This window comes from Fulvivirga ligni (assembly GCF_021389935.1).
Taxonomy (GTDB): Bacteria; Bacteroidota; Bacteroidia; order Cytophagales; family Cyclobacteriaceae; genus Fulvivirga; species Fulvivirga ligni.
On record NZ_CP089979.1, the window covers coordinates 3,238,569 to 3,469,254 of the forward strand.

The 230,686-nt window shown below is 39.0% G+C and carries 190 protein-coding genes, 1 tRNA gene and 3 pseudogenes (2 of these 194 only partly in view); 162 read left to right on the plus strand and 32 right to left on the minus strand.

The genetic code is table 11. The features are described 5' to 3' along the window. From LVD16_RS13860 to LVD16_RS13905, 10 genes are all read left to right on the plus strand, one after another. On the plus strand, positions 1 to 867 hold the 3' portion of the coding sequence (locus tag LVD16_RS13860) for a TldD/PmbA family protein (RefSeq protein WP_233774546.1). It extends 774 nt beyond the left edge of the window; 867 of the gene's 1,641 nt are visible here — the last part of the coding sequence; its start codon lies off the left edge, out of view; its stop codon occupies positions 865 to 867. 30 nt (positions 868 to 897) lie between these two features. After that, the gene (locus LVD16_RS13865) at positions 898 to 2,214 is read left to right on the plus strand and encodes a TldD/PmbA family protein (protein ID WP_233774547.1); all 1,317 of its coding nucleotides are present in this window, start codon (positions 898 to 900) and stop codon (positions 2,212 to 2,214) included. Between the two features lie 251 nt (positions 2,215 to 2,465). After that, positions 2,466 to 3,092, plus strand: coding sequence for a DUF4159 domain-containing protein (locus LVD16_RS13870; protein WP_233774548.1), 627 nt, complete (start codon positions 2,466 to 2,468; stop codon positions 3,090 to 3,092). A gap of 10 nt (positions 3,093 to 3,102) precedes the next feature. Continuing rightward, the gene (locus tag LVD16_RS13875; protein ID WP_233774549.1) at positions 3,103 to 4,101 is read left to right on the plus strand and encodes an AAA family ATPase; all 999 of its coding nucleotides are present in this window, start codon (positions 3,103 to 3,105) and stop codon (positions 4,099 to 4,101) included. 7 nt (positions 4,102 to 4,108) lie between these two features. After that, on the plus strand, positions 4,109 to 5,011 hold the full coding sequence (locus LVD16_RS13880) for a DUF58 domain-containing protein (protein ID WP_233774550.1): 903 nt from the start codon (positions 4,109 to 4,111) through the stop codon (positions 5,009 to 5,011). Continuing rightward, positions 5,004 to 6,275, plus strand: a complete 1,272-nt coding sequence (locus LVD16_RS13885) for a BatA domain-containing protein (protein WP_233774551.1) — start codon at positions 5,004 to 5,006, stop codon at positions 6,273 to 6,275. Before LVD16_RS13880 ends, LVD16_RS13885 begins: the two co-directional genes overlap by 8 nt. Next, a complete protein-coding gene (locus LVD16_RS13890; protein WP_233774552.1) occupies positions 6,257 to 8,518 on the plus strand; it encodes a hypothetical protein in 2,262 nt (753 codons plus the stop codon). The genes LVD16_RS13885 and LVD16_RS13890 overlap by 19 nt, the downstream gene beginning before the upstream one ends. Next, complete coding sequence (locus tag LVD16_RS13895; RefSeq protein WP_233774553.1) at positions 8,511 to 10,241, plus strand: hypothetical protein; 1,731 nt, start codon at positions 8,511 to 8,513, stop codon at positions 10,239 to 10,241. Before LVD16_RS13890 ends, LVD16_RS13895 begins: the two co-directional genes overlap by 8 nt. Then, a complete protein-coding gene (locus LVD16_RS13900; protein WP_233774554.1) occupies positions 10,241 to 10,438 on the plus strand; it encodes a hypothetical protein in 198 nt (65 codons plus the stop codon). Before LVD16_RS13895 ends, LVD16_RS13900 begins: the two co-directional genes overlap by 1 nt. Positions 10,439 to 10,844: 406 nt before the next feature. Further along, positions 10,845 to 11,654: a hypothetical protein gene (locus tag LVD16_RS13905; protein ID WP_233774555.1), complete on the plus strand. Its 810-nt coding sequence runs from the start codon at positions 10,845 to 10,847 to the stop codon at positions 11,652 to 11,654. A gap of 18 nt (positions 11,655 to 11,672) precedes the next feature. Here LVD16_RS13905 and LVD16_RS13910 read toward each other — a convergent pair whose 3' ends face one another. Then, positions 11,673 to 12,902: an MFS transporter gene (locus LVD16_RS13910; protein ID WP_233774556.1), complete on the minus strand. Its 1,230-nt coding sequence runs from the start codon at positions 12,900 to 12,902 to the stop codon at positions 11,673 to 11,675. Between the two features lie 247 nt (positions 12,903 to 13,149). Between LVD16_RS13910 and LVD16_RS13915 the strand changes: the two genes are divergently transcribed. The 9 genes from LVD16_RS13915 to LVD16_RS13955 all read left to right on the plus strand — a co-directional run bounded on the left by LVD16_RS13915 (position 13,150) and on the right by LVD16_RS13955 (position 29,846). Next, positions 13,150 to 14,310: a Gfo/Idh/MocA family protein gene (locus LVD16_RS13915; protein ID WP_233774557.1), complete on the plus strand. Its 1,161-nt coding sequence runs from the start codon at positions 13,150 to 13,152 to the stop codon at positions 14,308 to 14,310. A gap of 29 nt (positions 14,311 to 14,339) precedes the next feature. Beyond that, a complete protein-coding gene (locus LVD16_RS13920; RefSeq protein WP_233774558.1) occupies positions 14,340 to 15,392 on the plus strand; it encodes a sugar phosphate isomerase/epimerase family protein in 1,053 nt (350 codons plus the stop codon). Positions 15,393 to 15,465: 73 nt separating this feature from the next. Next, the gene (locus LVD16_RS13925; RefSeq protein ID WP_233774559.1) at positions 15,466 to 19,149 is read left to right on the plus strand and encodes a 3-keto-alpha-glucoside-1,2-lyase-like domain-containing protein; all 3,684 of its coding nucleotides are present in this window, start codon (positions 15,466 to 15,468) and stop codon (positions 19,147 to 19,149) included. Beyond that, the gene (locus tag LVD16_RS13930; RefSeq protein ID WP_233774560.1) at positions 19,146 to 22,511 is read left to right on the plus strand and encodes a ThuA domain-containing protein; all 3,366 of its coding nucleotides are present in this window, start codon (positions 19,146 to 19,148) and stop codon (positions 22,509 to 22,511) included. The genes LVD16_RS13925 and LVD16_RS13930 overlap by 4 nt, the downstream gene beginning before the upstream one ends. Before the next feature lie 13 nt (positions 22,512 to 22,524). Next, positions 22,525 to 23,391, plus strand: coding sequence for a sugar phosphate isomerase/epimerase family protein (locus LVD16_RS13935; protein ID WP_233774561.1), 867 nt, complete (start codon positions 22,525 to 22,527; stop codon positions 23,389 to 23,391). Positions 23,392 to 23,412: 21 nt separating this feature from the next. Further along, on the plus strand, positions 23,413 to 25,680 hold the full coding sequence (locus tag LVD16_RS13940) for a TonB-dependent receptor (RefSeq protein ID WP_233768874.1): 2,268 nt from the start codon (positions 23,413 to 23,415) through the stop codon (positions 25,678 to 25,680). 4 nt (positions 25,681 to 25,684) lie between these two features. Further along, on the plus strand, positions 25,685 to 26,062 hold the full coding sequence (locus tag LVD16_RS13945) for a transmembrane 220 family protein (protein ID WP_233768875.1): 378 nt from the start codon (positions 25,685 to 25,687) through the stop codon (positions 26,060 to 26,062). Between the two features lie 55 nt (positions 26,063 to 26,117). Next, positions 26,118 to 27,647, plus strand: a complete 1,530-nt coding sequence (locus LVD16_RS13950; protein WP_233768876.1) for an alpha-amylase family glycosyl hydrolase — start codon at positions 26,118 to 26,120, stop codon at positions 27,645 to 27,647. Positions 27,648 to 27,827: 180 nt separating this feature from the next. Further along, positions 27,828 to 29,846, plus strand: a complete 2,019-nt coding sequence (locus LVD16_RS13955) for a Cache 3/Cache 2 fusion domain-containing protein (RefSeq protein ID WP_233768877.1) — start codon at positions 27,828 to 27,830, stop codon at positions 29,844 to 29,846. 46 nt (positions 29,847 to 29,892) lie between these two features. Here LVD16_RS13955 and pgi read toward each other — a convergent pair whose 3' ends face one another. Further along, entirely contained in the window at positions 29,893 to 31,539 is a 1,647-nt protein-coding gene (pgi, locus tag LVD16_RS13960; RefSeq protein WP_233768878.1) for a glucose-6-phosphate isomerase, read from the minus strand. 235 nt (positions 31,540 to 31,774) lie between these two features. On the opposite strand from pgi, the gene LVD16_RS13965 reads away from it, so the two are divergent. The 35 genes from LVD16_RS13965 to LVD16_RS14135 all read left to right on the plus strand — a co-directional run bounded on the left by LVD16_RS13965 (position 31,775) and on the right by LVD16_RS14135 (position 77,306). After that, positions 31,775 to 31,933, plus strand: coding sequence for a hypothetical protein (locus LVD16_RS13965; RefSeq protein ID WP_233768879.1), 159 nt, complete (start codon positions 31,775 to 31,777; stop codon positions 31,931 to 31,933). A gap of 37 nt (positions 31,934 to 31,970) precedes the next feature. Further along, a complete protein-coding gene (locus LVD16_RS13970) occupies positions 31,971 to 34,196 on the plus strand; it encodes a GAF and PAS domain-containing protein (protein WP_233768880.1) in 2,226 nt (741 codons plus the stop codon). Positions 34,197 to 34,332: 136 nt separating this feature from the next. Continuing rightward, positions 34,333 to 35,538 (plus strand): glycoside hydrolase family 88 protein, encoded by a 1,206-nt coding sequence (locus tag LVD16_RS13975; RefSeq protein ID WP_233768881.1) that lies wholly within the window; start codon positions 34,333 to 34,335, stop codon positions 35,536 to 35,538. Positions 35,539 to 35,718: 180 nt separating this feature from the next. Then, entirely contained in the window at positions 35,719 to 38,697 is a 2,979-nt protein-coding gene (locus LVD16_RS13980) for a PAS domain S-box protein (RefSeq protein ID WP_233768882.1), read from the plus strand. A gap of 223 nt (positions 38,698 to 38,920) precedes the next feature. After that, entirely contained in the window at positions 38,921 to 39,574 is a 654-nt protein-coding gene (locus tag LVD16_RS13985) for an RNA polymerase sigma factor (RefSeq protein WP_233768883.1), read from the plus strand. A gap of 159 nt (positions 39,575 to 39,733) precedes the next feature. Further along, complete coding sequence (locus tag LVD16_RS13990) at positions 39,734 to 40,741, plus strand: FecR family protein (protein ID WP_233768884.1); 1,008 nt, start codon at positions 39,734 to 39,736, stop codon at positions 40,739 to 40,741. 196 nt (positions 40,742 to 40,937) lie between these two features. Further along, positions 40,938 to 41,333 (plus strand): hypothetical protein, encoded by a 396-nt coding sequence (locus LVD16_RS13995; protein ID WP_233768885.1) that lies wholly within the window; start codon positions 40,938 to 40,940, stop codon positions 41,331 to 41,333. Further along, complete coding sequence (locus LVD16_RS14000; RefSeq protein WP_233768886.1) at positions 41,330 to 44,380, plus strand: SusC/RagA family TonB-linked outer membrane protein; 3,051 nt, start codon at positions 41,330 to 41,332, stop codon at positions 44,378 to 44,380. The genes LVD16_RS13995 and LVD16_RS14000 overlap by 4 nt, the downstream gene beginning before the upstream one ends. A 17-nt stretch (positions 44,381 to 44,397) precedes the next feature. Next, positions 44,398 to 46,080 carry a RagB/SusD family nutrient uptake outer membrane protein gene (locus tag LVD16_RS14005; protein ID WP_233768887.1) on the plus strand — a complete coding sequence of 561 codons (1,683 nt, stop codon included), beginning with the start codon at positions 44,398 to 44,400 and terminating at the stop codon, positions 46,078 to 46,080. A gap of 100 nt (positions 46,081 to 46,180) precedes the next feature. Further along, complete coding sequence (locus LVD16_RS14010; RefSeq protein WP_233768888.1) at positions 46,181 to 47,152, plus strand: BT_3987 domain-containing protein; 972 nt, start codon at positions 46,181 to 46,183, stop codon at positions 47,150 to 47,152. A gap of 40 nt (positions 47,153 to 47,192) precedes the next feature. Then, entirely contained in the window at positions 47,193 to 48,914 is a 1,722-nt protein-coding gene (locus tag LVD16_RS14015; protein WP_233768889.1) for a family 43 glycosylhydrolase, read from the plus strand. Between the two features lie 276 nt (positions 48,915 to 49,190). Next, positions 49,191 to 50,768, plus strand: a complete 1,578-nt coding sequence (locus LVD16_RS14020; RefSeq protein ID WP_233768890.1) for an RICIN domain-containing protein — start codon at positions 49,191 to 49,193, stop codon at positions 50,766 to 50,768. A gap of 76 nt (positions 50,769 to 50,844) precedes the next feature. Continuing rightward, entirely contained in the window at positions 50,845 to 53,988 is a 3,144-nt protein-coding gene (locus tag LVD16_RS14025; RefSeq protein ID WP_233768891.1) for a glycoside hydrolase family 76 protein, read from the plus strand. A gap of 12 nt (positions 53,989 to 54,000) precedes the next feature. Continuing rightward, positions 54,001 to 55,476: a GDSL-type esterase/lipase family protein gene (locus LVD16_RS14030; protein WP_233768892.1), complete on the plus strand. Its 1,476-nt coding sequence runs from the start codon at positions 54,001 to 54,003 to the stop codon at positions 55,474 to 55,476. A gap of 28 nt (positions 55,477 to 55,504) precedes the next feature. Then, entirely contained in the window at positions 55,505 to 58,261 is a 2,757-nt protein-coding gene (locus tag LVD16_RS14035) for a glycoside hydrolase family 2 TIM barrel-domain containing protein (RefSeq protein WP_233768893.1), read from the plus strand. Positions 58,262 to 58,294: 33 nt separating this feature from the next. Beyond that, a complete protein-coding gene (locus tag LVD16_RS14040; protein WP_233768894.1) occupies positions 58,295 to 59,545 on the plus strand; it encodes a PQQ-dependent sugar dehydrogenase in 1,251 nt (416 codons plus the stop codon). Between the two features lie 39 nt (positions 59,546 to 59,584). Further along, complete coding sequence (locus LVD16_RS14045) at positions 59,585 to 59,947, plus strand: c-type cytochrome (RefSeq protein ID WP_233768895.1); 363 nt, start codon at positions 59,585 to 59,587, stop codon at positions 59,945 to 59,947. Positions 59,948 to 60,068: 121 nt separating this feature from the next. After that, complete coding sequence (locus LVD16_RS14050) at positions 60,069 to 62,243, plus strand: GH92 family glycosyl hydrolase (RefSeq protein WP_233768896.1); 2,175 nt, start codon at positions 60,069 to 60,071, stop codon at positions 62,241 to 62,243. A 32-nt stretch (positions 62,244 to 62,275) separates the two neighbouring features. Next, positions 62,276 to 65,545 (plus strand): glycoside hydrolase family 2 TIM barrel-domain containing protein, encoded by a 3,270-nt coding sequence (locus LVD16_RS14055; RefSeq protein ID WP_233768897.1) that lies wholly within the window; start codon positions 62,276 to 62,278, stop codon positions 65,543 to 65,545. 209 nt (positions 65,546 to 65,754) lie between these two features. Continuing rightward, positions 65,755 to 66,357 (plus strand): toxin-antitoxin system YwqK family antitoxin, encoded by a 603-nt coding sequence (locus LVD16_RS14060; protein ID WP_233768898.1) that lies wholly within the window; start codon positions 65,755 to 65,757, stop codon positions 66,355 to 66,357. 55 nt (positions 66,358 to 66,412) lie between these two features. Next, positions 66,413 to 67,222, plus strand: coding sequence for a hypothetical protein (locus LVD16_RS14065; RefSeq protein ID WP_233768899.1), 810 nt, complete (start codon positions 66,413 to 66,415; stop codon positions 67,220 to 67,222). 634 nt (positions 67,223 to 67,856) lie between these two features. Continuing rightward, the gene (locus LVD16_RS14070; protein ID WP_233768900.1) at positions 67,857 to 68,120 is read left to right on the plus strand and encodes a hypothetical protein; all 264 of its coding nucleotides are present in this window, start codon (positions 67,857 to 67,859) and stop codon (positions 68,118 to 68,120) included. A gap of 153 nt (positions 68,121 to 68,273) precedes the next feature. Then, positions 68,274 to 68,558, plus strand: coding sequence for a hypothetical protein (locus LVD16_RS14075; protein WP_233768901.1), 285 nt, complete (start codon positions 68,274 to 68,276; stop codon positions 68,556 to 68,558). A gap of 104 nt (positions 68,559 to 68,662) precedes the next feature. Beyond that, complete coding sequence (locus LVD16_RS14080; RefSeq protein WP_233768902.1) at positions 68,663 to 69,238, plus strand: hypothetical protein; 576 nt, start codon at positions 68,663 to 68,665, stop codon at positions 69,236 to 69,238. Between the two features lie 312 nt (positions 69,239 to 69,550). Beyond that, a complete protein-coding gene (locus LVD16_RS14085; protein ID WP_233768903.1) occupies positions 69,551 to 70,012 on the plus strand; it encodes a DUF1493 family protein in 462 nt (153 codons plus the stop codon). Positions 70,013 to 70,106: 94 nt separating this feature from the next. Then, the gene (locus LVD16_RS14090; RefSeq protein ID WP_233768904.1) at positions 70,107 to 70,430 is read left to right on the plus strand and encodes a hypothetical protein; all 324 of its coding nucleotides are present in this window, start codon (positions 70,107 to 70,109) and stop codon (positions 70,428 to 70,430) included. A 126-nt stretch (positions 70,431 to 70,556) separates the two neighbouring features. Further along, positions 70,557 to 71,027 (plus strand): hypothetical protein, encoded by a 471-nt coding sequence (locus LVD16_RS14095; RefSeq protein ID WP_233768905.1) that lies wholly within the window; start codon positions 70,557 to 70,559, stop codon positions 71,025 to 71,027. Positions 71,028 to 71,215: 188 nt separating this feature from the next. Continuing rightward, a complete protein-coding gene (locus tag LVD16_RS14100) occupies positions 71,216 to 71,464 on the plus strand; it encodes a type II toxin-antitoxin system ParD family antitoxin (protein WP_233768906.1) in 249 nt (82 codons plus the stop codon). Continuing rightward, complete coding sequence (locus tag LVD16_RS14105; protein WP_233768907.1) at positions 71,457 to 71,753, plus strand: type II toxin-antitoxin system RelE/ParE family toxin; 297 nt, start codon at positions 71,457 to 71,459, stop codon at positions 71,751 to 71,753. The genes LVD16_RS14100 and LVD16_RS14105 overlap by 8 nt, the downstream gene beginning before the upstream one ends. Positions 71,754 to 71,835: 82 nt before the next feature. After that, positions 71,836 to 72,666 carry a hypothetical protein gene (locus LVD16_RS14110; protein ID WP_233768908.1) on the plus strand — a complete coding sequence of 277 codons (831 nt, stop codon included), beginning with the start codon at positions 71,836 to 71,838 and terminating at the stop codon, positions 72,664 to 72,666. 107 nt (positions 72,667 to 72,773) lie between these two features. Continuing rightward, positions 72,774 to 73,259, plus strand: a complete 486-nt coding sequence (locus tag LVD16_RS14115) for a hypothetical protein (RefSeq protein WP_233768909.1) — start codon at positions 72,774 to 72,776, stop codon at positions 73,257 to 73,259. 304 nt (positions 73,260 to 73,563) lie between these two features. After that, positions 73,564 to 74,685 carry a PAS domain-containing sensor histidine kinase gene (locus tag LVD16_RS14120; RefSeq protein WP_233768910.1) on the plus strand — a complete coding sequence of 374 codons (1,122 nt, stop codon included), beginning with the start codon at positions 73,564 to 73,566 and terminating at the stop codon, positions 74,683 to 74,685. Then, a complete protein-coding gene (locus LVD16_RS14125) occupies positions 74,682 to 75,095 on the plus strand; it encodes a response regulator (protein ID WP_233768911.1) in 414 nt (137 codons plus the stop codon). The genes LVD16_RS14120 and LVD16_RS14125 overlap by 4 nt, the downstream gene beginning before the upstream one ends. Positions 75,096 to 75,352: 257 nt before the next feature. Beyond that, the gene (locus tag LVD16_RS14130; protein WP_233768912.1) at positions 75,353 to 76,468 is read left to right on the plus strand and encodes a T9SS type A sorting domain-containing protein; all 1,116 of its coding nucleotides are present in this window, start codon (positions 75,353 to 75,355) and stop codon (positions 76,466 to 76,468) included. 241 nt (positions 76,469 to 76,709) lie between these two features. Further along, positions 76,710 to 77,306 carry a DUF6624 domain-containing protein gene (locus LVD16_RS14135; RefSeq protein WP_233768913.1) on the plus strand — a complete coding sequence of 199 codons (597 nt, stop codon included), beginning with the start codon at positions 76,710 to 76,712 and terminating at the stop codon, positions 77,304 to 77,306. A gap of 299 nt (positions 77,307 to 77,605) precedes the next feature. Here the strand turns inward: LVD16_RS14135 and LVD16_RS14140 are convergent, their stop codons facing one another. Further along, positions 77,606 to 78,571 carry a hypothetical protein gene (locus LVD16_RS14140; RefSeq protein WP_306309406.1) on the minus strand — a complete coding sequence of 322 codons (966 nt, stop codon included), beginning with the start codon at positions 78,569 to 78,571 and terminating at the stop codon, positions 77,606 to 77,608. After that, positions 78,553 to 79,119 carry a ricin-type beta-trefoil lectin domain protein gene (locus LVD16_RS14145; protein WP_233768914.1) on the minus strand — a complete coding sequence of 189 codons (567 nt, stop codon included), beginning with the start codon at positions 79,117 to 79,119 and terminating at the stop codon, positions 78,553 to 78,555. The genes LVD16_RS14140 and LVD16_RS14145 overlap by 19 nt, the downstream gene beginning before the upstream one ends. Positions 79,120 to 79,647: 528 nt before the next feature. Between LVD16_RS14145 and LVD16_RS14150 the strand changes: the two genes are divergently transcribed. The 6 genes from LVD16_RS14150 to LVD16_RS14175 all read left to right on the plus strand — a co-directional run bounded on the left by LVD16_RS14150 (position 79,648) and on the right by LVD16_RS14175 (position 83,944). Then, on the plus strand, positions 79,648 to 80,757 hold the full coding sequence (locus LVD16_RS14150) for a redoxin domain-containing protein (RefSeq protein WP_233768915.1): 1,110 nt from the start codon (positions 79,648 to 79,650) through the stop codon (positions 80,755 to 80,757). Positions 80,758 to 80,818: 61 nt separating this feature from the next. Further along, the gene (locus tag LVD16_RS14155; RefSeq protein ID WP_233768916.1) at positions 80,819 to 81,394 is read left to right on the plus strand and encodes a Crp/Fnr family transcriptional regulator; all 576 of its coding nucleotides are present in this window, start codon (positions 80,819 to 80,821) and stop codon (positions 81,392 to 81,394) included. A gap of 77 nt (positions 81,395 to 81,471) precedes the next feature. Then, positions 81,472 to 81,843, plus strand: a complete 372-nt coding sequence (locus tag LVD16_RS14160) for a TIR domain-containing protein (RefSeq protein WP_233768917.1) — start codon at positions 81,472 to 81,474, stop codon at positions 81,841 to 81,843. An 84-nt stretch (positions 81,844 to 81,927) separates the two neighbouring features. Continuing rightward, positions 81,928 to 82,650 (plus strand): hypothetical protein, encoded by a 723-nt coding sequence (locus tag LVD16_RS14165; protein ID WP_233768918.1) that lies wholly within the window; start codon positions 81,928 to 81,930, stop codon positions 82,648 to 82,650. Positions 82,651 to 82,816: 166 nt separating this feature from the next. Next, positions 82,817 to 83,140, plus strand: coding sequence for a hypothetical protein (locus tag LVD16_RS14170; RefSeq protein ID WP_233768919.1), 324 nt, complete (start codon positions 82,817 to 82,819; stop codon positions 83,138 to 83,140). Between the two features lie 81 nt (positions 83,141 to 83,221). Beyond that, positions 83,222 to 83,944, plus strand: a complete 723-nt coding sequence (locus tag LVD16_RS14175) for an energy transducer TonB (RefSeq protein ID WP_233768920.1) — start codon at positions 83,222 to 83,224, stop codon at positions 83,942 to 83,944. Positions 83,945 to 84,194: 250 nt separating this feature from the next. On the opposite strand, the gene LVD16_RS14180 is transcribed toward LVD16_RS14175, so the two are convergent. After that, a complete protein-coding gene (locus tag LVD16_RS14180) occupies positions 84,195 to 84,401 on the minus strand; it encodes a hypothetical protein (protein WP_233768921.1) in 207 nt (68 codons plus the stop codon). Positions 84,402 to 84,448: 47 nt separating this feature from the next. Next, on the minus strand, positions 84,449 to 84,691 hold the full coding sequence (locus LVD16_RS14185; protein WP_233768922.1) for a YodC family protein: 243 nt from the start codon (positions 84,689 to 84,691) through the stop codon (positions 84,449 to 84,451). 297 nt (positions 84,692 to 84,988) lie between these two features. Between LVD16_RS14185 and LVD16_RS27880 the strand changes: the two are divergent. Beyond that, positions 84,989 to 85,060, plus strand: a pseudogene (locus tag LVD16_RS27880) (DUF1398 family protein); the annotation flags it as partial. Positions 85,061 to 85,097: 37 nt separating this feature from the next. Then, positions 85,098 to 85,331, plus strand: a pseudogene (locus LVD16_RS27885) (DUF1398 family protein); the annotation flags it as partial. 145 nt (positions 85,332 to 85,476) lie between these two features. On the opposite strand, the gene LVD16_RS14190 reads toward LVD16_RS27885, so the two are convergent. After that, complete coding sequence (locus LVD16_RS14190) at positions 85,477 to 87,654, minus strand: TonB-dependent receptor (protein WP_233768923.1); 2,178 nt, start codon at positions 87,652 to 87,654, stop codon at positions 85,477 to 85,479. A 679-nt stretch (positions 87,655 to 88,333) separates the two neighbouring features. Here LVD16_RS14190 and LVD16_RS14195 point away from each other — a divergent pair. The 7 genes from LVD16_RS14195 (at position 88,334) to LVD16_RS14225 (ending at position 95,553) form a co-directional block, all read left to right on the plus strand. Next, positions 88,334 to 89,377 carry a TerC/Alx family metal homeostasis membrane protein gene (locus tag LVD16_RS14195; protein ID WP_233768924.1) on the plus strand — a complete coding sequence of 348 codons (1,044 nt, stop codon included), beginning with the start codon at positions 88,334 to 88,336 and terminating at the stop codon, positions 89,375 to 89,377. A gap of 519 nt (positions 89,378 to 89,896) precedes the next feature. Next, positions 89,897 to 90,634, plus strand: coding sequence for a helix-turn-helix domain-containing protein (locus tag LVD16_RS14200; RefSeq protein WP_233768925.1), 738 nt, complete (start codon positions 89,897 to 89,899; stop codon positions 90,632 to 90,634). A 126-nt stretch (positions 90,635 to 90,760) separates the two neighbouring features. Then, positions 90,761 to 91,699 carry an NAD(P)-dependent alcohol dehydrogenase gene (locus tag LVD16_RS14205; protein WP_233768926.1) on the plus strand — a complete coding sequence of 313 codons (939 nt, stop codon included), beginning with the start codon at positions 90,761 to 90,763 and terminating at the stop codon, positions 91,697 to 91,699. 82 nt (positions 91,700 to 91,781) lie between these two features. Further along, positions 91,782 to 92,558 carry a pirin family protein gene (locus tag LVD16_RS14210; protein WP_233768927.1) on the plus strand — a complete coding sequence of 259 codons (777 nt, stop codon included), beginning with the start codon at positions 91,782 to 91,784 and terminating at the stop codon, positions 92,556 to 92,558. A 61-nt stretch (positions 92,559 to 92,619) separates the two neighbouring features. Beyond that, positions 92,620 to 93,390 (plus strand): SDR family oxidoreductase, encoded by a 771-nt coding sequence (locus LVD16_RS14215; protein WP_233768928.1) that lies wholly within the window; start codon positions 92,620 to 92,622, stop codon positions 93,388 to 93,390. 103 nt (positions 93,391 to 93,493) lie between these two features. After that, on the plus strand, positions 93,494 to 94,393 hold the full coding sequence (locus tag LVD16_RS14220; RefSeq protein ID WP_233768929.1) for an NmrA family NAD(P)-binding protein: 900 nt from the start codon (positions 93,494 to 93,496) through the stop codon (positions 94,391 to 94,393). A gap of 77 nt (positions 94,394 to 94,470) precedes the next feature. Continuing rightward, complete coding sequence (locus tag LVD16_RS14225; RefSeq protein WP_233768930.1) at positions 94,471 to 95,553, plus strand: alkene reductase; 1,083 nt, start codon at positions 94,471 to 94,473, stop codon at positions 95,551 to 95,553. Between the two features lie 115 nt (positions 95,554 to 95,668). On the opposite strand, the gene LVD16_RS14230 is transcribed toward LVD16_RS14225, so the two are convergent. Then, a complete protein-coding gene (locus LVD16_RS14230; protein ID WP_233768931.1) occupies positions 95,669 to 96,514 on the minus strand; it encodes a helix-turn-helix domain-containing protein in 846 nt (281 codons plus the stop codon). A gap of 105 nt (positions 96,515 to 96,619) precedes the next feature. Next, on the minus strand, positions 96,620 to 97,042 hold the full coding sequence (locus LVD16_RS14235) for an OsmC family protein (RefSeq protein ID WP_233768932.1): 423 nt from the start codon (positions 97,040 to 97,042) through the stop codon (positions 96,620 to 96,622). 575 nt (positions 97,043 to 97,617) lie between these two features. Between LVD16_RS14235 and LVD16_RS14240 the strand changes: the two genes are divergently transcribed. From LVD16_RS14240 to LVD16_RS14325, 18 genes are all read left to right on the plus strand, one after another. Continuing rightward, on the plus strand, positions 97,618 to 98,022 hold the full coding sequence (locus LVD16_RS14240) for a hypothetical protein (RefSeq protein WP_233768933.1): 405 nt from the start codon (positions 97,618 to 97,620) through the stop codon (positions 98,020 to 98,022). Between the two features lie 112 nt (positions 98,023 to 98,134). After that, complete coding sequence (locus LVD16_RS14245; RefSeq protein WP_233768934.1) at positions 98,135 to 98,953, plus strand: alpha/beta fold hydrolase; 819 nt, start codon at positions 98,135 to 98,137, stop codon at positions 98,951 to 98,953. Between the two features lie 172 nt (positions 98,954 to 99,125). Next, entirely contained in the window at positions 99,126 to 99,704 is a 579-nt protein-coding gene (locus LVD16_RS14250; RefSeq protein WP_233768935.1) for a DUF308 domain-containing protein, read from the plus strand. Between the two features lie 95 nt (positions 99,705 to 99,799). Then, on the plus strand, positions 99,800 to 100,693 hold the full coding sequence (locus LVD16_RS14255; protein ID WP_233768936.1) for a helix-turn-helix transcriptional regulator: 894 nt from the start codon (positions 99,800 to 99,802) through the stop codon (positions 100,691 to 100,693). Positions 100,694 to 100,768: 75 nt separating this feature from the next. Next, on the plus strand, positions 100,769 to 101,605 hold the full coding sequence (locus tag LVD16_RS14260) for an SDR family oxidoreductase (RefSeq protein WP_233768937.1): 837 nt from the start codon (positions 100,769 to 100,771) through the stop codon (positions 101,603 to 101,605). Between the two features lie 1,332 nt (positions 101,606 to 102,937). Beyond that, the gene (locus tag LVD16_RS14265; RefSeq protein ID WP_233768938.1) at positions 102,938 to 103,471 is read left to right on the plus strand and encodes an RNA polymerase sigma-70 factor; all 534 of its coding nucleotides are present in this window, start codon (positions 102,938 to 102,940) and stop codon (positions 103,469 to 103,471) included. A 195-nt stretch (positions 103,472 to 103,666) separates the two neighbouring features. Further along, entirely contained in the window at positions 103,667 to 104,806 is a 1,140-nt protein-coding gene (locus tag LVD16_RS14270) for a FecR family protein (RefSeq protein ID WP_233768939.1), read from the plus strand. Between the two features lie 172 nt (positions 104,807 to 104,978). After that, positions 104,979 to 108,578 carry a SusC/RagA family TonB-linked outer membrane protein gene (locus LVD16_RS14275; RefSeq protein WP_233768940.1) on the plus strand — a complete coding sequence of 1,200 codons (3,600 nt, stop codon included), beginning with the start codon at positions 104,979 to 104,981 and terminating at the stop codon, positions 108,576 to 108,578. 11 nt (positions 108,579 to 108,589) lie between these two features. Next, entirely contained in the window at positions 108,590 to 110,011 is a 1,422-nt protein-coding gene (locus LVD16_RS14280; RefSeq protein WP_233768941.1) for a RagB/SusD family nutrient uptake outer membrane protein, read from the plus strand. A 64-nt stretch (positions 110,012 to 110,075) separates the two neighbouring features. Beyond that, positions 110,076 to 111,215, plus strand: a complete 1,140-nt coding sequence (locus LVD16_RS14285) for a TlpA disulfide reductase family protein (RefSeq protein ID WP_233768942.1) — start codon at positions 110,076 to 110,078, stop codon at positions 111,213 to 111,215. Positions 111,216 to 111,277: 62 nt separating this feature from the next. Continuing rightward, entirely contained in the window at positions 111,278 to 112,420 is a 1,143-nt protein-coding gene (locus LVD16_RS14290) for a TlpA disulfide reductase family protein (RefSeq protein WP_233768943.1), read from the plus strand. Between the two features lie 110 nt (positions 112,421 to 112,530). After that, entirely contained in the window at positions 112,531 to 114,537 is a 2,007-nt protein-coding gene (locus LVD16_RS14295) for a protein-disulfide reductase DsbD family protein (RefSeq protein WP_233768944.1), read from the plus strand. Continuing rightward, positions 114,522 to 117,329, plus strand: a complete 2,808-nt coding sequence (locus LVD16_RS14300) for a M16 family metallopeptidase (RefSeq protein ID WP_233768945.1) — start codon at positions 114,522 to 114,524, stop codon at positions 117,327 to 117,329. The genes LVD16_RS14295 and LVD16_RS14300 overlap by 16 nt, the downstream gene beginning before the upstream one ends. A 42-nt stretch (positions 117,330 to 117,371) precedes the next feature. Next, complete coding sequence (locus LVD16_RS14305; protein ID WP_233768946.1) at positions 117,372 to 120,179, plus strand: M16 family metallopeptidase; 2,808 nt, start codon at positions 117,372 to 117,374, stop codon at positions 120,177 to 120,179. A gap of 896 nt (positions 120,180 to 121,075) precedes the next feature. Further along, positions 121,076 to 121,813 (plus strand): hypothetical protein, encoded by a 738-nt coding sequence (locus tag LVD16_RS14310; protein WP_233768947.1) that lies wholly within the window; start codon positions 121,076 to 121,078, stop codon positions 121,811 to 121,813. Positions 121,814 to 122,025: 212 nt separating this feature from the next. Further along, on the plus strand, positions 122,026 to 122,703 hold the full coding sequence (gene gntA / locus LVD16_RS14315) for a guanitoxin biosynthesis heme-dependent pre-guanitoxin N-hydroxylase GntA (RefSeq protein WP_305039003.1): 678 nt from the start codon (positions 122,026 to 122,028) through the stop codon (positions 122,701 to 122,703). After that, positions 122,703 to 123,293: a DUF1989 domain-containing protein gene (locus LVD16_RS14320; protein WP_233768949.1), complete on the plus strand. Its 591-nt coding sequence runs from the start codon at positions 122,703 to 122,705 to the stop codon at positions 123,291 to 123,293. Before gntA ends, LVD16_RS14320 begins: the two co-directional genes overlap by 1 nt. A 175-nt stretch (positions 123,294 to 123,468) precedes the next feature. Further along, the gene (locus LVD16_RS14325) at positions 123,469 to 124,641 is read left to right on the plus strand and encodes a zinc-dependent alcohol dehydrogenase (protein WP_233768950.1); all 1,173 of its coding nucleotides are present in this window, start codon (positions 123,469 to 123,471) and stop codon (positions 124,639 to 124,641) included. A gap of 39 nt (positions 124,642 to 124,680) precedes the next feature. Here LVD16_RS14325 and LVD16_RS14330 read toward each other — a convergent pair whose 3' ends face one another. Beyond that, a complete protein-coding gene (locus tag LVD16_RS14330) occupies positions 124,681 to 124,956 on the minus strand; it encodes a hypothetical protein (RefSeq protein ID WP_233768951.1) in 276 nt (91 codons plus the stop codon). 170 nt (positions 124,957 to 125,126) lie between these two features. Here LVD16_RS14330 and LVD16_RS14335 point away from each other — a divergent pair, with 170 nt between their 5' ends. Further along, positions 125,127 to 125,495 carry a hypothetical protein gene (locus tag LVD16_RS14335; protein ID WP_233768952.1) on the plus strand — a complete coding sequence of 123 codons (369 nt, stop codon included), beginning with the start codon at positions 125,127 to 125,129 and terminating at the stop codon, positions 125,493 to 125,495. Between the two features lie 26 nt (positions 125,496 to 125,521). Here LVD16_RS14335 and LVD16_RS14340 read toward each other — a convergent pair whose 3' ends face one another. Beyond that, positions 125,522 to 126,418 carry a helix-turn-helix domain-containing protein gene (locus LVD16_RS14340; protein ID WP_233768953.1) on the minus strand — a complete coding sequence of 299 codons (897 nt, stop codon included), beginning with the start codon at positions 126,416 to 126,418 and terminating at the stop codon, positions 125,522 to 125,524. A gap of 176 nt (positions 126,419 to 126,594) precedes the next feature. On the opposite strand from LVD16_RS14340, the gene LVD16_RS14345 reads away from it, so the two are divergent. From LVD16_RS14345 to LVD16_RS14390, 10 genes are all read left to right on the plus strand, one after another. After that, entirely contained in the window at positions 126,595 to 127,428 is an 834-nt protein-coding gene (locus LVD16_RS14345; protein WP_233768954.1) for a DUF4440 domain-containing protein, read from the plus strand. A 34-nt stretch (positions 127,429 to 127,462) separates the two neighbouring features. Beyond that, the gene (locus LVD16_RS14350) at positions 127,463 to 128,071 is read left to right on the plus strand and encodes a flavodoxin (RefSeq protein WP_233768955.1); all 609 of its coding nucleotides are present in this window, start codon (positions 127,463 to 127,465) and stop codon (positions 128,069 to 128,071) included. Between the two features lie 10 nt (positions 128,072 to 128,081). Continuing rightward, entirely contained in the window at positions 128,082 to 128,927 is an 846-nt protein-coding gene (locus LVD16_RS14355) for an aldo/keto reductase (protein ID WP_233768956.1), read from the plus strand. A gap of 33 nt (positions 128,928 to 128,960) precedes the next feature. Then, positions 128,961 to 129,677, plus strand: a complete 717-nt coding sequence (locus LVD16_RS14360; RefSeq protein WP_233768957.1) for a carboxymuconolactone decarboxylase family protein — start codon at positions 128,961 to 128,963, stop codon at positions 129,675 to 129,677. 8 nt (positions 129,678 to 129,685) lie between these two features. After that, entirely contained in the window at positions 129,686 to 130,171 is a 486-nt protein-coding gene (locus LVD16_RS14365; RefSeq protein ID WP_233768958.1) for a cupin domain-containing protein, read from the plus strand. Between the two features lie 200 nt (positions 130,172 to 130,371). Further along, the gene (locus LVD16_RS14370; protein ID WP_233768959.1) at positions 130,372 to 132,642 is read left to right on the plus strand and encodes a molybdopterin cofactor-binding domain-containing protein; all 2,271 of its coding nucleotides are present in this window, start codon (positions 130,372 to 130,374) and stop codon (positions 132,640 to 132,642) included. Positions 132,643 to 132,654: 12 nt separating this feature from the next. Next, positions 132,655 to 133,479, plus strand: coding sequence for a helix-turn-helix domain-containing protein (locus LVD16_RS14375; protein ID WP_233768960.1), 825 nt, complete (start codon positions 132,655 to 132,657; stop codon positions 133,477 to 133,479). A gap of 47 nt (positions 133,480 to 133,526) precedes the next feature. After that, the gene (locus tag LVD16_RS14380; protein WP_233768961.1) at positions 133,527 to 133,958 is read left to right on the plus strand and encodes a putative quinol monooxygenase; all 432 of its coding nucleotides are present in this window, start codon (positions 133,527 to 133,529) and stop codon (positions 133,956 to 133,958) included. Between the two features lie 226 nt (positions 133,959 to 134,184). Then, positions 134,185 to 135,123 (plus strand): fascin domain-containing protein, encoded by a 939-nt coding sequence (locus LVD16_RS14385; protein WP_233768962.1) that lies wholly within the window; start codon positions 134,185 to 134,187, stop codon positions 135,121 to 135,123. A gap of 308 nt (positions 135,124 to 135,431) precedes the next feature. Further along, positions 135,432 to 136,142, plus strand: coding sequence for a hypothetical protein (locus LVD16_RS14390; protein WP_233768963.1), 711 nt, complete (start codon positions 135,432 to 135,434; stop codon positions 136,140 to 136,142). Positions 136,143 to 136,286: 144 nt separating this feature from the next. On the opposite strand, the gene LVD16_RS14395 is transcribed toward LVD16_RS14390, so the two are convergent. Genes LVD16_RS14395 through LVD16_RS14415 form a run of 5 tightly spaced genes read right to left on the minus strand, consistent with a single transcriptional unit; the run spans position 136,287 to position 143,866 of the window. Beyond that, complete coding sequence (locus LVD16_RS14395) at positions 136,287 to 137,348, minus strand: heparan-alpha-glucosaminide N-acetyltransferase domain-containing protein (protein ID WP_233768964.1); 1,062 nt, start codon at positions 137,346 to 137,348, stop codon at positions 136,287 to 136,289. After that, positions 137,348 to 139,774 carry a GNAT family N-acetyltransferase gene (locus LVD16_RS14400; RefSeq protein ID WP_233768965.1) on the minus strand — a complete coding sequence of 809 codons (2,427 nt, stop codon included), beginning with the start codon at positions 139,772 to 139,774 and terminating at the stop codon, positions 137,348 to 137,350. The genes LVD16_RS14395 and LVD16_RS14400 overlap by 1 nt, the downstream gene beginning before the upstream one ends. A gap of 17 nt (positions 139,775 to 139,791) precedes the next feature. Then, positions 139,792 to 140,976 carry an MFS transporter gene (locus LVD16_RS14405; protein WP_233768966.1) on the minus strand — a complete coding sequence of 395 codons (1,185 nt, stop codon included), beginning with the start codon at positions 140,974 to 140,976 and terminating at the stop codon, positions 139,792 to 139,794. 3 nt (positions 140,977 to 140,979) lie between these two features. Next, complete coding sequence (locus LVD16_RS14410; RefSeq protein ID WP_233768967.1) at positions 140,980 to 142,302, minus strand: lysine N(6)-hydroxylase/L-ornithine N(5)-oxygenase family protein; 1,323 nt, start codon at positions 142,300 to 142,302, stop codon at positions 140,980 to 140,982. Between the two features lie 34 nt (positions 142,303 to 142,336). Then, complete coding sequence (locus tag LVD16_RS14415; protein ID WP_233768968.1) at positions 142,337 to 143,866, minus strand: pyridoxal phosphate-dependent decarboxylase family protein; 1,530 nt, start codon at positions 143,864 to 143,866, stop codon at positions 142,337 to 142,339. 949 nt (positions 143,867 to 144,815) lie between these two features. Between LVD16_RS14415 and LVD16_RS14420 the strand changes: the two genes are divergently transcribed. Genes LVD16_RS14420 through LVD16_RS14455 form a run of 8 tightly spaced genes read left to right on the plus strand, consistent with a single transcriptional unit; the run spans position 144,816 to position 153,168 of the window. After that, positions 144,816 to 145,208, plus strand: a complete 393-nt coding sequence (locus LVD16_RS14420) for a response regulator (RefSeq protein ID WP_233768969.1) — start codon at positions 144,816 to 144,818, stop codon at positions 145,206 to 145,208. Further along, positions 145,195 to 147,219 carry a chemotaxis protein CheA gene (locus LVD16_RS14425; RefSeq protein ID WP_233768970.1) on the plus strand — a complete coding sequence of 675 codons (2,025 nt, stop codon included), beginning with the start codon at positions 145,195 to 145,197 and terminating at the stop codon, positions 147,217 to 147,219. The genes LVD16_RS14420 and LVD16_RS14425 overlap by 14 nt, the downstream gene beginning before the upstream one ends. A 22-nt stretch (positions 147,220 to 147,241) precedes the next feature. Continuing rightward, entirely contained in the window at positions 147,242 to 147,706 is a 465-nt protein-coding gene (locus tag LVD16_RS14430; RefSeq protein ID WP_233768971.1) for a chemotaxis protein CheW, read from the plus strand. Positions 147,707 to 147,742: 36 nt separating this feature from the next. Beyond that, positions 147,743 to 149,020, plus strand: a complete 1,278-nt coding sequence (locus LVD16_RS14435; protein WP_233768972.1) for an alginate export family protein — start codon at positions 147,743 to 147,745, stop codon at positions 149,018 to 149,020. Positions 149,021 to 149,032: 12 nt separating this feature from the next. Next, positions 149,033 to 150,754 carry a methyl-accepting chemotaxis protein gene (locus tag LVD16_RS14440; RefSeq protein WP_233768973.1) on the plus strand — a complete coding sequence of 574 codons (1,722 nt, stop codon included), beginning with the start codon at positions 149,033 to 149,035 and terminating at the stop codon, positions 150,752 to 150,754. 39 nt (positions 150,755 to 150,793) lie between these two features. Then, positions 150,794 to 151,639, plus strand: coding sequence for a CheR family methyltransferase (locus LVD16_RS14445; protein ID WP_233768974.1), 846 nt, complete (start codon positions 150,794 to 150,796; stop codon positions 151,637 to 151,639). A 10-nt stretch (positions 151,640 to 151,649) separates the two neighbouring features. Further along, the gene (locus LVD16_RS14450) at positions 151,650 to 152,117 is read left to right on the plus strand and encodes a chemotaxis protein CheD (protein ID WP_233768975.1); all 468 of its coding nucleotides are present in this window, start codon (positions 151,650 to 151,652) and stop codon (positions 152,115 to 152,117) included. Then, positions 152,101 to 153,168 carry a protein-glutamate methylesterase/protein-glutamine glutaminase gene (locus LVD16_RS14455; RefSeq protein WP_233768976.1) on the plus strand — a complete coding sequence of 356 codons (1,068 nt, stop codon included), beginning with the start codon at positions 152,101 to 152,103 and terminating at the stop codon, positions 153,166 to 153,168. Before LVD16_RS14450 ends, LVD16_RS14455 begins: the two co-directional genes overlap by 17 nt. A gap of 187 nt (positions 153,169 to 153,355) precedes the next feature. Here LVD16_RS14455 and LVD16_RS14460 read toward each other — a convergent pair whose 3' ends face one another. Continuing rightward, complete coding sequence (locus tag LVD16_RS14460; protein ID WP_233768977.1) at positions 153,356 to 153,616, minus strand: hypothetical protein; 261 nt, start codon at positions 153,614 to 153,616, stop codon at positions 153,356 to 153,358. A 248-nt stretch (positions 153,617 to 153,864) separates the two neighbouring features. Between LVD16_RS14460 and LVD16_RS14465 the strand changes: the two genes are divergently transcribed. Then, on the plus strand, positions 153,865 to 156,087 hold the full coding sequence (locus LVD16_RS14465; protein WP_233768978.1) for a TonB-dependent receptor: 2,223 nt from the start codon (positions 153,865 to 153,867) through the stop codon (positions 156,085 to 156,087). A gap of 144 nt (positions 156,088 to 156,231) precedes the next feature. Then, positions 156,232 to 156,480: a hypothetical protein gene (locus LVD16_RS14470; RefSeq protein WP_233768979.1), complete on the plus strand. Its 249-nt coding sequence runs from the start codon at positions 156,232 to 156,234 to the stop codon at positions 156,478 to 156,480. Positions 156,481 to 156,558: 78 nt separating this feature from the next. Here the strand turns inward: LVD16_RS14470 and LVD16_RS14475 are convergent, their stop codons facing one another. Beyond that, on the minus strand, positions 156,559 to 156,930 hold the full coding sequence (locus LVD16_RS14475; RefSeq protein WP_255697945.1) for a DMT family protein: 372 nt from the start codon (positions 156,928 to 156,930) through the stop codon (positions 156,559 to 156,561). Positions 156,931 to 157,235: 305 nt separating this feature from the next. Between LVD16_RS14475 and LVD16_RS14480 the strand changes: the two genes are divergently transcribed. From LVD16_RS14480 to LVD16_RS14490, 3 genes are all read left to right on the plus strand, one after another. Further along, the gene (locus tag LVD16_RS14480; protein WP_233768981.1) at positions 157,236 to 157,562 is read left to right on the plus strand and encodes a hypothetical protein; all 327 of its coding nucleotides are present in this window, start codon (positions 157,236 to 157,238) and stop codon (positions 157,560 to 157,562) included. Between the two features lie 95 nt (positions 157,563 to 157,657). After that, positions 157,658 to 158,389, plus strand: coding sequence for a hypothetical protein (locus tag LVD16_RS14485; RefSeq protein WP_233768982.1), 732 nt, complete (start codon positions 157,658 to 157,660; stop codon positions 158,387 to 158,389). Between the two features lie 358 nt (positions 158,390 to 158,747). Further along, entirely contained in the window at positions 158,748 to 159,770 is a 1,023-nt protein-coding gene (locus LVD16_RS14490) for a tyrosine-type recombinase/integrase (protein WP_233768983.1), read from the plus strand. A 39-nt stretch (positions 159,771 to 159,809) separates the two neighbouring features. Here the strand turns inward: LVD16_RS14490 and LVD16_RS14495 are convergent. Next, positions 159,810 to 159,883: transfer RNA gene (locus tag LVD16_RS14495), tRNA-Met, on the minus strand. 217 nt (positions 159,884 to 160,100) lie between these two features. Here LVD16_RS14495 and LVD16_RS14500 point away from each other — a divergent pair. The 6 genes from LVD16_RS14500 (at position 160,101) to trxB (ending at position 167,112) form a co-directional block, all read left to right on the plus strand. Then, positions 160,101 to 160,496, plus strand: a complete 396-nt coding sequence (locus LVD16_RS14500) for an START-like domain-containing protein (protein WP_233768984.1) — start codon at positions 160,101 to 160,103, stop codon at positions 160,494 to 160,496. A gap of 53 nt (positions 160,497 to 160,549) precedes the next feature. Continuing rightward, complete coding sequence (locus tag LVD16_RS14505; protein WP_233768985.1) at positions 160,550 to 162,427, plus strand: LptF/LptG family permease; 1,878 nt, start codon at positions 160,550 to 160,552, stop codon at positions 162,425 to 162,427. An 84-nt stretch (positions 162,428 to 162,511) separates the two neighbouring features. Continuing rightward, positions 162,512 to 162,787, plus strand: a complete 276-nt coding sequence (gene rpsO, locus LVD16_RS14510) for a 30S ribosomal protein S15 (protein ID WP_233768986.1) — start codon at positions 162,512 to 162,514, stop codon at positions 162,785 to 162,787. Between the two features lie 113 nt (positions 162,788 to 162,900). Continuing rightward, positions 162,901 to 165,030 carry a polyribonucleotide nucleotidyltransferase gene (pnp, locus tag LVD16_RS14515; RefSeq protein WP_233768987.1) on the plus strand — a complete coding sequence of 710 codons (2,130 nt, stop codon included), beginning with the start codon at positions 162,901 to 162,903 and terminating at the stop codon, positions 165,028 to 165,030. A 97-nt stretch (positions 165,031 to 165,127) separates the two neighbouring features. Further along, complete coding sequence (locus LVD16_RS14520) at positions 165,128 to 165,991, plus strand: sigma-70 family RNA polymerase sigma factor (RefSeq protein WP_233768988.1); 864 nt, start codon at positions 165,128 to 165,130, stop codon at positions 165,989 to 165,991. A gap of 173 nt (positions 165,992 to 166,164) precedes the next feature. Further along, positions 166,165 to 167,112: a thioredoxin-disulfide reductase gene (trxB, locus tag LVD16_RS14525; RefSeq protein ID WP_233768989.1), complete on the plus strand. Its 948-nt coding sequence runs from the start codon at positions 166,165 to 166,167 to the stop codon at positions 167,110 to 167,112. Between the two features lie 76 nt (positions 167,113 to 167,188). On the opposite strand, the gene LVD16_RS14530 is transcribed toward trxB, so the two are convergent. Further along, positions 167,189 to 168,079 (minus strand): 3-hydroxybutyryl-CoA dehydrogenase, encoded by an 891-nt coding sequence (locus LVD16_RS14530; RefSeq protein ID WP_233768990.1) that lies wholly within the window; start codon positions 168,077 to 168,079, stop codon positions 167,189 to 167,191. A gap of 120 nt (positions 168,080 to 168,199) precedes the next feature. Between LVD16_RS14530 and mscL the strand changes: the two genes are divergently transcribed. Genes mscL through LVD16_RS14545 form a run of 3 tightly spaced genes read left to right on the plus strand, consistent with a single transcriptional unit; the run spans position 168,200 to position 169,867 of the window. Continuing rightward, positions 168,200 to 168,616, plus strand: a complete 417-nt coding sequence (gene mscL, locus LVD16_RS14535) for a large-conductance mechanosensitive channel protein MscL (RefSeq protein WP_233768991.1) — start codon at positions 168,200 to 168,202, stop codon at positions 168,614 to 168,616. Between the two features lie 34 nt (positions 168,617 to 168,650). Then, on the plus strand, positions 168,651 to 169,478 hold the full coding sequence (locus LVD16_RS14540; protein ID WP_233768992.1) for a CvfB family protein: 828 nt from the start codon (positions 168,651 to 168,653) through the stop codon (positions 169,476 to 169,478). Next, the gene (locus tag LVD16_RS14545) at positions 169,475 to 169,867 is read left to right on the plus strand and encodes a hypothetical protein (protein WP_233768993.1); all 393 of its coding nucleotides are present in this window, start codon (positions 169,475 to 169,477) and stop codon (positions 169,865 to 169,867) included. Before LVD16_RS14540 ends, LVD16_RS14545 begins: the two co-directional genes overlap by 4 nt. On the opposite strand, the gene LVD16_RS14550 is transcribed toward LVD16_RS14545, so the two are convergent. Together LVD16_RS14550 and LVD16_RS14555 are read right to left on the minus strand one after the other, a co-directional pair. After that, a complete protein-coding gene (locus LVD16_RS14550; protein ID WP_233768994.1) occupies positions 169,860 to 170,288 on the minus strand; it encodes an arsenate reductase family protein in 429 nt (142 codons plus the stop codon). The two genes, LVD16_RS14545 and LVD16_RS14550, sit on opposite strands and share 8 nt — an antisense overlap. Positions 170,289 to 170,357: 69 nt before the next feature. Further along, positions 170,358 to 170,732, minus strand: a complete 375-nt coding sequence (locus LVD16_RS14555) for a hypothetical protein (protein ID WP_233768995.1) — start codon at positions 170,730 to 170,732, stop codon at positions 170,358 to 170,360. 157 nt (positions 170,733 to 170,889) lie between these two features. On the opposite strand from LVD16_RS14555, the gene LVD16_RS14560 reads away from it, so the two are divergent. The 13 genes from LVD16_RS14560 (at position 170,890) to LVD16_RS14620 (ending at position 185,329) form a co-directional block, all read left to right on the plus strand. Further along, positions 170,890 to 171,339 carry a hypothetical protein gene (locus LVD16_RS14560; RefSeq protein WP_233768996.1) on the plus strand — a complete coding sequence of 150 codons (450 nt, stop codon included), beginning with the start codon at positions 170,890 to 170,892 and terminating at the stop codon, positions 171,337 to 171,339. Between the two features lie 171 nt (positions 171,340 to 171,510). Beyond that, positions 171,511 to 173,379 (plus strand): DNA topoisomerase IV subunit B, encoded by a 1,869-nt coding sequence (locus LVD16_RS14565; protein WP_233768997.1) that lies wholly within the window; start codon positions 171,511 to 171,513, stop codon positions 173,377 to 173,379. A 96-nt stretch (positions 173,380 to 173,475) separates the two neighbouring features. Next, positions 173,476 to 174,075 carry a SatD family protein gene (locus LVD16_RS14570; RefSeq protein WP_233768998.1) on the plus strand — a complete coding sequence of 200 codons (600 nt, stop codon included), beginning with the start codon at positions 173,476 to 173,478 and terminating at the stop codon, positions 174,073 to 174,075. After that, positions 174,072 to 174,410 carry a hypothetical protein gene (locus LVD16_RS14575; RefSeq protein WP_233768999.1) on the plus strand — a complete coding sequence of 113 codons (339 nt, stop codon included), beginning with the start codon at positions 174,072 to 174,074 and terminating at the stop codon, positions 174,408 to 174,410. Before LVD16_RS14570 ends, LVD16_RS14575 begins: the two co-directional genes overlap by 4 nt. Positions 174,411 to 174,427: 17 nt before the next feature. Beyond that, entirely contained in the window at positions 174,428 to 177,013 is a 2,586-nt protein-coding gene (locus LVD16_RS14580) for a DNA gyrase/topoisomerase IV subunit A (RefSeq protein WP_233769000.1), read from the plus strand. A gap of 86 nt (positions 177,014 to 177,099) precedes the next feature. Further along, positions 177,100 to 177,744 (plus strand): SanA/YdcF family protein, encoded by a 645-nt coding sequence (locus tag LVD16_RS14585; protein ID WP_233769001.1) that lies wholly within the window; start codon positions 177,100 to 177,102, stop codon positions 177,742 to 177,744. Between the two features lie 20 nt (positions 177,745 to 177,764). Further along, positions 177,765 to 180,290 carry a DUF5686 and carboxypeptidase-like regulatory domain-containing protein gene (locus LVD16_RS14590; RefSeq protein WP_233769002.1) on the plus strand — a complete coding sequence of 842 codons (2,526 nt, stop codon included), beginning with the start codon at positions 177,765 to 177,767 and terminating at the stop codon, positions 180,288 to 180,290. A gap of 25 nt (positions 180,291 to 180,315) precedes the next feature. Further along, positions 180,316 to 181,416: a tetratricopeptide repeat protein gene (locus tag LVD16_RS14595; protein WP_233769003.1), complete on the plus strand. Its 1,101-nt coding sequence runs from the start codon at positions 180,316 to 180,318 to the stop codon at positions 181,414 to 181,416. A 12-nt stretch (positions 181,417 to 181,428) separates the two neighbouring features. Further along, on the plus strand, positions 181,429 to 183,363 hold the full coding sequence (thrS, locus tag LVD16_RS14600; protein WP_233769004.1) for a threonine--tRNA ligase: 1,935 nt from the start codon (positions 181,429 to 181,431) through the stop codon (positions 183,361 to 183,363). Between the two features lie 163 nt (positions 183,364 to 183,526). Next, positions 183,527 to 184,024: a translation initiation factor IF-3 gene (gene infC / locus LVD16_RS14605; RefSeq protein WP_233769005.1), complete on the plus strand. Its 498-nt coding sequence runs from the start codon at positions 183,527 to 183,529 to the stop codon at positions 184,022 to 184,024. Between the two features lie 35 nt (positions 184,025 to 184,059). After that, the gene (rpmI, locus tag LVD16_RS14610) at positions 184,060 to 184,254 is read left to right on the plus strand and encodes a 50S ribosomal protein L35 (protein ID WP_233769006.1); all 195 of its coding nucleotides are present in this window, start codon (positions 184,060 to 184,062) and stop codon (positions 184,252 to 184,254) included. Positions 184,255 to 184,346: 92 nt separating this feature from the next. Beyond that, positions 184,347 to 184,691: a 50S ribosomal protein L20 gene (rplT, locus tag LVD16_RS14615; protein ID WP_233769007.1), complete on the plus strand. Its 345-nt coding sequence runs from the start codon at positions 184,347 to 184,349 to the stop codon at positions 184,689 to 184,691. A 77-nt stretch (positions 184,692 to 184,768) separates the two neighbouring features. Next, positions 184,769 to 185,329: a hypothetical protein gene (locus LVD16_RS14620; RefSeq protein ID WP_233769008.1), complete on the plus strand. Its 561-nt coding sequence runs from the start codon at positions 184,769 to 184,771 to the stop codon at positions 185,327 to 185,329. 19 nt (positions 185,330 to 185,348) lie between these two features. On the opposite strand, the gene LVD16_RS14625 is transcribed toward LVD16_RS14620, so the two are convergent. The 6 genes from LVD16_RS14625 to LVD16_RS14650 are packed head-to-tail and all read right to left on the minus strand — an operon-like array spanning position 185,349 to position 196,006. Further along, the gene (locus LVD16_RS14625) at positions 185,349 to 186,881 is read right to left on the minus strand and encodes a PorP/SprF family type IX secretion system membrane protein (RefSeq protein WP_233769009.1); all 1,533 of its coding nucleotides are present in this window, start codon (positions 186,879 to 186,881) and stop codon (positions 185,349 to 185,351) included. Between the two features lie 24 nt (positions 186,882 to 186,905). Further along, on the minus strand, positions 186,906 to 192,641 hold the full coding sequence (locus LVD16_RS14630; protein ID WP_233769010.1) for a Calx-beta domain-containing protein: 5,736 nt from the start codon (positions 192,639 to 192,641) through the stop codon (positions 186,906 to 186,908). 16 nt (positions 192,642 to 192,657) lie between these two features. Then, positions 192,658 to 193,620 carry a methionyl-tRNA formyltransferase gene (locus tag LVD16_RS14635; RefSeq protein WP_233769011.1) on the minus strand — a complete coding sequence of 321 codons (963 nt, stop codon included), beginning with the start codon at positions 193,618 to 193,620 and terminating at the stop codon, positions 192,658 to 192,660. 39 nt (positions 193,621 to 193,659) lie between these two features. Next, positions 193,660 to 194,796, minus strand: a complete 1,137-nt coding sequence (locus LVD16_RS14640) for a type 1 periplasmic-binding domain-containing protein (protein WP_233769012.1) — start codon at positions 194,794 to 194,796, stop codon at positions 193,660 to 193,662. A gap of 25 nt (positions 194,797 to 194,821) precedes the next feature. Further along, entirely contained in the window at positions 194,822 to 195,400 is a 579-nt protein-coding gene (locus LVD16_RS14645; protein WP_233769013.1) for a phage tail protein, read from the minus strand. A gap of 27 nt (positions 195,401 to 195,427) precedes the next feature. Continuing rightward, positions 195,428 to 196,006, minus strand: a complete 579-nt coding sequence (locus LVD16_RS14650) for a phage tail protein (protein ID WP_233769014.1) — start codon at positions 196,004 to 196,006, stop codon at positions 195,428 to 195,430. A 79-nt stretch (positions 196,007 to 196,085) separates the two neighbouring features. Between LVD16_RS14650 and LVD16_RS14655 the strand changes: the two genes are divergently transcribed. The 5 genes from LVD16_RS14655 (at position 196,086) to ccoS (ending at position 200,944) form a co-directional block, all read left to right on the plus strand. Beyond that, positions 196,086 to 196,376, plus strand: a complete 291-nt coding sequence (locus LVD16_RS14655; protein ID WP_233769015.1) for a hypothetical protein — start codon at positions 196,086 to 196,088, stop codon at positions 196,374 to 196,376. Positions 196,377 to 196,690: 314 nt separating this feature from the next. Then, a complete protein-coding gene (locus tag LVD16_RS14660; RefSeq protein ID WP_233769016.1) occupies positions 196,691 to 197,404 on the plus strand; it encodes a hypothetical protein in 714 nt (237 codons plus the stop codon). A gap of 107 nt (positions 197,405 to 197,511) precedes the next feature. Beyond that, entirely contained in the window at positions 197,512 to 198,375 is an 864-nt protein-coding gene (locus tag LVD16_RS14665) for a universal stress protein (RefSeq protein ID WP_233769017.1), read from the plus strand. After that, complete coding sequence (locus tag LVD16_RS14670) at positions 198,372 to 200,744, plus strand: heavy metal translocating P-type ATPase (protein ID WP_233769018.1); 2,373 nt, start codon at positions 198,372 to 198,374, stop codon at positions 200,742 to 200,744. Before LVD16_RS14665 ends, LVD16_RS14670 begins: the two co-directional genes overlap by 4 nt. After that, positions 200,744 to 200,944, plus strand: a complete 201-nt coding sequence (gene ccoS, locus LVD16_RS14675) for a cbb3-type cytochrome oxidase assembly protein CcoS (protein ID WP_233769019.1) — start codon at positions 200,744 to 200,746, stop codon at positions 200,942 to 200,944. Before LVD16_RS14670 ends, ccoS begins: the two co-directional genes overlap by 1 nt. Here the strand turns inward: ccoS and LVD16_RS14680 are convergent. Then, on the minus strand, positions 200,910 to 201,428 hold the full coding sequence (locus tag LVD16_RS14680; RefSeq protein WP_233769020.1) for a DUF4136 domain-containing protein: 519 nt from the start codon (positions 201,426 to 201,428) through the stop codon (positions 200,910 to 200,912). The genes ccoS and LVD16_RS14680 overlap by 35 nt on opposite strands. A gap of 176 nt (positions 201,429 to 201,604) precedes the next feature. On the opposite strand from LVD16_RS14680, the gene hemN reads away from it, so the two are divergent. Beyond that, a complete protein-coding gene (gene hemN / locus LVD16_RS14685) occupies positions 201,605 to 202,966 on the plus strand; it encodes an oxygen-independent coproporphyrinogen III oxidase (protein ID WP_233769021.1) in 1,362 nt (453 codons plus the stop codon). A 543-nt stretch (positions 202,967 to 203,509) separates the two neighbouring features. On the opposite strand, the gene LVD16_RS14690 is transcribed toward hemN, so the two are convergent. Then, positions 203,510 to 206,485, minus strand: a complete 2,976-nt coding sequence (locus tag LVD16_RS14690; protein WP_233769022.1) for a S8 family serine peptidase — start codon at positions 206,483 to 206,485, stop codon at positions 203,510 to 203,512. A 409-nt stretch (positions 206,486 to 206,894) separates the two neighbouring features. Continuing rightward, a complete protein-coding gene (locus LVD16_RS14695; RefSeq protein WP_233769023.1) occupies positions 206,895 to 207,392 on the minus strand; it encodes a rhodanese-like domain-containing protein in 498 nt (165 codons plus the stop codon). Between the two features lie 111 nt (positions 207,393 to 207,503). Between LVD16_RS14695 and LVD16_RS14700 the strand changes: the two genes are divergently transcribed. The 4 genes from LVD16_RS14700 (at position 207,504) to LVD16_RS14715 (ending at position 210,757) form a co-directional block, all read left to right on the plus strand. After that, complete coding sequence (locus LVD16_RS14700; protein WP_233769024.1) at positions 207,504 to 208,385, plus strand: TolB family protein; 882 nt, start codon at positions 207,504 to 207,506, stop codon at positions 208,383 to 208,385. 40 nt (positions 208,386 to 208,425) lie between these two features. Then, positions 208,426 to 209,259: an AraC family transcriptional regulator gene (locus LVD16_RS14705; protein ID WP_233769025.1), complete on the plus strand. Its 834-nt coding sequence runs from the start codon at positions 208,426 to 208,428 to the stop codon at positions 209,257 to 209,259. A 44-nt stretch (positions 209,260 to 209,303) separates the two neighbouring features. After that, entirely contained in the window at positions 209,304 to 210,014 is a 711-nt protein-coding gene (locus LVD16_RS14710) for an ankyrin repeat domain-containing protein (RefSeq protein WP_233769026.1), read from the plus strand. 278 nt (positions 210,015 to 210,292) lie between these two features. After that, positions 210,293 to 210,757, plus strand: coding sequence for a hypothetical protein (locus tag LVD16_RS14715; RefSeq protein ID WP_233769027.1), 465 nt, complete (start codon positions 210,293 to 210,295; stop codon positions 210,755 to 210,757). Positions 210,758 to 211,464: 707 nt separating this feature from the next. Here LVD16_RS14715 and LVD16_RS14720 read toward each other — a convergent pair. After that, entirely contained in the window at positions 211,465 to 212,952 is a 1,488-nt protein-coding gene (locus LVD16_RS14720; protein ID WP_233769028.1) for a calcineurin-like phosphoesterase C-terminal domain-containing protein, read from the minus strand. 195 nt (positions 212,953 to 213,147) lie between these two features. Between LVD16_RS14720 and LVD16_RS14725 the strand changes: the two genes are divergently transcribed. The 19 genes and pseudogenes from LVD16_RS14725 to LVD16_RS14815 all read left to right on the plus strand — a co-directional run. Continuing rightward, positions 213,148 to 214,005 carry a universal stress protein gene (locus LVD16_RS14725; protein WP_233769029.1) on the plus strand — a complete coding sequence of 286 codons (858 nt, stop codon included), beginning with the start codon at positions 213,148 to 213,150 and terminating at the stop codon, positions 214,003 to 214,005. A 101-nt stretch (positions 214,006 to 214,106) separates the two neighbouring features. After that, entirely contained in the window at positions 214,107 to 216,251 is a 2,145-nt protein-coding gene (ccoN, locus tag LVD16_RS14730; RefSeq protein ID WP_233769030.1) for a cytochrome-c oxidase, cbb3-type subunit I, read from the plus strand. Positions 216,252 to 216,255: 4 nt separating this feature from the next. Then, positions 216,256 to 216,447 carry a cytochrome C oxidase Cbb3 gene (locus LVD16_RS14735; protein ID WP_233769031.1) on the plus strand — a complete coding sequence of 64 codons (192 nt, stop codon included), beginning with the start codon at positions 216,256 to 216,258 and terminating at the stop codon, positions 216,445 to 216,447. Further along, positions 216,444 to 217,412, plus strand: coding sequence for a cbb3-type cytochrome c oxidase N-terminal domain-containing protein (locus LVD16_RS14740; protein WP_233769032.1), 969 nt, complete (start codon positions 216,444 to 216,446; stop codon positions 217,410 to 217,412). The genes LVD16_RS14735 and LVD16_RS14740 overlap by 4 nt, the downstream gene beginning before the upstream one ends. A 16-nt stretch (positions 217,413 to 217,428) precedes the next feature. Further along, a complete protein-coding gene (gene ccoG / locus LVD16_RS14745) occupies positions 217,429 to 218,868 on the plus strand; it encodes a cytochrome c oxidase accessory protein CcoG (RefSeq protein WP_233769033.1) in 1,440 nt (479 codons plus the stop codon). 372 nt (positions 218,869 to 219,240) lie between these two features. After that, positions 219,241 to 219,675 carry a FixH family protein gene (locus tag LVD16_RS14750; protein WP_233769034.1) on the plus strand — a complete coding sequence of 145 codons (435 nt, stop codon included), beginning with the start codon at positions 219,241 to 219,243 and terminating at the stop codon, positions 219,673 to 219,675. 10 nt (positions 219,676 to 219,685) lie between these two features. Further along, a complete protein-coding gene (locus LVD16_RS14755; protein WP_233769035.1) occupies positions 219,686 to 220,384 on the plus strand; it encodes a sulfite exporter TauE/SafE family protein in 699 nt (232 codons plus the stop codon). Positions 220,385 to 220,594: 210 nt separating this feature from the next. Continuing rightward, positions 220,595 to 222,529 carry a hypothetical protein gene (locus LVD16_RS14760; RefSeq protein ID WP_233769036.1) on the plus strand — a complete coding sequence of 645 codons (1,935 nt, stop codon included), beginning with the start codon at positions 220,595 to 220,597 and terminating at the stop codon, positions 222,527 to 222,529. Between the two features lie 414 nt (positions 222,530 to 222,943). Next, positions 222,944 to 223,319 (plus strand): annotated as a pseudogene (locus LVD16_RS14765) (DUF4844 domain-containing protein). 319 nt (positions 223,320 to 223,638) lie between these two features. After that, on the plus strand, positions 223,639 to 224,070 hold the full coding sequence (locus tag LVD16_RS14770; RefSeq protein ID WP_233769038.1) for a hypothetical protein: 432 nt from the start codon (positions 223,639 to 223,641) through the stop codon (positions 224,068 to 224,070). 417 nt (positions 224,071 to 224,487) lie between these two features. Next, the gene (locus LVD16_RS14775) at positions 224,488 to 224,979 is read left to right on the plus strand and encodes a hypothetical protein (RefSeq protein WP_233769039.1); all 492 of its coding nucleotides are present in this window, start codon (positions 224,488 to 224,490) and stop codon (positions 224,977 to 224,979) included. Positions 224,980 to 225,180: 201 nt separating this feature from the next. Next, positions 225,181 to 225,681 carry a pyridoxamine 5'-phosphate oxidase family protein gene (locus LVD16_RS14780; protein WP_233769040.1) on the plus strand — a complete coding sequence of 167 codons (501 nt, stop codon included), beginning with the start codon at positions 225,181 to 225,183 and terminating at the stop codon, positions 225,679 to 225,681. Positions 225,682 to 225,876: 195 nt separating this feature from the next. Continuing rightward, positions 225,877 to 226,548 (plus strand): MBL fold metallo-hydrolase, encoded by a 672-nt coding sequence (locus tag LVD16_RS14785; RefSeq protein WP_233769041.1) that lies wholly within the window; start codon positions 225,877 to 225,879, stop codon positions 226,546 to 226,548. Between the two features lie 181 nt (positions 226,549 to 226,729). Beyond that, complete coding sequence (locus tag LVD16_RS14790) at positions 226,730 to 227,077, plus strand: hypothetical protein (RefSeq protein WP_233769042.1); 348 nt, start codon at positions 226,730 to 226,732, stop codon at positions 227,075 to 227,077. Positions 227,078 to 227,284: 207 nt separating this feature from the next. Then, positions 227,285 to 227,644 (plus strand): hypothetical protein, encoded by a 360-nt coding sequence (locus tag LVD16_RS14795; RefSeq protein ID WP_233769043.1) that lies wholly within the window; start codon positions 227,285 to 227,287, stop codon positions 227,642 to 227,644. 434 nt (positions 227,645 to 228,078) lie between these two features. Further along, positions 228,079 to 228,612, plus strand: a complete 534-nt coding sequence (locus tag LVD16_RS14800) for a TlpA family protein disulfide reductase (RefSeq protein ID WP_233769044.1) — start codon at positions 228,079 to 228,081, stop codon at positions 228,610 to 228,612. Between the two features lie 114 nt (positions 228,613 to 228,726). After that, positions 228,727 to 229,233 carry an SHOCT domain-containing protein gene (locus LVD16_RS14805; protein ID WP_233769045.1) on the plus strand — a complete coding sequence of 169 codons (507 nt, stop codon included), beginning with the start codon at positions 228,727 to 228,729 and terminating at the stop codon, positions 229,231 to 229,233. A gap of 177 nt (positions 229,234 to 229,410) precedes the next feature. Beyond that, positions 229,411 to 230,439 (plus strand): YdbT family protein, encoded by a 1,029-nt coding sequence (locus LVD16_RS14810; RefSeq protein ID WP_233769046.1) that lies wholly within the window; start codon positions 229,411 to 229,413, stop codon positions 230,437 to 230,439. A 32-nt stretch (positions 230,440 to 230,471) separates the two neighbouring features. Continuing rightward, positions 230,472 to 230,686, plus strand: partial view of a biotin/lipoyl-containing protein gene (locus tag LVD16_RS14815; RefSeq protein WP_233769047.1) — the 5' portion only. The gene runs 433 nt beyond the window's last position; 215 of the gene's 648 nt are visible here — the first part of the coding sequence; the start codon lies at positions 230,472 to 230,474; the stop codon falls past the right edge of the window.

The following is a 230,686-nucleotide window of genomic DNA, read 5'->3' on the forward strand; positions in this document are numbered from 1 at the left end:
GATCTGATGTTCTACCGCAATAGCTATGATATAGTAGAGGATGCCACTGCGGCTGCCAAGCAAGCCAAAGAGATGCTTACAGCCAAGTCGGTTGATCCTGGAAAATATTCTGTAGTGTTAGATCCTAACCACCTGGGGCTGACTATCCATGAGTCGGTAGGTCACCCGCTAGAGTTGGATAGGGTACTGGGCTATGAAGCTAACTACGCAGGTACCAGCTTCGCTACTTTGGATAAATGGAAAACCAAGGATTTCCAATATGGTAGTGACATTGTGAATATTGTAGCTGATAAAACGCAGCCGCATTCACTTGGCGCTGTTGGTTATGATGATGAAGGGGTGAAGACCAAGAAATGGGACTTAATAAGAAATGGAATTTTAGTGAACTATGAAGCCATCAGAGATCAAGTGCATATGCTGGATCAGAAGGAATCTCATGGTTGCTGCTATTCTCAGAGCTGGAATGATGTTCAGTTCCAAAGAATGCCAAACGTTTCTTTAGAGCCTGGAAAAGAAAAATACTCTGTTTCTGATATGATCAAAGATGTAGAGAAAGGTGTGTATATCGCCGGTAGAGGTTCATACTCTATTGACCAACAGCGATATAACTTTCAGTTTGGAGGCACCGTGTTCTACGAGATCAAAGACGGTGAAATCGGCGGAATGCTGAATGATGTGGCTTACCAGTCAAACACCCAGGAATTCTGGAATTCATGCAGTAAGATTTGTGATAAGGACGACTACCGCATGTTCGGCTCTTTCTTTGATGGTAAGGGACAGCCTTCACAGGTGAGTGCTGTATCTCACGGGTGTTCTACCACACGTTTCGATAACGTGAATGTGATCAACACCGGCCGTAGTATTTAAACAGTTGTATTACTAAAGATTAAAATTAAAATGGCAATATTTTCAAAAGAAGAAGCTAAGCAAATTATGGAAAAGGCCCTGAGCTTTTCCTCTGCTGATAGCTGCGAAATAAATATGAGCGGTAGTGAGAGTGGTAACATCCGTTATGCTAGAAATACCGTTTCTACGGCTGGGCACCGTTCTAACCAAACCTTAGTGGTGCAAGCTAGTTTCGGTAAAAAATCAGGAACAGCCACTATAGATGAATTTACTGATGCCGCCTTGGAAAGAGTGGTGAAAAGAGCGGAGGAGCTGGCTCGTTTAGCGCCGGAAAACCCTGAGTTCATGGGGCCATTGGATCCACAGCAGTATGATGATTCTATCACTTTTAAGCAATCTACGGCAGATATCACTCCGGAGTACAGAGCTGAAGTAGCCCGTAAAAGTATAGAGCCGGCAGCCAAGAAAGATGTTACAGCGGCTGGGTTTTTAAATGATAGTTCAAGCTTCAATGCTTTATTAAATAACAAAGGCCTTTTCGCTTACAACCAGGCCACTGGTCTTGATTTTACTGTTACCATGAGAACTAATGATGGCACAGGATCAGGCTGGGTAACTAGAGATTTTAATGATGTGAATAAATTCGATGCTGCCGAGGCTTCTCAGGTGGCTATCGATAAGGCGATCATGTCTCAGAATGCTAAGGCCATTGAGCCAGGTAAATACACCGTGATTTTAGAGCCAGCTGCTTCAGTAGATCTTTTACAGAACATGTTCTATTCTTTAAATGCCAGAACTGCAGATGAGGGTAGAAGTTTTATGTCAAAAGAAGGTGGAGGCACCAAGCTGGGCCAGCAGATAGTGGATGAAAGAGTGAATATTTACTCTGATCCATTAAACCCATTAGTGCCAGGCTCTACCTGGACGGGTGACGGTCTGCCAAGAAAGAAAACCAAATGGATTGAGAACGGTGTGGCTAAGAATCTGGCTTATGACAGATATTGGGCTCAGCAGCAAGGTGTTGAACCAGTGCCATTCCCGAGTAACGCCATCATGGAAGGGGGTAGTGCTTCCCTGGAAGATATGATTAAGGATACCAAAAAAGGTGTGCTGGTAACGCGTTTGTGGTACATCCGTACGGTAGATCCTCAAACATTATTGTACACTGGGCTTACCAGAGATGGTACTTTCTATATTGAAAATGGCAGAATAAAGCATCCTGTAAAGAACTTCAGGTTTAACGAAAGCCCTATCATCATGCTAAACAACCTGGAAACTCTAGGTCAGCAAGTAAGGGTAGATGGCAACCTGATTCCGTACATGAAAGTGCGTGACTTTACATTCACCAGCTTATCAGATGCTGTATAACTTTAAATAGAAACAGGTTAAAGGTGCTGGCTCAAAAGTTATGACCAGATCAGTAATGTCACATGGAGGCATGCGAAATGAATTACCTATTCAAGATAATTAGGATTTCAATGATCTCCATCAGACATAAAGTTACTTTGACCAACATAATTTAACATCAAGGTCTGTGTCTCAACGGACCAAAAACAATAAGCCAGGGTGAGAAAGCCCTGGCTATACTTAAAATAATATTTCCAGGGTAGGAGTAGATTATGAATGATAATAATGCATTCTTTTTTACAAGGTTGCAGTACGAGTCAGGAGATTGGGATGTTGACCAAAGAATGCCATCTAATGTGATGAATTCGCTGGTCGAGTATACCACCTTGAAAGTGGATACCCGTGAAAATATTGTTCCTTTGGCTAGCGAAGAGATCTTCAAATGCCCTTTTTGTTACCTTTCTGGCCATAAGCTGGTACAGTTTACAAAAGAAGAGAAAGCCAACTTTGAAAGGTATGTCAAAAATGGTGGCTTCATCTTCGTAGATGATTGTAATCATGATATTGACGGCTTGTTTGCCAAGTCTTTTGAAAGACAAATGGCTGATATTTTTGGAGACATGGCCCTTAAAAAAATACCCTCAAACCACGCTATTTACCACTCATTTTTTGATTTTGAAGACGGTCCGCCTACTACATCCCAGGAGCTAAATGGCTGGGGCGATGATCTGGTGCATGACTATTTGAAAGCGATAGAAGTCAACGGCCGCATTGGTGTGCTATACAGCAATAAGGATTATGGCTGTGAGTGGGATTACGATTTTAGAAATAAGCGCTGGTATAAAATTGACAATACCCGGTTTAGTGTGAACATTGTGATGTACGCGCTAACCTCTTAATGACAAAAGTATGAATGAAGAACTTGTGCAAATAGAACAGGAAGTAGCTGCACTTACAGGTAAGCTAAAAGCCTTGAAGCAAGAGATAGGAAAAGTGATTATCGGGCAGGAAGAAACTATTGATCAGCTGCTTATTGGTTTCCTGGCTGGTGGCCATGCACTTTTGGAAGGAGTGCCGGGACTTGCCAAAACCCTAATGATTAGGACTTTAGCCCAAGCTATAGATTTGAAGTTTAGGAGAATCCAATTTACACCTGACCTTATGCCTTCAGATATCATTGGTACCGAAATACTGGAAGAGGATCATACCACAGGTAGGAAGTTCTTTGAGTTCAACAAAGGTCCCATATTCGCTAATATCGTATTGGCAGATGAGATCAACCGAACACCACCGAAGACCCAATCGGCACTGCTGGAGGCTATGCAGGAATTCGAAGTCACTTATTCAGGCAAAACGTATGCTTTAGACAGACCTTTCTTCATTTTAGCCACTCAAAACCCTATTGAGCAATCAGGTACTTTCCCATTACCAGAAGCACAGCAAGACAGGTTTTTACTTTACATAAAAATTGGCTATCCCACTGATGCTGAGGAGGAAGCGATATTAAAAGCTACTACCGGAGGTGTAAAGAAAGAAGTAAAGAGCGTAATCACAGGTGAGGATATCATCAGATTGCAGCAATTGGTAAGGGAGGTGCCGATCAGCGATCAATTAGTGAAATATGTAAGTCAGATAGTAAGAGCTACCAGGCCGGAAACCAGTACTTTCGAATACATATCAGAAAACGTAGGTTGGGGTGCCGGACCAAGGGCAGGCCAGGCCATGATTCTTACAGCTAAAGCCAGAGCCCTGCAGCAAGGCCGTTGGTCAGTAACTCCAGATGATATTAAAGATGTGGCTTTTCCTGTTTTAAGACATCGGGTGATTCCCAACTTTAAAGCGGAGGCAGAAGGAATTACATCAGATGATTTCACGGCCTTTTTGTTGAAGAGCATTAAAATAGCATGACAAATTAATGGCCGCTACCAAAGACTATATTGACCTGCTCCAACCTGATATCATAGGCACCATCCGTGGCTTGTCTTTGATATCCAAGGTGGTGGTAGATAAGTACTTATCTGGTCTCAATGTGAGCCGGAGAAAGGGTAGTGGCATGGAATTTAGTCAATATCGCGGTTATGAACCTGGCGATGATTTGAGACTTCTAGATTGGAAAATGCTGGCGCGCTCCGGTAAGTACTTTATCAAACAGTCCGAAGTAGATACGCACACCACTATCAAGTTTATCATTGATGCATCGGCTTCGATGATGCACACTGAGGCAGCACTTTCTAAGCTGTCATACGTGCAGGTTTTGGTGGCATCTTTAGCCTATTTAGCTAAAAGTCAGGGGGATGCCATTGGCCTTTATGCCATGAATGAGAGTAAAACATTTCATCTGTCCCCGTCCTCACAATCGCAGCAGTTTAATCGTTTCCTACAGCAGCTTATATCAGTAAATGCCGAAGGTAAGTGGCCCGTAAGATCAGCTGCAGCATCAGCCATTCATAGCCGAAAAGAAAGAGAAATGATCGTGGTCTTTACTGATTTGTATGAGACCAAAGATGAATTAAGTAGTTATATCGCAAGCTTGAAAACTCCTAGGAATGAGGTAATTGTGATTCATGTATTAGGTGAACAGGAATTTAAGTTCAACTATAAAGGAACGTTGGTCTTCGAAGATTTAGAAAGTGGAGAACAAGTAAAAGTGGCTTCGGGCAAAGCCAAAGAACTTTATTTACAAGCTCTGGATGAAAAAGTGAAGAAACATCAACAGCACTTTCTCACTCAGGCAGTGAGCTATGAGCAATTTATGATGGGGCAGCCGATAGAAAATGTTTTAAGTGCTTATCTGAAAAGGAGGCTTAAGTTTGCTTAATTTTTCATTGGCATATCCGGGATATCTTTGGGGGTTTCTGGCCTTGTTAGTGCCTCTGGCCATCCATTTGTTGAGCAAGCAGCAAGGCAAAATTATTAAAATTGGCAGCATAGAACTTTTACAAGAAGTTGATAGCAAGCAAACCAGAACCATTCGTTTGAATGAACTCTTACTACTAATTCTCCGATGTATTTTAATAAGTATTATAGTCCTATTTTTAGCTGGTTTACAATTAAGAAAGGAATCGAGCCCTACATCCAGTAAGGCTTATCTCATAGAACCGGAATTATTCAGTGATGAGAATGTCAAAGACTTGGCTGATAGTCTCATAATGACTCAGGAAGTAAGGCTTTTTTCTGATCAATTTGAAGTTTATGATCCTCAGAAAAATTATACAGATTTACCCACGCCAGATTATTGGAACTTAGTAAATCATCTCAACGAAATTGAACCCGATAGCCTGATAATCTTCACAGCTTCCAGGTATAACGGAGTCACAGGAAAACGACCGACTACAAACAAGAATATTCACTGGATTGAATGGAATAAAAATGATAGTATAAAAGCAATTGTAGCTGCATATCAGGTAGATAGCACAAATGTGGCCATAGTTCTAACATCCGATTCCGCTAAGCTGAATTATAAACAATATCAATGGACCGGTGAAAATAGCCCGCAAGGAATACAACAACAAGATGACGAAGTAAGAGTGTCATCAGATCAGCCATGGATTCCGATGAAAGAAATGGAGCCAGTACGAGTAAGCATACAGGCAGATGAAGTTCATACACAGCAAGCTATGCTTGTCAGAGCAGCTTTATTGTCTATCAAAAAAGAGGTGCCGTTGAATATTAAGATTTCTGATCAAGAGCCAGATGTTGCCTTTTGGCTATCTGAAAAGCCGTATAGCATGGAGACCGAAAAGGTATTCCTGCTAAGACCAGATTCCTTGGCCACTGAACTCATTAGTTCGGACAGTAAAGCCGGTGAATATATTATTACTCAAAATCTCAACCTTCAAAAGGTGTTAAGGTACAGGCTGGCTGAGACCATAGCCAACCTCATTTCACCCATTAAATATCATTCCGCAAAGTATGATATGAGGACTATTCCATTATCGGAGTGGACACCTTCAAAAACGGCTGCGGAAAAAGGAAAAGCTACTGATAAGGCAAGCTTCCAGTCATTAGAAGAGTGGTTGGCCTTATTATTTATCATTATTCTTATCATAGAAAGATCCTTCTCTTGGGCAAGAAAACAATGAAAGGACCTTCTAACATATTGACCCGATTCATACTAAAATGGAAATTACTTTCCTGGTTGGAAGTATTACTGATCACTGGGGCAGTAGCTGGTGCTGGGCATATTTTGCTAAATGAACCGGTGTGGGTGATCGGCATGGCTGCATTTACATGCATAATTGCCATCTTTTTGATCAAGCCGTGGCAGGTGTCATATAAGCATGCTGTAGCCATACTGGATTCCAAGTACCATTCTGCAGAGTACAGTTCAGGGTTATTGCTTGAGCCAATAAGTGAGCTATCCACCATTGCTAAGCTACAGCGGAACAAGATAGAACAAGATCTGAGTCAAAAAAGACTTGTTCCATCGCACAGGTTGTGGGCCTTTTTTATGGCAACTGTATTACTCATAGGAGGAAGCTGGCTTGTCGACCACTTGATTTTGGAAGAATACTCCAAAAATATGGGTAAAGAAAAGGTGAATAAGCAAATTGGACTTGAGTTTCATGCTAATGATTCCTTGACGAGCAAACCTGTTAAGCCTGTAAATCTGACTAGTAGTGAGGTCTTTATCAACTACCCTGCATACACCAACTTGCCTACCTCTTCTCAAACTGAGATGAAGATTGAAGCGCTCGAAGGCAGTAAGCTCACCTGGAAATTAGAGTTTGATCAAGAGCCCAAGGATGTGATGATGGAGCAGGGGAGCCAGTCTTACAAAATGGTGCATAAGGATGGAGCCTATTATCGTTCAATTACCCTCGCTAAAAGTGGGATTTATAATTTCAAGTATCAGGATTTGAATGGAAATACCTTCATATCAGATCTTTATAGTATTGATTTAATCCATGATAATGAGCCGGCCATTGAGGTTCGAGGGCTGGATCAATACACTTCATTTAATTATGATGATAGTAAGAATGTGTCATTCTCTACCACAATAACTGATGATTATGGCCTTACTGAGGTTTATATTATTGCCACAGTGAGTCAGGGCAGTGGTGAATCAGTAAAATTCAGAGAGGAAAGGCTGGAATTTCAACCTGGGTTGAAAGCTAATGCTAAAGTGGCTGACCTCAGCAAAAGAATAAGTCTGGATAACATGAAAATGAGCCTCGGGGACGAACTCTATTTTTACATTGAAGCTAGAGATAATAAAAGACCACAGTCTCAGTCAGCCAGAAGTGAGACCTTCTTTGTGGCTATAAAGGATACTGCCAGTTATGAGTTTTATGTAGAAGGATCACTGGGGGTAGATGTAATGCCTGAATATTTCCGAAGTCAGCGGCAGATTATTATAGACACAGAGAAGCTGTTGAAGGAGAAAACGTCCATTAGCAAAGAGGAATTTAATAAAAGAAGTAACGAATTGGCGTTTGATCAAAAGGCTTTAAGGCTCAAGTATGGCCAATTTTTAGGCGAAGAAGCAGAATCTGGTATTGCAGTATCACCGGAAGAGCAGGTAGAGGCCATGCAAAATGAAGAAGGTAAACCACTTGCTGGTTATATGCATGATCACGACGGAGGTGCTGAGCATGAAGCTGGAGATCATCTGCAGGAAGAAAGCCATCATGAAGAGGGTGAAGACCACGAACATTCGGAAAATAACCTCGAAGCCTACACGCATGACCATGACAATGCCGAAGAAGCCACTTTCTTCACCGTTTCTATCAAAAGTAAGCTAAGGCAAGCACTCACCGAAATGTGGAACTCAGAGCTTTACTTAAGACTCTTCGAACCTGAAAAATCTCTGCCGTATCAGCACAGAGCATTAACCTTAATCAAAGAGATAAAGAACGATGCCCGTATCTATGTGCATCGCATTGGCTTTGAGCCGCCCCCCATCAAAGAGAAAACCCGACTTTCAGGAGATATAAAAGAGGTGATTAACCACAGAGAGGAATCTAGCTTGGAAGCTGAGGACAAGTACCTGCCACTGAGAGAAGCTCTCACTCGAGCCAGACAGCTAGTGGATAGGAAAGCTCAACCAGATACGAAAGATAAGCAGCTATTTAAATCAGCAGGGAACGCATTAGCAGAGTTGGCTATCGATCAGCCTGGACGGTATTTATATGCCCTGCAGAACCTGAAGAAGCTGACTGAAGATGCCAGCAAATCGGATGTTCATAAGGCTTTGAGGCAGCTGATAAGTGACCTTCAAAAGATAATTCCTTCAGATAAAAGGCCTTCAGCATCAAGTGCCGCGGCTTATAGTGACCTGAGTAAGCAAATGATTGAGGAGCTAAAACAACTAGAAAATGATTGACGGCCTGCGAATCATAAATAGTGACTGGTTGTGGCCCGTAGTTATTCTATCTGGGTTGCTGATGGCCCTTCTATTGATTAAAGAGATCAGAAGAAAGGATAAAAAACAGTTATTCATACGAATAATGCTCAGCTTTTTAAGTGTCATTCTGGTTGCCCTCATGTTTTTGAAGTTGGAAACAAAGCAAACCGTGAAGGGCGAGTTTCTGGCATTACTTACAGAAGATTTTAGACAGGATCAGTTGGATAGTTTAAGGCGGCTATACCCACATTTAGAAGAGGCAAACTATGCATCCGGTTTTGAAAGAGATAAGAGGTTTCATACCGTATTCGTGCTTGGAAATGGCATTCCTTCCTATGACCTTCACAGATATGACTCATCGTCAATGCTTTATCTGGGTGCTAAGTCCTTAGAAGGAATTATAGATTTAAAATATACTTATGTGGTGAAGCAGGGAGATGAACTAGTTATTGATGGAAAATACAGGCACAATCATTCGGTTTCCTTACTATTGAAGGAGGAGGATAAAGTGCTTGACTCTACATTTCTGAAATCTGATAAAGATGACTTCTATTTTGCCATTGATACAAAAGCATTCGGGAACAGACTTTACATCATACAAGAAATAGATAGCACAGGGAAGGTAACTAATTCAGAACCGCTCCCTGTTACAGTAGAGCCACGGGAAAAACTGAATATTTTAATGATTAATCAGTTCCCAACGTTCGAATCTAAATATTTAAAGAACTTTCTAGGGGAGGAGGGGCATCATATTGCAATCAGAAATGAGCTTACCACTGATAAATTCAAATACGAATATATTAACCAAGACCCTGTTAATTTTAGGTATGTGGTTCCTAATGTACTGCAGGCTGTAGATCTAATTATTTTAGATGCAGCTTCTCTGAATAAGCTATCAAATAATGAGTTGATCTCCTTAAGCAAAGCCATTTCGGAGCAAGGTTTAAATTTATTGATTCAACCCGATGATGAATATCTCAATAGTAGGAGAAATAGGACCTGGGATCCTTTCAAGTTTTTGAAAAATAATAAAACTTCTGTTTCTATTAACGAGCAGGCATACAGCTGTTTTTCATATAGCATAAAGCCTGATTTATTTACTATTCCACTTCTCTCTGATGATAATAAGGATTTACTAACTGCTTATGGTCTGCATGGCTCAGGAAAAATAGCCACCTCATTATTGAAGAATACTTATGAGTTATGGTTGGCTGGAAAGCAAAATGAATATAAGAAATTATGGAGACGTATAATTTCAGGAATTTCTGAATCAAATTCTTATAAATATTTTGAGAAAAGTGATAACATGCCTGTAAGTTATTTGCATGAATCTACACTTTTTAGATTATCGTCATTGGATTTCCCAATGATCAAGGGCAGTGGTGAAAGTACGTATGGTTTAGAGAAGAACCTGTTAAAAAACGAATGGAATTTTAAGATTTGGAACAGTAAAGTAGGGTGGTCACATTTATACCTAGAAAATGACTCTTCCTCTCATGTAAGTTATTACGTTGCTGGCGATGAGGAATGGAAGGCTCTGAAAACGAACCAATTAAGAGAAGCGAACGCTCGCTATTTTTCAGTAAAGAACGATCAGGATGAAGCTTTCAGCGTAGCGCAATGGAAGCCAATGAATTATTGGTGGCTTTTTTGTCTGTTTGTGATCTGTGCTGGATATTTGTGGCTTGAACCGAAGTTATAATGAGCAAGTCGAAAAAGGTATTTTTAATAGTAGCAATCGTGTTTTTTGTGGTTATTGTCTATCTGGGATATGATATATCCTCCAGAACCACATTTCCTGGATCAAAGCCACAATTGAAAGAGAGGCTGATGAATAGTGGCAGTGATGAATCTAACTCTGACAGCACTAAGTTCATAACTCCTCAAGACTCCATTTAATCTCAACCATTCGTCTCCCAAAACAGCGGCTTGTCGATCATCGATTGTCATTGGTCGACGGTAGATTGTGGTTCAGATTCTTTGCTATTACCTTAGTATCAATTAAAGCCAACTATAGACAACAATTATCCCTTGGAGCTAGGTCTTCAAGGGATTTTTGTTTTTATACAGTTCTTGATTTGTTATTAATTATATATAATAGATGACAATATAACCTTGTAAGGTATTGACCCATTTTAAATTTATTTTATCAAATAGTAGCCTTATCTTAGCAATAGTTAAAGCCAACTATAGACAACGAAATATCCTCTCGAGGCCAGGCCTTGGAGGATATTTTGTTTTAAATCCATTCCATACATATTTTCCGTATACTTTATATCTTTAGTTTTTTAAACTCACGCGGAATATGTCAGGTAATAAAATTTTCACTTCATTATTAATTCTTCTTCTTATTTTTCAATTAACAGGTTGCAAGGTTAGCGGAGACCCTGAGCCTCAGATAGATTGCAGTCAATCTGGGCTAAAAGTAGAACTGCTAGAACTTGCGAATGTATCTGGTTGTGATAAGGAGGATGGGAGCATTACAGTGCAGGGATCAGGAGGAGAAGGTCAGCTCACATTTAATATTAATGGCGGTAGTTTTCAGGGCGATCCTAGTTTCGATAATCTAAAAGCAGCCACTTACTCTATTATAGTTCAGGATGAAAATGGATGTACGGCTTCATCATTCTTCACGGTAAAGACGGATGGTGCCAGCGTGGCCATTTCCGAGGTGCAGGTAGCAGAGGCTGGCTGTGGTTCTGCTGAAGGTAATTTGAGCATAATAGCTACAGGAAACGGAGAGGTAATGTATAAACTAGGTAACGGAGCCTTTCAAGCATCTCCGGATTTTACGGGCTTAACTAGTGGTAACTATGAAGTAACTGTGAAGGATGAGACCGGGTGTACTACCAGCCAGCAAGCATACGTTAATAGTGGAATCTCTTATGATGATGAGGTGAAGGCCATTATTACGGCCAACTGTTTTGGTAGTGGCTGTCATGATGGGGGCACAGGTTCATCTACAAATTGGACTAACTTTCAAAATGTGCAAAACCACGCTGCTCAGATCAAGTCTCGTACCCAGAGTGGATCAATGCCACCTAATGGATCACTGTCTCAGGATGAGAAAGATAAAATTGCCTGTTGGGTAAATGATGGAGCTTTGGATAATTGATCCAAAGCCCCAAATATTTTAAACCTCTTTATTTTTTACTTTATCTGTAAAGGTCAAGCCAAAGAAGGCCATAATGGCTACTGCAAATACTGCAGGAATAATCCAGAAGTTCTTCCATTGTTCAGGAGTTAGTGCATCAGCAGTACCCAGGAAGCTGTTATATAAAATTCCTGCTATCTGAGCGCCTATTAGCATTCCTGCTCCATAGGTTACTAATACCAGAAAACCTTGAGCCTGCCCTCTGATGGCTGCGTTAGATTTTTTATCTACATAAATCTGCCCTGTTACGAAGAAGAAATCATAGCATAATCCGTGTAGTAGTACGCCAACAACTATCATCCAGAATGCTCCCGCTGGAGCAGCAAATGCGAAGAATAAATACCTTAATATCCATGAACCCATACCAAAGATTAGCATTTTCTTTACGCCTAATCTGGCAAAGAAGAATGGTATCAGAATCATGAAGAACATTTCAGAGAACTGACCTAAAGACATGGTAGCCGCTGGTTTTTCGAAGCCAACATTAGTAATGAAGATAGGAGCAAAGTTATAGTATGCTGCCAATGGAATGCTTATCAAAAACGAGCTTATAATGAAGATTATGAATGATTTACTCTTCAATTGATTAAAAGCATCAATACCTAATATATTTCTTGCTGAAGTCTTTTCACCTGCTGCTGGCGGAGGCGTATGAGGCAATGTAAAGCTGTACGCTCCTAAAAGAATACTCGCGATGGCGGTAGTATACATAGGTAGAGGCGTAGCATCAGGTAGAGTATCTGTAACGAAAGATACCAATACATAGCTTATAAATAAACCAGAAACAATCCAGCCGATAGTTCCAAATACACGGATTACTGGAAATTGCTTTTCCTGATCCTGAATATTATGAAATGCCAGGGTATTACTTAAGCTTAAAGTAGGCATATAACACATATTATAAGCCAATAACAAAACTATAAATAGGGTAGGGTTATCTGTAGTTTGAGGAACAAAAAACATGATTACACCACCTAGTAAATGTAGTATGCCTAATACTTTTTCAGTAGCAAAATATCTGTCAGCTATCATTCCTATAAAGAAAGGAGCAATAATGGCAGCAATAGGATTTACCGTGTATGGCCAGTGTGTCAGATCAGCCATGTTGTTGGCTGTCATGTAGTTACCTATGGTCACGTACCAGGTGCCCCAGATAAAAAACTGTAGAAACATCATGGCGCTCAGGCGCGGAATTAATGATTTGTTCATATGAGGTTCAGATTTTTAATGGCGGATATTAATTCATTATTTTAACTTCTGCAAATTTTCTTCTAACTCGCAATCGTTTGTAAAAATTGTGAATTTTATCTATTTTCCCACCACCTCGCATAATAATACTTAACTTAACCATGCTATTAATGGAAATAAGCGCATGCCTATTTCCGTTTATATAAAAATTATTAGCTAAACCGTTTTATATATTTAAATTCCAATAATTCTTATAAATTGAAATTCAATGAATATTAACCAACGCAAGGTTAGAATGGGAATGGTGGGAGGTAGTAAAGACGCTTTCATCGGTGCCGTTCATAGAAATGCCGCTGCATTAGATCAAGAAATAGAACTGGTATGTGGAGCCTTTAGTAGCAATCCTGAAAAATCTAAGGAAACCGGCCAGTCATTATACTTACCAGAAGAAAGAATATACGCCACGTGGGAGGAGATGATAACTAAGGAAAGCAAACTTCCTGAAGGTGAAAGAATGGACTTCGTAGCCATAGTTACTCCTAATCATTTACATTTTGGTCCTGCCAAAAAAGCCCTGGAAAATGGCTTTCATGTAATGGTAGATAAGCCCCTTTGCTTTACCGTAGAAGAAGCTGAAGAGCTTAATGAACTGGTAGAAAAGACAGGATTGGTTTTCGGTCTTACTCATACCTATAGCGGTTATCCCATGATTAAAGAAGCTCGTGAATATGTGGCTTCTGGAAAACTCGGAAAAGTGAGAAAGATATATGTGGAATATCCACAAGGATGGCTTTCACAACCTTTAGAGGCATCTGATAATAAACAGGCATCATGGAGAACAGACCCGGGCAGATCAGGTAAAAGTGGATGTATTGGAGATATTGGTACGCATGCTGCTCATTTGGCAGAATACGTATCTGGTTTGCCTATCACCTCACTGAGTGCTCAGCTGAATATTGTGGTTCCTAACCGACGATTAGATGATGATGGTGCCATTTTATTGAAATTTGGTGGCGATGTTACGGGTGTGCTCATGGCTACCCAGATAGCAGCAGGAGAAGAGAATAACCTGAAAGTAAGAGTATATGGTGAGAAGGGTGGTGTAGAATGGAATCATGCTGATGCCAATACGCTGTGGGTCAAATGGTTGGATAAGCCTGCCGAAAAATTGAGAACAGGAAATGATTACTTATCTAAAGCAGCCAAGGCCAATACCAGAGTGCCTGCAGGCCATCCGGAAGGCTATTTAGAAGCCTTTGCTAATATCTACAGAAACTTCGCCATGGCCGTTCGTGCCCAAGTTTCAGGAAACAGTTTCGACGATCATACGTATGATTTCCCAGGGGTTGAAGATGGTCTGATGGGGATGAAGTTCATTGACCGGGCTGTAGAATCTTCCAATGAAGGAGGAAAATGGCTTGAGGTCTAATCTTTAAATTTTAAAAATCAACTTAATCTATGAAAACTATCAAAGGCCCAGCCTTATTTATAGCGCAGTTTTTAGATGATCAAGCGCCTTTTAATAACCTTAGAAATATAGCCGAATGGGCAGCAGGTTTGGGGTACAAAGCCATTCAGATTCCCACCTGGGATGCCCGCTGTTTTGATTTGGCCAAAGCCGCCGAAAGTAAAACCTACACAGATGAAGTTAAAGGTACCTTAAAGGAATTCGGCTTAGAAGTATCAGAGCTTTCCACTCATTTACAAGGTCAGCTAGTGGCTGTGCACCCGGCTTATGATACCATGTTCGATGGCTTCGCACCCAAAGAGCTGCATGGAAAGCCCGCGGAGAGAACCGAATGGGCTGTAAACCAATTAAAAATGGCAGCCAAGGCCAGTGCTAATATGGGCTTAAATGCCATGGCATCATTTTCTGGTGCGTTATTATGGCACACGGTTTATCCATGGCCGCAGAGGCCAGCAGGTCTGGTAAATACCGGTTTCAGTGAACTTGCCAAAAGATGGACCCCCATTCTGAATCACTTCGATGAGAATGGTGTAGACGTGTGCTACGAACTCCACCCAGGAGAGGATCTGCACGATGGTATCACCTTCGAGCGATTTCTTGAGGCTACCAACAATCATTCAAGAGCTAAAATCTTATACGATCCAAGTCACTTCGTGCTTCAGCAACTAGACTATCTGGACTTTATTGATATCTATCATGAGCACATAAAAATGTTCCATGTAAAAGATGCAGAATTTAATCCTTCAGGTAGGTCTGGAGTATATGGAGGTTATCAAGACTGGATAGACAGGCCCGGTCGTTTCCGTTCTTTAGGAGATGGGCAGGTAGATTTTAAACAGATCTTTAGCAAGCTGACCAAATACAATTATGATAGCTGGGCCGTGTTGGAGTGGGAGTGTTGCATGAAACATCCTGAAGATGGTGCCCGAGAAGGAGCGCAGTTTATCAAAGAACATATTATAAGAGTAACAGAAAAAGCATTTGACGATTTTGCAGGAGGGGAAGCGGATGAGGCGTCAAACAAAAAAATACTAGGCATTTAAAAGACAACCATTTAAAACTCGTAATTGAGCATGTAAAAACCCATGCTAACCTATGAGAATAAACACTTTACACATGAATTACAAATCTAAACTATTTCTCCTCATTGCTCTTTGGCTGGTTATAGTCAGCTGTGAGCGTATTGAAAAGGATACAGTGGCCACCCAAAGACCTCATGATCCGTGGGTATTCAGGTCAGTGCTTGATGAGCAACCAAGAATTGTTACTGTAGCACTCAATAAAAATATGTATGTGGCCTATGATGCTCGAGAAGGAGGAATCTACAAAGCCTGGAAAGGTGGAGTGAACTTTGACGGACCTGTTTATACAACCAAGCATGGACCGCAGCCAACCAGCAAGGGATATGCTTACTACGAACATAAGCTTACAGAACCAAACTGGGTAATCATTAAAGATGGTGGTGCCACAGAAAAGCCAGAGTTTCAGTTTAGAGGACATGAGTTCAAGGATGATCGAGTTTACATTAAATATGAATTGAAAGATGCTAAGGGAAATGTAATTCAGATTACTGAAAGCCCTGAGTATGTTCAAGATGGCAAGAAAAATGGACTTGAAAGAGTTTTTACTACCGCTAACGTACCTGATGGTGAAAAGGTAGGCCTGAATCTTAGCCTTACCTCATTAGAGAAAAAAGACGATTACAAAACTGATGGAAAGTTCACGGAAGGAAATCAGTCTACTCAAAACTATGAAAACGGTAGCACCATCACTATTGATGGTGTTTTGGAGTTAAAATCTAACGATAAAACAAGTCTTACCACATTCTATCATCCAGGTTTTGATGTTACTAATCCGGAAACAGCTGAAAAGCCAGAGAGTGAAGTAAGTGAATCTGTTTTAACCTTAGGCAAGCAGCTTATTGAAGGTAGCGACTGTAAAACATGTCATAACGAAACCAAGAAAACAATTGGTCCGGCCTACCTATCAGTGGCTGAAAAATATGAAACCAGCAAAGGAACGATCAGTGAACTAGCGGATAAAGTTATTAAAGGCGGTAAAGGTGTTTGGGGCGAAGTGCTCATGACTCCTCACCCTGACTTACAAAAGGCTGATGCGGAAAGAATGGTTACTTACATTCTTTCTTTAGATAACGAAGAGCCAGAAGAAGAGGCAGGCGAAGAAGACTTGATGTTGGGCGTTGGTTCTGTAGGACTAGCTTTAAGCGAAGAAAATACTGAATTAGACAGCAAAGACGCAGCAGTGCATGATGGTCTTGCTGCATTAATGTATATCTGGCATGATCAAAGTCTTCCTTTTGATAATATTGAAGAAAATACCAGCCCTGTACTTTCAGGCGTGGCTCCTGTAGTTCATTTTACTGATAAAACAGGCTTAGGAACTAGAAAAGACCGTGTTATGGTCGTTTTCCATGGTTATGTAGATATACCTGAAACTTCTAACTATGTTTTTAGATTAGTTTCAGATGATGGGTCTCAGCTATTTGTGAATGATAAGCATATCATAGACAATGGTGTAACACACGGTACCCAGGCCAGAGATGGTGAAGTTTACCTTCAAAAAGGACTTAACAAAATCAAAATACAGTTCGGACAAGGCGCAGGAGATGCTGCACTAAGCTTTCAGTGGGCTAAACATGGTGATGACAAGTTCTCAGTAGTGCCTGCTTCAGTGCTTAAGCATAAGAATGAAATGTTTAAGAAAGTGGTGCCTTATGTAGATCCAGGTAAACTAATGAAGAAAATACCAGGTGATCAGGCAGTACTTACTGCTGTGCACCCGGCGTTTGACCTTTCTCAAGCCAGACCGGATGATTTCCAGCCGAGAGTAGGTGGTATGGACTTCCTTTCTGATGGTAGAATCGTGGTTTGTACCTGGGATTCTGTGGGACCTGTTTACATTATTGACAACGTAAACTCAGGTGACCCTTCTAAAATGACTGTAAAGAAAATCGCATCAGGCCTGGCAGAGCCATTAGGACTGAAAGTTGTAGATGACGAGATTTATGTGCTTCAAAAGCAGGAACTTACAAAATTAATAGATCATGACGGTGATGAGATCATTGATGAGTATCAGACCGTAAGTGATGACTGGCGCGTTTCGGCTAACTTCCATGAGTTTGCCTTCGGACTGGTGTATAAAGATGGTTATTTCTACGCGGCACTAGCCACAGCTATTATGCCTGGTGGTGCCAGTGCTAAACCACAGATTCCGGATAGAGGTAAAGTGGTGAAAATTAGTAAAGAAGATGGTTCTTTAGAGTTTATAGCCCATGGTTTAAGAACACCTAACGGAATTGGTATTGGTGCTGATGGTGAAATATTTGTGGCTGATAATCAAGGAGATTGGTTGCCTTCAAGTAAAATTCTTCACGTGCAAAAAGGTGCCTGGTTTGGTTCCAGATCAGTGGATTTTGAAGGTACGGCTGATTTAGAGGAAACACTTCCATTAGTATGGTTGCCTCAGGATGAAATCGGTAATTCTCCAAGTACACCATCTTCATTGAATGTTGGTCCCTATAAAAATCAAATGATCCATGGTGAAGTTACTCATGGTGGTGTGAAAAGGGTATTCCCAGAATTGGTAGACGGTAAATATCAGGGAGCCGTATTCAGATTTGTTCAAGGATTAGAAGCAGGTGTTAACCGTATGGTTTGGGGACCTGATGGAGACCTTTATATCGGTGGCATTGGTAACCCTGGTAACTGGCAGCAGAACGGTAAGTTCTGGTATGGTTTACAGAGATTACACTACAATGGAAACTCTGTATTTGAGCCATTAGCGATAAGAGCAAAATCTAATGGTATAGAAGTAGAATTTACCGAGCCTTTAGCTGAGAATGCTGGCCGTGATGTAAATGACTATGAAATAAAGCAGTGGTATTATAAGCCTACGCAAGATTACGGTGGGCCTAAGTTGGACTTAGAAGTACTTAAAGTGCAGTCTTTAAATATATCTGAAGATCGTAAGAAAGTATTCTTTGAGTTGCCAGGCATGAAAGCCAATCACGTGGTACATTTCAGAATAGTGAAGCCATTCTTAAGTAGCAATAACCATTCATTATGGACTACAGAAGGTTGGTATACTATGAACAACATTCCTCAGGACAAGCCAGGATTCAGCAACCCTGTAAAACCTGCGGCGAATAATCAACTTACCGAAAAGGAGAAAGAAGAAGGCTGGAAGCTATTATTTGATGGTAAAAGTACTGATGGCTGGAGAAAATTCAAGTCAGATAAAGTACCTGCATCATGGAAAGTGAAAAATGGAGCTCTGGTTCTTGAAAAATCTGGTGATGGCGGAGACATCATTACTAATGATGAATATCAGGATTTTGAATTAGAATTAGAATGGATGATTTCAGAGGGTGGTAATAGTGGTATCATTTACTATGTAAAAGAGGGTGATGATTATGGCTATGTATGGAACACCGGTCTTGAGATGCAAATCCTTGATAATATGAGGCACCCTGATGGAAGATTTGAGAAGCACAGAGCAGGTGATCTTTATGATTTAATAGAAACCAGCTTTGTTACAGTAAATCCTCCAATGGAGTGGAACAAAGTGAAAATCATATCTAAAGGCGGTCACGTAGAGCAATGGCAAAATGGCTATAAAGTGGTTGAGTTTGATATGAACAGCGCGGCCTATCAGGATCTTATCAAAAACAGTAAGTTTAAAGATATGAAAGGCTTTGGGCAGGCTAAAAAAGGACATATAGCCTTGCAGGATCATGGTGATAAAGTGTGGTTTAGAAATATTAAGATAAAAGAACTTTGAAAACAATAAGGTCAGGAAATTGGATCAATAACAGCATAATTATGCTGTTATTGATTTTTAGTGTGGGATGTCAGCAGGAACAGGCTAGGAAAAAGCCAGCCGTATTAATCTTTAGCAAAACAGAAGGATACAGACATCAATCTATACCTAAGGGTATTGAAACTATCGAGAAATTAGCTCAGTCAATGGGTTATGAAACGGTAGCCACTGAAGATGCCGGCCTTATTTTCGAAGATACTTTAAAGGAATTCAGTGCGGTTGTATTCCTAAGTACTTCAGGTGATGTTTTAAATGATGTTCAGCAGGTTGATTTACAGAGGTTTATCCAGGCTGGGGGTGGCTTTCTGGGAGTACACGGAGCTTCTACCACTGAGTATAACTGGCCGTGGTACGAGCACCTGATAGGTGGATATTTTAAAGACCATCCGGAGGTGCAGAAAGCGACTGTCAAAAAGGTGTCAGGTCAGTCTATTCTTCCTGATTCAATTCCTGATCAATGGTCTGTTACTGACGAATGGTATAATTTCAAATCTCAGGACAGCACCATTAAAATTTTACTTACCCTGGATGAAAGCAGCTACAAAGGTGGATCGATGGGCAAAGACCATCCCATTACCTGGTATCATGAGTATGACGGCGGTAGAGCTTTTTACACAGCTTTAGGACATACTGACGAAGAGTTTAATAATAAAGAATTTAAAGCTATTCTAGCCGCAGGTTTAGAGTATGCTGTAGGAAATGAAAAGCTTGATTACAAGCAAGTGTCTTCTCCTCGTAAGCCTGAAGACAATCGATTTAGTAAACGCGTATTAGACTTTAATTTATACGAACCTACCGAGCTGGCAGTGCTGCCAGATAATCGCGTAATGTTTGTTCAAAGAAGAGGCGAAGTAAAACTATACAAGCCTGGCCATGACGGTACCAAGCAGATTGCCAAATTGGATGTATATCATGAAAATGAAGATGGTTTAATGGGGCTGGGAGTAGATCCAAATTTTGCCAAGAACCATTGGATTTATATGTATTATTCGCCTGCAGGCAGCGAGGCTGTAAACCGATTATCCAGGTTTACTATGAAAGGTGATGAAATACTCTTTGACACAGAAAAGATCATGCTATCTATTCCTGTGCAGCGAGAGGAATGTTGTCACACCGGAGGCTCCATTGCTTTCGGACCTGATGGAAACCTTTTCCTTTCTACTGGAGATAACTCCAATCCATTTGATTCTGAGGGTTTTAACCCAATTGATGAGCGCGAGGGCAGAAGTGCCTGGGATGCTCAAAAGTCATCAGCTAATACTAATGATCTTCGTGGTAAGATCTTAAGAATTCACCCTGAAGATGATGGAACCTACACTATTCCCGAAGGTAATTTATTCCCGAAAGGTACCCCGAAGACCAGGCCTGAAATCTATGTGATGGGTAATCGTAATCCATACAGAATAGCGGTAGATCAAAAGAACGGAACACTTTATTGGGGTGAAGTAGGACCAGATGCTGGTGAAACTGACAGCCTACGCGGTCCTCGTGGTCATGATGAGATCAACAGAGCACCAAAGGCTGGTTTTTATGGTTGGCCATACTTTGTGGGCGATAATAAACCTTATAGACATTATGATTTCACAACTCAGGAGCCCAATGCTTTCTTTGATGTGAATCATCCGGTAAATACATCGCCTAATAATACCGGCTTGAAAGACCTTCCTCCAGCTCAGCCCGCGCTAATCTGGTATCCTTATGCCGCTTCTCCTGAATTTCCTATCGTAGGTTCAGGTGGTAGAAATGCTATGGCAGGTACGGTTTATTACAGTGATCTGTACAAGGACAGTCCATATAAATTCCCAGATTATTATGATGATAAGTTGATTATCTATGACTGGATTCGTAACTGGGTTTTGGCGGTAACGCTAAATGAAAAAGGTGAAATAGTAAGCATAGAGCAGCTTCTCACCAACATGAAGTTCAGTAACATGATGGATATGGCCTTTTCTGATGATGGAGTAATGTACTGTCTTGAATATGGTAAGGGCTGGTTCCAGCAAAATATAGATGCCAGACTATGCAGAATTGATTATAATGCCGGAAACAGAAGGCCGATAATTGAAGTTTCGGAAGGTGCTTCTGTTGGTAGAGCGCCACTTACAGTTGATTTTTCAGCTAAAGAATCATATGATCCTGATCGAGATCCAATAAAATTCAAATGGTTGGTTAACAATCAGAAGAGAGCAGATGGACCAGACTTTAAATATACTTTCGAAGAACCAGGCGAATATTTCGTGAACCTTATTGTAACTGATGATAATGGAGGTTATTCTGAAGAGAAAAGGCTGGTAAGCGTTGGTAATGAGCCGCCAAAAGTAGAAATAGATATTGCTGGTAACAGCAGCTTTTTCTGGCCTGGAAGAAACGTAAAATACACCGTGAAGGTATCTGACTTTGAAGACGGAAGCACCGATAATACTATTGCTTCCAGTGAAGTACGTGTAAGAAGAAACTACCTGGAGAAAGGTCTTGATTTCACAGAAGTTAGCCAGGGGCATCAATTGCCTGCCACTGCTGATTTGGGTGAATCACTGATCTCTGATAGTGACTGTAGCTCATGTCATAAAGTAGATGGAGAATCCATTGGTCCTTCATTTAAACGTGTGGCAGAGAAATACAAGGAAGATCCAGGAGCAACCACCTATTTGGCCAACAAGATTATTAAAGGTGGTGGTGGTGTTTGGGGCGAGCAGGCTATGTCAGCCCACCCTTCGTTAGACCCTGATGATGTGGCTAAAATGGTTAAATACGTCATGTCGCTGTCTAGTTCTAAACCTAAGGAGCCAGGCTTGCCATTGGTGGGTACGTTTAAGACTTCAGATCCTAAACCCGATAATCATGAAGCCATGTATATCTTATCTGCCAGCTATGTAGATAAGGGCGCAGATGTAGGTCGTTTGCAAACAGTGGAGCAAGTGATATTACGAGATGTTCAGATGGAAGCAGGCCATTACAGTGAGGCTCATGAAGTATCAGAGTTTAGCCAGAGTAATGGAAACGTCATCATTAGCAATATTAAAAATGGCTCTTATCTTCGCTATGATAATATTGATTTTACTGATGTTAATTCACTGTCACTCCACATGGACTTTAGAAACAGCAGCCTTGTTGGAGGTAATGTACAGGTGAGACTTGATGCATTGGATGGTGAAGTAATAGGAGAGGGGCCTTTCCAGGGTGAAAACTGGGAGGTAATTAATGTTCCTTTGAATAAGTCTACAGGAAAGCATAACTTCTACCTGATATTCACTAACACCCAGGGAAATGACGAAATTTTAGGCTTCCTTGACTGGATTGAATTTAATATAGATAAAAACTAAACCTCATAAATAAATGCATAATCGCAGAACCTTTTTAAAATATAGTGCCGTAATAGGAGCAGGAGTATTGACGATGCCCTCTTGCATGGGATCAACTTCACAAGCCACTGGTATTCAGCTTTATACACTAAGAGATGAGATGGGCAGCGATCCCAAAGGTACCTTAAAGAAAATTGCTGATATTGGTTATAAGGAAGTAGAATCAGCAGGTTATGGTGGTCGTAAATACTATGGTTTTTCAGCTTCAGAGTTCAAAAAGATATTGGATGATACCGGACTGAACATGGTCAGCGGCCATTACATGACAGGCCGAATTAACGGGGACCAGCAAGGCAGCCTCAGCAATGGCTGGGAGCAGGCTGTCGAAGATGCAGCTACTGCAGGTCAAAAATATATGGTAGTAGCATATTTGGTTGATGAAGAAAGAAAGTCTTTAGATGATTATAAAAGCCTAACCGACCTACTTAATAAATGTGGTGAGACTTGTAAGAAAAGTGGCATTCAGCTGTGCTACCATAATCATGATTTTGAATTCAAGAGCTTTGATGGTACCGAAGGGTATGATGTACTTTTGAATGATACTGACGAAGACCTCTTGAAAATGGAACTTGATCTTTTCTGGGCTACCAAGGCTGATAAAGATCCTGTGAAATTGTTTGAAGCTCACAAAGGTCGTTTCCCATTATGGCATGTAAAAGATATGGATGCTGACGGAAACTTTGCCGCAGTAGGCACCGGATCAATTGATTTTAAAAGGATCTTCGATGCCGCAGGTGCATCAGGTATGAAGCACTACTTTGTGGAGCAAGATGTGATAAAAGGAGATCATATTCAGACCATTACGACTAGCTATAAGAACGTACAGAAAATCATTTCATAAGACTCAAAAGATATTTTTTGAATGAAGTATTTTTTACTGCTAACCATGCAGTTCACGTGCCTTTTAGGGTGGGCACAAAGGCCTGAGCAGTCAATCAGAGGCCATATATATGATGATGTCAGTGGAGCCCCAATAGAGGGTGTGGAGATAAGCTTGAAAGATACAGAGCCAGCTAAAGGCGCCGTTACAGATAGTAATGGCGCCTTTGAGTTGACTCAAGTATCTGTAGGGCGGTATATAGTGCAAATAAGCCATATCGGATATCAATCTCAGGCATTTGACTTGGTGCTGGATGCCGGCAGGCCATTCTCATTAGAAGTGAAATTGGAAACGTCTGTCAACGAACTGGATGAGGTAGTGATCAAAGAAGAGCCTTATATCTCAAACCCTAATGAAATTGGCAATCGGTCTGTTACTATTGAGCAATCGAACCGATTTTCGGCCAACTATATGGATCCTGCCAGGGTAATGATGACTTTCCCTGGAGTAATGCCGCAAAATGATCAGAATAACAACCTGATTATCAATGGTAAATCACCCAATAGTGTGCAATGGAGGCTTCAGGGAATGTATATTGTGAATCCCAATCACTTGGCCAATGCTGGAACCATCAGCGATCAACCAGCTTTGAATGGTGGTGGCGTTAATATGATCAGCACTCAGATGCTCAGCAGCACTGATTTTATGACGCCTGTATTTTCGGGGCCTTATGGTAGCGCCAGTTCAGCCATTGTGAATATGAACTTCAGACCGGGCGATAAGTATGAGAACCATTACACATTGCAAGCGAGCCTGATCGGAATTGATGTGGCCGCTGAAGGACCTATTAAAAAAGAGAAATCATCTTTTCTTGCAAACTATAGATACTCAACCGTTGGTCTTCTAAGTAAGATGGGAGTTGATTTTGGTGGTGAAGAGATTGATTATCAGGACTTTTCTTTTAACTATGATGCTAATCAGAAAAAAGGAGGTAAACTCAATATCTTTGGTGCTATTGGTACTTCTAATAATGATTTTACACATTTAGAGTTTGAAGAATGGGAGTATGATAAGGACAGTACAGATGTGAAATACCATTCCACCGAAGGCGTGTTGGGAATTACTGAATTACTGCCATTGTCGTCTAACACCTCGCTCTTTTTAGGCACCACTTTTTCGGGTACTAAATCTAAAAGAGAAGGCTTTTCCGTAGGCCGTGACGGTGAGCGAGTGGATCAATATCAGTTATATGAAGGCCAGCAAACTCTATGGTCTAACCGATTAGAGTTATCTGCAAAATTCTCTAATAAAGTTTCCTTGCAAACGGGGGCTGTGGTTAACATAAGTGATTATGAAATCGATAATGTTAACTCTTCTGAATTAATGTATCCTGAAAAAATAGTCGATAATTCTATCGTAATGGTTCGCCCATATGCTACTGTTAACTGGGCCGTATCGCAGCATTCGAGGTTAAAAGGAGGCGTGCAATATTACCATACTGATGTGGCTAACGATAACGCTGTTTTACCTAGCGTATCGTATAATTATACTTTTACCAATGGTGATAATTTTGTTATACAATATGGTATTCAGGCTCAGCGTATGTTAGATGCTAACTACACCAACCATAATGAGCTAAAGGCTGCTAAGTTCCACCATGCCGGAATAGGATATAACATGCATTTTAAGAATCATGTATTGTTCAGTGAAGTCTTCTATGAGCATTTTTATGACGTACCAGTCACTTATTACAATTCTCCATTCTCTGCACTTAATGTGTTTGGTGAGATAGTGAGTGATGGATTAGTTAATGATGGAGTAGGCAACTTTAAAGGGGTGAATATGAGCTTAGAAAGACCCATGCAAGATGGGTATTACTATATCCTCAGTACTTCATTTTATGATGCTACCTACGAAGGTAAAGATGGTCTTGAGCGAGAAGCAAGGTTTAATGGGAAATATACCATCAGTCTTACAGGAGGTAAAGATATTTATAAGGAAAAGGATGGTGGTGTGCTCAGAACTATTGGCATCAACGGTAGAGCTTACTACGCTGGTGGGCACCGAGACGTGTCCAGAGGTTTTTATTATAATGAAGATCGCAGGTTAGATGATTATAAACGATTGGACCTGCGCATTACCTTTAAAAAGGAAAAGCCAAATTATACCCGAACTATCGGTCTTGATTTGCAAAACGTATTCTCATTTCAAAACGAATGGTATGAATACTATGATGCTCGCAAAGGAGAGGTGGTAACTAAAAATCAATTGGGCATTATTCCTGTAATTTTGTATAAAGTAGAATTTTAAATGTATGAGAATATTAAGTTTAGTATTTGCCTTGCTGTTTTTTGCTTTTGCAGCACTACAATGGAATGATCCTGATCCATTACTCTGGATACTCATTTATGGTTATGTAGCTGTGGTAGCTTTGCTGGATTTTCTAAATAAGACCATTAACCCTCTAATCATTCTTATTTCAGTTATAGCAGGGTTTCTATATAGCTTTTTCTATTTACCAGGATTGATAGATCTTTTAGATAGAGGAGGGTTCAACCAGCTGGCAGCGGAGATGCATGCATCTACCATGTACATAGAAGAGTCGCGCGAATTTCTAGGTTTACTTATTGCTTTAGGTGTACTTTTGTTCTATTATTTTAGATACAAAAGGAAATACCATGCTACTAAATAAACCAGGACTAATTTGCCTTGTTTTATTCTTTGTGTTTTTAACAGGATGCAAGGAAATGGAACAAGAAGAAAAAATGATTGATTCGTGGCCTAAAAATGGCCTTACATATGAGATTTTTGTGCAGTCATATTGTGACTCTAACGATGATGGTATAGGTGATATAAAAGGAATGGAGTCTAAGCTGGACTATCTGCAGCATCTGGGTGTAGAGGCTGTATGGTTAATGCCTATTATGCCTTCTCCTTCCTATCATAAATATGATGTTACCGATTATAAAGCCATTCATCCAGACTATGGTACCATAGATGATTTTAAGGCTTTTGTAGATTCTGCCCATCAGCACAATATAAAAGTGGTGATAGATCTGATTATCAATCACACTTCTGATAAGCATCCATGGTTTTTGGAAGCTATCAAAGGTGAGGATAACCCGTACAGAGACTATTTTGTATGGGCCAATAAAGATTCCATTGCAGAAGAGATATCAAAGAAGGAAACCACCTTCGATTCAGATAATATCCAGCAGTGGCACGCCGTAAATGGCGATGAAGAAGGCGAACATTACTATGGCTTTTTTACTGGTATGATGCCAGATCTTAACTACGACAACCCTAAGGTAAGAGAAGAAGTTTATGACATCGGTAAGTTCTGGCTTTCTGAAGTTGGCGTAGATGGTTTTAGACTAGATGCTGCCAAGCATATTTACCCTGATGACCGAGCTGAAGACAGTCATGCTTTTTGGGAAGAATTTCAGCAAAAGATGCAAGAAGTAAAGCCTGATGTGTATTTGGTAGGAGAGGTTTGGGCTAATACCGAAACACAAGCTCCATATGCCAAAGGTTTCTCGGCACTCTTTAATTTTGATCTGGCTTACAGTATTTTAAATACGGTGAATGAAGGCGCTGATCAGTCAGCATTTGTATCTGGGCATAGCTTGGAAATGAATAAGGAAAAGTCTTTGGTTCAAGGATTTATGGATAATCAAAAGGCTTTCCAGAAGCTAAACAAAGATTTCATTCTGGCTACTTTTCTCAGTAATCATGATCAGAACAGAGTAATGAGTGTACTCGGAGATGACCCCGCTAAGGCCAAGGTAGCCGCATCTATTCTACTTACATTGCCAGGTGCACCTTATTTGTATTATGGTGAAGAAATAGGCATGAAGGGTATGAAGCCTGACGAAAATATAAGAGAGCCCTTTTTATGGGATGTGGGTGAAGCCGATACTGGCCGAACCAGCTGGATGGAAGCGAAGTTCACTACAGAACAAACGGTAGCACCACTAAGTGTGCAATCTAATGACCCTAACTCTGTTTATAATCATTACTTAAATATGATTCACCTGAGGAGAACAAGTGAGGCTTTGACCAATGGATCTATTTCTATCATGGACTTTCAAAACCCGCAACTAGTGGCATTTGTAAGACAAGCTGAAGGGCAGACTCTGTATGTGGTACATAACATATCGGCTGACGCACAGGAGCTTAAGGATGAGTTGCTAGACGGGAAAGAAGTGCTGTATAAGTCATTTGAGAATGAGGATATCAAGGAATTGCCAGCTTATTCTACCATTATTCTTAAATAATTTTTAATTGATCTAAAAAAAGATAAATACACCTTGCTCATGTAAGGTTTGAACTCTTTTAAAAAATCGCTAGTTTAGATGATATATATAAGATCGTCTTACCAGCGATTTTTTTTATTTTGATCAGACCTAAGCCGTTACTCGAAACCACCAGGTTTTTACTTACTAACAACGGCAACCATGACACGACTAATCCAATTTTTCAAAGGGAGAATTAGGCATAAGATTGTATTTTTTAATGCATTAATCCTCATCATAACCCTCTCCATTGTAGCATTTCTCGTTTATAACAGTCAGAAGAAAAGAATAGTATCTGAGACTCGAAATCAGATGACTATTCATTTACAGGATATGGTAGATCTGCTTGATTTGCAGATCAAAGAAAAGCAGCTCCAGGTAGATATTTCTTTAGAGATAGCTCGAGATCAGTTTAATAAAAATGGCCCTTTAACCCGTGATAGCATTACTGTAACCATGGAGGCGGTCAACCAGATTACTAAAGGATCTTCTGAAGTTACATTGCCAGTCTGGAAAGTGGGTAATAAGCAGATTCATAATAACAACGAAATAGTAGATGAAATTCAAAGGCTCACCGGTCAAACAGCTACCATTTTTCAGAAAATAAATGATGGCTATCTCAGAATCTCCACCAATGTACGTAAGCTTAACGGAGAGCGTGCTGTCGGTACCTATATACCGAACTCCTCAGAGGTAATCCAAACTATTGAGCGGGGAGAAACCTTTAGGGGCCGTGCCTTTGTGGTAAATGACTGGTATCTTACTGCCTATGAGCCTATTAGGTTAAATGGCAATATTGTAGGCATCTTGTATGTAGGTGTAAAAGAAAAGGATCTTTCTTTTCTTAAAGAGAAGTTTTATGCGAAACACTATATCAAATCTGGATATCCATATTTGCTTACCAAGGAGGGAACGCTACTCATAGATCCTTTGCATGAGGGCGCCAGTGTACAGGATATGACCTGGTTTAGCCGAATGCGCAACGAGAAAGAAGGAGTGATCACCAACCAGTGGGGTGGTAAAGAAAATCAGACTATGATGCATTTCTTTACGCATTATAAGTTTTTTGATATGACCCTGGCCATTGCAGTTCCTAAAGCTGAGTTGCTGGATGATCCTCTAAATTCTCTCAGAGATATCATTTTCATCGGACTCAGTATCATTTTAGTGGGTTTTTTAGTGCTGGTTTCCATATTTGTGCGCCAACAGGTGGCCCCGCTACAAGTCATCAATGATCAGCTCAGAAAAGTGGCTGATAGAAAGAATGTAGAGCCTTTGACTATCGATAGAGAAGATGAAGTTGGAACCATCAACGAATCGTTGAATAAAGTAATTCGAGGCTTTGAAGGAACGACTGAGTTTGCCAAGGCCATTGGAGAAAGGAAGTTCGAAGTAGAATTTAAGGCCCTCAGCGATGAGGACGTGCTAGGTCAGGCTTTGATAAATATGAGAGATAGCTTGAAGCAAGCCGCCGATGATTACGATCAGCGAAACTGGATCAGCCAGGGGCATAATAAGCTAAATGCTATTATAAGGGTAAATCAGGACTCTATTCAGAATTTGTGTAAAGCATTATTGCCAGAGCTAGTGAGTTATGTAAATGCTTGCCAATGCGGTGTATTTGTGCAGGAGCAGGAAGGCGATAAAACATACCTGGAGCTTAAAGGAACCTACGCCTGGGGAAGGCACAGACACAATACGGGTAGAATTGAAGTAGATCCCGACATGGCACACAGCCTTATCGATCAGGTATTCCTTGAGAAGAAGTACATAGTCATGAATGACCTGCCTGATGGGTTTGTGAATATTACCTCTGGTCTTGGTGAGGCCAATCCTAATAATATCATCATTTTGCCATTGATCTATAACGATGAGGTGATGGGAGTAATGGAAATAGCCACCTTTAATAAGATAGATCAGAAAATAGAAGAGTTTTTACAGCAGGTGGCAGAGAGCATGGCGTCTACTATTGAATCATTGATTACCAATGCCCAGACTAAAAAGCTACTGGAAGAAACCCAAAAGAAAACCAGTGAAGTAACTTCTATGGAAGAGGAGGTGAGACAAAACCTTGAAGAAATGCAGGCTACAAATGAAGAAATGAATAGAAAAGAGAGGGAGTATCTTTCTAAAATAGCCGAGCTGGAAGCTAAGTTAAAGGAGAAAGAGGACGAAAAATAAAAGAAGTCATTCTCAAGAGCCATCAGCTCTTGAGAATGCTTATAATTTAAGCTTTAAAAGCCTTGTATTGATTGATCAACCCATTAGTAGAGCTATCATGTGATGTAATCGCGTCTGTTCCGCTAAGCTCAGGTAATATCTTCTTGGCCAGTTGCTTACCAAGTTCTACTCCCCATTGGTCAAAGCTAAATATGTTCCATATGGCTCCCTGAACGAATATCTTATGCTCATACATAGCGATAAGACTACCCAATGTTCTAGGAGTTAATTGCTTGAATAAAAAGGAGTTGGTTGGTCTGTTGCCTGAGAATTCTTTGAAAGCTGTCAAGAAATTCTTGTCTTCCTCAGACATTCCAGAAAGCTCGCTTTTCACTTCCTCTTTAGTTTTTCCATTCATCAAAGCTTCAGTCTGAGCAAAGAAATTGGCCATTAGCTTATCATGGTGGTCTCCAATAGGATTATAACTGATAGCAGGCGCAAGGAAATCGCATGGAATAAGCTTAGTTCCCTGGTGAATTAGCTGATAAAAAGCATGCTGGCCATTTGTTCCAGGTTCACCCCAGATAATAGGACCTGTTTGGTAGTCAACGGCCTTACCGTTTCTGTCTACTGATTTACCATTACTTTCCATATCACCCTGCTGGAAATAAGCAGCGAAACGATGCATATACTGATCATAAGGAAGCAAAGCATGTGACTGCGCACCGTAGAAATTGTTATACCAGATGCCTAAAAGACCAAGAATTACAGGGATATTCTCATTAAAGTCGGTTGATTTAAAGTGATTATCCATAGCATGAGCACCTTCTAACAGTTCTTCGAAAGCATCATACCCAATGGTACAAGCTATTGAAAGCCCAATAGCAGACCATAAAGAGTATCTTCCTCCAACCCAATCCCAGAACTCGAACATATTCTGTGTATCGATGCCGAATTCAGAAACAGCTTCTGCGTTTGTAGAGATGGCTACAAAGTGCTTTTTAATATGCTCTTCATCAGCAGCCTGTTCCAGGAACCATGATCTGGCAGTGTGCGCATTGGTCATCGTTTCTTGAGTAGTAAACGTTTTAGAGGCGATCATGAACAACGTGGTTTCAGGATCAGCCTTCTTCAAAGTTTCTGCTATATGAGTACCATCTACATTGGATACAAAGTAGGTGTCAATATTTTCTTTCTTAAACGGCTTCAGTGCTTCTGTTACCATTACAGGGCCAAGGTCAGACCCACCAATACCAATATTAATAATGGTGTTGATAGACTTGCCAGTATACCCTTTCCAGCTGCCGCTGGTAATGGCATTAGAAAACTCTTTCATTTGAGCCAAAACAGCTTGTACAGCAGGCATCACATCCTTTCCGTCCACCTTAATCTCACTGCCAGACATATTACGAAGAGCGGTATGAAGCACAGCTCTTTTCTCAGTAGCATTAATCAGCTCACCTGAAAACATACCTTCAATGGCTTGTTTCAGCTGAGTCTCTTTGGCTAATGATATGAGTAAATCTATAGTTTCTTTTGAAATTCTATTTTTAGAATAATCAAAAAGTATGTCTTCAAATTTCAGGGTAAATTCTTCAAACCTCTTAGGGTCTTGAGCAAACTGCTCTTTCATTTGAATTTCCTGTGTACTGGAAAAATGGTCGCTTAGTTTTTTCCATGCATCCGTACTAGTTGGGTCTATATTCGGGAACATATTATTTCTTTTTTGTGTCTCTAAGGGGCGAATTTATAAAAGTGAAGCCAACTATGAGCAGAAATTAACAGAAAATTAAAATCAGGAGTTCACCTTTTAGAGGTGTTTAGTATATACCTTTATCCAATTCCACAGGATGGAAAAACTTCCAACCTTTGGAAGCCAGATTTTTTAAACTTAGGTATATTTTTTAATTAAAATCGTTTTAATCAATTGGCACAATTATCATTAGAAAATGGAAAAACCTAGCATGATAGAGATAGTTAAGAGTTTGTGGAAAAAGATCTGTGCATTCATCAATGGCGATAATGATGATGACCAGGATTATGGAGAGAGAGCAGCACTAAAGCCCGTTTATGTGCAGAGTAGGTCAGGGAATTACGGCCGATTTTAAAGAATTAATAACCAACTAAATAATTTTTACATAACATATGAAACTTCGTTCATCTGTATACATTACAGCGGCGGTTGCGGTGGCAGGAGCGCTTATAGCATTGATGGTTTTTTGGGTACAGAAAAAAACTATAGATACCTACGATACCTACATGCCTTATGTGACATTAGGTAATAATGTAAAAAACATAACAACAAAGTCTCATCTATCATTTGAAAAGTATACATCAGGAGATCAAAGCGTTGACCTGAAGGAAAAGGTTTTTGAACCTTTAAATGAATCTCTGAGCGGATTAATGGATGCTAAGAGGGCACAGCAGACAGATTTAGACAAATACGCGATGCTGAATGATGAGCACGTATCCAGACTCATTGATCAAAGCATTGTAAGTGTTGAGAATCTGAAGTCCTTATCTGTTAAAAAGCAGGAGTCTGCAGAAGACGAAAGTATAGACCGATCTTTTAGCGCCGCTTATGACCATTTGCAAGTAAATATTAACGAGCTGGTAGACCACGTTACCAATAAGATGGAAACTGAGGCCGCCAATCTGCAGTTGGTCTCTATTGTAATCACAATATTGATTGTAGTAATATTTGTACTACTATGCTGGTTCATATTCAGAATGCAGAACAGAAACGAGACAGTTTCTAAAGAAAATAAAGAAAAGCTTAAGCATGAGAAGGAGAGAATCGATAAAATGACCGTTTTCGTTGATTCAATCACTTCTGGAAATTTTGAGAACGATCTGGAGTTAGATGCTGAAAAAGATGCACTAGCTGCCACTTTGAGTAAAATGAAAGGTCAGCTTCAAGCTAACCAACAAGAAGATAATAGAAGAAACTGGATCAATACCGGACTGGCTAATTTTGGAGAATTACTTAGAAGTGACGCTGAGATGGCCACTTTAGGTGATAGTATTATCAGTAATTTGGTTAACTATCTTAAAGCCAATCAAGGGGGCCTTTTTGTAATTGAAGGAGCGGATACCAGTGAGCCTTACTTGGAACTAAAGGCGGCATATGCTTATCAGAGAAAGAAATATGTAGACGTTAAAATATATCCAGGCCAAGGTCTTACAGGGCAGTGCTGGATTGAAGGACAAAGAGTGTTCTTAAAAGAGGTGCCTGATGACTATATGAATATTACTTCAGGTTTAGGAGAGGCGCTTCCAAGCTGCATCTTACTCATTCCACTAAAGATCAATGATGAGACTTATGGAGTGTTAGAACTTGCCTCATTCCATGTGTTTGAAGATTTTGAAATAGAATTTGTAGAAAAACTAGCCGAGAGTATTGCTTCTACCATATCTAATGCGAAGATAAATTCCACCACTCAGGAGTTGTTGGAGTCTAGTCAGGAACAATCAGAAATGCTTAGAGCTCAGGAAGAGGAGATGCGTCAGAACATGGAGGAACTACAGGCCACTCAGGAAGAGATGGAAAGGGTTTCTACTGAGATGAGAGAGCAAATCAAAATTATAGACATGACCATGGCTACTGCAGAGTTTGATATGTCAGGCCATGTAAAAGAAGTGAATGATAACTTCCTCAATCTGATGGGCTATACTAAAGCGGAGGTGATTGATAAACATCATAGAATGTTTGTGAATGATGAGGAGAAGAATTCTGCTGAGTATGCTACATTCTGGGAGAAATTGAATAGAGGAGAATCACTGAATGCCGAATATCACAGAGTGGCTAAAAATGGTGCCGATGTTTGGATCAAAGGTATTTATACTCCTCTTTTAGATAAGACCGGAAGACCGGTGAGAGTAGTGAAGTTTGCTCAGAACATTACCAAGGAGAGGCAGCAGCAGAGAAATCTGGCTAAGATTGCTAATGAAATGACTGAGCAGTTAAAAGTGATCAATGCTACCATGTCTACTGTAGAGTTTGATCTGAAAGGTAATGTGATTGGTGTGAACAATAATTTCCTTGATTTATTGAGCTACACTAAAGAGGAGATCATGGGACTAAACCATATCTCATTGCTACCTCCTGAAGAGCAAGATGTCGAAAGACATGTAGAGTTCTGGGCTGATCTCGCGACAGGTCAATCTTACAATAATGAGTTCAGACTTAAAACAAAAGGAGGCTCAGATGTATGGATAAAAGGTATGTATAGCCCCGTGTTAAATAATGAAGGTGAACCTCTTAAAGTACTCACCTTTGCTTATGACATCAGTATAGAAAAAGCTCAGCAGGACATGATGATGGATCAGCTGAAAGAACTAGATGAGTTAAAAAGAACCTTACAGGTTTAAAAAATTCCCTTATAAATTAGTTGTTAGAATCACGCTTCATCATGAGGCGTGATTTTTTTGTTATTGGTGTTTTGACCTTCCTAAGTAGTTTTGGCTGGAAAGTTTGAGTTATATTAGTTGCAAACTTATTCCTATCATGAATCTACGCACTCTAAATCTTGCTCTGGTAGCACTTATTTCGTTTCTTTTTGCCTCATGCACTTCTAATAAAGAAAATGCCAAAGAACCCATTAATCAATTAAGCTTAAAGGAAATCTGCGAACAAAACTTAAAAGAAGCAGCTGATAACTACAGTTATATGGCTACCCAACTTCCTGCTGGTCAGTTTCCTAAAACGTTCATTGATGGCAAGCTGGAAACCAGCGGTAGTGACTGGTGGTGCAGTGGTTTTTATCCAGGAGCTCTTATTTACCTGTATCAAAATAGTAAGGATACCACGCTGCTAAATGAAGCAAAACGCATGCTGCACCTCTTAGAAAAGGAACAGTATAATACCTCAACTCATGATTTAGGCTTCATGATGTTTTGTAGCTACGGTAATGCTTTGCAAGTGGAGAATGACTCTACTTACAAATCCATTTTAATAAATAGTGCGAAGTCACTTTCTTCAAGGTTCAATCCGAAGGTGGGATGCATCAAGTCCTGGGATTCTAAGCCTGAAGACTTCCTGGTGATTATAGATAATATGATGAATCTGGAGTTATTGTTCTGGGCCACGCAAGAAACGGGTGACTCTAGTTATTACAATATTGCTGTTACACATGCGAACACCACTTTAAAGAATCATTTCAGATCAGATAATAGTTCTTATCATGTGCTCAACTATAATGCGGAGACGGGCGCAGTGCAAGAAAAGAAAACAGCACAAGGGTATGCTGATAGTTCTGCATGGGCCAGAGGTCAAAGCTGGGGTTTATATGGCTACACATCCACCTATCGTCTTACAAAAGATAAAGCATACCTGGATCAGGCTGTGAAGATCGCTGATTTTCTCTTGCAACATCCGAATCTGCCAGAAGACAAAATTCCTTACTGGGATTATAATGCTCCGGACATCCCTAACGCCCCACGTGATGCATCCGCAGCAGCTATTATGGCTTCTGCCTTATTGGAATTGAAGGATTACGTCCAGGAGGATAAAGCACAAGCATATGTCCAAGTGGCGGAAACTATCATCAGAAATTTGTCAGCAGATCATTATCGTGCTTCCCCGGAAGAGGTCGGAGGCTTTATTCTAAAGCACAGTGTAGGGCATAAGCCTGCAGGCTCGGAGATTGATGTGCCTATTACCTATGCAGACTATTATTATATAGAAGCCATGAAGAGGTATCTCAATGACTAGAATGTTAAAAAGTGTTAAAAACTGATAAAACCTTACATCCAATTCAGGAATTGGATTCCAATTTCTGGACAAATTAAAATTGTATGGAAAATTAGTATATAGCTAAATCCATTTAAAGGCATATCTACGTAAAATATAAAGTTGGCATAATAATGAATGTCAATAATCAAAATCTACGATATGTCAGACAAAAAAATAAAGGCATTTATCATCGGTGGTGGTATTGTCACATTGGCGGCTTTAATTATGATCATTGTTTTAGGCCTGGATGCAAAGACGGCTTATGATAATCACCTCACTTATAACAATGTTGTCAAAAGAATAAAAAATCATACATCTCAAGGCTGGTCGAAATATGGCGAGTTTACAACGGATAAACTCAGTACAGAATCTTTCATTCATCCATTTGAGGAAAGTAAGGCTGACCTTATGGAGCTTCTTAAATCAGAGGTTTCATTCTTTCAGCAAAATGACGTACAACATGAACTGAAAAAAGCTGTGGTTTCCCTGGAAACATTCAAGCAGCAAGCCTCAGCTAAGCATACTCAGCTTACTACATTATCTTTAGGAGAAGAGGTGGCTAATGTTAATCTATCCGTTTATTATGAAGCTATAATTAATAGTGTCAATAGCCTAGACATTGCAGTCGGTAACGCCATGACAAGTGAAATTGATGCAGTAAAATCATTGATCACAATTGTGCTGGCTTTATTTACGCTTCTGGTACTAGTGACTGCTGCACTTATCTACTTGTTTAAAAAGAGGCAAAACGCTCTAATTGAAGAGAAAGCAAAAATCCTGAACCAAGAGAAAGAAAAAGGAGAATTCAGTTTTCAAATGGTTAAAGCCATTTCAGAAGCCGATTTTGATTCAGAAATCTACGATCCTATCAAAGATGAATTAACTGACTTATTAAAGGACTTAAGAATTCAGCTAAAATCAGATCATAAAGAAGATGAGCAGAGAAACTGGACGAATACAGGACTAGCCAAATTTGGAAATATCCTTGGTAGCCATGATAACCTGCATGAAATGTGCGATGTGCTGATCAGTGAGCTAGTGAAATATCTTGGCGTAAACCAGGCAGGCTTGTTCATTAGAGAAACAGCGGATGGAGAAGAGTACATGGAGCTGATGGCCACATATGCTTATCAACGTAAAAAATTCATTACTAAGAAAATATATCCTGGTGAAGGTTTAGTGGGCCAGTGCTGGTTAGAAGGCGACACCATACTATTAAAGGAGATTCCTGAAGCTTATGTGAGTATAACCTCAGGTCTGGGAGAGGCCTTACCAAATACACTTCTTATTATACCTATAAAAGCAAATGAGGAGGTACATGGTGTAATAGAATTGGCAGCATTTAATGATATACCCCAGTATAGAATAGACTTCGTTGAAAATGTTTGCGAGAGAATAGCCTCAGTGGTGGCTAACCTAAAGAATAGCACTTTCACGAAGAATCTATTAGATGAAACAAAACTGCAAGCTGAAGCTCTTCAGGCACAGGAAGAGGAGATGAGACAGAACATGGAAGAGCTTCAAGCTACGCAGGAGGAGATGGAACGAGTGGCCAAAGAAATGGAGGGTCAAATAAGAGTGATTAATTCAACCATGGCTACCATTGAATTTGACATAACTGGTGATATCAGAGAGGCCAACGATAACTTCCTGAAGCTGATGGAATACCAGAAGGGCGAGATTATAGGAAAGCATCATGGCATTTTTGTGGACGCAGAATATAGAGAAAGCACTGATTATAAAATGTTTTGGAAGCGCCTATCTCAAGGTGAGGCTTTCGAGGGTGAGTTCACACGCTTTACGAAAACAGGTAAGCGGGTTTGGATAAAGGGAATGTATAGCCCTATACATGATCAGCATGGTAAACTGGTAAAGGTTGTAAAGTTTGCTTATGACATCACACAGGAAAAGGAGCAAAGACTTCAGATGAGTAACGTAGCTCAAGAAGTGTCAGAGCAATTAAGAATAATTAACGCTGCAATAGCTACCATTGAATTTGATCTTGAAGGTAATATCAAAGATGCCAACGATAACTTTTTAGGCCTAATGGGCTATAAGAAAGAAGAAATTGTGGGAAAACACCATAAGATTTTTGTGAAGAAAGAGGATGTAGAGTCTGAAAAGTACTGGGATTCTTGGAAGAGGCTAGGGCAGGGCGAGTCTATTCAAGGTGAATTTGAAAGGATTACCAAGAAAGGACAAAAAGTTTGGATCCGAGGTGTTTACAGCACGGTATTCGATAATGAAGGAAACCCTGTTAGAGTAATTAAATTGGCCTATGACATCACACGTGAGAAGTTGCAACAAATGGAAATGACTTATGTGTCGAAAGAGATGTCTGAGCAGATGAGGGTGATCAATTCCACATTAGCAACGGTAGAGTTCGATTTGGATGGAACAATTACGAATGCTAATAGTACCTTTCTGAAGCTGATGAAATATGAGAGGAAAGAGGTGATTAATCAGCATCACAGAATGTTTGTGTCAGAAGAGGAAGCTTCGACAGCCAATTATAGAAGCTTCTGGAAAGAGCTCGGCAAAGGGGCAAATTTTGAAGGCGAATTCAAAAGGTATAATAAAGATGGTGAAGCCATCTGGATTAAAGGAGTTTATAGCTGCATAAAAGACAATGATGGCAACCCGGTGCGAGTAATCAAATTTGTTTACGATATCACTGAAGAGGTAAAGCAAAGAGAAAAAATTAAAAGAGAGGCGAAAAGTTCACAGGAACAGCTTCGCCTGGTAAATGCTACTATAGCTACAGTGGAGTTTGACTTACAAGGAAATGTTCTCAATGCTAATGATAAGTTCCTTTTCCTGATGGAATATGAGGCTCACGAAGTGATAGGAAAGCACCACAGCATGTTTGTGAGTAACAAGATGTCTGGTTCTAAAGCGTATGAGAATTTTTGGAAAAGACTGGCAGATGGAGAACATATAGATGGAGAGTTTAGACGGTGCACGAAAAGTGGGAAGGAAGTATGGATTAAGGGAATTTATAGCAGTGTGAACGATGAGAAGGGTAATCCTATAAAAGTGATGAAGTACGTTTATGACATTACCAATCAAAAGAGGCAGGAAGTGGAGATAGGTAGACAGCTCAAAGAGCTGGTAGAGTTGAGAGTGAAGAGGAATTAAACGATTGCTAATCCATCTATGATCAGCCCGGCAAGTGAAAACTTGTCGGGCTTTTTTATTTTACCTCATGATCATCTGCTATAACATATGAGATAATAGCCGTTCAGATACTCTGGAAGTTTATACTTTCCTAAAGCAGTGGGCCAATTGAAATTTCTAATATCTGACTTATGGCATATATTTTATTTTCTATACATTTGAGTTTCAACTAGTAAGGTAATAAGTGAGCATTTCTGATTATTCTTCACATTTTCCGCATCATCCTGATTTGAATTTAGCACGAGGAGCCAAGTTTTCTGAAAAGGATGAGGTCCAGGTCTGGGAGCGATTCATAGCTGGAGATGATGAAAGTTTAATCTTTATTTACCGCAAATATGCTGATGTGCTTTACCGATATGGGAAGCAATTTACCTCCCGCTCTGAGTTAATTAGTGATTGCATTCAAGAGTTATTCTATAACCTGCTGGATAAAAGACATAACTTATCACAGGCCAAATCAGTGAAAGGCTATTTGATGTCCGCCTTCAAACGCAAATTAGTTAGGTACATCAAAAAAGAGGGTAAGCTAGAGCTTGAAGAGAATGCCTTCCATATCGTCTTATCAGAGAAAAGCTTGCCCATTAGTCAGGCTTTGGGCAAGAAAGAGCTTAGCTTCATCCAGCAAAGGCTTAATAATCTTCCCGTGGCTCAAAGAGAAGTTCTGTTGTTGCATTATTATGAAGGGCTTAGTTACGCTGAGATTGCAGATATCATGGATATAAAAGTGCGCTCTGCACGTGCCCTCACCTACAGAGCATTGGATACCTTATCCAAGGAACTTGGTCCCTACAAAAAGTCTTTTTACATCGTACTTCTATCATCTATTCTTTATCGCTAAGAGATTCAATTATTTCAACTGAAAGTTTTAATCATTGACAATTATTCAATCTTTATGCTTTTAAATTAAAAACTTCATAATTCTTTCGCTCAACTATGTACATTTTTGAAGATCGCGTCTCTTCAATATAGTAGGTCATAGCTAAGGTTAATCCTTAAAATGAAAGAAGAAAAATCGCATATTGTTGAGCTGTTTAAGAACGAATATTTCGTTCAGTGGATTGTAACTCCCTCTGAGGAATCTAATCATTATTGGGAAAAGTGGATTACTTCACATCCTGATAGAAAACCTGATGTTGAGCGTGCCAGGTATTTAATTTCCTCGGCCAGTTACATGATTGATGACAGAATGCCGGACGAAAAGTATGATACCATACTCCAAAATATTGTCAATCATGGTCTTGCAAATAAGCAGAGGTCTCTTAAACCTTCCTATTTCCCTTATTGGGTAGCTGCTTCTTTAATTCTTATCGCGCTTATCGCCTCCTGGTTCGTATGGCAGGATAATCAACATGCTGCAACTATCCAGATGATCACAAAGCAGACTTTAGCCGGACAAAAGCTAACAGTAAATCTACCTGATGGCTCTACGGTGATGCTGAACTCAGAAAGCAAAATTTCATATCCTGATAACTTCAATAGTCAGCGCGATCTCACCCTGGAAGGAGAGGCCTTCTTCAACGTGGCCAAAGATGCTCAGCACCCTTTTACCATTACATCAGGTGAAGTTAAGACCAAGGTGGTGGGTACTTCCTTTAATGTACGAGCTTATCATGAAGATGCTGAATATTCCATTGCCGTAGTTACGGGCAGGGTGGAAGTTTCAGATGAGCATGGTAATCATGGCCTACTGCACCCTGACATCAAAGGGGTTTTCAGTAAAGCGGAACATCAGCTGCTAACAAGCACATACAACTCAGACATGGAGTTAGGTTGGCGAGATGGCATTTTAATGTTTGAAGAGGCGGAGTTGAAAGACGTCCTGGAGCGCCTGGAGCGATGGTATGGTGTAGCCATTACCGTGGAAGATGAAAAGATGCTCACCGGAACTTATACTGGAACCTACCAAAATGCCTCACTAGAGGTAGTATTGAACGGTATTTCCCTGGCTATCAACTGGGACTACGTCATAAATGACAAACAAATCATCATAAGGAAAACCAAATAACAGGCTATGAATAAATTCTAATTAAATCTATAAATAAACCCTTACAACTTAATCATGATACATAAACTCTACAAAACGCTAGTAAAAAGTAAGCACTGGTCAAAAGGATCGGGTGCAAACCAGTCAGGAACTCTGCGCCACTTTGGCTTTAACAATGAACAGCTTGGTATCTGTGTTAATCTAAAGCCGCAGAATCATGGGAAATAATTTACGCAATGGAATAGGAAGGTTAATCAAAATGTCTCGTTTCTTTTTATTCATTATTTCAGTACAATCTTTTGGTGCTACAATGTTCATAGATACAGAGCTCATGGGGCAAACAAAAAGTGTCTATGAAATTGATATCACACTGGAGAAAGAGAACGCTCGTCTGGTTGAAGTTTTTGATGAATTAGAATCAAAAACAGATTTTAAATTTTCGTACTACTCTAATGTGGTGAAACGCAATAACAGGGTCACCCTTCATAACGAAACTTCATTTGGAGCTGTTTTAGAAAGTATTTCTAAGCAGACTAACCTCAGGTTCAAAAGAATCAATCAGAATATCACGTCTATAATAAGGCGGAAGATCACCAACCCGTTGAGGAGGTGAGAACGGTAAGTGCACAATCCTACACCCTAAAAGGTATTGTTTATGATGAAAATGGAGATCCACTTCCTGGCGTAAGTTTGCTCATAAAGGATACTAACACAGGAACCATTACCGGAGTAGATGGAAGCTTTGCACTTCAGGTGAACGAAGGTGATAAACTGGTAGTATCCTTCGTGGGCTACCAAAGGCAAGAGCTGGACGTAACAGGTCAGACTTATCTGGAGGTGAAATTAGTGCTAGACGTAGCCTCACTTGAAGAGATAGTGATTGTTGGGTATGGCACTCAGCGTAAAAGTCAATCTACTTCTTCTATTGCCACTTTGGAAGGTAAAGATGTGGCGGCACAGCCAGTAGTTAATTTAAGCAACAATTTGGCAGGTCGCTTACCGGGTGTCATTGCTACTCAAGGTAGTGGAGAGCCAGGTTTCGATGGTTCGGCTATCAATATCAGAGGTATAGCTACCAATGGTAATAATGCACCTTTATTAATCGTAGATGGTGTTTACAGAGACTTTTCAAAGTTAGATCCATCTACCATAGAGAGTATCACTATCCTTAAAGATGCAGCAGCTGTAGCACCTTATGGATTGGGTGGAGCCAATGGTGTGGTTCTGGTCACCACTAAAAAAGGACAGAGTGGTAAACCAACGCTTTCTTACAATGCCTATGTTGGCTTTCAAAACCCTACAAGGTTAACGCCAATGGTGAACTCAGTGCAATGGGCGCTAATGAGAAACGAAGCGGCAAGGAATGCCGGAACTGCGCTGCCATATACTGATGAGCAAATAGCAGGTTATCAAAGAACGGTTAACAGTGAAGCAACAGGAACTGAGCGAGACTTGTATCCTAATAGTAATGCTCTGGAGGAGCTAATACAAACCAATGCTCCTATGACTTATAATAATATTGAGCTTTCAGGAGGAACTGAGAATGTGAGATACATCGCCTCTCTAGGTTATACCACTCAGGAAGGGCAATGGAAATCTACCTCTGTCAAAAAATACAATGTTATGATGGGGCTGGATGCAGATGTGACTAAAAGCACTACCTTATCATTGAAACTCAACGGTTGGGTTCAAAATAGCGAATATCCAGGAACAGGTGCGGGAGATCTGTTATACAGAGCTTTCCGTGTGCCTCCTACAGAAGCTAACTATTACTCCAATGGATTGTGGGGTCAATATATTGGTGCCTCGGTTATTGGTTTGGCGTATCATTCTGGTTATGATGACATTAGAGAGAATAACTTCCTGTCTAATCTAACCATTGAGCAAAGGATACCATTTATACCGGGCCTGGCACTGAAAGGACAGGTCAGCTATGATCCGTATTCAAAATTCCAAAAATCATGGAGAACTCCGGTTCTGGTGTATACGCTGAATACGGCCAATGATCCTTACACCTATGATTTAGGTTATCAGGGACCGGCTAAGCCTAACCTTAACCAAAGCTGGAATCAGGATAGACCATTAACTTATCAGGGATACATCACCTATGATCATAACTTTGGTAAGCATTTTATTTCAGCCCTGGGTGTGGTAGAATCACGCAGGAAAGATTACAATAACTTCAATGCTGGCATCATCAACTACAATACAACCATTGATGAATTGGATGCTGGTAGCTCCGCCAAAGAAGACTTCAGCTTAGGAGGTACTTCAAGCACTGAAAAGCAGTTCGGATATGTTTATCGTTTGGGCTATTCCTACAATGACCGATACCTAATAGAGGTTTCTGGTAGATATGACGGCCATTACTCATTCGCCCCAGGTCAGAGATATAGTTTCTTCCCTGCTTATTCTATAGGTTGGAATATCGGTGAAGAAGCTTTCTTGAAAAATGCCTTGCCCATGGTGAGCAGTTTAAAGCTTAGAGGTTCGTATGGTAAGTCTGGAAACCTTCCTAACAATGGAGCTTTTCAATATTTAAGTTCTTACACCCTATACAGTGGTGCGTATAACTTCGGTAATACTCCTGGTCAGGGACTATCAGAAACACTTCAGGGTAATCCTAACATCACCTGGGAAAAATCAACTAAGTACGATCTAGGGCTTGAGGCTGCTTTGTGGAATGGCTCTCTCACCTTTGAGGTAGATGTGTTTAAGGAGTTTAGAAAAGACATGCTTATGGGGCAGGGCAACAGCGTACCTGCTGAGTATGGTGTTACTCTTGGGCAGGCCAATATTGGAGAGATGGAGAATCAAGGTATAGAAATAAGCTTTGGCTTACAGCATAACTTTGGTAAAGATCTTCAGGTAGGCCTTTTTGGTAATTTCACTCATGTGAAAAACAAGATGGTTGAGATACTAGAGACTGATGCTACTTATAACAATCCTAACAGAAGAAGAACAGGTCGTGCTTTAAATACAAGATTTGGGTATCAGGCATTAGGTTATTTCACAGTGGATGATTTTAATCTGGATGGATCATTGAAGGAAGGTATTCCCGTACAGCCATGGGGTGCAGTACAGCCAGGAGATCTTAAATATGCTGATTTAAGTGGTCCAAACGGTGTTCCCGATGGCATTATCAATCAGGATGATGAGACCGTGATTGGAAAACCAGGCACACCGCAAATAATGTTCGGTCTTACGCCTACCATTTCTTACAAAGGCTTCAGCTTAGATGTGCTCTTTCAGGGAGCAGCACAGAGCTCTATGTTGTTAACCGGGCAGTTAGCACATCCATTTGGTGGTGGTTCTGCTACCGAACTTCAATATGAAGATCACTGGACCCCGGCAAATACTGATGCTACTTACCCAAGGCTGAGCCCGGCACCTACTTCAAATAACACGCAAAACTCAACCTGGTGGATCCGTGATACACGCTACATCAGATTAAAGAGTTTTCAGCTGGCCTACACATTACCGAAAGGAGTGCTTGAAAAGCTGAAAGTAGTGGAAAGCATGAGATTCTATGTGTCAGGACAAAACCTATTTACATGGACTCCAAAGATGGAAGAAGTGCTTGATCCTGAGGGTGCTAGTAATGGACAGTATTACTTTCAGCAACGCGTGATTTCTATCGGTACAAATATCCAATTCTAAATTTTAACGCTAAAATTATGAATATCAAAAAATATACAGAAGGCTCCCTTCTGACCCTCATTATATTGGCCTTTGCTGTGGCTTGTACTCCAGATTTGGATGTAGAGCCCAGAAATAAGGTTACAGATGCTTCAGTGTGGGTAGATCCTACCAATGCTGACCTGTTTCTTAACGATGTATATCAGCAGATGCCTGATATGAACACCGTAACGCAGGATTTTGATCAGTATGCTGATAACTCTTATGTAGGGGCCGATTGGTTTCCTACAGTGAGTCAGATCTATCAGGCGGCACTTTCTCCATCCGGCAATTTTAACGGTCCGGCTGATATGTGGAATTGGGGCCTTCGTTATACCATGATTCGTAGAGCTAATATTTTCATAGAAAATGTAACAGCCTCTACAGAGTTAAGTGATGAATACAAAGTGGAAAGGTTAGCCGAAGCTCGTTTCCTAAGAGCACTTTCTTACCATTGGTTATGGATGGCCTATGGCGGTGTTCCTATCATCACAGATGTTTTGGACATTAACGCAGATGGCGATGATGTGCTAAGACCAAGAGAGACAGAAGAGGCCACTTTTCAATTTATGGTAGATGAGCTCGAAGCCATCGCTGATGATCTTCCAAATACCAGATCAGGCAAAGACCTGGGAAGGCCTACAAAAGGATCGGCGCTCACATTGAAAGGTTGGATAGAGCTTTTTCATGCCAGTCCGCAAAGAAACACTTCAAATGATCCTGCAAGATGGCAAGCTGCAGCAGCCACCAATATGCAAGTGATGAACTTAGGAGTTTACGCTTTATTCAATGATTTTGGAGGCATATGGTTGCCCGAAAATAACAATAACATTGAAGTAATATTTGATTACCAGGTTTCTCCAACTAAAGGTGATGGTGGTGCCAGAGAAGGTATGTTAGGCCCTGCTTTTGTTAATGGTGTTCAACAGTCATGGGCAAATTTTGCTCCTACTCAGGAGCTGGTGGATGACTTTGCTATGGAGAATGGTAAACCCATCAGCGATCCCACTTCAGGTTATGACCCTCAAAACCCTTATAAAAATAGAGAAGAGCGATTTTATAAAACCATAGTGTATGATGGCTCAGTGTGGCAAGGCGATACTATTTATACTCGAATGGGCGTGGGCAGTTTAAATGAAATTGATCTGTCTTCGGCCAGTGATGTGAGTAATACAGGCTACTACGCACGCAAAACGCTTGATGAAAGTGTTCTTGGTCAGGATAATCTGGCTAACAGGAATGGTGGCCAGAACTTCATATGGTTCAGGTATGCTGATGTGCTTTTGAATTATGCTGAAGCCCAGAATGAAGCCGTAGGTCCAGATGCCTCTGTGTATGATGCGGTTAACCAGGTGAGAAACAGGTCTTCACTTCCTGATCTTGAAAGTGGACTTAGCCGCGAGGAAATGAGAGTAGCCATCCATAGGGAGAGGAGAGTTGAATTTGCCTTTGAAGGCAAGCGCTGGTGGGATATTATTCGTTGGAAAAGAGCTGACGGGCCTGATGGTCTGCTTAACCAGCCTATGCACGGTATGAAGATAGAGAGAGTTGATGGAGAATTGACTTATACCCCTGTGGTAGTGACAGACAGAACTTTTCTGGAAAGAATGTATCTGATGCCTATTCCTATTGATGCGATCAATAGAAATGGCAAGCTCACTCCAAATCCTGGATATCAATAGGTCGAACGCCTTAATGTGATGTGCAGTATGCTGGTAGTCAGGTAGATGGCTGCCGGCATACCAGCAATTCATTTCTAATTTCCATTTAAATAAAAATCAAATGAAAAATATACACTACTACTATAGCCTGATCCTAATCTTACTGGTAGCAATATGTTTTACTGGTTGTGATGAGGATGAAGAACCTAAAATATATATGCCAGATGCTAAATCTGTTGTAAGCGCTACTTTTGACATTACGGATACCGTCACTTACTCAGTATCCATTGTAGGCGCAGACTATCCTACGGTTGATGTCTCTGCTGACGGTGAGATCACCGTAGATTTCAAGGTTGATAGCGACAAAGTTGCCGAATATAATCAATCGATGGGCACAGACTATGCAATTATGCCTTCTGATAACTTCTCTTTTGATGCTACTGGTGTTATTGCCAATGGAGAATCAATGAGCTTGCCATTGAAATTGATCATTAAGAACGGAGAACAACTGGAAGCGTTCTCCAGCTATTTACTACCTATCACTATAGACAAAGTAAATGGTGGAAAAACCGGTGATGTAAGACAAACCACCTATTTCATTCTCACCAGATCTCCGGCACTGGAAGATCTTCCCACTTTAGATAGATCTGGCTGGACGATAGCTGGCTTCTCAACAGAAGAACCAGGAGAAGGTGGAGGAAATGGGTTAGCTGATAAAATACTTGATGGCGACTATGCTACTTTCTGGCATAGCAAATGGGCAGGAGGAGAGGCTCCCGCACCTCATTATCTGATCATCGATATGGGTGAGGAAGTGATGGTCCATGGAATATCCATTGTAAATAGAGATCAAAAAGATTCTGAATGGGGACAAGCCAAAGATTTTACAGTGTCTTTAAGTACTGATGGTGAGAATTTTGTGTCAAATGGCTCATTCTCAGCACCTACGGGTACAAGTTCTGTAGAGCCTTATCAGAGGGAAGTAAGGTTTTTCCTTCCTTCATTCAAACCTGCACGGTATATCAAGATCACGATCAATGATACCTGGGGAACCACAATTACCGGAAGTATAGCTGAAGTCTACGCGCTGTAAATCTTTTGTAGCATTGAAGTATAATACAAAAAATCAATTGATGAAATTGATAGTAATTACATTCTTGCTGAGTTTGCCAGGATGCAAAACTCAGCAAGATGTAAATGCTCCTGACCTGAAAACATACTGCAATCCGGTGAACTTGAGCTACCGTTTCAGTCTGGAAGCACCTTCCAGAAGAGAGGCTGCGGACCCTGCCATTGTCCTTTTTAAGGATACATACTATTTGTTTGCTTCCAAATCAGGAGGGTATTGGTATTCCGATGATCTCCTGGATTGGCAACTGGTAATTACTGATGAAATTCCTGTAGAAGATTATGCTCCAACGGCCATTGGAATAGGAGACACACTCTATTTTTTGGCCTCTTCAGGAAGCAAAAGCACGGTCTATAAGTCTGTAGATCCTAAGCAGGGTAAGTGGAGCGTAGCGGTAGATGAGTTGGATGCCACTGTTTGGGATCCTGCACTTTTTATGGATGATGATGACCGGTTGTATCTGTACTGGGGCTGCTCTAATCAGCAACCATTATACGGGGTGGAAGTGGATTATAAAAATGATTTCAGCTTTATCGGAAAGCCGAAAAATCTTAAATATCCTGATCCTACTCATAATGGATGGGAAGTGTTTGGTGAGTATAATGAAGATAGGGCCACTAAACCCTGGATAGAAGCGCCCTGGATGAATAAACATAATGGGAAATATTACCTTCAGTATTCAAGTCCGGGTACACAGTTTAAAAGTTATTCAGATGCCGCGTATGTATCTGATAGCCCTCTTGGACCATTTGAGGTGCAAGTACATAATCCCATGGTTTACAGGCCAGAAGGTTATATAGGAGGTGCAGGACATGGAAATACCTTTGCTGATAAATATGGAAACCATTGGCACATAGGTACCGGAACCATATCTCAAAAAGATATTTTCGAGCGGAGGCTGGTGCTATTCCCTTCGTATTATGATGAGGATGGCGTATTGCATTCCATTACAAAGTATGGTGACTATCCTTACATCATGCCTGAAGCTAAAACAAGTGGTTTTGAAGAGGTTTTCGCAGGCTGGATGCTGCTTTCATATAATAAAAAGGTACAGGTTTCTTCACAGTTAGCAGGGTTCTCTGCCACCAACATGACAGATGAAAACATCCGTACCTATTGGGTCGCTGGCAGTGGTTCTGAGGAGGAATTTGCCGTTTTAGACCTGGAGAAAGTGGCTGATGTATATGCTGTCCAGATCAATTTTGCAGAACACAATTCTTCAGTTCTGGGAAGGGATAATTCTGTTTCTCATAAATATACTCTTGAGTGGTCTGATGATGGTACCAACTGGAATATGCTCGCTGATAAGTCAGAGAACACCACAGATAATATGCATGATTACATTCAGCTCTCTCAAAAAATAGCCTGCAGATATCTGAGACTACAAAATATCAAAGTGCCCAGTGGAAATTTGGCAATCAGCGGATTCCGGGTTTTTGGAAAAGGAAATGGAGCACCACCTGCTCAAGTCCCTTTGCTGGGAGCTTCCAGAGATGATGAAGATAGGAGAGTGGTGAAACTAAGCTGGACACCCGCAGAAGGAGCGATTGGCTACAATATCAGCTATGGTATCGCTGAAGATAAGCTCTATCTTAATTATATGGTTTATGATGTCAATGAGCTTACTATCAATAGTTTAAATGTTGATCAGGCTTATACCTTTTCCATAGAGTCATTCAATGAAAATGGCATTACCACCTCTGATATTCTTACCTCTATTCAATAAAATCTACACTAACCTAAACCCAATTAAAATGAATCAACAATATACTTCCTTTCGACCCGCTGGTTCGGTCCTTCTGCTTAGGAAACTCAGATCAAATACAACTTAGGATTGATCATAAACCGCCCGGTCTATAAGCATACTAGCTGGTTTCAATGTCCGGCAGGTATCATAGATGGGCTGAATAGACTAAAAACTTCTAAGGGACTTTAAATTCAAAATATAAAACAGATTCAACCTTGTGATTAATATTTTAATTAACCAAACCCAAACCCTATTATGAAAAACACACCCAATTGGATTAAAACGATGCTAGCTGTAATGGTTATAATACCATCCTTTTTAATTACCAGCTGTGAAGAAAATGAATTTCAGAAGATGCAGAATGCTGCCTCAAAAGAATTACAAGAGGCGGATACCACTATTCAAAAAAATGCCAATGCGCGGGTGATCAATCCGGCAAGTCAGGCTGGCCTTACTTATGATGGCTTTGTTAATGCATTTGTGGTAACTGATGGCAATGGTCAAACCTACATAGTCGATGGTTTAAATAAACGAGACCGAGCATATTTTTGGGGACAGGCCTTCATGATTACCGCGTTGATTGATGGATATGAGCGTAACCCTAATGATGATAGAAGGCAAAGGGTCATAGATTTGACTAATTCCTTCTTAAATAAGGAAACTTATGACTGGTCATGGAATACTTGGACAGATGATATAGCATGGGCCTGTATTGCTGTCATTAGAGCTTATCATGCGGTGGGAGATCCAACTTATCTTACTGTTGCAAAGAATAATTGGGACTTTGCCTATCATCGAGGCTGGGACAACAGTCTTGGAGGTGGTCTGTGGGAAAATATGGATAAGCATACCAAAGCAGCCTTAGCAAATGGGCCTACCATCATTGCCGGAATTTTTATTTATGAGGCCACTGGTGATGAGTGGTACCTTGATAGATGTAAAGAAATATATTCCTGGTACCGAAGTAATCTCTTCAACCCAAATACTGGTGTAGTCAATGAGGCGGTGGTAAACGATGGGTCTATTCAATATTCTGACAATGCATACAATACAGGTTCCTTTATTAATGCGGCAGCATCTCTCTACAAACATACAGGTGAAGCTCATTATTTGACTGACGCCCAAATAGCTGCTGATCATGTAGTCTCCAGATTTCCGGTAATGACTCAAGAGGCTGATGCATGTATGAGAGGTATTGCTAAACTGGCTCGGGAGAATAACCTGACAGCCAAATATTACCCTTGGCTTGCCGCACAGTGTGAAGCAGCATGGAATAGCAGAAATACAGGGCTAAACATCACCAATAATGACTGGAGTAGAACTACAGGAGGTGGAGAGCAATATGCCATGCAATGCATAAGCGCTGTTACAGCACAAATGGTAACGCCTGAGCAGAACATAGCGATTAATTCAGGGACTACTTACAATATCATATCCAAGGTTAGCGATAAAGCTCTGGATGTTGATGGCGCCTCAACGGAAAATGGAGGTAATGTGCTTATCTGGTCACCTACGGGACAGAGTAATCAGCGCTGGATTGTAACGGAAGTAGATCAGGATATATACAGCATTATTTCTGAAAACAGCGGATTAAGTCTCGATGTAGAAGGCGGAAGCAATCAAAATGGAGCCAATGTACTACAATGGACCTGGCAAAATAATGCTAATCAGAGATGGTACCTACAGCCAGATGGAGAAGGGTATTTTTCCATTATTTCAGTGGCTAGCGGTAAAGCATTGGATGTAGAAGCGGGCTCTGCGGCCAATGGAGCCAATATCATACAATGGACAGAGAATGGACAAAGCAACCAAAAATGGCGATTTGTACAATAGCTAAATAGAAGTAGCAGAGGCAGGTGATTCACCTGCCTCGGTTAAAAAAATTATTCCCACATGAAAAAATACTATTATGACCATAAGAAAATACATCCATTTGTTTTGGCTCTTACTACTACTACTACAATCAAATGCTTTTGCTCAGATAGAAAATCCCAGGGCCGACTCGGCAATTAATGCTTTTAATGACGCTTTTTTAATCACGAATACGCAGGATCAAACCGCTTACAGGCGGATTATTGACAGTGCCCAGTTTGATAGTGGCTGGACGCTCGCACTCAATATCCAGGGTATGCTGGATGCCTACGAAAGATCAGGGGATGCCGGGTATGAGGCCATCCTTAACGATTTGATGGGCAGCTTCTTAGTGCTTAATTCACCTCCCTATGAATGGGATGGATGGAATGATGACCTGGCCTGGGTAGGTCTGTTAAATGCCCGTGCTCACCAGATGATCGGCAATCAGGAGCATGTAGATGACGCCGATTATTTCTTTCGTTTGGCCTATGACCGCGGCTGGAATACTGATTTTAATGGTGGAGGCATATGGGAGCAGCAGCCTAATTATTCAACCGATGCTTCCAGCATGAGTAAAGACGCTCTTTCAAACAACCCCAATGGGCACCTTGCAGCACTTCTTTATCAAAGCACTGGAGATCAGTATTATCTGGATAAGGCGATTCAAATTTATGATTGGTCTGTCACCCACATTTTCAACCCTAAAAATGGACATGTGTATGCGGGTATCTATCGCAATGATCATTTGAATAAGGCCTTAACAGCCTACAGTCAGGGCTCTTTTATCGACTATTCTACTTTGCTATATGACATCACTGGCGAGGAGCGCTTTCTAAGAAATGCTATATTGGCCGCGGACTATACGCTCAGCCAGCTGACTAACGAAGAAGGCATCATTTCCACCAGTCAACGGCATCATAATACCTGGGCTGGTGAATTTGCTCGCGGACTTGGCCATTTGGCAAAATCTAATCCTGAGCTTTGGAATAAGTATTATCCTGTGCTTAAGAATAATAGCGATGTTACCTGGGCTAACCGCCGTAGAGATCTTAACCTCACCTGGAACGGTTGGGCAATACCTACTGAGGAGGAAGTTGGGGTAATGTCAAATGTATATATCAGTGCGGTGGCCTTGCATCAGCACACGCCGATAGTGCAGCCTATATTAAGTGAGATTGAAGCTGAGAACTATAACTTTTGGGCTGGAGCTCCATCTCAAAACATCACTGCAAATGCGGGTAGCATACAACTACAAAATGATGAGTGGGCCGAATATGTAATGGAAATCCCGGAAGATGGCACCTATACCATTTCATTGGACGTTGCCGCTACATCTGCTGCTTCATTAGAACTTCTTCAGGACAAAATCACATTGACCACAGTATCGGTTCCTGCTACGAACAATTTTCAGACTTACGCCACGGTGAGTGCTCCAATCATGTTGAAGCAGGGTTTTCACGCCATAAGATTAAAGGCCGTAAATGGTGAAATCAATATCGATAAGTGGAGCACTCAAAAGTGTGATTTGATCGTGCCATCGGTATCGGTTAATGACGCTCCAGCTACAGATGATACCGAGATCACATTAGATGAGGGTGACAACTTGCTGTTCAGTCCTCAGCCTTCAGAAGGCACATGGAGCTGGACCGGTCCTAATAATTTTTCGGCCAATACAAGGGTAGTGTCTATTACGGATATCTCACCAAGTCAGGGAGGGATTTACACTGCACATTATACAGGTCCCGAGGGCTGCATATCAGTGCAGGACTTTAGGGTGACATTAAGTAGCTGTGATCCTACAGCATTAACTACCACAGTAACGGTGTTTAATGACGGTTGGCAAGAGACCAGCGGTGATATTGAGGCGGGTAGCTATGTGAAAATAACAAGCTCTCCTGAGGCAGGCAGTTGGAGCTGGACTGGCCCTAATGGGTTTACAGCTAATACTAGAGAAATTACGTTTAACAGCATTGGCTATGAAAATGCAGGTGAATATACACTCACCTATCACAATGCCAATGGTTGTGAAAGCACAACACAGGTCACATTAGCATTGATGGGTGAGGACCCGTGCAGTTCGGCTATCATTCCTTATATAAACATCAATGGCTGGAAGGAAGGCACCTATGGTTCTGTCAATGAGGGCGCTAGTTTTCAATTCGGACCGCAACCTACTTACGGTAGTTGGAGCTGGTCAGGTCCTGCGGGGTTCACCTCCAACCAGCGGGAGGTATCGGTCAACGATTTTGATCAAACTAAAGCCGGAACCTATACGGCCACTTATACCAATGAACAAGGCTGTGTAAGCACTCAGGAGTTTATCATAGGTCTGGCGGGCTGCACATCTGCTTCCATTGTGCCGGATATTACGGTAAACGGAACGCCATGGGCTTATTCTGATTCGATTTCTCTTACCTCTGGTGGCAGCTATACCATCACCCCTCCGGATATTGGCGGGCATTGGAGCTGGACTGGAGATAACAATGGCGGAGAACGTTGGGAAGGACTTTTCGGATTTTCGTCAAACGAACGCATCGTTTCTTTTAGTAATGTTCTTGATATCAGAGGCGGGAAATTAACGCTCATGCATGCTGATGAAAATGCCTGTATAAGTACTTATGCCATAGATATTTATGTGGAAGGAGATGATTACTGTGCCACTCAAATTACACCATACATCAATGTGAATAATGAGGGCTGGGAGCAGTCATCTAGTGGTGCACTTGAATTAGGACAAGGTTTTACCACCGGTCCTCAACTAGCGGATTCAAAAAGGGCGCATTGGATATGGACCGGTCCTGATGGCTTTAATGCTGAAAAGCGAGAGATTTCCATCAATAACATTCAGGAGAATCAGCTAGGAACGTACAAAGTGGTGGCCGTCAATAACATTGGCTGCAAAAGTTCTATCGATTATATCATTGCTATAGGCACTGAAGATGTAGTAGCTACGGAGGTGGCGCATAAAGATGCTGAAATCATATTTTATCCTAATCCAGCCACCGAAACAGTAAAAATTATGGGCATTGCGGAAGATGCTGAAGTGCAGGTTTTTGATTTGAATGGAAGGAGTCAAACCGCCAATGTGAGCTATCAGGATAGCGGAGAGGCATGGTTGGACATGACCAGGCTCAAGCCGGGCATCTATTTTATTAAAGTGAATAATGAGAATAAAGCATTCAAGCTGATCAAACAATAGAGAATGAGATTTATGATGAGAAAATTAGTGATGAGTATTTGGGTAGTGGTGGTTGCCATTTCTGCAGCGCAGGGCCAGATAAGAATAGTTTGTGTGGGAAATAGCATCACAGAAGGTTGGGGCTTGCGTAACTCGATAACGGAGTCGTATCCTGCGCGCCTTGGCGCTATGCTCGGGCCGAATTATTCAGTACTTAATTGTGGTGCAAGTGGCAAAACTATGTTTAAAAACGTGGCCGATACCTACTGGACCACCGGTAAATTAGAAAGAGCCAAAGACTTTCAACCCGACATTGTGGTGATTGCACTCGGCACCAATGATGGAGATTCTTTCAGATGGAAGCCTCATAAGCAGGAGTTCAAAGGAGACTATTTATCTATGATGAAGGCATTTCGTGAAGATGGGAGAGATCCCATCTTCATTTTAGCGCATTGTCCGCCATTATTTGCCAGCGAAGATCAGAACTACAATATCAGTCAGGAAGTGATTCCCATCATTCAACAAATTGAATCTGAGGAACATACCTACTCAGTAGATTTTTATAATGAATTGATTAATGATGCAAAGTTATTTCCCGATGGGGTGCATCCGGGAGTTTCCGGGTCTGTTAAAATGGCGCAGGTCCTACGGTCGGCACTTTCTCAGGCTCTGATATCTGAAGGAAAGATTACTGTGAATGGAACCCATCAATCGGCGAATGCCGTGGAGGTAAAAGTTGGGGATAAGGTGGTGCTGGATCCTTTAGTTTCAGGTGGAAAATGGAGTTGGCGAGGACCGAATGGTTTTACCTCATCTGACCAGAAAATTGCAATAAAAAAGATTCAGATGAATCAGGGTGGCTTCTATATTGGGAATCATACCAGCTCAGCAGGAGCACAGAAAATGGTGGTGTTCCGAGTGTCTGTTGAAGGGTGTGCGCCCTCTGAGATTGAGCCGTCAATGAAAAATGGATCTGAATGGCAGGCGGTAGATGCATTATCCGTGCCTGCGGGATCAAATATTGCTTTTGGCCCACAGCCTGCTGCTGGTGCCTGGTACTGGGAAGGCCCCAACGGGTTTACTATGACTGCTCGTGAGTTCTCGCTCAATGCCATTAAAAATGCTCAGGAAGGGGAGTACATCGCCACTTATTATAATGAACAAGGATGCTCATCTACAAAGACCTTTCAGGTAGAGGTGACCGGTGAAGATGTGTGTCTGTTGGAAGGAATTACGCCCTACATTCAGGTAGAAGGGGAATGGAAGCAGCAGGCAGAGATATCTGTATCACAAGGAGGTACCATTCGTTTTGGTCCTCATCCAGTTCAAATGCAAACCTGGACCTGGAAGGGGCCCAATGGTTTTACTGCCAAAGGCCGGGAAATAACTATAAAGGATATTGATCAAACGAAGGAAGGAAGATATGAAGCCTTTTTCAATGATGAAGAAGGCTGTAAGGATAGCCTGGAGTTCCATGTTAAAATGAAACCCTTAACTTCAGGGAAGTGAGAATAACCTTAATTAATCAATCTGCTTCATGATTTATAAATACATATTAAGTCTTTCGCTTCTACTGAGTTGTTCGGGCCTATTTGCACAGAAAACTGATATCAAATACCTCTCCGGTACGGATAAAGATCATACCGTTTCATGGGATTTTTACTGTACTGATGGCCGCAAGAGCGGAAAATGGACACAGATAGCGGTGCCTTCCAATTGGGAGCAGCAAGGCTTTGGTAGTTATAATTACGGCCACGATCGTCCGAAACACGATGAAAAGGGGCTTTACACGCATTCTTTCTCATTGGATAAGTGGAAAGGCAAGCGGGTTTACCTGGTATTCGAAGGTTCCATGACTGATACAAAGGTAAAAGTAAATGGACGTTCTGCCGGACCGGAACATCAGGGTGGCTTTTATGAATTTAGCTATGACATCACCGATTTGCTGAAGCAAAAAGGAAAGAATTTACTGGAAGTGGAGGTGAGTAAAATGTCATCTAATCCATCTATCAATGATGCCGAGCGGCAAAGTGATTATTGGGTTTTTGGTGGGATTTTTAGACCGGTGTACCTGAAAATTGTTCCTGAAACCCATATCGAGCGACTGGCTATTAACGCCAAAGCTGATGGTACATTTGCTGCCGATATCTTTCTAAATAAAGCAAAAGATCAGTACGAATTAGAAGCTCAGGTATATGACGCAAAAGGTGAAAAGTTAGGTGCCGAATTTTCTGTAAAAGTCTCTGATAATCAAATGGTTGCTCAGTTAAATAACTCCTTCAATAAGCCGAGGTTATGGAGTGCTGAGTTTCCGAATTTATATTTCGTAAAGGTATCACTTAAGAAAGGTGATAAGACCATTCACCAGATAGAGGAGCGGTTTGGTTTTCGTACCATGGAAGTGCGCCCGCATGATGGATTGTATTTAAACGGAAAGCGAATTGTTCTGAAAGGAAGCAATCGCCATAGTTTTTGGCCGGAGACGGGGCGCACACTGAGCCATGATCTACATGTAATGGATGCCGGACTCATCAAGGAGATGAACATGAATGCCGTTAGGATGTCGCACTACCCGCCTGATAAGGATTTTCTGCATGTGTGCGATTCTATAGGACTGTATGTGATTGATGAGCTGGCGGGGTGGCAATCCAAATACGATACGGAAATGGCCAGGCGATTGGTTAAGGAGCTGATTGTCAGAGATGTAAATCATTCGTCTATTCTCTTTTGGGCCAATGGCAATGAAGGTGGTTGGAACAGAGACGTGGATGGCGACTACAAGCTTTATGATCCTCAAAATAGAAACGTAATTCATCCCTGGGAATATCATGACGGGATCAATACCAAACATTATCCTGACTATAACTATGTGGTGCGGGAAACGGCAGAGGGACAGGAGGTTTTTATGCCAACGGAATTCATGCATGGCCTTTATGATGGTGGTGCCGGAGCTTCTCTGAAGGATTTCTGGAGGGTAATGAAACGCCACCCGTATTTAGGCGGGGGATTTATTTGGGCCTTTGTAGATGAGTCGGTCATGCGAACAGATCGGGATAATGCTCTTGATTCTGATGGAAATCATGCTGCGGATGGTATTTTAGGGCCTCACAGAGAAAAGGAAGGCAGCTTTTTTGCCATAAAAGAGCTTTGGTCGCCCATTCAAATTATTAGTGACAATAGTATTCTTACGTCAGATTTTGACGGGAAATTGCGAATAGCAAATGACTACTCATTTACCTCACTGAGTCAGTGTAGTTTGAAATGGCAGCTGGTCCGTTTTCCTTCCGTAAGCGATCAGAGTACTAAGAACTTAATCTTGGCCCAGGGCCAACCAAAGCCACTGGAACTGATGCCTGGGGAGCATGGCATTTTAGATTTAAACTTACCCGCCGATTGGGCAGCCAGTGATGCGCTATACCTAACGGCTTATGACATCAATGGCCGGGAGATTTTCACCTGGAGCTGGTCAGTGAAAGCACCAAAAGCTTTTGTTCCTGCTTCAACGGGAGCCGCATCATCTACTATTACTGTGTCAGACAACGAAAAAATATTGATTGTCAAGGATCAGGGGATTGATTTACAATTTGATAAAAGCACTGGTTTTCTCTCTCAAATAGAGAAGGGAAGCAAGAAGATTTCATTGTCAGGAGGGCCTTCACTGGCGGGGGTGAATACCAAGCTAACCTCTTTTAAGTATAGTCAGGAAAATGAAGGTTACACTGTGCAGGCTGAATATGATGGTGATGCCACTTTGAAGGTGAAATGGACCTTCACGCCAGGGCAGCCTGTAAAGATGGAGTACACCTACAAGCAGCAAGGAGAGGCCGACTTTATGGGAATCACTTTCGACTATCCTGAAGATAAAATATCGGGAATGAAATGGCTGGGCAGAGGGCCTTATCGTGTCTGGAAAAACCGGATGCAAGGACTACAGTTTGGCGTGTGGGAGAAGGAATACAACAACAGCATTACCGGAGAAACCACCGAGTACCCGGAATTCAAAGGTTTTCATGCAGAAGTGAACTGGGTGCAGATACAAAATAAGGAATTACCATTTACGGTCTACACCGAAGATGAGCATATGTACTTTCAAATGTTGCAGCCATCTCGCGAGCAGGATGCACTGCAAAGTAACAACGTTGAGCCAGCCTTTCCGAAAGGCAGCTTTGGCTTTTTGCAGGGCATTAGCGCTATCGGTACCAAATTCCAATCTGCTACAGTGATGGGGCCAGAAGGGCAGAAATATCGCAATAAAGACCAGTGGGTTTCAGGCACGCTCTGGTTTAATTTTTAAATATAGAAACAGCTAAGATTTACAATAATTATAATGAACCGAAACACTTATTTAAATGCTCAGATGAGCACTTCTTTTCGCAAGACATCTTATTGGATGGTTGGCATTTTGATATTGATGGGTGCTTGCAATACCCCTGAAAAGAAAACGCAGGAAGTAAAAGAGCTCCCGGAGATTTCGCTTAAGGCTACCATGGTAATCGATACCATGGAAGCGCTCACTGATATTGCTTTTCCGCCCAATGGTGACCTGTGGGTAACAGAGCAATCTGGTAAAATATCAGTAATTAGAGATGGCGAACTTCAGGAAGAGCTATTGTTAGACATCACCGACAAAACGGTGCCCATGCATAATGGCTATGAAGAACGTGGTATCCTCGGAATAGCGCTACATCCTGATTTTGAGCACAATAATAAGTTTTATTTACACTATAGCAGGCCATCAACAGAAGGATCTAATCATACCTCAGTGGTGTCGGAGTTCACCTTCAATGGCGCTACCGCTGATGCTGATAGTGAAAGAGTAATACTCACCCAAGAGCAGCCGGATGGCAACCATAACGGTGGGTGTGTGAAGTTTGGCCCTGATGGATACCTCTACATTTCGTTTGGCGATGGCGGTGGCCAGCATGATGAGCACGGAGCCATTGGGAATGGTCAGGACCTCACTACGTGGCTGGGAAAGATCCTGAGAATTGATGTGAATGCCGAGAGTCCATACGTGGTGCCAGCGGATAACCCATTTGTCAATACCACCGATGCCAGGCCTGAAATTTGGGCTTACGGATTCCGCAATCCGTACAGAATGTCTTTTGATAAGTCAACAGGGAAGCTATTCGTAGGTGAAGTAGGTCAGGACCTGTGGGAAGAGGTGGACATCATAGAGAAAGGCGGTAACTATGGCTGGAAAATACTGGAAGGTACCCACTGTCATAATTCTGAAAATAAACCAGATAGCAGTTGTGATAAAAGCCTCATGATCATGCCGATAGCAGAATACAGCCACAAAGTAGGAGTGAGTATAACAGGAGGATTTGTATATCAGGGTGAAACCATACCTGAGTTGAAAGGAAGATATGTTTTCGCTGACTGGACCGGGCCTTTCTTCTATCTGGAGCAGCAGGAAGATGAGTGGACACGTGCGAGTATAGTGATGAATGATCTACCAGAAAATTCTAAAATCACAGGCATTAGCGAAGATCGCAATGGGGAGCTTTACTTCCTGACTAACCCTGACACCGGGCCAGGAAACAAAAAATGCGGCATTTATAAAATCACAAAATAGACTATAACTCAAGCAATGATTCAAGATAAATTGAACCGAATGAACATTAAAACGCTGCTCTTAACTGCAAGCACAACAGCTTTATTATTGGCAGCCTGTACTACCAAAAAAGAAAACACGTTAATCCAGCAAGTTTCTGAAAATGAAGGTGTTGCACAAGGAAAATTATTGATTGAAAAGTCTGATTGTATGAGTTGCCATGCGGTAGATGTGAAAAAGATTGGGCCTTCCTTTCAGGATATCGCTAAAAAATATCCTGCTAATGATCAGAATGTCAGTCAATTATCTCAAAAGATCATAAAAGGTGGAAGTGGTGCCTGGGGACCGATAGCGATGTCTCCTCATGCTGATATATCAGAGGAAAAAGCTAAGGAAATGATCAATTATATTCTTAGTCTTTAGGCCTGTAAGTCAGTTAAATACAGGAATTTTCACTCTACTAGTATAGAGGTCATTCTCAAACATAAAAATCCATTGATTAATCAACTCGTCAAGATAAATAAGTGAAGTTAAAATAATAAGGATGCGAATTTTATCATTAATAACTCAAAGCCTTTTGGTGGCCCTTTTTGCCGTAGACATGGGCTGTCAATCAAACAAATCAGATCATAAAAATAAACCCTTAACTGACTATGTAAACCCTCTTTTAGGAACTGCTACCTTGTGGGAGCCGGAAGATTTGGGCTACAAACGTACCTGGAAACAGCGCACCTGGGGAGCAGAAGTATTTCCCGGATCATCGGTGCCTAATGCCATGGTGCAGCTCAGCCCAGTGACTCAGTTTCGCAGTGGGGCCGGGTATCAATACGAGGACAGCGTGATCTATGGTTTTTCTCATACCTGCAAAGGGCACTGGAATCTGCAGCATCTGCCTATTCTGCCTGTTACGGGCAAGATAACCGCCACAGACTATCGTTCCGGTTTTAGTCATGATAATGAAGCGGCTCGTCCCGGTTATTATCAGGTGCAGTTAGATAGATACCATGTAAATGCCGAGCTTACTTCCACGCTGCGTTGTGCTTTTCATAAGTATACCTTCCGGAAAGAGGATGAAAAATCCGTGCTGGTAAATGTGAAGCGTTCTAACAATCATGTGCGTGAATGGAATATCCAAAAGGCTGGTGAACATGCTTTTAGCGGCATGCAGGATGGTGAAGGCAGGATTTTCTATTATGCCATAAGCAACTACCCGGTGGATAGCATTGAGCAGGTGAAGGAAGATCAGGATGAAGTGGCCTTAGTGCACTTTGTAGATAGCAAAGGGGCGAAGCCGCTGGAGCTTAAAATCGGGTTTTCTTTTGTAAGCATTGAGAATGCTAAGATGAATCTGGAGGCAGAAATGGAGCAGAAATCTTTCGCTCAGGTGCAAAGTGAGGCCGATTCTACCTGGCAAAATCTGTTGAGCAAAATCAATGTAGAAGGTGGTACTGAAAGAGAAAAAGGCTTGTTTTATTCCTGCTTGTATCGATCATTTTTGTGGCCTGCTCTGCGTAGCGATGTAAACCATGAGTATACTGATGAACGCGGTGAAGTAGTAAACAAAGGCTTTAACAAATACACTGATCCTTCTTTTTGGGATGATTACCGCAATAAATTGATATTGCTGGGTATGCTTTCGCCTGATGTGGCCACGGACGTGCTCAAATCCATTATTGACAAGGGAGAGAAAACAGGAGGATATATGCCCACATTCTTTCATGGCGACCATGCATCCACCTTTGTAGCGGGTAGTTATTTGAGAGGTCTTAAGGATTTCGATCTCAACAGGGCTTATAAGTTGCTGTTGAATAATGCTTTTGTTCCCGGCAGAGGCGGCAGACGCTACCTGGATGAATACCTGGAAAGAGGCTGGATCGCTGAAAAAGACACCGTAAATGTGCCTACCTGGGATGAATACAAGGGCGCTGTTACTAAAACAGTGGAATATGCTTATGATGATTATGCTATTGCCTTAATAGCCAAAGCGTTGGGTGATGAAGAACACTACCAAACATTGATGGAGCGCTCTGATAATTACAAGAAGGTGTTTGACCCAAGCACCGGTTTTTGGCGAGGCCGCATAGAGGATGGCAGCTGGATTGAAGACTTTGATCCTTACTACCCTTATTTCCAATACATGTACAGGGAAGCTAACGCCTGGAATGCGCTGTTCTTTGCGCCACATGATCCTGAGGGCATGATTGAGCTCTACCCAAGTAAGCAGGCAGTGGAAGATAAGCTGGATTCTCTTTTCTCTGAGCCATGGAGAGGCTATGAGGTGCACAACATGACCGGTTTTATAGGAAATTACTGCCATGGCAACCAACCCGGACACAGCATTCCCTACACCTACTACTTCATAGATAAGCAGGAAAAAGCTCAGGTAATGCTGGATAGCATCATGAACCACTTCTACGATATGGGCGCTGATAAGCTGGCCTATTCCGGAATGGATGATGCCGGAGAAATGTCAGCCTGGTATGTGTTCAATTCCATTGGCCTTTATACCTATTCACCTGCAGATCCTGAATACCTTGTTACCGTACCGCTATTCGATAAGGTGACTTTCAACTTGCAGGGCAAGCCTTTTACCATCGTGAAAGAAGGAGAGGGGGAGAAGATTACAAGTATTACCTATGGCGATGATACTCTGGATGGATACTTCATCACCCATCAGCAGCTGCAGGAAGGTAAGGAGCTGGTAGTCAATACGAAATAAGTCTAATTACAATTAAAAATTAATCAACTGAAATGATCAATAAAGTCAATACGCTATTGCTTACGGTGCTCTCATTGTTTCTGTGCCATACCATAAAAGCACAGGATGGAGCTGACGTGAATAGCAAAACTAAAGAGGCCAGTGCCTTTGACATCAGCTGGATTGCAGATGAGCATGTTTTTGCTGTCAACAAGGAGGCCGGCCATGCTACCTTTATTCCCTATGCATCTACTAACGCTATGAAGGCCGATGCATATTACCAGCAACCGTGGGTAACGCCTAAGCAGTCGACAACCATAGACTTGAATGGCAGCTGGAAGTTTAAGTGGGTGAAGGGCACCAAGGAAGGACCTGGCCCCAGCGAGTTTCAGGCGGCCAACTATGACGACAGCAACTGGGATAACATCAGGGTGCCGATGAGTTGGGAAATGGACGCGCGTTATAATGACCCGACCTACAATAACACCGGTTATCCTTTTAAAAATGAACCACCCTATGCCCGCGAAGGATATGAAGAACATGGCGTGGTAGATCATAATGCTACCGGCTTTTATCGCCGTGATTTTGATCTTCCTCAAAGCTGGAAAGATAAAGAAGTATTCATCCATTTTGATGGGGTTTATAGTGCGGCTGTGGTATGGGTGAATGGTCAGTTTGTGGGCTACTCTCAGGGATCTAATAACGATGCAGAATTTGATATTACAAAATATGCCAAGCCAGGCGCTAATCAACTGTCAGTGCGCGTGTACCGATGGAGTGATGGCTCGTATCTGGAAGGCCAGGATCACTGGCGCATGAGCGGTATACACAGAGATGTTTATCTGGTAGCTACGCCAAAAACCTTTGTTCGTGACCACTACATTACGGTGGAAGACCAGAATGCCAATGCTACCGAAGGTAAGCTCAATGTATCCTTGGCCATTGACAATCGTGGCGGTGAAAAAGGCACTAAAACCTATAAGTTGGATTTGCTTGACGCTGAAGGAAAACTGGTGGCAACCAAAGAAGCGAAAGTCAAAATTAAAGACGCGTCTCAAACCTTGAACCTTACTACCGAGGCATTGACAGGGCTTACGCCATGGCACACCGAAAGCCCTTATCTCTACACGGTGGTGATCAGCCAGCTTAACAAAGGAAAAGAGGAAATGGTGTTCTCCAGTAAATATGGATTTAGAAATATCCAAATGGTAGATCAGGGTGATAATCATTATGTTACCATCAATGGTAAGCGCATTTTCTTTAAGGGTACAAACATACATGACACGCACCCGCTCTATGGCAAGTATGTAGATGTGGAAACCATGCTCAAAGACATTACCCTGATGAAGCAGGCCAATATCAATACCGTTCGTACCAGTCATTATCCGCGTCAGGCGAAGATGAATGCTATGTTTGATGCTTACGGTCTTTATGTGATGGATGAAGCGGATCTGGAATGCCATGGCAATAACAGCCTTACCCGAAATCCGGATTGGAGAGATGCCTTTGTTGATCGTAATGTGAGAATGGTGCTGCGTGACCGAAACCATTCAAGCGTTATCTTTTGGTCTCTAGGAAATGAAAATGGCAGTGGAAACAACCTGAACGAAGCCTATAAAGAGGTGAAAAAACTGGATGACCGGTTTATCCATTGCCATGGAAATGAAAGCAGCTCTGATATGCATTCTGAAATGTACACCAGCGTGGATGGCGCCAGGCGACTGCAGCACGGAAAAGATGGGAAACCATTCTTCATCTGTGAGTATGCACATGCCATGGGGCAGGCCGTGGGTAACCTTACGGATTATTGGCAGGTGATTGAAAATAGTAGCGGTATCATTGGCGCTTGCGTGTGGGATTGGGTTGATCAATCCATTTACAATCCTGAAAATATAAAAGATGGAAATTTAGTCGATGATCAGGGTTTTCATGCCTGGGTATCTGGCTATGACTTTGATGATTACGTCATCAACCACCCGGGCCGATATAATGACCATGCCTTCCAGGGAAACTTCCTTAATAACGGTATAGTTTCTCCCGACAGGCAGTGGACGGCTAAGCTCACAGAGATCAAAAAAGTGTATCAGTATGTTGATTTTTCTGGTTTAACGAGTGATAATCAGCAGGTAAGCATAAAGAATAAGTATCCGTTCAATAACCTTTCGGATATGTTTTACCTCACCTACACAGTACGAGAAAATGGTCGAATCATTGAAGAAGGAAAAGTGCAGGAGGTGGATGTGCCATCAGGCGAATCACGCACCATTCAAGTGCCTTTTAAAACCTTAAAGAATGCCAACTCTGAATATACCGTAACCGTAGGGCTGTGCCTAAAAACATCTACTACCTGGGCCAAGGCGAACTATCGTCTGGCAGATGAGCAGTTTGTTATAAAAGCGCGTAAAAAAGAGCTATCACCGATTATGGCCAAAGGAAAACTTTCCGTTAAGAACAATAAGGTAACAGGAGAGAATTTCTCCGTGGAATTTGATGAAAACGGTGCCCTGAAAAGCTACATCTTCAATGGCCAGGAGCTCATAGCACAAGGACCTGAATACAATGATTTTCGCAGAATAGATAATGATACCGAAGGCAAGCAGTATGAGGCCAACAATGGTGACGATGGTGATCGCCAATATGATTATGATGCTACAGGCATTAAAGAACACAGCATTACTGCCAAGCTGAAGGAGCAAGGGGATAACGCCACCATTTCTATGTCTGCCAGCGGCTGGAAAGCAAACTATACCGTAGATTATACCGTCTACCCGAATGGAGCCCTTGATATGACGGTGAAGTTCGACCCACAGCGCAGAGGTCTTCGTCGCCTGGGGCTGGGCATGCAGTTTGCCGATGGTTTTGAAGGTATTGAATACTACGCCAAAGGCCCATGGTCTAACTACAGAGACCGCCAGACGGGTTCATACCTGGGACGCTATGAAACCACGGTAGACGATATGGTAGAGGAATACGTGCACCCACAATCATATGGAAACCACCAGGACCTGCGCGAGCTGATCCTAAAGAATAGTGCAAACCATGTAAATCTCCGCATCGAAACAGAGGGAATGGTAGCCTTCTCCCTCAGCCATTATGACGAGATGACCTGGAACCAACACATTCAGTATGAGCGCCTACACTGGTCAGACCTAAAAAGGTATGACAAAGTCTTTGCCCATTTCGACTACTGGCAGCGCGGCATCGGAAACAATAGCTGCTTTTCTGACTCTTGCCTGCCACATTACGAAGTGCCATACCCAGGCAATAACCAAGGCGGCAACCTTAGTTATACACTACGGTTTATACCTGAGGTTGGGAAGTGATTTTAGAATGAAAGGAGAGGGGGTTTTGGCCCCCTTTTTTTTGTGGTTAGGGGATTGATTATTTTATTGGAGATTGGTTAAAGTACTTATGAATGAATATTATTACGAATCAATACCAGGCTCTATGCCTTGTGGTATATAAATACGAATATTAAAAATATATTACCCTTAGTTATCCTCATTTTTTTTGCAGGTTGAACTAGATAGATATGAATAAAATATTGAAGTACGGATTATTGTTATTTATACTTGTGAATTGCTCTAACGGTGTAAAGAAACAAGGATCTGAGGTGTTAGATTATGAACAGCTATCTTTTAAGGATGGAGAGGGGTATTATCGGGGCAAACCTTACAATGGGGTGGTGGTCTCTAAGCACCCAAACGGTCAGAAAAAATTTGAATCTGTATTTAAAAATGGAACTGATAATGGAGAATTTAGGGAATGGGATGATGAAGGTAATTTACTAGAATTGAGTCAATCTCAGAACGGTAAAAATCATGGAAAATATGTACGCTATTATCCTTCAGGGAAGAAATATTTTCAGGTGGAATATTATAAAGGACAGCCAACAGGAGAGGCAACTGAATGGCATGAGAATGGTAAAATTAAAATAGCCTATTATTATGAAAATGGCCTAGAAAACGGTTCTTATATCTTATGGGATAGTACGGGAACAAAACTACTGGAAGGACAGATGAAGGATGGTAAAAGAGATGGTGAATGGCATGAATATTGGAAAAACCAAGGATATATGGTTATTAATACCTACAATAAAGGAGAGTTAGTGGACTCTAAAAAAACTTCAAAATAGAAAGTGTTAATTGATACTTTCAGTCAGACAAAATGTTTCAAAAAAAAGGATGAAAATGAAGGATATTGTACTAATAACTGTTGTTTTTTTGTTTCTCTCCTGCATCAACGAATCATCCCCAGAATATCTAATCACAAAAGATCAAGAATTAAAAATTAAGAATATAATCAGTTCGCATACCTCTGATTTGGAAAAATCGATAACAAAAAAAGAACTATGTTATTTTAAAGAATTTATAAAGAGATATGATTTTAATGGCGAGTATTATGACAATTTTACCTCTGGATATTATATTAAATATTTAAATGTTGATTTTATAGGGTTAAATGCTGCTATTGTTAAGAAAAAAGATAAGTATTTTTTTGTTCCATTTTTAATGTTTAGAGAGCTTATATCTAAATATAATTATAGAGATGGAAATTTAACTACCATCGATCCAAAATTTGAATATGAAATGAATACTTTGAATGCGATTTTGAAGATGGATGATGAAAACCACAATGTTCAAAATACAATAAATGGGATTAACATAATTAGTGAAATCTATAAAACTGATGATTATAAAATGTGCTACACATGTCATTCTCCAATTTTTAGTAAAAGATTATATTATTTGAGTAATGAAGATTCATGGCTTATTAGGCAACTAAATGCCGATCAAAAAGAAGCTCTAGAAATACAAGTCAAAGATGACGTTAGAAAAAATATTATTTTTGAAATAGATAAGATTGGGTTCTATATATTAAAATTTGACACGGAGAAATGTGAGCAATTGCAATCTATAATGAATATTTCGGTTATTGATACGACGAAAAATAAATATATGTATTCAGACCATGCAGGTTTCGAATATGAATGTCACTAGATTATCATAATTAGTTTGATATTATATAAATAGACAACAGGTCTATCGAATCTTTCTCCTTTAAGGATATATTAAACTGAATATTCGATAAAACGATCTATTTACAGAGGTTCGAATAATCGATCGTTTTAAGATATTATTGTTTAACATTAGATTAGCGCATAAAAGAAGTATGAGAATTCGTCTCTTTATACGGATGTTAGGCACAATTTCATAAATGATGACTCGTACACTAATTGGATTGGCATTTCTAATATTCTCTTGTGGTCAGAAACAGGGGAGACTGACTGAGCTATCAGATTCACTACTGTTAAAGTCACAAACAACAGATACAGTTGACAACGCAGTGAAACGGGACAATTGCAATTCTTGGCTTGATGAGGCAGACTCAACACTACTCACCGGTGACTTTGTGAAATATATCAAGGAAAATGGGAGGATAAGAATTGAATGGGGAAATAGAGACTTCAAGCGAACCTTGGGCCATGATTTTGACTGCGACGCCGCACCATCATGGATTCCGACTATTCGATGGTCAACATCGAGATACATTGGACTAGGCTACAGTTGTGGATCTCCTTGCTGGGGGACAATCATTTTACCAATAAACTCAGCTGACTCGGTGGTTGAAAGGATGTATGACCTTGAAAAAGAGTTGAGTAAAAATCTTATCGTTTATCTCGATGGTGAGGACTATGATAGATTGACAATTGAGAACTGGGTAACTGGAGAAAAACAAGAAGTCAAATCTGAGGTGACCTGTGAGTCAGCCTTTCTAGGCTATTGTATTGACTCACTTAGATTAGTGAACGACAATCTATTTATTCAGTGGGACGTGTCTGCTGGGCAGAGTGACACGGAAATAAAGAAGAGTGACTGGGTGAAGCTGCAGATATGAAACAATGCCTAACTGTGTATATAATTCATGATGGCAGAGTTTGAAGATTAATTGTTAATTTGGCCTGTCGGTACGCTTTATATGCGAACGTTGTAAGCTATTAAGCCAATACTTCATCTGGACGTCACGATTTACTAACAATAAAAAAAATAAATGTATCACATAGTTTTACATTGCAGGCCATCAATTAACAATCATGAATTTCACGGCAAAGTGACTGGTGCCTATGCTTCAATATTGATTGACTATAAGGACTATGATGGAGCGATTAACTTAGCAACATTCTATACTCAACAGAGTGGCTGGGAGTTTATCGAATTAGAGGATGAGTATTATATATTCGACGAAAAAGAAGATTTACCGGATGACTATCAAGCATACTTTGACGAGGTAATAGAGTTTGGCTATTCCATAATTTTCAACACCTACAAGGGATAACTAAACAGCTTGCTATCATGGCGCTATGGTTTAACATCGAATTAGTATTCGAGGCAATTCCACCGGCCTAACGCGTCTCATACTAGCACACTTGAAAAAATTAAATGGAAGGGTTTTTATTCATAGGACTTTTGATACTCGTTTTAGGTGGCATACCCATCGGAATTGGACTATTGCTTTATTTCGTTACAAAGCGAATTGGTTACCCAAAGGCGGCTAAGTATTTGACCATTATATATGGCATCCTTATACTGACAAAAGCACTTTTAATAGTTTTTGAGGATCAACTATTCACAAAAAGCAGTGCATACAAACTTGTAAGCGAACAAGGAATTGAGTTGAGAGATGACTTTGACCTGATACACAATGAGTCAGCGTCTGCTTTGCAAGACTACTATCACACATTTACTTTAAGCATTTCAGATAGCGACAAACAAAAGGCAATCATTACCATTAAAAATACCGACAATTTTCAGTCTGACGATAGTTCGATTGACCATTTACTCTACTCATCAGACAACGGCTATTTTGGACCTAAAGTGACTCAAAACTATGAGACAAAAAATGCTTTTGTTAGAGAGTATCGTGAACCGAGCGGACAAGAAGGATATGCACCTACTTTTAGACGTATTTCGATTGATAAGCAAACTAATGAATTGACTTTTGAGGATATTAAATGAATGAAAAAGGCCACGTTGCCGCCATGTTCGGTGGGTAGGGGATGATTAAAAAGTGTATCCAACTCGAAAAAGGAATTGAGTTTTGGAGGAAAAAGATAACAGCCGCTAAACTGGAATTTAAAGAAGAGTAATGGTTGCCGGCTGGCTTAGAGCAAACTCGCACGTACCAGGCAAGCTATTCTCATCGGACTTTACAAGTCTCATCAAATGGTGTCAGTTATTCACTATGAGTTTTAATTTGAAATAGTTAGATTGGCTCAATGGAATGTTTACGTCTTTACACCAAGGTGTTTAGAACTCTAATTAGAGCATATGAAAATAAAAAGAGTTGAGTACGCGAAACTTCGGCATGCATATGCAACTGTTAAAATGTTTCTTGAGAAAACTTCGGGTGTACGAATAACATCACTTAATAATACCATTGCAGAGGACTTAGGGTTGTGGGGTGATGATAACTTGTTTCTATTGGAAGAGTTCGTAAATAGGTATGAACTTCAACATAATGGCATTGAATACGAAAAATACTTTCATTCAGAAGTAGAACATCTTGCCTCAACTACTATATTAATTAATATATTAAAGCTGTTAATTTGGCTTCCTCTAAAGCTTATCGAATGGCTAACGTTGAATAAGATAAAACTTAGTCTATCGCGATTTGAAAAGCTGGAAAGAAAGGTGAATGACATGACATTTAAGGATTTGGTGACTTGGTATGTTGAAAAGGATTTTATGCTCTCAAACCAACTCAAATACGAATTGAAATCAGCCCAATAATCTCACTCTTGCACGAATGGGCAAGCTGATAAGAGCTGGTAATGCTCATCAAACGCCAGTGCTCATTCGCTATGTGACATTCTACTTAATTAAGATGAAAAGTGAATTAGAAAAAATACTTGAAACTGTTCCAACAGAGGTTCCATGGAGTGAAATTGTTGACTTTGATAAATTTGACGAAAGACAATCTGCAGTTAGCGTTCTTTATTCAAACACAATAGGAGTTTGTGAGAATTACATTGAGTTTTGTCCAGATTATGAACCTCCACAAAGAGAAGAAATTCTGTCGTGGATTTGGGCGTTTAGACCTGATTTGGGAAATGAAATATTAGAAATGAATCTGTCTGAAGGTTTTAAAATTCTAATAGAGAGCTATAATTCTTCTGAAATGCTAAAATTCTGGGATTATGTCAGTTAAAGAAGAAATAATAACAGAAATCGGGATTGGCAAGTCAGGAAAGCTCATTATAAAGCCTCAAATCGCGAATTTTTAGTTTGATTTAAAGAACATCACAGAACAATAAACACTTTTTCCTTCGTAATTATGGGTCTAAAACTAAAGTTTTTTATTGGTGACAAAGATGATATAGTTAATGCTGTTGCAGATGAGGATTTTGATATACTTGAAGAATTGGAGGACCAAAGGGATTTTGCTGACTTTAGCTTGCACTTATCTCCAAAGGATTTAAATTTTCTTATTAATATTATTTCAAGTCATTTATCTGATGAATCATTTGGATTACGAGAAAACCTGGATACTGAGGATTGTTATTTTGATGAGAATGATCGAGGCGCTTTTTATGTGAAAGAGGTGGTGAAAAATCTAATAGCAAAAAGTTCAGAAAAGGATGCGGCTATGTATGCTTCTAGATGGTATAAGAAGCTGTCAGAAGAATACCCAGATGAGCATATTGGAGATTCATCAATGGCTGAACAACCCATTTCTGATTTGATCAGAATATGTCAAATTGCATTAAAAGAAGATAAGTGCTTAGTGCATGTATGGTTCGTATAGAGATGCTTTGCGATTTAGCACCTCAGTTACCGCTATGCTCGGCATGGTGGTGTGATTACCTGTGGTTCTATTATTCAATGCAAAACAGCCGCTAAACTTAAATTTAAAAAAGAAGAGTAATGGTTGACGGCTGGCTCCTCAGAAGCAAGTTTTTTGTAATATATACCAATATTTGGTACTTTTAAGATATGAGCAAGAACACATCTATTTCACTAGGGGACTATTTCGATAATTTTGTAAAACATAGCATTTCAGAAGGTCGATTCAAGAATGCAAGCGAAGTTGTTCGAGCTGGATTAAGACTCTTGGAAGAAGAGGAGAGCAAAGTTCTTTCGCTAAAAAAGGCCATTCAAGACGGAGTCGACAGTGGAATTGCAGAAGATTTTGAACCTTCAAACCATTTGCAGCAGCTGAAGGCATCAAGAACTAATGAGTAAGTATCGGTTAACTAACCTTGCAGTTCAGGATTTGTCAGACATTTGGAACTACACATATGATCGATGGTCTGAACGGCAGGCGGATTACTATTATGAACAACTCACTAGCACCTTTGAATCCATTGCAGCGAACCAGCTACAAGGAAGAAATTACGAGGGAATAAGGAGTGATTTATTTGGAATTAAGGTGAATCGACATATTGTATTTTTTCGTATAATTTCGGCTGAACTTATTGAGATAACTAGAATTCTACATGAACGAATGGACTTGAAGAATCGACTGAAATAAATTCACAAGAGATTATGTTTCAGGGTTTTGGTGAGTTCAGTCTGTGGGTGTCTCTTATGAGTAAAGAATAGAAAAGTTTTCAATGGGTATATTTAGTAGAACACAGCGCCAGCACTATTTTCTAGCGTTACAAAAAATAACTGATCAGCGATCTGCATCCGAGTTTGATAGTTTAGATCTCGTTCTCCAAGCTGTGGAATTAATGGAGAAATTGACTGAAAAAAAAGCAAATCATTTCAGTTTAAATTATTCTAGTAAAGGGTATAAGACCATTAAGGGATTTAAATCTCTGTTTCAAAAATATGAAGAAGTAGTATATTGCTACGTAGGTTTTAGCTCAAAAGAGACGAATACATGTTTTATGGTGAGCAACCCCTTACTTAACTATCTAAAAAATGCCAAAAGACCAGATTACTCGGCTATAGAAATTTCCTTCCAGATAGATCAAAGTCTAATTACCATTGATGAAATGCAAACTCTTGCTGAAGAACTGTTAAAAACATTTTCTTTTGAATATGGCTACATTCATAAATTTCCAAGTAATAGGTTTCATGGAGAAAAAAAACTGATGAGAGGACTTTTCTCTTCCTCCCTTGCCATTACCGAGATGGATCATCTTTGGACTAATCATCAAATTGGAATTAAAGATGGATATATCAAAAAGCTGTATTTGGTCAACTACATAAACCATAGCCAAAAATCTAACCCTTCGATTTCGGAGCTGATCCAAAATTATGGTCGGAGCAGTTATATTTCGGATAAAATTAGCAAGTGGGAAGTGACCAGTGAGGAACTTCAGGAGTTGATGAGTTCAGACAAATTGCTAGATTCATGTATCGTAACTGAAGATTTTCGGTTCCTGAAAAATCCCATAGCCACTCAACTTAAAGCTAAAATGACGGTTGATCAATAAGTTGCTGACAATTAAAATAAATAGGCTTACAACACTTATTGTTAAGTCTTTCTACATTATTATGGGAAACTCTTTAGATTGAGGTTTAAAAGAATAGCTAGTATCAAATGAAGGTAACTTTAAGCGACGTTATTGGAAAATCACTTGTTGATATAAGGTATAAGTACGTTTCATCAAATGAATATGGCATGCAAGAGTTTCATTCATATCTTAAGCTTAATGATGGAAATATAATTCAATTTCCAAAGTATGATGGCGATGTAATTTCAGACTATGAAGGTATCAATAATTCATACTTTTATCCTGATTTTGATGAACAGGATAGATTAACCAATGAAGTTGAAGATAGGATCCTGGGTAATAAGATAGAGGATTTTTTCTTTTGTTATTTTGATGGCGAAGTGGATGATGACAAATGCTCGTACATTAAGCTTGAAAATGGCATATTCATTACGGAAATAAATTACGGACCTCAAGGTGTTCCTGTCGATTTATTCCTTTTTGTTGAGCATCAATTTAAAGAAAGAGTAGTAAGATTAAATGAACGAGTTAAATCTTATTCAATAGAAATTAAGACATTTTCGGATCATTAGTTAGCTAAACAAGAACTTAATAAACATAACCGGTTCATCTAAATCTTGATGGTAGCATTGATCAGTAGTTGAATTTTATCCTTTATCTCCTTTACATATCCCCAGCGCATTATTTAGACTTCTCCCGTTAGCGCCATTGAAATTTTAAGTGCTTCTAATTAGTAAAAGCCAAAACGCATTCACTATGAGATTTTCATGAAAATGGTTAGACTGAATTAGATAATTTAAATAAATGAAATTATTGCGGCTAGGCCTGAAAGGCGTTGTCTCAGGGTGAGATATATTGGCAAAGAAGTGCTTATCAATGGATAGAAAAGATGCCCAAAAGCTGAAATTGAAACTAAAGGAGCGTTATCCTAAAATTTTTCATAACGCTCATATTCCTATTGTAGTTACTGACGAAAATGGTTGCGTGGTAGATTTCAATGAGGCCGCCCATAAGCAAACAGACTATACAGCAGAAGAATATGCTAAAATGAATATGAGTCAAATTGATGTGACCCGAAATTCGCCTGAAGAAATCCAGAGTATTGTGAGTCAAATTCAGACCAATGGTTATGCTATTTTTGAAGCACTACATAGAACTAAAACTGGTAAAATTTTAAATATCATTGTGAATGCCTCCTTACTTGAAATGGATGGTAAGAAATACAATTTGGCGGTTTTTAATGATATCACTCATCACAAAAAAGAAGAGCACAGATTATTAGCAGAGTTGGCAGTTAAGCAGGAGAGATTAGAAGAGTTAAATGGCCGACTTAGTAATTTTGCTTATATCGCATCTCATGATCTACAGGAACCGTTGCGGACCATTACCAGTTACATCGGAGTCATTCTTAAAAATGTTGACGACAGCGTAAGTGAAAAGGTCATAAAATATCTTCAAGTTATCAATAAGTCAGCTGATAGGATGAAGGTACTTATCACTGCCTTATTGGAGTTTTCGAGATTAGGCCTTAATAAAGCTATGGTTGAAGTGAATGCTCAAGAGGTAGTAGAGGCCGTTATTAATGATTTGTACCTGTCGATTGAGTCAACCGATGCTACCATTGAGGTGGATGATTTGCCTAAAATAACTGCCAACGCTACGGAAATGCGGCAACTTTTTCAAAACCTCCTGGTCAATGCTATCAAGTTTCGTAAGGCGTCTATAGCGCCTAAAATCCAGATAGGTTATAAAGAGTTGGAAGGCTATCATCAATTTGTGGTATCTGATAACGGAATAGGCATGGCATCTAAGAATATAAATCGAATATTCAATATATTTCAAAAGCTACTCCTGGAGGAAGAGTATTCCGGATATGGAATAGGACTGGCCAATAGCCGAAAAATAGTTGAAGTACATGGTGGGAAAATCTGGGTAGAAACGGAATTCGGTAAAGGAAGTAATTTTTATTTTACAATAGCTAAGCATATAGGGTCATGAAAAGAAAACTTAACTGTATAATGCTCATTGATGACAATGCATATGATAATGAGCTACACGAGATGGAAATAGAAGAAACGGGTAAGGTGGAGAAAATCATTACTTATCGTTCAGCGGAAAAGGCTTTAGACTATCTTAAGAACAACCTAGACAAGCCTGATAATACACCACAACTGATATTATTAGATATTAACATGCCCGGAATGAACGGCTGGGACTTTTTAGAGGAATATGAGCAGCTGAACCTCGAAACAATAGTTGTGGTAATGCTAACCACCTCGATTAACCAGGACGATCAAAACAAAGCCAATAGCATAGAATCCATCAGAGATTATCTAAACAAGCCCTTAACAACTTACAACTTTATAAACCTGCTAAAAAAACACATGCCCGAGGTGTTAGATGTATAAGTGGTGAGGGTGTTTTCAATGTTAGTAGTCTGCGACTACTAACTCATTAAGAAATCAATCAAGCATTCATTCCTATCCTTAGCGATCGTAGAATAGATTAATGTTTTACTGAAAAGTATACTGATAGTCAATAAGTTAGTGCTCTGTTGATAGAGCCCGATATTCATTTTTAATACTAAATTAGTTAGATTGACGCTGTATAAGAAATAGGGGGGAGTTATGTCCCTTATACCGAGGATATTAGTAAAAAAAGAATTATGAACAGTAAAAATAAATTATACATTAATACTCTATTTACATTGTTCTTTCTTTTTGTTAGCTCAGTGTTGCTTGCTCAACCCAACTGGCCAGCAATTAAATCAAATGCGTTATTTAATGTATATGACACCAACTATTACGCTCCGGAAATACAGCCGGTAAATGTAGGGGGATGGGAAGATGGACTATACATGACGCGAGATGGTAAACATATGTTTAGCACTTATTTGCCCATTGATCTTTTTTCATGGGTGGGAGATTTTGATCCATGTATAGATTTTGATCCCTATTATAGAGGTCCACTATTAGGTATAGATACAGTAACCAACCCATATGGTTGTGGCAATTATATTCATAGTGATATCATTATGAGTAATAGAACTGATACTTCAGTGCCCTTTACTCACTGGCAACCAACCAATTTAATCCATTCCTATACCTTTGATGGAGGTGCATGTGGGGTTTTGCTCAATTCCGATACTTTTGATGTATTTATCTTCACTAGTGATTTAGGTGAAGGTAATGGTGTTGATCTGATGTTTTCAAGAAATGTGCATTGGTGGATGTATTTCTGTGCAAATAATGCGGGTGGCTTACATAGCATTTATAAGTCAAGACAAATGATACCAGGCGATTGGGATAGCTGGGGTGCTAAGGAATTGGTTATAGAACCAGCTGATCTGATAGGAACAGATGGTTTTATTTATGGCGTAGGAGAGCCTACCTTAACCGAATGGGGAGATATTTCTTTTGTAGCCATTTATGGCAACCATTTGCTAGCTGATACTACAGATGTATTCGACTGTGATCCGTGGATATTGAAAAGAAAAACTCCAGTAATAACCTCAGTAAATTATTTGAATACCGAGAAACAAGATATCGCTATATATCCGAATCCGGTTGAAACCATTTTAAATATTGAAATCCCTGATGATTTAGTCGGTGGAGAAATTCATATTTATGACATGTTGGGTAATCAAACCGGTGCTTATCTAAAATGTACTAATATTAAAATGAAGGTTGACGTAATGGATTTACCTCATGGGACGTATTTTTTGAGATTTCAAAAACAAAATACTGTACTGGTGGAAAAGTTGATTGTAGAATCCGAGTAATCAAATTTGTAGCCCACTCAATCTGCTTAATGATTTTATAGGAAAGAATCCGGGTATATACCTCAATCATTTATCGTTGCATGGCATTCATATATATATGATTTCCCCAGTTCTATTGCTTGATGAAAATGCTGGAGTCAGATGATGTAATTTTAATGGTAAAATATATAAATTGTAACTTGAATAAAATGTGATCATTCAAAATATTGATTATCACTATAATTTATCAAGACAAAAAGACATGAAAAAAACTAAAGTGTTCTTAACCATTTTTATAGCTCTAATATTAGCAGTGTCTGTATTCTTATTTATAAATAGAGACAAATTTGCGTACGTGGGTTCAGTAGACTATGTAGAAGTGGACTGCAATAAGAGGAGTGAAATATTAAGTGAGATCTATCTCAGTGACCAAAAAATTAGGAAAGAGAATAATTTAATTAAGTATGCCAAGGAAGACCACAGAAATCAGGAATTAGTGATAAGCATTCTTGAAAAATGCGGGATGCCAACTTTGAATGAAGTAACGCAGGAACAAATGAATGCTATCTGGTTAGGGTTGCAACATAATACGGAGAATAAATACAGAATAAAATATTTCCCACTTATTGAAAAGGCTGTGAAAAATGGGGATTTGAGTAAGCAGCAATATGCACTTATGAAGGATAGAATGCTGATGGAGGAGGGTAAACCACAGATATATGGCAGTCAAATTAAGAATGGTGAGTTGTATGAATTAGAATCGCCTGAAACTGTTAACCAAAGAAGAGAAGAGATGGGGCTAGAACCCTTAGAAGACTATTTGAAATACATGGGTATATCCTATGATACCGAGAAGTAAGAACTTTGATGAAAGGATAGGTGTGATGTTTACAGGCGCACGTTAGCTAAAGGGGATAAGTCATAATAATTGACAATTCAGCATGAGCCTTCATCATGGGAGATTTAAGTATCAGACAGGCGATCTGCCTGTATGATACTTTAGCGCCACCCTATCACCAATTTACCCATCCTGCCAACATTACATTTGTGCTTCTAGCCTTTTACCTCTCTGGATGAGGCTACAGAACACCACACCAGACATTAAGCATTTTTCAGTGGTAGGATTTTGTGCGATAAATGAAACTCTATTTGTAAATATTATTCCTTTATTACTCGTTTAATGTCTTGATGTAATTCTCCATCTTTATCTATGAAAGATGTCTTTAAGATATATATGCCTTTAGGAAGACCATCTCCTTTGATAGAAAACTTAGTTTTCCCCTCATTTGATAGGAATTCGCTCACCTGCTGCTTTTTATCTCCGTATGTGTCGTATAAAGTTGCTTCTATTTGAGCGGAAACGGGAGCATTTACCTCCAGCTCCAGTTGACTGGTAAACGGATTTTTCGATGTTATTTCCACAGTTAGTGCCTTATCCATCAGGGGATTGTTGGTTGAAGAGATGATAAGTGGGCTGCTTGATACCCTCGCTGCGCTTTGTGCAGGGAAACCCACGACACTATTGAATTGCGTTTCACCTCCCACTTCCCATTCGGATAATATTTTATTGTCCATACTAACCAATTGGTAATGATCCACTAGTTGATATTCTGCTAAAACAGAAGGTATGTCCACATTAGTTGACCGAGTAATCGTAACAGTGATTAAATTAGTCTCGGTCACACTATTTACCTGTTTACGACTTAAATTAAAGTCTTTACTGAAAATTTGAGAAACACGAGCACCTATATTTCCTTGTCCAATTCCTCCCTCAAAAGACACCTCATTTTCCGCGGTGAATCCAATGGATAAGGATGATGAGAGTTCCTCGAGCTGAAAAGTCTCAATGCCATATGTCTGTTCGAGCGTATAGCTAATGTCAAGTCCCGGATCCACACGCTGAGGTTGGCCCCCCACCATCCTCCAATATTGGCTACGTACTACTTTGTAGTATGGACTGATGTTCAGTTGATCCTCAACGGTCTTAAGACCGGGATCTCTAACTACGAAAAATGGGAGTATGGTTTCACCTACTACCTGTTCATTGCATATAATACATTGATCTTCTGCCTCAAGGCTTGTAGGTGCGGGAGGCTGAGGTATGGCTACATTAATCTGTGGAATATATTTTTAAAGTTATTTGGAAATGTGTCCTTCTGAATCAATGCAAAATCCTGCTGTTTAGTACTGTTAAGATCACTGAATATAACGTTTTTATTGGAGAGCCGTGTTAGGGCCAAACTACGGTCAAGCGGACTTTGAATTCTTACCTTACCATTAGGCAATTCTGTAAATTGGAATGTCTGGTTTGCTTCTCCGGTAAACTCGAAGCGAGATGCTAAATTGCCATTGGTAAATATATCAGCGACAAGTCCTTTGTGTATTTCAACAAGAGTAAACTCCTCACTATCTGGAGAAGATGGCATAATGAGCCAATGCTGCCTGTCATTTTTATTTGAATAAGTTCCTTCAAAAATATTGAACCTATTGTCATCTGACCGGTCTTTAGATCTGGTCAAAGCATGGGTTGTATCGCTTGATGTAATCTGATAGAAGTGCTGGTAGAATGGACTCAAGTCTTCCGTAGCTGGATTATTTTGCGCGATTGAAGTGGTTGTCATACTCCATATGAACATACCGAAGATACAGGCTTTTCTTTTAAAGTATTTCATCGTTTTTCTGAGATTAAATTGAACATTTTTTAATGTTAATTTCTCACAAAATGGCATCTGGTATGTACCACAAAACCGCCTATTGTTACTACATTTCCGACATAGATTGCTAATTCTGAGGGTATCCTGATACATTCCCGACATATAAAAAACAAGAAAATTTCTCTGTCTGGCAGATATGAAAAGGGGATAGGATAAAATACTCTAACTATGAAATTCAGATTGTAATTAAGCCTTACAAAAAGGGACATGGTAAGCATATGAGTTTTGGAGGAAAATAGATATCTGGTGCCGCCATTCTCCGTATGGAATATAATCTACCTCATCACTGTGTCAAGTAGTACAAACCAATCCTGCCGAATATTAAAGTGCAGTACCAATGGTGTTAGATGAAAAGTGAGCCTTATAATTAATATTTGACTATTTTTATATAATAAATTGTATATAAAATATAATGTAAATTGTATTTTGTGGTTATATTAGTTACTGTAGTTATAATTTTATTAGTCAAATACCAGGGTCAAAATAATGAAGTGTAATTATCTTTTTCTCTTCTCACTCTTATTATTAGTCGTTTTTGCTTGTGAAACAAAGCCTGACGATGAGGTTTTTACCCTTGAGGCCACACTTACTGACATTCCAGATAGTACATTATTTTACTTAAGAGACGAGGCAGGTATTACCATGGATAGCGCTTATGTTACCAATGGAAAAATCTTGCTTGAAAGCAATCATATTGCAAAAAGACCTGAGAAGTTAATGCTTTTAAGTCTATCTCCTGAGTTTATTTATTCTTACTTATTGGTGGTAAATGAGCATGTTACCTTTAAGGCTGATAAAAGTGATTTTCCCTGGAATGTTGATATGATAGGCTCACGGTCTCAGGACGAGGCTGAAAAGTTTAATAAAATTGAATATCACCGGCAGCAGTTAAGCAAAAATCTAAAAACCAGGTATGGTTCAGATGATCAACTGCTCAGTGAAAAATTGAGTGACTTATCAGATTCTTTGGATACTGAAATTGTGAAACTGCTAAAGGATAATTTCAATTCGTATGCTGCACTAAATATCTTCAAATACCATAAACTTTCATTTTCCGCTCAAGAATTGAGTAGTCTTTATTCACAACTGGACGATGAACTCAAAGAAACTAAAATGGCAAAAGCAGTCAAACTGCAAAGTGCATTTCCCAAACCCGAGGTAGGTGCCCAATATTATGACTACAGTGCTATCAATCAAGATGGAGATACCTTGTCACTTTCAGATATCCAAAACAAATATACGCTCCTCCATTTTTCATCCTATGCCTGTTTCGGAAGCCAATTATCTTTACCGGAATTGAAAGAGCTTCATGGCAATTACCTGGATGATTTGGAAATCATATCCATTTCTACTGATCTTGACAGGGAATCATGGGAAAACCACGTGAAGCGCGATTCAGTTACCTGGAATTATCTATGGGATGGAAAAGGTGATTATAATGACGCATATGTCAAGTACTGGCAATATGGCACCCCAACCTATGTTTTAATTTCTCCTGAAAAAGTAATTCTTGAAGAATGGAGTGGTTACGGAGAGGGGCTTATCAGGGAAAATGTTACAAAACATTTAAAATCATCACCGATTGCTGAAAAGTAAAAACACAATTATTCTATAATTTCCTTAATTTAAGATGCAACTATAGAACGTTACCATCACCTTGAATACCGATCAGATTTTTTCTAATATTTCTAAGCATATCACGCTTGCCGAAAAGGAAAAACAACATTTTAAAGGCTTATTGAGTGAAGAAATCATTCAGAGAAATGAATTCATACTTCAGCAAGGTGAGGCTTGTAATCATATTTATTTTGTTAATGAAGGTTCGCTCAGGGCATTTTATCTCAATGCTAATGGCAAGGATTCAACCATCATGTTTGCTATAGAAGATTGGTGGATCACGGATATGTCATGCTTTCTCAATGAATTACCTGCTGTTATGAACATACAAGCTATAGCGCCTAGCCATGTATTAAAACTTTCTAAAGCTAATCTGGACTTGCTCTACCAGGAAGTGCCGGAATTCAACAAATTTTTTAGAATACTCATGCAAAATGCTTACTGCCGAGAGCAGCAGAGAATGATACAAAACCTTTCATTACCGGCTAAAGGTCGCTATGAAAGCTTTTTGAGAAAGTATCCAAAAGTAGCGAAGATGGTCACTTTGAAGCAAATTGCCTCATATCTGGGTGTCACGCCTGAATTTCTTAGCACCATTAGAGGTTCTAAGAATTAATTTCGGCTTTAGTCAATTTCTTAATCTACCTTATTTTTTCAGAAGCTTAGAATAAGATTCTTTGTTAAAAAAAAGATATGCTTATACTAATTGCCGGACCTTATACAAGTGGTACAAATGATGATCCCGCTTTAATCAAGAAAAACCTCGAAAATCTGGAAGCTATGGCTCTGCCTATATTTAGGAAGGGGCATGTGCCCATGATAGGAGAGTGGGTGGCTTTGCCTTTACTCCATTTGGCAGGATCTAAAAAACCTGGTGATGATGTATGGAATGAAATTCAATATCCTGTAGCACATCGGTTATTAGAGAAATGTGATGCGGTGCTGAGGATTTCTGGTGAATCTAAAGGGGCTGATCAAGATGTGGAAATAGCCAGGAAGAGAGGGTTAAAGGTTTATTATGATATCAATGAAATTCCCTTGGCCGATAGTGAGTATAGTGCTTAATATACTTTGACGTTTCAAATTATAAGATGAAACACTGTTGAAATGCTATAAATATAGATTTGGTTCAAAATCTCAATTTATAGTATGAACCAACTACTTCAATCTCTAACTCAACCACTCAGACTAGTAACCTATAGTTATGTGGTACTCTTGCTTTTTACCGGATGTAAAGATTCTAACAATGAAGAGCCTAATCAGGATGATAACGAATTTGAAAGTCTGAATAATTTGCAATCGGATACCAAATTCACTGAATTGATCTCTTTATGGTTGTCTTATTCAGATCAGGTAACGGATAATGTTACAGTTTATCAACTATTAGAAAAACAGGATGCATTAACGGAACGAGAGCAGTTAGAACTTGCCCATGCTCTGGGTTTTGACTCTGTGGCGGCTATGTATGAAGCGGAACAAGAATTATGGGATCTCTGGATTGAGGTGGTGGCCAGATTTGGCCTTCTTGATCAAGATGACGAAGCGGTCAGTCTTATATTTGTCAATGCCATTAAAGGGCTTTTAAGTGAAAATAACTCTCAGGGAAGAGCGTATGATGATGAAAGGGAAAAATTTTGTCAAGAGCAATTATATAATTGCACCAACCGTGCTTTCAGGCGTCATTTGGATGCCACCGGGGCAAGATGTAAGTTTTGTATGCCATTAAATTATCCAAGGATCTGCGTCTATTGCGATCCAGCGTTTTTAGGGTATTCACATGATTTGATGATTACTTCCCTGCTAGGATGCCGATTTCAATATGATTGTTGTATAATAGGCTATGATTCGAATGAATGCCAGCTTATGTCCTAACAGGTCAACTTAACATCTATTATCTTTTCACTGCCGTCAAAAGGTAGGTCCTGGAGGCATTTGCTAGAGCTTTATTGTAAAATAGGTTAGATTAATATCCAGAATTAAGGTAGTTAAGAAGTGTGTCCTTGATAAGGGCTATTCGCCATCAATAAACTCAAAGAATATGATATTAAGAATTTGGCACGGGTACACAACAAAAGCAAATGCAGACGTTTATGAAGATCTTTTAAGGAATGAAATTTTTCCGGAGATCGAGAGCAAAAAGATTCATGGATATAAAAGAATGCAACTATTTCGGAGAGAATTGAACAGCGAAGTTGAATTCATCACCGTCATGTGGTTTGAAAAACTTGAATCAGTCATAAACTTCGTAGGGGAGGATTATGAAGCCGTTTATGTACCTGAAAAGGCAAGAAAGGTTTTAGCAAGGTTCGACCAAAAGTCTGTACATTGTGAGTTAAGAGAGGTTATCGATTATAATTTTTAAACGAGATTGGATGCTTTTTTTCAAGCAATCATTTATTAGAATAGTTGATGTTATAAGTATTTGATAGGCTTTTCATGATTGATGATTACCAGGCTCTGTGACTTATCTTACGTTGAGGATTATGAGATAAAAAAGGACATGTCAGACATCAAAAATATCAAACTCAGCTTTAGCTGTCCTATGACTAGAGGATCAATGGAGAAAACATCTAAAGGATACCATTGCTCCAGCTGTTCAAAACAGGTTGTGGATTTCACTAACAAATCTCAGACTGAATTTTTGAATACTCTCAAAGCATCTAATTCAAATGTATGTGGGATATTTAAATCCTCGCAGCTCAACAAAACTTTTGTAAAATCTGCCGCTGCAACTACCATTGTGGGAGCTTCTTTTGTTTTAAGCGCGTGCGGACAACACATATCAAAGGCAGATTCTGTGGAACAAGCATGTGAAATTATGGAAGATATTGTCGTTGGTGAAGTGGTAGATGATAATTCAGGTGCATCCTCCTATTATAATCCTGAGCCCATTGGAGGAATATCAAAATTCTATGAGGCTTTAATGGCGAATGTCAATTATCCTAATTCATTAAAAATTAATGGGAAAGTTTTTATAAGCGTTACCGTTGATACGCTCGGCAGAGTATCTTCAGTTGAAGTCATAAAAGGATACAATGATATTGCAGATGAAGAAGCAGTTCGTGCCTTTAAGGCCACTAACTATCCATTTAAACCAGCGAATAAGGACGGCAAGCCAATCGAGTCTCAAATGATAATTCCAATTAACTTTAAAAGGGATGAATAAAACAGGTAAAGCAAAAGCAATTCGCTTTTCCACCCTTCAAAATCATACGTCTATCAAATAGGTCCCTTGCCTTACTCTTTATAAATTATTCTATTTTTCGCTTCATTTAGAAGGCGATTAGGAATAAGAATGTTCGATTAATTAAAATTTAAAATATCCATGTGGAGAATTACTTAAGCATCAATAGGACATAAAAGACCTCCGAACATAAAGTCAGGAGGTCCTAAGGATTAAGTAGAATAAAGGAAATTTATCGTTTATATTGAACCTGATTGACCAAAGGCCGTAATTTTTTGGCTAATGCCTGATGATTATTGATCCAATGATCCAGATTCTCAGCCTCATTGGTATGTAAAAGTTTTTTTGCTTTTTTATATTCCTTGGTTAACAAGTCATCATTAAAGCTTACTTTTTCTAAAATTTCCATGTAATAATCTAAAAAACTCTTTTTAGTCATAACTGTCATATTAAGATAATACATTATCATATGCTATAAGCCATCCTTTAAAATCTTTTAGGATGATTACTATAAGTTAATTTAGGTTTATAAACCCTATTCAAACTACCCTGGTGATAGGTGCGAGCCTGACGTACACCGTGTCGATCATACCATGCACATTCTAATAAGTAATTGCTATCTTGTAGAGGGCCTTTCAGAGAACCCAGATGGCAATATTTAATTACTTTCATGATTGGGCCACCACTTTTCAATTGTACCCAATCTCCTGGTTTAAATAGTCTTACCATATTGAATTTGAGTTAATGAAAATGATTAAAAATAAGGTTTTCTACACAAAAATGAAACTTTGTTTGTAATAATATCAAAATTTTCCCAGCAAGGCCAATGCCAAAGGCACCCATTAGACACCTTAGCGAATTCGGCCTGCAAATTTGACATAGATTTCAATACAAGACCCATTTAAAAAGGGTGCCTCTGCCATTATTTCGGTGAAGGTTGATGCTCTACATGAGCATACAAGCAACACCCTAAGGTTCAAAAGTTTTTTGTAGGGATGAAATACAGGCAGCTCACAACAATTAAAATCAGGTGCCGACTTTCCTGCTTACATCAGAGAGATCAAGGAATTAGGTGTTACTCATTATGAATCTATTTAAGAGACGGGCATATTGACTACATGACGGAAGCGATTATACAGCAACTGTTCCCGCAAAGTATGCGTCATTAGTAATCGCTGACAACCAAAAAAAGGAAGAATTCAAAGCGGAATTACTGGCTCAGCAACACCGAAAAAAAGACTTTCTTACTTTCATTAAAATGTGTGCAGAGACCGGATTTGAGAAATGGGAAATTTGTATGGACAAAATGACCTGCACGTATCTTAATAAAGAAGGATATGAAGTCTTGGTTGAAAAAATACTACTATAAAGACTGCCTACAACATAGTCTTCCAAAGTGACTTTTAAGTTATATTGGCTCTCGAAATTTCATCATTTTGAATAGAAATACATTCCGAGAGCCTCAATTTGACGTTCAATGATCAAGTAACTGCTTTATAGAATGTTCTTTATTATTAAAGTTTTACCTTAATACCCCCGTTTACAACAAAACCATCTACCGGTGCATAAATGTCCCTAAAAGAGGGGTTATCAATACTTCCTGTGTAAATAGTGTCAAAAGCTGTTTGGCGTGTATCCAGAAAGTTCTCAAAGTTTAGGAATACTGAAATATGCTCACCTATCGTTTTTTCGCTCATTAAACCTACTATCCAATAAGATTGGCCCGTTTCATCATCACTTAACCTTTGCGGGCTGTAGTAATACGCCTCTAACCCAACCCAAAAATTTTCTTCTTTTTCATACATTAAAACATTATTGAGCCTATGCTTGGCTACCAGTGGAGCCTGTTTCTTGTCATTGTTTGAGTGTACGTTCACATTGGCATAGGTATAACCAATGAAAAGCTTAAAGTCATTATAGGCCAGTCTGATATTGACTTCGGTTCCTTTAGTGTCAATATATCCATTAGACTGTGAAAAAGTGTAAAACTCAGTATTGGTAGTTTGTAGTTGTATGGGATCATTGATCCTGGTGTAAAAGAACAGCACATTGGTACTGAGATCTAACTCAGGCGTGATCGATGTTTTATAATTGATGTCAAGATTGCTTCCTGCCGAGCGCTCTGCCTCTAACAGATCCTTGTCTATAGGTAATACATTTTTAAACTGAATACGCTCAGTCTCTTCTGAGAATATAGTGGGTGTTTTATATCCTAAGCCTACACCTATGCGCATAGTAAGATTGGGTTTAGGAGAGTACATTACTGAGATTCTGGGTAAAGGAAAAAAGCCATAATCCGTTTGATAGTCGGCTCTAAGACCGGTCTCAATGGCTAGCTGACGTAGTGGGTTCCAGGTGTTTTGAGCGAAGAGGCCCCAAGTTGTGTAAGTATAATCCAAAGGTTCGTTTGTGGCTGCATCATTTTGCGTGAACTTATCTGTCCATAAATTAGCACCTAACACCAATTCTGATTCCTCTTGCCAGTTATTGTAGCTGACTTCACTGAATGAGCTGAATTGCGTGCCTGTGAAGTTATAGGTTGGAACGTTTATGGTTCTGTCATAGTAATTTAGGCTATTCTTTATCTTCAACTGGCTGGTTGAGGTGAATTTATGCTGGAAATTGAGCTGTGAGGATACCCTATCAGTCAGGTTTTCTTCAAAATATGCTTCCTGCGAGCGATCACCTTCTACATAATCCATATTGCCCCCAAGGCGATCTTCAGTAATGTAATTGAGGGCAAGATGAAGCTCAGTATCATCATTTAGATATAAAAACAGCTTGGGATTAAAAGTAAATCGATCAAACTTGGGTATGGCTGTTAAACCAATATCTGCGGGATCATAAGGAGTTCCTTTGTTATAAGATGAGAAAATGGTGGTTCCAATCTTCTTGTTTTTTTTAGCATAAAAGCCACTTACATCCAAACCTAAAGCTGAGGTGCCATTAACCATGAAGCTCAATTCTCTTTCATCTGATGGTGTTTTTGAGATGAGGTTAACAAGCCCGGCTATAGCTCCGCCACCATATAGCGTAGAGCTAGATCCTTTTATTACTTCCACCTGCTTTAAGTCTAGCGGAGCTATCTGCATAAGACTAAGCCCCCCGGAAAAACCTGAATAAAGAGGCATGCCATCTCGCAACAGCTGTGTGTACTTACCATCCAATCCTTGTATTCTGATACTGGAATTGTAGCTGGTGGCAGAGGTCTGTTGGGTCTGTATACCTGTACTTTCATTGAGCAGCATACGTATGTCTCCAGGCTTCATATTGCCTTTCTCAGACAGCTCTTCGCCAGCTATGAATTCTACTCGGGTAGGAATATCTTCTATTGTTCGGCTGGAGCGGGTTGATGTAATAGTTATTTCCTCCATCTCATGAGCTGACTCAGCAAGTTCAATAGAAAAGTAGTTTAATGAGTCACTAAGAGGAAAAGTAAGGGTGATAATAGAGGTTTTATAGCCTACATAGCTGGTGCGGATAGTTTGCTCACCATTGGGGATATCCGTAAATACTACTTCTCCACGTGGGCTAGTAGTTGCTCCTTTTTCAAGTTCCAGAAAGTAAACAGTAGCTCCAATTAGTGGCTCATTGGTTTCATGATCTTTAATAACTGCCTTGAAGGTGTTTTGGGCATAACAACTGGTGCCATATATGGTACATGCTATTGATAAAAATATAATATAGCGCATATTTTAGTTTAAATTTTGAATAATAGATAAATACTGGCATGTTAATCGACGCCAGTTTTAAAAAGAGTGGGAGGGATATTAGATCAAACTTGGAGGCCTTCCTGGAGGTGAGGTTGAGACAGTGTATCTATTTAAAGAATATATAGTTTGATGCTTAATTTCATCTTTATAAACCTCTGCAAATGTGAAAACCTCATGCTGCAGGGTGAAACCGGTACAAGAGCCACAGGATAAAAATGGAGAACAAGCTGATTTACAGGCATCAGCGTGATGTGAACTCTCGGTTTCATTAGGGGAGTGGTCAGATTCATTCTCATCATGGCAGCACGGCACTGCAGATAAGAATAGCACTAGAATAATCATTATAAAACTTATGAGTCTCACGGTGTAAATATAACATCGAGTAATTTGATTCCTACAGTTATTGTTATTTATTCATGAGGTAGTAAGTCTCCTCTGTTGATGCTCGACTGCAACTACGAACCTTCAAATGATCTGATATCGGACAGCGCCATTAGTACTCGTTTATAAATTACTGATAGAGGTAGCATTTGATGCTCTATGAAAGTATTACGAATAGGCCCTTCAAGACACTAAAATCCAATAAAAATATACTTGATCATTCCTATATTATAATTCTTACTAATTGCTACATTCATCCCAAATTTGAAATAAAAGAATGAAGAATGAAGTGATTTTTTTTGCGGTATTTATTACTGTCATATTATTTATAATACTCCTTGATCTACTGCTACTGAGCCGGAAATCTGTTGTGATGAGTACAAAAGAAGCGTTATCATGGAGTTTGGTTTGGATCGGGTTAGCATTAGGTTTCGCTTTATTTTTACGTTTACATGCTGAGTTGATTCATGGCATTGAAAATATGGAAGACTTAAAGAAGGTAGCATCCAAGTTTGCTCCTTTCCTGGTTCTGAATTCAGATAACTATCAAGAAAGCATTGAGTTATATCGCATCAATACTTCAACCAATTTTCTTTCGGGTTATTTAATAGAAAAATCGTTATCAGTAGATAATCTTTTTGTAATAATGACCATTCTTGCGTCATTCTCAGTGAGAAAGAGTGCTTATAAATCAGTTTTATTCTGGGGTATAATCGGAGCCATTGTCATGCGCTGTATTTTCATTTTTGCAGGTGCAGCTTTAATAGAGAAATTTGAATGGTCGTTATATATTTTCGGAGTATATCTACTTTACATGGGTTTTAAAATGTACTTGGATAGAAATAAGGAGGAGGCTATCCAAACTGATAAGCACCCAGTACTAAAATTTATATCAAAATACGCCAATGTGTTTCCCAGGTATGTAGGAAATAATTTTGTTTTAAGAATTGATAAGGTGTTTTATATCACCCCACTCTTTATAGTTCTGGTCATAATCGAATTCACAGATTTAATTTTTGCAATGGATTCAATACCGGCCATTTTTGCTGTTACAAGAGATCCATATATTGTGTTTTTCTCAAACATATTTGCCATTCTAGGTCTCAGAACATTATTTTTCCTATTAATAAATATTATAGATAAGTTTCATTTAATAAAAGTGGGGGTAAGTATACTTTTAGTATATGTTGGCTTAAAATTGATTCTACACGAATGGTTGTTATCGATCGGTTTTAAACCTGTATACTCTTTGTATTTTATTTTAACGATTTTGGTCTCAACAATTATATTATCGCTAGTCTTTCCCAAAAAACAAGAATGAGCATAGTATGAAATTTACTTGTTGATTTATAAGTCTTTAGTTGCTGTAAGTAAATACGATTTCAAAAAATGAATAAGAAAGTTATAAGAGCAAACTTTTTAGTAATAACGATAATACTGGTTGTTATAATTTGGGCAGTATCAGGTCTGATAATATATCTGTTAGCCGACAATTGGGTGGATAGAGAAACAATGGGGGATATGTTTGGTGCTGTGAACGCTTTGTTTTCAGGACTGGCATTGGCAGCTCTTTTATATAATCTGTTGCCGCCATGCTCGGTATGTAGGTATTATTGCCATCGCTTTTGTACATAGGCTTGCCTATCAGTTAAATTAGACTTTTAAAGTCGCGCAAAATGCTGATATTCATTTTTAATATTAAATTAAGTTAGATTGACCCAGTAATAAAATAAGGGAATGTTAATTTCAATTATTCAGACGTTACTAGCAAAGCGACACCCTTATCAGGCCTATGTCGTAGAATAATTATATCTAAGTATCCTCTATATTGGCATTCGATATGATTAAACAATTATCAACTCCCTTTATGCTGGCTCTAAAGGCACGTAATCTCACGGTAGAGATCCATCATCATTCTGCCTATCAAATGGTGTTATCAAATGATGCGCCATTTACTTCTACCATTAATGGCAAGCTATGTGAACAAATACACGGTTTCATCATCAAACCGCAGGTAAAACACCATTGTGTTGCAGAAAAAGGAACCTTAAATGTGGTGAATGTTGAACCTTATTCTACTGTTGGATTAGAGCTAGCAAGCAGGCTTCAGTCTAATCAGGATTTCTTGGTCTTCAACTCGCCATCCGAAACCAGTTCTTTCTTTCATTTAGAAAAAGAAACCTTTAATATATACACTATCATCAATGCACTCCTATCCAAAATACCTACTTTGGATTACGATGAAAGGGTTTCCCAAATCATTGAATACATTCATGCCAACTATGCAAACCAGGGCATCACACCCCAAACATTTGCCGAGATTGTTTTTCTTTCCCCTTCCAGATTAGCAGCTCTGTTTAAAGAACAGACTGGGAGCAGTCTATCCAAATATTTGTTGTGGACAAGGCTACGACATGCAATACTTCTAACCCTTTCAGATAAAGAAAGAAATTTAACCGATATTGCTTACGCCACTGGATTCTACGATCAATCCCAATTCAACAAGTACATGTATGAGATGTTTGGTATGCCTCCCAAAGCATTAAAACTGAACAGTGATTTGATACAGATATATTAATCCTTTTGAGAATCAATTAATTACAAACTACACATCAGCGTCTCGGTCATGTCAATACAGTGATTTGATACAATTTTGAGGGCTTGCTAAATATCAACTTTGTACTATCAATTTAAAAATAGTACAATGAAAGCAATAGCATATCAAAAGTTTGGCAATACAGAGGTGTTACAAACAGTAGAAGAAACCAAACCTTCTATACAATCGAATCAAGTATTAATAAAGGTGAAGGCCGTTTCTATCAACCCTATGGATTGGAAAATCAGAAAGGGTGAAATGAAACTGATGTCTGGCTCCAAATTCCCCAAACACACAGGTGTTGATTTTTCAGGGATCATTGAAGATCCGGGAACATCTCACTTTAAAAAAGGCGATGCAGTTTTTGGTGTAGTCAAAAACAACATGAAAGAAGGTGCTTTAGCCGAGTATGTGGCGGTTTCATCCTCTTTAGTCTGGAAAAAGCCGGTACAGCTGAGTTTTTCAGAAGCCTCATCTATTCCTATTGTGGGGATTGCTGCAGTTACAGCCTTACAAAAAATGGGTGAAATCAACCCACAAACCAAAATTCTTGTCAATGGTGCGACAGGTGGTTTTGGGATGTTTTTACTTCAACTATTAAAACAGCAAGCTGCTAATGTTACGGCCGTTACCAGTACCAAAGGCTTGGAGTATGCGCAAAAATGGGGGGCCAGTAGGGTAATAGACTACACCAAAGTAAATGTGCTTACACAAGCTACCATTTATGATATCATCATTGATCTATCCGGTAAGATGGGTTATGCCAATGCCAAACGAATAATGAAGCCCAAATCATTATTCTTAAACCCTGTACCACAACCCATCGATATCCCTGTCTCACTGATCAAAAACCTATTTAGAGGTAAAAAACACGTAGTGGTTCTATCCAGTCCATCCTCAAAAATCATGGACGTACTCCTTTCAGCAATCGAAAATGGCTTGCAAATAGAAGTGAATAAAGTGTTTCCCTTTGAGCAAACAGTGGAAGCCTACCAATATGCTGAAAAGGGCGGTTTTGTTGGCAAGTTAGCCATTGAAATCAGCTAATTGCTCTCACAGAACGGTGATTTGACACAAGTTTTCAGCCTTGCGGCAAACCACCTTTACGTCACAATTAAAATCAAAGAAAATGATAACGAAGATTGATAATTCCATAAAATATGGAAAGCAACAAGGTGGATTTGGGATACAGATTTTGTACCCCGGTCTGATCCGCCCCCAGTTAAAAGATACGGGGTTTGCCACCATAGGCAGAATAGATCAGGCCATCATTACCCCCGGCACATTGATACCCATGCACCCACATCAGAATGATGAAATACTTACCTACCTGCGAAGTGGAAAAGTAAAGCACCTTGACTCAGAAGGTTTCACAGACATCATTTCTAATCAGAAACTCATGATGATGAATGCTGGTGCACGCTTTTATCATGAAGAGAAAACCTTGATAGAAGGAGGCACACTGGAAGGCTTGCAAATATTCATCAGGCCGGAAACGGGTGGATTAAAACCCATGGTTCAATTTCATGACCTACAAGAAATCTACAGTATCAATCAGTGGCGGAAAATTGCTGGTAAAAGTGATGACTATCCGCTGCAAATCAGAAGCAATACCTGGCTGATGGATGCACGTCTGGAGCAAGGCAATGAAATCGAACTACCGAATGACAATTCCTATAACATCGCTTCCTTATTCTATCTACTGAAGGGTAAAATACAGGTAAATGAAGATACGATTATCACATCAGGGGAAAGTGTTTTGGTTGAAAATGAAAGTCCGGTTTTCAAGGCTTTACAGACAAGCGATATCGTACTCTTCACCACACAAACGGACGCTACTTGCTTTGAAGAAGGGATGTACAGTGGTAATCAAAAACAATTAATAAATCAAAGGTCAGTGATCTGATACAAGTTTGGCAGCAATGCTGAAAGCACCTTTGTATAATAAATTTTAAAACAAGAAGAAAATGAAATCAGCATTTATTACAGGAGCCAACAAAGGAATTGGCTTTGAAATCGCAAAACAATTATTACAAAAGGGATTCTATGTTTATATCGGAGCCCGAGACAAAAGCAAGGGTCAGGAAGCAGTAGAAAAACTGAAAGCTGAAGGATTAGTCAACACCAAGGCAGTTCAGATTGATGTCACCGATAAACAATCAGTAATGCATGCCAGAAGCGAACTTGGCAAGCAGATAACTACTCTGGACATCCTAATCAATAATGCAGGAATAAGCGGAGTTAAAGTAGACAATGAAGGAAATTTTATTGCCGAATCATTGACAGCTGAGAGAGCAACCATCGACACCTTTAAGGAAGTCTACGAAACAAATGTTTATGGCGTTGTGCGCGTTACGCAAGCATTTCTGGATTTACTAAAGAAGTCTTCAGAACCGAGAATCGTGATGGTGAGCTCTTCAGTGGGGTCACTCACACAGCAAAGCAATCCTCAATGGCCAATGTATGATTCAGCAAAATATGCTGTATATGCCTCATCCAAATCAGCTATGAACATGTATACTGTCCACCTGGCTTATGAACTTCGCGACACTCCATTCAGAATCAATATGGTCGACCCGGGTTATACCAAAACCGATTTCAATTACAACATGGGGTTTACCGCTGTAGAAACTGCTGCTGAACGCATCGCTAAATACGCCTTAATCGGACCTGACGGACCAACTGGGAAATTCTTCAGCGAAGAAAACAATCCCGAAACTGGTGAAATTCCCTGGTAATATCCAATCAAATTGTATCACTGAGAACAGTGATTTGATACAAGTCTTTGGTTGACTTAAATACCACCTTTCGATAGTAAGTAAAAATATAAAATATTAACAGATGAAAAAAATAGTAATCCTCGGAGCCACTGGAACCGTGGGAAGTAAAATTTCTGAAATTCTATTAAATGAAGGAAATCAAGTTACCGTGATGGCAAGACATACAGATAGGTTACAAAAATTTAAAAGTATGGGTGCAGAGGTAATTAGTGGTGATGTCACTGATGTAAAAACCCTTACCAATGCTTTCAAAAATGCAGATAGTGCTTTCCTTATTTTGCCTGATAACCCAAAAGCAGAAAACACCAGGGCGTATCAACGTCAGGTAACGAGTAACTACATTCAGGCCATCGAGAAATCAGGCATCAAATACATCGTCAACATGAGTAGTCTGGGTTCTCATATGCACGAAGGTAACGGCATGATGGGTGGCACCGGAGAGCAGGAAGTGCGATTGAATCAATTGGAAAATGTAAACGTACTGCACATCCGCTCTGCCTATTTCATGGAAAACTGGCTAAGAATCATTGGTTTGGTCAAAGCGAAGGGAATTGCAGGTACAGCAGCTGATGGAGATACGGCTATTCCCATGGTGGCCACTCAGGATGTAGCCAAAATTGCGGCAGGTCATCTGGCAAAACTGGACTTTACGGGCAAAAGTGTACATGCAGTAATGGGCCCAAGAGACTATACATACCGAGAGTTTACGGGCATTATCGGTCAAGCCATTGGTAAACCAGAGTTACCCTATGTGCAAATTCCGGAAGAACAAGCCAAACAGATCTTTTTAGGCAATGGTTTGTCAGAAGACTTTGTAGATAACCTAATAGGAATGGCAGTGGCCATTAAGGATGGAATATTTAATTACCAAAAAAGAGATGAGTCCACAACCACAGGTACCACAGCAGAGCAATTTGTGAATGAAGTCTATCTCCCAATATTTAATCAGCAACAAGCTTAGTGATTTGATACAAGTTTAAGGCGATCCATTAGATCAACTTTACATCATTATTAATTCAAAAGGAAAATCAATTTGAAATGAAACTATTAGAGCAAACACAGTTAGGAAATCTAACGCTAAAAAATAAAATGGCTATGTCTGCCATGACCAGAAGCCGTGCAGATATGAACGGTGTAGTAGGTGATATGACCGTCCAATACTATACCCAAAGAGTGAGTGCAGGCTTGATCTTTACGGAAGCTATCAGAATAAGTGAGGAAGCTACAGGTAGTCCACTCACACCTGGTATTTATACTAACGAGCAGATCGAGGCATGGAAAAAAGTGACCAATTCAGTGCATAATAACGGAGGTAAGATCATTGCCCAACTATGGCATACCGGTCGTGTCGGGCATTCTATTGATAGAAATGGAAAGTTACCATTGGCTCCTTCTGCAGTAGGCATTAAAGGAATGCAACACTTTACCTCACAAGGCTTAAAAGATTATGAAACGCCTCAGGAAATCACGGTTGCCGAAATAAAACAAACCGTAAAAGATTACGGACAAGCAGCCAAAAATGCAATGGAAGCCGGATTTGACGGTGTAGAACTGCATGCGGCAAATGGATATTTACCCAATCAGTTCCTGGCAGAGAGTGCCAACCAAAGAACCGATGAGTATGGTGGAAGTTTTGAAAACAAGGCAAGGTTCGTTTTAGAAATCATGCAGGAATTAATCGCTGCAGTAGGGAGTGATAAAGTGGGAATTAAAATTTCTGCCTATCACCCTTATGGTGACATCTTTTATGACGATCCGGTTGGAACATACAACTATCTCATTGACGAACTCAATAAACTGGATTTTGCTTTTGTCGAACTAATGAAAAAAAATCCATTCTTCCCTCCTCCAGCGCAATATCCAACAGCGGATGAAGTAGAAATGTATGGTAGCAGAATAAACAAACCAGCGATCGCAAACACGGGATACAACAAAGATTCAGCCGAAGCGGAAATAGAGAAAGGCATCGCTCAAATGGTTTCATTTGGAACCCTATTCTTAGCCAATCCCGATTTGCCAAAGCGCTTTGAACTGGATGCAGAATTAAATGAGCCAGACAGAGCTACAATGTTCGGTGGTGGTGAACAGGGATATATTGATTACCCATTCTTAAGTAAATAAATATTCTAAACAATTGTAAAAATATTATAAATACTGTAGAGATGCTGATGGTACTTCAACTTACTTACGCGGAAACAAGTGCCCAGATTCATACTCTATGTTGCAAAAGATGACATTAATCTCTCATTTTAATACGATAATCGGTCGGAGTATGGCCAAACTTATCATGGAAGCTTTTAGTGAAATTGGCCAAATCGTTAAATCCACAATCAAAGGCGATGTCAGTTATTCTCTCGTTTGAAATAATGAGGAGTTCGGCTGCTCTTTCTAATTTTTTGTTTTTGATATAACTGGCGGGTGAGTCATTATACAATTTCTTAAACTCTCTCTTAAAAGAAGATAGGCTCAGATTAGTTCGTTCTGCCAGTTCTTCTACATTGATCTGAGAAAAAAGGTTGGCCTCTACTATATGTTTTATGGTGTAGGTAGTTGGTGAAAAAAGCTGGGAGAGTATCACCTGAATAGTGCTTGCATTGCTGGTTTGGGATAATAGTAGAATGATCTCCTTCAGCTTCAGAATCAAAATTTCATCATTCACCATGGAGGGGTTTTCGAAATAAAACAAAAGACCCTCTATGTATTTTTGAATCAGAAAATCATTGTTAACCCTACTATTAGACTGATTAGAAATCTGACTGTTCTTTTGAAAAATTACTGGCAGCTCCTTTTCATAGATTTTCTTCAAGATGTCAGGATGGAAAGTAACAATTACAATTTCACCATCGCTATTATTAATATCCTTTATTTGCTTGCCAGGATGAATACAATTGAGCAATAAGGCATGATTGGCAGGAATATCCGTGTGTGCATCCTGAAATTGAAACTGCATCTCACCATTTCTCATATATAAAAAGCATGCCTGTTCTGCAGTGGGAAAAGCAAAATCAAAAGGAGGTTCTATTACCACTCTTTGAAGGAATTGCTTTCCAAATAGATCAATTTTTTTATAGTCAACAACCATTGCTGTATAATAAGTAGAGTAAAGTTAATAAACAATGCCTACACATAAGACATGAGTCATGGTGCAGGCATTGTTGTTTCTATAAATCGTTATTCTCTGATGGATTTATTCAGCGTTCAATAGGCGCGCTTCGGAACTGATAGGTATGTTGAGTACTTTAGATATCAAACAATTACGCTCAGCTTCCTTTGTGATGGCTTCAAATTCTTTCAGGCTGATTCCCGACACATTACCAGCAATAGATAAGTGCACTCCGGTAATGTTAAAACCTTCCATAGATACAGTGACCTTTGTATCTAATGATTGAGGATCGAAACCCTTTTCCGTTAGGGCAAAGCCCACAGCCATGGTAAAGCAACCTGCATGTGCTGCCGCTAATAATTCTTCAGGGTTAGTACCCATTTCACCATCCTCAAAACGGGTTTTGAAACTGTAATTTGTATTATTTAATACTTTACTCTGGGTTGTTAGATCCCCCTTACCAGTTTTGACATTACCAGCCCAGTGTGCTTGTGCTATTCGTTTCATTGTATTTGATTTATTTTGTATTGTCATTATTGACGTATGCAAAGTTGTTGATGACAGGGACTTGGGAGTTTGTTAATTGGTTCAATTATTTGAGAATTTGGTTCATTTAAAGGGAGTTATGAGTTTTCCTTTTTGCACATTTAGACCAATCCATCAGTCTAATTACCTTCTGACTTGAATGCTCTCATAATAGCGAGAGGATCCTTTTTTGCGCTTTGGCCAGGTATCATAATTATTGATTATAGGTTTGTCTGGATGGACAAAATCAAAAATCAACAATCAAAATCAACAGGCATTTTCACCACCCTATTAATTATAATTACTTTGATTTCGATCATTCTCATAATACAGTAAGGGCCATTGTTTTAACGTGTTAGCATTGGCGCACTCGCGGTTTTATTTGTTTTTGCTCTATAAGTCAATATCCAATTTTAAATGACATTGTGGTATTATATAATTGGGTCCTCTACATGGACCAAATTCACAAATCACTGATCTTTTCTGCAAAATCTTCAGCCTCAAAAACTTTCAAGTTTGTATTGTCAATAGTGACTTACAACCCATTTTATTAGACAATGAAAACATTAAAATTGATGATGGCAAGTGCGTTTTTTGCCATTATATTTTCATCGGGTGCTCTTGCACAGGATTCTCCCAAAATTATAGCGGTGCTTAATAGAGCCAGCTGGTGTAGTGTATGCATGGCCAATGAAGAAAGAGCTGTAAAGGCTTTTCAGGAAAATAACAGCGATGGTGCCTATCAATTTGTCATCAATGACCTAACCAGCAAGGATACTGCGCGAAAGTCTGCATTGGAAATTAAGCATCTTGGACTCACGGAGGCCATGCAACCATATAAAGCCGCTGGCCTGGTATGCTTATTTGATGCCAAAACCAAGGAACCTGTCAATCAATTGCTCATATCACTTCCAAATGAAGATATAGGGAAGGCGATGACCATGTTCAGGAAAGATAGATAATCATCAATCATCCAACTCAGTCTGAATTTTCTTCAGGCTTCAAATCAACCGATGATGCACAACCGTGTATGGTATTGCATTCTAAAATTAAACATTCAAAAATCAGATAATTATGAAAATTATAAAAAGAATAGCTCTTTTATTAATGTTAGTATTTACATTAAATGCATGCGCAGATGATGATAGTCCATCAAAAAGCCCTTCCACCTTTGTGCTCGTTCACGGAGCCTGGCAGGCCTCTTTTGTTTGGGATAAATTGAAAGCAGATTTAGAGAAGGAAGGCCATAAAGTGGTAAAAATAGAATTACTCGGGCATGGAGAAGACCAGACTCCTGTATCAGAAATAACATTTGATGGATATGTGGCTCAGGTTACGGCCGCTATTGAAGCATTAAATACTCCGGTTATTTTGGTGGGGCATAGTTTAGGGGGAGCAATAGTAACTCAGGCTGCTAGCAAAGTGCCGAAGAGCATTGATAAGCTGGTTTATGTGGCTGGTTTTATTCCGAAGAGTGGCAGTAGTGTGTTCGAATATTCTGGTATGGATGAAGGCACATCCATACCATCAGCGCTGGAATTTTCTGAAGATGGAAGCACCGTGACTATTGCTCATCCGGAAGTGAATATGCGTGAGATATTCTGTCAGTATAGTTCTGATGAAGATATTCATTTGTTAGTGGAAAAGCTACGTCCGGAACCAGTTACGGCTGCTGGTACTCCGCTCAACTACAGTGCTGAAACATATGCTGGTATTAGCAATAAATACTATGTATTTACTACAAAAGACCAGGCCATTAGCTATCCTTTTCAGCAACAAATGGCTAAGGAAGCGAACATTACCAATACTTATGAAATAGAAGCCGGGCACAGTCCTTTTCTCTCCAAGCCTGATGAACTGGTGCAGATCTTTAACACCATTTTGGAAAAATAGATCTCATTTCTTCAAAGAATAAGGTAGTTCGGTTTAGGGCGGACTACTTTTTTTATGAAGAAAAATTGAGCCAAAAGGCCAAATTACTGAGCTGATTTACAAAATGCAGCATGCTCAGATGGACCAACTTTGTATTGTAATTAATGGAATCAGTCATTTAAATAATAAAATCATGAGTACAATTAATCAATCATCAGAGGGCTTGCATCAGGGTGCCAAGGCGCTCCGAAATATCTATTTCATTAGAGTTGCTTTTTCGTTAATATGGGCCATCTCATTGGTCATATCTTTGAAATCAAATGCTTTTGTTGCCAATATACTCTTTGTAATTTATCCGCTATGGGATGCCATAGCCATTTGGCTTGACCTTAAAGCTAATACTTCCGAAGCATCTAAGGTTTCTCAATATATAAATCTGATCATTAGTGTTTTAACTGCCATTGCCGTAGCGTTGGCACTTCGTGCGGGTGTACCTGCAGCTATGATGGTGATAGGAGCCTGGGCCATAATTGCCGGGCTGGCACAGCTTACTTTAGGCATTAAAAGACGTAAAGCTCTTGGCGGACAGTGGCCTATGATCATTAGTGGTGGGCAATCAGCCCTTGCGGGCAGCTTTTTTATTGCCATGGCAAATGACCCTAAAATGGGTATTTCCAGCCTGGTAGGATACTCACTATTTGGTGCGTTTTACTTTTTATTGACGGCCATCAGGTTAAATATGAAAATCAGAAAGCAAGCGTCCCTTTCATAGCCATTTTCATGATAACCTGTTAAACCTTTCCTGATATATCTACTGTTAATAAGGTATTAAATCGGTAATATAGAAAAGTTAAAATACAGGAGTAATTGGAGTCCTTAGAAGAATTTTATCAGCATAAATTTAAGAATCCTCCTAAAGTGAGATATAAAGAGATAGGTATGTTTGATGTTTTTAGCATTGAAGAAAACATCAAACATAATTATCAAACGCCTCCATATGTTAGAAGAGATTTTTATAAGATAATGCTTTTTGAAGGTGAAAATGTTTTTCATTATGGAGATGAAAGTGTAGCCGTTAAAGATAGTTCTCTGCTGTTTTTTAATCCTTTTACTCCCTATTCCTATGAAACCTTAAAGCCAGATACTAAAGGGTATTTCTGCGTTTTTAAGGAGGAGTTTTTTACTGGAAATTTAAGCCTGAATCTGAAAAATCTTTCTTTGTTTAAACCAAAAGCAAAACCGGTCTATGAGCTATCAGGCCATTTTTTAGAGGAGGTTCACCAGTTGTTTGCTAAGATGATCAAAGAAATGGAAGGCCACTATGACTTTAAATATGAACTGATTAAAAGTTATATATCGGAAATCATTTTTAATGTTTTAAAATATAATCCGCTACAGGTTCCGGCACAATCAGCTGATGCAGGTGCACGTATAACATCAGTTTTTTTAGAGTTGCTTGACAGACAGTTTCCAGTTCAAAGCACTTCACATCAGTTCACCTGTCGAACACCAGCAGACTTTGCCGATCATTTGGCGGTACACGTTAATTACCTTAATCGGGTACTTAAAACTACCACCGGGAAAACTACCACTGAGCATATTGCTGAGCATCTGTTAGCCCAGGCAAAGACCCTGTTGAAGTATACCAACTGGAATATAGCCGAAATTAGCTATGCGTTGGGATATGAGGAGCAATCACATTTTAATTCTTTTTTTAAGAAGCATACCAAATATTCACCCACTGAATTCAGGAATATTTGATTGGCGCAAGCTATGGTTTGATTAACATAAATTAAAGGAGTAGTGCATCCATAACTTTGTGAAAAACACAGAATTATGGAAAAATCAAAAGTATGGTATATCACCGGGGCTTCGAAAGGGCTTGGGTTATCTTTAACGAAACAGCTATTACGAAAAGGCCAAAAAGTGGCTGCAACCAGTAGAAAGGCAGACGCATTATCGGAGCAGGTGGGAGAAGAATATGGCTCTCAGTTTTTACCACTAGAGGTAGATCTGACCAGTGAATCATCTATCCGGGCATCAATGAAAGCCGTAATAAATCACTTTGGAAGTATTGATGTGGTGGTAAATAATGCAGGGTATGGAACTGGGGGAGCCTTGGAGGAGTTGGATCAGAAGGAGATCCATCAGAGCTTTGAAGTTAATTTTTTTGCCGTAATAAAAGTGATACAGCAAGTGCTTCCTTACATGAGAAAGCAGCAAAGTGGTCACATTTTTAATATCTCATCCATAGCAGGTTTTGCTCCTGGCACCGGTTGGTCTGTATATGGTGCTGCCAAAGCAGCCATAAATGGTCTGTCTGAAGGTCTGGCCAATGAATTGAAACCATTCGGTGTAGTTGTCACTATAGTTTCTCCGGGCTGGTTCAGAACCAGTTTTGCAAAGGAGGACTCCATCGAGCTCAGTAGAAAACAGATTTCTGACTATGCACATGTCAGATCAGCGCATGAGAAGTTCAAATCAACAGATGGTAATCAAATAGGAGATCCTGAGAAGGTAGCTGACGTTCTGCTCAGTATCATCTCATCAACAAATCCGCCTATTAATATATTTTTGGGGAGCGATGCATATGCCAGAGCTTCTAGTAAAATAGGTGAACTAGTTAAAGATAATGAGAGATGGAAACACCTATCGTTTTCTACGGATTTTTAATGAAAATAATTGAATGAAAAACAGTATTGCCTGATTTCGATTCTGCGATTACAAACTTTTTAATAATCACAAGTATTCCTGACACCGTATTACACACCTCAACTTCCGCTTCGAATTGATAAGCACAACAACGCTACTAAATTTTCAGAGATTGCTTTTGTGAGTAAATACCTAGCAATAAAGATGGAGGTATAATACTACTGCCAGCAACACTAACACGGATGCCTTATTGTCTCCCTGCTCGCTGGGTTAGAATGATTTGTTTAGCTGTTCTCATGGTCTATAACAGTCTCACGAAACACTGCTTATAACAATTAAATCCAATAAAAATGTACTTGACAATTTAAATTGTATAGATCTTTCTATTTGCTAGGTTAATGCAATGTTTGAAATCATCATTGAAGCGCTCAATCTGAACTCACAACTATATCTGTTGCACCTGGGGAACCCTGAAAAATCGGTAATACGAAATATCACTTCTTAGTTATTCACTTGGCGCTTGAGAAATACACATCGGTTATCAACCTTTTAGCACTCTTGGAAACTGGTAAAATTATCAGTTTTAATTGTGACCTAGATGTTATCAAAATCTTTTTTGATCAATGAATTTTGCGTTGAGAAAGCCAATCGCTCCAAAATTTTGGATGTCGGGCTTTTAGAGTTATAGGTTTAGGGGTTTCTGCGGATAAATCGTAGAATTTTTGTGATTGAATATCATAAATAAGAGCTGGAGAACTAATGAAAAATCTTCCTTCAGAGAATCTGTCAATTTTTAAAAATTCCTTTTCTTCGGTTTCTATATATATAGGGTGTGTACGTACCGGCATATCTGGTATCTTATTTAAATAATTATTTCATCTGTCTAAAAGACATACAATCATAGAAGGTCACACAAGATAGATTACGTGAAATCCGATTATGACGAAAATATAAGTATATTAAAGTATGATATAAAAATCAAACGGATATAAATAGTTTAATAACTATTAAAGCAATGCCACAGTACTATAATTAAAAAATCTGGGATATCAGAAGGCTGGTCAGGATTGAATCTAGTCGAGGAAGTAAGCCCATTTAAAAATGGGCAGAAGATGATAAAATCGGGCTAATAATTCATGTAAGAAAGAGGATTTCTTTATTTCCATAATGTCCTATCCTCTTCTCAAATTGATATATTCAAATAAGTTTTATGGAGTTTTCAGGAGTTGAGACTTAACTGTAATTTTATTACCCACCAAACTCGCAACTAACTATCACTTTTTTTGAAGTGTAGAGTTAATTTTATTTAAATTGCTGTTTAATATCTGAAAATCAGACCTTTTGAAATAGCCTTTGAATACCTCCTCACTTAAGTTAAATGAATTTAAAGAACTCTTCAAATCTTTATACCCATCCTTGTGCTTTTTCGCAAATTCGTACCTTAAAGATGAAGCTGACTCACAGGATGTAGTTCAGGAAATTTTCTTAAAAGTATGGGAAAATGAGGTGCAGTTTATCCATAAAAATGCTGCCAAGTCTTACTTATATAATGCAGTGAAAAACAGGTGTCTGGATATACTTTCGTCATCTCGTATGAAAGCATTAGATGATAGAGTGCCTATAGAGTCGATTGAAAATGTATTCAGTGATTCATTCTTTTATAAAGAAGTGATTATCATTGAAACCAGTGAGGTAATTTCCCAGGCGTTGGACAGTCTTCCTAAAAAATGCCAAGAGATAATTAATCTGAGTCTTAAAAAATATACTAATCAAGAAATAGCCAGTAAATTATCATTGTCTATTAATACGGTTAAAGCACAAAAGAAAATTGCATATAAAAAACTCCGTCCACTGCTGAAGCAGTATTATCATTCTCTTTTTGAATAAATATTGTAGAGCTAGAAACCTAGAATTAATCATTTTAAAAATGAAACTTTCTTTGTGATCTTCTCAAAAATCCCGCTTGAAAAGAATGTCTGTGATGTAGATGTTAATATTTTATTCTATAAAATTTAAAAAATTTAAATTTTTCTTAACCCCCTTTTAATACTTCATCGTCTTAGGTGTAGAAAATATTTTAATATGCTACACTTCAATGAAGTCATTGAATTTTCAAGGAAACTATCTAAGGCTCTTTTAAAAGGTAAGAAACCTAAGGGGATTCAATCTTTAACTTTTCTTAATGATCGTGAAAAGGAGGAGGTCATTCATAAGTTGAATGATGATTCTCACTGGGAGAACTATAATAGATTCATGAGCGATATTGATATAGATAGCCAATGGGACGAAATGGAGAAGAAGATTTCTCTTGGTAAAGTGCGAAAGTTTGGGTATTTAAAATATGCGGCAGCTATAGCTCTGGCGGTAAGTGTTGGTGTGGTTTTAAATTTTTTTATTGAGACACATAACGCTGAAGAAGAGCTTGAAATAGTAGCAGGTTCTGAGAAAGCCATTTTAACCTTGGAAAATGGCGAAGATGTTGAATTATCTAAAGTGGTTGCTTATAATAGTTCGCAAGCCCATTTAGTAGACGATCAGTTACAGTATAAGAGTTTTGGACGGGCATCTATCAGTTATAATTATCTCACTATACCGCGAGGGGGTCAGTTCTCGCTCAGACTATCTGACGGCACCCAGGTATGGTTAAATTCAGAAACCAAGTTGAAGTATCCGGTTGAATTTGTTTCAGGACAAACCAGAAAGGTAGAACTGATCTATGGTGAGGCTTATTTTGATGTTTCTCATAGTACTGATCACAATGGAGATGCCTTCCAGGTAGTAGCACAGGGACAAAATGTTCAGGTCTTAGGTACCGAGTTTAATATCAGGGCCTATGCTGAAGAAGAAAACATATATACTACCTTAAGCAAAGGAAGTATCGCCATTCATACGCCTAAGCAAAAAAATGTGTTACAGCCTGGTGAACAGGCTATTACCCACAAGACAGACGCTAATATGACTATACACCAAGTAGATGTCGATTATGAGGCAGCCTGGAAGAATGGCTTATTTATGTTCGAAAAAGAATCACTTGCTGATATGATGAATGAATTGGCTCGCTGGTATGACGCTGAAATAGTTTTTGAAAACCCTGAGAAAAAAGACTATCACTTTTCGGGTTTACTGCACAGAGAGGAAAATATTGCTAAGCTTCTTAATACTCTCGAAAAAACTAAAGAGGTAGAATTTCAAATAGTAGATAAAAAAATAATTATTAAATAGTATGTGAAAATAACAAAAGGAATTAAAGTCAGCACCTTCCACAGCATCAGACTGAAATTCCTTTTAAGCTTAATTACTTAAACATAATGCCTAAATAACTATGCACAAACTTACTAAAAACAATTGGAAAAGCATCCTATTTGCTTCTAGTTCTCCAATGCACCAAGTCCTTATGAAAGCTTTTTTATTTTTATGCTGTACTGTAGTGTTAGGAATTAGTCCCAATTATGGTTTATCGCAAGATAGTCCTATTTTTATCGAAGAAGATCAGATATTATCTCTAGAAGAAACCTTTAATCTGATAAGATCACAGACAGATTACCAATTTGTTTACAGGTACGATGCACTCAAAGATGCTCCACCGGTACAGCTGCAAAAAGGGAATATTACCACTTCAGCTCTACTTATCAAGGCCCTGGCACCCACAGGCTATGCTTATGATTTTGAAGATAACACAGTAATAGTTACTAAGGCTAAAAAATCAGAGCAGCTGCCTCAGCTAGTTACCATTCAGGCGGTCACGGTTACTGGCGTGGTTACAGATTCAGTAGGCTCTCCGCTACCTGGAGCTACCGTGCAAATTGCAAACACTAACACGGGGGTATCAACTGATGCGGATGGTAGGTTTTCTATTTCCAATATCGAAATAGGTACCACGCTCATCATTTCCTACATAGGGTTTAGACCTGAATCGATAGTAGTAAGTCAGGAGAATATGTCAGGGCTCAATATCATACTTCATGAGGATATAAACACCTTAAGTGAAGTAGTGTTTGTCAGCACTGGTTATGAAACACTATCCAAAGAAAGAAGTGCAGGGTCTTTCGCCAAGCCTAAAATGGATGTTTTTCAAAACCGAAGCAGCACTATGAATGTGGCAGAAAGATTAGATGGTCTGGTACCTGGTCTGGTAGTTAACCGGAGTCCTGGTGCCGAACTGTTTAACCCACTTTTAATTAGAGGATTGTCTACAACACAGCTGGCTTACTCATCACCCTTAATTGTGGTGGATGGCGTACCTATTGCAGATATAGCTCCTCTAACCAACAGTAACGTTCCTTTATCAGGCCTTTTAAATATTAATCCTCAAGATATTGAAGATATTACGGTACTTAAAGATGCCACTGCTGCTTCTATCTGGGGAGCCAGGGCTGCCAATGGAGTAATTGTCATCAATACCAAAAAAGGCTCCGCCACAGATGGAGTTAAATTTCAATATGATGGTTTTGTAACCTGGGAAGATACCCCTGACTTGGACTATTTACAAACCCTTGAGAGCAGAGAGTTTATTCAGGTGGCAGAAGATATTTTTAATCCTGAAAGAAATAGTTATAACGATGTTACTGCCTACACTACATCAGGCAATGGCATACCGCCTCATGAGCAAATATTATATGACAGATATAGAGGCACTATTACGGAGGCCACAGCACGAAGGAGATTAGATAGCTTAGCGTCAATAAATAATAGAGATCAGATAGAAGATATTTGGTATAGGCCTTCTATACTAAGTTCTCATACTCTATCGGCGTCAGGAGGTAATGGGGGTTATACCTTTTATGGTTCTGCAAACTATACCGGAACACAAAGCCACAGGCCTGGTGAAGAAGATGACAGATATAAACTGAATATTAGGCAAAATTTTGATGCCGGTAAACGAATTAACATAGATATTATCACTGATCTTACTTATCAGGATAAATTCAGCCCCAACAATATCACCGTAGACAGTAGGTATTTACCTTATCAACTTTTTAAGGATGAGAATGGCAATAATGTGGACATATCTCATATGACACAGCTGAATGATTCAATCAGGACGGTGATGGAAAATGCCAGCCTTCTTGACTTGAGCTATACTCCTTTGGATGAGGTAGATTATGCCTATACCAAAAACGAAACAAAATCTATCAGAAACATTCTGGGAGCTGAAGTGAAGATATTGGAAGGCCTAAAATTTCAGGGTAAATACGGATATACTGTGAATTTAACTGATAATGAGGTGTATAGAGATCATTTAGCAGTTGATCAAAGAATGCAATTGGCAGAGTTTACCGTGGTAAGTGCTCCTGGTAGCGCTCCTCAATATCTTCTTCCTGCTACAGGCGGTAAATACACAACTAGAACCACTAATGTTGAATCCTGGACGATCAGGAACCAGCTCTCTTTTGTGAAAAACTGGAATAAAAGAAAGCATCAATTGAACTTAATTGCTGGACAAGAGGCACAGGAGCAACTTAGTGTAATCAAGACTAGTGAGGTACGGGGCTATGATGATCGCTTGCAAAGTTACGAGCAAGTAGATTATGGCCAGTTATTAAGCGTAGCCAATGTTGTGAAACCTAATCAGTATAATTACCCTGAATACGGATTAGTTACCAGCGGTTTAAACTCCGAGCGATATTTCGGACGTGCTGAAAATACCACCCGTTTTACCTCTTACTATGGCAATGCAGCATATACCTACAACTTAAAATATTCGGTGAATGCCAGTGTACGGAATGATCAAAGTAACCTTTTTGGATTGGCTAAAGCTGCTCAGAATAAACCGGTTTGGAGTGTAGGTGCTAAATGGCACATTTCAGACGAAGTGTTTATGCAAAATATCGACTGGCTAAATTATTTATCACTAAGAGCTTCATACGGTATTACCGGTAACGCTCCTACCCCTGGAACTGCTGCCTCATTTGACATACTCTCGCCCGTGTCCAGCTTCTTTTTCCCGGAAACAGGCTTGCGGATTTCAACCCCGGGTAACAGAAACTTAAGTTGGGAGCGTACTGCCACTACCAATTTTGGTGTTGATTTTGGCTTTTTGAATCGTATTTCAGGTTCACTAGACTATTATCAAAGAAGAACTACTGATCTTATAGGGGTAATTCCGGCTAATCCCTTGGCCGGTTATAGTACTGTTACCGGAAACCTGGGTGATCTTGAAAATGATGGAGTGGAGTTGTCATTACAAACCAGAAATGTAGTGCTTAAAAACTTCTCATGGTCTTCCATTATCAACCTGGCTTATAATGAAAATAAAATCACCAATCTTAGTTTGGTTGAGGAAACCACTTCCGGGGCGAGGAGAGTAGATGAGCAATTTGTGGTAGACTACCCTGCATTTTCACTGTTTGCTTATGACTATGCAGGTCTAGATGAAAACGGAGACCCGCAGGTACGCCTTGCTGATGGTACTATCACTACTGAATCCACTGTAACTGTTCCTGAAGATATCAAATTCATGGGTACTACCCAGCCTAAATGGAATGGTGGTTTTATGAATACATTTACCTATAAAAATTTCTCATTAAATATAAATACCGTGTTTAGCCTGGGGCATGTTATGCGAAGAGATGTTAACCGATTCTATTCTGGAAACAGATTGATACCTCAGACTAATAATTTTCAAACAGGAAATATTCATCAGGAATATTTAGATCGATGGATGGAGGCAGGAGATGAAGTCTTTACCCATATCCCACGGCACGTGGATGTAGAGGATGGTACCCGAAATACAGACTATTATGTTGAAGGAGATATAAATGTGATTAGCGCTTCATTTATTAAAATAAGAGACATCAACCTGATTTATAATTTACCTTCCAAAATATTTGGTAAAACTGGTATGGATCAAATAGCTCTTCGAGCTCAAGTATCGAATATTCTAGTTTGGGCTAATAATGATTACGGTATAGATCCGGAATATCATTTCTTTCAGGGAATCAGGTCGCCTTGGCCAGGTCAGAGATTCACCTTTGGTTTAAACGTAAAATTTTAAAAATCATGGTTATGAAGTTCATATTTGAAAGATATCATAAAATATTGTGTTTGGGACTGAGCATGATTTTACTTGCTGCATGTTCTGATGAATTCCTTGAAATCATCCCTAAAGGTCGGTTGATTGCAGAAAAAGAAGTGGATTATGACAAAATGTTATATAATCTAGATTTAGTTAATATAAGAACTGCCAATGCTCAAGTGCCACTGGGTGCTGAAATGATAGCATTCGAGCCTAATATAAGCAGCTCTGCCTTGCGCACACAAAGGTTGTATAATTGGGAAGGCTTAATTTATGAAGATGAGGAGAATGCCGGTGAACTAGAGCTGCCGATGGAGAACCTATATATCTATAATAAGATCATCAACGAAGTATTAGATGCGACTGAGGGTACAGAGCAAAAGAAGCTTTCTATTTATGCAGAGGCTAGGGCAGGTCGTGCCTGGACCTACTTCTTACTTATTAATTATTACGGGTTACCCTATAACGAAGAAACATCATCTACTGACCTGGGTTTTCCCTTACTTGAAGAAGCAAACCTTATTGCAGGTAACTTTACCAGAGCTTCTGTTACAGATATTTATCAGCTTATAGTTGACGATCTTGAAACAGCTATACCTAACTTGCCTACAATAGTAGAGAGCAGGTTCAGGTTTACCCGTGCTGCTGGAAAGGCATTATTAGGAAAGGTTTATACCTTCATGGGAAAATTTGAACAGGCAAGCTCATTTCTTGAACAGGCCTTAGTTGAAATGCCTGATGTTGGAATTGATGCTCATCTGATGGATTACAATCAGGGCTATAGCAGTCAAAGAGTAGATACTGATCCTGAGAGTCTTTATGGAAAGCAGTTTATTAATAACTGGGCAAATACTAGCAGTGAGTTGACAATTAAGCCGGAGGTAATGTCATTATATAGCGAGAGTGATTTACGCTTACAATACTTGTATCAACCAGCGGCGACAGATGGAAATGCTTATCCTTTGGAAAATACTTATAGAAAGAGAACAGGCAGTGGCCAGACTGCATTTGGAATACGTGTACAGGATGTATATTTACTTAATGCGGAAGTGAAATGTCGTAATAATGATATATCCGGTGCGGTAGAGACACTGGAGTATTTCAGAAGCCACAGAATGCCTGAAGAAGATGCAGCTGTTCCTGCTGATATTGCATCTGATCAGGAAGCGTTACTTAGGTTTATTTTTGACGAGCGCCTTCGAGAATTTGCCGGCTTAGGGTTCTATTGGTTTGACATGAGAAGACTTACCGTTGATCCAATGATACCTACTCTTGTATCTAGTTTTACCCATACAATTTATAATGCTGATGGGATTGTACAGAGTGAATACCAACTTACCGAAGAGCGTCTGGTTCTCAGGTTCCCTCAAACGGTGATGGATCAAAATCCAAATCTTATCAATAACGATTAGTTATTTAATAAGCGAAAAGGTAGTTCCTGCTAGGATCGCCTTTTCGCTAAAATTCAAAATCAACATGAGAAATATATTTTATCTAGCCTTTGGCTTGCTGGTATTTGTATGCTGTTCTGAAAATAAATATGAGGAAAATACACAGGCGAAAGGGTTTGTTTTAAGTGGTGTAGTAGGTGATTTGAACTCACCTTCTCAGGCTTATCTTAGTTATAAAGTAAATGATTCTACCGTTTATGATTCGGCTACAATAGAAAACGGGAGATTTAAATTTGAGGGTGAAGTTGAGGAGCCAGTAGCAGCCAGTATATGGGTGCGTCATGGAGACTCTATTCCTGAGAAATCATGGCACCGTGACAATATCAGTTTTTACCTGGAAAATGCTGATATGAAAATTACTTCAGAAGATTCAGTAAAAAAAGCAGAGGTAAGCGGCTCCACCTTGAATGATGAAAGCATAGAGTTTTATGGCAAGCTTCAGCCTATGACAGGTAAGGTGAGAGAGATTAGCTTACGCTTACAGGGCAAACCACAGGACGAGGCCTATATGCAATCTGTAGATACCATACGCCAATTGCAGAGGGATGTAGATACATTGTTAGTCACTTTTGTTAGCTCTCATAAAAATTCTTATATGGGTATGTTGGTATTCAACCAATATCAATTGGGGTACAATTTTGATCCCAATGTTCGTGAAAAAGAGTTCAATGAATTCGATGAGGAGTTGCGGGGATCTCAGTTGGGACAAAAGACTTTAGACAAGATCAATGTAGCCAAAAGAAGTGAGGAGGGAGCTAAGGTTTCAGACTTTACTATCGAAAATTTGGAGGGAGAGCCATTTACATTCAGCTCATTGAAGGGAGATTATGTTCTTTTAGAGTTTTGGGCCAGTTGGTGTAAACCCTGCAGAGCGGAAAATCCTAACCTCAAGAAAATCTATAGTAAACTGCAGGATCAAAACTTTGAAATTGTAGGCATATCCTTGGACGAAAGTAAAAAACCGTGGGAAAATGCTATTGAAAAAGATGAATTACCCTGGATACATATCAGTCAACTAAGGGGATTTAAAAGTGATATTGCCAAACACTATGGCATTACGGCCATACCACAAAATATGTTGGTTGATCCGGAAGGAATTATCATAGCGAAAAATCTTCGCGGGGAAGACCTTGCTACACGCCTTTCTGAGATATTCAAAAATTAAGAATTCGTTTGAAATTCATTTATAAACTGACTTTTAGAGAAGTCAAAAATCAAATTTCAATTATGAAAAACATTAAATATTTAATCGCTGCTGGCATCTTAATACTTGCATCATGCAAGGATAAGGATACCGGGCAAAAACATACTGGTTATAACATCAATGGTCAACTGATTGATTTACCAGATTCGTCAATAGCTATACTTTCTTATGAGCAGTGGGACTCCCTGGTTACTGATTCAAGTAGGGTAAAAGGTGGTGCTTTTAGTTTTAAGGGCAAAGTTGAGCACCCTGTAGAAGCGCACATTACCGTGAGACATGGCAAGAAGTTCGATAAGGAAGCCTGGAAAAATGATGCTTTTCATTTTTTTATAGAGAACAGTGATATGGAAATAAACTCTACTGATTCAATAAAAAAAGCCACCATCAAAGGATCTACACTAAATGCTCAGGCAAAGGATATAAATGACCAAATAACCCCTTTAACGGACGAAATTATAGCCTTATATGCCAGAATGAAAGACAGGACTAAGGAAGAAAAGTTAACTACTTACGATACTATCCAGGTTTATGTGGACAGCATAAAGCATGTGGCACATCAATTTATTATCTCAAATACTGACTCATATATTGCTCTGCAAAGATTTCTGAGACATGAAATGCCTAAAAATTTTGATCCTGATGCGGCGGAGTTGCTATTTAATCAATTTCCGGAGGATTTGAGAAAAACACCAACAGGCGGTAAAATCGCTGAAAAAATTGCCATAGCTAAAAAGTCTGTATTAGGTAAAGTAGCGATGGATTTCACACAAACTACCTTGGATGATAAAGAATTCAGACTCAGCTCTTTAAGAGGTAAATATGTGCTTATAGATTTTTGGGCCAGTTGGTGCAAACCATGTCGTGCAGAAAACCCCTTTGTGGTGAAAGCTTACCACAAATACAAGAAGGAGAATTTTGAGATAGTGGGTGTATCTTTGGATGTGAGCAAAGAAAACTGGTCCCAGGCAGTAGAAAAAGATGGCTTGCCATGGATTCATGTTAGTGATTTAAAATACTGGAAGAATGAAGTTGCTTTGCAGTACGGGATTAATTCTGTGCCATCAAATTTACTGATTGATCCCAATGGAGTAATTGTAGCTAAAAACTTGCGGGGTGAGGCTTTGACACAAAAGTTATCAGAGATTTTTGACAATGGAAAATCTTAATATGAAATGAACGCTGTCATCTCAATTGTAGCACCTGGTTATCCTACCTGTTACTTGTAAAATCTAATATTTTGAAAGGGTATTATAAACTGATTAAAACGTCACTTTTCATGGCGTTATTGGGATTGTTGTTGTGTAGAAGCAATAATATATCGGCTCAAATTTACGATCCTGTTAAATGGACCACTAAGGTGGAGGAAATTGAGCAAAATGAGTTTGAACTGAGTGTTATAGCTGATATTCAGGAGAGCTGGCATATTTATGGCCTTTATATTGAGCAAGGAGGACCGGTGCCTACAAAATTTACTTTTAGCGCACCAGAGGGTTATTTCTTAAAAGGAAAAATTAAAGAACCCGAGGGAGAAACTATCTTTGATCCTGTTTTCGAGATCAATACTAAATATTTTGAACACCAAGCTGTTTTTAAACAGGTAGTTCAGGTTTTATCGTCTGATATTCATCAGATCAAAGGTGAAGTAGAGTTTATGGTATGCAATGATCAGCAGTGCCTGCCACCATCTACCCAGCATCTGGTTTTTGACATGACTTCCAGCGCAAAAAATCCACTCCAGAAAGGGGAGACTAGTAAAAAATCCGACGAGGTGGCAGAGCAACCCAAAAAAGATGATATGGAGCCTTCTAAAATGCCCCAGGAAGGACTTTTGAGTATATTTTTGCTGTCATTTCTATCTGGTTTGGCCGCACTTCTAACGCCATGTGTCTTTCCTATGATTCCGCTCACCGTTAGCTTTTTTACCAAAAAGAGTAATACAAGAATAGAAGGTGTTCGTAACGCTATTCTCTACGGAGTATCCATAATTCTCATTTATGTAATCCTCGGGAGTTTAGTCACACTTATATTTGGTGCAGATGCGTTGAATGCTTTATCTACAAGCGTATGGTTTAATCTGCTGTTTTTTATCCTGCTTTTAGTTTTCTCATTTTCCTTTCTTGGAGCTTTTGAAATTGTACTGCCACATTCCTGGACTAATAAAATAGATGCTCGCGCTGATAAAGGGGGGGTAGTAGGTATATTTTTTATGGCTTTTGCCTTAGCATTAGTTTCTTTTTCATGCACAGGCCCCATTGTTGGAACTTTGTTAGTTCAGGCAGCCTCAGAAGGAGGTTTGTCACCCATTGTAGGTATGCTCGGATTTTCTATGGCCATAGCATTGCCCTTTGCATTGTTTGCCGCCTTTCCGGGCTGGCTCAATTCTTTGCCCAGGTCAGGTAGTTGGCTCAATAATGTAAAGGTGGTTCTGGGTTTTTTAGAGTTGGCGCTGGCTTTAAAATTTCTGAGTAATGCTGACCTTGTATTACAACTGCATATGCTGGAACGTGAATCATTTTTAGCCATTTGGATTGCTATTTTTGGAACGCTCACCCTCTACCTTTTCGGCAGAATAAATCTCTCTGACCATACATCACCTACACGTCTTTCAGTAGGCAGGTTAACGTTGGGCATGTTAACGTTGGCTTTTACGGTGTACTTAATTCCTGGCATTTGGGGAGCTCCTTTGAAATGGATTAGTGGTTTCCCACCTCCCCAGCATTATAGTGAGGGACTCAATGTGTTTGCCAGGGTTCAAGGTAGTAGTTCTGATTCACGGGATTTGCCCCAAGGAGCCGAATGGGGACCACATGATATCCCCGTTTTTAAAGATTACGATAAGGGAATGGCCTATGCGCAAAAGATTAATAGGCCCATTTTACTGGATTTTACCGGTTATGCCTGTGTCAATTGTCGAAAGATGGAGGAGCGAGTCTGGTCAGATCTTCAGGTTTTAGAGATATTAAGAAATGACGTGGTGCTAATTTCACTTTACGTGGATGACAAACGGAAATTGCCGGAAGAAGAACAATATATATCTGATGTCACAGGAAAAGATATAAAAACTATAGGCAATAAGTGGAGTGATTTTCAGGTCAAAAAATATAGAACTAATGCCCAGCCATATTATGTAGTTATAGATGGACAGGCGCATAACCTTAATTCCCCATCGGGGTATAATGCAGACGTCACTGCATATAAAGAGTGGTTAAAACAGGGAATTGACAATTACAATCAGCTAAAAAATTTAGAGGGGAGGTCTATAGGTTTATGTTACAATTCATAAGGATTTTATTTCAGCTTGTATTATTAGGTTTAGTTCACGTTTCATTTGCTCAAAAAAAGGAGGTGCCAGAGCCCAAGGTTGCAGATATGAACCAAGGTGTGCTGCCAAACGGGATGCATTATTATATCATGCATAATGAAGAACCGAAGGGGAGGGCGGCCTTTTATTTCGCCCAAAATGTAGGTTCAATTTTGGAAGAAGATAGTCAGAGAGGACTAGCTCACTTTTTGGAACATATGGCTTTTAATGGGACACAGCATTTTCCTGACAAAGCTATGTTGAAGTATTTAGAGAAGCATGGGGTGAGATTTGATAGAGAAATAAATGCATTTACCAAATATGATGAAACCGTGTACAGCATTAGGAATGTACCTGTAGAAGATCCTGAGCTGATAGATTCTGTTTTATTAATCCTACATGACTGGTCTGGGTATTTAACCTTAGCTGAAGATGAGATAGATAATGAACGCGGTGTGGTGCATGAAGAGTGGCGTTCTCGCTACAATGCCCAAAAACGAGCGCAGGATTCAGTGCTCGAATTGGGGCTCTTGTCAGGATCTAAATACGCTCAGCGTTCTCCTATCGGATTAATGCCTATTATAGACAATTTTGAATATGAAACACTAAGAAATTATTATAGAAAATGGTATCGCCCTGATCAGCAGGCAGTAATAGTTGTAGGAGACTTTGACCAGGAGACAGTAGCCAGTAAAGTGAAAAAGATGTTTGGTGACATTCCCTTGAGAACGGATCTGCCAAAGCGCCCTATTTTTAAAGTGCCGTTTAGTGAAGATTTTACTTATGTGCCTATTAAAGATGATGAACTGCGTATTCCTACTATTCAATATTTCATCAAGCACCTGCCAGATACCACTCTCACCCAGTTAGAACGGATTGAAAAAGATTTGAAGCTCACTATGGTCAGGAGTATTTTAGATGCTCGCCTCATAGCCTCAGCTGGCAAACCCGGAAGCCCTGTATTCTCAGCTCGTTTTTTTAAAGAAGATGTGGTGAGACCACTCGAAGTGCTCAAAATAGAATTACAACCTAAAAGTGACAGTCTACTATCGGCCATCAAATGGGCGGCTATAGAACTGAAGAGATTTGACCTACACGGTGCCACCAAGAAAGAATTTGATCGTGTCAAATCTTCGATGATCCAGCGTTTTAAATCTGGGATTGAAAAGCCGGGTAATTCTAATGTATTTAATGCCATTGCCATTTACGAAACCCTTTTTAAAGGTGATAAATATCTGGATTATAAGTGGGAGCAGGAGTACCAGTTAAATTATTTAATATCACTTTCAGAAGAAGACCTGATCCCGATTTTTAAAGAGTACTACAGCATGCAGGGTAATGTAGTGGCCATTTTAGGCACCGAAAAATTGCCTTATCCAGAGGCAGGTCAGGTGTTGAATACCTTGAAATTGGTGAATGATGCCCAGCCTAAACCTTATGAGGAGGTTGAGGTTAAGGCTAAAAAATTGGAAAGTTTAGAGTTGCCAGGCAGTGAGATTGTAAAGAAAAAACAATTGGTCGATGACGGTGGCACTAAATATACTTTGGCTAATGGTGCAGAAGTGTATTTATATGCCCCCAAATCTCCCCTGGATATTGTATACTTTAAAGCTGTAAGCCAGGGAGGTCGATCTGTGCTGCCTCAAGACCTTCTGAGTAACTCACTTTATGCGACCCATTTTAGTGCAGAGTCAGGCGTGGCCAATTTGAACAAGAAAGAGTTGGGTAAATCGGATGAGGTTGTGATGCCGACCGTAAAGATAGAGGAGTATCAGGAAATACTGGATGGCTATGCAAATGTTAATAATCTGGAGAAATTAAATAAAGGTATCTACCTCGCCTTTACTCAACCACGTTTTGATGCCGATGTATTTGACACCACGCTTCAAAATTTAAAACGGCTTCTTACTATGCTTCAAAGTAATATCCAATCGAGCTTGTCAGATTCTCTGCAAATGATAAAAACCAATTACAATAAACGTGAAGTACACCTGAGCGAGCAGCTTTTAAGGGAGCTCGATATGCAAAAGATAGAAGCGGTGTATAGGGATAGAATTACCAACGCTGCTGACTTTAAGTTTGTTTTTATGGGTGATGTTGAGGAAGATGCTTTTCAAGAGATCATTCAAAAATACATAGGAAGCATTCCAGGCACGCATTCCTCTGAAAAATATATTGACAGAGGCCTCAGACCTGCGCCAGGTATCAATAAACTCCACATGATTCGGGATATGCAAACACCTCAAGCTACAGTAAATGTGTATGTTACAAGGAGCCTGGCTTACACTTATAAGAACAAAATAGCCATGGAGGTTATTGAACAGCTATTAGGTAAGAGCTACCTTGAGAAGATACGAGAAGAAGAAGGTGGCACTTATGGTGTACGCGTAAATGGTGGCTTGAAACATCTTCCTGATGACCATTTTGAATTGAACATTAGCTTCAATGGTAATCCTGATAAAATAGACAAGCTGGTTTCCATCGTGCATCAGGAGCTAAAAAGGCTTTCTCATGAGATAGACCCCGTTGCCTTTGAGGAGATAAAGAGCAATCTGAAAAAAGCAGCTACAGAAAACCAGGATAACAATAGGTTCTACTTTGAAGAAATAATTGAAAGTGTGGAAACAGGACTACCTGTACATACTGTTAATGAACGTCTTAAGAGTATTGAAAGACTTACTACAAGTGATATTATGGAGGTGGCAAAAAAAATTAATAAAACTCGCCGAGTAGTGGAGGCTGTTCTTTCACCTCCTACATCAGTCACTGAATAATTAATAAACTAGATTAGAAAAACCACAGATAATTTATACGATATGAATTTTGAACTAAAGGCATGCGTCTTTTTATTGTTAGCGCTGAGCTTTCAAAAAATGACATTTGCGCAAAAGAAGGATAATACCACTTTTAAAGAGGCAAATATAACACAGGGCGTTCTTAAAAACGGTCTGCACTATTATATAATGCATCACGAGGAGCCAAAAGAGCGAGTTTCCTTTTACTTTGCCCAGAATGTAGGCTCTATTCTAGAAAACGATGGTCAACAAGGGTTGGCTCATTTTCTGGAACACATGGCTTTTAATGGCACTGAGCATTATAAGGATAAAGAAATGCTTGAATACCTGGAGAAGAACGGTATTAAATTTGGCTCAGAAATTAACGCTTTTACCAGTTTTGATGAAACGGTTTATAACATTAACAAAGTGCCTGTGCAAAATGAACAGCTCCTGGATTCAGTGCTTTTGGTGCTTCGCGATTGGTCTGGAGGGCTATTACTTACTGAATCGGAAATTGATAAAGAACGCGGCGTAGTAATGGAGGAATGGCGCTCGCGTAATACTCCAAGAAACAGAGCTTCTGAAAAAATATTTAAGCAAGGAGTGCTTAAAGGCTCAAAATACGAAAACAGGATGCCTATTGGGCAAATGGAAGTGGTAGATAATTTTGAGTATGGTGTTTTAAGAGACTACTATAACCGATGGTATAGACCGGATCAGCAGGCTGTGGTCATTGTTGGTGATATTGATCCTAAAATAATAGAGAAGAAGGTGAAGGATACTTTCGCCAGCATACCACTTTTAAAGGATTTGCCTGAACGTCCGACATTTGATGTGGCCATAAGTAAGGAATTTAACTATATAACTGCTACAGATAAAGAGCTCGGCGAACCGGTTATACAATATTATATTCAGCATAAGGCAAACAAATCCTTAAGTATGAAAGAGGAAATTCAGGAGGATTTAAAATATCAACTTTCCAGATATATTTTTAATCTGCGACTAAGTGAAATAGCTCGTTCTGAACATAGTCCAGTGCTATCTGCTGGTTTTGGTCTCTCTAATTTTGTGAGGCCTCTTGATGTCCTTAGTATGACAGCTCAGCCTAAAAAAGATAGCCTTACCGCTGCTCTGGAATTTACATTTACTGAGCTTAAAAGGTTTATGGTTTATGGCCCAGCAGAAGCGGAGTTAAGCAGGGCCAAAGCCGCTTTTAAAACAAGTCTTGAGTCGTCTTTGAAAAATATTGATAAGCACAGTAATGATGCTTATGCTCATGAGATATATAATGCCTTTTTTGAAAAGCAAAAAGTAGCTGACAGAGAGTGGAATCTTAATTATAGAATCTCATACTTGGAAAGCCTACATTCTGATGACTTGCTTAGCTATCTCAAAAGCTATTATTCCACAAAGGGTAATATAGTTGCTTTTACAGGTTCTGATAAGGTGGAATATCCTGGCAAGCAGGAGGTAGTCAATATTATGAACAAAGTGAAAAAATCCGCACTTGAGCCATTTAAGGAGGAATTGTCTGATAAAAAATTAATTGAACAGACATTACCTGTTGGTGAAATTGTAAGCACCCAGGATTTTGAGGGAATTAACGCAAAAACCTATACTTTATCTAATAGGGCCAGAGTTACCTTGTTTCCCACTACTTTTGATAAAGAGAAGGTGTTTTTTCAGGCCTACAGTCCAGGGGGTAAATCATTATTGGCTACCAAACAATTAAGCAATGCATTGGTGGCCACCTCTCTTGCCTCAGAATCTGGTATAGGGAGTATGAATAAAGTAGAACTTGGTAAATTTCTTCAAGGCAAGCAAACTTCCATTACATTGGAAATAGGGGATCATGGTGAAGCTATGGCTGGAGAAAGTAGCCTTGATGATATTGAAACCTTAATGCAACGCATCTACCTGGCTTTTACCGCGCCTAGATTTGACGAAGACGCGTTCGGTATAATTAAGCAAAGTTTAGAAAACTCACTAACGGCAAAAAATAATAACGTAAAAAGTGATTTTGGTGATTCTGTAAATTTGGCCCAGAATAATTATAGCGATCGAACGGTACTTTTTAATAAGGGACTCATTAATGATCTCTCTGTAGATGCCATGGAGCAGGTTTACACGGATCGTTTTAAAAATGCTTCTGATTTTGACTTCATTTTTGTAGGTGATTTTGAGAATGAAAAATTTCTCGAGCTTATTAAAACGTATATCGGAAATATCCCTGGTGATGGTTCAAAGGAAAGGTCGGTAAACCATTTTATGAAACCAAAGACGGGTATAACTAAAGTTCACCTAAATAGAAAAATGGAGACCCCACAGACCACAGTTAATATATATCTTACCGGCGATTTACAATACAACAAAGAGAATAGGCTTATATTAAATATAATTGGCCAACTACTAGGCAAGCGCTATCTGGACAGGATACGTGAGGATGAAGGTGGTTCCTATGGTGTACAGGCCTATGGTTATATGCAAAACATACCTGAAGACAACTTTGTGATCAGTATCGGTTTTAATTGTAACCCTAAAAAGGCTGAGCAATTAACAGATATTGTATATGAAGAAATTAAACAATTATCAAATTCGCTAGATAGCAAGGAACTCCAGGAGATTAAAAGCAACCTAAAAAAAGGAGTAGTTGAAAACAGGGAAAACAACCGCTATTGGTTAAATAAGATTACTAGTAGTATAAAAAATGACCTACCGTTGTCTACCGAAGAGGAGTTGATTTCAAGTATCGACGCCATCACTGAAAAAGACATTAAAGAAGTGGCGGCTAAAATCAATGAAAACACTAGGGTAATAGAAGGGGTCTTAAATCCTGTAATGAATTAACTATCAGTCATTTGTTTTAGGAAGGAAATAAGGGTTTCAGATGCTTTTCTGAAACTCTTATTCTTTAAGGGGTTTTAGTCTTAAATTTGGTGTGAAATCTTGCCGCCTGGCTGATAGCCATACATCGGGTTTTCCTGCCAGATCGAACTTGTCATTAATTATAGAATTAGTTTAGCTATGCACATAGTCAGGCAATTCAGTATCACCTTTTTCCACTTTGTTACTTTTTCCAAATAGCCCTATAAATGACTTTGCAGCTTTGCTCCCCGCCAGCGCTACGAAAAAGTTTAATACCGACCACCTGCTTTCTAGGTAGAATAGACAGTTTTGGGCACTCCTAGGGTAATTTCTGAGATTTTTCTACATAAGGCCACATCTTTTCTTCGTAACCCATAAAGGCCTCTTGATGATTCTCGTGTTTGAAAAGTTCACCCGCAAGAATATAAGCTCCCGTCATGGCAAGGTCAGTTCCTTTTCCAGAAATAGGGGTGGGGCCATAGGAAGCATCAGCCGTTAAGGCTAATTAGGAGAGCCAAGCTAATATCAGTCACTAAAAAAGGTCATGACCTTCTGAAGGATTACTATGAAAAGCTAAACCAGCTGCCCGATCTTTTGGTCAATATTGATGTAGATGCACAGCGTACTCTAGTCGCGCAATTAGAAATGTTAGATGACTACCATACCCAACAGTATGAGTTGAAAAAGGGAATTTCATAAAGAAATGTAAGTTGGTGAGCCGCTCTGGTTTGTTAAAGTATTTCAGGAAGTTCCACATAAAGTATTTCAGTGCTTACACAAATCTGTTAGCATTATTAAACATGTTTTGAAGTGTCAAATTATAAAATGAAGCTCTTCTGACTTATCACAGAGATAGATTTGGTTTAAAATTTAATATAATGATGAACCAGCTATCTTATCAATGTTTTCTAAAACTTCTCAAACTCATCACCTATGCTTACGCTATTTTATTTCTATTAAGTAGTTGTGGAGATACTGATGACCAAACACCTCATGAAGACGACTACGCTTATGAAAATTTAAATAACCTAAAATCCGATGACAAGTTCATTGACTTGGTGAGTCGGTGGTTATCTAGCGCAAAGCAGGCTACGGATTATGCAAGAGCTCATGAGCTCTATGAAAAGCAAGAGGAGTTATCTCAGCAAGAAAAGCTAGAATTAGCTATTGCCCTAGGGTATGAGTCTGTTCAAAGTATGAATGAGTCCCATAATATCCTATGGGATAGCTGGATTGAGGTAGTAGCGAGATTTGGTCTCATAGATTATGAAGCTGAGGAAGTAAGTCAGATATACATAGAAGTAGTGAAGAAACTTACTATGGAAAATAATTTACTAGGTCGTTTATTTGATGAAAGAGATCAATTTTGTAAGGACCAGTTCTACCGGTGTTCCCAAGGTGCCTTTGAACGCAATTTCAGAGCTACAGGAGAAATGTGTAAATTATATCTACCCTTTGAAGATGAGTATGATCCCGTTAATATAATTTCCTGTGATGAGTTTCAACCGGATAGTAGAGCTCATGCCCAAATGTTGACAAGTTTAGCTGGCTGTGAGTTTCAATATGAATGCTGTTTAATTGGATATGATTCTAATGATTGCATGCTCATGTTCTGATTAACATCATATAATACTTATAATATTAACCAAAGAAGGATTTGATTACTATGCTTGAAATTTCAAATGGATACTTCCTAGTACTTTTTAAAAATTTATAAATTGATCCATGGCCATGTAGAAACTCATAGTCAATCGTGTGGCCATAATTCCTTAGCCATCAGGGAAAAAAGGCTATTTTTTATGTTTTATGCAACGGGAGTGGAATTTGTATTAGCGTCTCAAAATTAAAACCTAAAACAATGAACGCTCAATCAATAATAAAACAGCATATAGCAGATGATAACTTTCCTTGTTTAATGGGAAAATCGACTTTGAAATCCGATACGCTTAAAATCGTAGATTATCAATATTTCAACAATGTAGAATCTACCAGGAAACTATATCAAGATCTTCTTGCTTTCACCAGAAGTGTCAAAGGTAATTCCAAAAAGTTTTACAGTTTTATTGCTTCTTTTTCATTGGAAAAGATAAGATCTGAAAAGGAGTTCGAAAAAGTAATGTGGCAACAGCTTCAACTGCTAAATAGTGTAGATAACTACTCGTGGGATGGTACTGTGAGCGATAATCCGGAGGACAACAATTTTAGCTTTAGCGTAGGGGGGAAGGCTTTTTATATCGTGGGAATGCACCCTAAAAGCTCAAGACTTTCAAGACAATGCCCCATACCAGCCATGGTTTTTAATCTACATTATCAATTTGAAAACTTAAAGGCATCAGGAAAATACCAGGTGATGAAGCATAAAATCCGTGACAATGATGCGAAAATTCAGGGAGACTTAAATCCGATGTTAGAAGATTTTGGCGCTGATAGTGAGGCTAAGCAGTATAGTGGAAGAGCTGTAGATAATCAATGGAAATGTCCTTTTTTAAATCAAAGTAGAGTTTAATGATACATATTATTCAAAAGCAAAGTGGAGAAGCTTTCACCATTAAAAAGGGTCAATACCTAAAAGTTATTGACCCAACTGGGGAGCAGGTGAGTGACATGGTGCTCTTTAATGCTAATGATAAAAGAGAGACAATATCTTCTGGCAAATCTCTCGATTTTGAGGAAACACTCTTACTCACCAAAGGAAATAAACTGTGGAGCAATAGATCTAACGTTATGGCCAGTATCATTGAGGATACTAACGGTAGAAATGATTTTTTACTCGCCCCGTGTAGTCCTGAAACTTTTGAGATCATGTATAAGCATGAAGGGTATCACCCTAGTTGCTTTGAAAACCTTTATACTCACCTAGCGAAGTATGATATCGGCCCAGATGATATACCTACGGCATTTAATATTTTTATGAATGTACAATTTGCACCAGATGGAAGAATACAAGTTTGTCCACCTACCAGTAAATCGGGTGACTATGTGATATTTAAGGCTGAAATGGATTTGATAGTAGGGCTAACCGCTTGCTCGGCCGAGGATAGCAATAACGGAAGTTTTAAACCTATTCATTTTGAGGTGCTAAACCAATTCAGTTGATTTTCATAATGCTAATGTGTATAATATTAGCATGAAGATATTAATGAGTCAATATAGCCCCTTTAATGGGGCTTTTTTACTCTTGCAATGATTAAAAAACATACAATAGATAGTGTAATATAGTGGTATGATCTTAGTATTCATACTGTGAATCTAAACTTAAAATATTCGAAGTATGAAAGCACTATGTTGGCACGGGAAAAATGACGTGCGTATTGATACAGTTCCTGATCCTATTATTGAAGATCCGGATGATGTAATAATCAAGGTTACCTCCACCGCTATTTGCGGCTCTGATCTTCACTTATTAGGAGGTTTGGTTCCCACTATGCAGGAGGGAGACATTCTAGGACATGAGTTTATGGGAGAGATTGTCGAGTTAGGAAAGAATGTGACCAAATTTAAGAAAGGTGATCGAGTAGTGGTGCCATTTACTATATCCTGTGGTCATTGTACTTACTGTGAGCAGGATGAATACTCGTTATGTGATAATAGCAATCCAAAACCAGAGCTAGCCAAGGAGAATATGGGACATGCCATGGCTGGTTTATTTGGCTACTCTCATATGACAGGTGGCTTTTCGGGAGGTCAGGCCGAATATGTGCGAGTTCCTTATAGCAGTGTTGGTCCCATTAAAGTACCTGAGGAGTTAGGTGATGAGAAAGTGCTCTTTCTTTCCGATATTTTTCCGACAGGTTATATGGCAGCGCTTAATGCAGACATTAAAAATGGTGATGTAGTTGCGGTTTGGGGCTGTGGTCCAGTGGGGCAATTCACTATTAAAAGCGCATGGATGATGGGAGCCTCTAGGGTAATAGCCATTGATTCCGTTCCTGAGCGGCTAGAGTTAGCTAGGTCTTTCGGAAAGGCTGAAACTATTAATACTACCAATGCAACAGAAGTATATGATTTACTTATGGAAATGACATCTGGTAAAGGTCCTGACTGTTGTATTGACTCGGTAGGAGCGGAAGCTCACGGGACAGGTAGATTAGAAGTGATTAAGGATGATATTAAAGATTTGGCAAGAATTGATGGTGATCACCCTTATGTTTTAGAACAAATCATCAAATGTTGTAAGAAGGGTGGTAATGTTTCAATACCAGGAGTGTACATCGATAAAGTGGAAATACCTTTTGGAGCGGCTATGAATAAAGGACTCACTTTTAAAATGGGGCAGACCCATGTGCAAGCATTTCTTGAGCCATTGTTAAACAAAATCAAGAGTGAAGAAATTGATCCATCGGCTATTATCACACATAGATTGAAACTGGATGATGCTCCTGAGGCATATAAAACATTCAGAGATAAGAAGGATAAATGCATTAAGGTGGTAATGACTCCTTAAAAAATAAAGGTAGATTATTTTATAATCTACCTTTATTCATCATCCAAATTCCTTAAGTTCAGCGGTCATCTCCTTCTCAAGAACTAAATGCTCAATTACTTCCAGTAGCTTATTCTCACAGTATACCAGTTCATCACCTTTCATTTTAATGACCTTTGTAATGTTATCAATACATTCTTTCTCATCGGAGTTGAGGGCCGTACTTTGTTCATTATAAAGAATTATAGCTGTCAGTTTGGATCTTAATTCCAAAGAGGCTTGCTGCAATTTTTTTGTGTACTCAGTAATTTGCTTTAGATCATCAATTTTACTCATCTTTCTATAAGGTTTGAATAGTCAATGTTCAAATAGACATAACCCATAACTCTAAAAATTGTTGACGCAAATTGGTAGATATTTAACGCTATATGACCTTATTTTCCATCAAGTGATTTTATAATTAGTAATTGCTAATTAAATTAGTAAAATACTTAATATAATAAATCATGAAATTGGAGGTAGGGTTTTATAAGGTTAAGAAAAAAGGGTTTGGAGGGAAATTTCATTATCTGACAATCTTTTATAGAGGTAAAGAAAAATTTTTCAGAATTGACAATTTACCAGAGATGAAGTGTGATAGAGGGTCATTGCCATTTGATGATATTGAGCATATCACAAGATTAAAAAGACCCTTGGATATCGCCAAGGTAATGCTTCATATTGAGTGGACCGATAGTGCTGGAGATGACTTTCATATTAATTTTAGAGATATCCAGATGTTTAGATCATTATTTGAGTTATATCCAGAAATAGGGGAGACCTGTGGAGCAAATAGAAGAAAGCCTAAAGTGCTTTCGGATCATAACTCAAAATAGTTTCTAAATTAAAATCACTTGATTATTTAATTTCGATTCCGAAACTCACTTGGAGTTATACCCACTTTCTGTTTAAATAGCCGGTGAAAGTGCTGCGGATATTTAAAACCTAATTCAAAGGCAATTTCTTTCACTGATTTGCTGGAATCGAATATTTTGTCTTTGGCTAATTCTATTAATTTAGTTTGGATATATTCCTGAGCAGATTTTCCGGTCTCTTTTTTTACCAATTCTCCAAAATAATTGGCGGATAAATGCAACTGATCAGCAAAGTAAGCCACCGATGGCAGGCCTTCCGTGTATGGTTTTTCAGAATTAAAATAGCCATTCATTAAATCTTCAAATCCCGCCAAAATACCAGTGTTTATATGTTGTCGGGTAATAAATTGCCTGTCATAAAACCGATCACAATAGTCTAATAATAAACCAATGTTTGAGTTGATGAGCTTTTTGCTATGCTTATCTATTGGCCTTTTTATCTCATTTTCAATTTTGTCAAGTACATCTAAAAAAGTTTGCATCTCTTCTGTGGATAGATGAAGTGCTTCACTGAGTTTGTAGGAGAAAAAACCGTAGTCTTCAATCTGTTTCACTAGCGGAGATCCTAAAATTAGATCCGGATGAAAGTTTAGCGCCCTGCCCAGAGGTTGATAGATATCGGTTTTATCTCGCACGTCTATTACCTGACCTGGGCCTATAAACACCAATGTGCCTTCCTGATAGTCATAAGTATGTTTTCCATAAATGAGATCACCACATTTTACTTCTTTTAATATTATCGCATAGGTGCCAAAGGTCATTTTGTGCCCATGTCTTGGCTTAGCTTTAGAGAAGTCCAGGACACTTACCAGAGGATGATGGGTGGTGTGGTTATTAAAATCATTATAGTCTTTAACCGTGTCGAATGTTTTGTGATCACTCATATTACTAATCTTTAAGAGCTCCAATGTAAGGCTATTATTGATGGTTTATGCCTCAATAAGTAATTATGGTAGGCATAACCGTAATATATATACTTACTTCCAGATGATCCAGCCGTAAGATTGTATAAAGCTAACAGAAGTCAATGAAATGAAATTCATTTAAATATTCCATACACATGAAAAAGCAATTATTATTTGGACTTATGTACACCATGCTGTCATATGCAGCTTTGGCTCAAGAGTCTGTATTTCCCCAAGGAGAAAAAGCACCTAATGTGCATCATACAGGAGATGTTTGGCTCAATCATATCAGTGCCTCAGATGATACTTTCGATTACAATATTGTACTCGCTACTATGGCCGCTGGCGCCAGGCTTAACTGGCATAAACATCCTGAAGGACAGCAACTGCTCATTACTAAAGGAGTAGGTCTCTATCAGGAGCGTGGGAAAAAAGGTCAGGTGGTATATGCAGGTGATGTGATTAAATGTACACCTAATGTTGAGCACTGGCATGCAGCAGCTCCAAACAGTGATTTTGCCTATCTGGCTATTTCAGGTACTAAGCCTACAGTATGGACTACCGAACTTACGCAAGAAGAGTACAGTGCCATAGATATACCAAGTGAAGAAGATCTCGAACAAAAAATTATAACCCTTTCTGGACAGAAATGGAAATGGATGGCAAACAAAGAAAATGACAAGCTGGAGAAGTTATTCCATGACAAAGCAGAGTTTGTGCATATGGGAGGTTCATGGGGGAAAGAACAGGAGTTAAATATCATTAAGAGTGGTGGTATTTGGTACAAGAAAGCTGATGTTCACGAGGTTAGAGCTAATGTTATAGACAATACCGTTATACTTCTCAATAGAATAACACTAGTGGCAGAAGTAGGGGGCAATGAAGTAACTAATCCGTTTGAAGTAACTGAGGTTTATGTGCATGAAGGGGGAGAATGGAAGCTTGGCTCGCTATCATTTACCAACTTGCTCACCTCGGGTGACCATTGAAATGTTGAGGTTAAAGAAGTTCAGTTTCACAAATATGATATTGCAAATTTTATTATTCAGTGCCTTTTTTCTGACCTGCAATTCAAGGGGTGAGGAGTACAATAAAGCTGTAGAAAAGCCACTGCCAGAAGGCACTCTTATCTTATATCTTTCTCGCACCAATAATACCAAAGCTGTAGCTGAAATGATACATCAGCAGGTTGGAGGAAGTTTATTGCCGCTTGAATTAGAGAATCCATATCCTGAAGATTATCAGCAAATAGTGGATCAGGTGGCTGATGAAAACGCATCAGGGTATTTGCCACCACTAAAAACTAAGATCGACATAGATGCCTATGATACTATTTTTCTTGGTTTTCCTACATGGGGAATGCAGCTGCCACCACCTGTGAAAAGCTTTCTAAATGAATATAATCTTCGGGGTAAAACCATCATTCCATTCAATACTAATGCTGGTTATGGGGTAGGTAGCAGCTTCAATACAGTAAAGGAATTATGCCCTAACAGCACTGTACTTGAGGGGTTTACTACTAAAGGAGGTATAGAAAGAGATGGTGTTTTATTTGTTATGGAAGGGGAAAAACAGGTGGAAGTCCAAGGGCAGGTGGCAGCATGGTTAAAAAGAATAAATGTATTTAAGTAAAACTTTTAGGATGAAGACTATTCAATTAAATAATGGGGTAGAGATGCCCATTTTAGGATATGGAGTTTATCAAATTCCAGATTATGATGAATGTAAAAAGAGTGTTTTAAAGGCACTTGAAGCTGGTTATCGAAGCATTGATACAGCTCAGGCCTATCAGAACGAGCAGGCCGTGGGAGATGCCATTAGAGAAAGTGGCATTAAAAGAGAAGAGCTATTTATAACCACAAAATTATGGATTTCAGATTATGGATTTGAAAATGCGCAGAAGGCCTTTGAACAGTCCATCAATAAATTACAATTAGATTATTTAGATCTCTATTTACTTCATCAGCCATACAATGATGTTTATGGCTCTTGGCGAGCACTTGAAAATTTGCAAAAAACAGGAAAAACAAAGGCAATAGGAGTGAGTAATTTTTTCCCTGATAGGTTGGTGGATTTGGTGAGTTATAATGAGATAACACCTGCAGTAAATCAAATAGAAACACATGTCTTTTATCAGCGATTCAAAGATCATGATGTGATGAATGAGTTGGGTGTTCAACATGAATCATGGGCCCCATTTGCAGAAGGTAAAAACGACTATTTCCAAAATGAAATCTTAACCAAAATTGGGGCTAAATATGGGAAATCTGTGGCTCAGGTCACGCTTAGATGGATGATACAGAGAAATATTGTTGTAATTCCTAAGTCAGTTACGCCCTCAAGAATAGAGCAAAATATTGATGTTTTTGATTTCGAATTATCTCAGGAAGACATGAGTGCGATAGCACGGCTGGATACTAATGAAACCAAATTCTTTGATCATCGCGACCCGGAAAGAGTGAAATGGTTTGCATCTCTAAAAAGATAGTTATACAATATGCCTAATCTAAAGCACGCTCTTATGTTGAAAATATTCACTGGTCTAATGATCTTTTTAGCTCCAAGCCTTCAAGGGCAAAAACTAATTGATAAATCCAGTGGACTATCACCTCAGCAGCAATCTATTGTGCGAATTTCTTCATTGGCTGCTCAAGGCGATTTGGAGGGGCTCAGAAGTGCTCTTGATGAGGGTTTGAATAATGGACTTACCATCAATGAAATAAAAGAGGTGTTAGTCCATATCTATGCGTATTGTGGTTTTCCCAGAAGTATCAGAGGCTTGCAAACTTTCATGATGGTTTTGGAGGTAAGGAAGCAAAATGGTGTGCAAGATGAGTGGGGAAAGGAAGCTTCTCCTATTGTGGATACTCGTGATAGGTATCAAAGAGGACTGGAAACACTAGAAGAATTGCTGAAGGCAAAACTGGATGGCTCAAAGCCAGGCTACCAGCAATTTTCGCCTGAAATAGATGTTTTCCTAAAAGAACATTTATTTGCTGACATTTTTGAACGGGACGTCCTAACCTTTAAGCAAAGAGAGTTAACCACTATTTCTGTAATAGCTGCCCTTGGGGATTTGGAGCCAATGTTAAAATCACATATGAAGATCTGCCTTAAGACCGGTCTAACGGCATCAGAACTTGAGGATTATATAATCACTATTAAAAAGATAATAGGTAACAAAAAAACAAAAGTAGCAAAGAAAATACTTAAAGAGGTACTCAGTGATGAAATGTAAAACCAGTGATGAAATGTAAAACACGCATTAAAGAGTTATTGATCAGCATAATAGTTCTTTTGAGTCTCCTGTCCTGTGGAGAACCGGATGCTCAAAAGGAGCGGGCTAAGAGTATATTTCCTAAAGGTGAAAAAATCACAAGCGACCATTTCACTGGAGAGGTATGGTTACATATGTTTGTTAGAGATGACAGTACATTAAATGCAGCTGTTGGTAATGTTACCTTCGAGGCTGGAGCACGTACCAAGTGGCATTTGCATCGCGGTGGGCAGATTTTGATTATAACAGATGGCGTGGGCTGGTATCAGGAGAAGGGTTCCGCCAGGCGTGAGGTTCATGAAGGAGAAGTAATTACCTGTTTGCCAAACCTAGAGCATTGGCATGGAGCATCTAGTGAGCAATCTATGTCTCACATGGCCATGAGTATCAACACCGAGCGGGGAGAGGTGGTATGGGGTAAAGAGGTGTCTGAAGAAGAGTATATGGCTGATTGATGATTAAACTCTAAGTTAACCTCATTAGCAGATACGTTTAGCTAAGGAGGCCTGACCAGAGCATAAAGGTAATAATGGTAGTAATATCGGTAATCAGTATACCTGATTATATGCTATAAATTTCAATATTAGAGTCATTAATAATGATCATAAAATGATTAGCTTATTAAAGGCCTTTTAAAATTTAAACCTAACTTCTCATGACTGTACTAAAAACCAAAATAGGAAGACGTTCATTCCTGAAAACCTCCGCTGCAGCTGGAGGCGGATTGATGATTAGTTTTAGCTGGCTGGCTAGTTGCACCAGTGCTACTACGGAGTCGGAGGTACTTACCATGCCAGAAGAATGGTTTGAGCTCAACGCTTATCTAAAAATAGCAGAGAACGGCCTTGTAACCATTTTCTGTCCTAATCCTGAGTTTGGTCAAAATGTAATGACCTCTATGCCCATGATTGTGGCTGAAGAACTGGATATAGATTGGAAAAATGTGATGGTGGAGATGGCGGAATTTAATACAGCATTATACAACCGTCAGTTTACCGGAGGCAGTCAGGGGATACGCATGGCATGGAATCCATTAAGGATGGCTGGAGCTACTGCTAAGCACATGCTTAAGGAAGCTGCTGCACAAAAATGGAAAGTGCCATCAAATGAAATTACTACAGAACTTGGGCAGCTATCACATAAACCATCAGGGAAGTCCGAGAGCTATGGACAGCTTGCCATGGCGGCTTCAAAGCTCACACCGCCTGAAAAGGTAGAATTAAAAGACAATAGCAACTTTAAGATCATCGGTAGTTCCAGGAAAAATGTTGAAGGCAAAAAAATAGTGACCGGCTCAGAAATGTTTAGTCTTGATATCAAGAAGGAGGGAATGCTCATAGCTATGATTGTTCATCCACCGGCTTTTGGTATGAAGCTCAAGGCATTTGATCCCGAAAGCATTAAAGCTATGCCGGGCATTGTAGATGCATTTTCTTTCAAAACATATAATGATGATTATGCCTGTAATTTCTTTGATACCGATACTTTTCCTGAATTAGTGGCCATTGTAGGGTATAGCACCTGGCAGGTCATGAAGGCTAAGAGAGATATTCAGGTGGAGTGGGAGGAATTTGAAGAGCAGTCTTATTTCATGAATGGCAGAGATGAGAAAATCAAAATAAATGTACCCCCCGGTCTTGAAAATAGTCAGGAACATATGGCAGCCATGCTGCAAAAGTCTTCGAAGCCAGCTGCTTTGCTACGTAAAGATGGTGATCCTGAGAAGATTTTTAAGGAAGCATCTAAGGTGATAGAAAAGACCTATTCGGCACCATTTCTTGCTCATAATATGATGGAGCCTATAAATTGCGTGGCTGATGTAACTGCTACGAAAGCAGTAATTACGGCCCCTACTCAGGCCCCAGGGTTTATTGAAGGGGCCATTGCAGATCGGTTGGGAATGACTATGGAGCAGGTAGATATTGTAATGACTCGCATGGGTGGAGGTTTTGGCCGCAGGGCTTACTGCCATTACATGGTAGAGGCAGCAGTTATTTCTCAAAAAGTAGCGAAACCTATAAAGTTGATTTATACCAGGGAAGATGACATGACCTTCGGAATTTATCGCCCAGCCTATATGGCAACTTACCGGGCAGCGTTGGATGAAGATAATAATCTCATAGCCTATCATGTAAAAGCTGGTGGTATTCCTGAAAGCCCCCTTGGAAGAGGTGCTGCTAATCGCTTTCCCGCAGGGGCGGTAGATCACTACCTGGCAGAGGAGTGGTCTATTGAATCAAATATTACCATTGGAGCATTCAGGGCACCCCGCTCCAACTTTTTGGGCGGAGTAGAACAGTCATTTTTGGATGAAGTAGCGGAATTAGCGGGCAAAGATCCTATTCAGTTCAGACTTGATCTACTGAAAAAGGCAAAAGCTAACCCTGTAGGTGAGCAAAATGATTATGATGCTGATAGATATGCAGGAGTATTAGAACTTGTGAGAGATAAATCAGGTTGGAAAAATGCAGATACTGACCTACATCGAGGGGTGGCCGCATATTTTTGTCATAATAGTTATGCCGCCCATGTAGTGGATATGAAGATGGATAACGGAACTCCTCGTGTAGAGAAGGTCACCAGTGCTATTGATTGTGGGGTAGTTATTAATCCTGATGCAGCCGCTAACATGGTTGAGGGTGCTGTGGTGGATGGCATCGGAAATGCCTTTTTTGGAGAGATGACTTTTACGAATGGAGTGCCCGACAAATCTAATTTTGGTGATTATCAGATGATAAGAATGAATGATTCACCAAAAGAAATTGATGTACATTTTGTGAATAATAACATCGATCCTACAGGCTTGGGAGAGCCACCATTTCCTCCCATATTTGGTGCGCTGGCTAATGCATTGTACCAAGCCACTAACAGAAGGCATTATAATCAACCATTTTTAGGAAAAGACTGGGTTAACCTGGATAGATAAGCCATAATATTGATGGGTGATTTCTCTGTTTCTGAAATAGGTCCTTATAATGAGGAGGTCAATGTTGATAAACCTGCTAAGCAAAGTGGATCTTACAAAGTGCTGGTCTTACAGGGCGCGGGAAGCATTCATTATGCCGATAGAGTAATGAAGGTGCCTGGGCAGGTGCTTATTTTTTCTAACCCATTGGCACCTTATGATGAGTGTCATTTTGAGAGGGCTCAAAATGGATATTCTGCTACCTTTAATAATGAATTTTTTTATGAATACGGGAGCCTGAATAAGTACCCTGTTTTTCAACCCATGGGTAATCATGTATTTGAATTGAGTAAAGATCAGTTAGACTGGGTGATAAGCAGGTTTCTTAAAATGAATGATGAGATTCAAGGATCCTACGAGTTTAAGTATGATATATTAAAAATTCTAATTCAGGAGCTAATCCATTTTGCCATGAAGCTCAAGCCTGTTCAGATTGCTCATGAGCCGGGCAACGGAGCAGATAGGATCATGGCTATGTTTACGGAATTGCTTGCCCAGCAGTTTCCATTACATCATGCCAAACCAAGAATAGAGCTGAGGCGGGCTTCTGACTTTGCTGAGAGACTGAACATACATCCTAATCATCTAAATCGTGCTTTGAAGAAAACAACAAATAAGACTACTACACAGCTGATCAGTGAACGAATTTTGATGGAAGCCAGGGTGCTTATAAAGCAAACATCCTGGAACGTAGCCGAAATTGCCTTTGCTTTGGGCTTTGAAGAACCTACCCATTTTAATAACTTTTTCAAAAAGCATATGAATACCTCGCCTTTGTTGTATAGAAGGTGTTATTAAGTATGTAAGAGAGAGGGCTTTATTAAAGTTTATTAATAATTTAGGTTATGTTTAATTTAAAAACTGTCAATAAATTTAAAGGAATAATAATCCTACTGGTCTGTTGTTCTTGTGGTCCAACCAAGAGCGATCAGCCGGTAAATCTTAAAGATCAAATGGTGAGAATAGCTGAAATAGAAATTGATTCAGCTTATTTTGAGGATTACATTTCCATTCTGAAAGAAGAATCTGAGGCATCCTATCGTCTGGAAGATGGTGTTATCTGTATATACCCCATGTACATCAAAAATGAACCTACGGCTATAAGATTATTAGAAATATATGCTAACAGAGAAGCATATGAGTCGCACTTGAAAACAGAGCATTTTTTAAAATACAAAACTTCTACTCAAAAGATGGTCAAATCATTGAAACTGATAGATATGGAGCCCATTGATCTGAAGGAAATGCCTCACCTCTTTGTTAAATTAAATAAATAATGATTCTGCTATACTCAATAAAATGGCTAAATACTATTGAGATTAACTTTTGTTAGTATAGCCTCTATTGGAAGCTGATTGTAGGCGTAAACAGATGTAGGCGTGGTACAAAGTGCTTCATAATAGAATGTGATCTACTTTCATTCTTAAAATAATCAACAGCTAAAAGCGTTTTTTAAAATAGGGTGACTAAACAGTGACCTTGTTCAACATAAACCTATTTAGTATGATTAAAAACTTGTTAAATCACACCATCTATGTGTGTTGGTTAGCATTATTATGCAGTTGTAATACTAACCATTCAGAACTACAACCCGAATATCCGGGGGAAGGCGGTATACAGGCCTCAAAGATAAGTCCAAATCATTTTAGAATATCAGCCAACGATATCATTAGCTTGAAAGGTAGCAATGGATTATTTGTAAGTGGTGAAAATGGGACCGGCGCCATGTATTGTGACCGTGAGTTTGCCAATGACTGGGAGAAATTTACCATAATTGATCAGGCGAATGGTCTGGTAGCACTGAAAAGCATGGGCAAATATCTATCTTCTGAAAATGGCCAGCAATCTATGAAGTGCGATCGCAATAGTATTCAAGGGTGGGAACTGTTTACCATCATTGAAAATGCAGATGGCACTATTTCTTTACAAGGTAGTAATGGTAAATATGTATCGTCTGGCAATGGACAAAACCCGATGATGTGTGACCGTGACATAATACAGGCTTGGGAAAAATTTACTGTTGTTAATCACAACGGCAATCCAGATGATAATGATGGTTGGAATCTGGCTAATCTAACTCATTACACTTCTTATCCTGATCCAGGAAGTGATGAATGTATTTATTATAATGGATGTCAATGGGCAGGCTATTTTGCCTTTATTGATGGTAAAATGACTGAAGCGTGGGTAATGAATCATAACATTATAGCTATTCATTCGAAAGATGCTGACCAGTATAAGTTAAAGACTTTTAGGCTAAGGCAGGGAAATCATCAGATTGACGCAATGGTATATGATATGTGTGCAGATTCAGATTGCAATGGCTGCTGTACTCAAAACTCCAGTGAAACAGGGTTTTTAATAGATATAGAAAAATACACCATGGAGAGGTTTGGTTCAGGCAGCGGTATAGTAGAATGGCAGTGTCTGGATTGCGACTAAATGTTGTAACTTAATTCTTCAAACACCTATATGAACCAAATAATTTCAAAAGAAGGCCTAACTAAAATGTAGGCCTTCTTGATAATTAACGGTTTCGTTACATTGGATCATAACGAGAATGCAAATTTACAAATTTTGTTATGTATAAGACGTTTGAGACATAATGGTGCTGGATAGATTGAATTATGGTAACGACTAAAACATCATTCTAAATTAAGGCATCAAGTCTCTAATTGATGTTTTACTTTATAATTTGACACCCTTTACATCCTTCATTTACCTAAGTTGGCCCGCAAATAAAGTTTATTATGATGAGTCAACTAAATTTTACCAAGACCTCCTTATTGCTCTTTTATTGCTGCATGCTATTCTTACTTTTTAGTCATTGTTCAGAGCAAAATCATGAAGAGCCAAACGATGGTGATATCGTATTTGAAAACTTGGATAAATTAGAAACGGATACATTGTTCCTGAAATTTGTAAATCAATTGGTCACTAATGCTGAAAATATCAATGATTATATTGGAGCCTACGAGCTTTCTGAAAGAGAATCATCTCTTTCGGAAGATGAGAAACTTGAATTGGCACTTGCTTTAGGCTATGGTTCAATAGAAACAATGAATGATTCTGAGCAAGAATTATGGGACAGCTGGATTAACATTGTTGAGAGATTTGGACTGATAACTCAGGAAAGGGAACTTGCAAGCCAAATCTTTTCGGAGCTGATTTTAGAAATTAAAACTAACAATAACAACTCTGGTAAGATTTTACGTCCGGACCGAGAAGAATATTGTTCTGATCAAAGTAACAGGTGCTATCAAAACCTTTTTAATAGGGCTATCATTACTGCGGATGAACTTTGTGAATATATCCCTAATCTTGGAATCGTCTCTTGCATTCCTATTCCTCCAGATAACATCTTTCCCGAATGGGAAAGGCTGGGACTCGTGGGGTGTGATTTTCAATATGATTGCTGTATTATTGGCTACGATTCTAATGATTGTATGCGAATGTTTTAAAGATTTTTCTTATTAATATTATCGATTTCTTCAGATAAAATTGAGTAGAATAATTCATTATGTTTAGCTGTTCTGGAAATTAACCAGCACTTATGATTCTCATGAACTATTTAATAGATCACGCATAATTCTTACGAAATCTGATTATTTATTCCTGATCCATCCTAATATGAAATTGACACTTAAAGTTGCCAGAATCATTATAGGCATTATGAATGCGATTTGAAGTGAAGATTTATCTTTATAGCCAAATATCATGGTACCCCAAAACACCAGTGTCCACTGAATGACGTATAGCGAGGTCACATTTCTACTGCAATAATATACAAGATAGACAAAGTAGTTATCTCCCATATATTTTAAAAGGACATGTATCACCCAAAGTACAATTAAATTTAATCCTAAAAGATAAAATGCACCTCCCGGCCCCAAATGAAAGAAATCACCAAAATGATAGGTAAAATTATAATAACATAATGCACCCCCCACCACTAGGAAGATAAGTCCATATTGCAACATTTTCTTGAACAGTAAGTCTTGATCATTTTGCATTTCTTTATAATAACGACCGAGAAACATACCAGCAAACATAAACGACATCCAGGGAAACACCGGAAAATAAACATGCCAGGCATCACTAAAAAATAATTCACATAGGTAATGTAACACAGGGATATCAGTAGAAACGCCGGATAGAAAACGAGAAGGAAGGGCTATGAATAGAGCTATCACTAATAAAATGTACTTATTTTTCACGTACCGGTTAGCACATCCCATAAAAAACAGCGCAACGCCGGCTAATTGTAGAATATCTCCAATAGTAGCCAGCCAAATGAGCTTATCTAAACTTAGCGGTCTGGCCCAACCGTAGTCTTGAAGGAAGCCTTCTGGCATGGTGTGAAACAGCTCTAGTGGCACTATAAATTTCAAAACATTCATTAGATATCCTACACCTAATATAACAAGGCCTCTTTGCATGGAACCTGCCACGCTCTGTCTGCTGGAAAGAACAAATGAAACTCCCATAGATACTAAAAACATAGCTGTTCCCTTACCTATAAAGTGAATGACATGTCCTAGTGAAGAATCTCGCTGAGTTTCAATACTTCCGTAAACCCATAATGTGTGTACCAGTATCATCACCAGTACACTCATCCCTCGACCAAAGTCTATGGCTAAAATTCTTTTATTTTGAAGTGCCTCCATTACACTTTGCCCTCCATCACCACCTTCCTAAATGCAGCAACAGGGTTTTTGAGCTTTCCGAAAAACTGCAAAGCTGCCGCAGGATCGGCCAGATTCACCATTTGCTTATTGTTTTTAAGCTGTAGCCGATTAAGACAAGACCTATCGAACTCTTCAGTAAAGAGATCATATTTCAAAAACTTCTTTTCATATTGAGGCCATTCTTGCTGATACTCACAAATCACTACTGCTACTGTATTCCAAAATGTATCCTCGACACATACTTCCTGTTCTTCCAGTATGGCACTTAAAAATCTAAAGAAGCAATCAAATATGTCGGTGAATATTGAGAGTAAACGGATATTTTCTGGCACGTCGGCAAATATTCTCTTCACCTCACCACTGAGCGCCACCTCGCTACTCAAGACCTGCATCTCCTCCGTTATATCTTTCATAATAGCTTTTACAGGGACATTATTTTCTATGACCAGGATAAGGTTTTCTCCATGTGGCATAAACACCGTATCATACTTATAAAAACAATGAAGTAAAGGTTTCATATAACATTTTAGATAGCTCTGTAACCATTCCTCTACTGATAGATCCGAGGCATTAATTAATTCTGCCGCCAATGACCGGTTGTCTTCATCCACATGTAGTAATGCTGCCATGGTCATGAGTGTCTGTCCGGAAACCAGCTCAGATGATGGACTCTCTCTCCACAAAGCAGAAAGCATCTTATTATAAGCGTTGGTCCTACCTAGTTCTTCAAAATAAAAGTTTCTATATCCGATAGTAGCTACCTCACCTAACATTTCAAACCCCTGTTCTTTAAGATATTGATCCTTACCCAAGGTGTCATTTACCCACTCAGTGATGGCCGGGGTTCCTTTCATATAATATGGAGATAAGCCGCGCATAAATCCCATATTCAATATAGAAAGCGATGTCTTTACATAGAATTTGGTAGGCTCTGAAATATTATATAATGTTCTGATGGACTGTTGAGCTAAATATTGATCACCTCCCTTTCCCAGGTAAATCAATCTTTTATTGGCGATGTCAGGAGAGAATATACTTGCCAATTTGTTAAACCATTGCCATGGGTGCACTGGTATGAAGTAATACTCATCGGCGTTAACGTCTAAAGAATTTAGCTTATCATTAAATTGATTCAATACCTCATCTCCAAGCTCAGTGGCAAGTAAATCATTGTATGTCAGATCGCTAATATGAGAAAAATTAGTCTGTTCCTTATGACCAGCCAGCCATATTAACTGAAAGCTTGTATCAGCTTCAGGAGCATATTTTTTATAATCAACTGTATCAAATCCAATGCGACCATTATTAGCCACAAAACAAGGATGACCGGCGGTCATAGCATGCTCTATCTGCTGGTATGATGCATGAATCAACTCTTCCACCGGAGTAGTTTTGGTGTGTCGCATATAAGCACTACCGTAGAGCGTGCTGGCAATCTCTTCCAGATAGGTAGGCAACATTTCAGCTGGGATACCCAATGTGTTTTTAAAATCCAGAATGAATGACAATCCATCTAACGGAGCTGTTTCATCATTAACTTTTTTGGTGATGCTCGTTTCATCTATGGACCAATGATCTAAAGCCAGCTTTCTTGCTCTGAAATAATAGATTGTTCCAGGCTTGTCGGAGCTTAGTGCGTAGTGATCATATCCATTGTTGCCTTTTTCAAACCGTTTTGGCTGCAAAATCAACTCATGTGTAAACTCACCAATAGCTTTTCTTATAAAGATTGAGTTAGCTTTTGACCAGTTCCTGGTATTCAGATGAGTCACGGCTTTGGCGGGGTCAGTAGCTGTAGCCACTGATCCATCTAAGTCATTTTCACTTCGCGCAATATTGTAATTTGCTCTTGTGCAGAAAGCCAAGTGGGCTGTTTTGTGAGGCAAGTCTAAAGGCTTATCATATTGAAACCCGGCTTTTTTATTGAGTACATGAATTTTCTCATTTCTAATATCAGGCTCTACTACAATTCTACTCACTTCTTCATCAGAGAATATAAAATCCATAATAGTAGTAAATACATGCCAGGTGAAATGAGCAATTTTCTTCTTTGGAGGAGCAATCAGTATATGCATACCAGCATCACCGCGTTGAACATCATAGTATTTACCTATCACATCGCGAAGAGGATCATACCACTCTAGCAGAAAGATTGGAGCATTATTATAATATGCCATAAACACTTGCGTATGATCATTAACAATATCCTGGTAAGCAGATTTAACCTGATCTAAAGAAGTATTCTGCATACCCCAGTATTTTGCGTAATCTTGGTTTACCCACTGGTGGATGTACTTTGACTCACTTTCTACATCAAAGGTGTATAATTCAAATACACCAATACCATTGATATGCTTTCTGAAAGCAGGCTTTCTATTATTGTTAGGATGAATTATAAAAGACATATTCGAAATTTTAGTTTTTATTGATTGGAAATTGAAGGCTTCCCTGCCCATTTCCATGAACTTTTAAAGACCAGAAAATACAATATAAGTGTGATTAAGAAGCCAGTTCCAGCTATCCAGAATGGAATGACTAATCCGTATCTATCGACCATTACCCCTACACCAAATGAGGTAATTAGCACACCCAAATTCTGAAAGAAATGTATCTTGCTGTAATCTGTGGCATAGGCTTTTGGGGTACTTAATTCAAATAACAAGACATCAAATTTTATTACGGCATGATATATGGCCCATCCGTAAATTAGCCTACCTACTATAACTACCCATTCTACCTGAGATCCTTGTAACACTAAGCCGGCAATACCCAGCATAATGGAAGGAATTATAGCGTTCATACCATTTTTAGATAATATTTTTTTGTGATCAAGCCACAGTGCCAGCAGAGCTATCAAGGCTGGCAAAGCATATATTGAGCCTGATACCACCTTGCTATCATAAATGGATATTGATTCCCAGTAAACAGAGAAAAACGGCCTAATCATATAAGCACTACCATATAGAATCATTGTTATGAGGCCTAACTTTAAAATGAAACCGTTTGGAACCAATGGTCTTGATTCGGTCGGTTCGTCTGGGAGCTTGTAATTGGTATCATACTTAGCACTTTTTATCAAATAAAAGCTAACGGCCATTTGAATAAAATCACCGGCGGCCATAATTAGAAAGATAAACCTAGGGTTAAACGAGTCTACCGCAATACCGCCCAAAATAGCGCCCAGAATGCTCCCAAAATGCACCATCACTGAAAGTAGGCCTACGGTACTGGCATGGTCCTCTTTTTGCACCAAACTCATTACGTACGGATAGATAAGCAAATAACTTCCCTTAAATACGATCATGGCCAAAGACACTATCCAAAACAAGGTTAGAGAATGAATATAAAAACAGTAAACACACAGTAAACCAGCCGCCAGTTGAGTATAGACCAGTAATTTGAGCTCCGCTACTCGCTTAGCAACATATGCCCATAAAGGAAATGCCACCATAACTGTAAAGCACATTGCTGCTATGTAGTAACCCACATGTTTTGGGTCCGACACTCCAAATGTCTCTTCAAAAAACTGAGGAAAGAAAGGGTGAAGCATAGAATCACTTACCACTGCCAGCATAGTCATACCTATAAGAAAGATCCTAAGACTCATAAGCTATACCAATTCAATATTTTGAATTATCGCTTGTGGTGCATCAAACTGCTGAAAAGCAATACTTCTTTCTATAGGGTAATGCTCCCTGCCTGTCATTTCTTTAATGATATATGAATTTCTATAACAGGCCATGCCTAAATCTGGCGTAACAAATCCATGCGTATGGAGCTCAGCATTTTGCACAAAAACATCTCTACCGTCATGATCAATAGTATAATTCCTATTCACATCATATCTGCCTTTTTCATCCCATTTTATCCTATTCTCAATTCCTTTTATAAATTCTGGCTGCCTGTATTTATAACCAGTGGCCAAAACCAGACCTTCCGTTTCATGAGTAAATGCCCTCTCTTGCTCATGCTGATAGAGGTCTAACTGAAATTTACCAGTGACTCCATCAAATTCCGCATTCACTAACTCAGAGTTAGTTCTTAAACCCACCTCAACATCACCCAATAATTTTTTAGTATAAAGAAGGTCAAAGATGTCGGCGATCAATGAGCTGTTAATACCTTTATACAGGTGCTTTTGATTATTGATCAACTGATCTCTCTTTTCTGGCTTTAATCCGTAGAAATAGTCCACATATTCAGGAGAAGTCATTTCCAGGGTGAGTTTGCTATATTCTAAAGGAAAGAACCTGGGCGATCTGGTTATCCAGTTAAGCTCATAGCCATAATGATCTATTCCTTGCAACAAATCATAAAAAATTTCTGCTGCACTTTGCCCACTGCCCAACACAGTGATTGACTTCTTCTTTTGCAATTCACTTTTAGAGCTCAAGTATTGAGAAGAATGAACGGCTTTATTTTTCAGCTCTGTACAGCAACCCGGTACATAAGGGGCGGTTCCTGTGCCCAGTACCAGCCGAAGTGCTTTAAATAGAGCTCGCTTACCAGTCTGAGTATTTTTAGTTTCAACCAGATAGAATGACTGGTCTTTATCATATGAAATATGCTTTACTTCACTTTTAAAATGAATGTTTTGCAACTGCTGAATCACCCACTGGCAGTATTTATTATACTCATGCCTAAGCACCAAAAAGTTTTCCCTTATATAGAATGAATATATCCTACCTTGTTTTTTCAAATAATTAAGAAAGCTAAATGGGCTGGTGGGGTCAGCCAGAGTTACAAGATCTGCCATAAATGGAATTTGTAAGGTAGTATCTTGCAGCATCATGCCAGGATGCCAGTTAAAACTATCGGATTTATCAAAAAAAATTCCGTCCAATTCATCCACTGTAGAGGTAAGGCAAGCCAGGCCAAGATTAAATGGCCCTACGCCTACACCTACAAAGTCATATATTTTATCACTATTCATGATTGATCCTTTAATTATGTTAGGGTTTTTCGCGTTAATTGTTTCTGAAGTATTCTTCACCATGTTTCTGTATAATATCAGCAATCTCTTCCAGGTCTTTGAGTTCTGTTAATGGATTCAGCAAAGTAAATTTCAAATAAACCTGCCCCTTCACCTTAGTGCTGGCTATCAAGGCTTTACCTTCATTAAACATGGCTTTTCTTATGTGAGCATTCACGCTGCACAAATCTATCCTGGTGCCAGGAATTGGATTATATCTAAATACAATAGCGCTTATTTCCGGTTGATTCAGAACTTCAAATTTTCCTCGCTCTCGAAGCATAAGAGCCGTTTGCTGGGCCAGGTAAATGATATCATCAATGTATTGACCAAGCTTTTTTCGACCCATCATACGCAGAGTCATCCATAGCTTCAGGGCATCGAATCTACGGGTGGTCTGTATTGATTTCTTAACCATATTGGGCAAGCCTTCTTCCTCCTGCTCTTTTGAGTTAAGGTAATCAGCATGGTATTTTATATAATCTACATGGGTTTTGTTTCTCATAAAAAAACCACTGGAGCTCACAGGTTGGAAGAAGGTTTTATGGTAATCTATTGTGGCAGAATCAGAAAGCTCAATTCCTTTCAGCTTATAGCAGTGCTTATCACTAAGTACTAACCCTCCTCCATATGCAGCATCTACATGAAACCATAGGTTATAAGTTTCTGCTACCTCTGCAATATCTGACAATGGATCAATAGAACTAAAATCTGTAGTTCCGGCCGTGCCTACTATAGCAATAGGAATATTACCTGAAAGCCGCTCTTTCTCAATGGCATGGATGAGTGTATGCGTATCCATTTGATAATACTCATTAACGGGCACAGACACTATAGATTTTTGCCCTAACCCAAGCAACGCTGCATTTTTCTTCAGACTAAAGTGGCTCACTTCCGAACAAAAGATGCGAAACCTGGTAGCTTCAGGTGGCAAGCCGTCCACCTTCGGATCTATCTTATAGCGCTGATGAATGAAATGGTCTCTTGCCAACAGTAATCCCATCATATTTGATTGAGTACCTCCGCTGGTGAATATTCCGTCACTATCAACGGGATATCCTATCTTGTTCAGTGTCCAGTCTATGAGTTTTAGCTCAATGAAAGTGCCTCCAGCACTTTGATCCCAAGTATCCATGGAAGTATTTATCGAACTGATAATGACCTCAGCGGCCAAGGCAGGAGTAAGAATGGGACAATTTAAATGTGCTACATACTTACGATTATGAAATGAAATAGCATCATTTAGGTAAAGCTCTTTCAGCTCATCCAAAACCTCATGTAAAGTGGCGCCGTAACCAGTATCGTCTATAAATATTTTAGAAAACCGAACTTTTACTTCCTCCAGAGAAGCTCCGCTAAAAGGTTCATTACGATTTTCAAGATGCTCCACTATAGCATTTACCGCCTGGTTCATGCTCTTCTGATAGTAAGCTTTGTTTTCAGGAAGCTCGCTAAATATGTACTTGTATAATTGATCTTTAGTAAGCCCATCTAGTAGTTGATGAGCATAGCTCTTCTGCAGCATATTCTTGAGTTTAGGTTATATCAAACATTATTTAGAATAAATCTAAATAGATTGCTAAATTATGTTGAGGCATGGTACTGCACAATCGCCAATTATAGTGACTCAATAATTAGTATTAGTGAGTAGATCGATTGGTAAATAGATCATGAAAGTTAGGGTATTTATCTTATCACCTTAGTGGGCAGACGATTAATGCTGAAAGGGAATATTATTACTGACCATTTAACATCACTATTACTAGTGAAAGGCATAAAGAAAATAAAATTTGAGAATTAGAATGTAATGGTGAGAGATTGGCTAATAAAATAAGAAGCCCACTAGGGTGGGCTCCAAATTTTACAAAGTGAGATACAACGCGATTATGTTATCTCAAGATCAAATTAAAAGAGAAAATAAGAATTTTTTAAATGAATATTTCTTTTTTATTGCTCTGAGTTATTAGTTATAAGGTGTTTTTTAAACATTATTTTAAATCCTTCATAGGATTGAGGTTGTATATAAAACACGCTATTATTATCATATTTAGATTCATGCACAACATATCCTGTCAGCATGAAAATTAATTATGATCCTAACCTGATTCAAATAGTTTCAATTTATCAATCAAATGCCTGGAGTTCTTTTTTGAATAATAGATTTTCATGTATCAGCTAGATCAACTAATAGGTATTTTAAAAGATTTTCATGTATCAGCTAGATCAACTAATAGGTATTTTAAAAGATTTAAATGTATATAAATTATTTAGTCAATTACAATTCAATATTTAAATTGTCTCATTATAAGAATTAAGTATCATATTTACGGTTATTCTTAAATAAGTAAAATTTTCCCTATATGGGAATGCTGTAATACTTAATTGAATTATAAAAATCTGATATTCAGTACTTTATAAATTAGGTCTATCACTTGTATTGTTCGAATTATCAATATATTCAAATCAATACAACCATGCACACCATTTTAGTAGTTGACGATTTCGCTAGTATCAGGAAAGTAATAGCCGATAATTTAAAGAAATATGGCTTTGAAACACTTGAAGCTGGCGATGGAGAGGAAGCGCTAGAAATACTAAGAGAAGCTAAAACCAAAATTGACTTGGTCTTAACTGACTATAATATGCCATATATGGATGGTTTTGGTCTTTTAAAGGCTATCAAGGGTGATGAGGACCTGAAAAATTATCCTGTGGTACTTCTCACCTCCGAAAAGGCGAACGATAAAAAGTTGATGGCAAAAGAGGCGGGGTTAAACGCCTGGATAGAAAAGCCTTACAAGATCGACAGCTTTATCAATATTATAAAGTACACTATTGAGAAAAATAATAAGGATGTCGGAATATGATCAGATGTTTAAGGAAGAGGGGCATGAACAGCTAGAAATCGCTGAACAAGCCTTATTATCCTACGAAGCCAACCCTGATGTCAACTTTATAGAAGAGGCATTTAGGGCCTTACACACCTTCAAGGGTGGAGCGCATATATTTTCTTTAACCCATCTCGGAGATTTTGCTCATATGATTGAATCAGTACTGGATGGTATGAGGCAAAACCTTTTCGATAGAGAGTTAAAGATCACAGATAAATTGCTCATCTATATTGATCATTTAAAGAAAATGATGGACGATCCGGAACTTAATAAAAAAGATCTGCTGGCTAAGAATCAGGTTTTATTAAGAGAAATTGAAAGCATAGCATCAAAGGTGTCGGATTCAATTAAAAATACTGATCAAAGCAAAGAGAGAGCCATGTTAGAGGCTTTTATTGAAGAGGAGAATCAAGAGAACGTAAGTACTTATTATTTGTCAATTACCCCTGTTGCGGAAATTGATTTGTCCTCAGGGCACCCTGCAATAAACATCATAGAAGATATTCAGGAATTGGGACAAGAAAAATTACAAGTTGATTATGTAGATGTTGATAATCAAGTAATTAAGCATTGGGACCTTTATTTGGCCTGTCAGTCCACAAAAGAAGATTTAGAGTCGCAGTTCATGTTTATTGAAGATGAGCTTGTGCTTAATATTCATAAAGTTGCCAATTTCAATCTATTTAAAGAATTAGGATTTGACGAATTGTTGTGTGCGCTGAATAAAATTCCGGCCGTAGAAAAACTTAACGAATTGTCAGCCTACGTGATGTCCCTTAAAGAATCTTTAGTGACAACTGAGGATAATACTAATTCAGGGAATAACGGTCAGCCTAATAGCACCATTCGAGTGTCTACAGACAAAATAGATGCTTTAATGAACCTGGTCAGTGAATTAGTGACAGATCAAGGCAGTCTTAAAAGACTTTCAAAACAATTTGAAGACCCATATTTTGAGGGGGTGGTGGAAAACATTGAACGTCATATTCGTCAGTTGAGGGATGTTGCTTTTGATATGAGTTTAGTACCCATTGATAGACTTACTGGTAAATTTAGGAGGCTCGTTAGAGATTGTTCATTGTCTGTTGGTAAAGATATTGATTTTCACGTCAGTGGGGAAAATACCGAATTAGATAAAATATTTATAGATAAGCTCTCCGATCCAATAGTTCATATTCTACGCAATTGTGTAGATCATGGTATAGAATCAGCAGATGAGCGACGTGCTATGGGTAAGGACGAAAAGGGACGAATTACATTAGATACATTTTATTCTGGGGCTTATGTGCATATAGAAATTAGTGACGACGGAAGAGGTATAAATGAAGATCAGGTAAGGAAAAAAGCAATTCAATCTGGACTGGTAACTGCTGATAGCATTTTATCAAGAGAAATGGTTTTATCCTTAATTTTTGAACCGGGATTTTCGACGGCTCAAAAGGTAACACATGTCTCTGGAAGAGGTGTTGGTATGGACGTGGTAAAAAAGAATATTGAGTCTATCCATGGTGAAGTTATCGTTAAATCGGAAGCAGGTAAAGGCACCAAGTTTACTATAAAGGTGCCTTTGACGCTGTCAATTATAGATGGACTTTTAATCAAGGCGGATCATTTATCCTTTGTAATACCCATCGTGGATATAGATAAGTGCTATGAAATTAAGTCAGAATCCTTGCTCGATAATTTTGATAATTTATTAATGCTTGATGGTGAGGCAATTCCATTCGTAGGTTTACGGTCAGAGCTTGCGCTAAACACCATGCAAATTCCCGATTGTAGCAATATTATCACAGTCAAATGTAGAAATAAAAAGGTAGCAATAATTGCTGATTCGATAATAGACAAGGTACAAGCCGTTATCAAGCCCATAAGTAGCTATTATAAGGAGCAAGAATTTGTGGCTGGTGCTACAATATTGGGAGATGGAGTGGTAGCTCTGGTTTTAGATGTCAATAAGCTCGTAGCACAAAAGACGAAAAACAAATAGTATGAACTCTGAAATTGAAAGAATGAAAAAATCGTATTTAACCTTTAAACTTTCGGATAAGACATTTGCTCTAGAAATTGAGAATGTTATTGAAATTATAGAAGTTCCTCAGATTACTATTATCCCCAAGGCTCCGGAGCACATGAGAGGTGTGGTCAATCTTAGAGGGCAGGTCCTACCACTTATCGATACGTCAATAAAATTTGGATTGCCAGCCATCAAAATGGATATCAATACCTGTATTATAGTAATGGACATCCCATCATTAGATAAAACTGTGCGATTTGGGGCCATGGTGAACCAGGTATTAGATGTCTTGGAAAAGGGAGAGGAACATGTTCATGAATCACCTTCCCTGGAAGCAAATTATAATCTCGAATTTGTAAAAGGTATTATCAAAAGTGATGAGGATTTTATTGTTGTCCTTGATATACATAAAACCTTTTCTACTGATGAGGTGCGTTTATTAAAAAACGTGGGAGATTAATCTTTTAGATATTTTTTTAACTATAACCCAATGCTTATGAAGCTATTTTTATTGTCATGTTTTATCCTTTTAGGCTTTGTATCAATAGGATATTCACAATTTACTGTTAATGCAAATTTTAGAGCTAGGTCGGAATATAGAGACGGAGCCCGTATTCTATTGGATGATAACACCAACCCTGCCTTAGTTTCTTCTCAAAGAACACGTCTTATCACCAGTTATAACGATGCACAATTTGAAATTCAGGTTTCATTTCAGAACGCCAGAATTTGGGGGGCTGATGATGAAAGAGCCAATGTTCCCAATATAAATCTTGCGGAAGGTTGGGTTAAGTACTATTTCAGCGAAAATCAAGAAGGTTTTTCTATGAAAATCGGTAGGCAACACCTCGTTCTAGATGATGGAAGGATATTCGGAATGAGAAATTGGAACGATATAGCGGTTTCGCATGATTTAGCGCTTTTACAATGGCATAAAAAGGGATGGGACATTCAGCTAGCTGCTGGTTATAATAATGATGCCAATAAGTTTCAGGAAAGTGCTTATAATGTTAACTATTATAAATACCTAGCTTTATTATGGGTGAATAAGACATTAAGTAAACAGATTTCAGTATCTGTTTTGAATGCTGTAGATGGTAATGAAAATCCTGACAACTTTCAAAGCGTTTATCCACGATACACCTCTGGAGTATACCTTAATCAAGGTGATAAAGAATCTGATTTTAAGGCACAGGGCTCCTTCTATTATCAATATGGCAAAGCTCCGTCCGGCTTGGATACGCGAGCATATATGTTCTCCATTATTCCTACCTATCAAGTGTCTGAGAAAGTTAAGCTAGCTGCTGGAGTGAATTTTTTTAGCGGTAATGATCAACTCAGTGGCGAGCAAGTCAATCGTTCTTTTAATAAGCTCTTTGGAGATGGGCATAGATACTATGGATATATGGACTATTTCCTAAACATCGAGAGCAATACTCAAGGTATTGGAGTAAGAAATACATTCTGTAGTATCTTCTATACATTATCTACAAAAACAGAAGCGGAACTTTCATATCATAATTTCGCCTTTGGAGGCAGCTTTCTAGATCCGGAAACTCTGCAGGAAGCTGATGCCCAGCTAGGTAATGAAATAGACTTTCAATTAAAGCACAAAATTAATGATTATCTAAGTACCAGGTTTTCCTATGCCACCATGTTTGCAACTTCATCTATGGAATTGATAAAAGGTGGTGATCATCATAGATATCAGCAATGGATAGCAGTAATGCTTATTGCTAAGCCAAAATTATTCTCATCAGTTAAAAAAGATTAAAATACTTCGCATATGAAAATGACAAAACTTACTACCAATCAGCGAATAATAGGAATATTTACCTTTGTATTAATGATATCTGTGGCAGGAGCTGTGTATAATTCTCTGCAAACACAAAAATTGAAGTTGGAAATAGATAAAATTTATAATGACAACCTACTAAGCATTGATTATCTAATTGAGGCAGATAGAGATGCATATCAATCGAGTATAGCTTTGGCACATGCTCTATCTCTAGGCATAGATGGAGAATCCGAACAATATAATTCAACTCAAACTGAGATTAGAGAAAATCTTGATCAGGTACATGAGAGGTATACGAATTTCTTTGAAGTTTCTGCATTTACCAAACTTGAAAAATTCAATAAATATGACAGTTATGATAAATCTTTTAGAGAAAATCATAGCAAATTAGGGGTTATTACAGATAAAATTCTTAGCCTACTTAAAACTGGAAATATAGAAGAAGCTAAGTCAATTTATTATGATGAATATATGAAAACGTTTGAGCCGATGCGATCTGCTATGGATAAATATACCGAATTGAGTTTAGCTTCAGCAGAAGAAGCATATCAAGCCAGTATTCATTTAAGTGAAGGTATATTCAGAAACTCTATGATAGTGGTAGTGTTAATTATTGTCTTTATCATAGCGGGAGGGTTTTATCTTAAAAACAGCATATCTAAGCCTCTAAATGAAGCCATGACTATAGTAGATAAAATCGCTGAAGGAGACTTGAGAATGAAGATTGACCGAGAAAAATACAATAAGAAGGACCCAATAGGATTTTTATTACTGAAAATGGATGATATGATCATGAGTCAGCGTAATGTGATACAGGTTGTAATTGATGGTGCAGAATATATAAACAAAGCCAGTGTAGAATTAAGAGAGTCAGCTGGTCAGCTTTCCCAAGGAGCATCTTTGCAAGCTAGTTCGGTAGAGGAAGTTTCAGCTTCCATGGAGCAAATGGCATCTAATATTATGCAAAACACTGATAATGCCAAAGAGACCGAACAAATTGCTTTAAGTTCTAACAAACAAGTAGGTAAATCCAATGAAGCTGTTCTAGCGACAGTAGAGTCAATGAATACCATTGTTAGGAAGAATTCTATCATAGGTGAAATTGCGAGACAAACAAATTTATTGGCGCTGAATGCAGCGGTAGAAGCCGCACGAGCGGGTGATCATGGTAAAGGCTTCGCAGTAGTGGCTGCTGAAATCAGGAAATTGGCTGAAGGTTGTCAGAATGCGGCAAAGGAAATTGACGATATTTCGAACAGCAGTGAAAAGGTAGCCCGAACTGCTGGAGACATGCTGAGCAAGTTGGTGCCGGAGATTGAAAAAACAAGTAACCTGGTGGCTGAAATAAGTGCTGCTAGCCTTGAGCAGAATGATGGTGCAAACCAAATCAATGAAGCGATTCAACAGTTAAATTCTGTGGTACAGCAGAATGCGGCCAGTGCAGAGCAATTAGCTTCAAATTCTGAAGAATTAAATAATCAATCTTATACATTAAGAAGTGCTATCTCTTTCTTCAAATTGGAGAGCGACGATAACAATAACGGGCTAACTAAAAATACTATCAATAAAATTCAGTCGAACAACAGCCGAATTGTTAATGTCAAAACAAGTTCTGATGGTATTAAAACAAAGACCGAAACATCTCAAGGTTATAACTTAGTACTCGAAGACCCACATGATGATCTTGATAAAGATTTCGAAAAATATTAAACATTTGATATTAGTTTTTTTGCAGGTTGAGATGGAATTATGAAACTAGGAAATACCATAGCGCTCAGAGATTTAGACTTTCAAAAGCTTAGTAATTATATATATGAGCGCTATGGTATAAACTTACCAATATCAAAAAAGACTTTATTAGAGAGTAGACTTCAGAAGCATATTCTAAGTTTAGGCATGACTTCTTTCAAGCAATATATTCAAAATATATGTACCGAAGATGAAAGTCCTGATGTGATAAAAATGGTAAATCTGGTATCTACTAACAAAACACATTTCTTTAGGGAGCCGGAACATTTTTCATTTATTCAAAATACCGTTCTCCCAGAACTTGCTGATGAAAAATCTAGAAATATTAGAATCTGGAGTTCAGCATCTTCAACGGGTGAAGAGGTATATAGTGTAGCTATGACCGTTGAGCAATTTAGTGACAAGAACGGAGTCAATCTTGCCTATACGCTTTTGGGCTCCGATATATCGACAGATGTTCTTAAAGTGGCAAGGACAGGAATTTATGATGAAGGCTCCATTCAGGACTTACCGATTGAAGAAAGAAGAAAGTTTTTTTTAAAAAGTAAAGATTCAAATGTAAAAAAGGTGAGGATCAATAAAAAACTCAGAGATAGGGTTTTATTTAAACGTTTTAATCTTATACAAGATAAATATCCTGCAGCTGAGAGTTTTGATATAATTTTTTGCAGGAATGTATTAATATATTTTGATAGGCAGACTCAGGTGAAAGTGATTAGAAACCTTACAAAATGCCTAAAAATTGGAGGTTATTTATTTTTAGGACATTCGGAGTCTCTCATGGGTATTGATTTGCCCTTAAAGCAAAGAATTCATACTGCTTATCAGAAGGTTTCAATGTATTAGTACATTTTATATGATTAAAAGTGTTTTCTTACAACCAGGGCAATTGCATGTTTCTACATGTAATACTAAAATTATAACGATTTTGGGCACATGTGTTGCAGTTTGTTTGATGGATCCTGTTTTGAAAATAGGAGGAATGAATCATTACATGTTGCCAAGATGGAATGATAAATCTCTAAATAAGTTAAATTATGGGAATTCTGCTATTCAAGCACTAATTGATAAGATGATTGGTAATGGAGCTCACAAAGAACGTATTGTAGCAGGAATTTTCGGTGGCTTTGATACTCACACTTCTGTTTTTAATATAGGACAACAAAATGCTTTAATTGCATTGGAAATTTTAAAAGCTGCTAATATAAAGATAGTGAGTAAAAATACAGGGGGGAAACATGGTCGAAAGCTAAATTTCTATACATTTAATCAAAGTATACTTGTTGAACGTTTTAAAATGAACTGTTTTGGGAAAGAAAATTAGTGTACTTATAGTGGATGATTCTGCGTTAGTCAGGAAGCTTCTTACAGATATATTAAGCTCTGATCCAGAAATAGAAGTAATTGGTACCGCAAGCGACCCTTATCTTGCTGCACAAAAAATAAAAACTCGAATTCCAGATGTTATTACTTTAGATGTAGAAATGCCTAGAATGGATGGGCTTACATTTTTAAAAGCAATAATGGCTCAGAAGCCAATTCCGGTTGTAATTTTATCAAGTCTAACGGAAAAAGGAAGTTTAACGGCTTTAAAAGCCTTGGAACTTGGAGCGTTAGATGTGGTCCAGAAACCTACAATGACCGCTCTCCGTAACGTTGATGATCACCTCAGAAATTATCTTATTGATTTGATTAAGACCAACGTAAATACCACTGCCATCAACAAAAAAAAATATGCTTTTCAAAAGGAGAACCCAAAGAAATTTGCTGGGATATTAAAACAAACTGGAAGCATGATTAAAACCACTGAGAAGGTAGTTGTAATAGGAGCCTCTACTGGAGGCACTGAGGCCATTAAAGAAATATTAACACAACTACCTTATGACTCACCCGCTATTGTTATAGTTCAGCATATGCCAGAAGCTTATACTAAGGCGTTTGCGGAAAGGCTTAATCAACTCTGCGAGATTAATGTAAGGGAAGCAAGAGATGGAGATTCGCTAACCAGAGGCCAAGCTTTGATAGCACCTGGAAATTATCACACCTATATTTGTCGAAGTGGAGCTAAATATTTTGTGCAAGTTAAAATGGGAGAAAGAGTAAATAGGCATCGGCCCAGCGTAGATGTATTGTTTAATTCTGCGGTGAAATTTATAGGTAAGAACTGTGTTGGGGTATTACTTACAGGAATGGGAAAAGATGGTGCTATGGGCTTATTATCTTTAAAGGAGGTGGGAGCCTTCACAATAGCTCAAGATCAAGATACTTCTGTAGTGTTTGGAATGCCTAAAGAGGCTATTAAACTCTCTGCTGCTCATGTTGTAGAACCCTTAGATAATATCCCGAAGGTAATAATTGCAAATAGTGGACATTAAAATTGGTTCAAACTTTTATTTTTAGAAGTTCTGTTAATTCATTAGCAAAAAATAATTATTTCAAAACTCAATGCTACACTAAGCATTTATTTATAATCTTGTACTTCTCTATCTTTATTTTAAAACCTTCCCAGGTCTGCAGGTGGATATAGAATGAGCTGTTATGATCATAACTAGATTCATCCAGTCAATAACTAAAGAAATATCCCAATAGAACACATATACGTTCTATACCTAGTGCCCTCAGTTTAACTATGATTTGAAATTCATTTAAGTCAAGGTCTATATCCATTTTCATGAAGATTAGATCTGGAGGATCAGATTTTTCCAGTAATTTGAGATAGCCAAATAGTTCCACACTATTATTAAAGCTATTTAGATCATATCCTGTTCCAAGGAATTTGTAATAGCTATAATTGAAAAGCTGGAACTCTTTCGAATTGATCACTTATAAATATGCATTTCATGAGAATGTGCAATCAATCTACAAAATGATTAAACGAAAAACCTATTTTACAGTTTTATGGTAAAAGTTTAAGTTAAATTTTCAACTATTATGCGATTCTTTTATAATAGCGGTTTTATTAAATTTTTACCGACCACTCAAACAACCATACCCCAGATCATCAATATTTTCTCACGCACCAATCTTTGATTACCTACCTTCGCTGGCGATTCAAAACTTCTCAATCTATCATGTTGCGCAAACTTATATTGTCCTTTTTTCTCATTAATTTTTCCCTTATTAGCTATGCTCAAAAGATTACCGGTATGGTATTGGATGAATCTAATAGAGCTGTAGAAGAGGCTTATATTCTTAATGAAAGAACAGGTAATCATACTCATGCAGAGCATTTTGGGCAATTTTTCATGGTAAATACCATGAAGGGCGATACACTTCAGGTCAGGCACATCGGTTATGAGCCTGCATCGTTTGTGGTAAATGATCTAAACCAGGATTATCGTATCACCCTTAAAGAAAAAGTGATTTCCTTAGATGAAATCATGGTTTCACCAGAGCTGGATGCGATTAATGTGCTTACGGATATCAATATCAAAACTAGTCCTGTAAATACTTCCCAAGAGCTTTTGCGTCAGGTTCCCGGTCTGGTGATCGGCCAGCATGCTGGAGGGGGTAAGGCGGAGCAAATTTTTCTCAGAGGCTTTGATATTGATCACGGTACGGACATTAGCATCTCCGTGGATGGTATGCCAGTTAATATGGTCTCTCATGCTCATGGCCAGGGCTATGCAGACTTACATTTTCTCATCCCTGAAACCATTGACAATATTAACTTTGGTAAGGGACCTTACTACGCAGACCAGGGCGATTTTACCACTACAGGCTATGTTGGATTTAAAACGAAGGATAAACTCAATAACAGTTTGATCAAACTTGAAGCAGGTCAGTACAATACACAACGTTTTCTGGGTATGTTTCAGGTAGTCGATAAAGATGATCAGTCGGCCTACTTAGCTGCAGATTATAACCTAACTGATGGCCCCTTTGATAGTCCTCAAAATTTCAGTCGATTGAACTTGATGGCTAAGTATAGTGGCAAGGTGTCTGATATGGATAAAATCAGCCTGTCAGCCTCTCATTTTACCAGTTCCTGGGATGCTTCAGGTCAGGTGCCACAACGGGCAATTGATAACGGCACCATTTCCAGGTTCGGAGCTATTGATGATACGGAGGGAGGTAAGACAAGCCGTACTAATCTGATTTTCAATTATATAAAAGGTATTGATGAAAACACTTTTGTAAAGAGCACAGCCTTTTATGCTAATTATGAATTTGAGCTATTTTCAAATTTCACCTTTTTTCTCAATGATCCTGAAAACGGTGATCAGATACATCAAAAAGAGCAACGAGATCTGTTTGGCTTAAAGAGTGAGTTAAATAAATCCTTGAAAATAGGCTTTAATGATGCGCTTTTCCAATTTGGCGCAGGTTTTAGAAATGACCAGAGTCATGATAATGAGCTTTCTCATACCCTAAACCGCACCGTTACGTTGGATACACTGGCTTTAGGTGATATCGATCAGACTAATATGTTTAGTTATGTCAATCTTAGTTATAACGTGGGTAAATGGGTGATTAACCCATCGGTTCGGTTTGACTATTTTAAATTCAATTATTATGATAAGACCTTGCCAATATATCAAACACAAGCTGAAAATGAGGGAATTGTCAGTCCAAAGTTGAATGTGTTATACAATCCCTCCAGGGAGCTGCAGTTATACCTCAAAACAGGCAAAGGCTTTCATTCTAACGATACACGTGTAGTAGTGGCTCAAAATGGTAAGGAGATTTTACCCGCAGCATGGGGTTCTGACTTAGGTATGATTTGGAAACCAACCCCTAAATTATTTATAAATGCAGCTTATTGGTACCTATTCCTGGAGCAGGAGTTTGTTTATGTAGGTGACGAAGCCGTGGTAGAACCTAGCGGAAGAACCCGCAGACAAGGAGTTGACTTCAGCTTTAGATATCAGCCCGTATCATGGTTATACTGGAATACAGATGTAAATTACACCCTGGCAAGGTCGGCTGACGACCCTGAAGGGGAAAATTATATACCGCTAGCGCCTGATTTTACCATTATGAGTGGACTGAGCGTTATTCATCCATCCGGCATATACGGAGGAGCTCACCTAAGACATATTGATCACAGACCCGCCAATGAAGATAATTCTATCGTGGCTAAAGGCTACACAGTGGTTGATCTTAACCTTGGCTATCAATGGAAAAACTTCGATCTCGGCATCAACATACAAAACCTCTTCAATGTAGACTGGAACGAGACTCAGTTCGCCACAGAATCACGATTGCCGAACGAAACAGAGCCAGTAGAAGAAATTCATTTCACCCCAGGATCCCCATTCTGGCTGAAAGCTTCCATCGGCTACAAGTTTTAGATATCCATTAAATGACTTCTTGATCAACATGGCCACAAGCCAATTAATTCATTGTATTTCATCCGATTGTTTTAATGGTAAATAGAATATCATTAATTTTTCTGAAAAAATAGAAGTCTTTGATCTGACAATGATTGGATTAATATGAATAATAACAGACCCTTTCCAAATTTCTTAGAAACTATTAACGGCGACATTCTCGAGATTAAAAAGTATTCGCAAGGCAAGCTATTTATACATGAGCCTCATCTATATTATGACATTGCAGAAGAAAACTTTTATGATTTATCAGGGGGTAAGCCCATTCTTACTACCCTAAAGACTAAGCATCCCAAATTTTGGAAGGAGTGGCTACACAATTGGAATTATAAGGAAAAAAAGGACGTGCGTTAAATTGCTTATGCACTAAAAGATATCCATCTCTAATCGACATTTATAGTATTATTTGGTTATTTAACCATACTCACATTCTTATTTTTTAAAAATAAAGTATACAGCCAAGATCATGAAAATAAATCCAATGACATGGTTGATTCTAAAACTTTCATTTTTAAAAAATATCAAAGTAAAAATGGTGAAGATTAATAGAGTAATAACCTCTTGGATTACTTTTAATTGCCATAGATTGAATGGGCCACCATTTTCATTAAATCCTATTTTATTGGCAGGAACCTGAAAAACATATTCGAATAGAGCAATGCCCCAGCTGATAAAAATAATTGCAATTAATCCTAATTTAGAAAAGGCTGGCATTTCTTTAAATTTCAGATGACCATACCATGCCAAAATCATAAAGCTATTAGATATTACGAGCAAGATTATAGTAAGGAGCCCTTTATACATTGATATCAAAATTTCAGCAATTATAACTTTTAAATAAAATTAAGTGAGCTAATTCAATGCAAAAATTTGGGATATAATCAATAATCTCAATCAATCCATGGTCATCACCTTCTCACGTAATAATCACAAACACATATATGGATAGTCGGCAATGACTCATTCTACATTAAATAACAAATTGATTTTTTCTGTTAAAATTGTTATATTTTTTTCTGAAGTCGGTGAGTGATATTGGATATTACTATTCTACTACTGTTTAACTCATGATGGAGAGGTTGTAAGATGCAACTGTAAATGAGGAATAGATGGCTTATCAATACCATCATTTACCCCGCCTGGAGAGAGTCGTTCGTGAAGATTTGCCAGATTTTTATAATAATGATCATCCGTATTCCCCTGTATGGAGCTCAGGGCTAAGGGCTTTATTAAAGGAAGAAGCAGATGTCTTTATAACTCATCTGCATTATACTTTTAGTAAAAAAAGCAATAAAGCTAAAAGGAAATATGTAGGATTTTATCAGAGAAAATTAATATTCTTAATTGATTCTCTTTTGACGGTCAAATCTCCTGAAGTAATACTCAGACCGAGTAAAGGCAGTAATCAATTGTGTCATATTGTCTATATCACATAGAAGTATTATTAAAATACTTAGAACATTATTGTTATAATTATTTAGATACTCTAATGGCTTTACCTTCAAGAGTATACATGTTGGTGTCGTCTGATATGAAGACAAAGTGGTCACAGATTGATAATACATTGAAAAAATGCAATGTTTCCCCGCAGCTTATATCAATCTTAAATGAGGTTATTTTAAAAACCTTTCAAACATCCCCTGAAAGCTTTGTTACTTTTCATCAGTGGCGATACATCCAAAAATTAACCAAGGAATTAGGTCAGATAGAAGTCGAAAGTTTAGAAGATTTAATTGAAGAAAAACTTTTCTATTTAAATTTTAACGATGAAGCATTTTATGTTTACCTCATTAAAAAAGTGCAATTATTAGTGGAGGATTCCCCGTCTAACACTTCGGGACAAAAATTAGTGCAGTTATGGAAGCTTAAATTGACAGCCATACCTGTACAAAACAAATGGGTTTTATATCCAGGTTATTTCAATCTTCGAGATCAATTTAAAGCCTGGTTAAAATATAAATTGAAATCTCTTAAAGGAGATTTGGTTTATACACAAGCCAATTCAACTTCTCAATTCGTTCGATTTACACTATCTGTAGCGCAATTAGCACTATTACTTCGTCTATTAATGGAAACCCATATAATTAACGGACAAAGTGTACGAAGCATAATTAAGTTGGTCACTCAAGTATGCGCTACGAGAGAGACCGATGTTCTGTCATTTAGAAGTTTTTACAATAAATACTATCTCAATGAAGACGGTACTAGACAAGCTGTGAAATCCATCTTACTTAACTTGTTAGAGCATCTTGATAGCTTATAAAATTATCCGGGTATCATCAAGTACTCACGGGGGTGGGAGCCACCAGTAGCCACTGGTGGCTTTAACTTTATTCTATTTAATTGCTATTCCATCACTTCCAAAATGAAGAGCGGGTGATATTTCATCCAATTCCCCCTAAGTAAATTTAAACCTATTATGATATGAGCAAGAAAGATGAAACATTAAAACACGTTCTCACAATCAGATTAAGTTACAGTTGGATTGAACGATTAAAATCATTAATGAGTCGAACAAATTGTACTACCTTGGGCGAATTTGCACGAGCGATATTGATTAAGGAAAAGATTAATTTTTACTATCGAAATGGAGAAATGCAGAGGATTATAAATTAGAATTGATGAGGTGTAATTATTCTTATTCTGATATTCAGATCACGGATAGGCCTCAAACATTATTAGATGGGATGCGATGGTATTTAGACTATCTGCAAGATTTGGTGGTTGAAGATTTCGAAAGAAAAAACCTGAGTCAACCGTATATTCTTGAGCAGAAGAGATTTGTAGAACGATTTAAAAATACTTTAGAATCCAAGGGGTATCTACCTGACAGGATGGGGTTTATATTGAGCAAGAAAGAGGTGGGGCTTTTCCATAATTTTCTGATAGAAAAGAAATATTCTGCCAAAACCTACAATAAGCACATTGTTGGCATCAGGACCATGTATAATGCATTTATGAAGGAGGGGTACATAGACCATAACCCTTTTGCAAGGGTCAGAATGAAATATACTGTTACCAACCCAGATATTATCTATGAGGAGGAATTAGAAAAGCTGTTTAAAATAATTAGGCCTGAGAATGGTCATGTACAAATTGGAACTACCAGGAAAGGTAAAAAGAATTATTATAGAGCATGGCTCAAAGATGCCATATTGTTGGCACTATATACAGGGGAGCGTCGGGATGGTGTATTTCTTCTTCAGTGGCGACATGTGGAAGAGAATTATCTTAAGATTCCAAACTTTAAAATTAACAGAAAGCAGAAGGTTGAAGACTTTCATTACGTACCTATTACTGAAGATATGGCGGAGTTCTTAATGACTTTAAAAAGAGGTAATGATGATGATTATATTATTGAGCCAAGTCATGAAAACAGAGATACACTTAAAAATCAATGCTCCAAGTCATTTAGTCATTTTTGGTCAGTCGCAGGATTTGAAAAACGAAAAGACTTTAAAGCTTTACGTAAAACATTAGAAACAAGATTATGGACGATGCTGGGAGACAAATCTAAGGCTCTGAAAAGGCATAAAAATTTATCAACGACCATTGATCATTACCTGGGGCAAGAAGAAATTTTGAAAGAACTAAAGGGACAAAAAATGTTCGGATTTCTACACGAACTTAACATACCAACTTAACATTATAAAAAAAGGGTCGACAAAAACCCCTTTTAAATGTAGCGGGGAGCAGAATCGAACTGCCGACCTCAGGGTTATGAATCCTGCGCTCTAACCATCTGAGCTACCCCGCCGTTTATTATATTATGAATATATAATGCTTCAATAAGTGCAGCGTTATTTGTTAAATTTGGCTGCTTTACAACCCTGCTTTCAGGTAGTTGTTTGTTAAATGGAGCGCAAACTTACGCATAATGATATTTAATTTCCAAATAGGTTGAGAAATTTTTATTTATATTGTGCGAATCATTTATTTGGCATATATTTCAAACTTATCTTAACTAGTTGATTATGAGTAAACATTTGTTTACAGCGGATTTTGAAATCAATGCATCTACCAAGATGCTATACCCTTATTTAAATACTGCCAGTGGCCTTTCTCAGTGGATGGCTGATGATGTTACCATCAACGAAGATAAAGTTTACAACTTTATTTGGGATGATGAAGATCACCTTGCCAAAATGGCCAGCCACAGAACAAATCATTATGTGAAATTTGAATTTGTACCTGAAACAGAGGAAGATGAAGAAGACCCTTCTTACTTTGAGCTGCGCCTTGAAAAGAACGAATTAACCCAGAGTACCTTCATAAAAATATCTGATTACTCAGATATGGATGATACCGAAGAACTGATGGATTTGTGGGAAAGTTTAGTGGAGAGTTTGAAAGAAACCGTGGGAGGTTAGTATTGTAAATCCTTTTAATTAATTTTGGCCTTCTTTTTGATGCAAACAGGGCGATGAAGAAGATCGATAAAGTAATACTTACCTCATTTCTGGGGCCTTTTATACTTACATTTTTAGTAGTTGTTTTCATTCTACTAACCCAGCATATGCTCAAATATTTCGATGATATTGTGGGCAAAGACCTGGGAGGAGACGTATTAGGACAGCTATTTTTCTATTTTGCGGTGTTCATGACACCTACGGCCATCCCTCTGGCTGTCTTGCTATCGTCTCTCATGACCTTTGGTAATCTCGGTGAACATTTTGAGCTTACTGCCATCAAAAGTGCAGGTATTTCTTTGTTAAGAGCACTTCTTCCAATATTTGTTTTTGTATTAGGACTCACCGTATTAGCCTTTTATTCCAATAATTACTTTGTGCCTAAAGCAGCCCTAGAAGCATATAGTCTTCTTTATGATATCAAACAGAAAAAGCCAGCACTAGAGCTTAAAGAGGGAGCTTTTTATAACGGAATACCGAATTTTAGCATCAAGGTAAATAAGAAATACGAAGACGGTAAAACCATTGAAGATGTGATGATCTATGATCATAGAGGTAAAAATGGTAATAAGAACGTGATCCTGGCAGATTCAGGTTTAATGTATACCGTGCACAATGATCAGTACTTGAAGCTGGAGCTCTTTAGAGGAAACGAATACGCAGAAGGTAGCAGTGATACTGAAGGTGGGATGAAATCCAATAAGGAAACCTTTAGGAGGGCTCAATTCGGTCGTAGTGAATTTGTGCTGGATCTTTCAAGCTTTAATCTGGATAGAACGGATAAAGACCTTTTCAAGAGTAACAGGATAATGAGAAATCTCTCTGAGCTAGTTACTGATGTAGACTCGGTAGAGAATAACATCCTGGAGAAGAAACTACAAGTATATGCGGAAGCACCTTACTCTTTCTACTACCACATGAGAGATAGTGCAGTAGCAATGCCTAAATACTTGAGAGAGTTTAAGGTGTATTCAGATTCTGTACAGAAAGTAGAGCAGGAGTTAGCCATGTTAGAAGCTAATCGTAGAGATAGTATTAACAGGGCGGAGAGTGAGGTCCATGAAAATACCTCCGAAAAAATGGTAAGGCTTGAAAAAGAGAAGATGGCCCAGAGAGAGAAAGACCTTACTAAGAAAACTTCAAGCAAATCCAGCTCTGACAAAAAGCCTGAGAAGATAAAACCTGTAGTGAAAAAGAATACTAAAGTCTCTCCTAAGGCTACTGAGCAGGTGGCAAAGAAAAATGATTCTAAAAATGTAATTACCAAGGATAAGCTAGCGAAGGCAAAGCAGGAAAAAGAGCTTATCATTAACAATAAAGTAGAGACAGCTATACAGGAGATAAAGTCAGATTCTGTAGAGCAAGATTCAGTGATCACCAAAGAAGCCATTGTAAATCAATTGATGGCTAAAGAATTAAGCCGTGATGATAGAGACTCTGATGGTATTCTGGAAACAGCATTGAATATGGTGAGACAAACCAAAAGTAAGATTCAAGCTAACAATACTAGAATTGAGCGTCTTAACTATGAGAAGAATGTATATGAAATTCAGTGGCATAAGATATTAGCTAATTCTGCGGCATGTATTATCATGTTCTTAATAGGAGCACCTTTGGGTTCTATTATTAAAAGAGGTGGACTTGGCTTCCCTGTACTTATATCTATTTTCTTCTTTATAGTTTATTATGTAATGAGTATGGTAGGAGAGAAGTGGGCCAAGCAAGATATCATCGATCCTGTTTATGGCTTGTGGGCGGCAAATGCCATTTTGCTGCCAATAGGACTCTTCTTTTTAAGACAAGCGCGAAATGATGCCAGACTGTTTGATGCCGACTTCTATAATGTGGCTATCGACAAAGTGAAGAACTGGTATAGCAAGTTTAAAAAATAGGTTCTGCTGAATATTTTAGTTTGATAATAATAAATTACTTAATACCTTTGCGCTTTCATTTTAAACAATAAAATTTAACTAAGCATGTATTTACCAAGCGAGAAGAAACAAGAGTTGTTTGAAAATCATGGTCGGTTAAAGTCAAAAACTGATACTGGTTCTCCAGAAGCTCAGATTGCACTTTTTACCTACAGGATTACTCATCTAACTGAACACATGAAGAAAAACAAGAAAGACTACTCTACACAGCAGGGTCTTTTGAAGTTAGTAGGTAAGAGAAGAAAATTATTGAACTTCTTACACAAAACAGATATTACAAGGTACAGAGCAGTACTTGCCGATCTGAACTTAAGAAAGTAAAAACTACAAAAAGGGAATCCTACGATTCCCTTTTTTCACTTAAAAGGTGTAACTTTCCACCACTGCGCCCGCCCAACGCACCCCTAATTTTTGAAATTTTTTATACAACAAATATGCAATTAAACGTAATTACAAAAACAATTAATTTACCCGATGGGAGATCCATAACTATAGAGACAGGAAAACTCGCAAAACAAGCTGACGGGTCTGTGGTAGTAAGAATGGGTGACACAATGTTGCTCGCTACTGTTGTTTCTAAACCTGAAGCTGGTGAAGGTGTAGACTTTTTACCTTTATCAGTTGACTACCAGGAAAAATTCGCCTCTTCTGGTAAAATACCTGGAGGTTTCCTTAAAAGAGAAGGAAAGCTTTCAGATTACGAAGTACTCATTAGTAGATTGGTAGATAGAGCTATCAGACCAATGTTTAATGATGATTACCATGCAGATACTCAAATAGCTATATCTTTAATCTCAGGAGATCCTGATGCGTTGCCAGATGCATTAGCTGCCCTTGCAGCATCTTCTGCGCTTATGGTGTCTGATATACCTTTTAACGGACCTATCTCTGAAGTAAGAGTAGCTCGTGTAAATGGTGAGTTTGTAGTTAACCCTACTATGGCTCAAAATGCTGAAGGTGACATGGACCTAATCGTGGCCGCTACTATGGATAACATCCTTATGGTAGAAGGTGAGATGAAGCAGGTTTCTGAAGATGAGATGCTAGAGGCTATTAAAGTAGCTCATGAAGCTATTAAAGAGCATTGTAAAGTACAGTTAGAACTTCAGGAAGAAGTTGGTAAAACTGTAAAAAGAGAATATTGTCATGAAGTGAATGATGCTGATCTTGAAAAAAGAATGCATGATGAGCTTTATGAAAAAGTATATGAAATAGCTAAAACTCCTAATGATAAGCATGCAAGATCAGAAGGTTTCTCTAAAGTATACGATGAGTTTATTGAAAGCTTACCTGAAGATGCTGAGTTAGATGCTACTATGTTATCTCGTTACTTTAAGTCTATTAAGAAAGAGGCTTGTCGTAACCTGGTACTAAACGAAACTACAAGACTAGATGGTAGAGCTCTAAATCAAGTGAGACCTATCTGGACTGAAGTAAATTACCTTCCTGCTACTCACGGTTCTGCAGTATTCACCAGAGGTGAAACTCAGTCGTTAACCACTGTAACGCTTGGTACCAAAATGGACGAGCAGCTTATAGATGGAGCTATGTACGAAGGATCAAACAAATTCATGCTTCACTATAACTTCCCTGCATTCAGTACAGGAGAGGTAAGACCTAACAGAGGTCCTGGTCGTAGAGAAGTAGGACACGGAAACTTGGCTTGGAGAGCTTTGAAAGAAGTACTTCCTGCTGAGAATACTTATACTATCAGAGTTGTTTCTGATATCTTAGAATCAAACGGATCTTCTTCAATGGCTACTGTATGTGCTGGTTCATTAGCACTTATGGATGCTGGTATTCAAATAGAGGCTCCTGTTTCTGGTATCGCTATGGGTATGATCTCTGATAGCAAGACTGGAAAATTCGCAATCCTTTCTGATATCCTTGGAGACGAAGATCACTTAGGTGATATGGACTTCAAAGTAACTGGTACTGAAAAAGGTATTACAGCTACTCAGATGGATATTAAAGTAGACGGACTTTCTTATGAGGTTTTGAAGCAGGCACTAGAGCAAGCCAGAGATGGAAGACTTCACATTCTTAATGAAATGAAGAAAACCATATCTGCTCCTAATGCAGACCTTAAGCCTAATGCTCCTCGTTCTGAAGTGATCATGATTGATAAGGATATGATTGGTGCTGTAATAGGACCTGGTGGTAAGGTTATTCAGGAAATCCAGAAAGAAACTGGTGCTACCATCGTTATTGAAGAAGTAGATAACAAAGGAAAAGTAAGTGTATTCGCAGTAAACGGAGATTCTATGAACGAAGCTCTTAAGCGAATCAAAGCTATTGTAGCTCAACCTGAAGTAGGTGAGGTTTATGATGGAAAAGTAAAATCTATCATGCCATTCGGTGCTTTCATTGAGTTCATGCCTGGAAAAGACGGTTTACTTCACATCTCCGAGATCAAGTGGGAAAGAGTAGAGAATATGGAAGGTGTAATGGAAGTAGGCGAAGAAGTTAAGGTCAAACTTGTTGACATTGACAAGAAAACGGGTAAATTTAGACTATCAAGAAAGGTTCTATTGCCAAAACCGGAGAAAAAAGAGGCTAAATAATATTTTATTTAGTAAAAAATGCATGTTATTTGGAACTTATTCTTTTTAAATTGATGTTTTCTTAAAGGTCAACTAGTTATTAATCAACCCAACTTGCATGAGACAACTTAAGATTAGCAAGCAGATTACGAACAGGGAGAGTCAATCTCTAGATAAGTATTTGCAGGAAATCGGTAAAGTAGACTTACTAACACCTGATGAAGAGGTGGAACTAGCGCAGAGAATCCGAGAAGGAGATCAATTAGCGTTAGAAAAGCTTACTAAAGCCAACCTTAGATTTGTAGTTTCGGTAGCGAAACAATATCAAAACCAAGGTTTATCCCTCGGAGATCTTATCAATGAAGGTAATCTCGGGCTAATTAAAGCGGCTCAAAGATTTGACGAAACCAGAGGTTTCAAATTCATATCTTACGCAGTTTGGTGGATTAGACAATCAATTTTACAGGCTTTAGCTGAGCAGTCTCGTATTGTAAGGCTTCCGCTGAATAGAGTAGGTTCCCTAAACAAAATAAGCAAAACATTTTCTGAGCTAGAGCAAAAGTATGAGAGAGAGCCATCTCCCGACGAGCTAGCTGAAGTTCTAGAGGTAACTACTGCTGAGGTGGTAGATACCATGAAAATTTCAGGTAGACACGTTTCTATGGATGCTCCATTCGTACAAGGTGAAGAAAACAGTTTGCTTGATGTTTTAGAGAATGACTTGGATGAAACACCGGATTCTGAGTTAATGAATGATTCCCTAAGAAGAGAGGTGCAAAGAGCATTATCTACTCTTACGCAAAGAGAAGCTGATGTAATTACCCTTTACTTCGGTTTAAATGGAGAGCATTCTATGACTTTGGAAGAAATAGGTGAAAAATTTAATTTGACAAGAGAGCGTGTAAGGCAGATAAAGGAAAAAGCCATTAGACGCTTGAGACATACATCCAGAAGTAAGGCCTTGAAGCCTTATTTAGGATAACTATCATCAGATAGTAAAAATCAATCAGGCCTCATCATGAAATATACTATGATGAGGCCTGTTTTTTTTATATTTGTAGTGTCTAAGACAAAGAGCAATGTTCATGAACTAAATCAAGAAACCTGAACTTTGTCATTGGCGTTAATAAAATTGAATATAACAGAAGATAGATAATGAATCAAGAACAAGCGAGAGTACTAATAATTGGATCAGGACCTTCAGGTTATACAGCAGCCATTTACGCAGCCAGGGCAGGTTTGAGCCCTATAATGGTTACTGGCGGACAGCCTGGTGGACAGTTAACTACCACAAATGATGTTGAGAATTACCCAGGTTATCCTGATGGGATAAATGGACCTCAAATGATGGTAGACTTCCAGAAGCAGGCGGAAAGATTCGGTACAGACATTCGCTATGGTCAGGTTACATCAGTAGATTTTTCTGGTTATCCTCATAAAGCTGTAGTGGATGATAAGTATGAGATCATTGCAGAGTCTGTAATTATCTCTACAGGTGCCAGTGCTAAATATTTAGGTCTGCCTTCAGAAGAGAAATACTATAACAAAGGTGTTTCTGCGTGTGCTGTATGCGATGGTTTCTTTTATAGAGGTAAAACTGTAGCCGTAGTAGGTGGTGGAGATACAGCAGCTGAAGAAGCTACTTATTTAGCTAACCTATGTCCTAAAGTTTACCTTTTGGTAAGAAGAGATGAGATGAGAGCTTCTCAAATCATGCAGAACAGAGTAGAAAAGGCAGAGAATATTGAAATCCTTTGGAATACCGAAACGGATGAGATCTTAGGGGATGAAGATTCAGTTACTGGAATGAGAGTGTTGAACAATGCTACTGGGGAGAAGAGAGATATCGATATTGACGGTTTCTTCGTGGCTATTGGTCATCAGCCGAATACTGATATTTTCAAGGATTATCTTGAAATGGATGAGACAGGATACCTAAAAGTAATTCCTGGTACATCAAAGACAAATATCGAAGGTGTATTTGCCACAGGAGACGCCGCTGATAAAGTTTACAGACAAGCTGTTACTGCGGCAGGAACTGGCTGTATGGGAGCTTTAGATGCTGAAAAGTTCTTGTTGGCAAAAGAGATGAATGTAGTTTAAGAAACGATTACATACCAAATAAGAAAAGGCTGCCATCGAAAGATGGCAGCCTTTTTTCGTTTAGATCAGTCTCGTCTTATTTCTTGAATCTATCAGCTACCACTAAATCTTTAGTGCCGTGATTCCATGAGTAAAAACCACTTCCGGATTTTACACCTTTATGGCCAGCCTGTACCATATTCACTAGTAGCGGGCACGGAGCATATTTTGGATTACCTAATCCTTCATGAAGCACATGAAGAATGGATAGGCATACATCTAAGCCAATAAAATCAGCCAATTGTAATGGACCCATAGGGTGAGCCATTCCGAGTTTCATTACTGTGTCTATCTCTTCTACACCAGCTACACCTTCAAAAAGACTGTATATGGCCTCATTGATCATCGGCATTAAAATACGGTTAGCTACAAAGCCCGGATAATCATTTACCTCTACAGGTACCTTGCTAAGCTTTTTGGAGAGCTCCATTACGATAGTCGTAGTTTCATTAGATGTATTGTAGCCTCTGATTACCTCTACCAGCTTCATTACTGGTACAGGGTTCATAAAATGCATGCCTATGACTTTGTCTGAGCGTTTAGTTACGGCTGCTATTTTAGTGATGGAAATAGAGGAGGTGTTGGTGGCTAAAATGGTATTAGGTCCACAGATCTCATCCAGGTTTTTGAAAATCTTCAGTTTAAGGTCAGTGTTTTCAGTAGCCGCTTCCACCACCAAATCCACATCTTTTACGCCTGCTTCTGTTTCGGTAAAAGTGGTCAGGTTTTTTAGAGTGCTTTCCTTCTCCGCTTCAGTGATTAATTCTTTCTTTATTTGTCTATCCAGGTTCTTCTCTATGGTGGCCAGCGCTTTAGATAAAGCATCAGCAGAAAGGTCTATTAAAGAAACCTGATAGCCATGTTGTGCAAAAACATGAGCTATACCATTTCCCATAGTTCCAGATCCTATTACAGCAATTTTATTCATGAGTTTGTATTGTTTGAATGTTCACTTCATCAAATATAGGCAACAATTACTTGTTTATGCTCTCGAACAATGAATGCTTCATAATGGTTACTTAATCTGTCAAAACAAATCCTTAAAACTATGCTTAAAGAATTCAAAAAGTTTATTTCCAGAGGTAACGTAGTAGAGCTGGGAGTAGGGCTAATCTTAGCTACCTATTTTGGTGCTATCGTGAAGTCATTTGTAGATGATATAGTCATGCCGCCTATAGGCCAATTAATCGCCGGGATTGATTTTTCGCAATTGAAGTACAAAATAGCGGAGCAAACCTTAGAGAATGGTACAGTGCAGCCTGTCACTATTAATTATGGAGTGTTTATCAATAATATAATCACCTTTTTTATTGTAGCTATGGCTGTATTTATGCTCACCAGAATCTATAATAACTTCCTGCAAAAGAAGAAACAAGAGCCTGCAGCAGCAGAGGCAGCACCTACCAGTCAGGAGCAGTTGTTAATGGAAATTAGAGATGCCATTAAACAGCAAAATAGTAAATAGGCATTACTCAAGAATCTTTTCTTAGCTTTGTAGCATGGAGATAGGAAAGTTTTATGAATTAGAAGTAGTAAAAGAATTAGATTTTGGTGTTTATCTAAAATCTGATTTGGGAGAAATACTACTTCCTATTAAATATGTACCTGAAAGTACCGAAATAGGAGATTTTCTGGAGGTCTTTATTCACAGAGACTCTGAAGATAGACTTTTGGCTACCACCTTAAAACCAAAAGGTGTACTTGGTGACTTTGTGGCTTTAAAAGCCACACACATTACATTTCATGGGGCTTTCATGGACTGGGGCTTAGAAAAAGATTTGTTCGTACCTAAAAGCGAACAGCATATTCCGTTCAAAGAGGGCAACACTTATGTAGTGAAGATTTGTATGGATTATAAATCTGACCGTCTCATCGGTGTTTCAAAAATCAATACCTTCTTAAATAGTGACCATCAGGAAGATCTCACTGAAGGGGAGGAGGTTGATGTTCTTGTGTATGGAATATCAGACGTTGGTTATAACGCCATTGTGAACCAGAGCTATAAAGGACTTATTTATAAAAACGAGGTCTTTGAGTCTGTAAAGGTAGGAACGGCTAAAAAAGGCTTTGTCAAAAAACTGAGGGAAGATGGTAAGATTGATCTCACACTGAATGCTCCTGGTGTTCAGGCTATTGATGCCAATAGTCAAACGGTATTGAATCAATTGAAACTGAGCAATGGTTATTTACCTTATCATGACAAATCAGATCCTGATGAGATAGTGGATGTGTTCAGTATGAGTAAGAAGGCCTTTAAAAAGGCTATAGGCTCATTATACAAAGAAAAGATCATAACTATAGATAACGACGGCATAAGGCTGGTATGAGGGCTTTAATCTGGGTGATGGGCATATGTGCCTTGATCTTCCTATCCCTATTTCTGCTTAAAGATGAAATTCGCCGACAGCTGCTTCCCAATGTTATAGCCGTTCAAACCAAAGGCAAGGCTAATATCCATGAGGTAAGAATAGATTGGACTCATGAGGGAGCTCAGGATACGCTCATGATTTATAGAGCAGGTGAAGATGCGGGTGTTAATTTCGAAGCAGCAGGATGGAACACCTTTTTGTTGTATTATGAAAATAAAAGAGTGGGACAGTTTGACCAGTTTAAGACTTCGGCCATGCTACCCCACACTTATTTATTTGAAATTGATATAACTAAAAATGATTCAATTTATACCAACCTTAAAATTGTTGGTGAAAATTCTAACTGACGGTTCTGGGTCTTAAGTGCGGTGGTACTTTAAATGATCCTATGCTGTTCACTTCTAATCTGAGTATATCTGTAGGTTTTTGGCACAAAATGGCCCTGTTGTGATATACTGCTATAGGAGCTTTAAGAAAATGAGGATTGTTGGTTAATACCTCCAGCCAACCAGACATGGTAAAAGTGTTACCCCTTACTTTAGCCTGATATGCCGGGTTTGATTTGTCTAGAAGATCTTTAGGTCTCAGATTTAAAAGATTAACTACTTCTTTCCATAAGGTAGTAGTAAACCTCACATTTGCCAGGTTAATTTCATTGACATTGTTTGAGATAGATCTTGCATAGGCTCGGGTTTGTTTACTCGTGTTGCTAGTAGGGTCAAAATAAATTAGCAAGAGTTCATTGGGATGGAATTGTAAACTTCTCATTAGCGTAACAGGTTAGTTATCCAAATAATATACTAAATTTTACGATGAAGACCAAGTTTTATTTGGCTTCTATGATTTATATATTAGAACTTCTTTTGCTAAACCGGTTGCATTGAATCTAATGCTGAGGTAGGTGTGTGGTCCTTGTGTCTGATTGTCACAACTTTCAGCATTGCTTATTTCATAAATGAAAAATTTCTGATTCCTTTTGTAAAGCTCATTCTTGTCCGGTTTGCCCAGTAGCTCTACCACTTCATCCTGATTGAGTCCTTTAATAACTTCTCTATGGCTATCCAGTTGCTCGCTCATAGCCGCTCTCTTTCCTGAGCAGCCATTGATATCTTCTTTCCATACTACTTCATCAAAATCTGGGATATCTGCGGTTTTAGGCTGGCAACTAATAACTGAAAGGGCGAATAGGGCAATTAGTATGTTTCGGATCATAGGAAATCAATGAATTTTATAGATAAATCTAAAAATGCTCAGTTAACTCCACTGATTTATTACTGAGCAGTGCTCTGCAAAATTAATAGTATTTATGGCTAAAATAGGCTACGGTATTAGAAATTATGGCATAAATTCGCACCCAAATAAGATTGTTATGATAACGCGTTTGATTAAAGCTGTTTGGTTCGTTTCTCTAATCGTTAGTCTGGGAGTACTGCTCTATGTGTATGCTAGCTTACCTCAAGATGTAATTTACAAATTAGATGAATTTGGAAATCCGGCAGGCGAGTTCAGTAGAGAGACCTTCTTCTATTTATCTCTACTTATTTTGGTAGTTGCTAACTTTTCTTTGTACACCGTTTCAAGGTCTTTGCAGTATAGAGATGAATCTATCAAACAAATAATGACCAGCTGGCAACTGAGCTTTGCCATGGTGCTGAACTTTTTCTTTGGCGTTATCTGGAACTTCCTTTCATTAGTAAACGGTGGGGAGCATTATGAATATACTCACTCAGGATATCTCATTTATGTGGCTCTTGGAGTCATTGCATTATGGGTGATTGCTTTACCAGTGATATTATTGGTAAAAAAGTTTTCATCTTAAAATTTTACTTGAGTTAACTTTTTATAATATTCTGATTTTCAGATTCTTATAATAATTCAAATGAAGAGATTTGGTAGCCCGGATCTCTTTTCAATTCTGTATAAACTCTTGAATAAATGTTAAAATTGATGTTTATTCGCTAGATGTGTTTTTGAAAAAGTATTAGCAAGAATGGCCGAGGAAAAAAAAGTAGAATATACCGAAGATAGTATTAGATCCCTTGACTGGAAGGAGCATATAAGGCTTCGTCCGGGTATGTACATTGGTAAGCTGGGTGATGGTTCGGCACAAGATGATGGTATCTATGTGCTAGTGAAAGAGGTAATAGATAACAGTATTGATGAGCACATGATGGGGCACGGTAGAACCATTGATGTGAAAATTACTGACCATAGGGTAGAGGTGAGAGACTACGGTAGAGGTATCCCTTTAGGTAAAGTGGTAGACTGTGTTTCTAAAATTAACACCGGAGGTAAATATGACTCTGGAGCCTTCCAGAAATCAGTAGGTCTGAATGGTGTGGGTACGAAAGCAGTAAACGCATTATCTAATTACTTCAAGGTACAGTCTTACCGAGATGGAGAAACGAAAGTAGCCGAGTTTACTAAAGGTGAATTAACCGGCGAAGAGAGCGTGAAGAAATCTAGCGGTAGAAATGGTACTTTAATCGCTTTTGAGCCAGACGGTACTATATTCAAAAACTTTAACTTCAGACCTGCTTATTTGAATGACCTTATTTGGAACTACGTGTTTCTGAATGCAGGACTAACCATTAACTTCAACGGCCAGAAGTTTCATTCTGAAAACGGTCTTAAGGATTTATTAGATAGAAAAACAGAAGAGGATAACCTTAGATATCCTATTATACATCTTAGAGGTAACGATATAGAGGTTGCCCTGACTCACAGTAACCAATATGGGGAGGAATACTATAGTTTCGTAAACGGTCAGTATACTACTCAGGGAGGAACACATTTGGCAGCTTTTAGAGAAGCCATTGTAAAAACCGTAAGAGAGTTCTACAAAAAGGATTTTGATGCTTCTGACGTTAGAGCTTCAATAGTAGGAGCCATTGCGGTAAGGGTGCAAGAGCCGGTATTTGAATCCCAGACCAAAACCAAACTCGGATCGCAAAGTGTAGGCCCGGAAGGACCTACCATGCGTACGTTCGTAAATGACTTCCTGAAAAAGGATTTAGATAACTTCCTTCACCGACATGGAGAAATAGCAGATTCACTTTTAAAGAGAATACTGCAGTCTGAAAGAGAGCGAAAGGATATGGCCGGCATTAAAAAGCTTGCCAATGACAGAGCTAAAAAAGCTAATCTTCATAATAAGAAGCTAAGAGATTGTAGACAGCACTATAATGATAAGAAGGGCGAGCGCGCAGATGATACTATGATCTTTATCACTGAGGGAGACTCTGCTAGTGGATCTATCACAAAATCTAGAGACGTACAAACTCAGGCGGTATTCAGTTTAAGAGGAAAGCCTTTAAACTGCTTTAACCTTACTAAGAAGGTGGTGTATGAAAATGAAGAGTTTAACCTTCTTCAGCACGCCCTGAACATTGAAGACGGTATTGAAAATTTAAGATACAGAAAGATAGTTATCGCTACAGATGCTGATGTGGATGGTATGCACATTCGTTTGCTATTATTGACTTTCTTTTTACAGTTCTTCCCTGATCTGATTAAGCAAGGACATGTTTACATTCTGGATACTCCACTCTTTAGGGTGAGGAACAAGAAGGAAACCATCTATTGCTACAGCGAAGATGAGCGTAGAGCGGCTATAGCTAAAATAGGAGTAAAGGCAGAGATTACCCGATTTAAGGGATTAGGTGAGATCTCACCTGATGAGTTTAAAGGTTTTATTGGAGATAGTATTAGGTTAAATCCAATTCACTTATCTAAGGATACCACTATAAATCAGCTTCTTAGTTTCTACATGGGTAAAAATACTCCAGAGCGTCAAAACTTTATTGTGGATAGATTGAGAGTAGAGAAGGATCTGGTTGAAGAGGAATCAGCTGCTTAACTTTGTATTATTTATGCAAAAATTTAATTTTTGTATTTTTTTTACAAAATATCTATTTTTGTATTCATGATGCAAAAAGATAAGTACCATATTATAATGGCAGACATTATTGATAGCTCCGATAAAAACGGCGAATCATTAATGAAGCATTTTAAAAATATGGTATCTACAATTAACCAGGAGATGAAGGAGAGCATTGTATCTCCACTCACCATTACGCTGGGAGATGAGTTTCAGGGTATTGTAGACTCAATGGAATCAGCAGCAAAAGTCATATTCCAAATGGATGAGATGCTGCTACTGGCAGAAACAAGTTACCGGTTAAGGTTTGTTGTTAACTATGGCATAATCGATACCGCCATAGCTACCGACAGGGCTTATGAGATGCTGGGAGATGGACTTACATCAGCCAGAAGAGCTCTAAATAACCTTAAATCTGCCGAAAGTGATATTCTGGTAGAAGGGGTGGATCAAAAGGATAATTTGAACATGGCTTTTCGTTTATACCGAGCGTTATATAACGACTGGAATGAAAAAGATAAGCCCATTGCTAAAAGCTTTTTAGAAAACAACGATTATAAGGAAGTGGCAGATATATTTGATAAGGATATATCCACCATGTGGAGAAGGCAGAAAAGTTTAAAAATAGATGAATATATAATAGCCCGAAACCTAATTTACAATCTAAGCTCATGAATGGTGTTTTACTGGTCATTTTAATCATAATAGGCTGCGAAGCCCTGGCTACATTCATTTTCTGGTTGCTAGCCAGAATTAACAAAAAAGGCCATGTAAACAACAAGATTAATATTGGTAGTGTAGTGAAAGGGATGTTAGAGCGTGCCTTCGTGACATTTTCCATGGTAAATGGTATCACACAATCACTTACACTTTTTGCGGCGCTTAAAATCGCTACCAGAATAAAAGATGAAGAGAATAAGATTTCGAATGACTATTATTTGTTAGGAAACCTTTTATCAATAACGCTGGCTATCATTTACAGCCAGTTGATTATTAAATATATTGGATGATAATTTTTTAAAATACAATGGCTGAGGAAAACGCTGAAAATAACGAATTACACGAAAATGAAGACACCATACATGACTTCACCCCAGTGTCTGGCATGTATGAAAACTGGTTTTTAGATTATGCCTCTTATGTAATACTGGAAAGAGCCGTACCTGCTATCGAGGATGGTTTTAAGCCAGTACAACGTAGAATTATGCATGCCATGAAGGAAATGGACGATGGCCGTTTCAATAAAGTGGCAAACGTAATAGGTAGTACCATGCAGTATCACCCTCATGGTGATGCCTCCATTGGTGATGCCATTGTAAATATTGGTCAAAAAGACCTCCTGATAGAAACTCAGGGTAACTGGGGAGACGTAAGAACAGGTGATAGTGCAGCAGCACCTCGATATATTGAGGCCAGACTCTCTAAATTTGCGCTAGACGTAGTTTACAACCCACAAACCACAGACTGGCAGCTTTCTTATGATGGACGTAAGAAGGAGCCCGTAACCTTACCAGTAAAGTTTCCATTGCTATTGGCGCAGGGAGTAGAAGGTATTGCCGTAGGTTTATCTACCAAAATACTTCCTCATAACTTCTGTGAGATTATTAAAGGCTCTATCGATCACCTGAAAGGTAAGAAGCCTCAGGTGTTCCCGGATTTCCCAACCGGTGGTATGGCTGACTTTTCTGATTATAATGAAGGTATCAGAGGTGGAAAAGTAAAGGTCCGTGCTAAAATTGAAGAGTACGATAAGAAAACTCTTGTTATCAAAGACATTCCATTTGGTACTACCACTACCAGCCTTATTGACTCCATTATCAAAGCAAATGATAAGGGTAAAATAAAAGTAAAGCAAGTGGTAGATAACACTGCGCAGGATGTGGAGATCTTAGTGTCTCTTGCGCCGGGGCAGTCGCCAGATATTACCATTGATGCACTCTATGCCTTTACTGATTGCGAGTCTTCTATTTCACCAAACGCTTGTGTGATTATAGATGATAAACCACATTTCATATCAGTAAATGATATCCTCAGAATCAGTACAGATCAGACCGTTGATCTTTTAACTCAGGAGCTGGAGATCAAGAAAGGTGAGTTGATGGAGAAAATTCTTTTCTCATCACTTGAGAAAATCTTCATTGAGAATAGAATATATAGAGACATTGAAGAGTGTGAAACCTGGGAAGCAGTAATACAAACTATTGACAAAGGATTAGATCCATATAAGCCTCAGTTCTACAGAGACATTACTCAGGATGACATTGTTAAGCTTACTGAGATCAGAATTAAGCGTATTTCTAAATTTGACTCGTTCAAATCTGATGAGCTTTTAAGAAAGCTTGAAGAAGAACTGAAGGAAACGGAATATCACTTAGCTAATATTATCGATTTCGCTATTAATTACTATACTACCTTGTTAGAAAAGTATGGTAAAGGAAGAGAGCGTAAAACAGAAATCAAGTCATTTGATGCCATTGATACTACCATTGTGGCAGCTAATAACCAAAAACTATACGTAAACAGAACAGACGGTTTTATTGGCTACGGACTTAAAAAAGATGAATTTGTATGCGAATGCTCTGATTTAGATGATATCATCGTCTTAAGAAGAGATGGTAAGTGCGTGGTGTCCAGAATTGCAGATAAAGTGTTCATGGGGAAAGATATTCTTCATGTAGGTGTCTGGCAGAAAGGGGATGAACGTATGACGTATAACTTGGTTTATCTGGATGGTAAAACGGGCAGATCGATGGTGAAGAGATTCAATGTAACCGCTATTACCAGAGATAAGGAGTATGACCTTACCAAGAAAGCCAAAGGTTCAAAGGTGTTATACCTTTCAGCTAACCCGAATGGTGAGGCAGAAATCATTAACGTGAAACTTACCTCAGGTTCAAAAGCAAGAAAGAAAGTATTTGATTTTGACTTTGCAGAGATCGAAATTAAAGGTAGAGGAGCAGGTGGTAACATTCTTACTCGCTACCCGGTGAGAAAAATTGAACTCAAATCGGAGGGTGTATCTACATTAAGTGGTTTAGATATCTGGTATGATGAGTCTGTTGGTCGTTTAAATAAAGACGAAAGAGGTATTCATATCGGTAATTTTAACGGAGATGATAATGTGCTGGTAGTCTATAAAGATGGAAGCTATGAGCTTACGTCTTATGAACTTACTAACCATTATGAAGCACCTAAGATAATGCTTATTGAACGCTTCAATCCGAAGAAGGCAGTTTCAGTGGTTCATTATGATGGCGATAGTAAGAATTACTACGTGAAGAGGTTCATGATCGAAACCAGAACTACCAATAAGAAATTTACTTTTATCAGTGAGGCTTCTGGATCCAAGCTAGTAGTTGTTTCTACTATGGATAAGGCGATTGTAGAAGTAGAGTTTATTAGAGGTAAAGGCAAAGATAAAGAGGTAGAAGAATTAGCTCTGGATGCCCTTATTGATATTAAAGGGTGGAAAGCCATGGGTAATAAGCTCTCACAATACACGGTGAAAAAGGTGAAATATGTGGGTGGTGAGAACATTGAGCCCGTAAAGAACGATAACAATGAGGATGAAGATGATGATTACGGAGTGGGAGATACCATTCAGCTTTTCTAAAAAATCCTCATCTTAAATAACTTATAAGAAATAAATATCGTTACTATCATACTCCTGCAATTAACTGCAGGAGTATTTTGATTTAAATGAAAGCAATAAAACTAGTATTTAAAGTTTGTACTGCTGCATTTATATTCCTTGTCTTAGTGGTGGTCATAACTAATCTATGGATTTACCTGGCTACAAAAGATCAGGTCTATAAAGACATGGATGACCTTCCTGCTGCTGAGGTAGGGCTGGTGCTTGGTACCAGTAATTTTTTAATGAATGGATCGCCCAATCCTTTTTTTGCTGAGCGAATGGAGACTGCCGCTGAGTTATATAAATCGGGCAAAATCAAACATATTCTGGTAAGTGGTGATAATCGAAGCAGGTATTATAATGAACCTGTAAAGATGCAAAAGGCACTTTTAAAATTAGGCGTACCGGCCGAAGCTATGACTTTGGACTACGCCGGATTAAGGACTTTAGACTCCATAGTGAGGTGTAAAAAGATCTTTGGCCAGGATAATGTTATTATCATTACACAATATTTTCATGGATTGCGCGCTCTCTTCATTAGTAACTATTATGATATGGAAAGTGTGGTGATGGCTACCGATAAAGTGGAAATATCAACCTGGAATGTGAAGATAAGAGAATGCTTTGCCAGGACACTTGCGGTGTGGGATCTGTATATAGTAAAAAAAGAACCTAGATTTTTGGGTGAAAAGGAAACCCTGGACATCTAAAATCGGTTCAAGTTAATCGTGTGAACAATCGTATTATATTATTGAAAAACCTAAATAATTTTGTTCGTGGGGCAGGGGCTGTGTTGGCCTTATTTTTTATTTCGTTTCAAGCCTACTCTCAATCTATTGCCGTTACAGGTAAAGTAACAGACGCAAATAGTGGAGACCCAATACCATTTGCCAACGTAGTGTTTAAAGGTACTGACATAGGTACTACTACAGATTTTGAAGGATACTATAAGCTACAGACCACCAAAAAGGTGGATTCACTTTCTGTGTCCTACATCGGCTATATTTCCAAAACTAAAGCGGTGATGGGACCTACACAACGTCTGGATTTTCAGCTAGAAGAAGATGTGGTTAATCTTCAAGAGGTAGTTTTCATAGCAGGAGAAAACCCAGCCTTTGAAATTATGCGTAATGTCATGGCTAATAAGGATAAGAATGACAAAAGATCTTTAGCTGCTTATGATTATGAGACTTATACAAAGATTGAAATTGATGTAGATAACATTACAGATAAGTTTAAGAAGCGTAAAATCATGCAGAAGATTACCAGCGTGATGGATAGCGTGGAACATCTGGCCGGTGAAGATGGAAAGCCCATTTTACCAATATTCATTTCTGAGTCATTATCTAAATATTACTACAGGAGCGATCCGAAGCTGAAACATGAGAATATTCTAAAAACCAAGATTACTGGTGTTGGTATTGAAGATGGTACTTTGGTGTCTCAGTTTATAGGCAGCTCTTTTCAGGAATACAATTTTTATCAAAACTGGCTGAATATAGTAAGCAAAGACTTTGTTTCTCCAATTGCCGATGGCTGGAAGTTATATTATGACTATGACCTTACCGATAGTGCCTACAGAGATAATGATTTCTGCTATAGATTAGATTTTTACCCTAAAAGTGAGCAGGATCTAGCCTTTCAGGGCACCATGTGGATCACAAAGGATGGTTATGCACTGAAACAGATAGATGCCACGGTTCCTAAAACCGCTAACCTTAACTATATCGAAAAAATTAAAATCCAGCAGGAGCTGGAGCCTACCAGTGCAGGTCCATGGATTCCTGTGAAGAATAGGGTTCTGCTTGATATTGGGGAGGTTACAGATAAGATGGCCGGTGTTTTGGCAAAGTTCTACACCAGTAATAGAAAGGTCAACGTAAATACACCTCAGGAGCTTAAATTCTATGCCCAGCCCATCAAGGTAGAAGAGGATTTTAACCTCAATAATGGCAATGACTTTTGGGATTCTCACAGGCATGAGCCCTTGTCGTCTACAGAACTCAGTGTTTATAAGATGATTGACACTCTGAAGAATATTCCTGTAGTAAAGACTTACACTGAAATACTCAAGGTGGCCATCAACGGCTATAAAAAAGTAGGCAAGTTTGACGTGGGACCATATCTGAGTCTTTACTCCAACAATACAGTAGAGGGGCATCGTTTCCAAATTGGGGCCAAGACCAATATCGACTTTAGCGACAAATGGGTGCTGGGAGCCAGAGTGGCATATGGTTTAGGTGATGAGCGATTCAAGTATCAGGGTTTTGTAGAACGGATAATAGACCGGCAAAAATGGACCACAGTCAGGGCTCAGTATACCAGAGATATAGATCAGGTGGGGCTGGCAGCGGAAGACCTTCTGGGTAACTATATATTTCTGGCTGCCACAAGATATGGGAATCTTATAAGGCCTTACCGGTATGATCAAGCTAAATTCTCTATGCAGAGAGAAGTAGTGAAAGGGTTTACGCCGAAGCTGACTTTAAACTACAAAACCTTTGACCCGCTGTATAATTTTGAGTATTACACAGGAGAAGGTGCTGAGCAGTCTAGTCATTTTGAAACGGCTGAAGCTATTGTGGAAGCCAGGTACGCTAAAGGTGAGCTTTTTGTACAAAATGATAATGACCGCATTAGCTTAGGTACATTGAAATGGCCCATATTCACTATGCGCTACACTAGAGGCTTTAAGGGTATTATGGGTAGTGATTTCGACTATAATAAGTTAGGACTTAATATCTACGATGATTTGCGTCTGGGATTCTTCGGTACCAGTAGCTTTACCCTAACAGGAGAGCATATCTTTGAAACACTTCCTTATCCGTTGCTTAAAGCGCATATTGGTAACGAATCTCTGTTTTATACCACAGCGGCATTCAACCTCATGAATTACTCTGAGTTTGTCAGTGATACCTATGTTTCTTTGAAGTATAACCATTATTTCCAGGGCTTTATTCTAAATAGAATACCATTAATGAGAAAGCTCAAATGGAGACTTTTGGCTACAGCTAATGTTATCTACGGTCAGTTAAGTGATGACAACAAAGCATTAATAGCAGAAACTACCAGTGCAGGAGAGGAGATAGAACCTATTAATTCATTTAAGAAAAACACTCCTTACGTGGAAGTGGGGTATGGTGTAGAGAACATATTTAAAATTTTAAGAGTAGATTTCTTACATCGTCTGAATTATTTAGATAATCCTGATGTAAGTAAATTCGGAGTGAAGATTAGCTTCCAGTTTATTTTATAACTTTACAGAAGCCAATTTCTACAAAATGCGATACACACTTATCATTTCTCTTTTCCTGCTAGCCTCTTGCGTGAAATACTCAAGAGACCCGATAGAGAATGTAGATCTTAAAGTGGATGTGGAGCAAACACTTGAGTATCTGCAAGACCTGGAGTCAGAGTACCAGGAGGAACCACAGCTGTATTATCATTTAGCCAAAGCCTACGCTGCCAAGGAAAACTATGCAGCGGCCAATAATCAGATAGATAAGGCCATTAGCCTGGCAGAAGATAGAGCCGAGTATTTTTATGAAAAAGGTAAAATAGAAAAGAAGCTGAACCACCATGCTGAGTCTGTAAGTGCACTACTTACCGCAGAGGCCATGGGTGTTCAAAACTTTCACCTGTATAAGGATTTAGCCGAAGAGTATATGGCTTTGGGAGATGCAGAAAAAGCCAAATCATCAGTTAACCGACTAACGGAGATGGAGTCTTCTGGGGATGGTTACAGGTTGAAAGGTGATATAATGTTAGCACTAGAGGATACAGCTTCAGCCATAGATAATTATACTAAGGCTATTGCAATGACGCCGAGTCAGATGGGAGCCCATGTAGGCCTATTTGACATTTATTCAAGAAGGAAAGAATATAATAAGGCCGATGAGCAAATCAATCAGCTTTTAGCCTTATCACCCAGAAATAATGATTATATAGAGAAAAAAGCTGATATCATGAATGATATGGGGCGTCTGGATACGGCCAAAGTGTTGTATATCGATCTGGTGGAAAGCAGAGGGTCTTTAAAAGATTACTACAAATTAGCAGATGCTTTCTATCAATTAAGTGATTATGATTCGGCTCAGCTTATGGCGCAGGAGGCATATGCCATAGACACCAATTATCTTGAAGCAAAGCTAATAGTAGCAAGAACACTGGACAAGCAGCGAAAATACCAGGATGCCATAGGCGCCTATGAGCAGATTTTACAAAGAGATTCTACTTTTAATTTAGCCCAGGCTGAATTGGAGGTTTTGCAAAGAAAAGTTGCATATTTGTGGCGCTTGCAGCAGGAGAAGGCTTCATTAGATGCTATTAGGAACGGTCCGCCTCCGGCTGTGAAGAAAAAAGACATTACAATAGAAAAGTAAGTAACATTAAGTATGATTAAGATCACATTACCTGACGGCTCCGTTAGGGAATATGAAAAGGGAGTAACTGGCTATGATGTAGCCATGAGCATAAGCGAAGGGCTGGCTCGAAATGTACTATCAGCAAAAGTTAATGGTGAGGTTTGGGATGCTACCAGACCCATTGAAGAAGATGCTACGGTACAATTACTCACGTGGAATGACGATGAAGGAAAATCTACTTTTTGGCACTCTTCAGCTCACTTATTAGCAGAAGCACTGGAAGAACTTTATCCGGGTGTTAAGTTCGGAATAGGACCTCCCATTGCCAATGGTTTCTATTATGATATCGACTTAGGTGAGCGTACTTTAGGAGAAGATGATCTTCCTAAAATAGAGCAGAAAATGTTAGAACTAGCTCGAAACAAAAACGAGTTTGTTAGAAAAGATATTAGTAAGGCAGATGCCATCAAATATTTCGAAGAGAAAGGTGATGAGTATAAGCTTGAACTTATAGATGGTCTTGAAGATGGTAAGATCACGTTTTATGAGCAAGGTAATTTCGTAGATCTTTGCCGTGGACCTCACATGCCAAACACTGGGTTTGTTAAGGCCGTAAAACTAATGAACGTAGCAGGTGCTTACTGGAGAGGAGATGAGAAGAGAAAGCAGCTGACCAGAATCTACGGAGTTTCTTTCCCTAAGCAAAAGGAGCTTAAAGAGTATTTAGAGCTACTGGAAGAAGCTAAGAAAAGAGACCACAGAAAATTAGGTAAAGAACTTGAGTTGTTTACCTTCTCAGAGAAAGTAGGCATGGGTCTTCCATTATGGTTGCCTAAAGGTACGCTACTACGTGAGCGTTTAGAAAACTTCTTGAGAAAGGCACAGATCAAAGCTGGCTATGAGCCTGTGGTAACTCCACATATAGGTTCTAAGCAGCTATATGTTACTTCTGGCCACTATGATAAGTACGGTGAAGATTCATTCCAGCCGATAAAGACACCTAATGAAAATGAGGAGTTTTTATTAAAGCCAATGAACTGCCCTCACCACTGTGAGATTTACAATTCTAAGCCAAGATCATATAAAGACTTGCCGGTTCGCTTTGCTGAATTTGGTACAGTATATCGTTATGAGCAAAGTGGTGAATTACATGGATTAACCAGGGTAAGAGGCTTTACTCAAGATGATGCCCACATTTTCTGTAGACCTGATCAGGTGAAGGAAGAATTTGTGAAGGTAATAGACCTGGTACTGTATGTATTTAATGCATTAGGCTTTTCAGACTTTACGGCTCAGGTTTCTTTGAGAGATCCTGAAAATAAGTCTAAATACATCGGTAAAGATGAACTTTGGGATAAGGCTGAGAGAGAAATTCAGGAAGCAGCTGATGAAAGAGGTTTGAAAACCGTTAGAGAACTAGGTGAAGCCGCGTTCTATGGTCCTAAGCTAGATTTCATGGTGAAAGATGCTTTAGGTAGAAGCTGGCAGCTAGGAACTATTCAGGTAGATTATAACTTACCAGAAAGGTTTGAACTGGAGTATACTGGTTCAGATAACCAAAAGCACAGACCTGTAATGATTCACAGGGCGCCATTTGGTTCTTTAGAAAGATTTGTAGCTGTACTGATAGAGCACTGTGGTGGAAGATTTCCTCTATGGTTAGCGCCAGATCAGATAGCGGTATTGCCAATCTCTGAAAAATATCAAGCTTATGCTGAAGAAGTTTATGCTCAGCTAGGTGAGAGTGATATCAGAGGATTTATAGATAATCGTGACGAAAAGATCGGTAGAAAGATCAGAGACGCGGAAGTTAAAAAGGTTCCTTTTATGCTTATTGTAGGGGAAAAAGAGCAAGAAGAAGGTAAAGTTTCAGTGCGTAAGCATGGAGAAGGAGACTTTGGAAGTTTATCTGTAGAGGATTTTATTAAACAATTTAAGCAAGAAAGTACTTTAACAGATAAGTAATTGGGTTGCAATGGATGTTTATGTCCAATTGAACTTTGAAATATTAAATTATTATAGCGATATTTGCAACCTGTTTTTTCCCAACTAAAATAAGGAGGTTAACATTAGTAAACAAAGATACCAGCGAAGGGGCTATCGAGGGAGAGTAGAAGAGCCCTATAAAGTGAACTCGAAAATCCATGCTTCTCGTGTAAGGGTAGTAGGAGATAACGTAAAGGTGGATGTATATCCAATAGAACAGGCATTAAAAATGGCCAAAGAGCAAAGCCTGGATTTAGTGGAGATATCACCAACGGCCGACCCTCCGGTTTGTAAAATTATCGACTACTCAAAATTCAAATACGAGCAGAAGAAAAAACAGAAAGAAATAAAGGCTAAAGCGCAGAAAACCGTAGTTAAGGAAATACGTTTTGGTCCTAATACTGAAGAGCATGACTTTAACTTTAAGCTGAACCATGCTCAGAAATTCTTAAAAGAAGGTGCGAAAGTAAAAGCTTACGTACACTTTGTGGGAAGAACAATTGTATTTAAAGAAAGAGGAGAAATCCTATTGTTGAAGTTTGCTCAGGCTCTTGAAGAGTACGGTAAAGTGGAGCAATTACCTAAATTAGAAGGTAAGAGAATGACAATGTTCATTGCTGCAAAGGCAGGGAAAAAATAAAAGTTAGAATACAGATCTGATAAATATATATTAAAATGCCAAAAGTAAAAGTTAAATCAGGAGCGAAGAAGAGATTCAAGCTTACAGGTACTGGCAAAATTAAAAGAAAGCACGCTTTCAAAAGCCATATCTTAACTAAGAAGGAAACTAAGCAGAAGAGAAGTTTGACTAAAATGGGTCTTGTACACAAGTCAGATGAGAACAATGTTAAAGCAATGCTTAACATTTAATTTTCAAAATTAGGTTTTTAAATTATTCACCAGGTTTATGGCTTTAAAGTATTTACGAAAGTAAGCCGCCATTGACCAAAAACAATTAAACAATGCCAAGATCAGTAAATCACGTTGCCTCTAAGGCGAGAAGAAAAAAAATACTTAAAGCTGCCAAAGGTTATTTTGGTAGAAGAAAAAATGTTTGGACAGTAGCTAAAAATGCTGTTGAAAAAGGTTGGACTTACGCTTACCGCGATAGAAAAGCTAAAAAGAGAGATTTCAGAAAACTTTGGATTCAAAGAATTAATGCTGGTGCAAGACTGCACGGTATGTCTTACTCTCAGTTTATGGGTGCTATTAAAAAAGCAAACATCGATCTTAACAGAAAGGTGTTAGCTGATTTAGCAATGAACCACCCTGAGGCTTTCGAAGCTATCGTAAACAAAGTAAAATAAGTTTTAACCCAGGATCTGTATTAAAAAAAAGCCCTGATCATAATGATCGGGGTTTTTTGTTTTATTATATTTCAGTTATGATTAAAAAACTGGAAATTATCTTTTTAATAGCATTTATTGTCTCTTGCATCTTACAAGTTATGCAAGTAAGCGGTGCAGGTGAAGCTTTGCTCATTTCGTCCTTTATATTAAGCCTTATATACTTTGCCTTCGGCTTTGTAGTATTTAACCAGATTGATTTAAGAGAGGCCTTTAAGAAGGGATTAATGAACTTCATAACTGTTCCTGAATTAGTTCTAGGCATGGTTCTGGGACTATCAAGTTCAATTGGTGTTACCGCAATAATATTCAAGTTGTTACTTCTGAGCGGTTCACAGGCTATGCTGTTAATAGGAGCAGGTATGGCAGCCTTGTCAGCTATTGTAGGAATAATTTACACTACAGTTAAAGACAGAAAGGACTCGCCTTTATTCACATCATTATTTCTTAAAGTGGTTCCATTAATACTAATCCTCATTGGATTGAGTAATATTTCGAATGAAAACCTATTTGATTTCTACTATAGAAATAACCCACAAGAAGCACAGATACTAAAAGAGAAGATAGAGCGAAGAAGTGCAGAGCGAGATCTACAATAGACCTCGCCGTCTCTTGATGTTATTCTAACGCTAGCTCAAACTCTACGCGTCTATTTGTTCGTTTGCCTGTTTCAGTATCATTACTGGCGATAGGTGATATTTCTCCTTTTCCTATGGTTTTAATGCGTTCTTTGTCTACACCTCTGTCTGACAGGTATTCTCTTACAATTTCTGCTCTTTTTACGGACAGATCGTGGTTGTAGGATTCTTCTCCAAGGTTACAGGTATGTCCTGTAAGTGTGATGTCAAATTGAGGGTATTTCTGAACTATAGAATATACTTTGTCCAGAAAGGCTTTAGACTCTTTATCAAGATTGTCTGAATTGAGTTCAAATCTTACCGTTTGAGCCATAATCTTTTTCTCTTCAGGAGTGAGCACTTCATCAGGTGTTAATGGCCTGCTGGGTGTTGAAGATCTTTCCTCCATTATAGGAGCTTCGGCCTCTTCCATTTCTTCCTCGGCCTCTTCGGTTTCTTCCATTTGCTCCATTTCCATCTCTTGTGATTCTTCAACCTTTTCTGCTTCGTCAACATCTTCAGTTATAGTATTTTCCTGAGGATTTTCAGGAGCTTTGGAGTAGTTACCTCGTTGCTTCTTTTTAAGTCTTAAGACAAATGCAAGTTCAAAAATGCCGTTCTGGCCTGCACTGAGTTCAGTACTTATAGGTAAATCATAAGACAGGCCGATGGTGATGTTTGGCTGTTCATAAGCGATGGAGAAAACAGTGAGGTCATTTGTATTATACCAAAGGCCTAGTTCTATTTTCTTTTGTCCCTCTTCAGACTGTTCTAGCGCATATCCAAACCTAGATCCCAGGTTGAAATAATTATTGCTGGCCTGGCTGATCCATCGTATGTTAGGAAGAACAGAGAATTTATCTCCTTGATATACTCTGTAACCGGCTGTTGCTTTTAGGCTCAGAGGTAGCTTATCTTTCTCATCTTCGACCAGCGAAATATTCGGTTCGATGGCGTTAAATATGGCAGCACCAATAAAAGCTTTTTCTCTTGCCACATCATCCTTCACCATGTAGTGAATGCCACCGCTGAGGGTAGGGTAGGAGGTGGTCTGGTTGAGCACACCATCTGGAGATGATATGTTAGGATCAAACACGCCATTGTCAAACTGATCATCTGTGGTGAAATTACCATCCGTTTTTCTACTGAAATATCCTCCTTGAATACCTAGGCTTAGAGCTGAGCCGGATGAAACCTGGATGCTATAAGCAACGCCCAACATTCCACCATTGGTATTTAGGAAGTCGGAGGCTTTATCGTTTACAAAGCTGCCAGCCAGCACCAATCTATGATTTCCGATAAGTAAGGGGTAATAAAGTGATAAAGATGAAGCACTAAAGTTATCACCCGCCTCTACATTTTGGTTGCGGTAGTTGAGCATGGCCCTCACATCCTGTTCTGTTCCTATCTGGCCAGGGTTAGTGAAAAATGGTGTGTAATGAAACATGGAGTAAGTGGCTTCTTGCGCCATGGTTTCTAATGTGATAAATGATATTAATAGAAAAAACACCAATGACTTTTTAAAATTGATCATAGCTATATTTTTAATGTCTTAGAATTATCTTGCTAATCTTATTACGCCTGTATTTTTACCATTTATGGTCAGGGCTGATCCATCTGAGAATGTTCCTTTGATTACCCACACATAAGCTCCTTGCGGCTGCTCTTTACCATTAGATGTACCATCCCAGCCTTGCTGCATCAGGCTGTTCATATCACTTGAGTTAAAAACCTCATTACCTTCTCTATCGAAGATGCTGCAAGTGATTTCTTGGATATCCGCTCCGCCTCTTATAATAAAACGGTCGTTAGTCCCATCATTATTAGGGCTAAACAGTGTAGGTAAGAAGAGGTCTCCAGCTTGTATGTTGAAGGTTTGAGAAACGTCTGCTGCTGCTTCGTAAAAGTCATTACCAGCCTGGCTGGCAGTAACCGTCACGGTGCCTACGCCCAGAATCGTGATGATGCCGTTAGAAAGTGTGGCCACCCCTGAGGCAGGGGAAGTGGTCATAGAAAAGGTAATTGGCTCACCCGATGCACCGCCAGTAGCTTCCAGAACTACAGGGTCAGCACCCACCCTTTTATCAGAAATAGGAGCAAAGGTTATAATCTGAGTCAGTTTCTGATCATCATCTACAATGGTGTAGGTGTGCTCTGTTGTCGATCCCAAAGCTGCATTTGAGGGATTGGATAATGTAATGATTATTGTTTCATCATCTTCCTCTAAGGCATCGTTTACCACGGTTATGTCAATGGTTCCTGAGCTGCTGCCTGCTGGTATGTTTAGGGTGCCATTGGCTAGCGTATAGTCAACACCGTCACCAGTGGCTGTGCCTGAAACTGTATAATCGATGGTTATGCTATTTACACTGGTTACAGATAAATCTACTTGTATACTTGGTGTGGTGGCGGACTCTTGTCCTTCGCTGTTGGAAGTTGTGAATGATATAAGAGCTGCCTCTTTATCCACGACATCATCTGCCGGGCTGCCCGTGTTACCCGCCTCATCGGTGAGCGTAACGGTTACGGTGAGTACACCGTCAGGTAAACCGCTTACATCAACTGGCCCTACAGCATGTGTAGAAGAGGAAATGCTTCCCGACGCAGTGACCGGTGTGCCGCCACCTGAGCTGGAAATGGAGTATTCAAAATCTGCTGTTTCAGCGCCGCTAATTTGAAAGCTTAGTGCCTGGTGATTGCTCTGATCAATGAGACCCTGGTCAATGCTAACCGTATAACCAGACGGTGGTGTCTTATCCAGGTTAAGAGTCAAACTATTATCCATAGCCTGATTTCCGGCTCCATCAGTGACAGTGATAGGAACACTTGTGGATGGATTTTCGATTAAGTTGCCGCCAGCATCCACATCAGCAATGGTTATGGTGTAGGTGCCATCACCATTATCAGTGAAGGTGGCTGTTGAGCTAAATCCTGAATTAATTACTGATAGATCTGCTACTACGTTAAGCCCAGATTCTCCCAGATCTACTACAATCGTAAGGCCTTCTCCTGAAGTGTAAGAATTGTCACCGCCGCCATCATCTACAGAGTTAAAGGTAGGAATGCTGGTGTCTTTACTTGCGTTATCAGTGGCGGCTGTTCCTGCGTTTCCGGCAGGATCTGTTAGTGTAACAGATAAAGAAATATTTCCATCGGCTAAGGAAGATAGATCGATGGCTGTTATTTGTTCGCCTACACCACTTACCGTTCCACTGCCAGTGACATTAGAACCTCCACCATCACTACTGAAAGTGTAGCTGTAGGAGGCTCCAACTTCCGCAGATGCGAATGTGAAACTAACTGCGCTCTCATTAGTATAATTAATTATCAATTGATCAATGGATACAGAGTACCCCGAAGGAGCGGTTTGGTCCAATACAGCGGTATTGTCAATGGCATTGCTTCCAGTATTGCCACCGGTGTCAGTGAGGGAAACCTGTACTGTTAGGGTTCCATCTGTTAATGAACTAACATCTACCGATATACTTTGCGTGCTGGTAGTAATAGAAGCTGATCCGGTAACTGTGGCGGTGTTGCCATCTCCTGAGCTTGAAATCGAGTAGTTCGCCGTTGTGCCTATTTCGGCGCTGGATAAAGTGAAGGAGGTTGAAGTGGCTTCGGTAGCACTAATTAGGGCATCATCCCAGGCTACAGAATATCCAGTGGGAGGTCCAGCATCTTTTGTTTCGCTATCAGTGGCATTTGGTCCTGTATTACCCACACCGTCTGTTAATGAGATAGTTAAAGTAACAGTTCCATCTGAAAGGCCACTTAAGTCATAACCGGCACCACCGTTATCAAACTGTTGTGAAGCTGATGTTACGGTTTCAGTGCCACTTACTGGTGTGCCCCCACCGTCGCTAGTGAATGAATAATTTAGTGTGGTGCCTGGTTCTAAGTCTGTTCCGATGAATTCAATGATGTTTACATTGAGTCCATTTATAATGAACTCTCCTAATAAGTCAATGCTTACTGAATATCCACCGGGAGGTCCTGTGTCTTTGTTCTTTGTATCTGTAGTTGCTGATCCTTCATTTCCGAATACATCAGTTAATGTTACAGAAAGTGTAACTGTGCCATCTGCCAGGCCACTGAGATCAATGCCTGTGATCTGGGCATTAGTGCTGAAAATATTGCCTGTGCCAGTAACAGGTGTGCCGCCACCAGAGCTGGTGAAAGTATAATTATACCCGCTATTGATTTCTCCTCCAGCAAAAGTAAAACTAATGTTATTGTCATTAGTGCTGTTGATCGCGGTCTGATCTATTGTAACAGAATATCCGGTAGGAGCTGTTGTATCCTTAATTTCAGAATGAGTGGCTGCTGGTCCAATATTTCCATTGCCATCAGTAAGTGTCACAGATAAGGTGATGTTTCCATCTCCTAATCCACTCAGATCTATGCCTGTGATTTGGTCTGTTGCTGTTACTATGATTCCGGATCCTGTAACATTGGTGCCACCACCATTACTGCTGAAAGTGTAGTTGTATGTGGTGCCTATTTCAGCGCCTCCGAAAGTGAAACTAATAGCTGTTTCATTGGTAGAGTTAATCGATATTTGATCAATAGAAACCGAATATCCAGTTGGTGCTGATGTGTCTTTCAGTTCCGTGTCGGTAGCAGCACTGCCGGTATTGCCTGCAATATCAGTTAACGTGACCGATAGAGTGATAGTGCCATCTCCAAGGCCGCTAAGGTCTATGCCTGTAATCTGATCTGTTGCTGTAACTATAGTGCCTGATCCTGTAATATTGCTGCCGCCCCCTGAGCTGCTAAAAGTATAATTGTAAGTAGCACCAACTTCTGCACCTGCGAAGGTAAAGCTCACACTACCTTCATTACTGTTGTTTATTGGACTTTGGTCTATAGAAACAGTGTATCCAGAAGGAGCTGTGGTATCTTTAGTTTTAGTATCTGTAGCTGCTGAACCAGTATTACTATTGACATCAGTCAATGTTACAGTTAGCGTTATTATAACATCACCCAATCCACTAAGATCTATACCTGTGATTTGGTCTGTAGCTGTCGTCAAGGTGCCTGACCCTGTAACATTAGCACCGCCTCCAGAACTGCTGAAGGTATAATTATAAGTAGCTCCCACTTCACCACCGGCAAATGTGAAGCTGGTGGCATTCACATTAGATGAATTTATAAATGCTTGATCTATTGAAACTGTGTAGCCAGAAGGAGCTGTGGTGTCTTTTGTCTTCGTGTCGGTAGCGGCGAGTCCTGTGCTTCCAAAGGTGTCTGTTAGTGTTACTGATAGGGTTATTGTACCATCGCCCAGGCCGCTGAGATCTATTCCGGTTATCTGATCGGTGGCAGTAACTATGGTGCCCGACAACGTGACATTAGCGCCACCGCCGGAGCTGCTGAAGGTGTAGTTATAAGTAGCACCTAGTTCTGCGCCAGCAAACGTAAAACTCACAGCTGATTCATTGGACAGATTAATAGAACTTTGATCAATACTTACAGTATAACCGCTCGGAGGGGTTGCATCTTCATCTGTTATAGTTACAGTAACCTGTTGCGAGCCATCTTCAGTAGCATTTGTAGGGGTATTCATGTCAACTATAATAGTTTCATCACCTTCCTCAAAACCATCTAATTGAGAGGTTATTCTAATACTATCCATTGTTTCACCCACAGATATTACAATTGAGCTACTTGTTATGGCATAATCTGTTCCTCCACCTGTAGCTGTGCCTGAAAAGCTTAATGGAATAGTTACGGTAGTGGCAGAAGGAGTATCGATCACGCCGACGATATAAGCAATACCTCCACTCTCGTCGGCTATGGGATTATAAATATTTCTTAATAGTAAAGAAGCCAGGGGAGGAGAGTCATCATCTATGATGGTAAATGTTTCTTGCTGAGTGCCGCTTTCTATTCCGTTAGTTACACCAGATATATCTATATCTACCGTTTCATTAGTTTCGTAAAGGGCATCGGGTACATTGGTAAGGCTAATATTTCCGGTAGTAGCTCCTGCCAATATTGATATTGATGCTCCACTCAGGGTGTAATCGACTACATTGGTTGCCGTACCTGAAAAAGCCAGATTTACAGTGGTGTTAGCTCCATAGGCGTTGGAGAGTGTGGCTGTAACTGTATTTGCTGTTGTATTTGACTCCACTCTTGAGGATGGAGTGATGGATAATGTGACCGACGGTATAGGGACTACATTGAGTGTAGCTACATAGTTTCCCGTGCTGTTATCAGTTCCATCATTCACTTCAAATTGAAAGGTGGTGCTTGTACTACCGTTTTGTATATATTGAAGATTTCCAGCATCCAGATCAGCCTTGCTCACCATATCACTGATATTTACCTCTTCACCACCATCATAAGTGTCGTCATTATCAGCATCTACATACAGGGTTCCCGCTACAGGTAGGCTTTCAATGAGTACATGATCCAAAGGATCTCCATCGCTGTCATTATAGCTAAAGTCCGCAGTACTAAAAGTGTAACTTAAGTTTTCATAAGGACCGGTTGAAGTAGAAAAACTGGAGGCCGTAGGAGGGGTGTTAGCTGATATTAAAGTGAAAATGGGGTTTGAGCCAGGGAATTTGGTGCCTCCTGCTGAAATATCATAGGGGGTGGCTTCATCACCTGCCCAATTCGGATTGTTTGTAATTGCGGCCAGTAAAGAACTTTTACTGCCGGTTCTGGTGCCCTCATATACCATGTTGTCAGCATGATAAGTGAGCGTAGTGAGACCAATGGCTGTTACTCCTAAAGTAAGGCCTGATGGAAGGTGCGATGTGGTAGAAGAAATTGTTGCATTGGTTGACCACTCTCCGGGATTAGTGCCTGAGGAAGTAGACCAGTTGGCCCAACCAAAAATCCAGTTGGTAGGTGTAAGGTAATCCGAGCCCTGATAAACAAACCAATTATCACCACCGCTTGTTACTGCGGAATTAGAACCGCTCCATCCCACCGTTGTCACTGTTCCGTAGGCTGTAATGTCTCCAGTAATTACGGCGGGTGATCCGCCAGTTATGGTATAACTCATCACCGTACCCGCAGGAACAGTTGTAGTGGTGGTCCAAGTGATGGCTCCTTCAACCAAACCTGCCGTGGTGAATGCTGAGCCATCCCAACCTAGATCAGTGATATAAATAATTTCCCCACTGGGTATGTCCGCGAGGGTCACTATAGTCATTTCATCTGGGATGATATCAGAATTGTACCCTATAATAGCGATGTCACCTGTGGCTAATTGTGCCCTTACCTGTGAGCCACACAGCAATAGTAATAAAATAGACAAACCTGTAAACGTTCTTTTCATGTATCTCTTCATTGGTTTAAACTAAAATTTTGGGAGAATTAACTGTGCTCTTTGCTAATCCAAATTTCTCACCATTCCTTAATCCTAAAGCGGCAAGTTTACCACCTGAAATGATGCATTCAGGTGTTCTGATAATGTTCAATCTTAAAAAACGATAGTCTGAACATAAAACGAATATTCCATTTTCCTGGTCGGCATGTACAACACTGCCAGGTGTGATTAAGGCTCCATTATTTACCTGTGCAGGACTTACCTCCAGAATATTAATCATAGCACCTCTTAAATAGCTTATGGCTCCTCCATAGGTAGGATTGGCTGCGTTTACCAATGCCTCTATTTCATCAGAACTATTTGAAAACCAATCAATAGTAAGGTCATCTTGGGTTGGTCGTTTGTGAGGTTGAAGTTTTTTTTCTAATTGTTTGTTTAGGGGGTCTACAGCTAAGGTTTTAACTTTTTCAAATAACCTCTCCATAGACATCATTACAAACTGACTTAATCTGGCTCCTAGTAATCCGTAATTTTCTCCCGGGTAGATAGTATGCTGTTCCATCATAATGACAGGACCACTATCTATGTGGTCGGTCATGAAATGATAGCAAATTGGGACAATTTTGTTCTGCTTTCTTAAAATCCAAAATAGTGGGTCAGGACCAGCATCTTCTGGTAGCTTACCGAAATGGATATTTACAAAACCATAAGTAGGAATGGTTAAGATAGATGCCTGAATTGTTAAGGGGAAGGTGAAACAAATAGCTAAGTCAGGTTCGAGCGATTTCATCCAATCGTGCAATACTGCTTGCTCGGTTTTGCTAATTGCTAAGTAAGGAATCTCCTTATGTTCAGCATAATGTCGGATATTGAAATTAGCTTGATGTGAGCGGTTGGTTAGTACAACTCCTTTTATCATCTTGCTTTCTTCAAGCCAAACTAATAAAGGTAAACTCCATTGAGAATTTGTGAATAATATAATTTGCATTGATTTTTTGGTAAATGTTTTTTCTATATTCTTTTAGTTTTAGTAGAACATATAGGGGTTAGTAAATGCATTTCTCGAATTGAATATATCCTCATAGCCATCCGCAGGCCTAAAGTGATGGTGACTTTCTTTAATGCATAAGTTCTCATCTTTCATTCCAGCTCCATAGAAAATGGATAGCGGAAAATTTAAATGGTGATTTCCCTGATCAAAACTAGCACCAGCTACTACCATGTCTTCCCTAAAGTTACTCCAGGTGTCGAGTATGGTTTGTTCGTCTCTTGCCGGGTCATTTAGGCTTTGCAAGGCCCTATAAATTAATTGTCCTTGCTGATATCCTAATAAGTAGAATTCGTTGGCCTCCTCATCAAAATACTCCAGGCAAGACCTTTGAAATATTGTTGAATTTGGACTGGAGTTTTTCCAATCGGGAAAGGCCCAAAACTTCTTATTGCCATTGGCATAATTCGAAAAGGGAGTTATAACTGCATTTTTAAGACCACCATCAAAATTTTTAATAAACCAGTTAAGAAGCTTCGGGTGTAGGATAAGCGCATATTCATATTCATCATGGAATTGTATTCTTTCCTTTACCTCTCCATTTAGCTCCTCCAGATTTTCTGTTTTTAATATTATTTCATTCCTTATTTGGCCTCCGGCAGAGATTATTCCCATGCGAAAGGCCCTTAAAGGATCATAACCACAATCATAAAAAGAGGTAATTATTTCAAATTCTTTTGTGGTATTTTCTGCCATATATCTTCCCAGATAGAAGTATGATTGCCAGTATTGAAGTGTATTATAATACAAGTTTTTGGTAATCTTGTCAGGTGGAACAGCAGCTTCACCAAGTGTAGAAAGCATAGTGGGGCAGCCGGCCATGCAAGTCATTTTAGCCACCTCTACACCAATTAGCGGCTCTATCAACCCTGTGAGAATAATAGCCTGATCAGTGGACAATAGTTTGTGAGCCTTTTCTATACAAATGCTTTCTGTGGCTACACCTACCTCTTCAATTAGGAGTTCGGCTTTTCCTCTTTCAAATTGGTTCTCATGAACAGTGAAATATAGCCTCATGCCATTAAGAAAATAACCAGCTGCACCAGGGTATTGTCTGGAATTTGGCAGTAGCACACCTACTTTTAATATTTGCTGTTCTCTTTTCTTAATGAGCATGTGTCATAGATGTATGGTTAAAATTTTATGATCTCGACGGATATATCCCACTAATGCAAATTATCGGGGTTACGACTAAAAACGGTTGCATATTATTGTGATCCTGACTTCCTCCTGTGTTACCGATAGTGGTAGTTGCAGCACCTGTGGCCGCAGCGTCTATTGTAGTTCCTGAATTCGTATAAAGATTTACTTCATCACCATTTGAATCTCTTGCCTTTCCTGGGGCCATGCCAGAGGCAGGCGTAGGAGTGGTTCCTTCAGCATTTCTGGCAATGATTACTCCAGTAGTATCTAGTGTTGTGTTTGCTAAGTGGTTATGTTGCGGCAAATTTGGAAGCGTTAGATAAACATATTCCTGTCCGCTGGCCTGGCCTGGAATTCTGGAAGTTAGTCCATTTCCTTCGCCCGGTCCAATAGCTACCCTTCCCCTCAGGTCTGGTAGGGCAAATGAAGTTCTTCCATCTCCACCGTATATAGTGCTAATAAGCGAAAATAATGGCTGATTGGTGTTTATAGGTAATAATTGTCCTCCACAAGCGGCCCAATTTCGAGGTATCCAGGTGGGAGCCCAATACCTTATTTCAGATAAGTATCCTTCCATTGTGTGATTTTTAAATGATTGAATGATTTATGACCTGGTAGGATATGTTCCTTCATAGCAAATGATAGGTGTAACACATTTCCAGGGTTGCATATTATTATGTGGTTGGCCGCTACCGGTCAGTCCAAGGATGGTCGTAGCATTACCAGTGAGTTGAGCGGTTACAGTTGTTCCAGTGTTAGTGTATAATTTTAATTCGTCTGCGTTGATGTCAGTAGCAACTCCGGGGTAATAACCTGGTGAAGGGGTGGCAACAGTTCCCGATCCAGTAGCAGCAATGGGTACACTAACACCACCTAGCTGAGTTGTTGCCGCATGATTGTGGACAGGCATTTCTAATACATTAAGAGTAACAGTTTCAGTGCCTCCTCCTTGTCCATTAATTCGGGTAGTAAGGCCTGGTCCACTTCCAGAACCCACGATCGCACGACCCCTTAAGTCAGGTAAGCCAAAAGTAGTTCTTGCATCGCCTCCATATATTGAACCGATAAGCGAAAAGAAAGCGGTGAACTGAGCAATTGATAAGAGCCGACCATCACATGGTAGCCAATTACGTGGAGTCCAACTGGGGCCGAAGTATCGAATTTCTGAGATTGTTCCGTCCATTAGTAAAATTATTTATTGTTATTATTTAAAATATTTATGATTTTATATATAAATCAACTTAAATAAATGGAATAAGATTATGATAGCTGATGATATATATTATGAATCAATCAAAAGGGTTATACTTCATGATTTGAATCAATGGGCTCCCAATAAGCCGTTGCTAGACACTATTTGCGAGACTTGGTCTGGATATCCGTTGGTTTATGACTGTTCCTTAATTAGCTACAAAGGGGGTGAGCCAGTGTTTGAAGTATGGAAGCATAAGTACTTCCTGGATTCATTTGTGTATGCTCACATCTATAGACATGGATATGCGGGCTATGTTGTGGCTCAATCTTATTTAGGGTTTAAAGAATTTCCTTTATAAACCGAAAGTATAACCGTTATTTCAAAGAGCCTGGATGACATTGAATATACTGCAGGAGGTGTCAGTAATATCATACACTTAAAATAAATATAACTAAAAAAAGTAATATTAATAATTATTTATGCTTAATTTATTTAATGAATTACGAAGTATATTATAAATAAATATATTTATATCTATTTGAAATATTACATTACTTTTAGTGCTATTTTCTTTATCCCATCATCAACTTAAAATCATATTTCCTAATCCAACTAAATACTAAACCGATGGCTAAAAAATCGACAATTCTCAGTCTGACAGCGTCTAACAAAATGCGATCAATAGACGAAAATGGTGCGGGCAAAGCCGATCATGATCATGTCAGAGATGTAAGTTTAAGTGCAAACGGTACACAGTGGGCAGTGTTTATAGAGCCCACCACTACAGCTGAAGCTGCCGGTGATGGAGGAGTAATTAAGTATAAAAAAGCTAAGTCGAAGAAATGGGAGGTATTTGAAGGTGTAGGCGGGGTTAAAATTGATGGTGGTCCATCAGGCTCTACGGCTTACGTAATAAACAACAAAGGGGAGATTTATCAGCTTGATGTTGGAAAGGATCCTAAGATGCTGGCAGGTCAGGGCTTTGCCAGAGAGATTAGTGCAGGTGCTGATGGCACAGTGTGGGTAATAACCAATTCACCTACTCATGGTGGTGGCGAGGTACATTATTTAAAGGGTTCAGAACAGTGGCAAAAAGTGCCTGGTGAAATGGGAGGGATGAAAATATCAGGTAAGCCCGATGGAAGTGCTCTCATAATAAACAATGATGGCGTTTTAGGAATGATAACCACTGATGGAAGTTATGAGCAGCTTACCGGACAAGGTTTTGCGCGTGAAATAAGTGTGGCACCTGATGGCTCTACCTGGATCATTTCTAACGAGCCTGCCGATGATGGTGGCAATATAGTCTCTTATCAATCTTCAGAAGGTGGTGCCTGGAAGGATGTGGAAGGAGGAGCCATTATATTGGATGCTGGTTTTGCATAAAGCAAGTTATAGAAACCTGACAAAAATCAGTTTTGGTGGTGATGTATGCTTCTGGAATCTTTCGGTGTGTTCCTGATCTTTGACTATTAACAAAAAAGGGTAAAGTCATGAAACGGATATTAGTACCTATCGATTTTTCAGAGCAAGCTAAATATGCTTTGAACTTTGCCGCCGAACTTGCTTCGTCTGATAAAGAAATCAACATAACTGTTTTTCATGCTGTGGAGCAGCCTTTAGAAGGCTATCTGGATCCTACAGGAATAGCAGTGAGCTTAGGGATGGATGCAGATTTACTGCGCATTCTAAAGCAAAATGCTGTAAACAGTATGGATGTGTTCTTTAGCGAACTAAATCTCGATGAGAGAAATTTCGATAAAAAGATAGAAGTAGGTACTCCTCATGAAGCAATACAAGAGGAAATAGCCTCAGTAGGTTATGACCTGGTGATTATGGGAACTACAGGAGCGAGTGGTTTTAAGGAGATATTTATAGGTTCTAATGCGGAGAAGGTGGTCAGAGATGCTCATTGTCCAGTGATTACGCTTTCCAGCCCGGCTAGCATTAAGTCTATCAAGAATATTGTCTTTGCCAGTGCTACACTTACTGATATATCTGAGGAGCTGATCACTGAAATAAAGATTCTTCAGGATCTATTACATGCCAAATTACATATTGTAAGAATTAATACGCCCAACAACTTTGAGCGCGATGAGGTTGTGTTTAAATCTCTCAGGTTCATCGCTGAAAGGTATATGTTGAAAGATTACACGCTAAACGTATATAACGATTCTTACGAGGAACAAGGCATAATTTCCTTTGCCAATGAAATAGATGCCGGCATGATTGCGCTGGGAACGCACGGTAGGAAAGGATTATCTCACTTACTTTCAGGTAGCTTGGCCGAAGATATAGTGAATCATGCCTTTTGCCCTATCTGGACGTTCCACATTTCTAAACATGAGATTGCATGATGCAGATCAGGGAGGTGGCCAGTGAGGTGAAATGCTATCACTGCGATGATTTGTGTAGAGATGAGCCTATTTTATTTGATAATAAGAACTTCTGCTGCACTGGATGTAAAACTATATATGAGCTTTTTCAAGATGATGAACTTAAGGATCTTTATGAAGTAAGGAACAAATCTAATCCTCATTTAGATGGCAAGTTTGATTTTCTTAAAAGTGAAAAAATAGCCAATGATCTACATTCATTTCTGTCTGATAACCACAATGTTATCAGCCTAAGCCTTCCTGATATTCACTGTAGTGCCTGTGTTTATATACTCGAGAATTTAAATGATTTTAACTCTGGAGTAATACAAACTAAAGTGAACTTTGCTCGTCGAAGTGCGCAGGTACATTATAATCCTCAGCAAATCACTTTGACTGATTTAGCAGCTTTACTTTCTTCCATTGGTTATCCACCTGCTTTCCATGCGGATACTAAAGAAAAGCCTACTAAAAAGAGAAATCATAGGCTTTCTATTCAAATTGGCGTGGCCGCTTTTTGCTTTGGAAATATTATGCTGCTCAGTTTTCCGGAGTATTTAGGTATTAAAGAAGGAATGTCACATAGCTTTGACAGGTTCTTCAATTATCTTAACCTGGCTCTTGTTCTGCCATCTGTCTTTTACGCGGGGAGGGGTTATTTTATATCAGCCTATAAAGGATTCACCCAAGGTTTTATCAATATTGATGTACCGATAGCATTAGGTATGCTTATTCTTTTCGTCCGAAGCTCATACGAAATAATAAGTGCTACAGGTGCAGGTTATATGGACTCTTTGGCGGGTCTTATTTTCTTCTTGCTAATAGGCAAATGGTTCCAAAGCAGAACATATGAAAACCTTTCATTTGATAGAGATTATAAAAGCTATTTTCCATTGGCAGTATTACAAATTATAGACAATGAAGAAGTAGCAACGCCCATTCAGCAGCTTAAAAAAGGAGATCATATACTTATTCGTAATCAGGAGATTGTTCCTGCAGATGCTATTCTTTTGTCAGACGAAGCCAATATTGATTATAGCTTTGTTACAGGAGAAGAACGCACCACGCGGGTGAAAAAAGGAGCGCAAATTTTTGCTGGAGGCCGACAGGTAGGTGCTAAGATCCAACTCAGCATTACCAAAGCCACCTCTCAAAGCTATCTAACCAGCCTTTGGAATAATGATACTTTCAAACAGGAAAAAACGAGCTTGAGCCTCGAAGATAAGATAAGCAAATATTTTACAGGTATTATTCTGCTCATAACCATCGTTGCTGCTGTATACTGGTACTTTTATAATCCGACAATGATATGGCTGGTCACTACTTCTGTTCTGATTGTAGCATGTCCATGTGCTCTGGCATTATCAGCCCCTTTCACCCATGGTAATACGCTTAGAATACTTGGCAGAAATAAGTTTTATCTTAAAAGTGCTGATGTGGCCGAGCGATTAACTGAAGTCAATACCATTGTCTTCGATAAAACAGGAACCATTACCACGGCTGACAATGGTGAGGCTAACCAGTGGATTGATAATATCTCAGAGTTTGATCAGCGTATTCTTAAAAGCATGACAGCAAATTCTACCCATCCTTTGAGTCAGAAGATTCATTTGCTTTTGGGTAAAGTAATAGAGGTGGAGTTACAAAATTTTCAAGAGCTGGTAGGGAAGGGGATTGAGGCTGATTACCAGGGGAAAAGGTATAGCTTAGGCTCAGCTTTATGGACATTAGGGCATCAGGCGGAAGAGGGACAAGCTTTCTTTACAGTGGATGGTCACTTAATTTCTTCTTTTCAAATGCATAATTCATATAGATCTGGGCTTCAAAGTATGATGCAAGGCTTATCCAGTCAGTATGATTTGCAGTTGCTTTCAGGGGATAATGCGGCGGAAGAAGGAACTTTGAAGAAGATGATTCCAGAACTTAGTCAGATGATTTTTGGACAAAAGCCAAATGATAAGCTGGCACACGTTAAGTCTATTCAACAGTCTGATTCAAAGGTGCTTATGTTGGGTGATGGATTGAATGATGCTGGTGCGTTAAGTCAAAGTGACGTAGGTATTGCGGTGGCGGAAGACGTATCTTCGTTTTCTCCTGCTTGCGATGCTATCATTGAGGGTAGCATATTTACAAAACTTGGCGATTTTCTGAGGTACTTAAGAGGTGCGAGGCATATCATCATTGCCAGCTTTGTCATATCTTTCTTATATAATATTGTTGGTTTGTCTTTTGCAGTAACAGGTCATTTAACACCTGTTTTTGCAGCTGTACTTATGCCGTTGAGTAGTATTACGGTAGTGGTGTTTACTACCTTGGCGGGCAATTTATGGGCTGAAAAATTGAACTTATAATGTCAGTAATATTTGTATTAATTCTAGTGAGTATGGTGGTAGCCGGAGGGTTCTTATCTCTTTTTATTTGGGCTGTAAAATCAGGCCAGTTCGAAGATACCATGACCCCGTCCATGAGAGTGCTTTTTGACGATAAGAAAAAAAAGAAGCAACAGAACCAGAATATTAATGAGGCGGAAACTTCTTCATCGCCCGTCTAATAGCCTTACGAAGTTCTGCATCACTCATTGTTTCACGCAGTGACATTACCTTCTTGCTGGTCGATTTCCAAATGATTTCTCCTTGTTCTCTGTCGGTAATATCTATGATTAGAGAACCACGCATAAAGTGGTAATAATCTTCTTCTTTGTATGGATCCCAGAATTGTAAATCTTGCTCTTGAACCCAGCCCGCATTTGAAGAATCTCTGGATAAAACAATGTGATAATCAAGTAATATGTCCGCGGAATCGTCTAGCTGTGTAAATCCTTTTCTCTGCATTTCTATGGCTATTTCATTTGAAATCTTATCCATAAAAGCACTATCCATTATGCCCTTTGGGCCATCGTATGATGGTTGACAGCCATTAAGCCAACACCAGGTTTTATAATTTTCGAAATCATGCTTGGGACTATAGCTAGTCTGTACTCTCACTGTGGAGCAAGCACCTATGAAGAGAATATAAATGAGCCAATGAGCACGCATATGAAGGGTTTGAAATAACTAATTAAAAATAATCATTTTAAAAAGCAACCTGATATTTGTCAGTTTTTCTAGTGAACCAAGTCATTTATTTCCAAGTGATGATCAGCAATATTTGTATTCGTTAAACAACCAAAAAGGTTGTCATGATGATTTACTGAGCTAATCACTACTAAGAAATGAAAATTCCAGAAGAACTCATTGCCAAGTATAACGTGCCAGTGCCCCGCTACACGAGTTACCCTACCGTACCTTTTTGGGAAGAGAAGCACGTGGATCAGCAACAGTGGTTAAAGAATGTAAAAAGAGCTTTTACAGTTTCTAACAAGGAGCATGGCATAAGCTTATATATTCATTTGCCTTACTGTGAGAGCCTTTGTACTTACTGTGCTTGCAATACTAGAATCACCAAAAATCACCAGGTTGAGGATAGTTATATTGATGCAGTTTTAGAGGAATGGAATCTATATTGTAGCCAATTTGGTGAAAGACCTTTGATCAGGGAAATTCATTTAGGTGGGGGCACACCCACTTTTTTCAGCCCGGAAAATCTTCAGAGGCTCATCATAGGCATCATAGGAAAAGCTCATTTGCACAATGATTACGCTTTTTCATTTGAAGGCCACCCAAACAATACCACCTATGTGCACCTTAAAGCTTTGTTTGAAGTAGGCTTTAGAAGAGTGAGCTACGGTGTACAGGACCTTGATTTTAAGGTGCAAAAAGCCATAAACAGAATACAGCCTTACGAAAATGTCATTAGGGCAACGGAAGAGGCCAGAGCCATCGGATACACATCTGTAAATTTCGATTTGGTCTATGGTTTACCTTTTCAAACAGAGGCTAGTGTACTGGACACTATTGAGAAGACCCTGGAGATGAAGCCAGAGAGAATTGCATTTTATAGCTATGCTCATGTGCCATGGAAAAGGCCAGGACAGAGAGCCTACACTGAAAAGGACCTGCCTGATAGTAGCTTGAAAAGAAAACTATATGAGTCTGGTAAAGCCTTGCTTTTAGATCATGGTTATGCAGACATTGGCATGGACCATTTCGCGCTGCCAGGAGACGATCTTTATAAGGCTTATCAATTAAAAACATTGCATAGAAACTTTATGGGCTACACCTCTAACGCCACAGAACTATTGATAGGACTCGGCGCCAGCGCCATAGGTGATGCCAAATATGCCTATGCTCAGACTGTGAAAACTGTGGAAGAGTATAAGGCTTTGGTGAACAATGGTATGTTACCTATAGAAAGAGGTCACATTCTTTCTGAAGAAGATCAACAAATCAAAGATTTCATCCTCGATATTGCTTGCAAAGGAGAATTGTTTTGGGGATATAACCCTGATCTTCTGGACTTTAACACTTCATTTCAGCTTAACACTATGGCGCAGGAAGGACTGATCAAACTCTATGAAAATGGACTAAGACTTACTGACTTAGGCATGGCTTTTCTAAGAAATATCTGTTCCGTATTCGATAAAAAACTACAAAGCAAAAAGAGTCAACAGCCTCTTTTTAGCAAAGCAATATAATATCAGCATATCCCTAACTTGAAAGAACCGACCAGAATGATCTGGCGGTTTTTTTTATGTTTATACCTGAAGTGAAGGGTCTGACATGGATTGGTCTCTGCAGGCTGAACGGTAAGATTCCGGATATTCATCCGCTGCGCTACTGAATTCCGGAATGACGTTATGGGTTAACGTCTGTTGAGTGTCTGGGGATGAAAAAAGGTAACGAGAATCAAGGTCACCCTGAGCCCCGTCGAAGGGTAGACGGTCGGGACTACATGACTAATGTCTTGCTGCTTAGTCGTGCGAAGGAAGAATGTTGAAAAACAGGCTTTGCTCAAGTCCTTAGTGGTAGTTACGGTATATGAAATACTCCAGCTCTCGGAAGACCTTGCAGCAAGAAAGACTTTTTTGTTACTTTTTTGGTCGATTGCAAAAAAGTAAAGGAACTGTGCAATGGAATATTGCAAGTGACGATCGCATTACAAATGCTAGGCTCAAACCACCACAAGGTGAAAACAAAAAGCTACTCAATGAATGAGTAGCTTTTTGATAAATACTTAATTACTTATTATTAATCACGATTCTTTCGGTTTTTACTTCTTCACCAATTTTAATAGTTAGTATGTAAACACCGTTTTTCAAGCGGCTAACATCGTATTGTTCAATGTGCTCGCCACGACTTTGCTTGCCTTTGAAAAGTTGCTGTTCCATAGCAGGTTCAAGCGCATTTTTGATATTTACGCTTACCGGAACATCATCTGATTGTATCTCATATTTCAGATAAATCTCACCTTCACTTGGATTAGGGTAAACTAATTCAGTTTTTTCAACCACTGGCGTATCGAATTTGCCACCTTTTCTCGATGCTTTAATCACAAATCTTTCGCCACCCTGAAGTTTAAGCTTTCCTTCTCCCATCTGGAGTACATCAAGGATTACACCTTCTTCCTTAGGATCAACATCTACATCGAAAGCAAAATCCATGGTAAAGGTTTCCTTGCTGCTAATTTGGATACCGTAGATAGTAGCTCCAGGACTTTGTATATGCAGCATGTTTTCACCTACAATTTTTACGCCTTCAAGTCGAGCTTCTTTTATTCTTTCGAATAATTTAGGTTCTACCTTCACGGCCACTTTACCTCCTCTTTCAAAGAATGGTTTACTAATTTTTTCCTGGAATCCTCTGTCATAGAACTTTAGATCGATGAAGCTCCAGCCTTTAATAATTCCTCTGATATATAAGCTGCTGATATTTAGAATATTATCATACACCTGGATGTTTTTCCAAGCTATATTATTATTGTTCTTAACATTAATGCCAACGCCAACACCAGTTTGCTCATTGTACATAGGATCAGTAGGAGATTCTATACGGGCTAATAGACAGAAGTGGTGGATGTCATTAACGAAATCAGCTGGATTAGGTGGGTACCATGGAATCTCAATGATTTTCGTTGCTCCTGGAGCAATAGGAGGAATGGATACGGTGTTGATTTTATCGCCATTCAATACGCCAGCCAGGTTGTAGTTGATCCAGTTAGTTGGCCATACCAATCCGGTAGATGCTTTAGAGAAATAGAGTGAAAGGTTGGCGCATTCACTGGTAACAGAACTTCTGTTAGTAACCTTTACATAAACACCGTTCGGTGAGTATAATTTGTACTCAGGGTTTTGGTGTTTAGTGCCACCATCCAGGCTTTGTCTTACCCAGATATCCTGACTTATCCACATAGGGCCATTGTCAGGGTTAGGTTCTACACCAGTATCAAAAGGACGATCTTTTGAATAGATGTCATAATTAACAGCAGTTGGCAACATTGACTGAGCCATAATTACAGCTGCTTCTGCATCTACTAAGCCATAACCCATTTCATTGTGCCAGGTTCCATTAGGTCGGCCAGCAGTGGCACCATAAGCGTAGCCGCCTACTTTTTGTGCCGTTTGCTCTATGATATCCTCTACTTCATCATGTGTAAGACAATCATTGACAGACAAAATCAGTGCAGCCACACCCGCTACCATAGGGCATGCCGAAGATGTTCCGTTAAACCAAATGGTATAGTCATCATCAGTATAATCAGTGGTTACAAGTGTGCCTCCCAGATTAGGATGAATAGTGGTGGATGGGTTGTAGCCTGAGGCTCCCTGTCTGTCAGTAGTTGAGATCAGTACTCCGGGTGCCATTACATCCAGATTAACGCCATAGTCGCTACCCCAACCTTCACCATCGCAAGAGGATGGGCTCTTTCTTTCACCACAAGGGCTCATGGCGCCCACAGAGATGATATCAGGATTACTGTTTGCTGGATAACTAACATTGCCGTTGCCATTTCCAGCGGCGAAAACCACAATAGTTCCCAGGCCACCTCGTCCATTGTTTAGCGCATTTGTGATGGCATTGTCAATCAATGCACTGGCCAGGCTGGTATGGCCCCAGGAGTTACTGATAACCTCAGCACCATTTTGCCAGGCCCAGTTAATACCATCGGCCAGTTCCTGTTTCACCGTAGGTGTTAGATATAATGAATTACTAATGGAAATGAGTTGCGCATTAGGGGCTACGCCAGATACACCGCGATGGTTATCTTGCGATGCCGCAATTATGCCTGCACAGGCTGTGCCATGACTACCTAATACTTGAGCAGGTGATGTACCTGTACCTGTATCGAAGCCAGTTCCGAAAGTATTGCCTGATAAGTCAGGGTGATTCATTTCAAAACCGTGGTCAAGCACTGCCACTTGTACCTCACGAGAGCCTTTAGTGATGTCCCAGGCATCGAAAGCTTTTATGTCGATACCTGAACCACCATACTGACCTGTGTTTTTCAAGCCCCACTGATCAGCCAGTAGAGGATCATTTGAGGACTGAGTCATGTTTTCTAATAAGAAATCAGGCTCGGCGTGCGCAAATGCCCCAGATTCATAAAGTTTGTTGGCTATTTCTAGTGCATTTAATTTTTGATTTGCTTGAGTTCTCAGAGTGAACCATTGTGGCATAAATTTATTCTGGCCAACAATTTCAGCTCCAAGCTCTGATGCCATTTTAGTCAGAATAGCTAAATCCTTGTCATTTTTAAGCTTTACATACAGATATTCAGATAAGCCTACTTTTTCACCTTCGCTATCTGTGAAATAAGGAGCAGCTTCGGTGATGTCAGCATTAGCTTCCAGTTCACTGAGGTAAGTTAGGTAGCTTTTTGCAGTGAGCTTTTTGGTCAATTGAACTTCTGCCCAATTATGTGTTTCAGGCTGTTTAAAGACCTTTACAGTTTGCTCAGAGTTATCAGATTTGAATTGAGTTACTTCTGAGCCATTGATCATCTTTTGCAGACTTTCAGCATCGTTAATGCTGGAACTCGTGACCAAATAAACAAATTTCGTATTGAGCGTAAGAGGTTTCTTTTCTCCCTTGTAGTAGTAAAAGTACTCTTGTCCGTAGAGCAGGGAGGTGAAAGATGATAAACAAACTAAGAGCAGCACTTTGAGCATACCCCCTAATGGTGCTTTCCTGTGGTTTAGATAAACGGTTGGTTTCATAATTAGATTGGTAATTGATTTTTCTTACTCTATCAAAGCTTTTCAGAATCCGCTTGTGGTTTAGGTTAATTGAGAATCAAAATTAGCAGGAGAGAGGCCTGAAGGATAGAGGAAAATTCACCCAAATTAAAGGGAAGAAATCCCCTTGATTTTAGGGGAAAAAGGGGTAGTTTATAATAAGTGTTATGAGGAGGAGTCTTCTGTGGGATGAACAGTGAGATTCCGGATATTCATCCGCTGCGCTACTGAATTCCGGAATGACGTTATGGTTAACGCCTGGGGGGTGTCTGAGATGATGAAAGACGTTGAAATGATATTATAATGATGCAATTAGTGAAGGCAACCAGAGTCACCCTGAGCCCGTCGAAGGGTAGACGGTCGGTACTACCCAAGAGATTATACCTGGCCCTTATTCATAAACCTTCTCACCTTTCTTAAGCCAAATTCCCCACATTTTACTGTAAGCATGGATTTTTTCGGTTTCGGCATTGTCACTGTTTACTACGGTTTTGTCTTGGTTTTTCCATTCAAATATCCCACCGTAAAGGTTTTGTACATCTTTGAAGCCGGCTTTAATAAGCTTTTCAGATATTTTTTCACTTCTATAACCTACGCTGCAATAGACAATCACTTTGGCATCTTTTGAAATGTCTTTCACACGGTCTATTGAGAAATCATCATAACCCACCCAATTGGCATTTTTGATATGACTAACTTGATATTCGTTCTTCTCACGGGCATCTAGCCAGATAATGTTAGGGGTCGTTTTGACATCTGCTACAGATAATTCAGGCACTGAATGGCTCAATAATGTATTGAGCATCAACTTGTAAGCTTTGCTTTCCACTTCCTGGGCCTGTGTTTTGGTGAAGAAAAACATGATGGTAATAGTGAAAATATATCTCATTTGCATATCGTTTCAATATACGTAAAATACAGATAGTGGATTTTTGAAATCATCTAATCAACAAGATTAATAACGAAATGATTACTTTTAATGTACCTAAAACCTACTACAATGAGAATATGCCTCACGCTATTTTGTTTGTTAGCTGCCATTACTGCTTTTGCACAACAAAAGTCTGATCTAAAATATTTAAACCAGAAGCCTCCATCATTGAAGCCGGAGATTTTTGCACCAGGTATTATTTCAAAGGATGGTATTTATGAATTTGGTTCGTTCTTTAACAAAGCAGGTACAGAGTTTTTTTATGCTGTGAATGTGAAGGGTAAAGAGGAGATTAGATATTCAAAGTTGGAGGGTGGCAGCTGGAGCGAGCCTGTAACACTCTTGAACGATCAAGGATACGGTTGTAATGATCCATTCCTTTCTCCAGACGAGCAGAAGCTTTATTTCATTTCCCGCAGGCCTATAGATGGGGAAGGGAAGCTCAAAGATTATGACATTTGGTATGTAAAAAGAACTAATGAGGGCTGGTCAGATCCGGTAAACGCTGGTGCTAATATAAACTCAGAAGGTCATGAATATTATATTTCATTCACCAACCAAGGAGATATGTATTTTTCGTCTAATAAGGGCGGGGCAAGCCATGATATCTACAAATCAGAGTATGTAGGAGGTGAATTTCAAAAACCTGTACGTCTAGGAGAGGCGGTTAATACATCTCACTATGAGGCAGATGTATTTGTAAGCCCAGATGAATCATATATTATCTTTTGTGCTACCAGGCCGGAAGGATTCGGCGAAGGTGATTTATACATTAGCTTTAGAAATGAGGAGGGGGCCTGGTCCAAAGCCAAAAATATGGGCAGGGAAATTAACAGTAAAGATCATGAGTTATGCCCCTTTGTTACCAGCGATGGTAAGTATTTCTTCTACACCAGTAATAAAGGCATTTATTGGGTAGATGCGCAAGTGATTGAGCACCTGAGAGATTAACGCAATTGCTTCGTATCCTTATTAATGTTAAATTCATTCAATGGAAAGCAATTTTATAATTCATCAGCATGCACGTCAATATCAATGGTCTGGTGAATGTTTTCTTTCCGTAAAATCTTTCTACAAGGGTGAAGCGCATTATCAGGTAAAGCACAAATCATACGAGTTAAGAGAGGGAGATTTCCTTATTCTTAATGAATGCTCCCGCTATAATCTCACTATTGACACACCACATGACACCGAGTCTTTCTGTGTCTTTTTCTCACCTGATTATGTGCAAAGGCATATCACGGCATATTGCTCAACTGATGAACAGCTGCTTGATGGAAAGGAAAATACTGAATTGGTCAAATTCATAGAAAAGAAGTTTAGGTCTAGGGGACCGGTTTCTTCTCTGTTGGAGCAAGGCCAACAAACCGATATTTCCCATAAATCGAAGCTGGAGCAGGAAGAATACTATCAGCATTTATTAGCTGCTATAATGTATGAGAATTCGGGAGCTATTCGAGAAGCTGATAGGCTCGATTTAAAGAGGAAATCAACAAGAGTAGAGATTTACGAGCGTATTTGCTGTGCTCGTGATTTTATGGAAGCTTACTTTTATGTGGATCTTTCTTTATCCGAAATTGCAGCCGTGGCGGCTCTTTCTGAAAATCATCTCCTTAGGTGCTTCAAACAAATTTTTGGTACAACTCCGTTTAAATACATCTCTCATCTCAGAATAAAAGAGGCTTACAGGCAGTTAAAGGAGACCGATAAAGCTGTTTCTGATATTGCGAGGTCCGTAGGTTATGACAGTATGAGCAACTTTAGTAGCTACTTTAAAGCGATAATCGGTAAAAGTGCCTCCCAAATTAAACAAGGTGATATATAGTAGCATGATGGTAGAAAAAGTAGCTTTCTTCACTGAAAAAGAAGATGAAAACTTTACTTACCACCATCCTTATCTTTGTTTCCTTTTATTCAACGGCCAATAATATGATAGACTCATTGAAATCACAGTTAGCTGAAAAAGATACCGCTAGTGTTTTAATTTTCATTCAGGAAAACCCAGAGGTGCTCAACACCACCGATGAAAACGGTAGCTCTGGGTTTATGATCATAGCCTACAGCGGATTAGAGACCGTATTGAATAAGGCCATCGCACTTAAAAGGTCATTCACATTTTATGAAGCCATTGCCGCTGGAAAGTCTGATTTGGTCAATGAATATTTACTATCAGATGATATTGTAAATAAGTATTCGCCAGATGGTTTTTCACCATTGGCTTTAGCTGCTTTCTTTAACCACACAGAAATGGCCATTTTACTTATCGAAAATGGAGGAGACCCTAATTTGAAAGCTACCAACCCTTCAAAAGTTAACGCCCTCCATGCCGCGGTAGCCAAGGAAAATTTAGCACTTTGTGAAGTACTGCTAAATCACGGTGTAGACGTTAACGCCACTCAAATGCAAGATGTAACACCTCTCCACTCAGCCGCCCACCGAGGCAACCTGGAGCTAGTGAAAATGCTAGTTACCAACGGAGCAGATATAAGTTTGAAAATGCAAAATGGAGACACAGCCATGAGTATTGCTGAAAGAGATGGTCATGCAGAGGTGTTGAAATATTTGAAAGGGGTGGAGTGACTTTTGCGTATTATGCGGATTCTAAGTAAGATTATGTGATAATTTAATTTTAATGATAATCTTTTACCTGATCATCCCGATGCTGCTATTGCCAGTCCCTGTAGCCTGGTTGGCAAAAAAGATGAGGCTAAAATCATATTTAACCTATGGACCGTCAATCTTGTTGGTCCTGCTTTATCCTTTTTTGCTTGTCAACTTTTTTTTAGCCAATTTTTTTGGCTTTTATGTACTCATTCCACTTGTACTTTTTGTTCAAATGAACGTCAATTCATTGTTTTATGAATAAGTATCTAGTTCTAATTGCAATGGTTTCAGTCTTTCTTAGCTGTTCTGAAAAGCAAGTTACTGACAGTTATTATTATCAAGAGATTAATATCTTTCCTGAGTCAGGGGAATTGCTCCTTTATAGTAATGGCGATTATACAACCACAGAGTTAGATTATCATACCGGAGTGGGTGGTGTTGAAGGTGGTAATTTTACATGGCACAATGATGTGCTTATTCTTAAGGGTCCCGATTCATCCCATCGCTACTATTTAAAGCTTGATGGTAGCCTTTATCGGATTGTCGAGTATGATTCAACCAATGATGATTTGAAATTCGTTAGATATAGTGACGAGTTGCCTATGTTTAACAACCCAGTGCGGACATTTATACCAAGTTGGTATAATGGTGAAATTGAAGATTTCGACGCGTTGGTGTCAGAATTTAAAAGTAATCCAGATAATGCTTTTACTGAGTAAATATTGTTAAGTATGATTTTTGTAATTGAATTGGTGATACCGTTCATGATATTCACAATGATCTTCAGCTTCTTTTTGCATGAATTAAGATATAAACTGGGGGTAACGATTGTTAAGAAGCAGGTTGAGCTAAATGCTGATCAGATAAGAAGATTTAATCAGATGCATGGTCAAATAAAAACGGACCATTCTATATTTAGATTTCGTAATAATTCAGTTACCATTAGACGAAGTATGAAATCAAGCTGGTATATAGGAACAAGTGATTAAGTAGGGAGAGGTAGAGTAATTGATGGAACATTGGTGGTAAAGTATAGGATATCAATTATGCCTATAATCATGTTGTTCCTGATGATAGCAGTTATCCTTATGTTTCTAACAGATTTTTATATCAAGAATGAGATTTCATTAAAGAACCTGAAGCCAGCTCTTACCATTTTCATTCCAGTGATACTGTCTTGTGTAAAATACTTTTTAGAAGAAGAAGTCTCAGAATGTCTTCACAAAGAACTCCTCGAGATACTGAATGAAGAAGTACATAGCTTATAGTACATAGTAATGAGTATATAGATGTCAGATAATTCAGAACCAATAACCAATAACCCAATAACCTAATAACCCAATAACCAATAACTAATAACCCAATAACCAATAACTAATAACCCAATAACCAATAACTAATAACTCAATAACCAATAACCAATAACTCAATACCCAATAACCAAAACCCCCATCCCCACAGCATCCAATCCAAATTCCTTTTCCTCAGCCTTAACTCTTATCAGGTAAGTTCCAGGTTTTAGATCTTCCGGGATGGCTATTCTCCATAGGTGGTCGCTGTTCACTTTTGGTTCCCACATTTTTGAGATCTTGTTGCTGTCAAAGCGGCCTTGCTGCTGGAGATAGTAGACTTGTTTTACGGTTGGGTCCATGCCTTCATACTTCGACATCTCGGTCCAGTTTTCTCCATCAAAAGTGATTTGTACATTAGTAGCTTCCGAGCCGGCGAATACATTCACATAGATATGCTGAGGATCAAACTCATTGAAGGTGGTGTCCCAGATATTGATTTCAGGAGTTAATATAGACATCTGATAATCAGCTGGTTTCTCTGAAGCCTTGTATCTAAAGGTTTCATTGGCAGTGTTTAAAAACCAGTAGCCTCTTGGTGAGCCGTCGTTCATTATGGCTGATGGTACACCTTGCAAATCACGAGGTCCGCTCCACCAAGATCCGCAAGTAGCTCCTGCCACCAGCTCATGAATATCTGGCTCACCGGCTCTTTTAAAATCTTTATGGTACTGCGTATGCGTGTGCCCCGTTACTACCAGTACATTTTTACGACCTTTAAAAAGGTCAATCACCCTTTTCATGTCCTCCATTTCCTCTAGCGGAATGTGCATAAACATCCTTACATATCTGTAATCTTTGCCAGTGATAGCCAGCAGGTTTTTGATAAAGGTATACTGATCTTCATCAAGCATGCCTTTATAACCAGTGCCCTCCAGAGGGTAAATGTTATTCACGATGATGCCCAGATCTTTGCCAAACTCAAAGGCATAGTAAGATGGACCAAAGTAGTTCTCAAAGTTTTTATCCCTATCGTTAAATTGAGCAGCATCATAGTTCTGATCATGATTGCCCATGACATAGAAGACGGGAGCCCCAATTAGTCCAAGGCTTTCTGCCAGAGGCTGGAAGAGGTCATGACTATCGAAGGTGATATCTCCCAGGGGCACTACGTATGCCAGTTCCTGGCCTGCAAGCTCATCAGTTACCGTTTTGCTCATGCTATGGACGTCATCGATATATTTTACCTGTGGATCGCCTAGTAGCGCTACCGTCATATTAGGAGATTCCGGATGGTCGATGAGAGCGAAATCATAAGAACCCGCTTCAAGGGCCGCCGCTGGTGCGTAATTCTGTGGCCTATTATCAATCATGGGAGAGATGTACTGTGAAGGTTTGATGATAAATACCTGATTACCTTCAATATATGCGATCTTATATTCACCTTTTTCATTGGTGGGCACTATATCTCGACCGTTGGAGATAAGGATGTTGGGAAGTAGGTTTTCTCCTTTGTCCCATTGCATATTCTGGTTTTGATCTACATATACTTTGCCCTTGATGTTTTTGGCTGCAGCCAGGCTTGATAATGACAGCAAGGAAAGAAGAATGGCAATATTTTTCATATGGATCAGCTATTTGGGTATCAATCTTAAACCAAAAATAGGTTTTAACTCAGTGATGCAGGTTAAATAATTATAAATATTTGGATCGGCCGTTTTATCCTGATAATAATCATATCTCTACACCCCTGTCCATCATTCATTTAGAGGCTATTATGGTATTCTTTTGAATTAAAGTTATACCAAAACAACATAGCCATGAAAGCTAAATTAAATACCATATTGGTGCCGGTAAACTTCTCCGATTACGCTAAGCACGCTATGGATTTAGCCATAGAAATAGCTAAGGAGAAGCATTCGAATATACTGTTACTCCACGTGATTAATGTACCTGATTATCAAGGGGTTGTGGAGGGTGTGAAAATCGATTTTCTCGATTCTGTAAAAAATGTCACCTCACAGCATCTGTCTGGGTTGGTGAAAAAGGCAGAAAAGAATGGCGTAAAGGCATCTTACACCATCGTTGCCGGCCTGCCAGGAGCAGAGGTAGTGAAGTTTGCCAGAGATAAGCAAGTAGGCTTAATCATCTTAGGATCAAAGGATTATAAGAAAATGGACGAAATGCTGGGAGGCTCAGCCACGGAGCGTATTGTTCGCTACACAGATTGTCCGGTGATTACGGTTAAAGCTCCTATGAAGCTGTCTGATATCAAGAATGTGGTACTGGCTACTGATCTGCGCACTACGCATACGTTCATCACCTCACAGCTCAAGCAGCTGATAGAACTTACAGGTGCTAAGCTTCATATTCTTAAAGTAAACACCAGAGACACCTGGCTTCCAGATACCCAAATTGAAAAGCAGCTTAAGGCCTTTAATGAAATTCATCACTTCGATGACTTCACCTTTAAGGTATGCAATAGTGAAAATATCGAAGACGGCATCATCCATTATTATGATCAGGTAGATGCCGATGTGGTGGCCATGTCTATACACAGCTTGTACCATCAGCCTTCATTAAGCAACAACTATTTCATTACCGAAAGGGTGCTTCAGAGCGGACCTTCAGTGCTCTGGACTTGTGCCAATGAGACCTCCAGAAGCTGGGGCTCTTAAAAACTGATAAAAATCAATTTCCGGTCTAACCTTCATCAATTTATAGGTTAGCCGGAGCTAGTACTTTCACAACGTCAAAATATTGTAACAAAACTTCGCTTATGGAACTTGAGAAATTCAGCTATGATAATAAGATCGTGAAGGCTTTTATTGTAGCTACGGTTGTTTTCGGACTCGTCGGTATGCTGGTGGGTCTCACGGCTGCCATCCAGCTATTTTATCCTATTTTTAATTTTGATACTCCCTACACCACTTTCGGTAGAATAAGACCACTGCATACCAATGCCGTGATTTTTGCCTTTGTGGGTAACGCCATGTTTGCTGGGGTGTATTACTCGATGCAGCGACTGCTTAAAACCAGAATGTTTTCTGATGCCCTCAGCTGGATTAACTTCTGGGGCTGGCAGCTCATCATTTTGGCAGCAGCCATATCATTGCCATTAGGTTATACCACTTCTAAAGAATACGCTGAGTTAGAGTGGCCTATAGATATCGCCATTACGCTGATCTGGGTAGTGTTTGGTATCAACATGATTGGTACCATTATCAAAAGAAGAGAGAAGCATATGTATGTGGCCATCTGGTTCTACATAGCCACGTTTGTTACCGTGGCAGTACTGCATGTGGTAAACTCTTTTGAGCTGCCTGTAAGCTTTATGAAAAGTTATAGCTGGTACGCGGGCGTGCAAGACGCTCTTGTACAATGGTGGTATGGGCACAATGCTGTGGCATTCTTCCTTACTACGCCTTTCTTAGGTTTAATGTATTACTACTTGCCTAAGGCAGCTAACAGACCGGTTTATTCCTATAAACTATCTATCATTCACTTCTGGTCATTAATATTCATCTATATCTGGGCCGGACCGCACCACTTACTTTATACCTCATTACCTGACTGGGCACAATCATTAGGTACTGTATTCTCTATCATGCTTATTGCTCCAAGCTGGGGTGGTATGCTCAACGGTTTGCTTACGCTTAGAGGAGCGTGGGACAAGGTGCGTGAAGATCCTGTTTTGAAATTTATGGTGGTGGCTGTTACCGCTTATGGTATGGCTACTTTAGAAGGGCCATTACTTTCGCTGAAAAACGTGAATGCCATAGCACACTTTACTGACTGGATTATTGCTCACGTGCACGTAGGAGGTTTGGGTTGGAATGGCTTCCTTACTTTCGGAATGCTATATTGGTTAGTGCCAAAAATGTGGGGTACCAAACTGTTCTCAACTAAACTTGCCAATGTTCACTTCTGGATTGGTACGCTCGGAATCATTTTCTATGCATTGCCGATGTACGTGGCCGGGGTCACTCAAAGCTTAATGTGGAAAGAGTTTAACCCTGAAGGATTCCTTGAGTATAAAAACTTCCTTGAAACTGTGGTTCAAATTCTTCCTATGTACATGCTAAGAGCCATTGGTGGTGGTCTGTATCTGGTAGGAGCTATCTTAATGAGCTATAACCTTATCCAAACTGCTAAGCAAGGCAGCTTTATCGCTAATGAAGAAGCAGCTGCTGCTCCTTTGGAAAAACATAAAAAGCATGTAGGTGGTCACTGGCATAGTGTGTTGGAAAGAAAGCCTGTGTTATTTACTGTGCTTACCGTAGTAGCCATTCTTATGGGTGGTGTCATAGAAATGGTACCTACCTTCCTTATCAAGAGTAATGTGCCTACTATAAGCAGTGTTAAACCCTACACACCGCTGGAACTTCAGGGTAGAGACCTGTATATAAGAGAAGGCTGTGTAAGCTGTCACTCGCAAATGGTAAGACCATTCAGATCTGAAACTGAGCGCTATGGCGAATATTCTAAGGCTGGTGAATTTGTTTTTGATCACCCATTCTTGTGGGGATCTAAGAGAACCGGACCAGATCTTCATAGAGAAGGTGGTAAGTACCTGGATAGCTGGCATTATAACCACATGCTGAATCCATCTTCGGTATCTAGTGGGTCTATCATGCCTAACTATCCGTGGCTGTTCGAAAACCGAATAGACAAGACTACTACAGCCAGTAAAATAGCGGCCATGCGCAAGCTGGGAGTGCCTTATGAAGAAGGTTATGAAGAGATTGCCAATGATGTGCTAGACGAACAGGCGGCTCAGATAGTGAAAAACCTACAAGAGCAAATAGAAGATGTAGAAGTAGTGCCTGATGCTGAAATAGTAGCATTAATCGCTTATCTGCAGCGTCTGGGTACAGACATCAAAGTCAAAGACACTCCATCATTAGAAGCATCAAACCAGTAAGATCATGTTTAAGCATTATTTCGAACAAGTACATAACGTAGAGGTCTGGCCGATTATATCATTGGCCATCTTCTTCATCTTTTTTCTCTGTCTTATCCTTTGGGTAATACAGGCAGATAAAGGCTACATCTCCAAAATGAAGCAATTACCAGTTGATGACGCCACATTGTCCACCTCAAACCCAGAAGAATCATGAGCAAATTATTAAATATGTTAAAAAAGCCATTGATCACACTGATGATGTTGCTCACGGCCCAGCAGACCTGGGCTCAGGAAAGTGCAGCAGGATCAGATTCTAATACTGTATACTTCTACATTGTCATAGCTTTTGTGTTTATCACGTCCCTGATAGTTCTTAGGGTGGCTATGGTGATTTTGAAGCTGCTCAAGTTCATGGTGAAAGACCAGGCCAAGAGACAGGCTGAGGCAAGAGGAGAGGTGCTACCAGAAGAAAGCAACCAAGGCTGGTGGGCCAGATTCCTCACCAAAGCTAATGATGCCGTGCCGATAGAAGAAGAGGCAAGCATTATATTAGATCATAACTATGACGGAATCAGGGAGTTAGATAACCATTTACCGCCATGGTGGAAAGGTATATTCTACGTTTCGATAGTATTCGCCATCATTTATTTGGGTGTGTATCATGTGTTTGATTCTATGCCACTGCCGGCTGAGGAATATGAGATGGCCATGAGTGAGGCTGAAGAAGCCGCCCTGGCTCGTCAGGCCAGTATGCCAGCCAGCGTAATTGATGAGAACAATGTAGAACTCATGACTGATGCTGCTTCGCTGGCTAAAGGGCAGCAGATATTTAAAAACAACTGTGAGTCTTGCCACCGTGCAGATGGTGGTGGGGGCATAGGCCCTAACCTTACGGATGAGTATTGGCTGCATGGCGGCGGTATTCATCATGTGTTTGCTACCATCAAAAACGGTGTTCCTGAAAAGGGAATGATCTCCTGGGAGCCATTACTTTCACCACAGCAGCTGCAAAATGTAGCCTCTTACGTGATAAGCATGGGCGGATCTAACCCGCCGGATGCTAAAGCACCGCAAGGAGAAATCTATGAAGGCGGCGAAGAGGTAGAAACACTGGAAAGCCCTACAGATTCGGCCGGCGTGGCAGTAGATACTTTAGCTACGGTAGAAGCCAGTCTATAAATAAATACAAAAAAAGATGAGTCAGCAGGAAGGATTGGATAAGCTGTATCAGTTTGACGAAGAGTTCAAAGATACCATAGCTACTGTAGATGCGGAAGGCAAGCGAGTGTGGGTATACCCGAAGAAGCCTTCGGGCAACTACCACAGAAGAAGGATCGTGGTGACTATTATTCTCCTGGGCATTCTCTTCGCCGGTCCGTTTATTAAGATCAGTGGCCGTCCGTTTCTGTTGCTCAATGTTTTTGAACGCAAATTTGTAATCCTGGGCCAGGCTTTCTGGCCCCAGGATTTCTTCTTACTGGCCTTGCTGCTCATCACCTTTTTCGTCTTCATTATTCTCTTTACAGTAATTTTTGGACGAATATGGTGTGGTTGGGCTTGTCCGCAGACCCTGTTTTTAGAGATGGTCTTCCGTAAGATAGAATACCTGATAGAAGGCGATGCCAACCAACAGCGAAAGTTGAAAAAAGCTCCATGGACAGCCGAGAAAATCAGTAAGAGACTCACAAAACACACCATTTTCATTATTATCTCTTTACTTATCTCACATACCGTAATGGCTTACCTGATAGGCATAGAAGAAGTAATAAACATTGTAAGCCAGCCACCCAGCGAGCACTGGGCCGGATTTATGGGGCTCATGGCCTTTACGGCGATATTTTATGGAGTATTCTCCTGGTTTAGAGAGCAGGCCTGCGTGGCAGTTTGTCCTTATGGACGATTGCAGGGTGTGCTGCTAGATAAGAAATCCATAGCCGTAATGTATGACTGGGTGCGGGGTGAACCAAGAGGAAAGCTGAAAAAGAAAGTGGAGGAAACTCCAAAAGGCGACTGCATTGACTGTAAGCTGTGCGTACATGCCTGCCCTACAGGTATTGACATAAGAAATGGCACCCAGCTGGAATGCGTGAACTGTACCGCCTGTATCGACGCTTGCGATGAGGTGATGCTTAAGGTGAACAAACCCCAAGGCTTGATCCGCTATGCCTCACATGAATCTATAGAGGAAGGAAGCCAAAAGATATTCACCAAAAGAGCGGCCGCTTATTCTGTGGTGCTGGTGCTACTGCTCGGCATACTAGGCTTTTCACTAGCCACCAGGTCCGACATAGAAACCACCATCCTGAAAGTACCAGGACAGCTCTACCAAAAAACAGACGACGGCTTCATCAGCAACCTGTACAATATCCAATTTGTAAACAAAACCTTTGATGACATCACCCTGGAACTGAAAGTACTCAACATGCCCGAAGCCATCATCACCAAAGTAGGAGAGGGCCAACAAAAAGTACCCCAAAACGGCCTGGCCGAAGGAGTATACTTCATTAAAATACCCGCCACCCAACTAGAGTCTATGACCACCACCCTAAAAATAGGCATCTACAAAAACGGCAACCTCCTAGAAACCACCAAAACCAAATTCCTAGGCCCAATGAAAATGGGGAATAAGAAGTGAGTAATGAGCTGTGAGACAAGAGATATGAGATGATTAGTAAATAGTATCGAGTAAATAGATGTGAGATATGAGAATCCAATAACCAATAACAAATAACTAATAACTCAATAACCAACTAGCAACGAGTAGTGAGTAAATAGATATTAGAAAAAGAATCAAATAACGAATAACATAATAACCAATAACCAACTAGTAAATAGTATAGAGTAAATAGATGTGAGACGTGAGATATGAGAATCCAATAACTAATAACCAATAACTAATAACCAATAACCTAATAACTCAATAACCCAATAACTCAATAACCAACTAGATAACAGAAAAAAGAATCAAACAACCAATAACCCAATAACCAATAACCAATAAAAAAAAATGAACTGGAACACAATAATAATAATCGCATTTGTCGGCTTCGTGGGGTTGATTGCTACGCTGGTTACTATCAGTATGAAGCAGGACGTGAGTTTGGTGGCACAGGACTATTATGTGCAGGAGATAGCCTATCAAAAACAGATTGAAAGGATTAAAAACACCAAAGCGCTGGGAGATGAACAGCTGAAGGTGCTATTCAATAAAGAGGCTGGGTTTTTATCATTAAGTATGGCCAATAATGACATTAGCCAGGGTGAAGTGCACTTCTTCAGACCTTCAGATGCTACGAAGGACAAGAAGTTCATCCTTAGATTAAACGACGATGGGCAGCAGGGCTTTGATCTGTCTGATTTTCAGAAAGGTAAGTGGACATTAAAGATCAACTGGAATAAGAACGGTAAAGAATACTACGAAGAGCAAACTATAATCATCTAAACGGAATGCCATGCAGAGTTGGGTTGTATCAGGATTTTTAGCCGGTTTTTTAGGCAGCGTACATTGTGCTGTTATGTGTGGGCCACTGTCCATGGCGGTAAATGGCCAGCGTAACTTTTTGCAGCAGCTTTTCTATAACAGCGGCCGACTGATCACCTACATAATTCTGGGCATAGCCTTTGGCTTTATGGGCCGCGGACTCTCCGTATTTGGCTGGCAGCAGGGCCTTTCCATAGCCATGGGCGTGGTGGTAATACTCTTCACCCTATTCCCCAGATACCAGCACAAGCTTTTGCAAACACCTATGCACCAGCGCATCATACAGCCCCTGCGACGACAGTTGCAGAAGGTGCTGAAAACCAAAAACCTATTCACCTACCTGATCATTGGCATGCTGAATGGCCTGCTACCCTGCGGCTTGGTATACATGGTACTTTCCGTAAGTGTAGCCACCGGCACCATTGAAGGCGGAGCACTGGTAATGTTGGGCTTTGGCCTCGGCACCTGGCCCATGATGCTGGGCATAACCAAACTGTTTACCCTGATAAAAACACAAAAGGCCATTTCCTCCCAATATATCATCCCATCACTAGCCCTGATCATGGGCACCCTACTCATCCTTAGAGGCCTCTCTCTCGACATCCCATACGTGAGCCCAGTGATCTCCTCCTTAGGTTTGGATTGGGGAATTAGCGGGTGTGGGATTTAAGAGGTTTAATAATATTCCGTTTTTCATGTGATATTTTTTATTGAAATTATTAAGTTAAGGGATTGGGAATTATCTGATGCTGAATGTTTATAAACGTTTGTAAGTATTTATAACTGGCTATAATTCTGATAATTAATGACTTAAAGAATTTTCATCTGGGTATTGGGTATTGTCTATACTCGGATGTTAAGCTTCATTAAAAGAAACTGAATGAATAAAGAAAATATCAAAGAGAAAAGGCTATATTTTTTGTTCTCCAAACTGAACAATAAACAGTCTAACAACACTCATTTTTCCCTAGTTGTAGACACTTTCATTAATAATGGAAATAGCTTTTTGAATCTCTTTGAAATTTCTCAAAAACTTCAAGAAATAGGCATTTCTATTAAGCCCGAAGCCTTAGAAAAAATAGTAGACGAAGATTCCTATAAATCTTACTTTGAAGTTCCAGAAGACTTTGGAATTGACACTCCCTTTCGACTTAAAAAAATCCATTACGATAACTTAAGCTCATACAAAAATTATTATGACAAGTTAGATTCTTATGTTGTTAACTTTCTTAAGACAAATAACATATCAATTGACAAGGCTGAAATCGTTAAGGAAATACTATTGACAACCTTGTTTAAAAGAAACTTAAGTTTCCTAAAACAACTCATTACGTCAAAGGATGCAAACAAACTTGAAAGTATATTAATTCTCGATAAAAATGGGCATTACGATGATGAAGATTGCGGAATTTACAATAATCTGATTCTTACTTCAGGTTCAGATTTCAACGAGATATTGCGAGTTTTGCTCTACAAAATATTCGATTTTCTCCAGCTCCATTACAACCCCAATATTGATAAAACTTTAAATGAAACATATAAAAACAAGGTTTTTTATTTAGATAGTTCTTTCATTATTAGGTTGTTTGGTTTTGACAATGAATTACGAGAGCATAGAGCTCTTGAGTTAGTTAACATTTTAAATAAAATAGAAGGGGTAAAATTCATTATCCATAATTCAACCATCACTGAAACTCAGGTTAATATTAAGAACCTTATTGATAGAGTTTCAAAACTTCTAAATCATTCGGACAAAGCTTTGTTAAAACTGAATGATATAAGCAACAAAAAAAACGATACAGTCGAACTATATCTTCGACTTAAAAAGAAAGGAAGAATTGTCAATAGAGAAGATTTCAGTCTTCATTTCAATAATGTTCTAATAAAACTGAAATCAATCATTGGACCTAACTTAGTTGATAGAGACGATCAGAGAATTACTTATTCAAAAGATAAACTTGAAACCCTTTTAAGTGAACTTTCAAGTACCGAGAAAACCAGTTCAAGGATAGACCATATATCAAAGTTGTTACTATATATCGAAGGCCTCCGAGAATCAAATATTTACAACTTATATGATATTAAATATTGGCTAATCACAACAGATAACACTACCCTAAAGATTGATGGAAAGATTCGGACAATAAATGAAGACAATAGCAAGAGCGTATGCATTTTACCAACAGAACTGTTAAGAACAATCTCAAATAGAACAGAAATTAGTGCCGACTATATTGAAGTATTTAAGCAATTTATGGTTTACTCAAATGCCTTCGAAGAGCAATATTCCGAAAAGGAACTTGAAACTATTGATAAAGTCATAACCTTAGCCGAATCCGCTAATAATGAAGAATATGACGTTGACTATTATATTTCTAATTTGTTTGACGAAATCAATTTAGAAGAATTGATGAACCGTTTGCAAAAAGTTGGCGACAAGGAAAAAGAAGATATTGAGCTAGTAAAAATATTTGAAGAAACTTTTGGAGGTGTTTACAGAGAAAAATATTTGGCTTTAATTGCCGCAAGGAAAAAAACAGTAAGCATTGTTGCTAAAGTTTTAAGATATCTTACTTTCTTTTCGCTCCCAGCACTAATACTTGTTTTATTCTTAAAATTAGTGCTAAATCCTGATTTTGAGTTTTTAGACCCGTTAACCTATGTGAATGATGGCAATTGGTCAAAACTTGAATTTATTTTCACGTTGATTCAACTAATTATCGTTCCAACAGCGATATTCCTGAATAAGAAATATGGTAACGGAATTGAAATTTGGTTGAATAGAATAATGAAAAACAATAAAAACGAAGCCTAATCGAGTAGACGGCTCTGACTCAAATTGAGCCAGAGTGCGCCTCTCACACCACCCGGCGTACGGTCCTCGTACCGGGCGGTTCATTGAATCTCTGGTTGAAGTTTTAGGTAATAATTCAGCATACTTTGATACCCTTTCTTTCTTAGTCGTGATATGGTGATAGTAGTCCTCAGGATGGGGCTTTGAGCTTTTTCCTACTCAGAGTTACTCGTAGAGAACTCTGAGTATCTGATCCTGTTGATGTTAAAGTAACCCCCGCTGGCATCTCTAAGAATTATAGTCTATTAGTCTGAAGAGTATAGATTATATTCGTAATTTCCCTGACGCTCAAATCTATTTTAGAAAACAATGAAATACGTTAAAATTTTGGTTTTGCTTTTAGCTGTATTTGCTTGCAAACAAAACTCTACTGATATGAAAACGGCTGAAAGCTATGCAGATAAGTTCGAAGAATTCATTACTAAGAAAAAGTTCGTTGAGGAAAATTATTATCCAGGAATAGCTGATGAAAAAATGCGACCAATGCTTACCGAGAAAGTAAATAGTATCGCGGTCGATTTTAGAAGTGTGTCGGAATCAGGGCATCCAACTGATAAAAAATACCAGGAGAAGATTGGTATTGGTCTTTCAAGGTTCGATAACGTTTACTTGCAACTGGACACAGAAGATAGAGAGAGTATGTACATACATTGAAGAGTTAATGGACATCGTGGGACTAGAAAGTTCAGATGGACAGCTAAATAAATTTATGTATGGGTTTGATCCCAATGAGTTTGTAAAGGGAAATTAAAAGCCCTTGCTATTCGTAGTCTTCAACCCCGAATTTTCCAATGATTACTAGTATCTCCGACACGGTATTAAATGTCAAATTTTACATTTCTGTCATTAAATCCGGCACAAGCGCCGCTGGTGCCGCTAACTAGTAGAATATAAAGGTTTGATATTATTTAATCTTTCATGTAATATTTTTTATTGAAATTATTAAGTTAAGGCATTCAGAAGTGTCTGCATTGAATTGAAAATAGAACAGAAGGAGTTTTATAATAAAGTTTCAGCCAAGTTATGGAGGGCCATATTCAACAAAAAAACTACCCAGTAAATGAAAGAACATGTCACAAGTTAACATCATATTTTCAGCAATATTATTGTCAATAATCTCATGCACAGAGAATGATACAATTGATAAGCCAGACCTGGCGGGAAAGTGGGATTTGCAAATTAAGAGAGGTGACGATTTTCTATGGAATTATGAGCAGGGGTTTGAACTGCTAAGTAACGGATCATACTTGCCAAGATATTGGAACGAAGATAATTCATCATGGCAGAGCGAAGATCAAGAATTTGGCACCTTAACCTGGAAACTTTTAGAAAAGAATAAAGAAAATCGTCTTTATTTTTATCATGAGTATTCCTTATTTAATGACAACAAGAAAGATATTGTATCTTATTCTATCATCTCTATCCAATCTGATTTCTTGCAACTTTCAGGGTATGATCCTCATGGCAACAAGAGAGAGCTAACTATGATCAAGGAAAAATGAAATAGTCTTATTATAACAGATGCCAACTGCTAACCAATAAATGTAAAGGTTTGATATTATTTCATCTTTCATGTGATATTTTTTATTGAAATTATTAAGTTAATGAATTGGAAAGTGCCTACGTTGACTTGAGAATAGATCAGAAAGAGTTTTATAATAAAGTTGCAGCCAAGTAATTTTTCCTACTCAGAGTTACTCTATTGCTCTTAATTTTCGACTATCAACTTTCCAATGACTATTATTGTGTCACCAACCCGGCATTAAGTAGCAAATTTTTATATAATGGTCATTATAAGTTTGCACCAGAGGGGGCGAGGATAGTACTCTTTAATTACATTCCTAGAAAAAGTGGCTATCAAGCTCTATCGACAGCAATGTTAATAAAGGGAATACTTATAATTATAAGAATATTTTAGAATGGAAAGATTTGAAGATATATGGATCAGTTCAGAGGAGCACTTAGATAAATTTAAAGAAGTTAAGAAAAACAGAAAAATTCTGAAAAACATGCACGAACTTGATGTTTCTGACAGACTTTATGATTTTCCTCGTGTTATGGTTGGAAACAATATTTTTCCAGTGATTTTTGAAAATATCGGTAGACTTATCCTATCTGATGACAATCTACAGTTTTATAATTGTGGAACTGAGGATAAACCACAGTATGACGGAATTAATAAAAGTGGAAATTTTCATATCTCAATAGAAAACATCATAAATATAGAATTAGCAACTTATAAAAAAGCCCTAATTTCTTATTTTGACAATACCTGGGTGAAAATTCATTTTATTGAAGACGGAATTAATAAAAATATATTGATTTCAAATAGTGGAGTAGGGTTCATGATGAAAAAAGTAAAAAATAAGAATATGGACTTGTTAAAATTAATCAAAGAAAAGATGAATTAACTTTGCTCAATTTCCCCCACTCAGAGTTGCTCGAAGAGAACTCTGAGTATCTGATCTCGCTGATGGAAGAGTCGCTGTCAACCTGTTCCTTTTAAATTCTTAAAAACTAACTTCTTCTTTAAATGGTTCAATCTATAGCCACTAGTGAATAGCCGGCTAGTATGAATTTGAAACGGTTACAAACCATTAAATCGAAGGAGAATGAGTCATAAAGATTTAACCAATAAAGAAGCAATTAGTAAATTAAAAGAGCTGGTTGAAGGAATAGATTTTACCATGATGGATACTAATTTAGGCGGTAAACCATCACATATTGTTCCCATGAGCACAAAGGACGTCGATGATAACGGCAATATTTGGTTCCTTAGCAATGGCGATAGTGAACATAATTCCTACATAAAAAAGGATAATGCTATACAGCTGATATATTCGAAGCCTCAAAGCATGGAATACCTCGCACTTTTTGGGCATGCCACTATTCTAACGGATACTGATATCATCAAAAAGTATTATCAAAGTTCTGATGATGCCTGGTTTGATGGCCCTGAAGACCCTAAGGTGACAGCGATCAAAGTAGTGCCTGAATCATCCTATTACTGGGATACCAAAAACGGAAAGTTGACCACCTTATTCAAAATGGGCCTAGGAGTAATTACTGGTGAAAAGCAGGACTTAGGCGTAGAAGGTGAACTGAAGGTGTAATTCTGCCTTTAACAGATACACTTAGCTAAAAGTGAATTATTATACAGTCGCTCGGCTTAAGTCAGCGACTGTTTTATTAACACGGAGCGAAACCACTACGATCCTCACAGCTAGTAATTGATGAACGGAACATCTTTAACAGTGTTAGTGTATTTATAGTTAAGCAATCTATTTCAACTAACAATCACCCTTAGAATGGACAAGAATCTTTATTTTGATGCTAGCTCAAAAAAATTGCAATCTTCTGATTATGGGCTTTATGCTACCCCTGTGTCTCCCTTACCTTACGTAGACAATGTGATAGTTCGTTCTTATCTTTTGGAACGTCCTGATGGGAATGTCATTATTTATAATTCATCAGGAATTAGTCAAACTTCGCAGGAATTAGATCAGAAGGGGGTTTCTGGTGGTCTTTTTTTAAATCATCATCATGAGGGTATGTTTGGAAAGCCAGATATTGATATTTCTATATGGATCCATGAAAATGATAGGCCAAAAGTCAATATGCCAATTACAAATACATATGGAAAAGAAGAAAAGATAGGGGGTGATCTGACGATTGTACCAACACCTGGTCATACGCAGGGTACTACTTCATTTCTTTGGGATAATGGTGAATATCGTTTTCTTTTCCCGGGAGATTCAATTTGGGTTCAAAATGGTCAATGGAAAGCCGTCTTACTTAGTGATGGTGATCGTTCTGCATATCTGGATAGCCTTGAGACAATGAAGAAGCTAGACTTTGATTTCATTGTTCCCTGGGGTGTTGAAGAGGGTTCGCCTGCAGGTTATGCCATTTCAAAGGATCAAAAAATAGAGATTTTTGATGAAATAATTAAGCGGCTGGAGGCAGGTGAAAATTATTAGCATTTTGGTCTAGTGGCAGGAGTAAAATCAAGGTTTTAAGGCAAAAGGACAATTTGCAAGACCAGTCACTTGGCCATTGCAGAGGAGCGACTCAAGCTATTTAAGCTTCGTAATCTGCGGATCTTTGTCATATGTTTACCAATTGTTCCTAACAACATGTTTTTCTAATTACCTTTGTATCATGGGAGCAATAGTGCGGTTTTTATCGGTATCAATACTGCTGACTTTTTACGGTCTTGCGGTAGGGATGTCATATCAAAACTTCTCCCCACAGGACAATTTTAAGGGCACAGCTCAGATCGATTCTGTAGTTACTGGTGTCTTATGTCATACTTTTTCAGGTGAGCTCAATGGAGGAGGTGATCTGCCGGCTCCCGATCTGAAAAGCAATTTTGCCAAAGCCACCCTCTGCCATGCTGATGAACTGATCATTAAAAGCTCGATTACAAAATATTGTAATCTTAGCCTCAATCATTTCATTAAGCTAAAAAAGAGAGATCGGCTCTTTCCATTCCACTATTTCTGGTAATCCATTGTAAGTCCTCACATGCTCATTGCGTAAATAGGCGCATGATGCAATAAATAGATTTACGATTTTAATAATATTACAATGGAAATTAATATTGGAAGCGTCATATTCGGCGTTTTTATACTCATGCTTTGCTTTTTGCCTTTTATTCTAAGTTCTAGAAATACAAAAAGGTCAGCTAAAAAACTTTTAAACACACTTAGACAAATGGCTTCAGAACATGGTACTGAAATTAGCCATTTTGAGACATTTTTTAATTTTGCCATCGGGTGCGATGAGCCTAAAAACTTTATATTCTTTGTTAAGAGAGAGGCTAATGATTATACCAAAATTAGCGTTGACCTTAATGATTTTAAGAAATGTACCATCATCAATAAGGGTAGGGTGGTCAAGTTTAACAATGAAACACAAACGGTTATAGAAAAACTGGCCTTGCAACTCATACCTATTAACGGTAAAGCTGATATTCAATTAGAATTCTGCAATGAGAGTGATAACATAGAGCTTTATGGAGAAATGCAGGCCATAAAGAAATGGAAAGATCTGATTGATGAAGCCATAAGTTAAATTGATATTATAATACAAAGAGGTTGTGTCAAAGAGTAAGTAATACTCATACCTTAAAGCTTACAAAATGTTACGTTAAAACATTTAAAATTGCTTTTGATACAACCTCTTTCATTACAGCCCGAGTACTCTAGTGCTTAAATGATACATGTTATGGTATTCCATTTGCCACGGTATGTATTGTTGAAAAGAGACATTTATTGACAGTAAAATAATATTAAACATAACTTTTATTCTATAATTACGTAATTCTGACAGTACTGTAAAGCTGAAAAAGAGTGAATAAAAATGCTATTACGTCAGCCCAAATGATGCAGGGTGGGGTTGTTTAATGTGAAAGAGTTATGGTTAGGGTCAGAACCATTTCTTAAGTGAATCATAGGGTTATTCAAAATGAAATAAGCTTAAATAACCATAAAACTCAATTACTCAAAATGAAATTAACCCTAACAACACTATGCCTGTTTCTAAGTTTTTGCTCTTTTGGTCAAAGAGAATTCCCAGATGATTTTAGAAAGGGGGGCATTGAAGTCAATTCTCAACTCACCGATCTATCTCTCTATTCGTTAGACAGTGTGCAGTTCAATTCTTCCGATTTAAAAAACAAAGTGACTGTCATTAATTATTGGTTTGTGGGGTGCGGAGGTTGTCGGCAGGAAGAGGAGTTTATGAAAGAAATCACAGAGTATTTTAGAGAGGAAGAAAAGGTGCAGTTCATATCTATTACACCATCAACGTCTGAAGAAGTTAAGGAATACTTTCAAAAGCATGGAGATTTTGGTTTTCCCGTTTACCCAGCAGGTGGGTTTAAACAAGTGAAAAAAACTTTTAGTGTAAAGACTTTCCCTCATACCCAGATCGTGGTGGATGGAACAATTGTGGAAAACCTTCAAATACCCATTGCACGCGCAGAGTGGAAAGACTGGCTAATAGATGAAATTAAAGAGGAGCTTGTGAAGTTGGAGTAGAATTTTTTAACCGTAATGCTATCCTGATTGCATCATCTAGATGCACAAGATAAATTTCTGGAATATTTTTTGTTGGAATAATATTATTATTCACAATCATTAAATTTTCTTGTTATGAAAAAGATCATTCTATTGCTTATTGGCATTCTTGCGTTCAATTTGACTAATGCTCAAAGAGTTGAGAAATTAGACGAGTATACAGCATTAAACGGAATAACCTATAAAGTAGGTGATGAGATCAAGCTATTAAGGGGTTCTGATACCAATGGTAATTTTGTTTATGTAAGCATTGGAGGCAGGGGTATCATAGCGGACGGAGAATCAAACCGACTTGGAGCCGATCTGGCCGGGCAGATTGTTACCATCAAAAAAATTAAGAGGTACGATCAGAAACATTATAAAGGAGTGTACTTTTCAATTGCCGCAGGTGACGTGGTGAACTATAGTATTGATGTAGAAAACGCGATCAAGACCTGTGAAATTGAGGGCTGCCTATATTCTGAGTCTGGACCCGACAAATATGATCAATTGTCTAAAATCAAAGCGCTTTTAGATAATGGTGCGCTAACTGAACAGGAATTTGAAGCTGAGAAGAAGAAAATTTTGGCTAGAAATGATTGAGGTAGAAGTTGATATGAGCTTCGCAGCGTCTTAATTCCATTGCCACACCTAATTTTTTGCCATTTGTAATGTCTCTTGTCATGTTTAATCATAGATTTATGAGAATTGAGCCTTATCAATGCCAATTAAATTAATGTCACAAGGAAAATTGTTGATTAGTCTAGCATTAACTCCTTAATGAATCATACAAAGAAGAAAATAAGAATAAGCGAATTATATGATTCGATTTTCCTGATTATCATAGGTGTGGTATTCTTTATGACCACAAGATCACCCGAGGCAAAGAATATTGAAAACACAACTAAAATAAATGGTGTTCTGTCGGAGAGTCCGAAATCAGGAGTTCATGATGAAAGTGAGGATTTTATTCGTGTAAACTTAGCAGGATATGGTGACTATTACGAATTTACAAAATGTTCTCTTAATGCTTATATCGAGCAAAACGTTGAAAACCTGCAGGTTGGAGATTCTATTACCTTATATTTAGATAAGAGCAATTCATCAACTATATACCCTTCATTCGGCAAAAGCTATAATGTATATAAGGTATGTGCCGCAAAATCTCCCAAACATGGGACTTATTTAGACTTTGCCAGTTATAATGCGTGTAAAGTGAAAAAAGCCAATATACTTTATCCTTTAATTTGTGGTGCACTTATTCTTATCGCTGTAGGGCAGCTGATTCATAAAATTAATGATAAGGATAGTTATTTTAGCCCTAAGTATTTGAACTTAGAAGATCAATCGGATATATATTATCAGCTAAGACCTCACAAAATCACCTACTTATCCAATCATTTGAAGTGGCCAATCATTTCAATTGTAGCAGGTGTTGCAACCCTTGTTTTTGACATTTTGCCCACTCCTTATATGAGCTATGCTTTTATCGCAGGGGGAATATATTTCATTTATCACTATCTCAGGATTTCCTCTAAAATATATTATGTCCTTGATCAGGAAGGAGTGCATATTAAAAACGTAACCGTATTTTTTCAAGAAGAGGTAAAGACTATCAACTATAATTCTATAAAAGAGGTATTATATAAACCTCAGGATTTTTCGGGAACGGTTCTCATCTATACAGGAAGAAAGGATGATGATGGAGATAAAGTATATGATAAGCTGATAGGAATTGATAACTACATGGAAGTTGTTGATTTTATAAAGAAGCTTATTATTAGAGACAATCCATATTGGAATGCATAGTGATTAAAAGGCTATCAAATAATTTTTACTAAATGTTTTACAAAATTTTCAATTCCTCTAATAATTCTTACCGAAGATCTAAAAATGCCGAAGTAATCAGAATGCCCAGAATGTCTGATCAAATGGAAGATGCAATAGTTTCCAAATGGTTTGTTGAGGTAGGTGATACTTTTAAGGAAGGTGACATTTTAGCAGAGATTGAAACGGATAAGGCCACTATGGAATTAGAGAGCTATGATCATGGTAC

Bases quoted from the DNA above. Each gene is read 5' to 3' on its own strand.
- LVD16_RS13975 (WP_233768881.1), top strand. From the start codon at position 34,333: ATGAATCTACGCACTCTAAATCTTGCTCTGGTAGCACTTATTTCGTTT.
- LVD16_RS14270 (WP_233768939.1), top strand. From the start codon at position 103,667: ATGCTACACTTCAATGAAGTCATTGAATTTTCAAGGAAACTATCTAAG.
- LVD16_RS14450 (WP_233768975.1), top strand. From the start codon at position 151,650: ATGATTAAAAGTGTTTTCTTACAACCAGGGCAATTGCATGTTTCTACA.
- LVD16_RS14595 (WP_233769003.1), top strand. From the start codon at position 180,316: ATGCGATACACACTTATCATTTCTCTTTTCCTGCTAGCCTCTTGCGTG.
- LVD16_RS14235 (WP_233768932.1), bottom strand. From the start codon at position 97,042: ATGAAACGAATAGCACAAGCACACTGGGCTGGTAATGTCAAAACTGGT.
- LVD16_RS14190 (WP_233768923.1), bottom strand. From the start codon at position 87,654: ATGCGCTATATTATATTTTTATCAATAGCATGTACCATATATGGCACC.
- LVD16_RS13995 (WP_233768885.1), top strand. From the start codon at position 40,938: ATGGGAAATAATTTACGCAATGGAATAGGAAGGTTAATCAAAATGTCT.
- ccoG (WP_233769033.1), top strand. From the start codon at position 217,429: ATGAGTCAGCAGGAAGGATTGGATAAGCTGTATCAGTTTGACGAAGAG.
- LVD16_RS14310 (WP_233768947.1), top strand. From the start codon at position 121,076: ATGATGAACCAGCTATCTTATCAATGTTTTCTAAAACTTCTCAAACTC.
- LVD16_RS14380 (WP_233768961.1), top strand. From the start codon at position 133,527: ATGTTTAATTTAAAAACTGTCAATAAATTTAAAGGAATAATAATCCTA.
- LVD16_RS14080 (WP_233768902.1), top strand. From the start codon at position 68,663: ATGGAAGGGTTTTTATTCATAGGACTTTTGATACTCGTTTTAGGTGGC.
- LVD16_RS14620 (WP_233769008.1), top strand. From the start codon at position 184,769: ATGATTAAAAAACTGGAAATTATCTTTTTAATAGCATTTATTGTCTCT.
- LVD16_RS14230 (WP_233768931.1), bottom strand. From the start codon at position 96,514: ATGGTTGTTGACTATAAAAAAATTGATCTATTTGGAAAGCAATTCCTT.
- LVD16_RS13920 (WP_233774558.1), top strand. From the start codon at position 14,340: ATGAAAACTATCAAAGGCCCAGCCTTATTTATAGCGCAGTTTTTAGAT.
- LVD16_RS14275 (WP_233768940.1), top strand. From the start codon at position 104,979: ATGAAAGCTTTTTTATTTTTATGCTGTACTGTAGTGTTAGGAATTAGT.
- LVD16_RS14795 (WP_233769043.1), top strand. From the start codon at position 227,285: ATGGCTTCAGAACATGGTACTGAAATTAGCCATTTTGAGACATTTTTT.
- LVD16_RS14550 (WP_233768994.1), bottom strand. From the start codon at position 170,288: ATGAGAAGTTTACAATTCCATCCCAATGAACTCTTGCTAATTTATTTT.
- LVD16_RS14705 (WP_233769025.1), top strand. From the start codon at position 208,426: ATGGAAAGCAATTTTATAATTCATCAGCATGCACGTCAATATCAATGG.
- LVD16_RS14755 (WP_233769035.1), top strand. From the start codon at position 219,686: ATGCAGAGTTGGGTTGTATCAGGATTTTTAGCCGGTTTTTTAGGCAGC.
- LVD16_RS14400 (WP_233768965.1), bottom strand. From the start codon at position 139,774: ATGTCTTTTATAATTCATCCTAACAATAATAGAAAGCCTGCTTTCAGA.
- LVD16_RS14120 (WP_233768910.1), top strand. From the start codon at position 73,564: ATGGATAGAAAAGATGCCCAAAAGCTGAAATTGAAACTAAAGGAGCGT.
- LVD16_RS14485 (WP_233768982.1), top strand. From the start codon at position 157,658: ATGAAGACAAAGTGGTCACAGATTGATAATACATTGAAAAAATGCAAT.
- LVD16_RS14125 (WP_233768911.1), top strand. From the start codon at position 74,682: ATGAAAAGAAAACTTAACTGTATAATGCTCATTGATGACAATGCATAT.
- mscL (WP_233768991.1), top strand. From the start codon at position 168,200: ATGCTTAAAGAATTCAAAAAGTTTATTTCCAGAGGTAACGTAGTAGAG.
- LVD16_RS14295 (WP_233768944.1), top strand. From the start codon at position 112,531: ATGGCGTTATTGGGATTGTTGTTGTGTAGAAGCAATAATATATCGGCT.
- LVD16_RS14760 (WP_233769036.1), top strand. From the start codon at position 220,595: ATGAATAAAGAAAATATCAAAGAGAAAAGGCTATATTTTTTGTTCTCC.
- LVD16_RS14300 (WP_233768945.1), top strand. From the start codon at position 114,522: ATGTTACAATTCATAAGGATTTTATTTCAGCTTGTATTATTAGGTTTA.
- LVD16_RS14355 (WP_233768956.1), top strand. From the start codon at position 128,082: ATGAAGACTATTCAATTAAATAATGGGGTAGAGATGCCCATTTTAGGA.
- LVD16_RS14180 (WP_233768921.1), bottom strand. From the start codon at position 84,401: ATGACTAAAAAGAGTTTTTTAGATTATTACATGGAAATTTTAGAAAAA.
- LVD16_RS14350 (WP_233768955.1), top strand. From the start codon at position 127,463: ATGATATTGCAAATTTTATTATTCAGTGCCTTTTTTCTGACCTGCAAT.
- LVD16_RS14680 (WP_233769020.1), bottom strand. From the start codon at position 201,428: ATGCGTGCTCATTGGCTCATTTATATTCTCTTCATAGGTGCTTGCTCC.
- LVD16_RS14245 (WP_233768934.1), top strand. From the start codon at position 98,135: ATGAAAATTATAAAAAGAATAGCTCTTTTATTAATGTTAGTATTTACA.
- LVD16_RS14560 (WP_233768996.1), top strand. From the start codon at position 170,890: ATGATAACGCGTTTGATTAAAGCTGTTTGGTTCGTTTCTCTAATCGTT.
- LVD16_RS14250 (WP_233768935.1), top strand. From the start codon at position 99,126: ATGAGTACAATTAATCAATCATCAGAGGGCTTGCATCAGGGTGCCAAG.
- LVD16_RS14520 (WP_233768988.1), top strand. From the start codon at position 165,128: ATGAGACAACTTAAGATTAGCAAGCAGATTACGAACAGGGAGAGTCAA.
- LVD16_RS14040 (WP_233768894.1), top strand. From the start codon at position 58,295: ATGAACCGAAACACTTATTTAAATGCTCAGATGAGCACTTCTTTTCGC.
- LVD16_RS14470 (WP_233768979.1), top strand. From the start codon at position 156,232: ATGAATAATAACAGACCCTTTCCAAATTTCTTAGAAACTATTAACGGC.
- LVD16_RS13950 (WP_233768876.1), top strand. From the start codon at position 26,118: ATGGAACAAGAAGAAAAAATGATTGATTCGTGGCCTAAAAATGGCCTT.
- LVD16_RS14725 (WP_233769029.1), top strand. From the start codon at position 213,148: ATGAAAGCTAAATTAAATACCATATTGGTGCCGGTAAACTTCTCCGAT.
- LVD16_RS14800 (WP_233769044.1), top strand. From the start codon at position 228,079: ATGAAATTAACCCTAACAACACTATGCCTGTTTCTAAGTTTTTGCTCT.
- LVD16_RS14340 (WP_233768953.1), bottom strand. From the start codon at position 126,418: ATGAGTGATCACAAAACATTCGACACGGTTAAAGACTATAATGATTTT.
- LVD16_RS13875 (WP_233774549.1), top strand. From the start codon at position 3,103: ATGAATGAAGAACTTGTGCAAATAGAACAGGAAGTAGCTGCACTTACA.
- thrS (WP_233769004.1), top strand. From the start codon at position 181,429: ATGATTAAGATCACATTACCTGACGGCTCCGTTAGGGAATATGAAAAG.
- LVD16_RS14695 (WP_233769023.1), bottom strand. From the start codon at position 207,392: ATGAGATATATTTTCACTATTACCATCATGTTTTTCTTCACCAAAACA.
- LVD16_RS13990 (WP_233768884.1), top strand. From the start codon at position 39,734: ATGAAAGAAGAAAAATCGCATATTGTTGAGCTGTTTAAGAACGAATAT.
- LVD16_RS14195 (WP_233768924.1), top strand. From the start codon at position 88,334: ATGAAGAATGAAGTGATTTTTTTTGCGGTATTTATTACTGTCATATTA.
- LVD16_RS14660 (WP_233769016.1), top strand. From the start codon at position 196,691: ATGCGATCAATAGACGAAAATGGTGCGGGCAAAGCCGATCATGATCAT.
- LVD16_RS14790 (WP_233769042.1), top strand. From the start codon at position 226,730: ATGGGAGCAATAGTGCGGTTTTTATCGGTATCAATACTGCTGACTTTT.
- LVD16_RS14330 (WP_233768951.1), bottom strand. From the start codon at position 124,956: ATGAGTAAAATTGATGATCTAAAGCAAATTACTGAGTACACAAAAAAA.
- LVD16_RS14030 (WP_233768892.1), top strand. From the start codon at position 54,001: ATGATGAGAAAATTAGTGATGAGTATTTGGGTAGTGGTGGTTGCCATT.
- LVD16_RS14205 (WP_233768926.1), top strand. From the start codon at position 90,761: ATGAAAGCAATAGCATATCAAAAGTTTGGCAATACAGAGGTGTTACAA.
- LVD16_RS14630 (WP_233769010.1), bottom strand. From the start codon at position 192,641: ATGAAAAGAACGTTTACAGGTTTGTCTATTTTATTACTATTGCTGTGT.
- LVD16_RS13955 (WP_233768877.1), top strand. From the start codon at position 27,828: ATGACACGACTAATCCAATTTTTCAAAGGGAGAATTAGGCATAAGATT.
- LVD16_RS14075 (WP_233768901.1), top strand. From the start codon at position 68,274: ATGTATCACATAGTTTTACATTGCAGGCCATCAATTAACAATCATGAA.
- LVD16_RS14005 (WP_233768887.1), top strand. From the start codon at position 44,398: ATGAATATCAAAAAATATACAGAAGGCTCCCTTCTGACCCTCATTATA.
- LVD16_RS14580 (WP_233769000.1), top strand. From the start codon at position 174,428: ATGGCTGAGGAAAACGCTGAAAATAACGAATTACACGAAAATGAAGAC.
- LVD16_RS14410 (WP_233768967.1), bottom strand. From the start codon at position 142,302: ATGAATAGTGATAAAATATATGACTTTGTAGGTGTAGGCGTAGGGCCA.
- LVD16_RS14540 (WP_233768992.1), top strand. From the start codon at position 168,651: ATGGAGATAGGAAAGTTTTATGAATTAGAAGTAGTAAAAGAATTAGAT.
- LVD16_RS14440 (WP_233768973.1), top strand. From the start codon at position 149,033: ATGAAAATGACAAAACTTACTACCAATCAGCGAATAATAGGAATATTT.
- LVD16_RS14010 (WP_233768888.1), top strand. From the start codon at position 46,181: ATGAAAAATATACACTACTACTATAGCCTGATCCTAATCTTACTGGTA.
- LVD16_RS14405 (WP_233768966.1), bottom strand. From the start codon at position 140,976: ATGAGTCTTAGGATCTTTCTTATAGGTATGACTATGCTGGCAGTGGTA.
- LVD16_RS14145 (WP_233768914.1), bottom strand. From the start codon at position 79,119: ATGAAATACTTTAAAAGAAAAGCCTGTATCTTCGGTATGTTCATATGG.
- LVD16_RS14715 (WP_233769027.1), top strand. From the start codon at position 210,293: ATGAATAAGTATCTAGTTCTAATTGCAATGGTTTCAGTCTTTCTTAGC.
- LVD16_RS14480 (WP_233768981.1), top strand. From the start codon at position 157,236: ATGGCTTATCAATACCATCATTTACCCCGCCTGGAGAGAGTCGTTCGT.
- LVD16_RS14210 (WP_233768927.1), top strand. From the start codon at position 91,782: ATGATAACGAAGATTGATAATTCCATAAAATATGGAAAGCAACAAGGT.
- LVD16_RS14170 (WP_233768919.1), top strand. From the start codon at position 82,817: ATGATATTAAGAATTTGGCACGGGTACACAACAAAAGCAAATGCAGAC.
- LVD16_RS14650 (WP_233769014.1), bottom strand. From the start codon at position 196,006: ATGGACGGAACAATCTCAGAAATTCGATACTTCGGCCCCAGTTGGACT.
- LVD16_RS14625 (WP_233769009.1), bottom strand. From the start codon at position 186,881: ATGATCAATTTTAAAAAGTCATTGGTGTTTTTTCTATTAATATCATTT.
- LVD16_RS14665 (WP_233769017.1), top strand. From the start codon at position 197,512: ATGAAACGGATATTAGTACCTATCGATTTTTCAGAGCAAGCTAAATAT.
- LVD16_RS14735 (WP_233769031.1), top strand. From the start codon at position 216,256: ATGTTTAAGCATTATTTCGAACAAGTACATAACGTAGAGGTCTGGCCG.
- LVD16_RS13965 (WP_233768879.1), top strand. From the start codon at position 31,775: ATGGAAAAACCTAGCATGATAGAGATAGTTAAGAGTTTGTGGAAAAAG.
- LVD16_RS14035 (WP_233768893.1), top strand. From the start codon at position 55,505: ATGATTTATAAATACATATTAAGTCTTTCGCTTCTACTGAGTTGTTCG.
- LVD16_RS13980 (WP_233768882.1), top strand. From the start codon at position 35,719: ATGTCAGACAAAAAAATAAAGGCATTTATCATCGGTGGTGGTATTGTC.
- LVD16_RS14130 (WP_233768912.1), top strand. From the start codon at position 75,353: ATGAACAGTAAAAATAAATTATACATTAATACTCTATTTACATTGTTC.
- LVD16_RS14115 (WP_233768909.1), top strand. From the start codon at position 72,774: ATGAAGGTAACTTTAAGCGACGTTATTGGAAAATCACTTGTTGATATA.
- trxB (WP_233768989.1), top strand. From the start codon at position 166,165: ATGAATCAAGAACAAGCGAGAGTACTAATAATTGGATCAGGACCTTCA.
- LVD16_RS14285 (WP_233768942.1), top strand. From the start codon at position 110,076: ATGAGAAATATATTTTATCTAGCCTTTGGCTTGCTGGTATTTGTATGC.
- LVD16_RS14370 (WP_233768959.1), top strand. From the start codon at position 130,372: ATGACTGTACTAAAAACCAAAATAGGAAGACGTTCATTCCTGAAAACC.
- LVD16_RS14435 (WP_233768972.1), top strand. From the start codon at position 147,743: ATGAAGCTATTTTTATTGTCATGTTTTATCCTTTTAGGCTTTGTATCA.
- LVD16_RS14060 (WP_233768898.1), top strand. From the start codon at position 65,755: ATGAATAAAATATTGAAGTACGGATTATTGTTATTTATACTTGTGAAT.
- rpmI (WP_233769006.1), top strand. From the start codon at position 184,060: ATGCCAAAAGTAAAAGTTAAATCAGGAGCGAAGAAGAGATTCAAGCTT.
- rpsO (WP_233768986.1), top strand. From the start codon at position 162,512: ATGTATTTACCAAGCGAGAAGAAACAAGAGTTGTTTGAAAATCATGGT.
- LVD16_RS14090 (WP_233768904.1), top strand. From the start codon at position 70,107: ATGAAAAGTGAATTAGAAAAAATACTTGAAACTGTTCCAACAGAGGTT.
- pnp (WP_233768987.1), top strand. From the start codon at position 162,901: ATGCAATTAAACGTAATTACAAAAACAATTAATTTACCCGATGGGAGA.
- LVD16_RS14325 (WP_233768950.1), top strand. From the start codon at position 123,469: ATGAAAGCACTATGTTGGCACGGGAAAAATGACGTGCGTATTGATACA.
- LVD16_RS14805 (WP_233769045.1), top strand. From the start codon at position 228,727: ATGAAAAAGATCATTCTATTGCTTATTGGCATTCTTGCGTTCAATTTG.
- LVD16_RS13940 (WP_233768874.1), top strand. From the start codon at position 23,413: ATGAAGTATTTTTTACTGCTAACCATGCAGTTCACGTGCCTTTTAGGG.
- LVD16_RS14585 (WP_233769001.1), top strand. From the start codon at position 177,100: ATGAAAGCAATAAAACTAGTATTTAAAGTTTGTACTGCTGCATTTATA.
- LVD16_RS13905 (WP_233774555.1), top strand. From the start codon at position 10,845: ATGTCAGGTAATAAAATTTTCACTTCATTATTAATTCTTCTTCTTATT.
- LVD16_RS14150 (WP_233768915.1), top strand. From the start codon at position 79,648: ATGAAGTGTAATTATCTTTTTCTCTTCTCACTCTTATTATTAGTCGTT.
- LVD16_RS14710 (WP_233769026.1), top strand. From the start codon at position 209,304: ATGAAAACTTTACTTACCACCATCCTTATCTTTGTTTCCTTTTATTCA.
- LVD16_RS14185 (WP_233768922.1), bottom strand. From the start codon at position 84,691: ATGGTAAGACTATTTAAACCAGGAGATTGGGTACAATTGAAAAGTGGT.
- LVD16_RS14345 (WP_233768954.1), top strand. From the start codon at position 126,595: ATGAAAAAGCAATTATTATTTGGACTTATGTACACCATGCTGTCATAT.
- LVD16_RS14160 (WP_233768917.1), top strand. From the start codon at position 81,472: ATGCTTATACTAATTGCCGGACCTTATACAAGTGGTACAAATGATGAT.
- LVD16_RS13935 (WP_233774561.1), top strand. From the start codon at position 22,525: ATGCATAATCGCAGAACCTTTTTAAAATATAGTGCCGTAATAGGAGCA.
- hemN (WP_233769021.1), top strand. From the start codon at position 201,605: ATGAAAATTCCAGAAGAACTCATTGCCAAGTATAACGTGCCAGTGCCC.
- LVD16_RS14565 (WP_233768997.1), top strand. From the start codon at position 171,511: ATGGCCGAGGAAAAAAAAGTAGAATATACCGAAGATAGTATTAGATCC.
- LVD16_RS14220 (WP_233768929.1), top strand. From the start codon at position 93,494: ATGAAAAAAATAGTAATCCTCGGAGCCACTGGAACCGTGGGAAGTAAA.
- pgi (WP_233768878.1), bottom strand. From the start codon at position 31,539: ATGTTCCCGAATATAGACCCAACTAGTACGGATGCATGGAAAAAACTA.
- LVD16_RS14105 (WP_233768907.1), top strand. From the start codon at position 71,457: ATGAGTAAGTATCGGTTAACTAACCTTGCAGTTCAGGATTTGTCAGAC.
- LVD16_RS14260 (WP_233768937.1), top strand. From the start codon at position 100,769: ATGGAAAAATCAAAAGTATGGTATATCACCGGGGCTTCGAAAGGGCTT.
- LVD16_RS14320 (WP_233768949.1), top strand. From the start codon at position 122,703: ATGATACATATTATTCAAAAGCAAAGTGGAGAAGCTTTCACCATTAAA.
- LVD16_RS14135 (WP_233768913.1), top strand. From the start codon at position 76,710: ATGAAAAAAACTAAAGTGTTCTTAACCATTTTTATAGCTCTAATATTA.
- LVD16_RS14645 (WP_233769013.1), bottom strand. From the start codon at position 195,400: ATGGAAGGATACTTATCTGAAATAAGGTATTGGGCTCCCACCTGGATA.
- LVD16_RS14420 (WP_233768969.1), top strand. From the start codon at position 144,816: ATGCACACCATTTTAGTAGTTGACGATTTCGCTAGTATCAGGAAAGTA.
- LVD16_RS14045 (WP_233768895.1), top strand. From the start codon at position 59,585: ATGAACATTAAAACGCTGCTCTTAACTGCAAGCACAACAGCTTTATTA.
- ccoS (WP_233769019.1), top strand. From the start codon at position 200,744: ATGTCAGTAATATTTGTATTAATTCTAGTGAGTATGGTGGTAGCCGGA.
- LVD16_RS14085 (WP_233768903.1), top strand. From the start codon at position 69,551: ATGAAAATAAAAAGAGTTGAGTACGCGAAACTTCGGCATGCATATGCA.
- LVD16_RS14020 (WP_233768890.1), top strand. From the start codon at position 49,191: ATGAAAAACACACCCAATTGGATTAAAACGATGCTAGCTGTAATGGTT.
- LVD16_RS14215 (WP_233768928.1), top strand. From the start codon at position 92,620: ATGAAATCAGCATTTATTACAGGAGCCAACAAAGGAATTGGCTTTGAA.
- LVD16_RS14290 (WP_233768943.1), top strand. From the start codon at position 111,278: ATGAAAAACATTAAATATTTAATCGCTGCTGGCATCTTAATACTTGCA.
- LVD16_RS14395 (WP_233768964.1), bottom strand. From the start codon at position 137,348: ATGGAGGCACTTCAAAATAAAAGAATTTTAGCCATAGACTTTGGTCGA.
- LVD16_RS14240 (WP_233768933.1), top strand. From the start codon at position 97,618: ATGAAAACATTAAAATTGATGATGGCAAGTGCGTTTTTTGCCATTATA.
- LVD16_RS14720 (WP_233769028.1), bottom strand. From the start codon at position 212,952: ATGAAAAATATTGCCATTCTTCTTTCCTTGCTGTCATTATCAAGCCTG.
- LVD16_RS14465 (WP_233768978.1), top strand. From the start codon at position 153,865: ATGTTGCGCAAACTTATATTGTCCTTTTTTCTCATTAATTTTTCCCTT.
- LVD16_RS14505 (WP_233768985.1), top strand. From the start codon at position 160,550: ATGAAGAAGATCGATAAAGTAATACTTACCTCATTTCTGGGGCCTTTT.
- LVD16_RS14655 (WP_233769015.1), top strand. From the start codon at position 196,086: ATGATAGCTGATGATATATATTATGAATCAATCAAAAGGGTTATACTT.
- rplT (WP_233769007.1), top strand. From the start codon at position 184,347: ATGCCAAGATCAGTAAATCACGTTGCCTCTAAGGCGAGAAGAAAAAAA.
- LVD16_RS14445 (WP_233768974.1), top strand. From the start codon at position 150,794: ATGAAACTAGGAAATACCATAGCGCTCAGAGATTTAGACTTTCAAAAG.
- LVD16_RS14750 (WP_233769034.1), top strand. From the start codon at position 219,241: ATGAACTGGAACACAATAATAATAATCGCATTTGTCGGCTTCGTGGGG.
- LVD16_RS14365 (WP_233768958.1), top strand. From the start codon at position 129,686: ATGAAATGTAAAACACGCATTAAAGAGTTATTGATCAGCATAATAGTT.
- LVD16_RS14780 (WP_233769040.1), top strand. From the start codon at position 225,181: ATGAGTCATAAAGATTTAACCAATAAAGAAGCAATTAGTAAATTAAAA.
- LVD16_RS14475 (WP_255697945.1), bottom strand. From the start codon at position 156,930: ATGTATAAAGGGCTCCTTACTATAATCTTGCTCGTAATATCTAATAGC.
- LVD16_RS14500 (WP_233768984.1), top strand. From the start codon at position 160,101: ATGAGTAAACATTTGTTTACAGCGGATTTTGAAATCAATGCATCTACC.
- LVD16_RS13970 (WP_233768880.1), top strand. From the start codon at position 31,971: ATGAAACTTCGTTCATCTGTATACATTACAGCGGCGGTTGCGGTGGCA.
- LVD16_RS14025 (WP_233768891.1), top strand. From the start codon at position 50,845: ATGACCATAAGAAAATACATCCATTTGTTTTGGCTCTTACTACTACTA.
- LVD16_RS13895 (WP_233774553.1), top strand. From the start codon at position 8,511: ATGATTGACGGCCTGCGAATCATAAATAGTGACTGGTTGTGGCCCGTA.
- LVD16_RS13925 (WP_233774559.1), top strand. From the start codon at position 15,466: ATGAATTACAAATCTAAACTATTTCTCCTCATTGCTCTTTGGCTGGTT.
- LVD16_RS14050 (WP_233768896.1), top strand. From the start codon at position 60,069: ATGCGAATTTTATCATTAATAACTCAAAGCCTTTTGGTGGCCCTTTTT.
- LVD16_RS14065 (WP_233768899.1), top strand. From the start codon at position 66,413: ATGAAGGATATTGTACTAATAACTGTTGTTTTTTTGTTTCTCTCCTGC.
- LVD16_RS14775 (WP_233769039.1), top strand. From the start codon at position 224,488: ATGGAAAGATTTGAAGATATATGGATCAGTTCAGAGGAGCACTTAGAT.
- LVD16_RS14570 (WP_233768998.1), top strand. From the start codon at position 173,476: ATGGCAGACATTATTGATAGCTCCGATAAAAACGGCGAATCATTAATG.
- LVD16_RS14070 (WP_233768900.1), top strand. From the start codon at position 67,857: ATGTATGACCTTGAAAAAGAGTTGAGTAAAAATCTTATCGTTTATCTC.
- LVD16_RS14635 (WP_233769011.1), bottom strand. From the start codon at position 193,620: ATGCAAATTATATTATTCACAAATTCTCAATGGAGTTTACCTTTATTA.
- LVD16_RS13880 (WP_233774550.1), top strand. From the start codon at position 4,109: ATGGCCGCTACCAAAGACTATATTGACCTGCTCCAACCTGATATCATA.
- ccoN (WP_233769030.1), top strand. From the start codon at position 214,107: ATGGAACTTGAGAAATTCAGCTATGATAATAAGATCGTGAAGGCTTTT.
- LVD16_RS13915 (WP_233774557.1), top strand. From the start codon at position 13,150: ATGAATATTAACCAACGCAAGGTTAGAATGGGAATGGTGGGAGGTAGT.
- LVD16_RS14490 (WP_233768983.1), top strand. From the start codon at position 158,748: ATGAGGTGTAATTATTCTTATTCTGATATTCAGATCACGGATAGGCCT.
- LVD16_RS14640 (WP_233769012.1), bottom strand. From the start codon at position 194,796: ATGCTCATTAAGAAAAGAGAACAGCAAATATTAAAAGTAGGTGTGCTA.
- LVD16_RS14430 (WP_233768971.1), top strand. From the start codon at position 147,242: ATGAAAAAATCGTATTTAACCTTTAAACTTTCGGATAAGACATTTGCT.
- LVD16_RS14015 (WP_233768889.1), top strand. From the start codon at position 47,193: ATGAAATTGATAGTAATTACATTCTTGCTGAGTTTGCCAGGATGCAAA.
- LVD16_RS14415 (WP_233768968.1), bottom strand. From the start codon at position 143,866: ATGCTGCAGAAGAGCTATGCTCATCAACTACTAGATGGGCTTACTAAA.
- LVD16_RS14700 (WP_233769024.1), top strand. From the start codon at position 207,504: ATGAGAATATGCCTCACGCTATTTTGTTTGTTAGCTGCCATTACTGCT.
- LVD16_RS13945 (WP_233768875.1), top strand. From the start codon at position 25,685: ATGAGAATATTAAGTTTAGTATTTGCCTTGCTGTTTTTTGCTTTTGCA.
- LVD16_RS14095 (WP_233768905.1), top strand. From the start codon at position 70,557: ATGGGTCTAAAACTAAAGTTTTTTATTGGTGACAAAGATGATATAGTT.
- LVD16_RS14770 (WP_233769038.1), top strand. From the start codon at position 223,639: ATGTCACAAGTTAACATCATATTTTCAGCAATATTATTGTCAATAATC.
- LVD16_RS14165 (WP_233768918.1), top strand. From the start codon at position 81,928: ATGAACCAACTACTTCAATCTCTAACTCAACCACTCAGACTAGTAACC.
- LVD16_RS14055 (WP_233768897.1), top strand. From the start codon at position 62,276: ATGATCAATAAAGTCAATACGCTATTGCTTACGGTGCTCTCATTGTTT.
- LVD16_RS13865 (WP_233774547.1), top strand. From the start codon at position 898: ATGGCAATATTTTCAAAAGAAGAAGCTAAGCAAATTATGGAAAAGGCC.
- LVD16_RS14425 (WP_233768970.1), top strand. From the start codon at position 145,195: ATGTCGGAATATGATCAGATGTTTAAGGAAGAGGGGCATGAACAGCTA.
- LVD16_RS14555 (WP_233768995.1), bottom strand. From the start codon at position 170,732: ATGATCCGAAACATACTAATTGCCCTATTCGCCCTTTCAGTTATTAGT.
- LVD16_RS13870 (WP_233774548.1), top strand. From the start codon at position 2,466: ATGAATGATAATAATGCATTCTTTTTTACAAGGTTGCAGTACGAGTCA.
- LVD16_RS13900 (WP_233774554.1), top strand. From the start codon at position 10,241: ATGAGCAAGTCGAAAAAGGTATTTTTAATAGTAGCAATCGTGTTTTTT.
- LVD16_RS13910 (WP_233774556.1), bottom strand. From the start codon at position 12,902: ATGAACAAATCATTAATTCCGCGCCTGAGCGCCATGATGTTTCTACAG.
- LVD16_RS14375 (WP_233768960.1), top strand. From the start codon at position 132,655: ATGGGTGATTTCTCTGTTTCTGAAATAGGTCCTTATAATGAGGAGGTC.
- LVD16_RS14360 (WP_233768957.1), top strand. From the start codon at position 128,961: ATGTTGAAAATATTCACTGGTCTAATGATCTTTTTAGCTCCAAGCCTT.
- LVD16_RS14740 (WP_233769032.1), top strand. From the start codon at position 216,444: ATGAGCAAATTATTAAATATGTTAAAAAAGCCATTGATCACACTGATG.
- LVD16_RS14110 (WP_233768908.1), top strand. From the start codon at position 71,836: ATGGGTATATTTAGTAGAACACAGCGCCAGCACTATTTTCTAGCGTTA.
- LVD16_RS14200 (WP_233768925.1), top strand. From the start codon at position 89,897: ATGATTAAACAATTATCAACTCCCTTTATGCTGGCTCTAAAGGCACGT.
- LVD16_RS14100 (WP_233768906.1), top strand. From the start codon at position 71,216: ATGAGCAAGAACACATCTATTTCACTAGGGGACTATTTCGATAATTTT.
- LVD16_RS14810 (WP_233769046.1), top strand. From the start codon at position 229,411: ATGAATCATACAAAGAAGAAAATAAGAATAAGCGAATTATATGATTCG.
- LVD16_RS14385 (WP_233768962.1), top strand. From the start codon at position 134,185: ATGATTAAAAACTTGTTAAATCACACCATCTATGTGTGTTGGTTAGCA.
- LVD16_RS14280 (WP_233768941.1), top strand. From the start codon at position 108,590: ATGAAGTTCATATTTGAAAGATATCATAAAATATTGTGTTTGGGACTG.
- LVD16_RS14545 (WP_233768993.1), top strand. From the start codon at position 169,475: ATGAGGGCTTTAATCTGGGTGATGGGCATATGTGCCTTGATCTTCCTA.
- LVD16_RS14225 (WP_233768930.1), top strand. From the start codon at position 94,471: ATGAAACTATTAGAGCAAACACAGTTAGGAAATCTAACGCTAAAAAAT.
- LVD16_RS14335 (WP_233768952.1), top strand. From the start codon at position 125,127: ATGAAATTGGAGGTAGGGTTTTATAAGGTTAAGAAAAAAGGGTTTGGA.
- LVD16_RS14175 (WP_233768920.1), top strand. From the start codon at position 83,222: ATGATTACCAGGCTCTGTGACTTATCTTACGTTGAGGATTATGAGATA.
- LVD16_RS14390 (WP_233768963.1), top strand. From the start codon at position 135,432: ATGATGAGTCAACTAAATTTTACCAAGACCTCCTTATTGCTCTTTTAT.
- LVD16_RS14670 (WP_233769018.1), top strand. From the start codon at position 198,372: ATGATGCAGATCAGGGAGGTGGCCAGTGAGGTGAAATGCTATCACTGC.
- LVD16_RS14690 (WP_233769022.1), bottom strand. From the start codon at position 206,485: ATGAAACCAACCGTTTATCTAAACCACAGGAAAGCACCATTAGGGGGT.
- LVD16_RS14530 (WP_233768990.1), bottom strand. From the start codon at position 168,079: ATGAATAAAATTGCTGTAATAGGATCTGGAACTATGGGAAATGGTATA.
- LVD16_RS14305 (WP_233768946.1), top strand. From the start codon at position 117,372: ATGAATTTTGAACTAAAGGCATGCGTCTTTTTATTGTTAGCGCTGAGC.
- LVD16_RS14575 (WP_233768999.1), top strand. From the start codon at position 174,072: ATGAATGGTGTTTTACTGGTCATTTTAATCATAATAGGCTGCGAAGCC.
- LVD16_RS14785 (WP_233769041.1), top strand. From the start codon at position 225,877: ATGGACAAGAATCTTTATTTTGATGCTAGCTCAAAAAAATTGCAATCT.